The 228,676-nt window shown below is 71.8% G+C and carries 212 protein-coding genes, 4 pseudogenes and 1 riboswitch (1 of these 217 cut by a window edge); of the genes and pseudogenes, 138 read left to right on the forward strand and 78 right to left on the reverse strand.

Going from position 1 to position 228,676, the window contains the following annotated elements; translation table 11 throughout:
- Positions 1-29: 29 nt before the first annotated feature.
- The gene (locus K3N28_RS07965) at positions 30-179 is read right to left on the reverse strand and encodes a hypothetical protein (protein WP_228091959.1); all 150 of its coding nucleotides are present in this window, start codon (positions 177-179) and stop codon (positions 30-32) included.
- Positions 180-286: 107 nt separating this feature from the next.
- On the opposite strand from K3N28_RS07965, the gene K3N28_RS07970 reads away from it, so the two are divergent.
- Positions 287-811 carry a carboxymuconolactone decarboxylase family protein gene (locus tag K3N28_RS07970; protein ID WP_228091960.1) on the forward strand — a complete coding sequence of 175 codons (525 nt, stop codon included), beginning with the start codon at positions 287-289 and terminating at the stop codon, positions 809-811.
- 136 nt (positions 812-947) lie between these two features.
- On the forward strand, positions 948-2,390 hold the full coding sequence (locus K3N28_RS07975; protein WP_228091961.1) for a sugar porter family MFS transporter: 1,443 nt from the start codon (positions 948-950) through the stop codon (positions 2,388-2,390).
- A gap of 133 nt (positions 2,391-2,523) precedes the next feature.
- Here the strand turns inward: K3N28_RS07975 and K3N28_RS07980 are convergent, their stop codons facing one another.
- From K3N28_RS07980 to K3N28_RS08010, 7 genes are all read right to left on the reverse strand, one after another.
- Entirely contained in the window at positions 2,524-5,070 is a 2,547-nt protein-coding gene (locus K3N28_RS07980; protein ID WP_228091962.1) for an ABC transporter permease, read from the reverse strand.
- Positions 5,071-5,073: 3 nt separating this feature from the next.
- A complete protein-coding gene (locus tag K3N28_RS07985; RefSeq protein WP_228091963.1) occupies positions 5,074-5,871 on the reverse strand; it encodes an ABC transporter ATP-binding protein in 798 nt (265 codons plus the stop codon).
- A gap of 263 nt (positions 5,872-6,134) precedes the next feature.
- On the reverse strand, positions 6,135-8,651 hold the full coding sequence (locus tag K3N28_RS07990; RefSeq protein WP_228091964.1) for an ABC transporter permease: 2,517 nt from the start codon (positions 8,649-8,651) through the stop codon (positions 6,135-6,137).
- Positions 8,652-8,677: 26 nt separating this feature from the next.
- A complete protein-coding gene (locus tag K3N28_RS07995) occupies positions 8,678-9,454 on the reverse strand; it encodes an ABC transporter ATP-binding protein (RefSeq protein WP_228091965.1) in 777 nt (258 codons plus the stop codon).
- A gap of 283 nt (positions 9,455-9,737) precedes the next feature.
- Positions 9,738-10,415 (reverse strand): response regulator transcription factor, encoded by a 678-nt coding sequence (locus tag K3N28_RS08000; protein WP_228091966.1) that lies wholly within the window; start codon positions 10,413-10,415, stop codon positions 9,738-9,740.
- Positions 10,412-11,650, reverse strand: coding sequence for a sensor histidine kinase (locus K3N28_RS08005; RefSeq protein WP_228091967.1), 1,239 nt, complete (start codon positions 11,648-11,650; stop codon positions 10,412-10,414). The genes K3N28_RS08000 and K3N28_RS08005 overlap by 4 nt, the downstream gene beginning before the upstream one ends.
- A 91-nt stretch (positions 11,651-11,741) precedes the next feature.
- The gene (locus tag K3N28_RS08010) at positions 11,742-12,617 is read right to left on the reverse strand and encodes a RecB family exonuclease (protein WP_228091968.1); all 876 of its coding nucleotides are present in this window, start codon (positions 12,615-12,617) and stop codon (positions 11,742-11,744) included.
- A 79-nt stretch (positions 12,618-12,696) separates the two neighbouring features.
- On the opposite strand from K3N28_RS08010, the gene K3N28_RS08015 reads away from it, so the two are divergent.
- From K3N28_RS08015 to K3N28_RS08025, 3 genes are all read left to right on the forward strand, one after another.
- The gene (locus K3N28_RS08015; RefSeq protein ID WP_228091969.1) at positions 12,697-13,455 is read left to right on the forward strand and encodes a class I SAM-dependent methyltransferase; all 759 of its coding nucleotides are present in this window, start codon (positions 12,697-12,699) and stop codon (positions 13,453-13,455) included.
- Positions 13,456-13,519: 64 nt separating this feature from the next.
- Complete coding sequence (locus K3N28_RS08020) at positions 13,520-14,626, forward strand: M50 family metallopeptidase (protein WP_228091970.1); 1,107 nt, start codon at positions 13,520-13,522, stop codon at positions 14,624-14,626.
- A gap of 128 nt (positions 14,627-14,754) precedes the next feature.
- Positions 14,755-15,615, forward strand: coding sequence for a tRNA (adenine-N1)-methyltransferase (locus K3N28_RS08025; protein ID WP_374209732.1), 861 nt, complete (start codon positions 14,755-14,757; stop codon positions 15,613-15,615).
- Between the two features lie 91 nt (positions 15,616-15,706).
- On the opposite strand, the gene K3N28_RS08030 is transcribed toward K3N28_RS08025, so the two are convergent.
- Complete coding sequence (locus tag K3N28_RS08030; protein WP_228091972.1) at positions 15,707-15,994, reverse strand: ferredoxin; 288 nt, start codon at positions 15,992-15,994, stop codon at positions 15,707-15,709.
- A gap of 118 nt (positions 15,995-16,112) precedes the next feature.
- Between K3N28_RS08030 and arc the strand changes: the two genes are divergently transcribed.
- The 7 genes from arc (at position 16,113) to K3N28_RS08065 (ending at position 23,624) form a co-directional block, all read left to right on the forward strand.
- The gene (gene arc, locus K3N28_RS08035; protein WP_374209720.1) at positions 16,113-17,891 is read left to right on the forward strand and encodes a proteasome ATPase; all 1,779 of its coding nucleotides are present in this window, start codon (positions 16,113-16,115) and stop codon (positions 17,889-17,891) included.
- Positions 17,892-18,093: 202 nt separating this feature from the next.
- Positions 18,094-19,599 (forward strand): depupylase/deamidase Dop, encoded by a 1,506-nt coding sequence (gene dop / locus K3N28_RS08040; protein WP_228091974.1) that lies wholly within the window; start codon positions 18,094-18,096, stop codon positions 19,597-19,599.
- A 112-nt stretch (positions 19,600-19,711) separates the two neighbouring features.
- Positions 19,712-19,927, forward strand: a complete 216-nt coding sequence (locus K3N28_RS08045; protein WP_228091975.1) for a ubiquitin-like protein Pup — start codon at positions 19,712-19,714, stop codon at positions 19,925-19,927.
- A gap of 185 nt (positions 19,928-20,112) precedes the next feature.
- On the forward strand, positions 20,113-20,907 hold the full coding sequence (gene prcB / locus K3N28_RS08050; protein WP_228091976.1) for a proteasome subunit beta: 795 nt from the start codon (positions 20,113-20,115) through the stop codon (positions 20,905-20,907).
- A 15-nt stretch (positions 20,908-20,922) separates the two neighbouring features.
- Positions 20,923-21,678, forward strand: coding sequence for a proteasome subunit alpha (prcA, locus tag K3N28_RS08055; RefSeq protein ID WP_228091977.1), 756 nt, complete (start codon positions 20,923-20,925; stop codon positions 21,676-21,678).
- A 291-nt stretch (positions 21,679-21,969) separates the two neighbouring features.
- Positions 21,970-23,328 (forward strand): Pup--protein ligase, encoded by a 1,359-nt coding sequence (gene pafA / locus K3N28_RS08060; RefSeq protein ID WP_228091978.1) that lies wholly within the window; start codon positions 21,970-21,972, stop codon positions 23,326-23,328.
- An 11-nt stretch (positions 23,329-23,339) separates the two neighbouring features.
- A complete protein-coding gene (locus K3N28_RS08065) occupies positions 23,340-23,624 on the forward strand; it encodes an XK-related protein (protein ID WP_228091979.1) in 285 nt (94 codons plus the stop codon).
- A 140-nt stretch (positions 23,625-23,764) separates the two neighbouring features.
- Here K3N28_RS08065 and K3N28_RS08070 read toward each other — a convergent pair whose 3' ends face one another.
- Positions 23,765-24,856, reverse strand: coding sequence for a DUF3866 family protein (locus K3N28_RS08070; RefSeq protein ID WP_228091980.1), 1,092 nt, complete (start codon positions 24,854-24,856; stop codon positions 23,765-23,767).
- Positions 24,857-24,964: 108 nt separating this feature from the next.
- On the opposite strand from K3N28_RS08070, the gene K3N28_RS08075 reads away from it, so the two are divergent.
- From K3N28_RS08075 to tatC, 5 genes are all read left to right on the forward strand, one after another.
- Positions 24,965-25,945, forward strand: a complete 981-nt coding sequence (locus K3N28_RS08075) for a YafY family protein (RefSeq protein WP_228091981.1) — start codon at positions 24,965-24,967, stop codon at positions 25,943-25,945.
- A gap of 52 nt (positions 25,946-25,997) precedes the next feature.
- Positions 25,998-26,930 carry a YafY family protein gene (locus tag K3N28_RS08080; protein WP_228091982.1) on the forward strand — a complete coding sequence of 311 codons (933 nt, stop codon included), beginning with the start codon at positions 25,998-26,000 and terminating at the stop codon, positions 26,928-26,930.
- Between the two features lie 32 nt (positions 26,931-26,962).
- Entirely contained in the window at positions 26,963-27,172 is a 210-nt protein-coding gene (locus K3N28_RS08085) for a hypothetical protein (protein ID WP_228091983.1), read from the forward strand.
- A gap of 225 nt (positions 27,173-27,397) precedes the next feature.
- Positions 27,398-27,676 (forward strand): Sec-independent protein translocase subunit TatA, encoded by a 279-nt coding sequence (tatA, locus tag K3N28_RS08090; RefSeq protein ID WP_228091984.1) that lies wholly within the window; start codon positions 27,398-27,400, stop codon positions 27,674-27,676.
- A 45-nt stretch (positions 27,677-27,721) separates the two neighbouring features.
- Positions 27,722-28,678: a twin-arginine translocase subunit TatC gene (gene tatC, locus K3N28_RS08095; RefSeq protein WP_228091985.1), complete on the forward strand. Its 957-nt coding sequence runs from the start codon at positions 27,722-27,724 to the stop codon at positions 28,676-28,678.
- 85 nt (positions 28,679-28,763) lie between these two features.
- On the opposite strand, the gene K3N28_RS08100 is transcribed toward tatC, so the two are convergent.
- On the reverse strand, positions 28,764-29,501 hold the full coding sequence (locus K3N28_RS08100; protein ID WP_228091986.1) for an HAD family hydrolase: 738 nt from the start codon (positions 29,499-29,501) through the stop codon (positions 28,764-28,766).
- A gap of 98 nt (positions 29,502-29,599) precedes the next feature.
- Here K3N28_RS08100 and K3N28_RS08105 point away from each other — a divergent pair, with 98 nt between their 5' ends.
- Positions 29,600-32,326, forward strand: coding sequence for an RNA helicase (locus tag K3N28_RS08105; protein ID WP_228091987.1), 2,727 nt, complete (start codon positions 29,600-29,602; stop codon positions 32,324-32,326).
- 63 nt (positions 32,327-32,389) lie between these two features.
- Entirely contained in the window at positions 32,390-32,767 is a 378-nt protein-coding gene (locus K3N28_RS08110; protein WP_228091988.1) for a VOC family protein, read from the forward strand.
- A 241-nt stretch (positions 32,768-33,008) separates the two neighbouring features.
- Here the strand turns inward: K3N28_RS08110 and K3N28_RS08115 are convergent, their stop codons facing one another.
- A complete protein-coding gene (locus tag K3N28_RS08115) occupies positions 33,009-33,914 on the reverse strand; it encodes a 5'-3' exonuclease (protein WP_228091989.1) in 906 nt (301 codons plus the stop codon).
- Between the two features lie 177 nt (positions 33,915-34,091).
- On the opposite strand from K3N28_RS08115, the gene K3N28_RS08120 reads away from it, so the two are divergent.
- From K3N28_RS08120 to K3N28_RS08150, 7 genes are all read left to right on the forward strand, one after another.
- A complete protein-coding gene (locus K3N28_RS08120; protein ID WP_228091990.1) occupies positions 34,092-34,874 on the forward strand; it encodes a transporter substrate-binding domain-containing protein in 783 nt (260 codons plus the stop codon).
- Between the two features lie 29 nt (positions 34,875-34,903).
- Positions 34,904-35,686 carry an amino acid ABC transporter permease gene (locus K3N28_RS08125; RefSeq protein WP_374209733.1) on the forward strand — a complete coding sequence of 261 codons (783 nt, stop codon included), beginning with the start codon at positions 34,904-34,906 and terminating at the stop codon, positions 35,684-35,686.
- Entirely contained in the window at positions 35,683-36,450 is a 768-nt protein-coding gene (locus K3N28_RS08130; RefSeq protein ID WP_228091992.1) for an amino acid ABC transporter ATP-binding protein, read from the forward strand. Before K3N28_RS08125 ends, K3N28_RS08130 begins: the two co-directional genes overlap by 4 nt.
- A 13-nt stretch (positions 36,451-36,463) precedes the next feature.
- Positions 36,464-38,029, forward strand: a complete 1,566-nt coding sequence (locus K3N28_RS08135) for an amidohydrolase (protein WP_228091993.1) — start codon at positions 36,464-36,466, stop codon at positions 38,027-38,029.
- Positions 38,030-38,561: 532 nt separating this feature from the next.
- Positions 38,562-40,199 carry an apolipoprotein N-acyltransferase gene (gene lnt, locus K3N28_RS08140; protein ID WP_228092446.1) on the forward strand — a complete coding sequence of 546 codons (1,638 nt, stop codon included), beginning with the start codon at positions 38,562-38,564 and terminating at the stop codon, positions 40,197-40,199.
- A 12-nt stretch (positions 40,200-40,211) separates the two neighbouring features.
- Complete coding sequence (locus K3N28_RS08145; protein WP_228091994.1) at positions 40,212-41,003, forward strand: polyprenol monophosphomannose synthase; 792 nt, start codon at positions 40,212-40,214, stop codon at positions 41,001-41,003.
- Positions 41,000-41,524, forward strand: coding sequence for an FxsA family protein (locus tag K3N28_RS08150; protein ID WP_228091995.1), 525 nt, complete (start codon positions 41,000-41,002; stop codon positions 41,522-41,524). The genes K3N28_RS08145 and K3N28_RS08150 overlap by 4 nt, the downstream gene beginning before the upstream one ends.
- A gap of 22 nt (positions 41,525-41,546) precedes the next feature.
- On the opposite strand, the gene K3N28_RS08155 is transcribed toward K3N28_RS08150, so the two are convergent.
- Positions 41,547-41,888 carry an RNA polymerase-binding protein RbpA gene (locus K3N28_RS08155; RefSeq protein ID WP_228091996.1) on the reverse strand — a complete coding sequence of 114 codons (342 nt, stop codon included), beginning with the start codon at positions 41,886-41,888 and terminating at the stop codon, positions 41,547-41,549.
- Positions 41,889-42,384: 496 nt separating this feature from the next.
- On the opposite strand from K3N28_RS08155, the gene K3N28_RS08160 reads away from it, so the two are divergent.
- Together K3N28_RS08160 and K3N28_RS08165 are read left to right on the forward strand one after the other, a co-directional pair.
- Positions 42,385-43,740, forward strand: a complete 1,356-nt coding sequence (locus K3N28_RS08160; protein ID WP_228091997.1) for an Hsp70 family protein — start codon at positions 42,385-42,387, stop codon at positions 43,738-43,740.
- 80 nt (positions 43,741-43,820) lie between these two features.
- On the forward strand, positions 43,821-44,672 hold the full coding sequence (locus K3N28_RS08165) for an NAD(P)H-binding protein (protein ID WP_228091998.1): 852 nt from the start codon (positions 43,821-43,823) through the stop codon (positions 44,670-44,672).
- 124 nt (positions 44,673-44,796) lie between these two features.
- On the opposite strand, the gene K3N28_RS08170 is transcribed toward K3N28_RS08165, so the two are convergent.
- On the reverse strand, positions 44,797-45,123 hold the full coding sequence (locus K3N28_RS08170; RefSeq protein WP_228091999.1) for a hypothetical protein: 327 nt from the start codon (positions 45,121-45,123) through the stop codon (positions 44,797-44,799).
- Between the two features lie 170 nt (positions 45,124-45,293).
- On the opposite strand from K3N28_RS08170, the gene K3N28_RS08175 reads away from it, so the two are divergent.
- Positions 45,294-46,151 carry a serine hydrolase gene (locus K3N28_RS08175; protein WP_228092000.1) on the forward strand — a complete coding sequence of 286 codons (858 nt, stop codon included), beginning with the start codon at positions 45,294-45,296 and terminating at the stop codon, positions 46,149-46,151.
- Here K3N28_RS08175 and K3N28_RS23335 read toward each other — a convergent pair.
- Positions 46,145-46,444, reverse strand: a complete 300-nt coding sequence (locus tag K3N28_RS23335; RefSeq protein WP_304608708.1) for a LysR family transcriptional regulator — start codon at positions 46,442-46,444, stop codon at positions 46,145-46,147. The two genes, K3N28_RS08175 and K3N28_RS23335, sit on opposite strands and share 7 nt — an antisense overlap.
- A gap of 92 nt (positions 46,445-46,536) precedes the next feature.
- Between K3N28_RS23335 and K3N28_RS08185 the strand changes: the two genes are divergently transcribed.
- Together K3N28_RS08185 and K3N28_RS08190 are read left to right on the forward strand one after the other, a co-directional pair.
- Positions 46,537-47,520, forward strand: coding sequence for an MBL fold metallo-hydrolase (locus K3N28_RS08185; protein WP_228092001.1), 984 nt, complete (start codon positions 46,537-46,539; stop codon positions 47,518-47,520).
- Positions 47,510-48,343, forward strand: coding sequence for an MBL fold metallo-hydrolase (locus K3N28_RS08190; RefSeq protein WP_228092002.1), 834 nt, complete (start codon positions 47,510-47,512; stop codon positions 48,341-48,343). Before K3N28_RS08185 ends, K3N28_RS08190 begins: the two co-directional genes overlap by 11 nt.
- Before the next feature lie 3 nt (positions 48,344-48,346).
- Here K3N28_RS08190 and K3N28_RS08195 read toward each other — a convergent pair whose 3' ends face one another.
- Both K3N28_RS08195 and K3N28_RS08200 read right to left on the reverse strand, forming a co-directional pair.
- The gene (locus K3N28_RS08195; RefSeq protein ID WP_228092003.1) at positions 48,347-48,952 is read right to left on the reverse strand and encodes a DNA-binding response regulator; all 606 of its coding nucleotides are present in this window, start codon (positions 48,950-48,952) and stop codon (positions 48,347-48,349) included.
- Complete coding sequence (locus K3N28_RS08200; protein ID WP_228092004.1) at positions 48,949-50,157, reverse strand: sensor histidine kinase; 1,209 nt, start codon at positions 50,155-50,157, stop codon at positions 48,949-48,951. The genes K3N28_RS08195 and K3N28_RS08200 overlap by 4 nt, the downstream gene beginning before the upstream one ends.
- Positions 50,158-50,279: 122 nt before the next feature.
- On the opposite strand from K3N28_RS08200, the gene K3N28_RS08205 reads away from it, so the two are divergent.
- From K3N28_RS08205 to K3N28_RS08225, 5 genes are all read left to right on the forward strand, one after another.
- Complete coding sequence (locus K3N28_RS08205; protein WP_228092005.1) at positions 50,280-51,206, forward strand: ABC transporter ATP-binding protein; 927 nt, start codon at positions 50,280-50,282, stop codon at positions 51,204-51,206.
- A 116-nt stretch (positions 51,207-51,322) separates the two neighbouring features.
- Positions 51,323-52,054 (forward strand): ABC transporter permease, encoded by a 732-nt coding sequence (locus K3N28_RS08210; RefSeq protein WP_228092006.1) that lies wholly within the window; start codon positions 51,323-51,325, stop codon positions 52,052-52,054.
- A gap of 31 nt (positions 52,055-52,085) precedes the next feature.
- The gene (locus K3N28_RS08215) at positions 52,086-52,325 is read left to right on the forward strand and encodes a hypothetical protein (protein WP_228092007.1); all 240 of its coding nucleotides are present in this window, start codon (positions 52,086-52,088) and stop codon (positions 52,323-52,325) included.
- Between the two features lie 492 nt (positions 52,326-52,817).
- Positions 52,818-53,357: a DinB family protein gene (locus tag K3N28_RS08220; RefSeq protein ID WP_228092008.1), complete on the forward strand. Its 540-nt coding sequence runs from the start codon at positions 52,818-52,820 to the stop codon at positions 53,355-53,357.
- Between the two features lie 153 nt (positions 53,358-53,510).
- Positions 53,511-54,734, forward strand: a complete 1,224-nt coding sequence (locus K3N28_RS08225; RefSeq protein ID WP_228092009.1) for a sulfotransferase — start codon at positions 53,511-53,513, stop codon at positions 54,732-54,734.
- Positions 54,735-54,740: 6 nt separating this feature from the next.
- On the opposite strand, the gene K3N28_RS08230 is transcribed toward K3N28_RS08225, so the two are convergent.
- The gene (locus K3N28_RS08230; RefSeq protein ID WP_228092010.1) at positions 54,741-55,844 is read right to left on the reverse strand and encodes a winged helix DNA-binding domain-containing protein; all 1,104 of its coding nucleotides are present in this window, start codon (positions 55,842-55,844) and stop codon (positions 54,741-54,743) included.
- 157 nt (positions 55,845-56,001) lie between these two features.
- On the opposite strand from K3N28_RS08230, the gene K3N28_RS08235 reads away from it, so the two are divergent.
- The 9 genes and pseudogenes from K3N28_RS08235 to K3N28_RS08275 all read left to right on the forward strand — a co-directional run bounded on the left by K3N28_RS08235 (position 56,002) and on the right by K3N28_RS08275 (position 63,265).
- Positions 56,002-56,448: a DoxX family protein gene (locus K3N28_RS08235; protein WP_228092011.1), complete on the forward strand. Its 447-nt coding sequence runs from the start codon at positions 56,002-56,004 to the stop codon at positions 56,446-56,448.
- Positions 56,449-56,581: 133 nt separating this feature from the next.
- Positions 56,582-56,893, forward strand: coding sequence for a winged helix-turn-helix domain-containing protein (locus K3N28_RS08240; RefSeq protein WP_228092012.1), 312 nt, complete (start codon positions 56,582-56,584; stop codon positions 56,891-56,893).
- Positions 56,894-56,905: 12 nt separating this feature from the next.
- Positions 56,906-57,178, forward strand: coding sequence for a hypothetical protein (locus K3N28_RS08245; protein WP_228092013.1), 273 nt, complete (start codon positions 56,906-56,908; stop codon positions 57,176-57,178).
- 156 nt (positions 57,179-57,334) lie between these two features.
- Positions 57,335-59,533, forward strand: a complete 2,199-nt coding sequence (locus tag K3N28_RS08250) for an MMPL family transporter (protein ID WP_228092014.1) — start codon at positions 57,335-57,337, stop codon at positions 59,531-59,533.
- Positions 59,534-59,644: 111 nt separating this feature from the next.
- Positions 59,645-60,130: an SgcJ/EcaC family oxidoreductase gene (locus K3N28_RS08255; RefSeq protein ID WP_228092015.1), complete on the forward strand. Its 486-nt coding sequence runs from the start codon at positions 59,645-59,647 to the stop codon at positions 60,128-60,130.
- A gap of 109 nt (positions 60,131-60,239) precedes the next feature.
- The gene (locus K3N28_RS08260; protein WP_228092016.1) at positions 60,240-61,298 is read left to right on the forward strand and encodes an AI-2E family transporter; all 1,059 of its coding nucleotides are present in this window, start codon (positions 60,240-60,242) and stop codon (positions 61,296-61,298) included.
- A 374-nt stretch (positions 61,299-61,672) separates the two neighbouring features.
- Positions 61,673-61,831, forward strand: a pseudogene (locus tag K3N28_RS08265) (cellulose binding domain-containing protein); the annotation flags it as partial.
- A 272-nt stretch (positions 61,832-62,103) separates the two neighbouring features.
- A complete protein-coding gene (leuE, locus tag K3N28_RS08270; protein WP_228092017.1) occupies positions 62,104-62,754 on the forward strand; it encodes a leucine efflux protein LeuE in 651 nt (216 codons plus the stop codon).
- A gap of 139 nt (positions 62,755-62,893) precedes the next feature.
- The gene (locus tag K3N28_RS08275; RefSeq protein WP_228092018.1) at positions 62,894-63,265 is read left to right on the forward strand and encodes a DoxX family protein; all 372 of its coding nucleotides are present in this window, start codon (positions 62,894-62,896) and stop codon (positions 63,263-63,265) included.
- A 175-nt stretch (positions 63,266-63,440) separates the two neighbouring features.
- Here the strand turns inward: K3N28_RS08275 and K3N28_RS08280 are convergent, their stop codons facing one another.
- Both K3N28_RS08280 and K3N28_RS08285 read right to left on the reverse strand, forming a co-directional pair.
- On the reverse strand, positions 63,441-64,568 hold the full coding sequence (locus K3N28_RS08280; protein WP_228092019.1) for an arabinogalactan endo-1,4-beta-galactosidase: 1,128 nt from the start codon (positions 64,566-64,568) through the stop codon (positions 63,441-63,443).
- A gap of 50 nt (positions 64,569-64,618) precedes the next feature.
- Positions 64,619-66,610, reverse strand: coding sequence for a beta-galactosidase (locus K3N28_RS08285; protein WP_255640265.1), 1,992 nt, complete (start codon positions 66,608-66,610; stop codon positions 64,619-64,621).
- 302 nt (positions 66,611-66,912) lie between these two features.
- On the opposite strand from K3N28_RS08285, the gene K3N28_RS08290 reads away from it, so the two are divergent.
- The 5 genes from K3N28_RS08290 to K3N28_RS08310 all read left to right on the forward strand — a co-directional run bounded on the left by K3N28_RS08290 (position 66,913) and on the right by K3N28_RS08310 (position 72,972).
- Positions 66,913-68,232, forward strand: coding sequence for an extracellular solute-binding protein (locus tag K3N28_RS08290; protein WP_228092021.1), 1,320 nt, complete (start codon positions 66,913-66,915; stop codon positions 68,230-68,232).
- 13 nt (positions 68,233-68,245) lie between these two features.
- The gene (locus K3N28_RS08295; RefSeq protein ID WP_228092022.1) at positions 68,246-69,619 is read left to right on the forward strand and encodes a carbohydrate ABC transporter permease; all 1,374 of its coding nucleotides are present in this window, start codon (positions 68,246-68,248) and stop codon (positions 69,617-69,619) included.
- Between the two features lie 3 nt (positions 69,620-69,622).
- Positions 69,623-70,531, forward strand: coding sequence for a sugar ABC transporter permease (locus K3N28_RS08300; protein ID WP_228092023.1), 909 nt, complete (start codon positions 69,623-69,625; stop codon positions 70,529-70,531).
- A 78-nt stretch (positions 70,532-70,609) separates the two neighbouring features.
- Positions 70,610-71,788 carry an arabinogalactan endo-beta-1,4-galactanase gene (locus tag K3N28_RS08305; protein WP_374209721.1) on the forward strand — a complete coding sequence of 393 codons (1,179 nt, stop codon included), beginning with the start codon at positions 70,610-70,612 and terminating at the stop codon, positions 71,786-71,788.
- Between the two features lie 182 nt (positions 71,789-71,970).
- On the forward strand, positions 71,971-72,972 hold the full coding sequence (locus tag K3N28_RS08310; RefSeq protein ID WP_228092025.1) for a LacI family DNA-binding transcriptional regulator: 1,002 nt from the start codon (positions 71,971-71,973) through the stop codon (positions 72,970-72,972).
- 202 nt (positions 72,973-73,174) lie between these two features.
- On the opposite strand, the gene K3N28_RS08315 is transcribed toward K3N28_RS08310, so the two are convergent.
- From K3N28_RS08315 to K3N28_RS08340, 6 genes are all read right to left on the reverse strand, one after another.
- Positions 73,175-73,987: a hypothetical protein gene (locus tag K3N28_RS08315; protein WP_228092026.1), complete on the reverse strand. Its 813-nt coding sequence runs from the start codon at positions 73,985-73,987 to the stop codon at positions 73,175-73,177.
- Positions 73,980-75,821, reverse strand: coding sequence for a 3-oxoacyl-[acyl-carrier-protein] synthase III C-terminal domain-containing protein (locus K3N28_RS08320; RefSeq protein WP_228092027.1), 1,842 nt, complete (start codon positions 75,819-75,821; stop codon positions 73,980-73,982). Before K3N28_RS08320 ends, K3N28_RS08315 begins: the two co-directional genes overlap by 8 nt.
- Before the next feature lie 83 nt (positions 75,822-75,904).
- Positions 75,905-76,540, reverse strand: a complete 636-nt coding sequence (locus tag K3N28_RS08325; RefSeq protein WP_228092028.1) for a response regulator transcription factor — start codon at positions 76,538-76,540, stop codon at positions 75,905-75,907.
- Entirely contained in the window at positions 76,515-77,657 is a 1,143-nt protein-coding gene (gene macS / locus K3N28_RS08330; protein WP_228092029.1) for a MacS family sensor histidine kinase, read from the reverse strand. Before macS ends, K3N28_RS08325 begins: the two co-directional genes overlap by 26 nt.
- A 46-nt stretch (positions 77,658-77,703) precedes the next feature.
- The gene (locus K3N28_RS08335) at positions 77,704-78,300 is read right to left on the reverse strand and encodes a dihydrofolate reductase family protein (RefSeq protein WP_228092030.1); all 597 of its coding nucleotides are present in this window, start codon (positions 78,298-78,300) and stop codon (positions 77,704-77,706) included.
- Positions 78,301-78,389: 89 nt separating this feature from the next.
- Positions 78,390-79,319 carry a DUF4349 domain-containing protein gene (locus K3N28_RS08340; protein ID WP_228092031.1) on the reverse strand — a complete coding sequence of 310 codons (930 nt, stop codon included), beginning with the start codon at positions 79,317-79,319 and terminating at the stop codon, positions 78,390-78,392.
- Between the two features lie 323 nt (positions 79,320-79,642).
- Between K3N28_RS08340 and def the strand changes: the two genes are divergently transcribed.
- From def to K3N28_RS08360, 4 genes are all read left to right on the forward strand, one after another.
- A complete protein-coding gene (gene def / locus K3N28_RS08345) occupies positions 79,643-80,203 on the forward strand; it encodes a peptide deformylase (RefSeq protein ID WP_228092032.1) in 561 nt (186 codons plus the stop codon).
- A gap of 37 nt (positions 80,204-80,240) precedes the next feature.
- The gene (locus K3N28_RS08350; RefSeq protein ID WP_228092033.1) at positions 80,241-80,858 is read left to right on the forward strand and encodes a class I SAM-dependent methyltransferase; all 618 of its coding nucleotides are present in this window, start codon (positions 80,241-80,243) and stop codon (positions 80,856-80,858) included.
- 93 nt (positions 80,859-80,951) lie between these two features.
- Positions 80,952-81,488, forward strand: a complete 537-nt coding sequence (locus K3N28_RS08355; RefSeq protein ID WP_228092034.1) for a tetratricopeptide repeat protein — start codon at positions 80,952-80,954, stop codon at positions 81,486-81,488.
- 40 nt (positions 81,489-81,528) lie between these two features.
- Complete coding sequence (locus tag K3N28_RS08360; RefSeq protein ID WP_228092035.1) at positions 81,529-82,701, forward strand: NUDIX hydrolase; 1,173 nt, start codon at positions 81,529-81,531, stop codon at positions 82,699-82,701.
- A 159-nt stretch (positions 82,702-82,860) separates the two neighbouring features.
- Here the strand turns inward: K3N28_RS08360 and K3N28_RS08365 are convergent, their stop codons facing one another.
- From K3N28_RS08365 to K3N28_RS08375, 3 genes are all read right to left on the reverse strand, one after another.
- Positions 82,861-83,415, reverse strand: coding sequence for a hypothetical protein (locus K3N28_RS08365; RefSeq protein WP_228092036.1), 555 nt, complete (start codon positions 83,413-83,415; stop codon positions 82,861-82,863).
- A 179-nt stretch (positions 83,416-83,594) separates the two neighbouring features.
- The gene (locus tag K3N28_RS08370) at positions 83,595-84,383 is read right to left on the reverse strand and encodes an oxidoreductase (protein ID WP_228092037.1); all 789 of its coding nucleotides are present in this window, start codon (positions 84,381-84,383) and stop codon (positions 83,595-83,597) included.
- A 94-nt stretch (positions 84,384-84,477) separates the two neighbouring features.
- Positions 84,478-85,053 (reverse strand): TetR/AcrR family transcriptional regulator, encoded by a 576-nt coding sequence (locus tag K3N28_RS08375; protein WP_228092038.1) that lies wholly within the window; start codon positions 85,051-85,053, stop codon positions 84,478-84,480.
- Positions 85,054-85,211: 158 nt separating this feature from the next.
- On the opposite strand from K3N28_RS08375, the gene K3N28_RS08380 reads away from it, so the two are divergent.
- From K3N28_RS08380 to K3N28_RS08400, 4 genes are all read left to right on the forward strand, one after another.
- The gene (locus K3N28_RS08380; RefSeq protein ID WP_228092039.1) at positions 85,212-86,030 is read left to right on the forward strand and encodes an HAD family hydrolase; all 819 of its coding nucleotides are present in this window, start codon (positions 85,212-85,214) and stop codon (positions 86,028-86,030) included.
- Between the two features lie 168 nt (positions 86,031-86,198).
- Positions 86,199-88,277 (forward strand): GTP-binding protein, encoded by a 2,079-nt coding sequence (locus tag K3N28_RS23415; protein WP_374209722.1) that lies wholly within the window; start codon positions 86,199-86,201, stop codon positions 88,275-88,277.
- A gap of 162 nt (positions 88,278-88,439) precedes the next feature.
- A complete protein-coding gene (locus K3N28_RS08395) occupies positions 88,440-89,768 on the forward strand; it encodes a M14 family zinc carboxypeptidase (RefSeq protein WP_228092040.1) in 1,329 nt (442 codons plus the stop codon).
- Between the two features lie 224 nt (positions 89,769-89,992).
- Positions 89,993-90,169, forward strand: a complete 177-nt coding sequence (locus K3N28_RS08400; protein WP_228092041.1) for an HAD family hydrolase — start codon at positions 89,993-89,995, stop codon at positions 90,167-90,169.
- A 34-nt stretch (positions 90,170-90,203) separates the two neighbouring features.
- On the opposite strand, the gene K3N28_RS08405 is transcribed toward K3N28_RS08400, so the two are convergent.
- Together K3N28_RS08405 and K3N28_RS08410 are read right to left on the reverse strand one after the other, a co-directional pair.
- On the reverse strand, positions 90,204-90,752 hold the full coding sequence (locus K3N28_RS08405) for an AAA family ATPase (RefSeq protein ID WP_228092042.1): 549 nt from the start codon (positions 90,750-90,752) through the stop codon (positions 90,204-90,206).
- A gap of 92 nt (positions 90,753-90,844) precedes the next feature.
- A complete protein-coding gene (locus K3N28_RS08410; protein ID WP_228092043.1) occupies positions 90,845-91,666 on the reverse strand; it encodes a class I SAM-dependent methyltransferase in 822 nt (273 codons plus the stop codon).
- A gap of 185 nt (positions 91,667-91,851) precedes the next feature.
- Between K3N28_RS08410 and K3N28_RS08415 the strand changes: the two genes are divergently transcribed.
- Both K3N28_RS08415 and K3N28_RS08420 read left to right on the forward strand, forming a co-directional pair.
- The gene (locus K3N28_RS08415; RefSeq protein WP_228092044.1) at positions 91,852-92,532 is read left to right on the forward strand and encodes an NAD(P)-binding oxidoreductase; all 681 of its coding nucleotides are present in this window, start codon (positions 91,852-91,854) and stop codon (positions 92,530-92,532) included.
- A gap of 104 nt (positions 92,533-92,636) precedes the next feature.
- Entirely contained in the window at positions 92,637-93,563 is a 927-nt protein-coding gene (locus tag K3N28_RS08420; protein WP_228092045.1) for an aminoglycoside phosphotransferase family protein, read from the forward strand.
- Between the two features lie 221 nt (positions 93,564-93,784).
- On the opposite strand, the gene K3N28_RS08425 is transcribed toward K3N28_RS08420, so the two are convergent.
- Entirely contained in the window at positions 93,785-94,033 is a 249-nt protein-coding gene (locus tag K3N28_RS08425) for an SCO4848 family membrane protein (protein WP_228092046.1), read from the reverse strand.
- 236 nt (positions 94,034-94,269) lie between these two features.
- On the opposite strand from K3N28_RS08425, the gene K3N28_RS08430 reads away from it, so the two are divergent.
- Positions 94,270-94,572 carry a hypothetical protein gene (locus K3N28_RS08430; protein WP_228092047.1) on the forward strand — a complete coding sequence of 101 codons (303 nt, stop codon included), beginning with the start codon at positions 94,270-94,272 and terminating at the stop codon, positions 94,570-94,572.
- A gap of 67 nt (positions 94,573-94,639) precedes the next feature.
- Here K3N28_RS08430 and K3N28_RS08435 read toward each other — a convergent pair whose 3' ends face one another.
- Both K3N28_RS08435 and K3N28_RS08440 read right to left on the reverse strand, forming a co-directional pair.
- Complete coding sequence (locus K3N28_RS08435; RefSeq protein ID WP_228092048.1) at positions 94,640-95,128, reverse strand: AAA family ATPase; 489 nt, start codon at positions 95,126-95,128, stop codon at positions 94,640-94,642.
- 46 nt (positions 95,129-95,174) lie between these two features.
- Entirely contained in the window at positions 95,175-95,630 is a 456-nt protein-coding gene (locus K3N28_RS08440; protein WP_228092049.1) for a MarR family winged helix-turn-helix transcriptional regulator, read from the reverse strand.
- A gap of 160 nt (positions 95,631-95,790) precedes the next feature.
- Here K3N28_RS08440 and K3N28_RS08445 point away from each other — a divergent pair, with 160 nt between their 5' ends.
- The 3 genes from K3N28_RS08445 (at position 95,791) to K3N28_RS08455 (ending at position 98,612) form a co-directional block, all read left to right on the forward strand.
- A complete protein-coding gene (locus K3N28_RS08445; protein ID WP_228092050.1) occupies positions 95,791-96,666 on the forward strand; it encodes an NAD(P)-dependent oxidoreductase in 876 nt (291 codons plus the stop codon).
- A gap of 21 nt (positions 96,667-96,687) precedes the next feature.
- Positions 96,688-97,383 carry a type 1 glutamine amidotransferase domain-containing protein gene (locus K3N28_RS08450; RefSeq protein ID WP_228092051.1) on the forward strand — a complete coding sequence of 232 codons (696 nt, stop codon included), beginning with the start codon at positions 96,688-96,690 and terminating at the stop codon, positions 97,381-97,383.
- A 134-nt stretch (positions 97,384-97,517) separates the two neighbouring features.
- Positions 97,518-98,612, forward strand: coding sequence for an NADH:flavin oxidoreductase/NADH oxidase (locus K3N28_RS08455; protein WP_228092052.1), 1,095 nt, complete (start codon positions 97,518-97,520; stop codon positions 98,610-98,612).
- 162 nt (positions 98,613-98,774) lie between these two features.
- Here the strand turns inward: K3N28_RS08455 and K3N28_RS08460 are convergent, their stop codons facing one another.
- The 3 genes from K3N28_RS08460 to K3N28_RS08470 form a co-directional block, all read right to left on the reverse strand.
- Entirely contained in the window at positions 98,775-100,409 is a 1,635-nt protein-coding gene (locus tag K3N28_RS08460) for an ABC transporter ATP-binding protein (RefSeq protein WP_228092053.1), read from the reverse strand.
- A gap of 243 nt (positions 100,410-100,652) precedes the next feature.
- Positions 100,653-102,386 carry an ABC transporter permease subunit gene (locus K3N28_RS08465; protein ID WP_228092054.1) on the reverse strand — a complete coding sequence of 578 codons (1,734 nt, stop codon included), beginning with the start codon at positions 102,384-102,386 and terminating at the stop codon, positions 100,653-100,655.
- Positions 102,387-102,388: 2 nt separating this feature from the next.
- Positions 102,389-103,921, reverse strand: a complete 1,533-nt coding sequence (locus K3N28_RS08470) for an ABC transporter substrate-binding protein (protein WP_374209723.1) — start codon at positions 103,919-103,921, stop codon at positions 102,389-102,391.
- A gap of 457 nt (positions 103,922-104,378) precedes the next feature.
- Between K3N28_RS08470 and K3N28_RS08475 the strand changes: the two genes are divergently transcribed.
- From K3N28_RS08475 to K3N28_RS08510, 8 genes are all read left to right on the forward strand, one after another.
- Positions 104,379-106,229: a choice-of-anchor M domain-containing protein gene (locus K3N28_RS08475; RefSeq protein WP_228092056.1), complete on the forward strand. Its 1,851-nt coding sequence runs from the start codon at positions 104,379-104,381 to the stop codon at positions 106,227-106,229.
- 20 nt (positions 106,230-106,249) lie between these two features.
- On the forward strand, positions 106,250-106,894 hold the full coding sequence (locus tag K3N28_RS08480; protein WP_228092057.1) for a choice-of-anchor M domain-containing protein: 645 nt from the start codon (positions 106,250-106,252) through the stop codon (positions 106,892-106,894).
- A gap of 2 nt (positions 106,895-106,896) precedes the next feature.
- Complete coding sequence (locus K3N28_RS08485) at positions 106,897-107,523, forward strand: choice-of-anchor M domain-containing protein (protein ID WP_228092058.1); 627 nt, start codon at positions 106,897-106,899, stop codon at positions 107,521-107,523.
- Between the two features lie 114 nt (positions 107,524-107,637).
- Complete coding sequence (locus K3N28_RS08490) at positions 107,638-108,819, forward strand: WxL protein peptidoglycan domain-containing protein (protein ID WP_228092059.1); 1,182 nt, start codon at positions 107,638-107,640, stop codon at positions 108,817-108,819.
- Entirely contained in the window at positions 108,816-110,342 is a 1,527-nt protein-coding gene (locus K3N28_RS08495; RefSeq protein WP_228092060.1) for an anchored repeat ABC transporter, substrate-binding protein, read from the forward strand. The genes K3N28_RS08490 and K3N28_RS08495 overlap by 4 nt, the downstream gene beginning before the upstream one ends.
- Positions 110,342-111,805, forward strand: a complete 1,464-nt coding sequence (locus K3N28_RS08500; RefSeq protein ID WP_228092061.1) for a TIGR03773 family transporter-associated surface protein — start codon at positions 110,342-110,344, stop codon at positions 111,803-111,805. Before K3N28_RS08495 ends, K3N28_RS08500 begins: the two co-directional genes overlap by 1 nt.
- A complete protein-coding gene (locus tag K3N28_RS08505) occupies positions 111,795-112,565 on the forward strand; it encodes an anchored repeat-type ABC transporter ATP-binding subunit (RefSeq protein WP_228092062.1) in 771 nt (256 codons plus the stop codon). Before K3N28_RS08500 ends, K3N28_RS08505 begins: the two co-directional genes overlap by 11 nt.
- Positions 112,562-113,428, forward strand: a complete 867-nt coding sequence (locus K3N28_RS08510; protein WP_228092063.1) for an anchored repeat-type ABC transporter permease subunit — start codon at positions 112,562-112,564, stop codon at positions 113,426-113,428. Before K3N28_RS08505 ends, K3N28_RS08510 begins: the two co-directional genes overlap by 4 nt.
- Here the strand turns inward: K3N28_RS08510 and K3N28_RS08515 are convergent.
- Both K3N28_RS08515 and K3N28_RS08520 read right to left on the reverse strand, forming a co-directional pair.
- A complete protein-coding gene (locus tag K3N28_RS08515; RefSeq protein WP_228092064.1) occupies positions 113,412-114,377 on the reverse strand; it encodes a DUF4232 domain-containing protein in 966 nt (321 codons plus the stop codon). The two genes, K3N28_RS08510 and K3N28_RS08515, sit on opposite strands and share 17 nt — an antisense overlap.
- Positions 114,378-114,441: 64 nt before the next feature.
- Positions 114,442-115,614 carry a PP2C family protein-serine/threonine phosphatase gene (locus tag K3N28_RS08520; protein WP_228092065.1) on the reverse strand — a complete coding sequence of 391 codons (1,173 nt, stop codon included), beginning with the start codon at positions 115,612-115,614 and terminating at the stop codon, positions 114,442-114,444.
- Positions 115,615-115,979: 365 nt separating this feature from the next.
- Here K3N28_RS08520 and K3N28_RS08525 point away from each other — a divergent pair, with 365 nt between their 5' ends.
- From K3N28_RS08525 to K3N28_RS08535, 3 genes are all read left to right on the forward strand, one after another.
- Complete coding sequence (locus K3N28_RS08525) at positions 115,980-116,954, forward strand: sulfite exporter TauE/SafE family protein (protein WP_228092066.1); 975 nt, start codon at positions 115,980-115,982, stop codon at positions 116,952-116,954.
- Between the two features lie 159 nt (positions 116,955-117,113).
- Positions 117,114-119,027 carry a hypothetical protein gene (locus tag K3N28_RS08530; protein WP_228092067.1) on the forward strand — a complete coding sequence of 638 codons (1,914 nt, stop codon included), beginning with the start codon at positions 117,114-117,116 and terminating at the stop codon, positions 119,025-119,027.
- Positions 119,028-119,099: 72 nt separating this feature from the next.
- A complete protein-coding gene (locus K3N28_RS08535; protein ID WP_228092068.1) occupies positions 119,100-119,288 on the forward strand; it encodes a hypothetical protein in 189 nt (62 codons plus the stop codon).
- Between the two features lie 5 nt (positions 119,289-119,293).
- Here K3N28_RS08535 and K3N28_RS23520 read toward each other — a convergent pair whose 3' ends face one another.
- The gene (locus tag K3N28_RS23520) at positions 119,294-119,560 is read right to left on the reverse strand and encodes an acylphosphatase (RefSeq protein WP_374209734.1); all 267 of its coding nucleotides are present in this window, start codon (positions 119,558-119,560) and stop codon (positions 119,294-119,296) included.
- 132 nt (positions 119,561-119,692) lie between these two features.
- Here K3N28_RS23520 and K3N28_RS23525 point away from each other — a divergent pair.
- Positions 119,693-120,178, forward strand: a pseudogene (locus K3N28_RS23525) (class I SAM-dependent methyltransferase); the annotation flags it as partial.
- 162 nt (positions 120,179-120,340) lie between these two features.
- Here the strand turns inward: K3N28_RS23525 and K3N28_RS08545 are convergent.
- Positions 120,341-121,216, reverse strand: a complete 876-nt coding sequence (locus K3N28_RS08545) for a hypothetical protein (RefSeq protein WP_228092070.1) — start codon at positions 121,214-121,216, stop codon at positions 120,341-120,343.
- A gap of 58 nt (positions 121,217-121,274) precedes the next feature.
- Positions 121,275-121,781, reverse strand: a complete 507-nt coding sequence (locus K3N28_RS08550; RefSeq protein ID WP_228092071.1) for an O-acetyl-ADP-ribose deacetylase — start codon at positions 121,779-121,781, stop codon at positions 121,275-121,277.
- A gap of 199 nt (positions 121,782-121,980) precedes the next feature.
- Between K3N28_RS08550 and K3N28_RS08555 the strand changes: the two genes are divergently transcribed.
- From K3N28_RS08555 to K3N28_RS08610, 11 genes and pseudogenes are all read left to right on the forward strand, one after another.
- Positions 121,981-122,742, forward strand: coding sequence for a DeoR/GlpR family DNA-binding transcription regulator (locus K3N28_RS08555; RefSeq protein WP_228092072.1), 762 nt, complete (start codon positions 121,981-121,983; stop codon positions 122,740-122,742).
- Positions 122,739-123,716, forward strand: a complete 978-nt coding sequence (locus K3N28_RS08560) for a 1-phosphofructokinase family hexose kinase (RefSeq protein ID WP_228092073.1) — start codon at positions 122,739-122,741, stop codon at positions 123,714-123,716. The genes K3N28_RS08555 and K3N28_RS08560 overlap by 4 nt, the downstream gene beginning before the upstream one ends.
- A gap of 18 nt (positions 123,717-123,734) precedes the next feature.
- Positions 123,735-125,686, forward strand: a pseudogene (locus tag K3N28_RS08570) (fructose-specific PTS transporter subunit EIIC).
- A gap of 21 nt (positions 125,687-125,707) precedes the next feature.
- Positions 125,708-125,974, forward strand: coding sequence for an HPr family phosphocarrier protein (locus K3N28_RS08575; protein ID WP_228092076.1), 267 nt, complete (start codon positions 125,708-125,710; stop codon positions 125,972-125,974).
- 9 nt (positions 125,975-125,983) lie between these two features.
- Complete coding sequence (gene ptsP, locus K3N28_RS08580; RefSeq protein ID WP_228092077.1) at positions 125,984-127,651, forward strand: phosphoenolpyruvate--protein phosphotransferase; 1,668 nt, start codon at positions 125,984-125,986, stop codon at positions 127,649-127,651.
- A gap of 234 nt (positions 127,652-127,885) precedes the next feature.
- On the forward strand, positions 127,886-129,091 hold the full coding sequence (locus K3N28_RS08585) for an ROK family transcriptional regulator (RefSeq protein WP_228092078.1): 1,206 nt from the start codon (positions 127,886-127,888) through the stop codon (positions 129,089-129,091).
- Positions 129,092-129,381: 290 nt separating this feature from the next.
- Entirely contained in the window at positions 129,382-130,677 is a 1,296-nt protein-coding gene (locus K3N28_RS08590) for an ABC transporter substrate-binding protein (RefSeq protein ID WP_228092079.1), read from the forward strand.
- A gap of 9 nt (positions 130,678-130,686) precedes the next feature.
- Entirely contained in the window at positions 130,687-131,664 is a 978-nt protein-coding gene (locus K3N28_RS08595) for a carbohydrate ABC transporter permease (protein ID WP_228092080.1), read from the forward strand.
- Between the two features lie 5 nt (positions 131,665-131,669).
- Complete coding sequence (locus tag K3N28_RS08600) at positions 131,670-132,545, forward strand: carbohydrate ABC transporter permease (protein ID WP_228092081.1); 876 nt, start codon at positions 131,670-131,672, stop codon at positions 132,543-132,545.
- A 149-nt stretch (positions 132,546-132,694) separates the two neighbouring features.
- Positions 132,695-133,081, forward strand: a complete 387-nt coding sequence (locus K3N28_RS08605; RefSeq protein ID WP_228092082.1) for a DUF4234 domain-containing protein — start codon at positions 132,695-132,697, stop codon at positions 133,079-133,081.
- Between the two features lie 140 nt (positions 133,082-133,221).
- Complete coding sequence (locus tag K3N28_RS08610; protein ID WP_228092083.1) at positions 133,222-133,737, forward strand: adenine phosphoribosyltransferase; 516 nt, start codon at positions 133,222-133,224, stop codon at positions 133,735-133,737.
- 117 nt (positions 133,738-133,854) lie between these two features.
- Here the strand turns inward: K3N28_RS08610 and K3N28_RS08615 are convergent, their stop codons facing one another.
- Positions 133,855-134,454 carry a bifunctional 4-hydroxy-2-oxoglutarate aldolase/2-dehydro-3-deoxy-phosphogluconate aldolase gene (locus tag K3N28_RS08615; protein ID WP_228092084.1) on the reverse strand — a complete coding sequence of 200 codons (600 nt, stop codon included), beginning with the start codon at positions 134,452-134,454 and terminating at the stop codon, positions 133,855-133,857.
- Positions 134,451-135,365, reverse strand: a complete 915-nt coding sequence (locus K3N28_RS08620) for a sugar kinase (RefSeq protein WP_228092085.1) — start codon at positions 135,363-135,365, stop codon at positions 134,451-134,453. Before K3N28_RS08620 ends, K3N28_RS08615 begins: the two co-directional genes overlap by 4 nt.
- 178 nt (positions 135,366-135,543) lie before the next feature.
- Here K3N28_RS08620 and K3N28_RS08625 point away from each other — a divergent pair, with 178 nt between their 5' ends.
- The 3 genes from K3N28_RS08625 (at position 135,544) to K3N28_RS08635 (ending at position 138,947) form a co-directional block, all read left to right on the forward strand.
- Complete coding sequence (locus K3N28_RS08625; RefSeq protein ID WP_228092086.1) at positions 135,544-135,954, forward strand: hypothetical protein; 411 nt, start codon at positions 135,544-135,546, stop codon at positions 135,952-135,954.
- A 459-nt stretch (positions 135,955-136,413) separates the two neighbouring features.
- Positions 136,414-138,378, forward strand: a complete 1,965-nt coding sequence (locus K3N28_RS08630; protein WP_228092087.1) for a DEAD/DEAH box helicase — start codon at positions 136,414-136,416, stop codon at positions 138,376-138,378.
- The gene (locus K3N28_RS08635) at positions 138,375-138,947 is read left to right on the forward strand and encodes a hypothetical protein (protein ID WP_228092088.1); all 573 of its coding nucleotides are present in this window, start codon (positions 138,375-138,377) and stop codon (positions 138,945-138,947) included. The genes K3N28_RS08630 and K3N28_RS08635 overlap by 4 nt, the downstream gene beginning before the upstream one ends.
- 91 nt (positions 138,948-139,038) lie before the next feature.
- Here K3N28_RS08635 and K3N28_RS08640 read toward each other — a convergent pair whose 3' ends face one another.
- Together K3N28_RS08640 and K3N28_RS08645 are read right to left on the reverse strand one after the other, a co-directional pair.
- The gene (locus tag K3N28_RS08640; RefSeq protein WP_228092089.1) at positions 139,039-139,740 is read right to left on the reverse strand and encodes a hypothetical protein; all 702 of its coding nucleotides are present in this window, start codon (positions 139,738-139,740) and stop codon (positions 139,039-139,041) included.
- 116 nt (positions 139,741-139,856) lie between these two features.
- The gene (locus K3N28_RS08645; RefSeq protein ID WP_228092090.1) at positions 139,857-140,507 is read right to left on the reverse strand and encodes an HAD-IA family hydrolase; all 651 of its coding nucleotides are present in this window, start codon (positions 140,505-140,507) and stop codon (positions 139,857-139,859) included.
- Positions 140,508-140,661: 154 nt separating this feature from the next.
- Here K3N28_RS08645 and K3N28_RS08650 point away from each other — a divergent pair, with 154 nt between their 5' ends.
- Together K3N28_RS08650 and K3N28_RS08655 are read left to right on the forward strand one after the other, a co-directional pair.
- Complete coding sequence (locus K3N28_RS08650; protein ID WP_228092091.1) at positions 140,662-141,210, forward strand: GNAT family N-acetyltransferase; 549 nt, start codon at positions 140,662-140,664, stop codon at positions 141,208-141,210.
- A 40-nt stretch (positions 141,211-141,250) separates the two neighbouring features.
- Positions 141,251-142,018, forward strand: a complete 768-nt coding sequence (locus K3N28_RS08655) for a class I SAM-dependent methyltransferase (protein WP_228092092.1) — start codon at positions 141,251-141,253, stop codon at positions 142,016-142,018.
- Between the two features lie 255 nt (positions 142,019-142,273).
- On the opposite strand, the gene K3N28_RS08660 is transcribed toward K3N28_RS08655, so the two are convergent.
- The 5 genes from K3N28_RS08660 to K3N28_RS08680 form a co-directional block, all read right to left on the reverse strand.
- Positions 142,274-142,948 carry a response regulator transcription factor gene (locus K3N28_RS08660; protein ID WP_228092093.1) on the reverse strand — a complete coding sequence of 225 codons (675 nt, stop codon included), beginning with the start codon at positions 142,946-142,948 and terminating at the stop codon, positions 142,274-142,276.
- Positions 142,945-144,156 carry a sensor histidine kinase gene (locus K3N28_RS08665; RefSeq protein WP_228092094.1) on the reverse strand — a complete coding sequence of 404 codons (1,212 nt, stop codon included), beginning with the start codon at positions 144,154-144,156 and terminating at the stop codon, positions 142,945-142,947. Before K3N28_RS08665 ends, K3N28_RS08660 begins: the two co-directional genes overlap by 4 nt.
- Before the next feature lie 10 nt (positions 144,157-144,166).
- Positions 144,167-144,988, reverse strand: coding sequence for an ABC transporter permease subunit (locus K3N28_RS08670; RefSeq protein ID WP_228092095.1), 822 nt, complete (start codon positions 144,986-144,988; stop codon positions 144,167-144,169).
- Complete coding sequence (locus K3N28_RS08675; RefSeq protein WP_228092096.1) at positions 144,985-145,905, reverse strand: ABC transporter ATP-binding protein; 921 nt, start codon at positions 145,903-145,905, stop codon at positions 144,985-144,987. The genes K3N28_RS08670 and K3N28_RS08675 overlap by 4 nt, the downstream gene beginning before the upstream one ends.
- A gap of 236 nt (positions 145,906-146,141) precedes the next feature.
- Positions 146,142-147,845: a bifunctional 3'-5' exonuclease/DNA polymerase gene (locus K3N28_RS08680; RefSeq protein ID WP_374209735.1), complete on the reverse strand. Its 1,704-nt coding sequence runs from the start codon at positions 147,843-147,845 to the stop codon at positions 146,142-146,144.
- Between the two features lie 327 nt (positions 147,846-148,172).
- Here K3N28_RS08680 and K3N28_RS08685 point away from each other — a divergent pair, with 327 nt between their 5' ends.
- The gene (locus tag K3N28_RS08685; RefSeq protein ID WP_228092098.1) at positions 148,173-148,316 is read left to right on the forward strand and encodes a GPGG-motif small membrane protein; all 144 of its coding nucleotides are present in this window, start codon (positions 148,173-148,175) and stop codon (positions 148,314-148,316) included.
- A 132-nt stretch (positions 148,317-148,448) separates the two neighbouring features.
- Here K3N28_RS08685 and K3N28_RS08690 read toward each other — a convergent pair whose 3' ends face one another.
- The 6 genes from K3N28_RS08690 to K3N28_RS08715 form a co-directional block, all read right to left on the reverse strand.
- Positions 148,449-149,486: a LacI family DNA-binding transcriptional regulator gene (locus K3N28_RS08690; protein WP_228092099.1), complete on the reverse strand. Its 1,038-nt coding sequence runs from the start codon at positions 149,484-149,486 to the stop codon at positions 148,449-148,451.
- 16 nt (positions 149,487-149,502) lie between these two features.
- Positions 149,503-150,429, reverse strand: coding sequence for a carbohydrate ABC transporter permease (locus K3N28_RS08695; protein ID WP_228092100.1), 927 nt, complete (start codon positions 150,427-150,429; stop codon positions 149,503-149,505).
- Positions 150,426-151,400, reverse strand: coding sequence for a carbohydrate ABC transporter permease (locus K3N28_RS08700; protein WP_228092101.1), 975 nt, complete (start codon positions 151,398-151,400; stop codon positions 150,426-150,428). Before K3N28_RS08700 ends, K3N28_RS08695 begins: the two co-directional genes overlap by 4 nt.
- A 78-nt stretch (positions 151,401-151,478) precedes the next feature.
- Positions 151,479-152,744: an ABC transporter substrate-binding protein gene (locus tag K3N28_RS08705; protein ID WP_228092102.1), complete on the reverse strand. Its 1,266-nt coding sequence runs from the start codon at positions 152,742-152,744 to the stop codon at positions 151,479-151,481.
- A gap of 184 nt (positions 152,745-152,928) precedes the next feature.
- Positions 152,929-154,374, reverse strand: coding sequence for a glycoside hydrolase family 16 protein (locus tag K3N28_RS08710; protein ID WP_228092103.1), 1,446 nt, complete (start codon positions 154,372-154,374; stop codon positions 152,929-152,931).
- A 226-nt stretch (positions 154,375-154,600) separates the two neighbouring features.
- Positions 154,601-155,056 carry a hypothetical protein gene (locus K3N28_RS08715; RefSeq protein WP_228092104.1) on the reverse strand — a complete coding sequence of 152 codons (456 nt, stop codon included), beginning with the start codon at positions 155,054-155,056 and terminating at the stop codon, positions 154,601-154,603.
- Between the two features lie 105 nt (positions 155,057-155,161).
- Here K3N28_RS08715 and K3N28_RS08720 point away from each other — a divergent pair, with 105 nt between their 5' ends.
- A complete protein-coding gene (locus K3N28_RS08720; protein ID WP_228092105.1) occupies positions 155,162-155,893 on the forward strand; it encodes a M50 family metallopeptidase in 732 nt (243 codons plus the stop codon).
- A gap of 32 nt (positions 155,894-155,925) precedes the next feature.
- On the opposite strand, the gene hrpB is transcribed toward K3N28_RS08720, so the two are convergent.
- On the reverse strand, positions 155,926-158,601 hold the full coding sequence (gene hrpB, locus K3N28_RS08725; protein WP_228092106.1) for an ATP-dependent helicase HrpB: 2,676 nt from the start codon (positions 158,599-158,601) through the stop codon (positions 155,926-155,928).
- Between the two features lie 254 nt (positions 158,602-158,855).
- Positions 158,856-160,448, reverse strand: a complete 1,593-nt coding sequence (locus K3N28_RS08730; protein WP_228092107.1) for a serine/threonine protein kinase — start codon at positions 160,446-160,448, stop codon at positions 158,856-158,858.
- A 179-nt stretch (positions 160,449-160,627) separates the two neighbouring features.
- On the opposite strand from K3N28_RS08730, the pseudogene K3N28_RS08735 reads away from it, so the two are divergent.
- Positions 160,628-161,077, forward strand: a pseudogene (locus tag K3N28_RS08735) (WYL domain-containing protein); the annotation flags it as partial.
- 47 nt (positions 161,078-161,124) lie between these two features.
- Here K3N28_RS08735 and msrB read toward each other — a convergent pair.
- Entirely contained in the window at positions 161,125-161,535 is a 411-nt protein-coding gene (msrB, locus tag K3N28_RS08740; protein ID WP_228092109.1) for a peptide-methionine (R)-S-oxide reductase MsrB, read from the reverse strand.
- A 62-nt stretch (positions 161,536-161,597) separates the two neighbouring features.
- Between msrB and K3N28_RS08745 the strand changes: the two genes are divergently transcribed.
- From K3N28_RS08745 to K3N28_RS08765, 5 genes are all read left to right on the forward strand, one after another.
- Positions 161,598-162,626, forward strand: coding sequence for a beta-propeller fold lactonase family protein (locus K3N28_RS08745; RefSeq protein WP_228092110.1), 1,029 nt, complete (start codon positions 161,598-161,600; stop codon positions 162,624-162,626).
- 88 nt (positions 162,627-162,714) lie between these two features.
- On the forward strand, positions 162,715-163,332 hold the full coding sequence (locus K3N28_RS08750) for a TetR family transcriptional regulator (protein ID WP_228092111.1): 618 nt from the start codon (positions 162,715-162,717) through the stop codon (positions 163,330-163,332).
- A 138-nt stretch (positions 163,333-163,470) separates the two neighbouring features.
- Positions 163,471-165,711 carry an MMPL family transporter gene (locus K3N28_RS08755; protein WP_228092112.1) on the forward strand — a complete coding sequence of 747 codons (2,241 nt, stop codon included), beginning with the start codon at positions 163,471-163,473 and terminating at the stop codon, positions 165,709-165,711.
- A 55-nt stretch (positions 165,712-165,766) separates the two neighbouring features.
- A complete protein-coding gene (locus K3N28_RS08760) occupies positions 165,767-166,495 on the forward strand; it encodes a DedA family protein (RefSeq protein WP_228092113.1) in 729 nt (242 codons plus the stop codon).
- Between the two features lie 362 nt (positions 166,496-166,857).
- Positions 166,858-167,460, forward strand: a complete 603-nt coding sequence (locus K3N28_RS08765) for a response regulator transcription factor (protein ID WP_228092114.1) — start codon at positions 166,858-166,860, stop codon at positions 167,458-167,460.
- On the opposite strand, the gene K3N28_RS23340 is transcribed toward K3N28_RS08765, so the two are convergent.
- The 4 genes from K3N28_RS23340 to lanKC all read right to left on the reverse strand — a co-directional run bounded on the left by K3N28_RS23340 (position 167,439) and on the right by lanKC (position 174,179).
- On the reverse strand, positions 167,439-169,358 hold the full coding sequence (locus K3N28_RS23340) for an ABC transporter ATP-binding protein (protein WP_304608703.1): 1,920 nt from the start codon (positions 169,356-169,358) through the stop codon (positions 167,439-167,441). The genes K3N28_RS08765 and K3N28_RS23340 overlap by 22 nt on opposite strands.
- Positions 169,359-169,698: 340 nt before the next feature.
- Positions 169,699-171,357 carry an ABC transporter ATP-binding protein gene (locus K3N28_RS08775; protein WP_228092115.1) on the reverse strand — a complete coding sequence of 553 codons (1,659 nt, stop codon included), beginning with the start codon at positions 171,355-171,357 and terminating at the stop codon, positions 169,699-169,701.
- 69 nt (positions 171,358-171,426) lie between these two features.
- On the reverse strand, positions 171,427-171,573 hold the full coding sequence (locus K3N28_RS08780; protein WP_228092116.1) for a SapB/AmfS family lanthipeptide: 147 nt from the start codon (positions 171,571-171,573) through the stop codon (positions 171,427-171,429).
- Between the two features lie 20 nt (positions 171,574-171,593).
- Positions 171,594-174,179 carry a class III lanthionine synthetase LanKC gene (gene lanKC / locus K3N28_RS08785; protein ID WP_228092117.1) on the reverse strand — a complete coding sequence of 862 codons (2,586 nt, stop codon included), beginning with the start codon at positions 174,177-174,179 and terminating at the stop codon, positions 171,594-171,596.
- A 348-nt stretch (positions 174,180-174,527) separates the two neighbouring features.
- On the opposite strand from lanKC, the gene K3N28_RS08790 reads away from it, so the two are divergent.
- Together K3N28_RS08790 and K3N28_RS08795 are read left to right on the forward strand one after the other, a co-directional pair.
- Positions 174,528-176,228 (forward strand): DUF2264 domain-containing protein, encoded by a 1,701-nt coding sequence (locus K3N28_RS08790; RefSeq protein WP_228092118.1) that lies wholly within the window; start codon positions 174,528-174,530, stop codon positions 176,226-176,228.
- Positions 176,229-176,451: 223 nt separating this feature from the next.
- The gene (locus tag K3N28_RS08795; RefSeq protein WP_228092119.1) at positions 176,452-177,786 is read left to right on the forward strand and encodes a jacalin-like lectin; all 1,335 of its coding nucleotides are present in this window, start codon (positions 176,452-176,454) and stop codon (positions 177,784-177,786) included.
- A gap of 116 nt (positions 177,787-177,902) precedes the next feature.
- Here the strand turns inward: K3N28_RS08795 and K3N28_RS08800 are convergent, their stop codons facing one another.
- Positions 177,903-178,337: an SRPBCC domain-containing protein gene (locus K3N28_RS08800; RefSeq protein ID WP_255640266.1), complete on the reverse strand. Its 435-nt coding sequence runs from the start codon at positions 178,335-178,337 to the stop codon at positions 177,903-177,905.
- 343 nt (positions 178,338-178,680) lie between these two features.
- On the opposite strand from K3N28_RS08800, the gene K3N28_RS08805 reads away from it, so the two are divergent.
- The gene (locus tag K3N28_RS08805; RefSeq protein WP_228092121.1) at positions 178,681-179,880 is read left to right on the forward strand and encodes an NAD(P)/FAD-dependent oxidoreductase; all 1,200 of its coding nucleotides are present in this window, start codon (positions 178,681-178,683) and stop codon (positions 179,878-179,880) included.
- Between the two features lie 88 nt (positions 179,881-179,968).
- On the opposite strand, the gene K3N28_RS08810 is transcribed toward K3N28_RS08805, so the two are convergent.
- Entirely contained in the window at positions 179,969-180,805 is an 837-nt protein-coding gene (locus K3N28_RS08810; protein WP_228092122.1) for a class I SAM-dependent methyltransferase, read from the reverse strand.
- 267 nt (positions 180,806-181,072) lie between these two features.
- Here K3N28_RS08810 and K3N28_RS08815 point away from each other — a divergent pair, with 267 nt between their 5' ends.
- Complete coding sequence (locus tag K3N28_RS08815; RefSeq protein WP_228092123.1) at positions 181,073-181,948, forward strand: NAD(P)H-binding protein; 876 nt, start codon at positions 181,073-181,075, stop codon at positions 181,946-181,948.
- 9 nt (positions 181,949-181,957) lie between these two features.
- Positions 181,958-182,311: a VOC family protein gene (locus K3N28_RS08820; RefSeq protein ID WP_228092124.1), complete on the forward strand. Its 354-nt coding sequence runs from the start codon at positions 181,958-181,960 to the stop codon at positions 182,309-182,311.
- An 88-nt stretch (positions 182,312-182,399) separates the two neighbouring features.
- On the opposite strand, the gene K3N28_RS08825 is transcribed toward K3N28_RS08820, so the two are convergent.
- Together K3N28_RS08825 and K3N28_RS08830 are read right to left on the reverse strand one after the other, a co-directional pair.
- Positions 182,400-182,633, reverse strand: coding sequence for a DUF397 domain-containing protein (locus K3N28_RS08825; protein ID WP_228092125.1), 234 nt, complete (start codon positions 182,631-182,633; stop codon positions 182,400-182,402).
- Positions 182,620-183,450 (reverse strand): DUF5753 domain-containing protein, encoded by an 831-nt coding sequence (locus tag K3N28_RS08830; RefSeq protein WP_228092126.1) that lies wholly within the window; start codon positions 183,448-183,450, stop codon positions 182,620-182,622. The genes K3N28_RS08825 and K3N28_RS08830 overlap by 14 nt, the downstream gene beginning before the upstream one ends.
- Before the next feature lie 222 nt (positions 183,451-183,672).
- On the opposite strand from K3N28_RS08830, the gene K3N28_RS08835 reads away from it, so the two are divergent.
- Positions 183,673-184,011 carry a hypothetical protein gene (locus K3N28_RS08835; protein WP_228092127.1) on the forward strand — a complete coding sequence of 113 codons (339 nt, stop codon included), beginning with the start codon at positions 183,673-183,675 and terminating at the stop codon, positions 184,009-184,011.
- A complete protein-coding gene (locus tag K3N28_RS08840; RefSeq protein ID WP_228092128.1) occupies positions 184,004-184,321 on the forward strand; it encodes a hypothetical protein in 318 nt (105 codons plus the stop codon). The genes K3N28_RS08835 and K3N28_RS08840 overlap by 8 nt, the downstream gene beginning before the upstream one ends.
- 204 nt (positions 184,322-184,525) lie before the next feature.
- On the opposite strand, the gene K3N28_RS08845 is transcribed toward K3N28_RS08840, so the two are convergent.
- Entirely contained in the window at positions 184,526-185,167 is a 642-nt protein-coding gene (locus tag K3N28_RS08845; protein ID WP_228092129.1) for a TetR/AcrR family transcriptional regulator, read from the reverse strand.
- An 85-nt stretch (positions 185,168-185,252) separates the two neighbouring features.
- Here K3N28_RS08845 and K3N28_RS08850 point away from each other — a divergent pair, with 85 nt between their 5' ends.
- Positions 185,253-186,725 (forward strand): serine hydrolase, encoded by a 1,473-nt coding sequence (locus tag K3N28_RS08850; protein WP_228092130.1) that lies wholly within the window; start codon positions 185,253-185,255, stop codon positions 186,723-186,725.
- A 572-nt stretch (positions 186,726-187,297) separates the two neighbouring features.
- Positions 187,298-187,717 carry a hypothetical protein gene (locus K3N28_RS23530; RefSeq protein ID WP_374209724.1) on the forward strand — a complete coding sequence of 140 codons (420 nt, stop codon included), beginning with the start codon at positions 187,298-187,300 and terminating at the stop codon, positions 187,715-187,717.
- 367 nt (positions 187,718-188,084) lie between these two features.
- On the opposite strand, the gene K3N28_RS08860 is transcribed toward K3N28_RS23530, so the two are convergent.
- Positions 188,085-188,702: a DedA family protein gene (locus K3N28_RS08860; protein WP_228092132.1), complete on the reverse strand. Its 618-nt coding sequence runs from the start codon at positions 188,700-188,702 to the stop codon at positions 188,085-188,087.
- 107 nt (positions 188,703-188,809) lie between these two features.
- On the opposite strand from K3N28_RS08860, the gene K3N28_RS08865 reads away from it, so the two are divergent.
- The 3 genes from K3N28_RS08865 (at position 188,810) to K3N28_RS08875 (ending at position 192,419) form a co-directional block, all read left to right on the forward strand.
- On the forward strand, positions 188,810-190,279 hold the full coding sequence (locus K3N28_RS08865) for a sensor histidine kinase (protein WP_228092133.1): 1,470 nt from the start codon (positions 188,810-188,812) through the stop codon (positions 190,277-190,279).
- 5 nt (positions 190,280-190,284) lie between these two features.
- Positions 190,285-190,977 (forward strand): response regulator, encoded by a 693-nt coding sequence (locus K3N28_RS08870; RefSeq protein ID WP_374209736.1) that lies wholly within the window; start codon positions 190,285-190,287, stop codon positions 190,975-190,977.
- Between the two features lie 359 nt (positions 190,978-191,336).
- Positions 191,337-192,419, forward strand: a complete 1,083-nt coding sequence (locus K3N28_RS08875; protein WP_228092135.1) for a 3-deoxy-7-phosphoheptulonate synthase — start codon at positions 191,337-191,339, stop codon at positions 192,417-192,419.
- Positions 192,420-192,471: 52 nt separating this feature from the next.
- Here K3N28_RS08875 and K3N28_RS08880 read toward each other — a convergent pair whose 3' ends face one another.
- Together K3N28_RS08880 and K3N28_RS08885 are read right to left on the reverse strand one after the other, a co-directional pair.
- Positions 192,472-193,977 (reverse strand): alpha-N-arabinofuranosidase, encoded by a 1,506-nt coding sequence (locus tag K3N28_RS08880; RefSeq protein ID WP_228092136.1) that lies wholly within the window; start codon positions 193,975-193,977, stop codon positions 192,472-192,474.
- A gap of 119 nt (positions 193,978-194,096) precedes the next feature.
- Entirely contained in the window at positions 194,097-195,104 is a 1,008-nt protein-coding gene (locus tag K3N28_RS08885) for a LacI family DNA-binding transcriptional regulator (protein ID WP_228092137.1), read from the reverse strand.
- Positions 195,105-195,393: 289 nt separating this feature from the next.
- On the opposite strand from K3N28_RS08885, the gene K3N28_RS08890 reads away from it, so the two are divergent.
- From K3N28_RS08890 to K3N28_RS08970, 17 genes are all read left to right on the forward strand, one after another.
- Entirely contained in the window at positions 195,394-195,789 is a 396-nt protein-coding gene (locus K3N28_RS08890) for an L-rhamnose mutarotase (RefSeq protein WP_228092138.1), read from the forward strand.
- Between the two features lie 34 nt (positions 195,790-195,823).
- Positions 195,824-196,993, forward strand: a complete 1,170-nt coding sequence (gene rhaI, locus K3N28_RS08895) for an L-rhamnose isomerase (protein ID WP_228092139.1) — start codon at positions 195,824-195,826, stop codon at positions 196,991-196,993.
- Positions 196,994-199,024, forward strand: coding sequence for a bifunctional aldolase/short-chain dehydrogenase (locus K3N28_RS08900; RefSeq protein WP_374209725.1), 2,031 nt, complete (start codon positions 196,994-196,996; stop codon positions 199,022-199,024).
- Positions 199,021-200,496: a rhamnulokinase family protein gene (locus tag K3N28_RS08905; RefSeq protein WP_228092141.1), complete on the forward strand. Its 1,476-nt coding sequence runs from the start codon at positions 199,021-199,023 to the stop codon at positions 200,494-200,496. Before K3N28_RS08900 ends, K3N28_RS08905 begins: the two co-directional genes overlap by 4 nt.
- Positions 200,497-200,549: 53 nt before the next feature.
- Positions 200,550-201,845 carry an ABC transporter substrate-binding protein gene (locus tag K3N28_RS08910; RefSeq protein ID WP_228092142.1) on the forward strand — a complete coding sequence of 432 codons (1,296 nt, stop codon included), beginning with the start codon at positions 200,550-200,552 and terminating at the stop codon, positions 201,843-201,845.
- A 22-nt stretch (positions 201,846-201,867) separates the two neighbouring features.
- The gene (locus K3N28_RS08915) at positions 201,868-202,857 is read left to right on the forward strand and encodes a carbohydrate ABC transporter permease (RefSeq protein WP_228092143.1); all 990 of its coding nucleotides are present in this window, start codon (positions 201,868-201,870) and stop codon (positions 202,855-202,857) included.
- Positions 202,854-203,741, forward strand: coding sequence for a carbohydrate ABC transporter permease (locus K3N28_RS08920; RefSeq protein ID WP_228092144.1), 888 nt, complete (start codon positions 202,854-202,856; stop codon positions 203,739-203,741). The genes K3N28_RS08915 and K3N28_RS08920 overlap by 4 nt, the downstream gene beginning before the upstream one ends.
- A gap of 10 nt (positions 203,742-203,751) precedes the next feature.
- The gene (locus K3N28_RS08925; protein WP_228092145.1) at positions 203,752-204,351 is read left to right on the forward strand and encodes a DUF624 domain-containing protein; all 600 of its coding nucleotides are present in this window, start codon (positions 203,752-203,754) and stop codon (positions 204,349-204,351) included.
- Between the two features lie 123 nt (positions 204,352-204,474).
- Positions 204,475-205,101 (forward strand): hypothetical protein, encoded by a 627-nt coding sequence (locus K3N28_RS08930; protein ID WP_228092146.1) that lies wholly within the window; start codon positions 204,475-204,477, stop codon positions 205,099-205,101.
- A gap of 343 nt (positions 205,102-205,444) precedes the next feature.
- Positions 205,445-206,050: a CDP-alcohol phosphatidyltransferase family protein gene (locus K3N28_RS08935; RefSeq protein ID WP_228092147.1), complete on the forward strand. Its 606-nt coding sequence runs from the start codon at positions 205,445-205,447 to the stop codon at positions 206,048-206,050.
- 122 nt (positions 206,051-206,172) lie between these two features.
- Positions 206,173-206,550: a glycine cleavage system protein GcvH gene (gene gcvH, locus K3N28_RS08940; protein ID WP_228092148.1), complete on the forward strand. Its 378-nt coding sequence runs from the start codon at positions 206,173-206,175 to the stop codon at positions 206,548-206,550.
- 34 nt (positions 206,551-206,584) lie between these two features.
- Positions 206,585-207,022, forward strand: coding sequence for an FHA domain-containing protein (locus tag K3N28_RS08945; protein WP_228092149.1), 438 nt, complete (start codon positions 206,585-206,587; stop codon positions 207,020-207,022).
- 122 nt (positions 207,023-207,144) lie between these two features.
- Positions 207,145-207,615 (forward strand): bifunctional nuclease family protein, encoded by a 471-nt coding sequence (locus K3N28_RS08950; RefSeq protein ID WP_374209726.1) that lies wholly within the window; start codon positions 207,145-207,147, stop codon positions 207,613-207,615.
- 98 nt (positions 207,616-207,713) lie between these two features.
- Positions 207,714-208,268, forward strand: a complete 555-nt coding sequence (locus K3N28_RS08955) for a MerR family transcriptional regulator (RefSeq protein WP_304608704.1) — start codon at positions 207,714-207,716, stop codon at positions 208,266-208,268.
- A 21-nt stretch (positions 208,269-208,289) separates the two neighbouring features.
- Positions 208,290-208,390, forward strand: a riboswitch (glycine riboswitch).
- Between the two features lie 79 nt (positions 208,391-208,469).
- On the forward strand, positions 208,470-211,325 hold the full coding sequence (gcvP, locus tag K3N28_RS08960) for an aminomethyl-transferring glycine dehydrogenase (protein WP_228092151.1): 2,856 nt from the start codon (positions 208,470-208,472) through the stop codon (positions 211,323-211,325).
- 92 nt (positions 211,326-211,417) lie between these two features.
- Positions 211,418-213,088, forward strand: coding sequence for a hypothetical protein (locus K3N28_RS08965; RefSeq protein WP_228092152.1), 1,671 nt, complete (start codon positions 211,418-211,420; stop codon positions 213,086-213,088).
- A gap of 62 nt (positions 213,089-213,150) precedes the next feature.
- On the forward strand, positions 213,151-214,293 hold the full coding sequence (locus tag K3N28_RS08970) for a chorismate-binding protein (protein WP_228092153.1): 1,143 nt from the start codon (positions 213,151-213,153) through the stop codon (positions 214,291-214,293).
- A 10-nt stretch (positions 214,294-214,303) separates the two neighbouring features.
- Here the strand turns inward: K3N28_RS08970 and K3N28_RS08975 are convergent, their stop codons facing one another.
- Positions 214,304-214,555, reverse strand: a complete 252-nt coding sequence (locus K3N28_RS08975) for a hypothetical protein (protein WP_228092154.1) — start codon at positions 214,553-214,555, stop codon at positions 214,304-214,306.
- A 220-nt stretch (positions 214,556-214,775) separates the two neighbouring features.
- On the opposite strand from K3N28_RS08975, the gene K3N28_RS08980 reads away from it, so the two are divergent.
- Entirely contained in the window at positions 214,776-215,144 is a 369-nt protein-coding gene (locus K3N28_RS08980; protein WP_228092155.1) for an ankyrin repeat domain-containing protein, read from the forward strand.
- A 16-nt stretch (positions 215,145-215,160) separates the two neighbouring features.
- On the opposite strand, the gene K3N28_RS08985 is transcribed toward K3N28_RS08980, so the two are convergent.
- Positions 215,161-216,093 (reverse strand): LysR family transcriptional regulator, encoded by a 933-nt coding sequence (locus K3N28_RS08985; RefSeq protein WP_308062125.1) that lies wholly within the window; start codon positions 216,091-216,093, stop codon positions 215,161-215,163.
- Between the two features lie 71 nt (positions 216,094-216,164).
- Between K3N28_RS08985 and K3N28_RS08990 the strand changes: the two genes are divergently transcribed.
- The 7 genes from K3N28_RS08990 (at position 216,165) to K3N28_RS09020 (ending at position 222,936) form a co-directional block, all read left to right on the forward strand.
- Positions 216,165-216,902 carry a succinate dehydrogenase cytochrome b subunit gene (locus K3N28_RS08990; protein ID WP_228092157.1) on the forward strand — a complete coding sequence of 246 codons (738 nt, stop codon included), beginning with the start codon at positions 216,165-216,167 and terminating at the stop codon, positions 216,900-216,902.
- A gap of 1 nt (position 216,903) precedes the next feature.
- Complete coding sequence (locus K3N28_RS08995) at positions 216,904-218,841, forward strand: fumarate reductase/succinate dehydrogenase flavoprotein subunit (protein WP_228092158.1); 1,938 nt, start codon at positions 216,904-216,906, stop codon at positions 218,839-218,841.
- Entirely contained in the window at positions 218,838-219,584 is a 747-nt protein-coding gene (locus tag K3N28_RS09000) for a succinate dehydrogenase/fumarate reductase iron-sulfur subunit (RefSeq protein WP_228092159.1), read from the forward strand. The genes K3N28_RS08995 and K3N28_RS09000 overlap by 4 nt, the downstream gene beginning before the upstream one ends.
- 319 nt (positions 219,585-219,903) lie before the next feature.
- Positions 219,904-220,512: a TIGR03086 family metal-binding protein gene (locus K3N28_RS09005; protein ID WP_228092160.1), complete on the forward strand. Its 609-nt coding sequence runs from the start codon at positions 219,904-219,906 to the stop codon at positions 220,510-220,512.
- A gap of 92 nt (positions 220,513-220,604) precedes the next feature.
- On the forward strand, positions 220,605-221,702 hold the full coding sequence (locus tag K3N28_RS09010) for an alcohol dehydrogenase catalytic domain-containing protein (RefSeq protein WP_228092161.1): 1,098 nt from the start codon (positions 220,605-220,607) through the stop codon (positions 221,700-221,702).
- A gap of 5 nt (positions 221,703-221,707) precedes the next feature.
- A complete protein-coding gene (gene fabG, locus K3N28_RS09015; protein ID WP_374209727.1) occupies positions 221,708-222,466 on the forward strand; it encodes a 3-oxoacyl-ACP reductase FabG in 759 nt (252 codons plus the stop codon).
- Positions 222,463-222,936: a MaoC family dehydratase gene (locus K3N28_RS09020; protein ID WP_228092163.1), complete on the forward strand. Its 474-nt coding sequence runs from the start codon at positions 222,463-222,465 to the stop codon at positions 222,934-222,936. The genes fabG and K3N28_RS09020 overlap by 4 nt, the downstream gene beginning before the upstream one ends.
- 53 nt (positions 222,937-222,989) lie before the next feature.
- Here the strand turns inward: K3N28_RS09020 and K3N28_RS09025 are convergent, their stop codons facing one another.
- Together K3N28_RS09025 and K3N28_RS09030 are read right to left on the reverse strand one after the other, a co-directional pair.
- Complete coding sequence (locus tag K3N28_RS09025) at positions 222,990-224,213, reverse strand: acetyl-CoA C-acetyltransferase (protein ID WP_228092164.1); 1,224 nt, start codon at positions 224,211-224,213, stop codon at positions 222,990-222,992.
- An 11-nt stretch (positions 224,214-224,224) separates the two neighbouring features.
- Positions 224,225-225,412: an acyl-CoA dehydrogenase family protein gene (locus K3N28_RS09030; protein ID WP_228092165.1), complete on the reverse strand. Its 1,188-nt coding sequence runs from the start codon at positions 225,410-225,412 to the stop codon at positions 224,225-224,227.
- Between the two features lie 97 nt (positions 225,413-225,509).
- Between K3N28_RS09030 and K3N28_RS09035 the strand changes: the two genes are divergently transcribed.
- Entirely contained in the window at positions 225,510-225,938 is a 429-nt protein-coding gene (locus K3N28_RS09035) for a thioesterase family protein (protein WP_228092166.1), read from the forward strand.
- Here K3N28_RS09035 and K3N28_RS09040 read toward each other — a convergent pair.
- Positions 225,935-227,521, reverse strand: a complete 1,587-nt coding sequence (locus K3N28_RS09040; protein WP_228092167.1) for a long-chain fatty acid--CoA ligase — start codon at positions 227,519-227,521, stop codon at positions 225,935-225,937. The genes K3N28_RS09035 and K3N28_RS09040 overlap by 4 nt on opposite strands.
- Positions 227,518-228,676: the 3' portion of an acyl-CoA dehydrogenase family protein gene (locus K3N28_RS09045; protein ID WP_228092168.1), read on the reverse strand. Its footprint extends 86 nt past the window's final position; only the last 1,159 of its 1,245 coding nucleotides appear in the window; the start codon falls outside the window, past its right edge; the stop codon is at positions 227,518-227,520. Before K3N28_RS09045 ends, K3N28_RS09040 begins: the two co-directional genes overlap by 4 nt.

Below are 228,676 nucleotides of genomic sequence, written 5' to 3' on the forward strand. Positions count from 1 at the left end.
ACGGTGGGGGCCTTCTTCGCATGCCCTGATCAAGAAGCCGTCGAGAGCACGTCCCGCACTTTGGCTGCACCGACCCCGATCCCGAAGATCGCCCCTGTAACCAGGAAAGTCAGTAGTGACACGGTCACGAGGACGATCGCGATTCCGACCGCTCCGATGACACTGAAGAATGTGCTCACGTGGCCTCCTCCGTTGCAGGCTCGTTGACTGGGTAATTCCCTTCAACCAGTGTCCCACGTCGTTGGATGGTACGTTGCGGTCATCACAAGTTAGATAGGTCACATTAGTGGACACTGGTTCAGTTTCGCGTCTTCCCGCCTCAGGGCTGCCCGCCTCGGCTTCACGGAGGCTCGCGGCCCTCGGCCGGGACCCCATCAACCTGCACAAGGCCCTCGCGCACGCTCCGGCCCTCTTGGCGCCGCTGCTCGATCTCATTCACGCCCTGCGCTTCGACGCCGCCGTCCCTCGCGGGCTGCGGGAACTGATGATCTGCCGGATCGCGCAACTCGAAGACTCGGCGTACGAACTCGCGCACCATCTTCCGATGGCCGCCGACGCCGGCCTTGACGCCGAGCAGCTCGATGCACTCGACCACTGGCGCGAATCCGACCGCTTCAGTGCTCCGCAGCGGGCGGTCCTCGGATACGCCGAGCACCTCGGAGCCGGAGCGCCCCGCGACGACGAGGCCCTCGGCGCCTGCTTCAGTCCCGCCGAGCAGACGGAACTCACCGTCACCGGGGCCACCTACATCGCTCTCGCGCGCATCCTGCGCGCCCTCGACGTCCGGATCGACGCCGACGTGTCCCGCTGAGGGCCGGCGTTCCCGGTTGCGTCCCTTGCCCGTTGGGTAGGTCTATGGATCGCGTCAATTCGCGATCTAGGCCGCGAACGCGGCATAGGATTTCGTGACGCGCGGAACGGGTGTCGAGTCGCTACGGGAGTGAGTGATGACCTCAGACAACGACGGTCTACTGGAAGACGAGACTCGGGCACGGACCGGTTCGGCGGTGTTCGTCTCGATCGCCGCGGCCTTGGGCGGGTTCCTGTTCGGGTATGACACGGCCGTGATCAACGGGACCGTCGAAGCCTTGGAGGCCCAATGGGGCATCGGCTCGGTCGGGACCGGCGTGGTCGTCTCCTCGGCCCTCTTGGGCTGCGCCGTCGGAGCCTGGTTCGCCGGGTCGCTCGCGAACAGGCTCGGCCGCCCGCGGGTCATGATGATCGCGGCGATCCTGTTCTTCATCAGCGCCCTCGGCAGCGCTCTGGCGACGGGCCCGGTCGATCTGACGGTCTGGCGCGTGTGCGGCGGTCTGGCGATCGGCGCGGCGAGCGTCATCGCGCCCGCCTACATCGCCGAGATCGCGCCTGCGGGCCTGCGGGGACGGCTCGGCTCGCTGCAGCAGTTCGCGATCGTGCTCGGCATCTTCTCGGCGCTGCTCGTCAACTTCGCCGTGCAGGCCGTCTCCGGCGGCGCGAGCGGCGAGGCTCCCTGGGGCGGCACCGCGTGGCGATGGATGTTCGCGGCGGAGGCCGTCCCGGCGTTCGTCTACTTCATGTTCTCGCTGCACATCCCCGAATCGCCGCGGTACCTCGTCGCCAGGCGGGAACTCGAGAGCGCCAAGGCCATCCTCGCCAAGTACGTCGGTGGGGACGTCGACGCGAAGGTCGTCGAGATCCAGGAGTCCCTGCACAGCGACAAGCCGCCGAAGATCTCGGACGTGCGCGGTCCGCGGTTCGGCCTCCTGCCGATCGTGTGGGTCGGCATCTTCCTGTCGATGTTCCAGCAGTTCGTCGGCATCAACGTCATCTTCTACTACTCGACCTCGCTGTGGCAGACGGTCGGGTTCAACGAGAACGACGCGTTCCTGACGAGCGTCATCAACTCGGTCGTGAACATCGCCGGCACCGTCCTCGCGATCTACCTGGTGGACCGGGCGGGCCGCAAGAAGCTGCTGATCACCGGCTCGGCGATCATGTTCGTCGCGCTCGGGACGATGTCGGCCGTGTTCGCGGCCGCTCCGGTCGACGCCGAGAACAACCCGCTCCTCAGCGACGCCGCGGGCGTGGTCGCCCTGATCGCGGCGAACGTCTTCGTGTTCGGCTTCGCCTTCACCTGGGGCCCGGTCGTGTGGGTGCTGCTGGGGGAGATGTTCCCCAACCGGATCCGGGCCTCGGCCCTCGGCGTCGCCGCGGCCGCGCAGTGGATCAGCAACTGGCTCATCACCGTCACGTTCCCCGAGCTCGCCCGCACCGGCCTGTTCCTGGCGTACGGCCTCTACGCGATGTTCGCGCTCATCTCGCTCTTCTTCGTCGTCAAGATGATCCCGGAGACCAAGGGCGTCGAGCTGGAGGACATGGAGGCGCTCCGAAGCGGCAAAGTGAAGGCCTGACCGCGCACGCGGCGAGGGGCGTCCCCGGGCGGGGACGCCCCTCTTCGGTTTCCGGGTGCGGGTGGTGCTGCGTTCACTCGGGTTCGGGGAGGCGAGCGCAGCGAGCGGCCGGGCGGGGTGACGGGCGCGGGCGCTATTCGTAAGCGATGGCGCTGAGGATGTCGACCCTCGACGCCCGCACCGCCGGGGCGATGGCCGCGAGGAGTCCGACGAGGACGGCCGCGACGAGGTAGCCCAGGATCAGCGGCGTCGGGACCGCGAAGACGTCGATGCTTCGTTCGGCCAGCGCGTTCTGGAGCCCCCAGCCCAGGGCCAGGCCGACCCCGATGCCGAGGACCGCGCCGAAGAGGGCGATGGTGACGCTCTCGACGGTGACCATCCGCGTGGTCTGACCGCGGGTCATGCCGATGGCCCTGAGCATTCCCAGTTCACGGGTGCGCTCGAGGATCGACAGGATCAGCGTGTTGACCACGCCGATGACGGCGACGACCATGGCCAGGCCCAGCAGCAGCTGGATCGCGATGATGGCGTAGTCGAGGAACACCGTGGCCTGCTCCGTGAACTCCTCGTGGTTCAGGACGCTGACTTCGGGTTCGTCGGCGAGGATGCCGTCCACCGCGGCGGTCACCGCCGCGACGTCGCCCCCGTCGGCCACGTCGACCAGCGCCATCGTCGGCTTGGTCGTGTAGAACTCCTCGGTGTAGGCCGGGGCGACGTACCAGCCGTCGGTGTTCTCGTTGTCGACGAGGATCGCGGTGACGGTGAACTCGTGCGGCTCCTCGCCCCTGCTGAAGGTCGCGGTGACGGTGTCCCCGACGCCGACGCCGAGCTGGTCGGCCGCCGACCGGTTGACGGCGATCTCGTCGTCGGCGAGCGTGGTCGTCTCGCCTTCGGCGAACTCGCCGCCGAACAGGCCGATGATGCCCTCGAAGTCGGTGGTGGTGTTGACGTACTGCTCGGTGCCGTCGATGTCGGCCAGGTCGTAGTACAGCTCGACGGCCGCGTCGACGTCGTCGACGGCGCGGATCTCGTCCATGACGGCCGGGTCGAAGGACGGCGTGACCGAGGCGGTGAGCGGCCCGGAGACGAACAGCTCGGCCTCGACGTTGTCCTCGTAGTAGTCCCTGAGGCTCTCCTTCACGCTGGTGAGCAGGGTCGCGGTGGCGGTCACGAGGGTCACGCCGATCATGAGCGCCGCGGCGGTGACCGCGGTGCGCCGCGGGTTGCGGCCGGCGTTGCGCCGGCCGAGCTTCCCGGCGAAGGACCACGACCACAGCAGTCCGAGCGCGCCGACGAGCGGCTTGGACAGCCACGCGGTCAGCAGGGTGACGCCGATGAAGACCAGCCCGGCGCCGCCGGCGGCGGCCATCAGGTCGGCGTCGTCGCTCCCGAGGCGCTCGGTGAGCCCCAACGCCATCGCCGCGGCGCCGGCGAGGGTGACGACGACGCCGGTGGCGGTGAGTCCGGTGATCGGCTTGTCGGCCTTGACGGCGTCCCGCATGGCCTGGACCGGCGGGATCTTGGAGGCCCGCACGGCCGGGACGAGCGCGGACAGGACGGTCACGCCGATGCCGACCGCGAGTGCGGCGATCACGGCCGTGGGCGGGATGGCCAGGCTCGACGAGCCGGCGGTGAGGAGCGAGTCGGCGACCACGGTGGTCAGCACCGCGCCGCCCGCGACGCCGACCGCGGCGCCGATGACCGAGGCGATCGCGCCCAGGAGGAGCGCTTCGGCGAGGACCGAGCGGACGATCTGGCCGCGTCCGGCGCCGATGGCGCGCATCATCGCGATCTCTTTCAGGCGTCCGGCGATGACGATGGTGAAGGTGTTGGCGATGAGGAAGATCGACACGAACACGGCCACGAGCCCGAATCCGAGGAGGAACTTCCCGATCATGCTCGTGGCCTCGGCGGTCTCGGCGCTCATCTCGGCCGTGTAGGCCTCGCGGGTGAGGGCTTCGGCCTCGGCGCCCACGGTCGCCTGGATCGCGGCGAGGAGCTCGTCGGTGTCGGCGCCTTCGGCGGCGTCGACGGCGATCATCGAGTAGACGTTCTCGCCGTCGAAGACCAGCCGCTGCGCCTCGGCGGTGGTGAACGCCAGTTCGGTCTCGCCGCCGAGGGAGTCGCGATCGCCGGGGTAGCCGTAGACGCCGACGATCGCGTACTCGGTCTTGTCGGTGGTCGCGGAGTAGGCGGTGACGGTGTCGCCGAGGCCGAGGCCGGCGTCGGTGACGAACTCGGCGGAGACGGCGACTTCGCGGTCCGTCTCGGGGGCGCGGCCTTCGCGCAGGTCGCGGTCGGTGGACCGGTCGCCCCAGTTGACGGCGAGCGTGGGGGCGAACCCGCCGACGACCTTGCCGTCGTCGCCGATGGCGTTGATCATCCAGTAGACGGTCGCGGAGACGTCGCCGACGCCCTCGGTCGCCTCGACGGCGGCCAGGGTCTCGGCGCTGACGCCCTCGCGGACGAGGCGCTCGCCGCGGGTCTCGGGTTCGACGGGGCGGACGAGGACCTCGGCGTCGGCGTAGGAGGCGCCGTTGAGATCATCTACTGTGGACTGGATTGAGGCGGTGAGGACCAGCGCGGCGGCGATGAAGGCCGAGCCGAGGACGACGGCGAGACTGGTCAGGGCCAGGCGGGCCTTGCGGGCCGCCATGCCCTTCAGGGTGGCGCGGAGCATCGCTTAGCGGGCCTCTCCAGCGATCGGGGCGTGGTTCTCGAAGCCGCGCATCGTGTCGATGACGGTGTCGGCGGTCGGCGCCTGGAGGTCGTCGACGATCTGGCCGTCGGCGAGGAAGACGACGCGGTCGGCGTGCGCGGCGGCGGTGGGGTCGTGAGTGACCATGACGATGGTCTGGCCGAAGTCGTCCACGGACTTGCGCAGGAAGCGCAGGACCTCGGTGCCCGAGCGGGTGTCGAGGTTGCCGGTGGGCTCGTCGGCGAAGACCACCTCGGGGCGGGTGGCGAGCGCGCGGGCGCACGCGACGCGCTGCTGCTGGCCGCCGGAGAGCTCGGTCGGCTTGTGGGACAGGCGGTCCTGCAGGTCGAGGGTCGCGATGATCTGGTGGATCCAAGCGGGGTCGGCCTTCGCTCCGGCGATGGAGGCGGGGAGCAGGATGTTCTCCTCGGCCGTCAGGGTCGGGAGCAGGTTGAACTGCTGGAAGATGAAGCCGATCTTGTCGCGGCGCAGCTTCGTGAGCACCTTGTCGCCCATGCCCGTGATCGAGACGCCTCCGATCTCGACGGTGCCGCGGTCGGTCGTGTCGAGGCCGGCGAGGCAGTGCATGAGGGTCGACTTGCCCGAGCCCGAGGGCCCCATGATGGCGGTGAACGCGCCGGAGGCGAACGCCACGGACACGTCGCGGAGGGCCACGACCTGGGCTTCGCCCGAGCCGTAGGCGCGCCACAGGCCGGAGGCGGTGACGGCGGCGCGGGCGCCGGTCCTGAGTCGCTGCGGGGCGGGGGGAGTGGCGAGTGGCACGGGGAGCGCCTTTCTGATCGGGTGTCTTTCCTGTTGCCACAAGGCTATGGAGCAGCGCGTCCGTGCGCTTCGGCCCGCGGGCCGGAGTTCGCGTCCTCCCCGCGGCGGAGCACCGGGTCCGGCCTCGGCCGAAAGACCGAGCGCGCGGGGGCCGCGGCTCGGTCTTCCGGCCCCTCGCGGACGGAAGCGGCGCAGGCGCGCAGACGGGAGGGGCGGCGCCGATCGGCGCCGCCCCTCACCTGGTTTCCTGTTGAGAGTTGTGGCTATTCGTAGGCGATGGCCCCGAGGACGTTGAGCTTCGCCGCGCGCGCCGCCGGGGCGATCGCCGCGAGGAGGCCCACGATCACGGCCGCCACCAGGTAGATCGCGATGAGGCCCCACGGGAGCGCGAAGCTCGACAGGCCCTCGTCTTCGAGCGCCTGCTGCACGGTCCATCCCAGACCGATGCCGACCGCGATGCCCAGCACCGCGCCGAACACGCAGATGATGACGCTCTCGACCGTGATCATCCGGCGCACCTGGCCCCGGGTCATGCCGACCGCCCGCAGGAGCCCGAGCTCGCGGGTGCGTTCGAGGACCGACAGGACCAGCGTGTTCACCACGCCGATGACGGCGATGATCATCGCCAGCGCGAGCAGGATCTGCACCGCGGCGAGGATCGTGTCCAGGCCGCTGGTCTGCTGCTCGACGAACTGGGCGTTGTTGGTGACGCTCACCTCCGGTTCGTCGGCGAGGATCTCGTCGACCTCTTCCTGGACGGCCTCCACGTCGGCGCCCTCCTCGACCGAGATGTACGCCTGCATCGGCTTGGGCAGCGTGAAGTGCTCGATCTGCTCGGGGGCGACCCACCAGCCGTTGGTGAGGTCGTAGCCCTCCAGGATCGCGGTGATCTCGAGCTCCTCGGTCTGGCCGTCGGCGAAGGTCACCTCGACGGTGTCGCCCAAGGCCACGCCGCGGTCCTCGGCGGTGCCCTCGTCGACGACGACCGTGTCCGGCGCGAGGTCCGCGACCGAGCCCTCGGCGACGGTGCCGCCGAAGACCTCGAGGGCCGATTCCAGGTCCTCGCTGGAGGCCAGCATGGCGTCCTGGCCGTCGACCCGGGTGCCGAAGAAGTCCATGTAGACGTCGCCGACCGACTCGACCTCGGGCAGGGCCCGGATCTCCTCCAGCGTCTGCGGCGAGAAGGAGGGGATGTTCGCCCCGCCTTGCGCGCCGCTGACGATCAGGTCGGAGTTCAGGTTCAGGTCGAGCACCTCGGAGGTGGTCGCCTTGATGCTGGAGACGAGCGTGGCGATCCCGGTGATGAGCGCGACGGCGATCATGAGCGCCGAGGCGGTGATCGCGGTGCGCCGCGGGTTGCGCCCGGCGTTGAGCTTGCCGAGCCGCCCGGAGAACGACCACGACATGACCGCGCCGAGGAGCGCCACGAGCGGCCGCGACAGGATCGGGGTGAGCATGGTGACGCCCACGAAGGCGATGCCCACGCCGGTGAGGATGCCGGTGAGCTCCTCGCCGCCGAGGTTGTCGGTCAGTCCGAGCGCCATGAGGACGCCGCCTGCGGCGAACACGATCGCACCGGCGATGGTGATGCCGCGCAGCGGCTTGGGCGGGTTGACCGCCTGCCGCATCGCCGCGACCGGCGGCACGCCGGAGGCCTTGACGGCCGGGACGAGCGCCGACAGCACGGTCACGCCGATGCCGACGGCCAGCGCCCACAGCGTGGTCGCCGGGATCAGCAGCGTGACCGGCAGGCCGCCCATCATGGTGGAGCTGACGATCTCGGACAGGCCCCAGCCGAGCAGGAGGCCGAGGCCGAGGCCGAGGATCGAGGCGATGACGCCGATGACGACCGCCTCGGTGAGGACCGAGCGGACCACCTGGCCGCGTCCGGCGCCGATGGCGCGCAGGAGCGCGAGTTCGCGCTGGCGCTGGGCGACGATGATCGTGAAGGTGTTGATGATCAGGAAGATCGACACGAACACGGCGACCAGACCGAAGCCGAGGAAGATGTAGCCCATGAAGTCGGAGACGGCGGCGAAGCCCTGTGCGGCCTCTTCGCTCGCCTGCTCGCCGGTCTGGACCTTGAAGTCGGAGCCGATCGCGTCCGCGACCGCTTCGGTGGAGACCTCGTCGCCGTAGACGTAGACGGAGGTGTAGACGTCTTCGCCGCCGGTCATCATCTGCTGGGCGGCGGGGGTCGTGAAGGCCACCTGAGTCTCGCCCGCGAGGGAGTCGCGGTCGCCCGAAAGCCCGTAGACGCCGACGATCTCGAAGTCGGTCCGGTCGGCGGTGTAGGAGTAGACGGTGACGGTGTCGCCCACGCCGTAGCCGGAGTCGGCGGCGAACTTGGCGGAGACGGCGACCTCGTCGTCGGCTTCGGGGCCGCGGCCCTCGCGCATCGTCAGGTAGTCGTTCTGACCCTCCCCGGACTCCCAGTTGAGACCGATGGTAGGTGCGAAGGTGCCGACGAGCTTGCCGTTGTCGCCGATGGCGTTGACCTGGCCCTCGACCGCGCCGTCGGCGCGTTCGACGCTGTCGACGGCGCGGATCGCCTCGACGGTCTCGGCGGGGATGTTCTGGGCGGCGGCGTTGGCGGGCTGGTCGAAGCCGCCCGTCGTCTCGGGGGTGACGACCGCGTCGACGCCGGTGTAGGCGTCGGCGATGACGCCGGAGACGGACTTCTCCATGGTGGCGGTCAGGACCATCGCGGCGGCGACGAACATGGTGCCGAGGACGACGGCGAGGCTGGTGAGGACGAGCCGGGCTTTGCGGCTGGCCATGCCCTTCAGGGTGGCGCGCAGCATGACTAGGCGTTCTCCCCTTGGGACGCGGCGACGAGCTCTTCGAATCGCTTCATCTTGTCGATGACCTTGTCGGCGGTCGGGTCGGCCATGTCCTCGACGATCTGGCCGTCGGCGAGGAAGACGACGCGGTCGGCGTACGCGGCGGCGTTCGGGTCGTGCGTGACCATGACGATGGTCTGCCCGAATTCGTCCACACTGGTGCGCAGGAACCGGAGCACCTCGGCGCCGGAGCGGGTGTCGAGGTTGCCGGTGGGCTCGTCGGCGAAGACCACGTCCGGGCGCGAGGCGAGGGCGCGGGCGCAGGCGACGCGCTGCTGCTGGCCGCCGGAGAGCTCGGTCGGCTTGTGGGACAGGCGGTCGGTCAGGTCCAGGGTGTGGATGATCCGCTTGACCCAGTCGGGGTCGGCCTTGACGCCGGCGATGGCCGCGGGGAGGGTGATGTTCTCTTCCGCGGTGAGGGTGGGCAGCAGGTTGAACTGCTGGAAGATGAAGCCGATCTTGTCGCGGCGGAGTTTGGTGAGGTCCTTGTCGCCGAGACCGGTGAGCGCGGTGCCTCCGACGTGGACGGTGCCGCGGTCGGTGGTGTCGAGGCCGGCGAGGCAGTGCATGAGGGTGGACTTGCCCGAGCCCGAGGGGCCCATGATGGCGGTGAACGCGCCGGAGGCGAACTCGACCGAGACGTCGCGGAGGGCGACGACCTGGGCTTCGCCGGAGCCGTAGGCCTTCCATACGCCTTCGGCCGATACGGCGGTGGTGGTGACGGGGGATGCGGTGGACACGACGCTCTCGCTTTCGATGAAGGTGTCGATGTACCGAGGGATTTCGGTGTGTTGGGTTCCTGAGCCGCGTGACGCCGTTCGCATTGGCGCTATGCGTGATGCGAACTGATGACGTCGACGCGTTTTGTGACATCATAACTGATGTCATTCCGCGTCGCGGTACGAGTGATCATGGTTCGACGATAGGAGTTCCCGGCCCGGCGCGCATCCACTTTGGGAAGGGTCTTGGTCTACGTCGTGAGGGGGAGGCGGCGGTACCGAGGTACGACCTTCCGCGGGGGCGTCAGTCGGTTCGCCCGGGTTTGACGAGGCCGCTCTCGTAGGCGAGGACGACCGCCTGGACCCGGTCGCGGACGCCGAGCTTGGTGAGCAGATGGCCCACGTGGGTCTTCACGGTGGTCTCGCCGACCGTCAGCGCGTCGGCGATCTCCGCGTTCGTGAGGCCCTTCGCCAAGAGCAGCAGGACCTCACGTTCGCGAGCGGTCAGGCAGTCCACGATCGCGGGTCTGCGGTCGCCGTCGTTGCCGCGGTGCTCCGCGAAGCGTCCCAGCAGGGTCGAGAGGATGTGCGGGGCGACCACCGCGCCGCCGCGGTGGACGGTCCGGATGGCCTCGACCAGGTCGGCGGCGGGGGCGTCCTTGGTGAGGAACCCGGCGGCCCCGGCCCGCAGCGCCCCGACCACGTACTCGTCCAGGTCGAACGTGGTCAGCACCAGCACCCGGGTCGGCAGGTTCGCGCCGACGATGTCGGCGGTCGCGGCCACCCCGTCGCGGCGGGGCATGCGGATGTCCATGAGGACCACGTCGGGCACGAGCCGCCTGGTGAGCTCGAAGGCCTCGACCCCGTCGCCGGCCTCGCCCACGATGTCGATGTCGGTCTCGGCGCCGAGGACCATCTTGAACCCCGCTCGCAGCAGTTGCTGGTCGTCGGCCAGCAGCAGGCGGATCGGCTTGTCGCTCAACGTGTGACTCCCTGAAGGTGCGCGTTCTTGGGAAAGCGGGCCTCGACGAGGTAACCGCCGCCGGGCCGGGGCCCGGCTTCGAGGGTGCCGCCGTAGAGCGTGGCGCGCTCCCTCATGCCGATGAGGCCGTGCCCGCCGGAGAACCCGTCGACGACGGGCGCGCCGTGCCCGGAGTCGCCGACCGAGATCCGGAACTCCCGTTCGCCGTAGTCGACGACGACCCCGGCCCTGGCCTGGGGCCCGGCGTGCTTGAGCGTGTTCGTCAGCGCCTCCTGGACGATCCGGAAGACCGCCAGGCTCACGCCCGTCGGCAGCGGGTACTCCTCGCCGCGGACCGTGTAGCGCACCGGCAGGCCGGCGTCCTTGGTCTGCGCGACCAGCGCCCGCAGCGAGTCCACTGTAGGCTGCGGTTCGAGGTCGGCGGCGCCGCCCTCGTCGTGGCCCTGCCGCAGCACGGTGAGGATGTCCCGCATCTCGCGCAGCGCGGTGCGGGCGGTCTGGTTCACCGTGGTCAGCGCCTCCTCGGCGGCGTCGGGGTCGTGGCGCAGGACCCGTTTGGCCCCTTCGGACATGACGCCGATGACGGAGATGTGGTGCGCGACCACGTCGTGCAGTTCCCGGGCGATGCGCCGCTGCTCGTCGGCCACCGCTTGGGCCGCGAGCGCCTCCTGGCGCTCCTCGGCGAACCGCGCCCGCTCCGAGAGCTCCTCGACCTTCTCGCGTCGGTTGCGCATGACCCACCCGATCCAGAAGACCGTCGTGGCGAGGAGGAGGTTGAGCACCGATATCAGCGTGCTCGTCAGATGGTCGCCGTCCTCGGTGAACGCGGTGGACTGGACGATCAGCACCACCGGCACCCAGATGACCATGCCGGCGACCAGTGCCTTCGCCAGCGGCCGGTAGGCGGCCGCGGTGTAGGTCAGGACGAACATCCCGACGCCGCTGTCCATCCCCAGCGCCTGCACCGGTTCGACGAGCACCGCCACCGTCACGATCGCCAGCGCCAGCCCGACGCCGCCCCAGAACCACGTGCGCCGCAAGCAGATCACGGAGAACGGCACGGCGATCAATCCCGCGTCGGCCCACGTGAGGGTCTCGTCGGTGCCCACCGCCAACGAGATCGCGAAGAAACCGATGTACCCGACGGCGAGGACGAGCGCCAGCAGCGTGTCGGCCAGGAGCGGGCGGGCGTGGATCGCGCACCGCAGGCGTCGGAAGGAGAAGGCGACTTGCACGCTCTACACCGTATCCGCCGTTCACTCCTGTTTCATCGAACGTGAGAATGATCCAGGCGTCCGCCTCAGGGAGGAGGCCTCCCCGCCACGCTCACGGAGGAGGGATCTCCTCGACGGGCGCCGCCTGGAGCGGCAGGGCGTCGGCCGGCATCTCGAGCCCGGGGAGCACCGTCGGCAGCGGGTAGGTCGGCGGCTCGCCGCCGAACTCCGGGCACCGCGCCTGATGGGCGCACCAGCCGCACAGCTTCGACTTCTGCGCCCGGAACTCGCCCGTGGCGATCGCCTCGCGCATCGTGGCCCACAGCGCCTTGAGCGTCTTCTCGAACCCGATCAGCTCGCGCTCGTTGGGGGAGTAGTCGAGCGTCTGGCCGTCGCCCAGGTACATCAGCCGCAGCAGCGTCGGCACCGTGCCCCGCGTGCGCCACCACACGAGGGCGTAGAACTTCATCTGGAACAGCGCCTTGTCCGCGAAGCGATCCGGCGGGCGCTTCCCGGTCTTGTAGTCCACCAGCCGCACGAGCCCGTCGCGGTTGACGTCGGCCCGGTCGATGAAGCCCTTGAGCTGCGTGCCGTCGTCCAACGTGGTCTGGACCAGGCACTCGGTGCGATGCGGCTGGAGCCGTTGCGGGTCCTCCATGCTGAAGTACGTCTCGACCAGGCGCCGGACGCCCCGCAGCCAGTCCGACTCGTCGTCGAGGCCGTCGAACAGCGCGGCGTACTCGGGCGAGGACTGCAGCTTCGACCACTCCGGCTCGATCATCGCCAGCGCCTGGGTCGGCGTCCGCCTGCCCGCGTCGAGCTCGTACAGCCGCTCGAGCACCGCGTGCACGAGCGTGCCCTGCACCTGGGCCTTCGAAGGCGGCTCGGGAAGGCGGTCCACCGCCCGGAAGCGGTACAGCAGCGGGCATTGCTTGAAATCCCCGGCTCGAGAAGGCGACAGCTGAGTCGGTCGGGCGGCATGCGGCATCCTTCGAGCATAGGACCGGGCGCCGACATACCGCCCGGGCGGCTGGAGATTTTAACATAACAAGCGTACTGTTTGAGGTATGACGAGCGACGAACGCACCTCCGCCGGCCACGCCCTCTCCTTCGGTCAGGCCGCCGACCTCTACGACGCCATCCGCCCCACCTACCCCGCCGAGGCCCTCGAATGGATGCTCGGTCCCGCACCCAAGGACGTCGTCGACGTCGGCGCGGGAACCGGACTGCTCACCCGCGGCGTCATCGCGCTGGGCCACCGCGTCACCGCCGTCGACCCCGACGACCTGATGCTCGCCAAGCTCACCGCCTCCAGTCCCGGCCTCGCCGCCGCCCACACCGGCGCCGCCGAAGCCCTGCCCCTGCCCGACGCCTCAGCCGACGTCATCACCGCGGGCCAGGCCTTCCACTGGTTCGACCGGCCCCGAGCCCTCCCCGAACTGCGCCGCGTCCTCAAACCCGGCGGCGTTCTCGCCCCCGTCTGGAACATGCGCGACGAGTCCGTCGACTGGGTCGCCCGGCTCACGGCGATCATCAGCAACTCCCGAGGCGAACTCACCCCGACCGACGCCGACGCCCCCGGGTACTTCGCCCCCGACTTCGGCGAGGTCGAGACGCGCGTCTTTCACCACGGCAAGCCCTTCGACCGCGACGGGCTCATCCGCCTCGTGCAGTCCCGCTCCTACTACCTGACCGCCGACGCCGAACGGCGGCGCGAGCTCACCGAGGCCGTCGGCGACCTGGCCGACACGCACCCCGACCTGGCCGGCAAGGACACGTTCACCATGCCCTACGTGACCTGCGCCTTCCGGGTCCATCCCGCCTGAGCCGCACCGACCTCCCGCAAACCGCGCCCGGCTCGCCCGAGCCGGGCGCGTAGCATTGCCGCCGATGTCCACCACCAACGTCCTGGCCTTCCGCCGCAGCGGATTCACCCTGCTGCGCTTCAAGGGCATCCCGGTCACCCTCGGCTACACCTGGCTCCTGCTGGCGGCCGTCGTCGTGATCGTCTACGCCCCGATCGTGCAGCGCTCGGTCCCCGGCCTGAGCGTCGGCGCCGCACTCGTCGTCGCGGCGCTCTTCGCCCTCACCCTGCTCGTCTCCGTCTTCCTCCACGAACTCGGCCACGCCCTCGTGAGCCTGCGTGCAGGCATCGGGGTCCGCCGGATCAACCTGGACGCCCTCGGCGGCTTCACCGAGATGGACCGCGAGGCCCCCCGACCCGGCACGGCCGCCGCCATCGCGCTGGCCGGCCCCGCCGTCTCGGCCGCCCTCGGCGGCATCGGCCTGGCCGGGCTCTTCATCACCGTCCCGGGCTCGCTGTCCTGGCAGCTGTCCTTCCAGGTCTGCGTCGCGAACCTCCTCGTCGCCGTCTACAACCTGCTGCCGGGCCTGCCCCTGGACGGCGGCAAGGCCCTCCAGGCCGGCATCTGGGCCGCCACCGGCGACCGCTGGACCGGCTACCGGGTCGCCGGCTGGGCGGGCCGCGTCGTCGCCCTCGCCACCCTCGCGGCGGGCCTGTGGCTGTTCACCGCGCGCTGGTTCTCCGGCTTCGGGCTGATCCTGCTCGTCTTCGTCGCCTTCGAGCTCTGGCGCGGCGCGTCCTCCGCGATCCGCGCCGCCCGCATGGGCCCGCGCGTCAAGGCCCTCGACGCCGCCGCGCTGGCCCGCCCGGTGGCCCTCGTGCCCGCCGCCGCGACCCTCGGCGAAGCGCTGGCGACCGCGGCCGGGCGCGAGGTCGTCGCGGTCGACGGCCGTCCCGTCGGGGTGCTCGACCGCGCCGCGGCCGATGCCGTCCCGGCCGACCAGGTCGGCGCGATGCCCCTGGCCGGGCTGCTGCGCTCGGCGACGTCCATCCCCGGCATCGAGGCCGACCTCAAGGGCCAGGCCCTGGTGGACGCGATCGGCAGGACCGGGGCCGAGCGGTTCTTCGTGGTCGATGAGGGCCGCCTGACAGGCCTGCTCTACACCGCCGACGTGGTCAAAGCCCTCCGTTAAGATGCTTCGGACCTAGCGGGCCTCGGCGACGCTCGCAAGCCGTACATGAGCAAGGAGACACGAGGCAAGTGGCATCTGACCTGCTGGAGCCGGGCGACCGCGTCCAGCTGACCGACGCGAAGGGCCGCATGGCCACCATCACCCTCGTCGAGGGCGGCGCGTTCCACACTCATCGGGGCAGACTCTTCCACGACGACCTCATCGGCCGGCCCGACGGCGTCACCGTCACCACCGAGGGCGGCACCGCCTACCTGGCGCTGCGCCCGCTGCTGCCGGACTACGGCCTGTCGATGCGCCGCGGCGCCCAGGTCATCTACCCCAAGGACATCGCCCAGATCCTCACCTTCGGCGACATCTACCCCGGCTCGCGCGTCGTCGAGGCCGGCGCCGGGTCGGGCGCGCTGACGAACTGGCTCCTGCGGGCCACCGGCCCCACCGGGCACGTCTACTCGTGGGAGCTGCGAGAGGACTTCGCGAAGATCGCCAAGGAGAACGTCGAGGGCTACTACGGCGAGGTCCCCGAGCACTGGACCCTGACGGTGGGGGACGTGGCGGAGGCCGACCTGGAGCCGGTCGACCGGATCGTGCTCGACATGCTCTCCCCGTGGGACGTGCTGGACACTGTGGAGCGCATCCTGCGCCCCGGCGGCGTCTTCGTCGGCTACGTCGCCACCACCACGCAGCTGTCGGAACTCGTCGAGGCCCTGCGCGAGCGAAGGACCTTCACCGAGCCCTCGGCGTGGGAGTCCCTCATCCGCGGCTGGCACCTCGAAGGCCTCGCGGTGCGCCCGGACCACCGCATGATCGCCCACACCGCGTTCCTCGTGACCGCCCGCAAACTCGCTCCGGGCACGGTGGCGCCCACGCGAAAGCTCAAGCCCTCCAAGGGGCAGCAGGCACTGCGCGAGCGCAAGGAGCGGATCGCCGCCGAGGCCGACGCCCGCGCGGCCGAAGCGGCCGAGGCCGAGCGCGACGACGCCGAATCGTAACGATCCCATCACGAACTGAGTCGGATTCACGACTTTTCAAGCGCTGAAACGGGACAGGGCGGGGTGTCCGATCGGCGCACCCCGCCCCTCGCTAGTCGTCCGCCCCCGGGCCCGCCACGGGCGTCTTGTCCCTCCGGTCGCGGACGTAGATGCACTCGCCCGGGCAGTCGTGAGCCGCGTTCATGATCTCCAGTCGCAGGTGCTCAGGCACCTCGACTTGCGAACCGGCGGTAGTCAACAACTCGCCCTGAGTGTCCTTCACGTAGGCGAGTCCGTCGATGTCGAACTCGAAAACCGAGGGCGCATATTGCACGCACAACCCGTCCCCTGTGCAGGCGTCCTGGTCGATAGACACTTCCAGTTCACGTTCCTCAGCCATGTCCCCCAGATTAATTGCCGCGAAGAAGCTGGCGCAATGTCGGTGTCGAGTCTTACTATTGGCCTCCCCAGCCAGCTACGGTTGGAGTAGGACAACCCTCACTCGGGAGGTGTGACCCGTGGCACGTAGCAACGATGACCGTCGACAGGGGCTGGGCCAGGGCCCAGAGCACGACGAACTGTCAGGACAGGTCGAAGAGCTCCAGGAAGAACTGGCCGCTGCCCGACGCCGTCTCACCGAAACGCCCCGACACATGCACATTCTGGAGGAGCGGCTCGCCGCCGCCCAATCCCAGATCGACCGCTTGTCGGAGCAGAACGAACGACTCGTGGGGACCTTGAAAGAGGCCCGCGAGCAGATCGTCTCGCTGAAGGAGGAGATCGACCGGCTCGCACAGCCGCCGTCCGGTTACGGCGTGTTCCTGGGAGCCCGTGAAGACGGCACCGTCGACGTCTTCACCTCCGGGAGGAAGTTCCGCGTCTCGCTCGCGCCGTCCATCGACGTCGACGAGCTCGAACGCGGTCAGGAAGTCCTGCTCAACGACGCGATGAACGTGGTCGAGGTGCTCGATTACGAGCGCATCGGCGAGGTCGTGACGCTCAAGGAGCTGATCGAGAGCCCGGACGGACCGCCCGACCGGGCGCTGGTGACCAGTCACGCCGACGAGGAGCGGGTCGTGCTGCTCTCGGACGCGCTCATCAACTCGCCGCTGCGGGCGGGCGACTCGGTCATGATCGAGCCGCGCGCCGGGTACGCGTACGAGCGCATCCAGAAGAGCGAGGTCGAAGAGCTCGTCCTCGAAGAGGTCCCCGACGTCGACTACTACGACATCGGCGGCCTCGACGGCCAGATCGAGATGATCCGCGACGCCGTGGAGCTCCCGTTCCTGCACGCCGACCTCTTCCGCGAGCACGAGCTGCGCCCGCCCAAGGGCATCCTGCTCTACGGCCCGCCCGGCTGCGGCAAGACGCTCATCGCCAAGGCCGTCGCCAACTCGCTGGCCAAGAAGGTCGCCGAGATGCGCGGCGAGGAGGCCTCCGGCAGGAGCTACTTCCTCAACATCAAGGGCCCCGAGTTGCTGAACAAGTACGTCGGCGAGACCGAGCGGCACATTCGCCTGGTCTTCCAGCGGGCCCGCGAGAAGGCGTCCGAAGGGATGCCGGTGATCGTGTTCTTCGACGAGATGGACTCGATATTCCGCACCCGCGGGTCCGGCGTGTCCTCCGACGTCGAGAACACCATCGTCCCGCAGCTGCTGTCGGAGATCGACGGCGTGGAGGGCCTGGAGAACGTCATCGTCATCGGCGCCTCCAACCGCGAGGACATGATCGACCCGGCGATCCTGCGGCCCGGCCGCCTGGACGTCAAGATCAAGATCGAGCGGCCCGACGCCGAATCCGCGAAGGACATCTTCTCGAAGTACATCACCACGACCCTGCCGCTCCACGACGACGACCTCGTCGAGCACGACAAGGACCGCGAGGCCACGGTGAACTCGATGATCCAGGCGGTCGTCGAGCGCATGTACTCCGAAGTGGACGAGAACCGGTTCCTGGAGGTCACCTACGCCGACGGCGACAAGGAGGTCCTGTACTTCAAGGACTTCAACTCCGGCGCGATGATCGAGAACATCGTCGCCCGGGCGAAGAAGATGGCCATCAAGGACTTCCTGACGCACCAGTCGAAGGGCATCCGGCTGAGCCACCTCATCGACGCCACCGTGGACGAGTTCCGCGAGAACGAGGACCTGCCGAACACCACCAACCCGGACGACTGGGCCCGGATCTCCGGCAAGAAGGGCGAGCGGATCGTCTACATCCGCACGCTCGTCTCCGGCAAGGGCCCCGACTCCGGCCGCAGCATCGACACCGTGTCGAACACGGGTCAGTACCTGTAGCGGAACACGCGCGATCGATCGGCCGGCGGGTCTTCCCGCCGGCCGATCGGCGCACCCGACCACGTGTCGCGGCCCTGATCGCGGGTAACCGGTCGCCATGAGAACCGAGAACCTGAACGGCGTGCAGCTCGGCGGCCGAGATTTCGAATCGTCTCCGATCAGAGGGGGCGGCGGCGCGCCGGAAGGGACTAGGCTCGAAGGCATGACCGTACGCCGCATTATGGGCACCGAGATCGAATACGGGATCTCCGTGCCGGGCCAGCCGGGTGCCAACCCGATGGTGACCTCCTCGCAGATCGTCAACGCCTACGCCGCCCGCCCCGAGCTCTCCAAGGGCGGACGCGCCAGGTGGGACTACGAGGAGGAGACCCCCCTGCGGGACGCGCGCGGCTTCACGTACACCGGCGCCCTCTACGACCCCGCGGAGAACCTCGCCGACGAGGACTCCGGGCTCGCGAACGTCATCCTCACCAACGGCGCCCGCCTCTACGTCGACCACGCGCACCCCGAGTACTCCACGCCCGAGGTCACCAACCCGCGCGAGATCGTCCTGTTCGACAAGGCCGGCGAGATGACCATGGCCGAGGCCGCCCTCCGCGCGGCCCACACCCCCGGCATCGGTCCGATCAACCTCTACAAGAACAACACCGACAACAAGGGCGCCTCCTACGGCGCGCACGAGAACTACCTCATGTCGCGCCAGACCCCGTTCGCCGACATCGTCGCCCACTTCACGCCGTTCCTGGTCACCCGCCAGGTCTTCTGCGGCGCCGGGCGCATCGGCATCGGCCAGGACGCCTCCGAGCACCGGTTCCAGATCTCCCAGCGCGCCGACTTCTTCGAGGTCGAGGTCGGCCTGGAGACCACGCTCAAGCGGCCCATCATCAACACCCGCGACGAGCCGCACGCCGACGCCGAGCGCTACCGCCGCCTGCACGTCATCATCGGCGACGCCAACCTCGCCGAGTACGCCACCTTCCTCAAGGTCGGCACCGCCTCGATCGTGCTGTCCATGATCGAGTCCGGCGTCTTCGACGGCACCCTCGGCATCGCCGAGCCCGTCGCCGAACTCCGCGCCGTCAGCCACGACCCCTCGCTCAAGCACAAGATCGAGCTGCGCAACGGCAAGCGCCTCACCGCCGTCGAACTCCAGCAGTCCATCCTGGAGCAGGCCGAGGCCTACTGCGGCGCCGACGCCGACCCCGACACGCGAGAAGTCCTCGACCAGTGGGCGTTCGTGCTCGACACCCTGGCCCGCGACCCGATGGAACTGGCCGACATGCTCGACTGGCCCGCGAAGCTCTCGCTGCTCAACCGCTACCGCGAGCGCGAGAACCTCGACTGGGGCTCCGCGAAGCTCCAGGCCATCGACCTGCAGTACCACGACGTGCGCCCCGAGAAGGGCCTCTACCACCGCCTCGTCGCCCGCGGGCAGATGAAGCGCCTCCTGACCGACACCGAGATCATCGACGCGATGACCGAGCCGCCGAGCGACACGCGGGCGTTCTTCCGCGGCCGGTGCCTCGCGAAATACCCCTCCGAGGTCGTCGCGGCCTCCTGGGACTCGGTCATCTTCGACGTCGGCGCCGACTCGCTCGTGCGAGTGCCCATGATGGAGCCCGAAAAAGGCACCAAAGCCCACGTGGGGGAGCTGTTCGAACGCTGCGAGGCGGCGAAGGACCTCCTCGACGTCATCACCGCCGATTAGGCGTCCATTTTTCGTCCGCGGGAATATTGCACGGCGGTACGGCGTCGTATCTGGCGTGCTGTCGTACTCTCGCGGTACGGTTTAGGCACCGTCGAGGTAGAAGGGAACAGCTATGGCAGCGAAGGACTCCGGCGGGCAGTCGCAGTCGCAGCGGTCGCGGCAGGAATCAGATGCCGAGGCCACCGAGGCCGCTGTAGACCCCGAGATTGCCGAACGCCATGAAGCGATCACCGAAGAAGTCGACGACCTGCTCGACGAGATCGACGACGTCCTGGAGACCAACTCCGAGGAATTCGTCCGCTCGTTCGTGCAAAAGGGCGGCCAGTAGCAAGCCCCCTGCAGGTGACAAGGCCACCTGGTGCGACGGCACTGCAGGCGCACCGGGGGCCTTGCGCCAGTGAGACACTGGTACGCGAGGCCCTCGCGGCCCTCGCCGCTTTTTACTGAATAGAGGATCAGGGAGGTCATGTCGTGACAGGTCAAGGATTCCCAGGCAAACTGCCCAACGCGTTTATGACGGCTGGAACCTCCTCGTTCTCGGAGTTCCTCACGCACGCGGCACCGGAACTGCTGCCAGGGCGAAGGCCCCTGCCGCCCGGCGACTTCGCCGAGATGAGCGGCCACGCCACCACCATCGTCGCGCTCCGCACCGCCGAAGGCGTCGTCATGGCCGGCGACCGGCGCGCCACCATGGGCAACTACATCTCCAGCCGCGACATCGAGAAGGTCTTCCCCGCCGACAGCTACTCGCTCGTCGGCATCGCGGGCACGGCCGGCCTCGGCATCGAGCTGGTGAAGCTCTACCAGGTGGAACTCGAGCACTACGAGAAGATCGAGGGCGCCCCGCTCACCTTGAACGGCAAGGCCAACCGCCTCGCCACCATGCTGCGCGGCAACCTCGGCATCGCCCTCCAGGGCCTCGCCGTCGTGCCCCTGTTCGCGGGCTTCGACGTCGACGCCGACTCGATCCCCGAAGCCGGGAAGATCTACAGCTTCGACGTCGTCGGCGGCATCTACGCCGAACGCGACTTCGACTCCATCGGCTCCGGCTCCATCTTCGCCAAGAGCTCGCTCAAGAAGCGCTACCGGCGCGACATCAGCACCGACGAGGCCGTCACGATCGCGGTCGAGGCGCTCTACGACGCGGCCGACGACGACTCCGCCACCGGCGGACCCGACCCCACCCGCGACCTCTATCCCGTGGTCATGACCGCCACCGCGGAAGGCTCCAAGCGGATCGACGAGGCCACCGTGGCCGACGTGGCCCGCGCGGTCATCGCGGCTCGCACCGAGAACCCCTACGGATAAGGAGAGGAGCCGGACATGGCCATGCAGTTCTACACCAGTCCCGAGCAGATCATGCGGGACCGGGCCGAATTCGCCCGGAAGAACATCTCCCGCGGTCGCAACGTCGTGGTGCTCTCCTGCGCCGACGGCGTCCTGCTCGTCGCCGAGAACGTCTCCTCGGCCCTCCACAAGGTCTACGAGCTCTACGACCGCATCGGCTTCGCCGCCGTCGGCAAGTACAACGAGTTCGAGAACCTCCGCACCGCCGGAGTCCGGATGGCCGACCTGCGCGGCTACTCCTACGACCGCCGCGACGTCAACGCCGCCAGCCTCGCCAAGGCCTACGCCCAGACCCTCGGTGCGATCTTCTCGGAGCAGACCAAGCCCTTCGAGGTCGAGATCTGCGTCGCCGGCGTCGGGGTCGCGCCCGAGGAGGACGAGCTCTACCGGCTCACCTTCGACGGCTCGATCAACGACGAGCCCGGCTACCTGGCCATGGGCGGCGACGCCGACCGGCTCAAGGAGGTCCTCGCCGAAGGCCACGACTTCGCGTCCCCGATCGCCGACGCCTTCGCGCTGGCCCTGCGGGCCCTCTCCAGCGACGGCAACGGCTCCCGCCGGGAGCTGACCACCGACGTCCTGGAGGTCGCGGTCCTGGAGCGCGCCCGCCCGGGCCGGGCCTTCCGGCGCATCGAGGGCCTCGCCCTGGACGCGATCATGCCCGGGCCGGCAGCCGCCGAACCGGAACCCGCCGAGGCCGCGGACGAGACGCCCGACCCCGACGAATCCTGACCGACGCCCGCTCTCCGATCATCGCTTGAGACCGGGCCGAGCGGGGTACCCGCGCTTCCGCGGGGCCCCGACCGGCCCGGTCGGCCACCGACCCGGCAGCGAGGCGCCGCGACCGACGCTCCCGTGCGAACGGACCGCTCCACACCGGCGAACGCTTCGAACGGGCGGCGGCTCGGCCCGGACAAGTGCATACCGCCGTAAATCGAACAATCGCCAGAGGGCCCGTCGCGGTATGGAACCGTTCGACCGCGGGGGGTGTTCTCCTCAACCGAATCGGGGTAGGGTTTCGACATGGACAGGCGCATTTTCGGACTGGAGACCGAATACGGGGTCACTTGCACCTTCAGGGGACAGCGCCGCCTGTCTCCGGACGAAGTGGCCCGCTATCTCTTCAGGCGAGTGGTCTCCTGGGGCCGCTCCTCCAACGTGTTCCTCCGCAACGGCGCCCGCCTCTACCTCGACGTGGGCTCCCACCCCGAGTACGCCACTCCCGAGTGCGACTCGGTCGAGGACCTGGTCAAGCACGACCGGGCCGGTGAGCGCATCCTCGAAGGGCTCATGATCGACGCGGAGAAGCGACTCCACGACGAGGGCATCGCCGGGGACATCTACCTGTTCAAGAACAACACCGACTCCGCCGGGAACTCCTACGGCTGCCACGAGAACTACCTGGTCAGCCGCCACGGCGAGTTCGGGCGCCTCGCCGAGGTCCTCATCCCGTTCCTAGTCACCCGCCAGCTCATCTGCGGCGCCGGGAAGGTCCTCCAGACCCCGCGCGGGGCCCGCTTCTGCCTCTCGCAGCGCGCCGAGCACATCTGGGAGGGCGTCTCCTCCGCGACCACGCGCTCGCGTCCGATCATCAACACCCGCGACGAGCCGCACGCCGACGCCGAGCGCTACCGCCGCCTGCACGTCATCGTCGGCGACTCGAACATCAACGAGATCACCACGATGCTCAAGGTCGGCTCGGCCGACCTGGTGCTGCGGATGATCGAGACCGGTGTGACGATGCGCGACCTCACGCTGGAGAACCCGATCCGGGCCATCCGAGAGATCAGCCACGACACGACCGGCAAGCGCCTGGTGCGCCTGGCGAGCGGCCGCGAGGCCTCCGCATTGGACATCCAGCGCGAGTACCTGGACAAGGCGATCGACTTCGTCGACCAGCGCGGCGCCGACGCGACCACCAAGCGCGTGATCGAGCTGTGGGGCCGGGTCCTCGACGCCGTCGAGAGCGGCGACCTCGACTCGGTCTCGCGCGAGATCGACTGGGTCGCGAAGTACAAGCTCATCGAGCGGTACCGCGAGAAGCGCGGCCTCGCCCTGTCGAGCCCGCGCGTCGCGCAGCTCGACCTGGCGTACCACGACATCCGGCGCGGCCGCGGCCTGCACCACCTGATGGAGAGCCGCGGCGAGGCCGAGCGGCTCACACAGGACGTGGAGGTCTTCGAGGCGAAGGAAGTGCCGCCGCAGACCACGCGCGCGCGCCTGCGCGGCGAGTTCATCCGCAAGGCGCAGGAGAAGCGCCGCGACTTCACTGTGGACTGGGTGCATCTCAAACTCAACGACCAGGCGCAGCGCACCGTCCTGTGCAAGGACCCGTTCCGGTCCCGCGACGAGCGGGTGGACAAGCTCATCGCCAGCATGTGAGGCGCCGAGTGATGTCCGAACGCGAGCAGGCGGCCGAGCGGCCGAGTCCGATCGAGGCGGACGCCGCCGTGCGCGAACCCACGGTCGGGCCGCGAGGTCCGGCCGCGCGCGACCAGCGGCACCGCGGCGCGCTGAGTTCGCTCGACCCGATCGCCGCCTATGAGCGGCGCACGACGAGGATCCGCGAGGAGATCGCCCGCAACCGCCGAGGCGAGTACACGGTCCCCACCTGGGTCCTGGCGCTCGCCCTGGCGGCGGTCATCGGCCTGTGGATCCTGGTCCTGTTCGTGCTCTAGCGAATCGACGAACGCCCCGCCGGCGCGACAGCGCCGGCGGGGCGTTTCGCATTGCGGTGCAAGGCGGTGCGTGATGACGGGGCGTTCTGGGCCGCACGGAACCCGAAGCGGTCCGCGCCGCCGTGCGCCTTCCCCGCGGCCTAATCGCGGCTCAACGCGAGCAGGGCCGCGTGCCTTCCCGCGGCGGCCGCCGCCACGAAGTAGACGCGGTCGCGGTCCAGGCCCCGGCCCATCGTCGAGAGCTTCACGGGCAGCGCCTCCATGGCCTCCACCAGGCCCGAGCAGTCGACCTCGATCCGGCGGTGGCGGTCCGGCAGCTCCGCCAGCTGCCGCTTGATCCCGGTCTCCAGCTCCGCGGGCAGCTCGTCCGGCACCGGGACGTCGGCCGCCGCCAACGCGACCTTCCCGTACGCCGTCATCGAGTGGTGCGAGATCCCGAGGTGCCGCTCGCGCGCGTCGCCTTCGGAGATCCGCAAGGACGCCACCGGCCTGCCGCCGAGCACCGCCGCGGCGTTCACCGCCTCGCCCGCCGCGGTCCCTGAGAATCCCCACACCGTGCCGGTCCCGAGGTTCCCCGGACCCTGCGCCACGATCGCGATGTCCGCGCCGCCGACCACGCGCGCCGCGATGAGCGCGTTGTGGACGTTCGTCGCCTCCAGGTCGCCGCCGAAGCACTGCCCGGCCGTCACCACCGTGCACAGCCGATCCGAGAGCTGGTCGAGCTGACGCGAGAACCACGCCGGCAGCGAGCCGCCGTCGGTCATCACGTACGCGACCCGCGCCTCGGGGGCCGTCGCGTGGATCCCGGCGAGCACCGGCGCGAGCGCCGAGTGCAGATCCGCGACGACCACCGGCATCCCGCCGAGGTCCTCGCAGGCCTCCACGGCCGCCCGATGCGGCGAGTCGTCCTCGTCCACGGCCAGCCGCATCGCCTGCATCGGCGTGTAGCGGGCCTTGACGATGTGCCCCGGCTCGTCGACGTCGGCCGGAAGCCGGTCGGGCACGGCCACGACCATCGCGTACCCGCCCGTGCCCAGGCCCTTCGCGATGGCGTTGCAGTTGAGCAGCACCCGGTCGCCGACCTCGGGGACCCCCACGAGCGCGTCGTAGGCCAGGCCCCGGCAGGAGAACGCGTCCTCGCCCTCGCGGGCCTCCACGTCGACGTCCAGTTCGGTGCAGCCGCGCCAGCCGCCGCGCACGCCGGTGACGGTCCCGTATCGCCATCTGATCACGCCCGGACAGTATCAAGCGCGCGCACCGCATCGGCCGCCGCGCCGCGGCCGTGATCTTGGCGCCGGGCGTGCTGGCGGCGCCTCCGAGGCCTGGCATAGGCTGGTCGGGTGTCCAACGATCGCACTGAACGACTGGTGAACCTGGTGATCTGCCTGCTGTCCTCGCGGCGCTTCCAGACCGCCACTCGGATCGCGCGGACCGTCCCCGGATACGAGCACGACCACGACGACAAGAAGGCCCACGACGCGTTCCAGCGCAAGTTCGAGCGCGACAAGGCCGAACTGCGCCGCATCGGCATCCCCCTCCAGTCCGGCATCGACTACCTCGGCGACGGCGAGCCCGGATACCGCATCGCGCGCTCGGACTTCGAGCTGCCGCAGATCGAGTTCACCGACGCCGAAGCCGCCGCCGTGGCCGCCGCCGCCCGCCTGTGGCAGCAGCCCGAGCTCCAGTCCGGTTCCGCCGACGCGCTCCGCAAGCTCCGGGCCGCCGGGATCGACGTCGAGTCCCACGCCGCCGCCACGCCGGTCACGTCCCTGCCCGGCGCCGAGGCCGCGCTGGCGCCGTTCCTCGAAGCGGTCGCCTCCCGCCGCACCGTCGTCTTCGACTACCTCGGTCCCCGCGACGAGTCCCCCCAGCCGCGACGCCTCCAGCCGTGGGGCTGCGGGGCCTGGCGCGGCCGCTGGTACGTCGCCGGATACGACCTCGACCGCGGCGCGCAGCGCTGCTTCCGGCTCTCCCGCATCACCGGGAAGGTCCGCCTCACCGGCCCCGAAGGCGCGTTCGCGATCCCCCAGGACGTGGACGTGCTCGCGTTCGCCTCCGAGTCCGAGGCCCGCCACCTCCCGAGCCGCGCCACGGTCGTCGTCAAGCCCAAGCGCGCCTGGGGCGTGCGCCGCCGCGCCGACCAGATCGGCCCGCGCACCGCCGAAGGCGACCACGTCTGCTTCTCCTACACCGACACCACCGAGACCGCCGCCTGGCTGGCCTCGTTCGGACCCGACGTGCTCGTGCTCGAACCGCCCGAACTGGTCAAGGAGACCGTCGCGTGCCTCCAGGCCCTCGCCGACGAGGACGAGACGCCGTGACGCTCCCGGTCGCCCGCCCGCGCTCGCCTTTCCCCGAACCGGAGTGAACGCCGTGACCACTAACCGCCTGGCCCGCCTGCTCAACCTGGTTCCGTACCTCGTCGCCCGGCCCGAGGGGGTCGCCATCGCCGAGATCGCGGCCGACTTCGGCGTCTCCGCCGACCAGATCCAGTCCGACCTGACCATGCTCTGGATGTGCGGCCTGCCCGGCTACGGCCCCGGCGACCTCATCGACCTCGCCTTCGACGCCGACACCGTCCGCGTCCTCTTCGCCGCCGGCATGGACCGCCCGGTCCGGCTCGCCGCGCACGAGGCCCTCGCCCTCTCCGTCGCCCTGCGGGTCCTCGCCGACACGCCCGGCGTCGGCGACCGCGCGGCGATCGCCTCCGCGCTCGACAAGCTCGCCGCCGCCGCGGGCGAGGCCCCCGCCGACGTCGCCGTCCGCGGCACCGTCGTCGACCCCGGTGTCGAACGCTATGCGGCCCTCGTCGCCTCCGGCCACGCCGCCCGCATCACCTACTACTCGGCCAGCCGCGACACCACCTCCGAACGCGTCGTCGACCCCATCGAGGTCGTCGCCGCCGACGGCCACGCCTACCTGCGCGCCTGGTGCCGCACGGCGGGGGAGATCCGCCAGTTCCGCATCGACCGCATCGACGCCTGCACCGAACTCGACGAGCCCTCCGAGCCGCTGCGCCTGAGCAGGCAGCCCGCGCCCACCGCGTTCCTCGCCTCCGAGCTGCCGCGCATCGAGCTGCTCCTCGGCCCCGGGGCCACGAGCGTCACCGACGCCTATCCGTGCGAGGAGATCACCAGTGAGGCCGACGGGCGCCGCCGCGTCACCATGCGCGTTCGCGACCTCGACTGGGCCCGCCGCTTCGTGCTCGGCCTCGGCGGCGAGGCCGAAGTCCTCGCGCCCGCCGAACTGCGCGACGCCGTCCGCCAGACCGCCCGCGCCGCGCTGGCCCGATACCAGGCCGCCTGACCCCGGCCGCGCCCCGCGGTTAGACTGTCGGCATGATCTGGGCGATATCGGTCTTGCTGGCACTCGCCGGGCTCGTGCTCCTCGCGGTCGCGGCCAGACGCCTGCTCCAGGGCATGAACGAGCTGAAGCTGAACCTCGACCGCGTCCAAGAACGCGTCGGTCAGGTACAGGACCTGCAGGAACGTCTGAACGCGACCCTCGCCGAAGCGCAGCGGGTCGGCTCGGCCGTGCCGAAGCAGTGACGCTTTCCCGTCCCGGCCGCCACATTCTGGTAAAGATCATGGATCCCGAAGGCTCCAGTGTTGACGGAAGTGTCAAACGTCGGTCATGCTTGTCCGGCTCGACGATGTCGTAGCCACGCCCGCAGCCATGACCTCGGAAGACCGAGACGCAGGCTCCGTGGCAGCCGCCTCCCGCGCGGCATACGATGGTTAACGTCACCGACACATATCCGGAGGGACCGAACAATGGGTGCATTGAAGCCCTGGCACATCATCATTCTCGTCGTTGTCATCTTGCTGGTGTTCGGCTCCAGGAAGCTTCCGGACATGGCACGGGGTCTGGGCCGCTCCATGCGGATCCTCAAGTCGGAGACCGAGGCCATGAAGAAGGACTCGGCCAACCCCGACGAGGACGGCGACCTGCGCGCCGAGCCCAAGCACACCCGTGAGCCGCTCGACCCGCCCGCGCCGGTCAACGAATCCGTGATCGACGGCGAATCGGTCGACCACAAGAAGACCCGCTAGCCCAGAGCCGCCGACACGCATATGGCTGACGAACCACCGCGGCGCGTGAGGAAACGGAAGTCCAAGTTCCAGCGCGCCGCCGACGGCTCCATGACGCTCATGGAGCACCTCGCGGATCTACGAACGCGGCTGCTCATCGCCATCCTGGTCATCCTGGTCGGCACCGCGGCCTCCCTGGCGGTGTCCAAGGACGTCATCGTGTTCCTGGCCGAGCCGTACTGCAACTCGCAGCACGCCGTCCGGGAGACCGGCGAGGGCCTCGTGGGCTGCAACTTCAACCTGCAGTCCCCCATCTCCCACGTCGGGCTGTACCTCAAGATCTCGCTGTACATGGCGCTCGTCGGCACTGCACCCATCTGGCTCTACCAGCTGTGGGCGTTCATCGCCCCCGGCCTGCACCGCAACGAGCGCAAGTACGCCTACCTCTTCATCGGCATCGCGGCTCCGCTGTTCCTGAGCGGCGCGATCCTGGCGTACTTCGTGGTCTCCCACGGCATGCAGTTCATCATGATCCTGATGAGCGGGACCGGCCTCAACATCTCCCTCGACCTCGAGGCCTACATCAACTTCTACATAGCAGTGATGATGGTCTTCGGCATCGGGTTCGAATTCCCCTTGATCATGCTGATGCTCAACGTGATGGGGATCGTGACCGCGAAGCGGATGCGCGGCTGGTGGCGCATCGTGGTCGTCGTGAGCTTCACGTTCACCGCGATCTTCACCCCCACCCCGGACCCGTTCGGCATGACCGCGCTGGCGCTGTGCATGCTGCTGCTCTACGGCGTCGCGCTCGTCATCGCCACCCTGAACGACAAGCGCAAGGGCATCACCGACGAGGACCAGTGGGACGACGAGGAGGCCAGCGACATCGGCACCGCGGACGACCCGATCGCGACCGCGGACGTAGGGGCCAGCAACCTCGATGACGAGGACTACCCGGGCGAGCCCGAGCGGCGCAACCGCCTCGGCCGCCGTGTCGACGGGTACGACGACATCACCTGAGTCCGTTGAGGACGACGTCGAGCAATGATCAGGGCCCCACCGCATCGCGGTGGGGCCCTGACCGCGTCTGGACGCGCGGTGAGGCTCAGCAGCCGCCGCGCAGGAGGCGCAGCACCGCGTCGAGGCCGACGACGCGGCCCGCTTCGGCGTGCGGCACCAGGTAGCAGCGGGCGCCGATGCGCGCGGCCCCGGCGTCGGCCATGCTGTCGCCGACCATGAGCACCCGGCCCGGCTCCACGTCGAGCGCGTGGCAGGCGGCGTAGAAGATCTTCTCGTCCGGCTTGCAGTAGCCGACCTCGTAGGACAGGACCCACTCGTCGATGAACCGGTCGATGCCCAGGCGCCGCAGGATCGGGCGCGCGTCGAAGCCGATGTTCGACACCAGCGCGATCGGGTAGCCCTGCGCCTTGAGCGAGACGAGCGTGGCGATGGTGTCCGCGAACACGACCCACCCCTCCGGGGAGGCCAGGCGGTCGTACAGCGCCTCGGCGAGGCCCTCGAACGCCCCGTGGGCCTGCGCCGCGAGCGCGGTGAACGCCTCGCGGTGGGCCTCTTCGTCCAGGTCGCGGTCGGCCCAGGCGTCGGCGAAATGCGGGCGGACCCGCGGTTCCATGCCCGAACCGAGCCATCCCTGCGCGCCGATGGCGTCGGCCAGCGCGGTCACGGCGAGCGGATCGAGCCGCCTGCCGCAGGCCTCGGCCGCGAGCGACACCGACCGGGTCAGAGGTTCGAGCTGCGCCAAGGTGCCGTGGAAATCGAACAGGACCGCGTCGACACCTCCGCGTCCCGCATCGTCATCTCCTGGTGAGGAATCCCGGTGCACAACCGGACGATACCCGGCCGTGTAGGCGTCGTCACAGCCGGGTGCGGCAGCGCGTTACCGGGGTGCCCGCGTCGGTGGGGCGGACTAGTGTGGAGCCCATGGTTACCGCCGACGTTCCTTACGCCGACGACCGCTCCCCGGCCGAACGCCACGCAGCCGCGCAGGCGCGTCGGCAGTGGCCCCAGCTGGCGGCCTTCGCGGGGGACTACCCGTTCGAACTCGACCCGTTCCAGGTCGAGGCCTGCCGCATTCTCGAAAGCGGCCACGGCGTGCTCGTGTGCGCGCCGACGGGGGCGGGCAAGACCGTCGTCGGCGAGTTCGCCGTCCACCTCGCGCTCGCCGAGGGCGCCAAGTGCTTCTACACGACCCCGATCAAGGCGCTGTCGAACCAGAAGTTCCACGACCTCGTCGCCGCGCACGGGGCCGACAACGTGGGCCTCCTGACCGGCGACACGGTCGTCAACGGCGAGGCCCCGATCGTGGTCATGACGACCGAGGTCCTGCGGAACATGATCTACGCGGGCTCGGCCACCCTCAACGGCCTGCGCTACGTGGTCATGGACGAGGTCCACTACCTCGCCGACCGCTTCCGCGGGGCGGTGTGGGAGGAGATCATCATCGAGCTCCCGCAGGAGGTCCGCGTCGTCTCCCTCTCCGCGACGGTCTCCAACGCCGAGGAGTTCGGCGACTGGCTCAAGAGCGTCCGCGGCTCCACCGAGGTCGTCGTCTCCGAGACGCGCCCGGTGCCGCTGTGGCAGCACATGATGGTCGGCGGGGCCCTGCTCGACCTGTTCGAGCCCGACGGGGACTACGTCTCGAAGGAACTGCTCAAGAAGGACGCCCGCGCCCGCGAACGCAACGAGGGCCGCCCCGGAGGCCGCCGCCGCGGCCGGCCGTACGTGGACCGCGGCCGCGTCATCTCGCGCCTCGACCAGGCCGCGCTGCTGCCGGCGATCTACTTCATCTTCTCCCGCGCCGGGTGCGACGCGGCCGTCGACGAATGCGTGCGCGCCGGGCTCAAGCTCACCGGCAACGCCGAACGCGAGGAGATCGTCGACTACGCGACCGCCTCGGTCGCCCACATCGACCCCGCCGACCTCGACGCGGTCGGCTTCGACCGCTGGCTCGCCGGGCTCGCCTCCGGCCTCGCCGCCCACCACGCCGGGCTGCTCCCGGTCTTCAAGGAGGTCGTCGAGAAGCTCTTCGAACGCGGCCTGCTCAAGGCCGTGTTCGCGACCGAGACCCTCGCGCTCGGCATCAACATGCCGGCCCGCTCGGTGGTCCTCGAACGGCTCGTCAAGTACGACGGCTCCGACCACGTCATGCTCACCCCCGGCCAATACACGCAGCTGACCGGCCGGGCCGGGCGGCGCGGCATCGACGTCGAGGGCCACGCGGTGACCGTGTGGGCCGAGGACGTGCGCCCCAAGGAGCTCGCCGGGCTCGCGTCCAAGCGCACCTACCCGCTCAACTCGAGCTTCGCGCCCTCCTACAACATGGCCGTGAACCTCATCGGCGCCGCCGGAGTGGCACGCGCCCAGGAGGTCCTGGCCTCCTCGTTCGCGCAGTTCCAGTCGGACTCCGAGGCCGTCCACATCGCCGAGCAGGCCCGCACGCTCGGCCGCCGCGCGGCCGAGGCCGCCAAGGCCGCCTCCTGCGACAAGGGCGACTTCCTCGCCTACTACGAACTCACCCAGCAGCTGTCCCAGGCCGAGCGGGGCGCCCAGAAGCGCCGCAAGGGCGCCCTGCGCGACGAGGCCCGCACCAACCTGGAGCAGCTGCGCGGCGGCGACGTCATCTGGATCTCCCGCGGCAAGCGCAGCGGCTGGGCCGTGTTCCTGCGCCCGACGGGCGGCTCGCGTCACCACGACCCGCGCTGGGCGGTGCTCACCGCCGACGGCTGGACCGGGACGCTCGAGACCTCCGCGTTCGACGGCGGCGTCGAGGTCGTCACCCGCATCCGGATGCCCAAGCGCTTCGACCGCAAGGACCCCAAGGCCCGCTCGGACCTCGCGGCGAGCCTGCGCGAGGCCACGCGGGACCGCTCGCGTCCCACCCGCCGTGGCGGCGCGGCCGAGACCCCCGAGATCGCGCGACTGCGCGAGGAGGTCAAGTCGCACCCGTGCCGCACCTGTCCGGACGCCGGGCAGCACACCGTCCACGCGTCCCGCTGGTCGCGCCTCAAACGCGAGGAGGAGACGCTGCGCCGCCGCTCCGAGCGCCGCGAGCACTCGCTGGCGCGGCAGTTCACGGCCGTGCGCGAGGTCCTCACCGAGTTCGGCTATCTCGAGGGCGAGACCGTGACCGGCGACGGTAGGCTCCTGCGCAACCTGTTCGTGGAGACCGACCTCCTCGTCGCGCAGTGCCTGCGCGACGGCATCTGGGAAGGCCTCGACGCGCCCTCGCTGGCCGCGATCGCGTCGACGGTGATCTACGAGTCCCGCTTCGAGGAGGACGAGTTCTTCGTGGCGGTGCCGGGGCCGATCACCGACGCGGTGGCGAAGACGATCCGGCGCTGGGAGGCGATCCGGCGCGCCGAGAACAGCCGCGGCCTCTCGCTCATCTCGCGGCCCCAGCTCGGCCTCGCGTGGCCGATCTACCGGTGGACGAAGGGCGAGGAGCTGTCGAAGGCGCTCGCGGCGGCCGACGGGCCGTGGCCGATGCCCGGCGGCGACTTCGTGCGCTGGGCGCGGCGGACCGCGGACCTGCTGCACCAGATGGGCACGGCCGCGCGGTACATCGGGACCGAGTCCTCGAACAAGCTCGCCGACGCGGCCTTCGACGCGGTGGACGCGATCCGCCGCGGCGTGGTCGCCGACGTGTAGACGCTCGCGTGCGGTTCGGCGACGCCACCGATCCGGTGCGCCGCCGGCCTGAAAGGACGCTCCATGCACCGCAGTCGCCTCTCGACGATCCTCATCGACACCCCCGACGCCGATGCGGCGGCCGCGTTCTGGTCGGCCGCGCTGGGGGTCGCGGCCCGGCCGGTCGCGGGGGAGGAGCAGTTCCTCTCGCTCGCGGGTGCGCTGCCGGGCCTGTCGACGGCGGTGCAGCGCCTGGACGAGGGCGAGCCGCGGATCCACGTGGACATCGAGACCGACGACCTCGACGCGGAGACCGAGCGGCTGAAGGCGCTGGGCGCCACGGAGGTGTCGCGCTGGCTCGACTGCCGGACGCTGCGGGTCCCGGGCGGCCACATCGTGTGCGTGATCCCGCTCCACTCGGACCCGGAGACGTTCGAGGCCGCGGCGAACGTCTGGGAGTGAACCGAGCCGGCCGCACGGCCGGCGGTCGGTCCGAACCTCCACGCGGGCCTCGGGGCGGGCCCCGATAGGCGATGGCGTCGGAGGGGCACGACCATCGGGCCGGGCCGGGTCCGCGCGGCGCCCCGTCCAATGGGCACTCCGAACGTCCGCACGGACCCCGGGATCGGGCCCCCACCGGCAATGGCGGCTGGAGGCACGACGTTCCTGCTACGACCGTCCTGCGAGGACGGCGGCGCTCGCCCTAGGCCTCCTGGGCGATGATGGCCTCGTTGAAGCGTTTGAGGGCTGAGGCCACGCCCCATTCCTCCGCCAGGGCCTCGACCTTCGCCCGGTCCTTCGGGAGGCCCGGCAGGGTCGCGTCCGCCGTCGGGACCGGCACGTCGGACACCGCCGTCGAGACCTTCACGGCCCGGTCGAGGTAGTCCGCCGCCTCGTTGATCGCCTTGCGATGCCGCTCCGGCAGATCCGAGCCGTCCTCGGCCGCGGCGGCCTTCAAGCCGGCGATGCCGCCGTAGGTGTTCACCAGCGTCACGGCCGTCTTCGCGCCGACGCCCTTGACGCCCGGCAGCCCGTCGGAGGGGTCTCCGCGCAGCACCGCGAAGTCCACATAGTGCCGCGGGTCCACTCCGAACTTCGTCGCGACCGCCTCGCCGTCGAACAGCTCCGCCTTGGAGATGCCGCGCGCGAGGTATACGACCTTCCGCTCCCGCTCGTCGTCGACGAGCTGGAACAGGTCCCGGTCGCCGGTCACGACGAGCACCGGCTCGGCCGTCCGCGCCGCCAGCGTCGCGATCACGTCGTCGGCCTCGTACTCCGGGTGCGTCGCCGTCGTGACGCCCAGCGCCGGCAGCAGCGCCTCGATCGCCGCGACCTGCTCGTCCAACCCCTCCGGGGCGTCCTCCGAGCCGTCCGCCAAGGCCCGGTCCGCCTTGTACCCGGGCATCAGGTCGAGCCGCCACTGCGGCCGCCAGTTCCCCTCCAGGCAGCAGACCATCCCGGTGGGGGAGTACTTGCGCGCCAGCACGGCCAGGCCGTCGAAGAAGCCGCGCACCGCACCCGCGCGCCGCCCGTCGGGGGCCTTGATCGAGGACGGGAGCCCGTAGTAGGCGCGGTACCACAGCGAGGCGGCGTCGATGAGCATCAGCATGCCCACCACTGTCTCACGGCCTCACGACAGGCCGCGCGCTTCGCCGCAGTCCGGCCCGGAAGCGGATTCGGCCGCCTCCATAGTGCGAAACCTGCCACATTTACCACCAGGTGGAATAACGATGAGAGGATTCGAACGGAAAGATCGGCCCGTCAGCGAACTATGAGGAGCCTTCAGGTGAACAACACTGCCCGCCGCGCCGCCGCCGCCCTGGCCCTGATCGGGACCGGGCTGGCCGCCGCCGCATGCTCGTCCGAGGAAGACACGACCCTCACCGTCTGCACCAACGTCCCCTTCGAACCGTTCGAGTTCCAGGAGGACGGCGAGTACGTCGGCTTCGACATCGACCTCATGAACCTCCTCGGCGAGCGCCTCGACCAGACCGTCGAGATCGTCGAGATCGACTTCGACTCCATCGCCTCCGGCTCGGCCCTCAACGCCGGCACCTGCGACATCGCCGCCTCCGGCCTCACCATCACCGAAGAGCGGCAGGAGGCCATGGGCATGTCCCAGGCCTACTACCGCGCCGACCAGGCCCTCGTCGTCGGCGCCGACTCGGCCACCGCGAGCATCGAGGACCTCGCCGAGATGCGGGTCGCCGTCCAGACCGGCAGCACCGGCGAGGCCTACGCCAACGACAACGCCGGCCAGTTCGGCTACGAGGTCGTCGCCTTCGAGACCATGGGCGACATCGCCTCCGCGCTCACCTCCGGCAGCGTCGACGCCTCGATCGCCGACCTCGCGACCTGGACCGCCATGATCGAGTCCGCCCCCGACCTCAAGCTCGTGCAGACGATCGAGACCGAGGAGTACTACGGCTTCGCCGTCCAGAAGGACGACACCGCGCTCCTCGACGAGGTCAACGCCATGCTCGACGAGGCCTTCGAGAACGGCACGTACGAAGAGCTCTACCTGAAGTGGATCGGTGAGCCCTACACCGGGAACCTCGACCAGCAGTGAGCACCGAAACCCGCGCCCCGGAGCGCCGCATGACGCCGAAGCAGCGGCGGCGCCTCTCGCGCGCCGTCCAGTACGTCGTGATCGCCGCCGTCGTGGCCGTCCTGGCGGCCGTGGCCGACTGGGGCCAGATCGCCGACTCGTTCTTCCGCCTCGACCTGGCCGCCGCCATGTTCCCGGCGGTGTGGACCCCGTTCTGGAACACGATCGTCTACACGCTCCTCGCGTTCGTCTTCGGCATGATCGTGGGCGTCCCGATCGCGCTCATGCGCGTCTCGTCCTTCGGGCCCTACCGCTGGTTCGCCAGGGTGTACGTCGAGATCTTCCGTGGCCTGCCCGCGCTCCTGGTGCTGTTCCTCGTCGGCTACGGCGTCCCCCAGGCCTTCCCGGGCATCCAGTACCCCGGCGGCGTCTACGGCCAGGTCGCGATCGGCCTCGGCCTGACCTCCTCGGCCTACATCGCCGAGAGCGTCCGCGCCGGCATCCAGGCCGTCCCCGAAGGACAGGTCGAGGCCGCCAGGTCCCTCGGCATGAGCCACACCCGCACCATGATCACCGTGGTCCTGCCCCAGGCGCTGCGGATCGTCATCCCGCCGCTGACGAACGAACTCGTCATGCTCACCAAGGACTCCAGCCTCGTGTTCGTCCTGGGCGTCACCACCGCCACCATGGAGCTGACCAAGTTCGCCCGCAACGAGCTGACCGCCAACGCCAACGCCACCCCGCTGCTGGTCGGCGGCCTGCTCTACCTGCTGCTGACCGTGCCGCTCTCGATCCTGGCCCGCCGCCTGGAAACCCGAGGAGACGCCCGATGACATCGAATGGAACCACCGAGCCCGAACCGCTCGTGCGCATCCGGGGCCTGCGCAAGCGCTACGGCGACAACGAGGTCCTGCGCGGCATCGACCTCGACCTCGCCGAAGGCGAAGTCGTGTGCCTCATCGGGCCCTCCGGGTCCGGCAAGTCCACCCTCCTGCGCTGCGTCAACCTCCTGGAGACCCCCAGCGGCGGCACCATCGTCGCCGCCGGGCACGACATGACCGACCCCGACGCCGACCTCGACGCGGCCCGCCGCGAGATCGGCATGGTCTTCCAGCACTTCAACCTCTTCAGCCACCTGTCGATCCTCGACAACGTCGCCATCGCCCAGCGCCGCGTCCTCAAGACCCCGCGGAGCGAGGCCGAGGCCGAGGCGCGGCGGCGCCTGGCCGAGGTCGGCATCGAGGGCAAGGAGCGGTCCCGGCCCGCGCAGCTCTCCGGCGGCCAGCAGCAGCGCGTCGCCATCGCCCGCGCGCTCGCCATGGGCCCCAAGCTCATGCTCTTCGACGAGCCCACCAGCGCCCTCGACCCCGAACTGGTGGGCGAGGTCCTGGCGGTCATGAAGGGCCTGGCCGCCGAGGGCATGACGATGCTCGTGGTCACCCACGAGATGAGCTTCGCGCGCGAGGTCGCCGACCGGGTCCTGTTCCTCGACGGCGGCGTCATCGTCGAGTCCGGGCCGCCCGCCGAGGTCCTCACCGCTCCGAAGACCGAACGGGCGCAGAGCTTCCTCCACCGCGTCCTCCACCCCGTCGACTGACATCATTGGAGGCATGAGCCTCCTCCAGCAGCACGGCCACGACCAGACTCTCGAGAAGACCCTGTGGCGCGGCGGCCGCGTCCTCAGCCCGTCGAGCCCCGCCGCGACGGCGCTGCTCACCGAAGGCGACCGCATCGCCTGGGTCGGCCCGGACGCGGACGCGCCCGCCGCCGACCGCACCGTCGACCTCGACGGCGCGCTGGTGACCCCCGCGTTCGTCGACTCCCACGTCCACCTCACCGGCACCGGCGCGTCCCTCGTCGGCCTCCACCTCGCCGGGTCGCGTTCGGCCGCCGAAGTCCTGGAACGGGTCGCGGAAACCGCCGAGGCGCTCGCGCCCGACGCGGTCGTCCTCGCCGGCGGCTGGGACGAGACCGCCTGGGCCGACCCCGCCCTGCCCGCCGCCGAAGCGGTCGAACGGGCCGCCGGGGGCCGCCTCGTGTACCTCTCGCGCACCTGCGGCCACACCGGGATCGCCGGGCCCCGGCTCCTCGCCGAGCACCCCGGCCTCGCCGGACTCGACGGTTTCGAGGCCTCCGGGGTCCTCACCCGCGCCGCCCACCGGGCCGCCCGCGCCCACCTCCAGACCGCCGTCCCGGTCGCCCAGCGCCTCGCCGACGCCCGCGCGGGCCTCGCCCACGCCGCGAGCCTGGGCATCGCCGCGGTCGCCGAGATGGCGGTCCCCAACCCGGCCGACCCGCTCATCGAAGACGAGTTCCAAGGCCTCATCGCGCTCGGCGGCGAACCCGGCCTCCCTGCCGTCTACGGCTGGTGGGGCGAGCTCGCCGCCGCCGAGAAGGCCCGGGACCTCGGCGCGCACGGCTGCGGCGGCGACCTCTCGGTGGACGGCTCCATCGGGGCCCGCACCGCGTTCCTGCGCCAGCCCTACCGCGACACCGACACCGTCGGCGCGCAGTACCTCACCGCCGAGGACGTCGCCGCGCACCTCCTCGACTGCCACCGCGTCGGACTCCCGGCCGCGTTCCACGCCATCGGCGACGCCGCCGTCGAGACCGTCCTCGACGGCCTCGACCGGGTCGAAGACGCCCTGGGCATCGACGCGATCCGCCAGGCCCGCCACCGCATCGAACACGCCGAGCTGCTCGACTCCGCGCTCATCGCCCGCATGGTCCACCACGGCGTCCACGCCTCCGTCCAGCCCGCCTTCGACGCCGCCTGGGGCGGTCTCGACGGCATGTACGCCGCCCGGCTCGGGCGCGCCCGAGCGCTGGCCGCGAACCCGCTCTCGAAGCTCGCCGGCGTCGGCGTCCCGCTCGCCTTCGGCTCGGACTCGCCGGTGACCGCCCTGGACCCCTGGGGCGGCGTCAGGGCCGCGCTGCTGCACCACTACCCCGTCTCGCGGCTTCCGATGGCCGCGGCCTTCTCCGCGGCCACCAGAGGCGGCTGGAGGGCCCTCGGCATCGCCGACTCCGGGTCCCTCGCCCCGTCCATGCGTGCGAATTTCACCGTGTGGGACCTCACCGTCGAGGCCCTCCCCGACCTGAGTGACCCCGACAGCTCCGATCCGACGTGCTCCATGACCGTCGCGGGCGGTCGCCTCGTGTACTCGCGTGCCTGACCAGGGGCGCCGCGAGGCGCCAGGGCGATGCGAGAAAAATTACGGGGCCAAAATTCCGACCCGGTCGACACCCCCTACGCTGTTTGGCTTACGGTGGTCTGGTCCTCGGCGGACGACCCGAACCGGAAGACCGCCGAACGTCGGGGGCGACTCGACTTGCTTTGCTCCCACGCAGACTGGACAAGGTGGCGGCGCGGCCGCACCGCTACCGGCGGCCAGGTCCAGATCGCGGGGGTCGGCGGAGGAAGGCGAGCCGGTCGCCGGTGGTGGACCCGCGGCAGACGCCGGTGATCCCTAGACAACAACTCGTAGACGCTCAGCCAGACGGGTGCGAGTTGGTCCGAAGATCACCAGCGGAGGCGGCAGGGGACACCGGCCGTACAGGGACTGGGAGAAACCCGTGCGAGGGGCGTAGCCGGACACAGCTGCGCCCCTTTGCCGTGTCCGCAGTAGGCTGGAACCCCACCTGACGCGGCGCGAGGGCCCCTCGCGTCGCGCCCGCAGCCATCGAGGAGCGCCCTTCTTGAGCACCGTGATCGAGGACCGCGACGCCGCCGAGCCGGTGCCCGCTCCGAAGCGCCGACCGGGCCTCCTCGTCGACACGCCCCTGGGCCGACGCCTCAGTCTCCCCGCCGCGCTCGTCCTCGCCGCCGCCTCCGGCCTCCTCGCCGTGCTCGCCTTCCCGCCGTATGGGATCTGGCCGCTCGCGGCCGTCTCCGTCGCCGGGTTCGGCGCCGCCGTCCACCGCCGCCGCCTCCGCGGCGGCCTCGGCGTCGGCTTCGTCTTCGGCCTCGCCTTCTTCCTGCCCCTCCTGGCCTGGTCCTCCACCCAGGTCGGCCAGTGGCCCTGGCTGTTCCTGTGCGCCCTCGAAGCCCTCGCCATGGGCCTGCTCGGCGCCGGCCTCGCCGCCTGCTCGCGCCTCATCGACGCCCACCGCTGGAGCTGGGCGCCCCTCACCGGCGTCGCCTGGGTCGCCCAAGAGGCCCTGCGCTCCCGCCAGCCCTTCGGCGGGTTCCCCTGGGGACGCCTCGCCTTCAGCCAGGCCGACGCCCCCACCGCCGCCGCCGCGTGGCTCGGCGGCGCGCCCTTCCTGAGCTTCCTCGTCGCCCTCACCGGCGGCCTCCTCCTCGCCGGCGGCTTCGCGGTCGCCGCACGGCACGCCGCGGGCCTCCGCAAAGCCGCCGCCCTCACCGCCGCGGCCGTCCTCACGGCGCTGGCCCCCCTGGCCCTCCCGATCGGGTCGACCGCGCCGGCCGGCGACACCGTCGACGTCGCCGTCGTCCAAGGCAACGTCCCCCGCCTGGGGCTGGGCTTCAACGAGCAGCGCCGCGCCGTCCTCGACAACCACGCCCAGGCCACCCTCGACCTCGCCGCCGCCGTCGACGCGGGCACCGCCGAACGCCCCGACCTCGTGATCTGGCCCGAGAACGCCTCGGACATCGACCCGCTCGCCAACCAGGACGCCTACGAACGCATCAGCGAGGCCGCCGCCGCCATCGGCGTGCCGATCGTCCTCGGCGGCATCGTCCACAACGACGACGGCACCCTCGCGAACATGAGCATCGTCTGGGACCCCGAGCGCGGCCCCGAGTTCATGTACTCCAAACGCCACCCGGTGCCCTTCGCCGAATACGTGCCCTACAAGGGCTTCTTCAGCACCGTCGCCGGATGGATCGACCCGCGCATGTCCGAGGGCCTCGACAACGTCGCCGGATTCGAGCACGGGCAGAACCCCGGCGTCATCCCCGTCGCCGGCACCGAGATCACCGGCCTCATCTGCTTCGAGATCGCCTTCGACGCCGAGACCCGCGACTCCGTCGTCGACGGCGCTCAGCTCCTGGTCGTCCAGACCAACAACGCCACCTTCGACACCAACGAGGCCCAGCAGCAGCTCGCCATGGTCCAGCTGCGCTCCGTCGAGCACGCCCGGGACGGCCTCATGGCCTCCACCGTCGGCGTCTCCGGCTTCACCGACCACACCGGCGAGGTCTTCCAGGCCACCGAGTTCAACACCGCCGCCGTCATCCAGTCGGATCTGCGTCTCTCCGACAGCTCGACGCCCGCCTCCACAGTGGGTATCCTGCCTGAAGCGGTCCTCACCAGCGCGGCACTGGTGGCCCTGGCCTGCGCTCTCGCACTCACCATCCGGCACCGCCGCAGCCAGACCTAGAAAGCCGAAGCCATGAGCCAGACCCCGGACCGACACGACACCGGCAGAGGCACCGGTCCGGCCATTGTGGCCATTCCGACGTACAACGAGCGCGACAACCTCGAGACCACCGTCGCCGCCGCGCTCGACGGCTGCCCGCAGATCGACGTCCTCATCGTCGACGACTCCTCGCCCGACGGCACCGGTGACATCGCCGACGCCCTCGCCGACGCGCACCCCCAGGTCCACGTGCTCCACCGCGCCGAGAAGCAGGGACTCGGCGCGGCCTACCTCGCCGCGTTCGCGTGGGCCGCCGAACACGGCTACGCCACGGTCGTCGAGATGGACGCCGACGGCTCCCACGACCCCGCCGACCTGCCGCGGCTCCTCGACGCGCTCGACCGCGGCGCCGACGTCTCGATCGGCTCCCGGTACGTCCCCGGCGGCTCGGTCCGCAACTGGCCCCTCCACCGGCTCGCCCTCTCCCGCGGCGCCGGGATCTACACCCGCGCCCTGCTCGGCCTGCACGTCCAGGACGTCACCGCCGGCTACCGCGCCTACCGCCTCGACGGCCTCCACAAACTCCAGCTCGACACCGTCAACTCCGTCGGCTACTGCTTCCAGATCGACCTCACCTGGCGCGCGGTGAAAGCCGGGTTCACCATCACCGAGGTCCCCATCGTCTTCACGGAGCGCCGCGCCGGCGCCTCCAAGATGAGCGGAGCGATCACCGTTGAGGCCCTGTGGAATGTGACGCGATGGGGTCTCGCCCACCGCGCTCGCCAACTGCGGCGCGCGTTCCGGCGTGGCAGAATCGAGGGGTGACCTACCAGCAGCCGCCCGCGGCCCCGAAACGGGCGCCGTTCGCCCTCCGGCTCGCGCTGGCGGTGTGGGTCGTCAGCGAGGCCGCCGCCTTCTTCGGCCTCGCCTACTTCATCGGGATCTTCTACACGATCCTCGTCTCCGTCGGCACGACCTTCCTCGGCGTCGTCCTGGTGCGGTACGTGGGCGCGAGGTCCTTCCGGGCCGCCCGCGACTACCTCAACTCCGGCGGCGACCCCTCCCGCGAACTGCCGAACGGCTCCGCGATCGCCGGGGCCGTGTGCCTCATCGTCCCCGGCTTCGTCACCGACCTCATCGGCCTGCTGCTGCTCTTCCCGCCCACCCGGCTCCTCTTCCGGGGCCTGGGCCGGTGGATCGCCGCCCGCACGCCGGTGATGCGCTTCGGCGGCGGCGACGTCATCGACGGGGAAGTGATCGACGAGCGCGATCCCGACGCGCCGGTCAAGTACGACGAGCGCTACGGGCACGGCGACGGGCCCCGGTCGATCGACCAAGGCCCGTGAGTCCTGCTTCCGTTACGCCGCTCTAGCGCTCGCCGCGGCGGGCGCGCATCTCCTGCAGCCGCTCGTCGAGGATCTCTTCGAGCTCCTCCATCGAACGGCGCTCGAGCAGCATGTCCCAGTGGGTGCGCGGCGGCTTGACCTTCTTGGTCTCCGGCTCCTCGCCGTCGACCAGCTTGGCCGTCGAACCGTCGAGGCGGCACTCCCACGTGAGCGGGATCTCCGCTTCGACCGCGAAGGGCACCTCGAACCGGTGACCCTGCGGGCAGACGTAGTCACGTGTCTGGCGGGGAGCCAGCTCCGTGTTCCGGTCCGACTCGTAGCTGACGGCGCCGAGACGGGAGCCCCTCAGCATTCTGTCGCTCATGTTCCCCTGCACTTCCTTTGAGCAATCTTGCTCTGAACCACACTGCCGGCCCGGTCAGCCCTGAGCCGGCGCCTGTCCCCACTCGACGACGCTCGCGAGTCGTGAATTCGGCAACTCGATCACGCCGATGCCTGGGGTTTCGCTTCGTACAACGCCGAGACTCCGCCGGGTTCTTCCGACGCGCCCTGACCGACGCGGACCTTCAAGTGTGGCCCGGCACGATCGCGGCCGCCACACACGTCCACTTGAAGTGTGACACAACACCGGCCCCGATCCGCGCGGGCGAGCGGGTGAGATGCCGCTCGCCCCGTCCGCGCCCGACCCGGACCGGACACCAGGGGACGCCCGGCTCATTCGTCCGCGGAGGGACGAAGGAGCCGCGAGCGCCACGTGAACGCCGATCGGGTCGCATCAGGCGGGGAGGGGCCCAGTAAGGTGTGCTGCAGACTCGGCACCCCAACATCTCGCAAGCATCGCCGAGGAGGAGAGTTCTCACATGCACGTGCTTGGAATCGACTTCGGAACCTCGAACACCGTCGCGGTGCTGCGTTCGGCCGACGGACGCGTACGCCCCCTGCTGTTCGACGGCGCTCCGATCCTGCCCTCGGCGGTCTACTACAACTCCGACGGCCGCATGCTCGTCGGCCGCGACGCCGAGCGCAACGCCCGCATGGACCCCGCGCGGTTCGAGCCGAACCCCAAGCGCCGGATCGACGACGGCTCCCTGTTCCTGGGCACGTCCGAGATCCCCGTGCCGCAGGTGTTCGCGTACGTGCTCCAGCAGGTCGCTCTGGAGGCGCAGCGCCAGGCCGGCCAGATGCCCGGCCAGGTCCGCCTCACCCACCCCGCCCGCTGGGGCGAGCGCCGCCGGTCCATCCTCGTCGACTCCGCGCGCCTGGCCGGGCTCCCGGCCCCGCAGCTCATCCCCGAGCCGGTGGCCGCGGCCTCCTACTTCACCTCGGTGCTCGGCACCGCCGTCCCGCCCGGGCGCAGCCTCGCCATCTACGACCTCGGCGGCGGCACCTTCGACGCCACCGTCGTGCGCCGCACCCAGACCGGCTTCGAAGTCCTCGCCGAAGAGGGCATCGGCGACATCGGCGGCCTCGACTTCGACCACGGCATCGTCGAGCACCTCGGCAAGACCTACGGGAACTCCCACCCCGACGACTGGAAGCGCCTCCTCAGCCCCGCCGACGACCGCGACCGCCGCTACCGCCGCATGCTCTACGAGGACGTGCGCGGCGCGAAGGAGACGCTCTCGCGCACCGCGAGCGCCGACATCCACCTGCCCGCGCTGGAGGTCGACGCGCACCTGACGCGCGCCGAGTTCGAGGACATCGCCCGTCCGCCCCTGGAGCGCACGGTCGACTGCCTCCAGCGGGCGATCGGCGCCGCCCGGATGAACCCGGCCGACCTCGTCGGGATCTTCCTCGTCGGCGGCTCCTCGCGCATCCCGATGATCTCGCAGCTCATCCACTCCAAGCTGGGCGTGCCGCCGCAGACGTTCGAGCAGCCCGAGACGGTCGTCGTCGAAGGGGCCGTGCGCGCCGCCTCCGGCCCGGGGCCCTCCGAGCCGCCGATGAGCCGCCCGACGTCGGGCGGCCCGGTGTCCCCGGCCGGGCACATGTCCGGCCCGCGCCCGCCGGTCCAGGCGCCCGTGCAGGCCCCGCAGATGCTGCCGCCGCAGACGAGCTACCAGGCGCCCTCGCCGGCCCCGCAGCAGGCCTACCAGCCGCCGCAGGCCCCCGCGAAGCGCCCGCTCCACCAGGAGCCGGCCGTCCTGGTGACCGGCGCGGCGATCGTGATCCTCATCGTGGTCTTCATCGTGCTGCTGTCCGCGATCCTCGCCTGAGCCGGTCCCTGGACGATCGCGCATCCATCGTGGCGTCTCAGCGATGGGCGCGGGGCCGTTCACGGACTTGACTGGGGGACATGAGCAATGAGAACCACACCATTCTGATCGTCGCCGCGACCGGCAAGGTCGGCCGCCGCCTCACCGCCCGCCTCGCCGAGGCCGGGCACGACGTTCGCCCGGTCTCCCGCAGCACGGCGATCCGCTTCGACTGGCACGACGAGAGCACCTGGTCGGCGGCGCTCGAGGGCGTCCACGCCGCCTACCTGATCCCGCCGGACGAGCCGATCCCGGCCGAGGCGTTCGTCGCCGCGGCCGAGCGGGCGGGCGTGCGGCGCCTGGTGGCCCAGTCGGGTCGGTGCATCCACGTGCTGGCCGAAGCCGTCGGCGTCGGCCCCGAGGCGATCGGCATGTACGCCCTCCAAGAAGCCGTCCGGGCCTCCGACGTCGAATGGACCGTGCTGCAGCCCAACAACTTCAACGAGAACTTCAGTGAAGGCGACTACCACGGCGCGCTCCTCGCGGGCGAGCTGGCGCTGCCGGTGGAGGGCACAGTGGAGCCGTTCATCGCCGTGGACGACATCGCGGCGGTCGCCGCCGCGGTGCTGACCGAGGACGGCCACCACGGCCGGATCTACGAGCTGAGCGGCCCTGAGGCGCTCACGTTCGCCGACGCGATCGAGGTGCTGGCGAAGGCCTCGGGCCGGCCCATGGCCTTCCGCGTCGAGACGCCCGAGGAGCACGCGGCGGTGCTGCGCTCCGCCGAGCTGCCCGAGGACCTGGTCTTCTTCCTCGACGCGATGTACCGCGTCATGCGCGAGGGCGCCCTCGGCGAGGTCGCCACCGGCGTCCAGGACGTCCTCGGCCGCGAGCCGGTCGCCTTCGCCGACTGGGCGGCCCGGGCCGCCGCGGCCGGCGCCTGGAAGGACTGACCGCCGGGCCGAGGCGGCGGCGCCCTCTTCGGGGCGCCGCCGCCTCAGTCCGCCTCGGCCGCGGCGCGGTCGGCGAGGGGACGGAGCCCGTCCCGAGCGCCCGGATGGTCGGTGCTGACCCGCCTCAGGCCCGACCGTCGCGCCGCGCCATCGCGGGCCGGTCGAGGATCTCGACGTACACGATCCGCTCGTGCACGACGTCGAGGATCAGATCGCCCTCGTCGGTCGCGAGCACGACGTTGCGGTGCCCGGGCCCGTACGGCGTCCCGGGCGGATGCTCGGCGGTCCGGATGCTCTGGCAGTAGTCGTCGCCGCAGCCGCACTCGGCGACCAGCCGCAGGTCGCGCGCGTCGATCGCCAGGCTCCGCTCGCCCGACGCCTCGAGCAGGCGGGTCAGCTCGTCGACGAGCTCGGGGTACACCGCTCGCACGAGCGGATGCTCGTCCTCCATACGCGAAGCATAGTGGCGTCCGCTCCGGCGGGCCGCGGTGAGCGGCCCGCACGCCTGCGATCGGGCAGCGGCCGGCGCGTCGGCTAGCATCGGCGCGTGCGACTCACGCTTGAGGTGGACGGCGAGATCCGGAGCCGCCGGCAGATCCCCGACGACGGCGGGACCCGACCGTGATCGACGAGTTCTTCGAGCCGCTGGGCGCCCAGGCGTACGCCCACATCCGCGACCTCGCCGACGGGCGCGGCATCGGCGTCCGCGAGACGGAACCGGTCATCATCGTGTCCGTCGTCAAGCTCTTCATCGCCTGGGAGTTCCGCCGCCAGGTCGAGGAAGGCCGCATCGACCCCGCCGCGCCGATCCGCGTCACCGCCGCCGACCGGCTCGGCGGCACCGGCACCGCCGGATTCCGCTACGACTCGCAGATCGCCGTCTGGGACCTCGCCGCCCTCATGATGGAGGTCTCCGACAGCACCGCCGCCGACCTCGTCGTCAAGCACATGGGCGCCGCCGCGCTCCGCGGCCTGCCCGCCCGCGTCGGACTCAAGGGCACCCGCCTCGTCGGCTCGCCCCGCACCATCCTCGAGGACGTCGCCCGCGACCTCGACGTCTCCGACCTCGAAGCGCTCGCCCACGTCCTCGAGAGCGGCGCGGTCTCCACCGAGGAGCTCCGCCGGACCAGTGCCTGGGACCCCATGCGCACCAACGTCTCCACGCCCGCCGACCTCACCGCGTTCCTGCGGCACGTCTGGAACGGCCCCGAACCCGTCGCCGCCGACGTCCGGCGATGGATGGGACGCCAGCTCACCGGCGGGCGCCTCACCCGCCTCGCCCCCAGCGCCGTCAAGTCCTACGGCCGCTCGGGCTCCCTGCCCGGATGGCTCAGCGAGGTCGCCGTCTGGGAGTGGCCCGACGGCCGCCGCCACGCGATCGCGGTCTTCGCCCGGCCCACCCGCGGCAACTTCCGGGAGATCGAACTCGCCATGAGCCGGGCCGCGCTCGCGCTCACCGAGCGGTTCGGCGCTCAGTAGATCGCGCTCCACGGGCGCGGCGGGTCCACCGGGTCGGTCTCGGCGGCCCGCCTCACGAGGGTGCGCATCCGCTGGTGCTGCCTGAGCAGCTCCGGGGCCTCGCGCATCAGCACGTGCCCCGCGGGCGTGAGCGTCACCTGCCCGCCGCCCCGGTCGAACAGCGCCGCGCCGAGCTCCTTCTCCAACCGCCGGATGCGCTGGCTCAACGGCGGCTGCTCCATTCCCAGGCGCTCGGCGGCACGGCCGAAGTGACGTTCCTCACCCACTGCCAGGAAGCACTCCAGGTGCCGCATGATGTCCACGCGGCAACGATATCAACGCCCGTATCAGCCCATAGCCGTGTTGATATTGGACGGAACGAGCCGTTCCGGCTTGACTGTCGGGCATGAACGACACCGACGATCCCACCCCGCCGATCCGGCGGCGCGGCCTCCTCAAAGGCACCGGCGTCGCCGCGCTGGCGGCCTCGGCCACCGCGGGCGGCATCGCCCTCGCCCAGACCGACGAGGCCGACGCCGCCGAGCCCACCGTGCGCCTGCGCTGGCTCGGGACCAACGCCTGGGAGTTCACCACCGCCACCGCGACCGTGCTCATCGACCCGTGGGTGAGCCGCTTCCCGACCGGGGCCTACACCCCCGAAGGGGCCGACCCCGAGACCGAGATCGAAGTCCACGAGGACGTCATCGACGAGCACCTGCCGCGAGCGGACACCATCCTCGTCACGCACGGCCACTGGGACCACATCGCCGACGTCCCCTACCTCGCGAAGCGGACCGGCGCGACGGTCCTCGGCACCGAGACCCACCTGAACCTCATGCGCGCCATGGACGCCCCCGAAGACCAGCTCTCGCAGGTCGTCGGCGGCGAGTACTACCAGTTCGCCACGGACACCGACGCCCCCTACACCGTCCAGGTCTTCCAGTCCTCCCACTCCGCCGGCGGCGAGCACAAGCGGATCGTCTTCGGCGGCACCCGGCCCGGCGAAGTCCCCAAGCGCCCCAAGCGGATCAAGGACCTCGTCGAAGGCGGCAGCCTCACCTACCTGATCGACTTCGGCGGTGTCTCCTTCTTCAACGCGGGCTCGGCGAACTTCCACGAGCACGAGATCGCGGGAATCCGCCCCACGGCCGTGTTCATCCAGCCCGGCGGCGGCCACACGCCGCGGTACGTCGAGCGGCTGCTGGAGGCCACCGGCTTCCCCCCGTACGTGATCGCCACGCACTGGGACGACTTCGACCATCCGCTCACCGAGCCCGCCGTCCCCGGCGGCGGCCGGGAGGCCCTGGAGGCCCTGCGCGACCGCGTGGCCGCCGCGAGCCCCGACTCCGAGTTCCTCCTCATCGACCACCTGGAGCACCATGTCTTCTGACGTCACCGTCCGCTGGCTCGGCACCAACGCCTGGGAGATCACGAGCGACGGCGCCACGGTGCTGATCGACCCGTACGTCTCCCGCACCTACACCGGCGCGACCAAGCCCGGCGAATTCAACCCCGACACGCCGATCACCGTCGACGAGTCGGCGATCGACGAGCACATCGGCGCCGCCGACTCGATCCTCGTCACCCACGCCCACTTCGACCACATCGCCGACGTCCCGTACGTCGCCGAGCGGACCGGTGCGACGGTCCTCGGCACCGAGACCCACCTGAACCTCCTGCGGGCCATGGGCGCCCCCGACGACCAACTCGCGCAAGTGGGCGGCGGCGAGCTGTACCAGTTCGAGGGCTACACCGTCGAGGTCTTCCGCTCCTCCCACGGCGTCAGCGGGAAGCACAAGAGCCTGCTCTTCCCCGGCACCCGGCCCGGCGAGGTCCCGAAGCGCCCCGAGGTCATCAAGGACCTCGTCGAAGGCGGCAGCCTCGCCTACCTCGTGAGTTTCGGCGCGATCTCGCTGTACTTCAACGCCGTCCCCTCGTTCCACGAGCGGGAGGTCGCGGGCATCCGCCCCACGGCCCTGTTCATGCAGGGGCCCAACCCGCACTACCCGGACTACGAGGAGCGCCTGTTCGCCGCCGTCGGGCAGCCGCCGTACGTGATCCCGACCCATTGGGACGACTACGAGGAGCCGCTCACCGAACCGGCGATCGACCTCTTCGGCGGCGCGGCCCTGGGCGAGAAGGTCGCCGAGCACAGCCCCGACTCGCAGTTCGTGCTCCTGGACCACCTGGAGTCCTTCACGATCGAGGCCTGAGGCTCAGATCCAGCCCTGCTCCCACGCGTGCTGGGCCGCCGCGTGGCGGGTCTTCTTGTCCAGCTTGCGCATCGCGGTGGACAGGTAGTTGCGCACGGTGCCCGGGGCGAGGTGGAGCTCGGCCGCGATCTCCTCGATCGTGCCGCCGCCCCGGGCCGCGCGGAGCATGTCGAGCTCCCGCTCGGTCAGCGGCGACCGGTCCTCGGTGAGGGCCGACGCCGCGATCTCCGGGTCCACGTAGCGCCTGCCCTGGCCGATGTCCCTGATGATCTGGGCCAGCCGCTCCGCCGGGGTCGTCTTCGGGACGAAGCCCGAGACCCCGGCGGCCAGCGCCCGGCGCAGCACGCCGGGACGGGCGTGCCGGGTCACCAGCATGACCTTGACGTCGGGGGTCCGCTCGCGGATCAGCTCGGCCGCCCACAGGCCGTCCTGCGGGGGCATCTCCAGGTCGAGCACGGCGATGTCGGGCAGGCGGGACTCGGCGAGCGCGACCGCGTCGGCGCCGTTGTCGGCCTGGGCGATCACGGTGAGGTCCGGTTCCAGCCCGAGGAGGACGGCGAGCGCTTCGCGCACGAGCGTCTCGTCGTCGGCGACCAGGAGCCGGATCATCGCAGCACCGCCTTCCGCGGTGACGCCGCCTCGGGCGGCGGTTTCGCCCGCGACGGCGCCGGCGGATTCGGCACGGTGGCCGTGAGCACGAAGCGGTCGCCGCCATGGCGGTGCTCGAGCCGGCCGCCCGCCTCGGCGAACCGGTCCGCCAGCATCGTCAACCCGTTCCCCGCCTGCGCGGGCGCGGGCGCGCCGTTGTTGGCGACGGTCACCGTGACCGCCCCATCGGCCTCGACGATGGACATGTCGGCGGCCGTGGGCTCGGCGTGCCGGATCAGGTTCGTCGTCGCCTCCCGCACCAGCATGCCCAGCAGCTTCTCGGTGTCCGCGTGCAGCGGCGGCGGATCCGCCGGCACCGTCGCCTGGACGCCCGCGGACTTGAGGATCCTCGCGGCCGAATCGAGCTCGTCGGCCAAAGCGACCTTGCGGTACCCGCCCACGACCGCCCGCGTGTCCTTGAGCGCCGCCCGCGCCAGTTCCTCCACGGCCCGCATCTCGCCCTCGGCCCGCTCCGGGTCCACCGCGACGAGCCGCCGCGCCACCTGGGCCTTCAAGGTGATCGCCTGCAGGTTCCCGCCCTGGATGTCGTGCAGCTCGGCCGCGAACCGCAGCCGCTCCTCGGCGACCGCGAGATCCGCGGCCAGCCCGCGCGCCTTCTCCAGCTCCAGCGCCACCTGGTAGTGCCACAGCTGGCAGACCACGCCCATGCCGATCGCGGGCACCACGACGACCGCCATGAACACCGCCTCCGGCTCGAACAGGCCCGACCGCGCCAGCACCGCGACCGCGACGAGTGTGACCAGCGACGCCCACGAGAGGGCCCGCGCCCGCCTTCCCGGCCTCGCCCACAACGCGAACTCCGCCGCGAGCAGCCCGGCGGGCGCCGCCCAGGACGGCCCGATCGCGCCCGCACTCGCCTCGACCGCCGCGCCGAGCACCAGCACCGACAGCGACGCGCCCCAGAGGATCCGCCGCCGCAGCGGACCCCGTCCGTGCCAGTGGAGCGCCAGCGCGGCCGTGCACAGCACGACCGACACGGTGACGGCCCCGGCCGCCAACGCCAACTCCGCGCCGACCAGCTCCGAATTGGCCATGAACATCGCCGCCATGAACAGCGCTCCCGGCCCGGAGCCGATCACGGTGACGAAGGTGTACGCGCGCAGGCGGCGCAGGTCTCGCGTGGACTGCTCGACTTCAAGAGGCACCCCGCGATTCAACCACCCCGGCGCCGTATGACATTCGTCAGATCTGCCGCACATGTTTCTCACCTGGACCGATGCGGTTCCGGCACTACCGGCGCGACCTCCCGAACCGCAGGATTGAGGGCATGAACGCCATCACCCACGAGCCCGGGCCCGCCGTCGAGATCCGCGACCTCTCCTGCCGCTACGGCTCCTTCACCGCCGTGGACCGCGTGTCCTTCGCCGTCGGGCCCGGGGAGCTGTTCGCGCTCCTGGGCACCAACGGCGCCGGCAAGACCACCACCATCGAGACCGCGATCGGCATGCGCCGCCCCGCCGCCGGTTCGGCGCGCGTCCTCGGCCGCGACCCCTATCGGCACCGCCGCGACCTCGCCGGCGCCGTCGCCGTGATCGGCCAGGAGACGGGCTTCGCCGACGACCTCACCGCCGCCGAGACCATCAAGCTCTGGACCGACCTGCACCGCCTTCCCTCGCAGAGCGACGCGCTCCTCGAACGGGTCGACCTCGCCCACCGCGCCGCCGTCCGCGTCGGCGCCCTCTCCGGCGGCGAACGCCGCCGGCTCGACCTCGCGCTGGCCCTCGCCACGAGCCCGACCGTCCTGTTCGCCGACGAGCCGACCACCGGCCTCGACCCCGCCTCGCGGCGGCGCACGTGGGGCCTGCTGCGCGAGCTCACCCAGCGCGGCACCGCCGTCGTGCTCACCACCCACTACCTGGACGAGGCCGCCGAACTCGCCGACCACGTGGCGATCATGGACCGCGGCCGCATCGCCCGCTTCGGCACCGTCGCCGAGATCACCGCCGCCTATGAAGCCAGGATCTCGATGCGGCCCAAGCCCTTCGATCCGCTCGCGCTGCCCGCGCTCGCCGGTCGGACCTCAGTGGACGACGGCCTGCTCACCGTCCGCACCACCGAGCTCCAAGCCGATCTTCACCGCCTCCTCGACTGGGCCGCCCGCACCGGCGTGGACCTGGCGGACCTGAAGGCCGGACCGGCCACCTTGGACGAGATCTTCGCCGAACTCGAAGCCGAGCCCACCGCGACCCCGTGACGCCGCCGACCGCCTCGCCTGCGGCACCTGACCGCCGACCCGCCACCGCCGTCCCATCGCATCACCGAAACCCGCCCGAGCGCCCTCAAGGCCGCCATCCGAGACTGGAGTTCCCCATGACCGTTCTCACGCTCGCCGTCGCCGAGAGCCGGCTGATCCTGCGCAACCGCACCGTCCTGCTCACCGCGGCGGTCCTCCCGCTGATCTTCGGGCTCCTCCTGAGCCGCTCGAACCTCGCCGGACAAGCGCCGAGCGCGGGCCCGATCGCCGCCATGCAGATGGTGATGCTCCTGGTCTTCGGCCTGTTCATGGCCATCACGATGACGCTCACCGCCCGACGCCAGCAGCTCTACCTCAAGCGGCTGCGGACCTCCCCGGCCTCCACCGCGTCGATCGTGGCCGGACTGGCGAGCCCGCTCGCCCTCATCGTGCTGGCGCAGACCGCCGTCGTCCTGGCCGTCACCGCCTGGGACTCGGGGAGCGCGCCGGTCCACCCCGCCCTGCTGGTGCTCGCGTTCGTGAACGGCGCCGTGACGATGACGGCCTTCGGCTTCCTCACCGCCTCCTTCACCAAGACCCCCGAAGCCGCGCAGATCACCGTGCTGCCCGGGATGCTGGTGTTCATGGCCGGCGTCTTCCTGTCCTTCGCCCCGGGGGAGGGCCCGGCCGCCGCGCTCCGCTCGGCGATTCCGGGTGCGGCGCTGGCCGAGCTGACCGTCACGGCCTGGGACGGCGCCGCCGACGGCGCCTTCGCCTCGATCGCGGAGCCGCTGCTGGTGTCGACCGCGGTCGCCCTCCTCGCCTCGGTGATCGCCGCGAAGCTCTTCCGCTGGCAGCCCCGAGCCTGAAGCGCACCGTCCCCATCGATGGGAATCGAGCATGCCGATGTTCCTCGAAGAGTTCAAGAACTCGCTGTTCTACTCCCGACTCCCGACGCGCTGGAGTGTCGAGGCCGCCGTCGCCGCGTTCTCGCTCGCGTTCCTCGTCGGCGCGCTCCTGCTGCTGGACGCCGACCCGAGGACGCTGGCGGTGATCGGCGCGATCGGCGTCGTCTGGTTCGGCTCGCGGATCGCCATCGTCGCGGTCAGGGGCCGCGCCGGCAGGAACCGCCGAACTTGAACCGGCGCAGTGGCCTGTTGGTGCCATCCGCCATCGACCGAACAGATGATTAACAAGAACGATCCTCAGAACCCTTGCCGCTCAGGGCCTTCGGGCCCTAGCGTGAAACCACGGCCGCGGAGCGCCGTGCCCGGGAACCGACCCCCGCGACCGCGGCATCCCGAACGATTGCGCCTTCGACCTGAGCCCCCGAACGATTGAGCCCCCGAACGATTGAGCCCCCGAACGACACGCCCCTGCAACTACTCCGGTGCCCGCTCCCCAGATCCGGGGGAGCGGGCACCGGCCTGATCCTCGGGGACGCGCTCGCTCAAGCGGCCGAGCAGGTCACCGTCGGGGCCGTGCTCGGACCGGACGCCATGAACCCGAAGCCCTCGCGGGACCGGCCGGCCGCGAACGGGTCGGCGTTGCCGTCGGCCGGCGGCGTCCACGGTCCGGCGGGGCGGGAACGACGGGGGCCCGATCGGCCGCTTCCTTCGGTACAGTCCGGGCATGACCCTCACCGACGACCAAGGCCGCCCCGAACCGCCCGTCGCGGGGAACGAGGCCGACACCCTCCTGGGCTTCCTCGAGTTCCAGCGCGCCACCTTCGCGTGGAAGACGGCCGGGCTCGACGCCGCAGGGCTCGGGCGCACCGTCGCCGCCTCGAGCATGACCCTCGGCGGCATGCTCAAGCACCTGGCCCGGGTCGAGACCGCCTGGTTCACCCGGTCGATGTTCGGCCGCCCGATGGGGGAGCCCTGGGACTCGGTGGACTGGAGGGCCGATCGCGACTGGGAGTGGCACTCGGCCGCCGCCGACACCCCCGAGGCGCTGCGCGAACTGTGGGAGCACAGCGTCGAGGGGGCGCGCGCCGCCGTCGCCGAGGCGCTCGATCACGGCGGCCTCGACAGGCTCGCCGCCCGCGCCTGGGCGGACGGCCGCACGCCGTCGCTGCGCTGGATCCTGGTCCACATGATCGAGGAGTACGCGCGGCACAACGGCCACGCCGACCTCATCCGCGAGGCGATCGACGGGCAGACCGGCGAGTGACCGCAGCGGCCCGCGCCCCGCGGGCCCGACCGTCCTTCGGCGACAGTGGACGGATTCCGTCCCGCGCAGGACTTCTCTCGACACCGCGATTGCGCTACGGTACGAAGGCGTCACCCCTTCTGGCGTCGGACGCCAACGCAGAGAGGACACTCCATGCGCCGGACCACCGCTCGACTGCGCCTCCTCAACGCCCTCCTCGCCCCCGCCGCCAGGGCGCGCCACGATCCCGATCGCGCCTTCGACGGCCTCCTGGAGGCCGAGCGCTCCGCGAATCCGGGCGTCGCCCTCACCGAGGAGGACGAGTCCGAGCTCGGGCACCTGCGCCGCTTCCTCGGGTTCGCCGCCGAGGTCGAGTCCCTCAGCGGCGTCGGCTGGCTCTCGGTGCGGGACATGGTGCAGACCCGCATCCGCAACCGCTTCGTCGTCCGCCGCCTCCAGGCCGAGCACCCCGAGATCCGCGACGAGCGGATCGAGGCGCCGGTCTTCGTCATCGGCCTGCCCCGCACGGCGACCACGCTGACCCACAAGATCCTCGCCAACGCGCCCGGCGGGCGCGGGCCGTACATGTGGGAGATGGACAACATCGGCCTGCCGCGGCCGGAGGAGGAGGCCGCCCGACTCCGCAGGAAGACGCAGCGGCGCCTCGACCAGATCCTCGCGCTGAGTCCCTCGTGGTCGCGGATCCACCCGGTCCGCGCCGACTGGGTCGAGGAGATCTACTTCCTGCTCAACCAGAGCCGCCTGCACAACACGATGGCGCCCATGCCGGGCTACCTCGAGTTCCTGCGCTCCTACGACGCCAGGCCCGACTACCGCTTCGTGCGCGACGTGCTCCAGATCCTCCAGTTCCGCCGCCCCGCCCGGCGCTGGATGCTCAAGCATCCCGACTGCCTGGCCGAGACCGCGGCGATCCACCATGTCTTCCCCGACGCCAAGTTCGTGTGGACCCATCGCGACCCGCACACCGTCATGGGCTCCATGTGCTCGATGGCCGAGTCCCTCGGCTACCTGCACAACCGGCCGAAGGCGGTGGACCCGCACCGGATCGGACGGCTCTGGCTCGAGATCCTGCCGGAGATGGTCGAGCGGGCCCGGCGCGAACGCGCCCTGATGCCGAGAGAGGCGACGGTGGACGTGGCCTATCACGTGATGATGGCCGACCCGTTCAAGTACGTGCCGGAACTGTTCGACCAGCTCGACCTGAAATGGACGGACACGGACGAGCGCAACCTCGAAGAGGCCCTCAACCGCCCGCGGGACCAGCGCGGCCACGAGTACTCGATGGTGCACTACGGCCTCGTGCCGGCGATGATCGACGAGGCCTTCGGCGACTACGGGCTGTTCGTGGACAACCTCACCGCGGGCGCGAAGCGCTGACCGCGCTCACGCGAACGCGACGCCGTCGAGCGCGATGCCGCGGAACGCGGCGAGCCGCTCGGCCTCGGCCACGACCGCTTTCCGCTCCCTCTCGCTGAGCGCGCGCCAGGGTTCGACGGCGACGGTGAACCGCTTCCCGGTCTTGCGCGGCCGCCACAGGCCCGCCACCTCGCCGTCGACGAGGACGGCGCCGGGGCGGCCGAGCACGGGCCACAGCGCCTTGACGCGGGCCGGGTCGGCGACGAGCGTCGACCGGTCGCGGGCCTGGAGGAACAGGTCGTAGGGGCCCAGCAGCCGCGTCCCGGACGCCTCGGCCCCGTGGAGGGCCTCCCGGTCGGCGTCGAGGATCCAGCGGGTCTCGCCCTCGACCTGCACCTCGACCGCGTCCTCGGGCCAGTGGTCCTTGACCTCCCTGACCGGCGCGTCGATGTACTCGGCGACCTGCTTGACGGTGGCGGGGCCGCACAGCCGCAGGTAGGCGCGGATCGGGTCGAGCCGGTCCGCGAACGACGCGGCGGCCTGGAATCCGGGCAGGGGCCGCAGCACCGGCGGGGAGGTGTCGGGCTCCAGCTCCAGCCCGGCCTGGACCGCCGAGAGCCGGAACGGCTGCTCGTAGAGGTGCACGGCGTCGCACGAGCGGCAGAACCGCTGGTAGGGCTCGGGCATGACCTCGTGCAACCGGGCGGACACCTCACCTTTGACCATGGGGGCCTTGACGATGGCGCGCATCTGGGCCGCCACGGCGTCGAGGGCGTCGAGGACCGGGATGCCCGCGGCCTTGAGCGGCCGGGCCGCGTCGAAGATCCGTTTGGACGCGTCGGCCTCCGAGCGGGGCGCGGTCGCCGCCGCGACCTGGGCGGCGTCGTCCCGCCGATACGCGTGTGGCGCGCCGCGCAGCGTCCAGAACCACACCAGTCCCTCGCGGCCCCGTCCGGTGCCGCCGAGCGATGCCGTGTCGACGCCGCGGATCGCCAGCGCCCACAGCGCCCCGTCGGGGCCGGTGTCCTGCGCGCCGAGGTCGAGGATCGCGGTGCCGGCGACGTCGCCGTGCTCGCGGTCGAGCTGCTGGACGTGCATCCGGTACCGCAGGACCTGCTGCAGATTGATCATGCACCCACCGTAGCGCCGCAGTACGACACCCGGAGTGACCGCGGCCGACGGCCGCGGTCGTGCGGTCGCGGAATTCGCGGCGGCAGACCGATGATTCCGGGTGACCGGCCTCGTCTCAATTGGCAAGAGCCCGATACCCCCGGAAGGACGAGTCACCATGACCGCCAAGCACAACCTCACTGACGACACGGTCCCCGCCGCCACTGCGAACGAGGGCCCCGGCCGCGCCTTGAACATCACGCTCTGGATCCTCCAGGGCCTGCTGGGCGCGTTCATGATCTTCGCCTCTGCCGCGCCGAAGCTCTTCGGCCACGAATCCACCGTCGCGAGTTTCGACCTCATCGGCTGGGGCGACTGGTTCGTGTACTTCGTGGGCGCCGTGGAGCTGGCCGGCGGGATCGGCCTGCTCATCCCGCGCCTCTCCGGCCTGGCCGCGATCGGCTTGAGCCTGCTCATGGTCGGCGCGGCGGTCTTCAACGCCACCACCCTCGACTTCCCCGTCTTCACCCCGCTCATCCTGCTGGCCCTGTTCGTCTTCATCGCGTGGGGCCGCTGGTACCAGACCAAGCGCTGCTTCAAGCACGGTTTCAAGCCGGTGCGTTGACCGACCCAGGAGAGGAAAGGGGCCGGTGGCGATGCCACCGGCCCCTTTCCGTGCGCAGCGCAGCCCGTCCGACCGCCCATGCCAATCGAAACATGCACCTGCTAACATTCATTTGCAGGTATTGGAGGCCGGTGTGGACGAAGACATCCCGACCGGGGACGAGCTGGTCGCGCTCCTGGCGACCCTCGCCAGCCCGCACCGCATGCGGGTCGTCGCCGCGCTCGCGGGCGGACGCAACTACGTGAGCCAGCTGGCGCGCGATCTCGGCATCAGCCGGGCGCTGCTCCAGGTGCACCTCAAGAAACTGGAAGCGTCCGGACTGGTCGTCTCGTCCCTCGAAGTGTCGGAGGACGGCAAGGCCATGAACTACTACGAGCTCGTCCCGTTCTCCGTGCGCCTCACCCCCGAGACCATCGAGCGCGCCTCTGCGACGCTCACCCCCTAGAAAGGACTTCGCATGGAAAGCGCTTGGGAGTTTCAGGAAGTCATCGGCACGGTCGGGTTCTTCGTGCTGCTCATCGGCGTGGTGTTCTCCTTGATCTGGCGCAGCGCCTTCATCAAGCGGGTCAAACTGCAGCACCGGCACGACGACCGCTACAACGAGCTCGCCGCGAAGGCCGAGGAGGGCCAGGCCGCACTGGCCGAGCAGCTCAAGGCCATCGACGAGCGCCTCGCCCGCATCGAGGCGAGCAACGTCTCGATCGAGAACACCCTGAAAGTCGTGGAGTAGCACTCCGGAAGCGGCCCCGGACCGACGAGCGGCAACTCGACGGCCCGGGGCCGGGCATCGACCGCCGGGCGGCAACCCGGCGGCATTCACCCAGGGGCCGGTCCACCTTCTGCAAGGTTCCGCAGGATCGGCCCCGCACGAACAGGAAAGCAGATCGTGCCGCACGACATCACCGCAGACCCCCCGACCCGTGAAACCCCTGCGACCCGGCCCGCTGCGGTCGCCGCGATCGCCGACTGGTCCGCGCGCCACCGCGCGCTCGCCATCGGCGGCTGGCTCGCCCTCGTGGCCCTCGCCGTCCTCTCCGGCGCGATCCCCCCGGGGGAGCAGGCCGACGCCCGCGACCCCGGCGAGGCCGGCGTCGCCGAGGACCGCATCGACGCCGCCGGCGGTTACGCCGTCCGCGAGAACGTCCTCATCGCCGCGGACGGCGACTTCGCCGACGACCCCGCGGCCGTGGCCGCCGCCGAGGACCTCGTCGCCGCGCTGACCGCGATCCCCGAAGCCGTGGACGGCATCGGCTCGCCGCTCGGCGAGCACGGCGAACGGTGGATCGCCGCCGACGGCGACGCCGCCCTCGTCACCTTCGCGATCCTCGGCCCCGACGCGGCCTACGACGCGAACCTCCGGGCCGTCCTCGACGCGGTCGCGTCCGTCCAGGCCGCGCATCCCGGCGTCGCCGTCCTGCAGGCCGGTGACGCGACGCTCTCGGGCGCGGTCGACGCCGGCATCAAGGACGACATGCGCCGCGCCGAGACCACGTCGCTCCCGCTCACGATCCTCGTGCTCCTCGCCGTCTTCGGCTCCCTCGTCGCCGCCGGGCTCCCGCTGCTGCTGGCCGCCACCAGCGTCGCCGGCGCCTTCGGGCTCCTCCGGCTCCTCGGCCACTGGGTCCCCTTCAACAGCGCCGGATCCGCGATCGTCCTGCTCATCGGCATGGCCGTCGGCATCGACTACTCGCTGTTCTACCTGCGCCGCTTCCGCGAGGAGCGCGCCGCGGGCCAGGCCCCGGCCGCCGCGCTCGCCACCACCGCGCGCACGTCGGGCCACGTCGTCGTCGCCTCCGGCCTCACCGTGATCGTCTGCATGAGCGGCCTGCTCATCACCGGCATCGACGTCCTCAAGGGACTCGCTCTCGGCACGGTCCTCGTCGTCGGGCTCGCGGTGCTCGGCTCGGTCACGTTCCTGCCCGCGCTCCTCGCCGCGCTGCGCCACCGCGTCGACGCCGCCCGCCTGCCCTGGCTCGGCAGGCGCCGCATCAAGGCCGAGCCCTCCCGGTTCTGGGGCCGCGTCGCCGCAAGCGTCGTCCGCCGCCCGCTCGCCACCGGCGGCCTCGCCGCCGTCCTCCTCGCCATCGCCGCCACCCCCGTCCTGGGCCTGCGCCTGCAGGACGCGGCGGTCACCGCGAGCCTCCCGCCCGGCGCCTCACCCGCCGTCGACGCCGCGGTCGCCATGCAGGAGCACTTCCCCGGCGCGGCCACCGCGGCCCGCGTCGCGGTCGCCCCCGACGGGAACGGCGCGCTCGACCCGGCCGCGGTCGACGCCGCCGTCGAGGCCCTCCACGCGGCCGCCGCCGCGAGCGACGGCAGGCTCCTCGAACCGATCACCGCCACCGCGGTCGGCGACGCCGTCGTCGTGCGGGTCCCCCTCGCCGGAGCCGTGACCGACCCCGAAGCCGACGCCGCCCTCGCCCACCTGCGCGAGGAGGCCCTCCCGGCCGCGTTCGGACCCGTCGAAGGCGCCGACGTCGCCGTCACCGGCAAGACCGCGCTCCCGCACGACTTCACCCGGCAGCTCTCGGCCCGCGCCCCGTGGGTCGTCGCGTTCATCCTCCTGCTCGCCTTCGCGCTCCTGGCCGTGACGTTCCGGTCCTGGGCGATCCCGCTCGCCTCGATCGCGCTCAACCTCCTGTCCATCGGCGCGGCCTGCGGCGCGCTCGCCTGGGTCTTCCAAGGCGGTCACCTCGAAGGCGTCCTGGGCTTCACCTCGTACGGCGGCGTGGTCGGCTGGATCCCGCTGTTCATGTTCATCATCCTGTTCGGACTGAGCATGGACTACCACATCTTCGTGCTCAGCCGCGTGGCCGAACGCCGTCGCGCCGGGGCCGCGAACCGGGACGCGATCGTCGGCGGCGTCGCGGCCAGCGCCGGCGTCGTCTCCGGCGCCGCGCTCATCATGACCGGCGTGTTCTCGGTGTTCGTGACGCTCTCGGCGATCGAGTACAAGATGCTCGGCCTCGGCATGGCGCTGGCGATCCTCATCGACGCGACGGTGGTGCGCGGGGTGCTGCTCCCGGCGGCGATGTCCCTCATGGGCGACCGCGCCTGGGGCAAGGCGGTTCCCACCGGAGGATGAGGCGCGGACCGCCGCTACTCCACAGGTTGCGGACCGGAGCCGACTCCGGAGGGATGTGCCGGGCGGGCGCGTGCCCCTAGCGTCGGCCCTCCACCGACCCAAGGAGGGACCATGCGCAGAACAGCGCGAATCACCGCCGTGATCGCCGCCGCCGCGGCGCTGCTGACGGCGGGCACGGCCGCCGCCGACGACCGGGGCGGGCCCCGGGACGACCAGGCCGCGTTCGACGAGCTGCGGGAGCGCCAGGAGCAGGCGTGGATCGACGAGGACGGCGAGGCCTTCGCCGCCACGTTCCACGAGGACGGCGACGTGGTGGCCTTCAACGGCGACCACATGGCCGGACGGGAGGCGATCGCCGAGCGGATGCAGTACTACTTCGACGAGTACATCGAAGGCGCACGGCTGCACATGCTCAGCGAGCACGTCCGCTACGTCGAACGGGACGTGGTGGTGATCGTCCGCACCGGCTGCCAGATCGAGGAGGGCGAGACCGAGTGCCGGCCTGACTCGTTCTCCACCAACACGAACGTGCTCACCCGGGAGCACGGCGAGTGGCTCCAGACCTCGTTCCAGAACACGCGTCAGTTCGCGCTCTGACCCACGGCGACGCGAGGGGCCGCTCCGCCTGCGACGGGGCGGCCCCTCACGCGTGGGATCGGGGCGGTGCCGGGCCCCGGCCCGAGCGGCCGTCTGCTAGACATCTCCCATGTCTGAGAAACCCGGATCGCCCGCGCGCAGAAGCCTTGCGAACACGCCGCCGCTCACCGCCGGCGTCCTTTTCGGAGCCGGCCTCGCCCTCGTCACCGCGGCGGTATGGGCGGTCCAGGAGCTGGGCACCGTCATCACGGCCCTGATCGTCGCGGCCTTCCTCGCGGTCGGCCTCGAGCGCATCGTCAGCGGCATGACCAAGCGCGGCATGCCCCGCTGGCTCGCGATGACCATCCTCTTCCTCGGTCTCGTCATCGTCTTCTGCGGCGGCATCGCCGCGATCATCCCCGCGATCGTCCGCGAGTCCGCGGAATTCGTGGAGAACGCCCCCGGCTACTACGACGCGCTCATGGGCAGCCGGCTCGTCGAGCGCTTCGGCGGCGAGTCCGGTCTGCTCCAGCGCGCCGAAGGCGCCCTGACCCCCGGGAACCTCACCACGGCCCTCGGCGGGGTCGCGGGCGGCGTCGCCTCCTTCTTCGGCGGTCTCGTCTGGACGATCACCACGCTGCTGCTGACGCTCTTCATCCTCGCCGCCTACAACCAGCTCCGCCGGGGCATGGTGCGGCTCTTCGCCGCCTCCCAGCGGGAGCAGTCCGACCGCATCATCGAGGGCATCCTCCGCCAGATCGGCTCGTACCTCATCGGCGCGCTCGCGATCGGCGCCCTCGCGGGGATCTCCTCGTGGATCTTCATGGCGATCGCCGGGATCCCCTACGGCGCGCTGCTGGCGCTGCTGGTCGCCCTGCTCGACCTGATCCCGCAGATCGGCGCGACCATCGGCGCGGTGGTCGTCACGCTCGTCGCCCTCGCCGTCTCGCCGATGACGGCCGTGGCCTCGGCGATCTTCTTCATCGCCTACCAGCAGCTGGAGAACTGGGTCATCTACCCGACGGTCATGCGCAGCGCGGTGAAGGTCTCGAACCTCGCCGCGATCGTCGCCGTGCTCGTCGGCGGCACCCTGTTCGGCGTGGTCGGCATCGTCCTGTCGGTCCCGATCTACGCCGCGATCCGCTTGATCGGCAAGGAGCTCGTCCTGCCGCGGCTCGACAACTCCTGACCCCGTCCGCGACGCGATGAGGCCGGTGGCGCATACCCGCGTGCGCCACCGGCCTCATCGTGCGTTCAGGATAGAACGCCGCCGCCACTCCAAGGGTCCTGACCTCCGCGAACACCGCCGAACGCATGCCGCCGCCCTGCGATCCGCAGGGCTCGGAGCGCTTGTGCCGGCTCCGTCCTTCCGATAGATTCATTGAAATATCGGAATATATTCCGATAGTTTCGGCAGAGCCCCTTGGAGGCGAAGTGAACAGAGTCCTGGCACCGGTCGCGGTGGGCGCCCTCGCGCTGACGGCCGCCGTGGGCGCGCCCCGCCCGCGGCGCAGGCCCAAGACCCCGAGGTGATCTTCACCGGCGACTTCGCCCGGCTCGCAGCGGATCAAGGCCCTGTGGAACGCCGAGTGGAGCCAGAAGCGCGCGACCGTGACCGCCTCCGACGTCGGCTGGAACGCCCGCATCGAAGCAGGCGCCTCCAAAAAGGTCTTCGGCTTCATGGCCACCGGGCCGGCCGCCCCACTCGAATTCCCCTGTTGAGTCGCAATCGAGCTGCTCTTCCCGACCGGGCCGGTCTCCGCGGTGAAGGCCGGCCCGGCGCCATGCGACCTCCGCCCTGTCGGGAAGTCCCGCGCCGGCCCTGAGCAGCGGCAGCGGCCCGAACTCGGGAGCGTCGCGGCGTATGCCTGCAAATCGGGCATCGGCAGGCGCCCCCGAATCAACGATGACCCGAGGGTGTGACGAAACGCTGTTTGCCCGGACGCGAGCGCGGATCGTAAACTGGGGCGGCTCCGCCATGAGAGGAACCGCCCGTGTTCGGCACCGTCGACCTGTGGACGTACGTCGTCGCCACCGTCCTCATCATCCTGCTGCCCGGGCCCAACTCCCTGTACGTCCTGTCCGTCGCCTCCCGTCGCGGACGCCGCGACGGGTTCAAGGCCGCCGCCGCCGTCTTCTGCGGCGACTCGGTCCTCATGATCGCCTCCGCCGCAGGACTCGCCTCGGTCTTCGCCGCCTCGCCCCTCCTGTACGGCCTCGTCCGCTGGGCCGGCGTCGCCTACCTCTGCTACCTCGCGCTCGGCCTCATCCGCGGCGGCTGGAAGGCCTGGCGCGCCGCCCGCCGCGGCGAGCTCGTCGAGTCCAGGCTCCCGCAAGCGCCCGTCCCGAACGAGCGGCCCTTCACCCGCGCGCTCATCGCGAGCCTGCTCAACCCCAAGGCGATCCTGTTCTTCGTGTCCTTCTTCGTGCAGTTCGTGGACCCGAACTACGCTTGGCCGGTGCTCAGCTACGGCGTGCTCTTCGTGATCCTCCAGGTCTGCTCGCTCACCTACCTCTCGACGCTCATCCTCGCCGGAGACGGCCTCGCCCAGACCTTCCGGCGACGCCGCCGCCTCGCCGCCGCCGGCAACGGACTTGTCGGCGCGGTCATGATCGCCTTCGCCGCCAAGCTCGCGACCGGTTGAGCACGCGCGGAGGCGCGGACACCGACGCGGCCGACGAGCACACGCCCTGTGACATGCCACCGGCCATATGGCGCCGACGGCCGCGTCGCCCCGACCGGACCGGCCGCCGACTTCGGCCACGAACAAGGAGACCGCCCGCATGAACGTATTCCTCTGGGTCCTGCAAGGCCTGCTCGCCGCCGCGTTCATCGTGTCGGGCACCTTGAAGGCCACCCGGCCCAAAGAGCAGCTCGCCCCGACGTTCACCTGGGTGAACGACTTCCCGTCCTCGGTCGTGAAGTTCATCGGCATCACCCAGGTCGCCGCCGCGCTCGGCCTGATCCTGCCCGCGCTCACCGGCATCGCGGTCGTGCTGACCCCGCTCGCGGCCGTCGGCCTCGCCGTGGAGATGGTGCTCGCCGGGATCTACCACGCCCGCAAGGGCGAATGGTCCGCGCTTCCCACCAACGCCGTCATCCTGATCCTCGCCGCCGTCGTGGCCTGGGGCCGCTTCGGTCCCCACGCCTTCTGAGCGCCCTCCGGCCACCGCGACACGAGTGGGCGGCCGTGCCGCCGATCGGCCGCGCCCGGTCTTGACCCGGTCGAGCATCGGCAGATCGGACGGCACGGCCGCCCGGCTCTCGGCCGAGGGACGCCTGCGCGGGCATGGGGCCCGCAGGCGTCGCCCCGGCGGTTCGAAGGCCTCCTTACAGGGTGCCCAGGGTCCGCAACCCCGGGAGCGCCTTGCCGTCGAAGTCGAACAGCGCCTGGTTCTCCCAGCCGTTCCCGCTGGCCGGGTCGGCCGGGTCCCAGCCCGCGCCCTCGACGCCGGTCCAGGTGGCCTCCCACCAGAACACGCCCTTGCCGAGGCCGTTCGGGACCGCCTTGACCACGGCCGCGATCTCCTCGAGCCAGTACGACTGCGCTTCGGGGCTCGACGGGTGCCCCGGCACCGGCTCGGGGTCGGTCATGATGTTCGGATGCCCGTCCGAGTCCTCGGTGGTGAACGGATAGGCCGTCTCGACCACGTAGATCGGCTTCCCGTACCGGGTCGCCAGGTCGTTCAGGTTCGCTGCGAGCGCGGACAGCTCCCCGTGCCAGTACGGGTAGTACGAGGCGCCGATCGCGTGGAACGGCACGCCGTTCGCGACGGCGTTGTCGAAGAACCACTGGAACGCGCCGCTGTCGCCGCCCTCGGCGAGGTGCAGGATCGTCCGCGCCTTGGGGAGGACGTCGGCGACGGCGTCGCAGCCGGCGGTGAGGAGCTCGGCCATCTGCTCCAACCGGTCCCAGCGACCGTCGGGCCACAGGAGCCCGCCGTTGGTCTCGTTGCCGATCTGCACGAGGGCGGGCTTGACGCCGGCCCGTTTGAGGGCGCCGAGCACGTCCGCGGTGTGGTCGTACACGGCGGCCTTGAGGTCCGGGAACGCCAGGTCGGCCCAGGCCGCGGGCTTGAACTGCTTGCCCGGGTCGGCCCACGTGTCCGAGTAGTGGAAGTCGACCAGGAGGTCCATCCCGGCCCGCTTGGCGCGCTTGCCGAGTTCGACGACCTGGGTCTTGGTGTTGTAGCCGTCGGCGGGGTCGACCCACACCTTGGCGCGGATGCAGTTGACGCCGTGCTCGGCGAGGATCGTCACGGCGTCGCCGCGGCGGCCGTCGGCGCGGCGGTAGACCGCGCCGTAGTCCTCGTTCTTGATCAGGCCGGAGATGTCGGCGCCGCGGACGAAGCCGCCTTTGGCGGGCCGATCGGCGTGCGCCACGGCCGCAGCGGTGGTCGCGGTCGCGGCGGCGACGCCGAAGGCGCCTGCCGCGGCCAGTGCGGAACGTCGTTTCACAGGGGTTCACTCCTTGACGGTGAAAGGGTCGGTCAGAGGGGCGGAAGGATTCAGCTCCCCGCGTGCGCGAGGACGACGACCGCGCCGGCGGGCACCGGCACCCCGCGGTCGTAGGCGACGCCGGTGAGGGCGTCGGCGCCCCGGAGGTCCGGGACGAACTGCTCCTGATCGGTGTGGTTGATCAGGAAACGGAAGGGGCCGCGGCGGACGACCTCGAGCCGGTCGGGCAGTCCGGTGGGCCGCTCCACCCCCGCCGCGTCGAGCACCTCGGCGAGGAGCCCGCGCAGGCCCGTCGCATCGTCGAGCGCGGTCGCGACGTACCAGGCGGTGCCCGCGCCGACCCGGTGGCGGGTGACCGCCGGGCGGCCCGCGTCGGGCCCGTCCGTGAACGCCGCGACGGCCTCGGCCCCGTCGAGGCGCACGTGCTCGGACCAGATGCGGCCGCTCACCGGACCGGAGCGCCACCGGCTTTCGGCCGCCGCGTCGAGGGCGAGCCGCGTGCCTTCGTGGACGGGATGGAACTCCTCGACCCACAGGCCGAGCGTCTCCCGCAGCACCGAGGCGTGCTCCCCGGGGTGGACGGCGTCGTGCTCGTCGACGATCCCGGAGAAGTAGGAGACGAGCAGATGGCCGCCGCTCTCGACGTAGCCGTGGAGGTGCTTCGCGGCCGTGGCGGTGAGCAGATACGAGGAGGGCGCGACCACGGCCTTGTATCGGCCGAGGTCGGACTCGGGATGGGCGAAGTCGACGGTGACGTGCTGCTTCCACAGGGACGTGTAGTAGGCCTCGACGCGCTCGCGGAATTCGAGGTCGACCGAGGGCCGCCATTCGAGTTCGAGCGCCCACCAGGACTCCCAGTCCCACAGGATCGCCACGTCGGCGGCCACGTCGGAACCGACCACGGAGGACAGCCGCTCGAGATCGCCGCCGAGGGCGACGACGTCGCGCCAGACGTCGGTGTCGGTGCCGCCGTGGGGGAGCATCGCGGAGTGGAACTTCTCGGCGCCGGCCCGGGAGGCCCGCCACTGGAAGAACATGAGCCCGTCGGCGCCGCGCGCCACGTGGGCGAGGGAGTTGCGGCGCATCTCGCCGGGGGTCTTGGCGATGTTGCGCGGCTGCCAGTTCACCGCGGAGGTGGAGTGCTCCATGACCATCCACGGGCCGCCCGCGACGGCGCGGGTGAGGTCGGCGCTCATCGAGAGCTCGATCTCGTGCTCGTCGCGCTCGGCGACGAGGTAGTGGTTGTTGGAGACGATGTCCACCGTGTCCGACCAGCGGAAGTAGTCCATGTCCTTGCAGTTGGGCACCATGAAGTTCGTGGTGGCCGGGGCTTCGGAGTGGCGGGCGATGATCGCGCGCTGCATCTTGTAGTTCGCGATGTGCGCGTCGTTCGAGAAGCGCTTCCAGTCGAGCCGGAGCGCGGGATTGACGCCGGGCGGGGCCAGCGAGGGCGCCTCGACCTGGTCGAAGTCGCGGTACACCAGGCCCCAGAACGCGGTGCCCCAGGCGTCGTTGAGCCGGTCGACGTCGCCGTACTTCTCGGCGAGCCAGCCGCGGAAGGCCGCGGCGGAGACCTCGCAGTAGCAGTCCACATTGGCCCAGCCGTACTCGTTGTGCAGGTGCCACATCTGGACGGCCGGGTGCTTGCCGTACCGCGCGGCGAGCTGCTCCACGATGGACGCGCACGCCTCGTTGTACACCGGGTGCGAGGGGCAGACGCCGTGGCGCGAGCCGGAGGCCAGCACGCGGCCCTCGAAGTCCACGAGGCGGATCTCGGGGTGGGCCCGGCGCAGCCAGGAGGGCGGGGCCGCGGTGGGGGTGCCGAGGTCGACGCCGATGCCGTTCTCGTGGAGCAGTCCCATGATCCGGTCGAGTCCGGTCCAGTCGTACTCGCCGGGGGCGGGTTCGATGATCCCCCAGTTGAAGATCCCGAGGCTCACGAGGTTCACGCCCGCCTCGCGCATGAGGCGGACGTCCTCGTGCCAGATCTCCTCCGGCCACTGTTCGGGGTTGTAGTCGCCTCCGTAGCGAATGGTCTGCACCGCGTCTCCTGTGAGGTTCCTTGCTTCCATGCCTGTGAACGTGCACAGTACTCGACGCTCGGCTTCATCGCAACCGCCGGTCCCGCGCAAGCCTGTTTCAAAATTGTGACCGTTCCACGGCACATTCTTGCCTATGAAACCGTCATAAGGGACAAAAATAGCTTGCGAAGTGGGATTTCAGTCGCTAGATTCGTGTAAACGTTCACAGTCTGGTGGTGCGGTTCATAGACCCGACCGGACTCCCTCACCGATCGAGACAAGGACTTGACATGCGCAGCAACGGTGCTCACGCGGGACCCTCCATGAACCGACGCCACCTCCTCGCCGTCGGCGGCGGCGTCGCCGCGGCCGGGGCCCTCGCCGCCTGCGGCGGCCCCGAAGAGGAGCCGTCCGCGACCGAACTCGAATGGGACGCCGACGCCCAGCAGTACGTCATCGAAGAGGAGATCGCCTCCGGCGAGACCCCGCTCAAACTCTGGTTCGAGAACGAAGACCTGGCCGACGCCCAGATCGAGGCCTTCAAGACCGCCTTCAAGGACGTATACCCGGACATCAGGTTCGAGGTGGAGCCCGTCACCCAGAACGACGCCGTGCAGGAGATGTCCCTGGCCGGCGAGGCCGGCAACGGCGGCGACGTCTTCATGAGCTTCTACGACCAGGTCTCCCGCGCCATCTCCGAAGGCATCGCCGCCCCGCTCGGCGAGTACGAGAACGTCCTCAAGAGCCGCATGAGCGACACCTTCACCGGCGTCGTCACCGGCGAGGACGGCCAGATGTACGCCGTCCCGGTCACCACCGAGTCGATCGCCCTCATGTACAACAAGACCCTCCTCCAGGAGGTCACCGGCTCCGCGGAGCCCGCGACCACCTGGGAGGACCTCAAGGCCCTGGCCGCCGAGTACAACGACCCGTCGAGCAACCGGTGGGCCGTCCGCTGGGTCCCCGGCGAGATCTACTACTCGTACTCGGTCCTGTCCTCCATGGGCTGGCAGGTCTACCCGACGGGCGACGTCGAGCAGCCCGGCTACGACGACCCGGCCCTCGTCGAGGCCCTCGAGTACTACGCCGGCCTGCGCGAGATCTGGAACGTCCCGTCCGCCGACGCCACGCCCGAGACCGTCGAGGGCGAGTTCGCCGCCGGCGACACGCCGTACGTCATCACCGGCCCGTGGGCCTTCGCCGCCTTCGACGAGGGCGCCGCCGCCAACGGCTTCGAATACGGCGTGACCACCATCCCGGCCGCCGCCTCCGGCGACCCGGCCAGCTCCTTCGCGGGCATGCACGTCATCGCCGTCTCGGCCTACACGAAGTTCCCGGCAGCCGCCCGCGTCTTCGCGAACTTCCTCGCCTCCGACGCCGGCGCCGCCGCCCTCTACGCCACCACCGGCCAGATCCCGGCGCTCAACACCGACCTGCTCGCGAACATCGAGGGCCTCTCCGAGGACCCGCACGTCGCCGGCATCGTCGCCCAGTCCTCGCAGGCCACCCTGCTCCCGCAGGTGCCCGAGTACTTCTGGAGCACCGGCAACGAGATGACCGTCGCCGCATGGGACGCGCTCTCGACGCCGCAGGAGGCACAGAGCGCCGCCATCGCCGGCTACAACGAACTCGCCGGGCTCTAGGACCTCATCGACGATGCGCACCGCTCAACAGGGCAGTCGCCTCCCCGCACCGGTGCCGGGCCTCGCCTCGGCGCTGGTATGGGGGGCCGGCCAACTGATCAACCGCCAAGCGGGCAAGGCCGCCTTCTTCTTCGCGTTCTTCGTCGGGACCCTGGTCTGGGAGATCGCCACCGGCAACTACTACGCCGGCATGGAGTTCACGCCGCGATCCAACGGCGGCTTCTTCGTCAAAGGCCTGTGGGGCCTGACCACCCTCGGCACCCAGCCGCGGGAGATGACCGTCACCGGCCTCTCCGAGGGCGACAACTCGATCATCCTCATGGCCAACGGCCTCATCAGCCTCCTCACGCTCGCGCTCCTCGCGATCGTGTGGATCTGGAGCATCCGCGACGCCGCCCGCTACCGCGCCGCCCGCAACGCCGGAGCCGAACCGGAGCGCTCGCGCGAGTACTTCAAGAAGCTGTGGGACGGCGCGTTCGCCTACATCGCGCTCTCGCCCGGCCTCGTCCTCATCGTGTTCATGTCGGTCCTGCCGGTGCTCTTCGGCATCCTCGTGGCCTTCACCGACTACAACCGCGACAACCTCCCGCCGAAGAACCTCGTCAACTGGGTCGGCTTCGAGAACTTCGCGACCGTCTTCGCCGTCCCCTCCTGGACCGGCACCTTCCTCGGCGTCCTCGCCTGGACCTTCGTGTGGGCCATCGTCTCCACGGCGACGGCCTACGCCGCCGGATTCCTCCAGGCCGTGCTCCTCGCCAACAAGAAGGTGAAGTTCCCGCGCCTGTGGCGCTCGGTCTTCCTCCTGCCGTGGGCGGTGCCCGGCATCGTCTCGGCCCTGGTGTTCCGCTCGATGTTCAACGGCCAGTTCGGCCCCGTCAGCCAATGGCTCGTCGACGTCGGCATCACCGACGAGCGCGTCTACTGGTTCACCGACGCCTCGCAGCCGAACCTCGCCCGCGCGGTCGCGCTCCTGGTCAACCTGTGGCTGAGCTTCCCCTTCTTCATGGCCCTCATCGGCGGCGTCCTCACCAACATCCCCGACAGCTACTACGAGGCCGCCCGCATGGACGGGGCCGGACCCCTCCAGCAGCTGCGGCACATCACCCTCCCGGTGGTGCACAAGACGGTCTCGCCCCTACTGATCCTCGCGTTCGTGTCCGCCTTCAACAACTTCGGCACCATCTACTTCCTCACCCAGGGCGGGCCCGACAACGCCGACTACCGGTTCGCCGGCAGCACCGACCTGCTCATCACGTGGCTGTTCAAACTCACGTTGGACAACCGCCTCTACAACATCGGCGCGGTCATGAGCATGCTGATCTTCGTCATCGTCGGCACCATCTCGGTGTGGAACCTCAACCGCTCCAAGGCGATTCGGGAGCTGTGACCTATGAGTGACAAACTGGGCCCCCTGACCGCGGCCGCACCTCCCCGCGAGGCCGCGGCACGACCGCGCCGCCGGCGGCGCCTGAGCGGCCGCGACAAGCTCGCCGGCGCCTTCATCCACCTCGAACTGCTCGTCGTCGCCGTCATCGTGATCTTCCCGCTCATGTGGATCGTCGGCGCCTCCTTCAGCCCGGGGACCGGCCTCGCCAACGCCACGCCGATCCCCACCGACGCCACCGTCGAGCACTACGTCGACCTGTTCACCCAGACCGACTACGGGCGCTGGTACCTCAACTCGCTCTACGTCGCCACGCTCAACATGGTCGGCTCGGTCGCGCTCTCGGCCCTGTGCGGCTGGGTGTTCTCCCGCATCCGCTTCCGGGGCCGCAAGGCCGGGCTCCTGGGGATCCTCATCCTCCAGATGTTCCCGACCTTCCTGACCGCCATCGCGGTCTACATGCTGTTCCTCAACTTCGGCCTGCTCGACTCCCTCACCGGCCTGGCCCTGGTCAGCATCGCCGCGGCCCTGCCGTACAACATCTGGCTCATGAAGGGCTACACCGACAACCTGCCCGCAAGCCTGGACGAGGCCGCGGCGATCGACGGCGCGGGACGGCTCACGATCTTCCGCAGGATCGTGCTGCCGCTCATGCGCCCGATGCTGACGTTCGTGGCGATCACGCAGTTCACGGTCCCGTGGATGGACTTCATCCTGCCGCGGTTGCTCCTCCAGAGCGCCGACAAGCAGACGGTGGCCCTGGGGCTGTTCCAGATGATCGAGGACCAGTACCAGAACGCGTTCACCTCGTTCGCCGCCGGCGCGGTCCTCCTCGCCGTCCCGATCACGATCCTCTACATTCTCCTCCAGCGCTACCTGGTCACCGGCGCGAGCGCCGGGGCCGAGAAGGGATGACGGGCCATGGCAGTGCCAACTGACGGCTCGCAAGCCTCGCCGAAGGCGCCAACTGACGGCTCGCAAGCGTCGCCGAAGGTGCCAACTGACGGCTCGCAAGCCTCGCCGAAGGCGCACCTTGACCGCTCGCAAACGTCGCCGAAGGCGCCCATCCGAGGGGCGGACGTCTCGATGACCGCCGAGATCGAGGAGCGCGGCGCGGTCTTCCGCGCCGACGGGGTCGCACGCGACCTCTTCGGGCTCCTCGCCGAGTCGGGCGTCAACTGGATCCGTCTGCGCCTGTGGGTCGATCCGCGCGACGAGCACGGCGAGCCCTACATGGGCGGCACCAACGACCTGGAGACGACGATCGCGCTGGCGCGCCGCGCCAAGGCCGCCGGCCAGAGGCTCCTGGTCGACCTGCACTACTCCGACTTCTGGACCGACCCGAAGAAGCAGTCCACGCCCAAGGCGTGGCGCGGCTTCAAGGGCGCCGAGCTCCAAGCGCGCGTGCACGACTGGACCGCCGAGGTCCTCGCGGCCCTCGCGGCGGCGGACGCGTCCCCGGACATGGTGCAGGTCGGCAACGAGATCACCAACGGGATGCTCTGGCCCGAAGGCAGGACGCCCAGGTTCATCGACGCCGAACGGCGCTTCGAGGGCGAGGACGAGGCGGCCTGGGACCGGCTCGCGGGCCTGCTGCGGGCCGGTGCCGCCGCCGTGCGCGAGGCCGGCCCCGAGGTGATGATCCACCTCGACTTCGGCGGCGCGAACGAGCTCTACCGGGGCTGGTTCGACCGGATGACCGCCCGCGGGCTCGACTTCGACGTGATCGGCCTGTCGTACTACCCGTACTGGCACGGCACGCTGCAGGACCTGGGGGAGAACCTGAACGACATCGCGGCCCGCTACGGCCGGGAGGTCGTGGTCGTCGAGACCGCGTACGCCTGGACCGGCGATCAGCCCCAGGGCCACCACCAGGTCTTCAAGCCGGAGCTGGCCGAGGCCTGCGCCCATCCCGTCTCGCCGGAGGGGCAGGCCGCGTTCCTGCGCGACCTGTACGCCACCGTCGCGGCCGTCCCCGAGGGCCGGGGCCTCGGCCTCGTCTACTGGGAACCCGCGTGGCTGCCGGTCGACGGCACCACCTGGGCCTCGCGCGCCGGCATGGAGTACGGCGACGACGTCGTCGACGAGGCCGGCAACTCGTGGGCGAACCAGGCCCTCTTCGACTTCGAGGGCGAGGCGCTGCCGTCGCTCAAGGCGCTCGGCGGGGCATGAACCGATCACGAAATCGATTGGCCGCAACACATGGAGCCTCATCGCACGACATGTCCCGGCCGGGAGGCCGCCGTCCCCTTGGGCGGCCTCCCGGGCACTCCGGACCGGTCGGCGGCCCGCGGACCGGGCCGCCGGGCGAGGGGAGCGATAATCGAGTGAGACACAAGGGAGAGCTGAGCAACTTGGCACGGAAACGACCGACGATCCACGACGTGGCGGACGCCGCGGGCGTCTCCCGCGGCACGGTCTCCCGCGTCCTCAACGGCAAGTCGAACGTCTCGCTGTCGGCGGAGACGGCGGTGCGGCGGGCGGTCGCGGAGACCGGCTACGTCGTGAACCGGGCCGCGCGGAGCCTCAAGACCAGCCGGACGGGCTCCATCGTCATGGTCCTGTCGGAACCGCAGGAGCGCCTGTTCGAGGACCCGAACTTCTCGGTGCTCATGCGCGTGGCGACGAACCAGCTCGCCGAGCGCGACATGTCGCTGGTGCTCATGATCGCCGGCGACGACGGCGGTCGCGACCGGGTCGCCCGCTACCTGCGCGGCGGCCACGCCGACGGGGCGCTGCTGATCTCGGCCCACGCGGGCGACCCGCTGCTGGAGGAGATCGAGCGCGCCGGCGTCCCGGCGGTCGCCTGCGGTGCGGTGCTCGGCCGCGAGTCGGTGATCCCGTACGCGGCCGCGGACGAGCGCGGCGGCGCCCGGGCCATGACGGAGTACCTGGTCGAACAGGGCCGCAAGAAGATCGGCATGATCACCGGTCCGCTCGACACGCCCGGCGGCTCGCTGCGCCTCGAGGGCTTCACGAGCGTGCTGGGCCGCAAGGCCGGCAAGCAGATGATCGTCCACGGGGACTACACGCAGGCCGGCGGCGAGGCCGCGATGCGCAAGCTCCTCGACACGGTCCCCGACCTGGACGCGGTGTTCGTCGCCTCCGACCTCATGGCCGCCGGGGCGCTCCAGGCGCTGCACGCGGCCGGTCGCCGGGTCCCCGACGACGTGGCCGTGGGCGGCTTCGACGACTCGGCGATCGCCTCGGCGACCCGCCCGGCCCTGACCACGGTCCGCCAGCCCCTCGCCAAGGTGGCCGAGGAGACGGTCCGGATCCTCATCGCCCTGCTGGACGACGAGGGGGTCGAGCCGGCCGTGCTTCCGACGGAACTGGTCATCCGCGACAGCGCCTGAGGCCTGGCGCCGTGCGGGCTGCGGCCGCCGCCGCACCGAGGATCATCGCCCCGGCGAAGCCGCCGCAGGCTCCGGCCGTGCAGGGGCCCCGGACTCCTGGGTGCACCCCGCGAGGAGCACGAGCGTTCCCGTCGCCGGGTCGAATTCCCCCCGGCGCCGTCCGACCGCGCGGCGTGGTCCGGTACGGGAGCGTGCGCACACCTCACCGGGCACGGACGTGCTTGAGGAGCTGCGCGTGCGCGTACTCGCAGACCACGGCGTGGCGGTAGACCGCGTGCGGCACGTCGGTGTTCGAATCGGCCCGGATCGACAGGTCCCCGTTCTGCCATCGCAGGAAGGTCGGATCGCCCGTGATCTCGGCGAGGATCGCGAGGATCGAGTCGTCGAAGCGCATGGAGTGCACGGCCCGGCGGTACTCGTCGGGTGTCAGACACGCCGCGAACGGCAGGTTCATCAGGCACAGGGCCGTCTGTACGTCCAGGCGCATCAGCCGGAACCGGTGCGGCTCGGGGTCCAGAGGCGGCACGTCGAGGTCCGAATAGTCCAGGGGACCGACCCTGGTCATGTCGATCGCCGCGAGCACCTCGTAGACGTTGACGTCGTGCTCGATCACCGCCCGGTCGCCGAGTCCGGCGAGGGCCGCCGGCCGCAGGGCCACCGGTTCGATCCCGGTGGCGGTGTTGCGGACGATGAAGTTGAGCAGGTTCGTCTCGATCACGAAGTGGCGGATGAGGAGTTCGACCGCGAGCGGTGAGACGAAGCGGCGCAGGAACCACAGGCACAGCCGGTCCATGAGCCGGTGCGCGGTCCACCGGACGGGGGTGAGCCGCTTGAGGACCACGATGACGACGGCGAGGACCCGCGAGACCGGCCGCGCCACCGGGTAGAGCCAGGTGCGGGTCCACCCGCGCTGGTCGTCGGTGACCATGCGGGCGACCTCGGGTTCCAGCGGCATCGCGGGGTCGGCGATCATCGAGGCCCAGATCGGGGGGTCGGCCAGTGTCTTCTCAGACATGGTCGAGCTCTTCGAGTTGCAGCGCGTACAACCGGGCGACGACTTTGGCGGTCTTGACGATCGCGTCGGCCGCCTCGGCGTCGACACGGGGCGAGGACAGGATGGCCTGGAGTTTCGCGAAGTGGTCGTCGTCGGCCTCGCCGTGGTAGGCGAGGAACGAGACCTGGTCGTCCCGCAGCCCCAGCAGCTCCTTGAACCGCGCGGCCCAACCGGCGGCCTTGCCGGTGCCCAGGCCCTCGATGACGAACATCGCGCCGAGCAGGCCGATCGGGTCGGGTCCGCTCGCGGAGTGGAACATGTACGCCGACAGCGCCTCCGAGCCGATGTTCTTCTCGCCGGAGCGGATGTCCTCGATCGAGCCGCCGCAGGCGGCGTAGTCGCGTTCGATCATCATGAAGTCGCGGTGCTCCTCGGCGGCGTGGGCGATCGCGGCGCTGCGCAGGTCGAACAGGTCGACCGAGAAGTTCGACGCGGCCCGGGAGATCCACCGGGCCCCGTCGGCGACCTGCTGGCGCAGGTTGAACAGCAGCCGCCGGTAGTCCTCGATCGTGGCGGCGCCCTCGGCCAGGCGCCGCATCACCGGCACCTGGTCGAGCCGCCGCTCGAAGTCCTGCCAGACCGCGTCCAAGCGGGCGTGCACGTCCGCACCGGTCGGCACGGTGGCCGCGACGGACTCGGGCGCGGCCGCCGGAGCCGCGACCGGCCTCGACACGGCCGGCTCGGCGTCCACGCAGGTCAAGTGCGCGAACGCGAACGAGAACCGGCCCGATTCGGGGACGGCCAGGAGGACCGTCTGGCCGGGCTCGAACCGCCCGGTCCGCCAGCATTCCTCCAACGCGATGAAGATCGAGGCCGCGCCGGTGTTCCCGCGGGTCTCCAGGTTCGAGAACCACCGCTCCGTGTCGACGGCCGCGCCCGAGGCGGCCAGCCGGTCGAAGACGATGTCGCGGAACGCGTTCGTCGAGTAGTGGCACAGCACGTGGTCGAGCCGCTCGAGGTCGATCAGACCTTCCCGGGCGAGCCGGGCGAACTCCTGCAGCCCGGCATCGGCCAGCGCCGGCAGGGCGCTCGTGTCCTGGCGCAGCAGCATCATCCCCGCCTGCTCGGCGGCCGCGGCGCTGCCGAGGTCCTGCCAGGTCCGCCCGGCGGCGGGAACGGGATCCCCGGCCATGCCGGCCCGCATGCACACCGGGTGCTCGTGCGCGAGCGAGACGGTGCGCACCCAGTCCACGCGCAGCGACGGCCGGTCGGGCCGCGGCCGCGCCTCCACCAGGACCGCCCCGGCGCCGTCGGAGAGCATCCACCGCAGGAAGTGCGCGTCGCCGTCGCCCCCGCCGACGCCGCCGAAGTGGGAGCCGCGCAGCCACCGGCTCGACAGCTCGCTGCCGACCACGGCCGCGCGCCGACGGTCGCCCAGGCGCACCTTGGCGACGGCCGCGTCGAGCGCGGCGAGCCCGGAGGCGCAGACCCCGCCGGCCGAGAGCAACTGCATCGGGCCGCCGCCCAAGCGTCCGTGCACCATGGACGCGAACCCGGGCACCAGCAGGTCGCCCTGGGTCGTCGCGGTGGCGAGCATGTCGAGATCGGCCGCCCCGACGCCGCGGTCGCCCAGGGCGCCGCGCAGCGCGTTGGCGGCGAGCTCCTCGTTCAGCTCCGTGGTGCGGCCCTGCGCGTCGAGGGCATAGTGGCGCTTGGCGATCCCGTTGGCGGCCAGGACGCGGCGGCGCAGCCGGTCGCCGCGTTCGTCGACCCCGCCCAGGAGCGCCGCGATCTCGTCGTTGCCGACCGGAGGACCGGGAAGGTACGCCCCGGCGGCGGTGATGAAAGCGTTCATGCCTTCATTGGACCGCGCCTCGCGTTGTCGCGCATCGGCGCTTCTACTCAAAACCGCGGCCGAAAGTACTCAACGTCACCGGTTCAGTCGCCGTCGATGCCCTGTTCGATCGCGTATCGCACCAATTGGGACCGGTTGTGCAACTGCAGCTTGGACAGGATGTGCTGCACGTGGTTCTGCACCGTCCGCTGCGACAGGACCAGCCGCTCGGCGATCTCCCGGTAGGTCAGGCCCTTCGCGACCAGCCGCAGCACCTCGGTCTCCCGCGCCGACAGGTCCGGGCGCTCGGCCCCGCCCGCGTTCGCGAGGCGCCGGTACTCGCCGAGCACCAGTCCCGCCAGCCCGGGCGTGAACACCGCGTCGCCCGCCGCGACCCGCTCGACCGCCTCCGCGAGCTCGGCCGCCGACGCCGACTTCACCAGGTACCCCCGCGCCCCGGCCTTGATCGCCTCGAGCACATCGGACGATTCGCCGCTCGCCGAGAGGACCAGCACCGCCGTCGGGCAGTCCTCGCCCAGCCCCTGCAGCACCGCCACCCCGGACCGGTCCGGCAGCTGCAGGTCGAGGATCGCCACCTCCGGCCGCAGCTCGCGGATCGCCGTGAGCGCCGCCCGGCCTTCACCGACGGCGGCGAGCACCCGGTGGCCCGCCTCCTGGAGGTCGCGGGCGATCGCCTCCCGCCAGATCGGGTGGTCATCGACCACGATCAGGGTGGCCATCGGCGCCTCCTCGTTCAGTGCGCGGGCGCGGCACCCGCAACTCGACTTCCGTGCCCCACCCGGGGGACGAGACGACCGCGACGCTCCCGCCCAGCGCCCGGATCCGGCCCTCGATGGACTGCGCCACCCCCAGCCGGCCCTCCGCGGCGGCCTCCGCCAGCCGGCCCGGCGCGATCCCCGGACCGTCGTCGCGCACGCTCACCTGGACCGCGTCGCCGTCGTCCTCCACCAGCAGCCAGATCCTCGTCTCCTCCGGGCAGTGCTCCCGCACATTGTCGACCGCGCTCGCCACGGCCGCCGCCACCTCGCGGGCCGTCGCCGCGGGCAGCCGCACCGGCGTCGCCGGGGCCGACACGGTCACCGACGCGTCGGCGTGCCGCCCCACGAGGTCGCGCAGGTCGCGCCGGCCGTCGAGCGGATGCCGGTACGCCTCCGACCAGATGAGCGCCCGCAGCGCCTCCTCTTGGCGGCCCGCCAGCCGGCCGAGCTCTTCGGCCTCGCCGCCGATCTCGTGGCCGCGCCGCTGGACGAACGCCAGCACCTGCAGCACCGAGTCGTGGATGTCGCGGGCGAGGCGCTCGCGTTCGCGCGCGGCGGCGGTGCGCTCGGTCGCCTGCCGCGTCCGCTCCTCCGCCTCCACGCCCAACCGCACCAGATGCCCCACGGTGAAACCCGTGAGCACCAGCAGCGCCGCCTCGTTGACCGTGTTCTCGTTGATGCCGCCCCGGAACACCATCCCGAACACCGCGATCACGCCGCCGGCGACCGCGCCGCTGCGCCGCCCCCACGCCGCGCCCCAGGCGAGCACGACCCCGGCCAGCCACGGCCCCAGCGAGATCGGCACCGACCGATCGGCCACGTCCAGCGCCCATGCCGAAGCCGCCACCGCCACCGCCGTCACCGCGAGGTCCGCGTAGACGACCCGGTCCTCGTACCCCCGCCGGGTGTACCGGTAGCTGACCGCCCCGGTCCATCCGATCAGGACGGCCACCAGCAGCGCCGCCCAGACCGGCCGCACCAGCGCCTCGAACGCCAGCGCCCCCAGCAGTACCGGATAACCCAAGGCGGCGAACCGGAACACCGCGATCGCCCGCCGCAGCTGCGTCTGCATGCCCATCCGTGCATCCTCCCAGCCGCTCCGGACGCGATCCGCCCCCGCGTCCTCAAGCCTTCCGGACCGGATAGATCAGGTGCAGCACCCGGTCGCCCTCGATCACCCGCGGATTGTCCAGCATCATCGGCGCCCCCTCGAAGCCGCCGAAATACCGCTTCCCGGAGCCGAGCAGCACCGGCACCACGTTGCAGTGCAGCTCGTCCACGACACCGGCCCGGATCGCCTGATCGCCCGTGACGCCCGCCGCCACCGAGACGTCCCCGTCCCCGGCGAACTCGCGCGCCCGCTCCACCGCCGCGGCCACGCCCTCGGTGACGAACGTGAACGGCGCCGTGGCCGCGTGCTCCCACCCGCTCGGCGGCTCGTGGGTGACGACGAAGGCGTGCTCGCCGGCCGGCGGCACGCCCTCCCAGCCGTTCGCGAGGTCGAAGACGTGCCGGCCCACCACGGCCGCCCGGACGGCGCTCAGCTCCCGCTGGAGGTAGCCGGCGCTGGCGGGGCTCACGTGGGACGTCCATTTGGGATCGCCGGCGACGACCTCGATCTCGCCGTTGCCGTACCAGTCGAAGAGCGGGCCGACGCTGTCGTACTCGTCGGCGATGAAGCCGTCGAGGGAGACCGTGGCGTCGACGAATACCTTGCCCATGGTGCTGACCTCCTCATTGCGGGCGCCGCGTTCGCGGTCGCCGGAGGTAAGGATGACCCGGTGGGCGCCGGCGCCTCGCCCCGGGGCCCTCAGCCGTGCGTCGGTCCGGCCGCGGCCTCGGCGCGCGTCGGAGCGGCCGTGCCCGCGGCGCGGCGTCGGCGCGCCCAGCGGATCGGGAGGACGATCGCGGCCGCGACCACGGCGGCGAGCGGCAGGAACGGCAGGAGCACCCCGACGACGACCGAGAGGCCGACGAGCAGTCCCACCGCCGCGGAGAAGCCGACGCCGAGACCGTCCGAGAAGCTGTCCGGAGCCTTGGCGGCCCCGGTTCCGGATTCCTTCGCGGACGGCTGGTACACGTTGAACTCGACGGTCGACAGGGCCACCCGGTCCTCCAAGCCGTTCAACTGCGACTGGAGCGACGCCAGTTCGCCCTCGCGTTCGGCGAGTTCGGCCTCCAGCTCCAGGATGGCGTTCACCGACGTGGCCTCGGCGAGCAGGCCTCGGACGCGGTCGACGCTGGCGCTCTTGGTCGCGATGTGCGCGGCGAGGTCCACTGCGGCCTCGGTGACGTCCTCGGTGGAGACCGACCGGTACAGCTCCTCGTCGCCGAGCGCCGCGAGTCCTTCCATGGCCTCGCTGAAGTGCTCGGAGGGGATGCGCAGGATCAGGTGCGCCCGGTCGTATCCGCCTTCGTCGCCCGCCTTGCGGTCGCGTTCGTCGGCCGTCACGAATCCGCCGAAGGACTCGGCGAGGTCCCAGGCCGCCTCGGCGACCGCTTCGGGGTCGGCGTCCTGCACGCTCAGGGCGGCCTCGTAGATGACGGCCCGATCGGCGGTCTCGACCTGGGCGGGCGGTGTCCCGCCCTCAGCTTCGACGTCGGCGGCTTCGGGGGCGGCGTGCTCGTCCAGGTCGGCGGGCTCGGCGCCGCCGCTGGAGGCGTTGTCGCCGTTCGCGCTGCAGCCGAACAGGAGCAGTGAGGCCGCGGCGAGCGCGGCTGTGTATCTGAGGAGTCGCATGGGGAGCCTCGCAGGGGTGTCGGTGCGTCAGGTCGGCCGGGCGCCGCCCGGTGTCGCCAATGGTGTGCGCTCCGTATCACGAATCGACTGCGGGAGCCTATCGATCGAGCGGGAACGTCCACCGGCGTCACTATGACGCCCGCCGGCCCCGAAGCGTTCCCGCCGCCCGTGCGATCGGCGCGCCGAGGAGGATCGGCGGGAAGCGGTGCAGCGGCTCGAGACTGTTGCAATATACTTGCAATAGCGGGATGGCCGTATGACTCGTGATAGGGCACCGCCCCCCACCGTCGGCGGCGATCGGTGGCACACCCGAAGGAGACCCATTGGCGGACCAGGAGACACCGGCGACCGGACACGGGCCGGAGGCCGCCGGCGCGAACGGCCGGGCGCGCCCGATCGTCCGCTACGGCGACCCCGTGCTGCACCGGCCCTGCACACCGGTGGAGGCCTTCGACGCCGCGCTGGCGGAACTCGTCGAGGACATGTTCGCGAGCATGTACGCGGCCGACGGCGTCGGCTTGGCGGCCAATCAGATCGGTGTGGACGCGCGTGTCTTCGTGCTCGACTGCGAGGACGCCGACGGCGAGCGCACCGTGGCGGCGGTCGTGAACCCCGTGCTGATCCTGCCGCCCCCGCCGCGCGAGCTCATGGTCGGGGACGAGGGCTGCCTGTCGGTGCCCGGCGCGTTCGAGGACACCCCGCGGGCGGCCACGGCCGCGGTCGAGGGCTTCGACGTCCACGGCGATCCGATCACCGTCGCCGGCACCGGGACCCTCGCCCGCTGCCTCCAGCACGAGTACGACCATCTCGACGGCACGGTCTACGTGGACCGGCTGCCGAAGAAGGCCCGCAACCGGGCCCTCGCCGAGGCCGGCCTGCGCTGAGAGCCGAGTGCCGCCCCCCGCCGGCATCATCGACCGCGTGACCTACGAAGCGCTCAAACAGGACCTGCGCCGCGCCTACGACGCCGAGGCCGACGCCCGCGAGACCATGGACGACGCCCCCTGGAAGGCCGCGGAGCGCGCCCGCTTCGCCGGCCACCTGCGTGCCGCGGGGGCGTCGCGCCTGCTCGAGAGCGGCGCCGGGCACGGGATCAGCGGCCGGTACTTCGCGGACGAGGGTTTCGCGGTCGCCTGCGTCGACCTCTCACCCGAGCTGGTGGCGCGCTGCCGTGCGAAGGGTCTCGACGCCCAGGTCATGGACTTCGGGGCGTTGGCGTTCGCGGACGCCGCCTTCGACGCGGTGTTCGGCATGAACTGCCTGCTGCACGTGCCCAAGGCCGAACTCGGGCGGGTGCTCGCCGAGGTCCGCCGCGTCCTGGTCCCCGGCGGCCTCTGCTACTGGGGCCAGTACGGCGGCCTGGAGTTCGAAGGCGTCTGGGACGCCGACCGCTACGAGCCCAAGCGGTTCTTCTCGTTCTTCACCGCCGAGCGGATCCAGGCCGCCGCGGCCGAGCACTTCGCGGTCGTCGAGGCGAACATCGTCGCCCTGGACGGCCACATCGACGAATACCAGGGGCTCGTCCTGCGCCGGCCCTGAGCTCCGAGGGCCGGCCGAACCCCCGCGTCCGCTCTATCCTCAGCCTCAAACCGCCTCGCGGCCGAGCCGAGGCGCGGACCGGGGGGCGAGTCGTTGTCGACCGAGCAGCACCAGATCACCGAACTCATCGCCACAGGCAGCGACGGGCGCATGTACGCGACCGAGCCGGAGCGGCTGCGCCGCCTCGTCCGCTCCGAACTCGCCCGCGCCTCCCGCCTCTCCCCGCCCGAACTGCGGCAGGCCGGCGTCGGGCTCATCGCCCTCGGCGAGTACACACGGGCGCAGCGGGTCCTCGCCGAGGCCCTCGACCGCGCGGACACGCCCCACCGGCGGGTGGCCGCCCTCGTCAACCTCGGCGACGCCCACCGCTACCCCGGCGGGCTCGCCGAAGCCGAACCGCTCTACCGCGAGGCCATCGCGCTCGCCCGGGCCGAGTGCCCCGGCGCGCTCCACTTCGCCTTGCAGCACTACGGCAAGCACCTCATCGACGCCCGCAGGCCGCACCGCGCCGTCGAGGTCCTCACCGACGTCCTCGCGATGCGCCGACGGCTCGGGGACCCCGCCCTCGTCGCCTCGACCGAGGAGGCGCTCAGCGCCGCCCGAGCGGCGGTCGGCGAGCGTACGATCTGACGGGCTTGCCCACTGACCGTCTTTCTCCCGAAGGAGTGCCATGGCGACGAACGAACCAGCCGTCCGCACCGGAGACCCCGCAGCGCACGCCTCCGGCCTCGCCCGGCTCGCCGGGATGCTCCGCGCCGAAGCCGCCAACGGCCTGTTCTGGGGCACCGACCCCGACGAGGAGGCCCGGCTGCTGCGACTGCGGGAACTCGCGGCGGCGCTGCTCGCCGAGGTCGACCCCCGGCCCTTCGACGCGATCCTCCGGATCTTCGAGGCCGACTCGGGCCTGCGCACCCCCATGCCCGGCATCGAGTTCCGCGTCGACTGCGCCGACGGGACGCGGATCGTGCGCCGCCGACGCCTGCGCTCGCGCACACTCGGCCAGTGCCTGGACGCGACCGCCGCCGCCCTCGGCGGCGCCGTCCCCTCCGAGCCGGTCGGCATCGCCGACACCGACCTCGCGGGCCTGCCGTGCCCGCACACCTACCTGCTCGTCTACGAATTCGCCACGGCGCTCGACGCCGACGCGGTCGAGCAGGTGCTCGAACCGGGCGACCCCGACCTCGACGGCGACGTCCCGAGCCTGGCCCCGGCGTCGAGCGCGGTCGTCCCGGACAACGGCCCGCTGCCCGTCTCCCCGGCCGCCCATGCCCTCCTCGACGCCGTCGCCGCGCTCGCCAAGGAGTCGCTCGCGTCGGTCAGGAACGTCTACGAGGTCGAACGCCAGCACCGCATCGCCGGCCTCTGCGAGCGCGCCGTGCCGACCGAGCTCGACTATCCGCGCCTCGACTGCGGCGACCTCGCCGCCCCCGGCGTCGCCACGGGCGCTGACACGGCGATCTTCGACGACGAGGGCCGTCTGCTCGTCATCAAGCGGACCGACACCGGCCAGTGGGCGATGCCCGGCGGCGCGGCCGAAGTGGGCGAGTCCGTCGGCCTGGCCGCGGTCCGCGAGGCCTTCGAGGAGACCGGCCTGGACGTCGAGCTGACCGGCCTGGTCGTGGCGTTCGACAAGCGGGACACCGATCTCGGCGACTCCCGCATGCCGATGATCATGAGCTTCGCCGCCCGCGCGCTCGATCCCGACCAGCCGCTGCGCCTCGCGGAACTCGAGGCCTCCGACGCCCGCTGGATCACCAGGGCCGAAGCCGCCGAAGCGGATCTCTTCCGCGGCCACGAGCTGCGAGTCCCGATCGCCTTCGCCCGCAACGCCGTCGAGCGATAAGCAGAACGGCCCGGTCCGCGGTGGCGGACCGGGCCGGAAGGCGCCGTTCGCTATGCGCTCGTCACGGCCGCGCGGGTCCTGTCACGACGGCCCGGTGCGGGGGCACTGATCACCGGGGGACGCGACGGGCCCGGGGGCCGGGAGAACCCGGACCGCCGGTCACCAGATCCAGTCGTCGCACGACTCCGCGACGGCGGTCTCGGCCTCGGCCTCCTCGGTCGAGTCGGGCGCCGTCGAGTAGAACCACTTGAGGTCGTCGAGGCAGGCCCGCATGGACTCGGCTTCGGCGGCGGCGGCCTCCGCCGCCTCCAGGCCCTCCAACTGCGTCTCGGCGGCGGCGAGGTCCTCTTCGAGCTGCGAGATCTGCGAGTCGCGGTCGCTGAGGCGCGCTTCGGCGTCCTCGAGGTCCCCGCTGGTCTTCAGCCACATCGCCAGTCCCAGGACGGCGCCGGCCAGTCCGATCACCATCACCACGGCGAGCACCGGGACCAGCGGCGACCGGCGGGGACCGGACGGGGGCGGCTGGGGGAGCATCTGGGTCGCGTAGCCCGGCTGCGAGGGCTGGGTCGGGATCGGGGTGGGCTGCTGCGGCGGGTAACCCGCTCCGGCCGGCTGCTGGGGCGGCTGCGGCGAGTACGCGGGCGGGACGCTCTGGGGCCGCTGCGGTTCGGGCTGCTCGCCGAAGTTGTAGTGCGGGGGCGGGTTGTAGGTCATGATGGGCTCCTTCAAGGGGAGGTGGTCGTCGTCCAAGGTAAGGGGGCCGTGCGAATCGACGGGGCCCTTCCAGTCTGACGCCACCGACCGGGGACCGGTCCCACCCGTGATGCAACTGTTGCACAAGAGGCTGACAGCGGCGGGCGCGGTCGCCCACGCCCGCCGTCACCGGTGTGCGGTCACGCCGCCTTCAGGGTCCCGCCGTCGATCACGTGGTCGGCGCCGTGGATGTTCGCCGCCCGCTCCGAGAGCAGGAACGCCACCAGGTCGGCCACCTCCTCGGGCTCGCCGATGCGGCCCGAGGCGATCCCGAACTGGTCGGGGATCGACGCGAGCAGATCGGCGTGCGCCACGCCGAACGCCTCGGCCACCTTGCCGCCGAAACGCGCCTCGTCCCGCCACAGCGGCGAGCCGATGACGCCGGGGGAGACGGTGTTGACCCGCAGCCCCTGTGAGGCGAACTCTTCGCTGAGCCGCTTGCCGAACATCGTCAGCGCGGCCTTGGCCTCCGCGTATCCCACCGGCGCGCCGGCGGGCGTCCGGCCGTTGACCGAGGAGACGTTCACGATCGCGCCGCGCCGCTCGAGGAGGCTCGGCAGGGCCGCCCGCGTGGTCCGCATCGCGCTCAGGAAGTTGAGTTCGAGCATCGTCTGCCACTGCTCCTCGGCGATGTCGAGGAACCCGCCGAGGCGCAACCGGTCGACGTCGCCGCCGCCCACGTTGTTCACCAGCAGGTCGATCCCGCCGACCTCCCGGAGGGCCTCGTCCACGACCGCGACCGCGCCTTCGCGGGTCGAGAGGTCGGCGCTGACCGTGGCCGCGGCGACCTTCTCCAGCTCGGGGGTGATCGTGCGGGCGGCGCCGACGACCCGTACGCCCTCGGCGGCGAGGGTCTGGGCGACGGCCAGGCCGATGCCCCGGCTGGCGCCGGTGACGAGGGCGGTCTTGCCGTTGAGTCCGAGTTCCATGGGTGTGCCTTTCATCTGTTTTCTTGAACTTGAGGTCAAAAATTTGGTCGAGAAAAACGCCCTCCGACGAGGGCGCCGTGATGGGACAGGCCGGTCAGAAGCCCGCCAAGGCCGTGTCGATGATCTCGCGCAGCACCGGGCCCTCGTGGGTCCGGGCCATGACGCGCAGTCCGACGATGGTGTTCATCAGGAAGTGCGCCTGGGCCTCCGCGTCGACGCCGGGGTCGACGTCGCCCTCGCGCTGGCCCCGGCGGAGGCGCTCGGCGAGGAGCCGGATCGTCTCGTCGGTCATGCGCTTGACCGCACGGGTGGCCTCGGCGTCCTTCCCGCCCAGCTCGAGAGCGGTGTTGGCCGCCAGGCAGCCGCGCGGCGCCGGGGCCTCCAAGTCGACCTCGACCAGGAACACCAGGTAGGCGCGGATGCGCTCCTTGGCGGTGCCCGGTTCGTTCAGGTACGCCTCCGTCAGTTCGGAGCCGGCCTGCCCGTACAGGTCCAGGGCCTTGCCGAACAGCTCGCGCTTGGAGCCGAACGCGTGATACAGGCTGCCCTTGCCGACGCCGGTGGCTTCGGCGAGGTCGGCGGGGGAGGTCGCCCCGTAGCCCTTGGTCCAGAACGTCTCCATCGCCTGCGCGACGACCACGTCCGGTTCGAAGTTCTTCGGCCTGCCCATGAACGCAACGCTACCCCATTCTTGACTCGAAGGTCAAGAAAGGGGCGGAATTTTTCTCATCGAATACCGAATCCCTTGCCGCACAACGAATTCTGGCGACCGCTCGGACACCGCAGCGGCCGGTTGTCGCGGTTGCGGTCCCGGGCGATACTTGAACAGTGCTCAAACCCCTTGTGATCGCCTCCGACCTGGACGGCACCCTGCTCGGCCCTACCGGCACGGTGTCCGAACGGACCCGTGACGCCCTGGCCGCCGCCCGCGCCGAAGGCATCGCCGTCGTCGCCGTGACCGCCCGAACCCCGTACGGCGTCGACATGCTGCCCGACCTCCTCCCGCACCTGGACGGCGCCGTATGCGCGAACGGCGCGATCGTCTACGAGCCCGCCACGGGGCGCATCCGCATACTGCGATCGATCCGGATCTCGCTGGCGCGACGGGTCGCCGCGGTGATCGCCACGCGCCTGCCCGACGCGATGTTCGCCGTCGAGACCGGCACCGGCATCATCGGCGAAGCCGCCTACCGGCAGCTCGTCGGCTACTCGAACTGGGAGTTCGTCGACGACCTCGACGCGGTCTTCAAGCGCGCCAAGCGCGCCGTGAAGATCAAGGTCTACTGCGCCGGACGCACCGGCGAGGAGATGGCCGAGGCGGTCGAAGGCGCGAACCTCGGCGGACTCACCATGTGCCACTGGGGCGACTTCGGCATGCTCGACTTCAACGCCCGCGGCGCCGACAAGGCCTTCGGCCTGGGCACCTGGTGCCGGGAGCGCCGGGTCCGCCCCGCTTCGGTGATCGCCTTCGGCGACATGCCGAACGACGCCCCGATGCTCGCCTGGGCCGGGCGGTCCTACGCGATGGGCGACGCCCACCCCGAGGCGGTCGACGCCGCGACCGACCGCGCCGCCACCAATGCCGAGGACGGGGTCGCCCGGGTCATCGAGACGTTCCTCGCCGGAGACACCGCGGCCGCCGCCTGACCGCGCCGCCGCTCGGAATAACCCGTTGCGCCCCTCCGCCCCGTCTGCTGGACTGGGCGCTGCGGCGCGCGAACCGGGCGCCGCACCGGATCGGCGAAGGAGCCAGCATGCGCCAACAGTTCATGTCCATCGAGAAAGGCATCCACGAACTGAAGGACATGACTGCCGTTGCGCACGCTCAATCTCGGGATCCTCGCCCATGTCGACGCCGGTAAGACCAGCCTGACCGAGCGGCTGCTCCAAGCCGCCGGCGTGATCGAGGAGGTCGGCAGCGTCGACGCGGGCAGCACCCGCACCGACACGCTCGACCTCGAACGCCGCCGCGGCATCACCATCAAGTCCGCGGTCGTCTCGTTCACGCTCGGCGACACCACGGTCAACCTCATCGACACGCCCGGCCACCCGGACTTCATCGCCGAGGTCGAACGCGTCCTGAACCTGCTCGACGGCGCGGTGCTCGTCGTCTCGGCCGTCGAAGGCGTCCAGGCTCAGACGCGCGTCCTGTTCCGGGCGCTGCGCCGCCTCGGCGTGCCCACGCTCGTGTTCGTCAACAAGATCGACCGCGCCGGGGCCCGATACCGCTCCCTCCTCGACGACCTGACCGCGAAGCTCGACTCGGCCGTGGTCGCGATGGACACCGTGGACGGCCTCGGCACGCCCGAGGCGGCGAGCCGGCCCCGCCCCGAGGACGCCGCCCTCGCGGAGGACGTCCTCGAAGCGCTCCTCGACGACACCCTGTTGAACGACTACCTCGCCGCCCAAGACCGTGCCGCACGCACCCGCGACACCCCGGCCCGAGACGGCGCCGCCGGGCGCGGCCTCACTTCCGACGGTCCCCTCGGAAGCGCTGTGGCCGGTGGCGTGTCGCATGGCCCGCACGACGCGGTGCGCAAGGCCTTCGAGGAACGCACCAGGCGCGCCCGCGCCCACCCGGTCCACTTCGGCTCGGCCATCACGGGCGCGGGCATCGCCGGCCTCGTCGACGGGATCCGGCGCTACCTGCCCGGTTCGACCGGCGACGAGGCGGGCCCGCTGTCGGGCACCGTCTTCAAGGTCGACCGCGGTCCGGCGGGGGAGCGGATCGCCTACGCCAGGCTGTTCTCAGGCGCCGTCGGCCTGCGCGACCGGGTGACCGTCGGCGACGGCCGCGAGGCCAAGGTGACGGCGATCAGCGTCTTCGAGGACGGCACCGACCGCCCCAGCCACCGCGTCGAAGCGGGCCGGATCGCCAAGTTCCGGGGCCTGGGGGAGGTGCGCATCGGCGACGCGATCGGACGGCCCCCGAAACTCCGCACCGAGCACTTCGCGCCGCCCGCGCTCGCCACAGTGGTCGTCCCCGCCCGAGAGTCGGACCGGCCCGCACTGCACACCGCGCTCTCCCAGCTGGCCGAGCAGGATCCGCTCATCGGGCTGCGGCACGACGAGACGCGGCGCGAGCTCTCGGTCTCGTTGTACGGCGAAGTCCAGAAGGAGGTCATCGGTGCGACGCTGGCCGAGGAATACGGCCTCGATGTCGCCTTCCGCGAGTCCACCGTCGTCTGCGTCGAGCGACCGGTCGGCGCCGGGGCCGCCGTCGAGTACATCGCCAAGCCCCCGAACCCGTTCCTCGCCACCGTCGGCCTGCGGATCGAGCCCTCGGCCGCGCCCGGCGTCGACTTCCGGCTCGGCGTGGAACTGGGCTCGATGCCGTTCGCGTTCTTCAAGGCCGTCGAGGAGACCGTCCACGAGACGCTCCGCGAAGGCCTGCACGGCTGGCAGGTCGAACACGCCACGGTGGTCATGACCCACTCGGGCTACTGGGCCCGCCAGTCCAGTGCCCACGGCGGCTTCGACAAGTCCATGTCGAGCACGGCCGGGGACTTCCGCGGCCTCGTGCCGCTCGTGCTCATGGCCGCGCTGCGCGAAGCGGGGACCGTCGTGTGCGAACCGCTGCACCGCTTCCGCATCGAGCTGCCCGCCGACGACCTGAGCGGGGTCCTCGCCGCGCTCGCGAAGGTCCGCGCCGTCCCCGGCCCGCCGGAGGTGCGCGGCGGTCACTGCCTGCTCGAAGGCACGATCCCGGCCGGGGCCGTCCACGGCCTCGGCCGCCGACTCCCGGGCCTCACGGCCGGCGAAGGCGTCTTGGAGAGCGCCTTCGAACGCCATGAGCCGGTGAGCGGCCCCGTCCCGACCCGGCCTCGGACCGACGCGAACCCGCTCGACCGGGACGCGTACCTGCTGTCGGTGCTCCGCCGCGTCAGCACCTGACCGGGCCGCCCGAACCGTCCACTCCCCAAATCCGAAATGGAATCCAATGTGCCCCAGTATATTGCATATTTACGAATATAGTCCTCCTAGGTATGATTAAGATCCCTTTGACCGCCCCTTCGTTCCGCGGGCACCCCGGCGGGACGAGAAGAGAACGGACACATGCACATGAAGCGAAAGCTCGCCACCGCGGGCGTCGCGATGGTGGTCCTGACGGCCACCGGCGTCGCCGCCTTCAACGCCCAAGCCGATCCCGCCGACCCGGCCGACGGCCGGCTCGCCACCTGGTCGGTCGACGGCCTCACCGCCGACGAAGCGGCCGAACTCGAACGGCTCGGCTTCGTCCTCGCCCACGACCACGGGGGCGAATCCCACGTCATCGGCGACACGGCCGCCGTCGAAGCCGCGCGCGAACTCGGCTACGACCCCACGTTCCTCGACACCGTCTACAAGGACGTCCCCGTCACCGCCGAACAGGACGGCACCTACTACGGCGGCTACCGCACCGTCGACGCCTACGAGGCCGACCTCCGGGCGCTCGCCGCCGCCCACCCCGACCTCACGAGCCTCCACGACATCGGCGACTCCTGGCGCAAGACCCAGGGCCAGGGCGGCCACGACGTCTTCGCCGTCTGCATCACCAAACTCGCCGAGGGCGACTGCGAGACCGACCCCGACTCGACCAAACCGCGGTTCTCGCTCATCGCCCAGATCCACGCCCGCGAGATCGCCACCGGCGAGGTCGCCTGGCGCTGGATCGAGAAGCTCGTCGACGGCTACGGCACCGACCCCGAGGTCACCGAGCTCATGGACACCACCGAACTGTGGGTGGTCCCGATCGCGAACCCCGACGGCGTCGACATCGTCGCCTCGGGCGGCGACGCCCCGATCCTCCAGCGCAAGAACGCGAACGACACCAACGGCAACTGCAGCCGCGGGTTCGGCGTCGACCTCAACCGCAACTCCACCTTCGAATGGGGCGCCGACTCGACCAACCCGTGCGGGCAGACCTACCAGGGCCCGTCGGCCGGCTCCGAACCCGAGACGCAGGCCGTCGAGAACTGGCTGCGCGCCCTCCACCCCGACCAGCGCGGCGAGCGCGCCACCGATCCCGCCCCCGCCGACGCCCGCGACGTGTTCATCACCCTGCACTCCTACGGCGAGTACATCATCATCCCGTGGGGTTACGCGGATGAGGCGTCTCCGAACGACGCGCAGCTGCGCGCGCTCGGCAAGGCCATGGCCGACCACAACGGCTACTTCGTCGGCACCAACGACGACACCGTCGGCTACAGCACCAGCGGCACCACCGACGACATGTCGTACGGCGAGCTCGGCATCGCGAGCTTCACCTACGAGATCGGCCCCGACTCCGGCCGCTGCGGCGGCTTCTTCCCGGCGTTCTCCTGCGTGGACGATGCCCTGTGGCCTGAGAACGAAGGCGCGCTCATGACCGCGGCCCAGGCCGCGGCCGCACCCTATGGCGGCTAGCCTCGAAGGTCCCGGCGGCACTCGGATGCCACCGGGACCGACGGAGCACCGAACCCCTGCGACCCTCAGCGGACCGCTCGTTTCAGGGTCGCCCCGCACCGGCCCGGACACGGATACCCGACCGGTGCCCACACCCGGGCTCATCGCCACCGACCTCGACGGCGCCAGCGACCAAGGGCGCCGCGCCGGCCGCCTGGCGCGCGGAGCGGAGCATCGCCGCCGAGGTGATCGCGTTCGGCGACATGCCGAACGACGTGTCGATGCTCGCCTGGGCCGGGCGCTCCTTCGCCATGGCCGGTGCGCGCCCGGACGCCGTGGCGGCGGCGGACCGTGCGGCCGCCTCGGTCGAAGACGGCGTAGCGCAGGAGACCGAAGCGATCCTCGAACGGAGCGCCGAGTGACCGTCAGGATCGACCGCGGCGGGGACCGCCCCGGTCAGCGGTCCCCGAGGACCTCCAGGAGCCGCTGGTAGGTGGCGTCGATGTCGCCCGGAACGCACTCGATCGACACCGCGTCCGGTCGCTGCGGCACGAGCGCCGCGAAACGGTCGACGTAAGCGAGCAGGCCGGCATTGCCTTCGGCGAGCGTCTCGTGCGCGTCGACGTGGGTCGGATCGGCGGCGAGCTCGGTGCGTTCGGCGAAGCGCCGCACGATGTTCGCGCCCTCGTCGAGGAGGAACACCTCATGGAACTCGGCGTCGGCCTCGGCCGCGATCGCCGCGAGCCGCTCGATGAACTCGATCCGCACCGCCAACTGCGGTACCACCACGTCATGGCCGGATTCGAGATGCGCCCCGGCCGCCGCGAACGCGAGGGACCGGGCCAGGACTCCGGCCCGGTTCGGGTCCTCCCGCCAGCGCCCGAGCATCCGCCGAATCTGGTCGATGTCGAGCCTGAACGCGAACGGATGGTCCTCGGCGTAACGCCGAGCCAAAGTGGACTTTCCGACTGCGGGAGCGCCGTTGAGCAGGATGAGTCGGGTCATCGACACGATGGTAGTGAATGGTGATGAACTCGGCCATTCACCCGCTGGATCATCGCCGCGGAAGCCGGGCGTCCGCAACCTCCCGGTCGTGCTCACCTGCAGCGATAGAAGACCATCGTCTTCGGGAAGTCGAACGTCTCGTGCTCGGCGAAATGCCGGGTCAGCTCTCGTTCGGCCGCGGCGAGAATGACCGCGTACGACGCGTCGTCGCATTCCGTGAACGTCTGTACGGAGGCCAGGAACCGCATGATCGGTCCGGGCTCGGGGACTTTGACCACCCCGGCGGCCGTGAACGTCTCGACCGAGTCGAACTCGGCCTCGAGCAGCGCGGGTGCGCTGGCGGAGTCGAAATCGCGGGTCGCCCCGTTCCATGAGAACCCGTCCGGTCCGAGCACCGGGCGCGCGACCCGTTCCCAGAGCTCGGCCATCTCGGTCATGTCGCCGCGGATGTTGGTCGAAACGAGCAAGGTGCCGCCGGGCTTGAGCACGCGACGGAACTCGGCGACGGCCTTCGCGATGTCGGGAACGTGGTAGAGCATGTGCATGGCCAGCACCGCGTCGGCGCAGGCGTCGGGGTAGGGGATCGCTTGCGCGTCGGCGACCATCACGGGGGCTTCGACTGCGGTGAGCATCCCGGGGGCCTTGTCGATCGCCACCACGGTCGCCTCCGGGTGGTCGGCGCGGAGGCGGTCGGTGAAGCGGCCGAAGCCGGCGCCGATGTCCAGGACGAGGCCGAGGTCGCCGAGGCCGACCACGGCGTCGCCGTCCAGCGCGACGTCCTGGCCCGCGCGGACCTGACCGGTGAGGTCGTACGCGGCCTGTGCCGGGGCGGCGGCGAACGGGACAGTGAGGAACGCGAGCGCGGCGGGGAGTAGCAGGCGCGCCCGATCGAGGCTGCGGGACGGCCCCGACATCCGTGAATCCTTCACGATTCAACCAGCTGCCCGGGGGATTTCAACGGGTGTCGGTCGGCCGCGTCGCGAACGCCGCCGCCCCGGCCACCGGAGACGCGGCCGCCGGCCGCCGCGATCGCGGCGACCCGCGTCCGGTGACGCGCAGAGCGGCCCGCGTCGCGGCGAGCCGGGTTAGGGTGGGCCGTATGCATGTCGTCATCGCCGGAGGGCACGGCCAGATCGCGCTGCGCCTCACCGAGAACCTGGCGGCCGAGGGGCATTCGGTCACCGGGCTCATCCGCAACCCCGACCACGCCGAGGATCTCACCGCCATCGGAGGGCGGCCCATCGTCCTCGACCTCGAACAGGCCGACGCCGAGCACCTCGGCGGGCTCCTCGCCTCCGATATGCACGGCGAGGTCGACGCGGTGGTCTTCGCCGCAGGGGCCGGTCCCGGCAGCGGCGCGGCCCGGAAGGACACCGTGGACCGCGCGGCCTCGGCGCTCCTCGCCGACGCCGCCGAACGCGCGGGCGTCCGCCGCTTCCTCCAGATCTCCAGCATGGGCGTCGACAAGGAACCCGATCCCGACCGGGACGAGGTCTGGGCCGCCTACATCGCCGCGAAGGCCGCGGCCGAGGAGGACCTGCGCGGCAGAGACCTCGATTGGGTGATCGTGCGTCCGGGTGCGCTCGTCAACGACCCGCCGACCGGGTCGGTGCACTTGGCGGAACCGCCGGTGGACCGCGGCGAGGTCACGCGCTCCGATGTGGCCGCCGTCCTGGCCGAGCTGCTGCGCAACCCGGGCGTCTCGCGCCGCGTGCTCGAACTGCGCGGCGGCGACACGCCGGTGAAGGACGCCGTGGCCGCGCTCGCCTCAGGGGGCTGAGCCGGCCCCGCCGCCGCCCGCCTCCCCGCTGAGTCGATCTGAACGCTTGCCGCCCATGCGTATGCGGATTGCAACCGCATCGGGCGTTGCTCGATACTGTACGGATGCGATTCGGTGTGGTTCCCTCCTCCGTCCGCCGCGACGTCACCGCCTGGCACGGCACCGCCGGTCAGGCCTGGCTCGACGGCCTTCCCCAGACGGTCTGGCGTCTGACGCGGCTGTGGTCGCTGCGGATCGACGGCCCGCCCTACGGCGGCGGCAGCCACTCCTATGTGGTCCCGGTCCGCCGCGAGGACGGCTCCCCGGCGGTCCTCAAGGTGATCTACCGCGACGAGGAGAACCGCGCCGAACCCACGGCGCTGCACCGGTACGCGGGCGACGGGGCGGTGCAACTGTACGAATACGACCCGCAGACCGGCGCGATGCTCCTCGAGCGGGCCGTGCCCGGCAACCGGCTCAGGTCGACCCGGTTCTTCGGGCACAAGACGCCCCAGGCCGCTTGGCGGCGCATCGGGATCGCCTGCGGGCTCTACCGGCGGCTCTGGCGGTCCGCCGACGTCCCCGACGGGTATCCGGAGCTGCCGGCGGCCACCGAGATGCTCGACCACTGGCGCCGCGACTACGCCGACCCGTACGGGGAGGCGCGCCGCGGCCCGGGCGCGAACCGCCTCGACCTGGCCCTCGACCTCTGCGAGCGACTCGCCGACCCGCCTGAGCTCGGCATCGGCAACCGCGACACCCACCTGGACAACATCGTCTCCGCCGAACGCGAATCATGGCTGGTCATCGACCCCAAGCCCTACCTCGCCGAAAGGGCCTTCGACGGCGGCTACTTCCTGTTCAAGCAGCAGCATCACGGCCCGCACGGCGGCGCCGACCTCCTCCACGCCGTCGCCGAAGGCCTCGGCGCCGATGCGGAACGGGTCAGGGCCTGGGCGCTCCTGCGCGCGATCGAGCACCTGACCGATACCGAGGACGAGCGGGACCGCCAAGCGGCCGAAGCGACCGTGTCCGCGCTCGAACTGGCCTGACCCGCGCCGGTCGCGGCGGCCCCGGGCCGCGGCGACCGGCGCGTCCAGATCGCTCGCGGGGCTGCCGTACCGGCCTCGATCCCTCGCGCGCATCGGCGGTTCCCCGCCTTCGAGCCTCCATTCGGGACGAGTGCCCGCGCGGCTCGATCGGGTGAAAGCGCGCCCGTCGGATTTCCGACTCCGAGACGAGTCGTCCAGCGGTCGAACAGTCCCTTCTGGAGCTATTCGCGGTCGCCGCGCCGAGCGGCCAGCAGACCGCGCAGCCCGATCACGCCGATGGCGACGCCCAGGCCGAAGGACGTCGCCGCCAGTGCCGCGTGGACCCAGAAATAGGTCGTCGGATCGCCCGCGGCGTCGAATGCCAGGCCGCTGACGTCCGCAAACAGGTTCTTGACGAAGGTGGTCCAGATGACCGCCGACCACACGCCGAAGGCGAGCAGGAACACCGAGACCGGGCGGCTGAGCTTCATGACGCCAGTATCCGGCCGCCCGAGGCGTCCGGAGGTTCCGGGCGCGTCGCGGCGGGCGCCGGTCACGTCCCGGTCGTTCCCGTGTGGCCTCCCGCTTCCGCTCCGCCGGGTGCGCCTACTATCCTGGTGATCCCAGACTCGGTGTCACACTGTGCGGCACTTGTGTGCATACCGTGGTCTGCGATGATGGAGACCGGAATGTCATCGATTCAGGAAATGAAATGGCTGGCCCGGATATGAGCGGAACCGATGAACGACCACTGCCGGGCGGGTACCCCGATCCCGCCGTCGTCGGCTGGGCCCGTGCCGAGGACCTGGAGTTCGCCGGCTTCCACATCAGAATGACCATCACCCCCGGCGAGCGCATCGTGCAGGTGTGGGAACTGAACGACGGCCACCCGGTCCGCTGGCTCGGCAACGTCTTCCGCGTCGACTCCGAACGGCCCGTCCTCTACATCAACTACCGCTACGAGCCCCATGTCGACCGGGCCCAGCGCGACGCCCTCGCCCGCATCGGCGCGAAGTTCTGGAAGGGCTGAACCGCCCCCTCCTCACGGCGACACCTTCCCCGTTCACGGGAGCGCTCCCCCGGCCGGCGTGCCGCCGTCAGCCGAAGGCGTGCGCGATCAACCGGTCCACCACGTCCGCGAGCGGCGCGTCGGTGTCGATCTCCAGGGTCGCTCCCGCACGCAGCAACGGCTCGACCGCCGCCTGGTCTCGCAGCGCCTGTTCCAGTTCGCCCGACGCCTTCCCGTAGTCGTTCCCCTCCCGGCCGAGGAGCCTGCGGCGCACCACTTCCGGTGCGGCACTGAGCAGGACGACCCGGTCGAAGTCGGCGTAGAAGCGGCCTTGGTTCGGCACGCATCCGCTGACGAACAGCGCTCGGCCCTCGGCCGTGTCCAGCAGCCGGCGCATGCGCGCCTCATGCCAGACCCACCCGGGCTCGGCGGTCGGCCTCGGCGGTTCCGCATCGGGCGCGGGGGAGCAGTAGCCGCCGTAGTCGGTGTCCACCACCCGATGGCCGCGTGCGCCGAGCGCCGCGATCACGGTCGACTTCCCGACGCCTGACACGCCGGTGATGAGCACCCGTCTCATCCCGGGAACCTATCAGGCGGCCCGGCACGACGGACCGGTCGCCGGATCAGTGGTCGCCGATGCGTTCCAGCGCTTCGACCAGCGGCTTGAAATCGGGATTCCGACGGGCTCGTTCGAGGGCCTCGGCCAGCGCCCGGTCATGGGTCGGCCGGGCCGCTTCGAGGAGCGCGTGACCGGCCTCGGTGACGTCGGTGTAGATGCCGCGCCGGTCGTCGGCGCAGATCTTCCGCTTCAGCAGGCCGCGGTCCTCCATGCGGGTGACGAGCCGGGTCGTGGCGCTCTGGCTGAGGACGATCGCCTCGGCGACCTGGCGCATCTGCAGATGCTCGCCCTTGCCCTCGATCTGGCGGCTGAGCACCGTGAGCAGCGAGAACTCGCGCACGGTCAGACCGTGCTCGGCCTCCAGCCGGCGTTCGATGTGGTCGGCGATGCCCTCGTGCAGGGCGGACAGGGCGCACCAGTTCTGGGCCAGCGCGGTGCTCGGTGCCGGTGCTGCAGTCACGGTGCTCCTCCGTCTCGGTCCATCCGCGGACAACTGTATCGTACAGCGATATACGTAACAAGCCTATAATCGTCTCTTGCATTAACCGGCGTCTGCAAGTATTGTGGGCGTCGCCGCCTCCGAGGGGCGACGCCCTTCAGGGCCCGCAGAGAGGAAACCCATGAGCGACAAGCTCCACGTCAGCATGCTCGGCACCGGCATCATGGGGGCCGCCATGGCCCGCAACCTCGCCCGCGCCGGCCATGACGTCACCGTCTGGAACCGCAGTCGCGACAAGGCCGAACCCCTCACCGCCGACGGAGTCCGCATCGCCGACACCCCCGCCGACGCCGTCCGAGGCGCCGACGCGGTGGTCACCATGGTGCACGACGGTCCTGCCGCCCTCGACGTCATGCGGCAGGCCGCGCCCGCCCTCCGGCCCGGACTCCGCTGGATCCAGTCCACCACCGCCGGCCTCGACGGCACCGCCGACCTGGCCGCCTTCGCGGCCGAGCACGACCTCGTGTTCTTCGACGCGCCCGTCCTCGGCACCCGCGAACCCGCCGAAGCCGGCAAACTCACCGTCCTCGCCTCCGGACCGAACGACGACACGGCCGCGAACGCCGTGTTCGCCGCAGTCGGCGCGAAGACGGTGTGGACCGGCGCCGACGGCGCCGACGGCTCCGCCTCGCGCCTGAAACTCGTCGCCAACAGCTGGGTGTTCGTCCTCACTCACGGCATCGGCGAAGTCCTCGCGCTGGCCCGCGGCCTGGACGTCGAACCGCGGCGGTTCTTCGAGCTGATCGAGGGAGGTCCGCTCGACGCCGGGTACGCCCAAGCCAAGGGCGGACTGATCCTGAACGGCGAGACGTCGCGGACCAGCTTCGCGGTCGACACCGCCGAGAAGGACAGCCGCCTCATCGCGGAGGCCGGCCGCAGGCACGGCGTCCGGCTCGACCTGGCCGAGGCCGGGGCCGAGCGCTTCCGCCGCGCCGCCGAGCAGGGACACGGCGGGGAGGACATGGCCGCGTCCTACTTCGCGAGCTTCGACGAGTAATCACCAGAGAGGACGAGAACCATGGCAGAGATCTTGTTCGTCATGACCGGCGCCCACGAGTGGACGCTGAAGGACGGCACCAAGCACCCGACCGGATTCTGGGCCGAGGAGGCCGTCGTCCCGCTGGAGGCCTTCAAGGCCGCGGGCCACCTGGTCACCGTCGCCACACCCGGCGGGATCGTGCCGCCGGTCGACCGCGGCAGCCTCAGCGCCGACGCCGCCGGCGGCGAGGAACGGGCCGAACACCTCCGCACCGTGATCGAGACCGCGCCCGAGTTCGCCGACCCGATCGATCTGGCGGCAGCGGACGTGGACGACTACGACGCCGTGTACGTCCCCGGCGGCCACGGGCCCATGGAGGACCTCGCCGTCGACGCCGGCTCCGGACGCCTCCTGGCCGAGGCCGTCCGCAGCGGCAAGCCCGTCGGCGTGGTCTGCCACGGCCCGGCCGCGCTGCTCACGGCCGTCGACGACACCGGCGGCAACGCGTTCGCCGGTTACCGCGTCACCGCGTTCACCAACCAGGAGGAACAGCAGGGCGGCCTGGCCGCCAAGGCCCCGTGGCTGCTCCAGGACCGGCTCACCGAGGCCGGCGTCGACGTGGTCGCGGGCGAACCGTTCGCCTCGCATGTCGAGGTGGACCGCAATGTCGTGACCGGCCAGAACCCGCAGTCCTCTGCCGCGGCCGCCGCGGCCCTGCTTACACTCATCGGCTGACGACTCAGGGGCCGCCGACCGGCGGCCCCTCCCGTCGCCGCACCACCCGCACCCATCGCAACCGCTCGTGTCGCAGCACCACCGCTCCGACCGCCCGACCGGCGCGGCAACGCGACGAACCCAAGGAAGTGACCGTGACCAGCAACCTGTTCACCCCGCTGACGATCCGCGGGACCACCATCCCCAACCGGATCTGGATGGCCCCCATGTGCCAGTACAGCGCCGACGCCTCCGGGCCCGCCACCGGCGCCCCGAACGACTGGCACCTGCAGCATTACGCGTCCCGCGCGATCGGCGGACCCGGTCTCATCCTGGTGGAGGCCAGCGGTGTCGTGCCCGAAGGCCGCATCAGCCCCGGCGACCTCGGCATCTGGAACGACGTCCAGGTCGAGGGCCACCGCCGCCTCACCGCCTTCATGCGCGCCCACGGCGTCGTCCCCGGCATCCAGCTCGCCCACGCGGGCCGCAAGGCCAGCACGGACCTGGAGTTCAACGGCGGCGGCGCGCTCCCCGCGGACCGGGGCGGCTGGACGGCCGTAGGCCCCAGCGCGATCGCCTTCAGCGAAGCGATGCCGGTGCCGCACGAGCTGAGCATCGAGGAGGTGGGCGGCGTCGTCACCGCTTTCGCGGACGCGGCCCGACGTTCGCTCGAAGCCGGCTACGAGGTCGTCGAGATCCACGCCGCCCACGGCTACCTCCTCCACGAGTTCCTCTCGCCGGTGTCGAACCACCGCGAGGACGCCTACGGCGGCTCGTTCGAGGGCCGCACCCGGATCGTGCTCGAGATCGCCGACGCCGTGCGCGCCGTCGTGGGGGAGCGGACGCCGGTCTTCTGCCGGGTCTCGGCCACCGACTGGATCGAGCCCGAGGGCTGGACCGCGGACGACACCGTCCGCCTCACCGCCCTGCTGCGCGAGCACGGCGTCGACCTGCTCGACGTCTCCTCCGGCGGCAACCTCCCGCGCGCGTCCATCCCGACCGGGCCGGGCTACCAGGTGCCGTTCGCGGCGCGGGCGCGCCGCGAGGCCGGGCTGCCGACCGCCGCGGCCGGGCTCATCACCGAAGTCCGCCAGGCCGAGAAGATCATCGCCGACGGCGAGGCCGACGCGGTCATGATCGGACGCGAGCTGCTGCGCAACCCGTACTGGCCCCGCCAGGCCGCCCGCGAACTCGGCCACTCGCACCCGCTGCCGCCGCAGTACGGACGCTCGGACCTTCGTCCGAACTGAGCGATCGGCATCGCCTCGGACCGCAGCACCACAGAAAGCGCGCCGAAACCCACGCGGTTCCGGCGCGCTCTCGCGTTCGGGGCCGAAACGACGCCGTACCCCACTGGTACCGTCGCCCGCTGCTCATGCACGGCTCGCAGCGTCGCCGGAACCGGGTCCCTCTCATGCCCGAGGCACGGCGACCCCCCGAGACCGGCGCGGACCGGTCGACCGGACGGCGGCCGCGCCGAACTCCTCGACCGATCCGATCCGGACGATCCTGCCGGCCTCCATGACCGCCACCCGGTGCGCGAAGCCGCGCACCGCCTCCAAGTCGTGGCAGATGAACAGGTACCCCAGGCCGAGCCGCTCCTGCAGGCCGATGAGCAGCTCGAAGACCTCCTGACGCAGAGGGGCGTCGAGCGCCGACGTCGGCTCGTCCAAGACGAGCAGGCGCGGTTCGCTCGCCAGCGCCCTGGCGATGTTCACGCGCTGGCACTGCCCGCCCGAGAGCTCGTGCGGTCGCCGTTCGGCCAGCGCCGGGTCGAGACCGGTCAGCGCGAACAGCTCCCGCACTCGGGCGGGCCCGGCGACCGGGTCCCAGCGCCGCTGGACCCGGAGCGGCTCGGCGACGGCCTCGCCCGCGGTCAGCCGCGGGCTGAGCGACCCGTACGGGTCCTGCAGGACCGGCTGGATCCTCGGGCGCAGTGCCCGCAGCTCGCGCTCGGCCAGACCGGTCAGGTCCCGCCCTTCGAAGCGAACGGTCCCGCCGCCGGGTTCCACGAGCCGCAGGACCGCGGCGGCCGTCGAGGACTTCCCGGATCCCGACGGGCCGATGAGCGCCAAGGTCTCCCCGGCCGCGATCTGAAACGACACGCCGTCCACTGCTCGGAGCGTGCCGGACGACCCGGAGGAGTCCGATGCCGACGCCGCGGAGGGCCCGCGCGACCGGCCGCGGCCCTCCCGCACGAGCACCCTGGCCCGGCGGCGCATCCGCTCCGCCAACCGGTGCCGGCCGCCGTGTGACATGCGGTATTCCACTGTCAGGCCGTCGACCTCCAGCAATGCGGTCGTGTCCGGCACGGGCGAGCGCGGTGGAAGGGCCCGCCGCGTCGGCGCCGCGTCGGCGACGAGGCGGCCGTCGGCCATGGCGAGGACGCGGTCGGCGTACTCCTCGACCACGCCGAGATCGTGGGTGATGACGAGCAGCCCGGCGCCGTTCGCCGCGCAGCGCTCGCTCAGGAGGTCGAGGACCTGCCGCCCGGTGCGCGCGTCCAGGGCCGTCGTCGGTTCGTCGGCCACGATCAGCTCGGGCGCGTTGGCGGTGGCGAGGGCGATCACCGCTCGCTGCCGCATCCCGCCGGAGAACTGGTGCGGGAAGTCGCGGGCGCGAACGGCCGGATCAGGGATGCCCACGGCCTCCAGCGCGTCGGCCGCCGCCCGCAGGGCGGCGGCCCGGCCGAGGCCGCGCACCGAGGCGATGGCGGCCGCGATCTGGTCGCCGACCCGGTGAACGGGGCTCAGCGCCGTGAGCGCGTCCTGCGGCACGTACCCGAGGGTGCCGCCGCGCAGGCGGCGGAGGACCCCGCGAGCGGCCCCGAGCACGTCGGTGCCCGCGACCGAAGCGCGGCCCGAGGTGCGCGCCGAGCGCGGCAGCAGTCCGAGGACCGCCTTGGCGGTCAAGGACTTCCCGGCGCCGGAGGCGCCGACGAGCGCCACGGTCTCCCCGGCGTCGAGCGCGAACGACACGCCGCGGACGGCGTCCGTCCCCGGCAGCGACACGTGGAGGTCGGACACGTCGAGCATCGGTCCGCTCATGCGCACGGCTCCTCGAAGGCCGCGGCCGGCATGCCGCGGCTCCGGAATGCGGACGCCGCGAGGACGCGGCAGCGGTGGTTCCGCTCGCTCATGGGCGCGGTTCCTTTCCTCGTGCGGATGTCGCGGGCGTGCCGCAGACCGCCACCGCCCGGAGGCCGCGATGACGGTTCCCGGCCGGACCGGTGCGCGGCCGCTGCACGGCTGCCGCGAGCGTGCCGCGGCGGTGGCGCCGCTTTGAGCCGGTCATGCGTTCACCGCCGTTCGTTTCGGCAGCCTCGTGAGGTTCGCGCTCGAGACCGTCAGGGCCGCCAGGAACGCGATCGCCGCGGCCGGCGCCAGCGCCGCCGCCGGAGCGACCTCCACATACGAGCGGGACTCGTTCAGCAGGAGCCCCCATTCGGGCGTCGGCGGCTGCGTGCCCAGCCCGAGGAACCCCAGCGAGGCGATCGCCAGCGCCGTCCCCGGGAGCTTCAGGACCGCGTGCCGCGCCAGCGGACCCGTGATCTCCGGCAGGACGTGCCGGACGGTGATCCACGCCGGGCTCGCGCCCAGCGCCCGCTGCGCGGTGAGGTACGAGGCGGCGCGCGCCTCCTGCGTCAGCGCCGCCGCATGGGCGGTCAGGTTCGGCCACGACACCGCCGCGACCGCGATCGTCGCCCCGGCCGTCCCCGGTCCGAGCGCCGCCGCCACGAGCACGCCGGCGAGGACCGCCGGGACCGCGTTGGCGATGTCGGCGACGCCCGCCGAGACCCGCGGAGCGAACCCGAGGCCGAGCGAGAGGGCGAACCCGAACGCGCACACCGCCACCGCCGCGCCGACCGTGTTGGCCGCGCCGTGGCCGAGCCGGGCCAGCACGTCGCGCCCGAGCGCGTCGGTGCCCAGCGGGTGCGTCCACGACGGATCGAGCAGCTTCGCGGCGACGTCCACAGTGAGCGGATCGCGCAGCAGCCCCCACACCACGATCACCGCGAGGACCGCCGCGAGCAGCGACGGGACGACATACTGCCGCGTTCCCGAAGGACCCCGCGGAGGCGCCGGCGGGCTCAAGGCGGCGTCGCGCAGGCCCGTCCCGAGCATGGCGCGCCGGGCGGCGTGCCCGATCAGCCCGGCCGTCGCCCCGAGGCACATGAGCGCGAGGACGCAGCCTTGGAGGAGCGGCAGATCCTGGGACTTGGCCGCGCCCAACGCGGTCCGGCCGATGCCGGGGACGGCGAAGATCGTCTCGACGGCGACCGCGCCGCCGGTGAGGGCGACCACGACCAGCCCGAACTGCGGCATGACGGCCGGCAGCGCGCGCCGCAGCACCCCGAGGGCGAGGCGTCCCTCGGTGACGCCCGCGGAGCGCCACAGCGCGACCCACCGCTCGTCGAACGCCCCGGGGAGGGTGTCGCCCACGAGCCTGCCGATCATCGCCCCCGCCGGGACCCCCATGGCGACGGCGGGCAGCACGAGGTTCGCGGGCCCGGCCCATCCGGACGTCGGGAGCCAGCCGAGCCACACGCCCACGACGATCAGGCCGACGGTGGCGATGAGGAATTCCGGGCACGCCACGAGGATCGCGCCGACCGCACCGCCCGGGCGGCCGTCGCCGAGGCTCCCGCGCGCGCCGCGCCACACGGTCGGGGCGCACAGCGCCGCCGCCAGCAGCAGCGCCACCGCGAGCGCGCACGCCATGAGCGTCAGCGAGGTCCCCGCACCCGAGGCCACGGCGGGCCCGACCGGATGCCCCGACACCCACGAGGTGCCGAGGTCGCCGCGGGCCAGACCCGCCGCCCACCGGCCCAGGAGCGCCAGCGGCCCCGCGTCGAGCCCGAGGTCGGCACGGATCGCGTCGAGCGCCTCAGGCGTGGCCTCCTGCTCCGCGGATCTGGCGCGGAGCACCGTGAGCGCCGGATCGTTGCGCGACAGCCACGGCAGCAGGCCGACGACGGCCAGCAGCGCCACGAGGGCGGCCAGTCGGGCGAGGACGGTCCGCACCGCTACACCAGGTGAGTCTCGGGCCCGACGAGCTCGCGCTCGCGCGGGTCCTTCCGCGATCCCGCGACGGTCGCCGCGTCGCCTTGGATGACCCGCTCGTGCAGGAGCGGGATCGCCGCGTCCGCGTTGAGGATCGCGGTCTCGGCGGCGAGCACCGCCGCGCGCCGCTCCTCGCCGGGCACGGCGGCCGAGGCCGTGTCGAGGGCGGCGTCCACGCCCGCGTCCGAGACCTGCGAGAGGTTGAACGAGCCGACCGACGCGAAGTCGGAGTACATGTAGGCGACCGGGTCGCCCGAGTCGAGCACGGTCGCCCGGGAGAGCAGGAACGCGTCGAAGGCGCCGTCGAGCGCGTCGGCCTCGATGTTGGCGTACTCGCGGATGTCGAGCTCCACAGTGAAGCCGGCGTCTTGGAGCTGCTGCTGGAGGACCTGCGCCACTTCGGGCAGTTCGGCCCGGTCGGTGAAGGTGCCCAACGTGATCACGGTTCCCGCGACCGGGGCCGCGGCGGCGGGCTCGGTGCGCCCGGCGCGTTCGGCCGCCCACGGGATGGCCGGGCCGAGCAGGCCCTCGGCGAGGTCGGCGCGGCCGTCGTAGACGCCCTCGACGAGCGCGGCGGCGTCGATCGCCTCCCGGGCGGCGGCCCGCACGCCCGGGTCGCTGAAGGGGCCGCCGGAGCAGTTCAGGTAGAGCGTGCAGGTGCGCGGCATGGGCACTTCGGTGATCTGGTCCTCCTCCAGCAGTCCCGCCTGGGAGACCGGGATGGACTCGACGATGTCGGCCTCGCCCGCGCGGAGCCGTCCGGCCCGGGCGGTGCCGTCCGGGACGAAGGACGCGTCGATCCCGGCGGCCTCGACCTCGCCGCCCCACCAGTGGTCGTTGCGGTCCAGGGCGGCCGAGACGGTGCCGTCGACCGCCGTCAGGACGAACGCGCCGGTGCCCGCGCCGACGGGGTCGACGATGTCGCCTCGGTAGGCCTTCGCGGCGAGGATCGCCAGCTGCGGCGAGGAGAGGCGGTGGGGGAGGAGCGGGTCGGCTTCGGCGGTGGCGATGGTGACCGTGTTCCCGTTCGCCTCCACGGTGAGGTCCACGCCGTCGAGGATGCGCGGCTTCGGGGCGGCCTGCGCGGCGACGGCGAGCGAGTTGGCGACCGCTTCGGCGGTGAGGGGCGTGCCGTCGTGGAACTGCACGTCGTCCCGGAGGGTGAACGTCCACGCGGGGCCGTCCTGGACCCATTCGGTGGCGAGCCACGGCAGGGCGTCGCCGTCGGCGTCGAGTACCACGAGGGTTTCGGCGGTGGCCCAGCGGGACAGCTTGAACGCGTCGTCGGTCAGCGGCGACAGACCCGAACGGGGCGGCTGCATGTGGGCGACGCGGATCCGTCCGGACGCGCCGTTCCCCTCGGGCGATTCGGAGAAGCACGCGGCCAGGCCGAGGACCGGGGCGGCGGACGCGGCCGCGATGAGCGAACGACGGGAGACGGTCAAGGGAGGACTCCAACGGGCGGGAGGGGCACGGACGATACGAAGCGGAACCATACAGAAATGAAAACCGTGTTCATTTAGTCGAGCGGCCCGACTTGGTCCGGGTCACAGAACCGAAACCGCCTCACCTGTCACGGCCCCGGGGGCGCCGCGGTCGCTCCTGGTGCGGTGGCGGCCGTTTCGCTGCGGCCGCGCCCCGGCGCTCGCGACCGTCTCCGCCCTCCCGTCCGCGGTACGGGGACGCCGTACAACCGTGACCGGACGAGCCGACGGCGGCGATGCGCCGCGGCCGTTCGTCTCCGCCGGAGCGCCGAGCTGCTCGGATTGCCGCGTCTGCATATGCGCATCTGCTTGGTATTCAAGCTCACTCGACTGCGGGCGGCCGCGTGGCCTGCGGCGACGACGTTGCGGGCGAGCGGATCGCGATGCAGGGGCACTGAGGACTCGATAATGATAATGATTTCCGTTATCATGATCGTGCACCCCGTCCCAGAACCGCGAAGGAACCCCGATGACCCTCGCCCCAGCAGTGCCGCGGACCGCCGCCCTCGCCGCGGCGCTCCTGCTGACCGCCCTCGCGGCGCCCGCTGCCGCCGAGACGACCCACGAGGGCCGCACGGTCCTCTCGGCCGGTCACACCGACGCCATGAAGGCCTACCTCGAAGGCGACCGGCTCGTCTTGCGCGTCAGCGACGACACCGGCGACACCCGAGTGGAGCGCGACCCCGAGGAGGTCCTCTTCCAGGTCCTGCCCGAGGCGGAGACGGCGATCCCGGAAGGGGGCATCCTGAGCTTCCTCGGCGAGCCGGGGGATCCGATGTGGCTGCTGCCCTTCACCCAGGACCACGACCTGCTGTGGCCGGGCTGGAGCACCGAGGCGCTGAAAGCCGGGCAGTTCCAAGGCGACCGGATCCAGATGAGCCTGGTGTCCGTCGAGGGCCCCGGCCACCTGGCCCTGTGGAGCCTCAGCAACTTCGGCTCCCCGAGCGTCCTCTTCAACTCGCGCGACGGCCTGCCGGACGCCGTCGACGTGAACGTCAACGCCCACGTCCACGCCGCGTGGGCCTTCACCGCCGAAGGCGAGTACACCCTCACCTGGAAGGTGAGCGGCACGCTCGCCGACGGCACCGCGGTCACCTCCGGAAACGTCGAGTACCGCTGGCACGTCGGCGAACTCCCCTCCGACGACCCCGGCGGCGGCGACCCCGGTGCTCCCGACCTCGGCGACCGCCTCGTCCTCGACCGCGGCCACGTCGACGTCTTCAACGCCGACGTCGACGGCGGCCGACTCGGTCTCGACGTGAAGGACGGCAGCAAGGTCCACGACGGCGAGGTCGTCCACCGCGACCCCGGTGACGTCGCCTTCCACGTCGTTCCCGACACCGAGACCACGCTGACCGAGGCGCAGCTGTCCATGCCCGGCTGGGACGTGCTCGGCGAGGCCGGCGACACCGTCTGGCTCCTGCCCGACGTCGACCAGGCCGGCAAGCTGTTCGCGGGCTGGTCGACCGAGGGCATCGCCGCCGACGAACTCGCCGAGGACCGGATCTCGCTGGCGCTCAGCGGCGCCGAAGGCCCCGGCGACCTCAAGATGTTCCAGGTGGACGACTTCGGCCAGGCCACGCTCCTGGTCGACTCCGGCGACGGCGTCCCCGACCGCATCGACACCCCCGCCAGGACGCACGCGCACGCCAACTGGATCTTCACCGAACCGGGCGTCTACACGCTCACCTGGCGGGCGGAGACCACGCTCGCCGACGGCACCCGGGTCGCCTCGGATCCCGAGGAGTACGTCTTCGTCGTCGACGAGTGGCCCGCCGACGACCCGGGCACCGGCGGCCCGGGCGGACCCGGCGGCCCCGGCGACCCCGACCTCGAGAACACCCAGACCATCACGGCCACGGTGGACACCGATACGGGCGGACTGGTCATCAGCGTCGACCCGAACGACCGCGACGTCGTCCTCCCCGCCCTGGCGCTCGACAGCACCGCCACCCGCTGGGCCGCCGAGGGCGAACTGCGCCCGGTCACCGTCACCGACACCCGCTCGGCCGACCCCGGCTGGAACGCCGCCGCACAGGTGTCCCAGTTCGCGAGCGCCGACGGCGGCTTCAGCGGCGCCCACCTGGGCTGGCTCCCCGGCGTCGTCTCCACCGGCGAGCGCCAGCAGGTCACGCCCGGCCCCGCCGTGGCGGGCCTCCTCGACGGCGGCCCCGGCCTGTCCACCTCGCAGATCCTCGCCGTAGCCACGGCCGGGTCCGGCAAGGGCACCTGCGTGCTCGACGCCGACCTCCGTCTGGACCTGCCCACCGATGTCGAGTCCGGCACCTACACCGCACTCGTCACGTTCACCGCAATCTGAACACCGAGAAGGGAACCCCCTTGCGAACCACCGCACAGTACTCGGCAGCGGCCGCTGCCGCAGCCGCCGCCGCGGTCCTCACCGCCGCTCCCGCCACCGCCGCCGAAACCCGATGCGCGATCCTGTCCGAAGGCCACGTCGACGTCTTCGGCCTCGCCTACGAGGAAGGCGAACTCGAGCTTCACGTCCACGACGGCGAGAACGACGTCGAATACGCGCCGCACGAGGTGCTCCTCCAGGTCGCCGACGAGGCCCAGACCACGGTCCCGGCCGACTACGGCTTCATCGGCGCGCCCGGCTCCAAGGTCTGGATCCTCCCCGACACCGATGTCGAGGGCCTGCTCTTCGCGGGCTGGGGCGCCGAGGAGATCGCCGCAGGCGACTTCGTCGACGACACCGTCACCTTCACCGTCCACGACGCCGAGGGCCGCGGCGACGTCGCCCTCTACACCGTGGACGACTTCGGCGGCGCGGACGTCCTGTTCGACTCCGACGAGGGCGCCGGCTCCTGGGACGCCACCGCCGGCAGCCACGGCCACATGAACTGGGCCTTCACCAAGGCGGGCCTCTACAGGTTCACCGTCGAAGCCGAAGGCGTCGACGCGGCGACCGGCGAGGCGGTCTCGACCGGCGAGGTCGACTACTGGTTCTGGGTCGAGGCCTAGTCATGCGAAACCTCACGAAACCCGCCATCGCGGCCGCCGCGCTCGGCGCCGCCGCCGCGCTCCTGTTCGCCGGGACCGCCCAGGCCGCCACCACGGTCGGTTCCGGCCACGTCGACGTGCTCGCAATCGCGTACGACGATACGGCGAACCGGCTCGATCTGGACGTGGCGTTCGCGAACGGCTCGCACGCCGAACCGGCCGACGTGCTCTTCGACGTCCACAGCGGACATCAAGTGACCACGTCCAGCGCCCAGTCCTGCCGCTGGGACGCCGGCGCCAACTGGGTCCTCCCGAGGACGCAGGCCACCGGGAAGATCTGGGCCGGCTGGAACACCGACGGCCTCGATCGGACCGACTTCGGCGGCGGCGTGCAGGCCGAACTCGTGTCCTACACCGCCCCGGCGGGCGGACACCTGGCGGTGTACGACTCGACGACCGGCACGCCCCGCCTCCACACCGACCCGGCCTGCGGCGCCGGCGCCATCGCGATCACCGAATCGCACCACCACCCGACCTGGCTCTTCACCGAGCCCGGCACGTACACGCTGACCATGCGGCTCAGCGGCACCCACGCCGTCGACGGCCCGGTGACCTCCGACCAGGTCACCTACACCTTCGACGTCGGTTAGCAGACCGAGTTCCTCCCCACAGGACGCGGGACGGTCCCCGCGCCCGGCGAAGCCCGCCAGCCGAGCATTCGCACCGCCGGGACCGTCCCGCCCCCCGACCCGAGAGTCCCCCCCGTGAAACCCATCTCCGCGTTCGGCCGCACCGTCCTGAGCGCTGCCGTGCCGACGGCCGCCCTCCTGGCGACCGTCCTCCTCGCCGCGGGCGGCGCCACCGCCCAAGCGACGACCGAGGAGGAGCCCGCCGCCGTCACCTGGGGCGTCAACCCGTCCGGCCAGGACGGACCGGACGGCCGCGCCGCCTTCGACTACGCGCTCGACCCCGGCGCCACCCTCGTCGACTTCGTCGGCGTCTCCAACTTCGGCACCGAGCCGATCACGGTGCAGCTGTACGCGTCCGACGCCTACACGACCGAGACCGGCGCCTTCGACCTCCTGCCCTCGGACGAGGCGCCGATCGACGTCGGATCGTGGATCGGCTTCAACGAGCAGACGCTCGCCATCGCCCCCGGAACCCGGCTCGACGTGCCCTTCGCGCTCACCGTCCCGGCCGACGCCACCCCCGGCGACCACGTGGGCGGCATCGTCGCGGCCGTCGTCGAGGCGGCCACCGACGCGAGCGGCAACGAGATCCTCGTCGAGCGGCGCGTGGGCGCCCGCGTCCACCTCCGCGTCTCCGGCGAACTCGACCCCGAGCTCACCCCCGAGCTCGGCCACGTGAGCTACCACTACGAGTGGAACCCGGTCGAGCCCGGATCGGTCTCCTTCGAGTACGCCGTCGAGAACGCGGGCAACGTGCGCCTCCAAGGCCGACTCGTCGCCCGGATCGGCGGCCCCTGGGACCTGCTCGCGCACGAGGTCGTCCTCGCGGAGCTGCCCCAGATCCTCCCCGGCGACCGGTTCGAGGGCACCGCCGAGATCGACGCCGTCTGGCCGCTCGCGTACCTGGACGCGGCACTGATCGTCCGCCCCGAACCGGTCGACGAGGCCGACACGGCGTCCCGGCTCATACCCCGCAGCGAGGAGGCGGGCCTGTGGGCGCCGCCATGGCCGCAGGCGGCCGTCGCCGCCGCGGCGGCCCTGCTGATCGGGATCGCCGTCAAGACCCGCAAGCGGAAGCGCCGCAACCGCACGCGCGTCGCCGCCGAACCCGCCCCGGAGCCCCCTCCCGCCGACGAAGGCGACCGCACGCCCGAGCCTCCCGCCGAACCCGCGGACGCGGCCGACACCGCACCCGGTGAAGCCGCACCCGCCCCGGACCCCGCCGCCGCGCACCCGAAGGAGCCCACCGCCCCATGAGCCACCGCACCGCGCGCCGCGCCGCCACGACACACCCGCGCGCCCTCGCCGCCCTGGCCGCGGCCGTGCCGCTCGCCCTGACCGGGTGCTCGGCCTCCGCGGACGCCGACGGCCTGCAAGTCGTCGTCACCACCGAGATCATCAAGAACTGGACCGAGATCGTCGGCGGCGACCGCGTCGCCGTCGAGACCGTCGTCCCGCCCGGAGGCGACCCGCACTCCTACGAACCCAGCCCCAACGACGCCGCCAAGGTCGCCCGCGCCGATCTCGCGTTCACCAACCACCTGCTGCTCGAAGACCACCCGCTCATCAAGCTCTTCGACGCCAACGTGCCCCAAGACGCCCCCAACCTCTCCCTCGCCGAGAACGCCGAACCCTACGGCGCCAAGCTCATCCCGCTCGTCGAGGACGTCGGCCTCGACGTCGTCTGGCTCGGGTTCGGCGTGCGAGGCGAGACCGAGACCCGCACGGCCGAGACCGGCATCCGCCTCACCGAGGCGACCGGTCCGGGCGAGGTCGCCATGTTCCTCACCGACGCCTTCGGGACCCCCGAGATCTACTGGAACACCGCCGACGGCCTCACCGACGCCGACGTGATCACCCTCCCGCCCGAGGCGCACACCCACGTCAACTGGACCTTCACCGAGCCCGGCGTGTACGAGCTGACGACCGAGGCCACGGTCGCCGACGACGGACGGACCGCCGAGATCGGCGAAGCCGCCTTCACGTTCGCCGTCGGAGTCAACCCCCGCGAGGTCCGCGAGGGCGCGACGATCCTCGACGACGGCCACACCGACATCACCGCCGACCTCGACACCGAGCGCTTCGTGGTCCGCGACGACGAGCGCGGCGACCTCGCGCCCGCCGACGTGGTCATCGACGTGCCCACCCGCTCCCTCGAGGCGATCCCCGACGCCGAGGCCTTCGCGTTCCTCGGCGAGCCGGGCCAGGAGCTCTACCAGCTGCCGCAGGCGGTGCTCGGCAAGCACGTCCACGGCGAGATCGACCCGCACCTGTGGCAGAACGTCGCCAACGCCAAGGCCTACGTCGGGGTGATCGCCGACGCGCTCATCGAGATCGATCCCGACGGCCGCGACGCCTACGAGGCCAACCGCGACGCCTACCTCGCCGAGCTCGACGAGCTCGACGCCGAGGTCGCGGCCGCGATCGAATCCATCCCGGAGGCGAACCGCCAGCTCGTGACCACGCACGACGCCTTCGGCTACCTCGCCGACCGCTACGGCATGCAGGTCGCCGGGTTCGTCGTCCCCAACCCCGCCGCCGAACCCAGCGCCAAGCAGGTCGAGGCCCTCACCGAGACCATCGCCGACCTGCAGGTCCAGGCCGTGTTCGTGGAACCGAACCTCCACGCCCGCGCCGGAGTCCTCCGCCAGGTCGCCGAGGACCAGGGCGTCCAGGTGTGCACCCTCCACGGCGACGCCCTGCCCGAAGACGCACCCACCTATATCGACATGATGCGGCAGAACGCCTCCGAGCTGAGCCGCTGCCTGGGAGGAAACTGATGCAGCACCGACCGAAGCGCCGCGCCGCGGCGCTCACCGGAGCCGTCGCACTGGCGGCCGGTCTCACCGCGGGCGCGCCCGCGAACGCGCAGACCCCCGAGGGGCGAGCCGCCGAAGGACTCGCGGCGCTCGCGACCTCCGGCTCCCGGCTGGAGATCGACGCCCCCGCCGCGCTGGAGACGACCCCCTCGATCGTCCCCGAACGCGAGGACTTCGCGTTCCTCGGCGAGCCGGGCGACCTCGTCTGGCTCGCCGGGACCACCGACGGGCAGACGTTCCCGACCCTCGACGCGAGCGACGCCGACACCGACGTCACCCTCGCACTGGAGAAGACCGGCGGACCGGGTGAGGCCCGGCTCTACACGTTCGAAGGCGCCGGCTTCGCCGATCCGCTCGCCTCCACCGCGGACGGCGGCTCGTTCACCCTCGCAGCGGGGACCACCACCCCCGTCGTCCTCGCCGTCGACGAGCCCGGACAGTACACACTGGAACTCATCGCCCGCGGGGAGGGCACGGCCGAGCGCTCCGCGCCCGCCGCGGTGACCGCCGCCTACCGCCTCACCGCCGAGGACGTCACCGCCGCGGAGGCGCAGGCGATCGTCGTCGGCGACGGCGCCTCCCAGGACGACGGCGCCACCGGCGGCGCGCAGGCGGCCGCCTCATGCGAGGTGGTCGGCGACGGCCATGTCGACATCGGCCCCCGCTTCGTCGACGGCGAGTGGACCGTCCAGTTGCGCGACGACCGCGCCGCCGAGTCGGTCTGGCGCGACCTCGCCGACACCGTCGTCCACGTGCCCGACGCGGCCCGGTTCCCCATCCCCGAAGGCGACTACGGCTTCCTCGGCGAGCCCGGCCGGGAGATCTACATGCTCCCGCAGGTCCAGGCCTCCGGGATCGTCTGGCCCGGCTGGAACACCCAGGACCCGAGCGTGATCGAGGCCGTCCCCGGCTCGGTCGACTGGAACCTCACCGCCGTCGACGGGCCCGGCGCGTTCACCCTGTTCCTCACCGGCACCTTCGGCGGCGCCGACATCCTGTTCGACTCGGCCGACGCCCTGCCCCAGACCGTCGCGGTCCCGCGCAACACCCACGCCCACGGCAACTGGACCTTCTCCGAAGCCGGGATCTACCGCCTGAGCATCGAGTTCACCGCCACCACCGCCGACGGCGAGACGGTGACCGACAGCGCCGAGATCCAGCTCGCCGTCGGCGACGCCACCGACCCGAGCGACGCCTGCACCGGCGGCGGCAGCGGCTCGGGCGGCGACGACGACGAGGACGACGAGGGCGGCTTCCTGCCCACCACGGGCACCGGCTGGCTCCTGTGGGGGCTCGGCGCGGCCGCGCTCGCCGTCATCGTCGGCGCCGTGATCATGGCCGCCACCCGCAAGCGCCGCACCGTCGAGGGCACCGCGGACAGCGCTGCGGGAGGCAAGGCCGCCGGAGGCCCCGATGCGCGCTGATTCGCTGCTCCTCGAAGGCCTCACGGTCTCGCTCGGCGGCCGCCCCGTCCTCGACGGGATCGACCTCGCGGTCGCCCCCGGGGAGACCGTGGGCCTCATCGGCCCCAACGGCGCCGGCAAGACCACGCTGCTGCGGGCCGTGCTCGGCCTGGTCAAACCCGACGCGGGCGCCGTCGTCGCAGGCCTCGGCCGACCCGGCTACGTCCCGCAGAAGCACGAGTTCACCTGGGACTTCCCGATCACCGTCGCCGGAGCGGTCCGCAACGCCCGCTCAGGCGGCCGCCGGCCGGGCCGATCCCTGACCGGCGGGCTTCGCCGGAGGGCGGCTCGGAACCGCGCCGACCGCGAGGCCGCCGCCGAGGCCCTCGACCGGGTCGGTCTCGCCGACCTCGCCGGACGGCCCGTAGGGGAGCTGTCCGGAGGGCAACGCCAGCGCGTCCTCGTGGCACGCGCACTCGCCCGCCGTCCGAGCCTGCTGCTCCTCGACGAGCCGTTCACCGGCGTGGACGTGCCCACGCAGGAACTGCTCACCGCGCTCCTCGCCCGACTCGCCCAGGAAGGCACCGCCGTGCTCATGACCACCCATGACCTCGCCCAGGCCCGCGCGACCTGCTCACGCCTGTGCCTGCTCAACCGCACCGTGATCGCCGACGGCCCGCCCGAGTCCCTCTCCGACCCCGATCTGTGGCTGCGCGCCTTCGGCGTCGCCGCTTCCGGCGAGCTCAAGGCGCTCTTGGCCGGGACCGAGGCGGCGGCATGATCGAGTGGCTGGTCGAGCCCTGGTCGCACCTGTTCATGCAGCGGGCCTTCGCGGTCGCCGTCATGTCCGCGATCGTGTGCGTCGCGGTGGGCGCGTTCGTGGTGCTGCGCGGCATGGCCTTCATCGGCGACGCGGTGGCGCACGCGGTCTTCCCGGGCGTCGCGATCGGCTTCGTCCTGCACATCAACCTGGCGTTGTCCGGAGCCGTGGCGGGGGTGGCGACGGCCCTGGCGATCGTCCTCATCAGCCAGACGCGCCGGCTGAAGGAGGACACCGTGATCGGGATCTTCTGGGCCGCGGCGTTCGGCCTGGGCATCGTGGTGGTCTCGACGCAGGAGTCCTACACCGGCGACTTGACGTCGTTCCTGTTCGGGCAGATCCTGGCGCTCGGCGACGCCGACGTGGCCCTGGTGGGAGCGGTCGGGGCGGTCTTGCTGCTCGCCGTGTTCCTGCTGCGCCGCCAGTTCATCGCGGTGAGTCTCGACCGCGAGACCGCCCGCGCCTCGGGTCTGCCGGTGCTCGCGCTCGACATGGCCCTGTACGTGATGGTCACGGTGGCGATCGTGATCTCACTCCAGGCGGTGGGGAACATCCTGGTGCTGGCGCTGCTGGTCACTCCCGCCGCGGCGGCGCGGCTGCTCACGGACCGGCTCGGGCCCATGGTGCTCGCGGGATGCGCGGTGGCGGCGTTCGGGGCCGTGGCGGGCCTGTACCTGTCGTTCCACTACAACCTGGCGGCCGGGGGCCTGATCGTCCTGGTGATCACCGGCGTCTTCCTGCTGGCGTGGGTGTTCGCCCCCCGCCACGGTCTGGTGTCGCGCTGGGCGGGGCGGCGCGCGGCCGCGGTCAGCGCCAGGCGGTGACTTCGAGTTCGCGGGTGGTGCCGAGGTCGATCGAGTGCTCGGGCACGACCGTCTGGAGCGGCGAGCCCTCGGCGTACCCGACGTTGAGCTCGGTCGCCTCCACCGTGTCGGCCGGATCGCTCGATTCGACCTTGTTGCGCCACAGCATGCCGGCGCTCACCGATTCGCCGGGGGCGACGGTGATCGGGGTGGGCCCGGGGTCCTGCAGCGTGTCCGAGCCCTCGCGGACCTCGACGGCGATGGGGGCGGCGTTCACGAGGACCTCGATCTGCGGATACCCGTTCACCTCGATGTCCTCCGTGCCGCAGTTGACGAGGTCGATGCCGGTGGCGCGGATGCCCATGGCGGCGTTCATGCCCGAGACCGCGACCCGGAAGCCCTCCTCCGGGCAGGGCGCCGCGGTCGGGGCCTCGGTGGCCGGCTCGGTCGGTGCCGCCGGCTCGGTCGAGCCCGGCCCGGTGGGCTGCCAGGCGCCCAGGTCGAGCACGTGGCCGGCGTCCAGTGTGACCGGTTCGGCGAGCGTGAGCTCGTATCCGGCGTACACCGGCAGGGCGTTGACGAGGAACCGGTCGACCTCCAGGACCTCGCCGGCGCCGGTCGCCACGGTCCATGACAGCGGCGCGACCGCGCCCTGACCGGGCTCCAGGGTGATCGACTCGGGGATGTTGGCGTCGCGAGACGCGACCACGTTCCCGCCGTCGACGCCGACCTGCGGCATGGAGTCGAGCACCAGCGGGGCTTCGCCGCAGTTGACCAGGCCGATCGCCATGAAGGTGCGGTCGGCGACTTCGCCCGTGGGCGTGAGCGAGAGCTGCACGCCGTGCTCGTCGCAGTCGGTGGCGCCGACGGCGCCGCTCGCCTGCGGTTCCGCTGCGCCGACGCCGCACGCCGACAGCGCCAGCGTGAGGAGGCTCGCGAGCAGGATCAGTTGCCGGGGGGCGCGTCGCATACGGGAGGACTCCTCGAGATCGGCCGAAGGGGCGCGTCGCCGCCCCTTGCTATACGCGCGGCCCCTACGCTCCGGTTGCCCGGGGGACCTGGATGATGAGCACGGTCAGGTCGTCGGTGCGGACGAAGCCGCCGCCCTGGAAGTCGGCTTTGAGCTTGCGGTGCAGCTGTTCGGGGTCGCGGACGCCCGAGGCGACGTGGGCGTCGACCCTCGCGATGAGGGGGAACGTCCGCCCCTCGGCGTTGCGGGCCTCGGCGATGCCGTCGGAGTAGGCGACGACGAGGTCGCCGGGCATGAGCGTCGCCTCGCGGATCTCGGTCCGGTGGACCGCGAAATCGGCCAGGCCGAGCGGCGGCATCGGCCGCGCCGACAGCGGTGTGGCGCTGCCGCGGACCAGCAGCGGCGCGGGATGTCCGCACAGGACGACCCGGACGGTGTCGAGCCCGGGGGTCATCTCGATGAGCGCGGCGGTGGCGAAGGTCTGCGACCATTCGTCGTGGCGGCGGTTGTGGAGGCGCACGCGCCGCTCCATGCGGGCGGCCAGCGTCGCCAGATCCGGGTCGTCGAGCGCGCGCTCCCTGAACGTCCCCAGGAGCGAGTCCGTGAGATGGACGGTGGCGAGGTCGTGGCCCTGGACGTCGCCAACGACGGCGCGGACCCCGAACTCGGTGTCCTGCACGTCGTAGAAGTCGCCGCCCACCAGGCCCGGACTGCCCTCCGCGGTCCGGTAGGCGACGGCCACGCGCGCGCCCCCGATGCGCTCGGGCAGATCGGGCAGGATCGCGCCCTGGACGGTCTCGGCCACCAGGGTCATGTCGAGCAGGCGCATGACGATCCGGTTCCTGATCCAGGCGAGGGCCGTGCACAGCAGGCCGACGAACGCGATCGGCGCCAGGTCGCTCCAGCCGCTCTCCGGATAGGGGAGGAACCCGAGCGCCCCGGACCCGGCGCTGACGAGGGCGGCGACGACGAGCGTCGCGGTCGCGGTCGCGATGGGCCCGTTGACCAGGGCGGTGAAGGCGGGCAGGAGGACCAGCGCGTAGTTCGCGTACGGGACCATGACGGGGGTGACGAGGGCGATCGGCAGGGTCACGCCGAGCAGGAGGAACGGGAGCAGTCGCAGCAGCAGGGCCGAACCGGGGTGGCCGGAGGTGATGCGGTCCCACGGCGTCTCGGGGCGGACATAGGACCGGACGTAGCCCTGCATGTCGGCGGCGGCGCGCACGGTGCCCTTCACCAAGTGAGCGTATGCGGGTCCGATGCGGACCGAAGCGAGAAACGCCGAAAGCGGACGCGGGCCCCTCCGGTCCGCTTCGCGTCGTCCGTCGCCTGCCGTACCGCGCGAACGGCAGAGCCCATGCTCCTCTCCCGGTCGAGGCCGTTGCGCACCGTGCCGTCCACGCCGTCGCCGGTCACGGCCCCGCCCGATCGCGGCGGCGTGCCCGGCGCACCGCGCGAGGACCGGACACCGGGTCCGACCAGCCGGCACGGCGCCGGCGTCCCGTCTGCCGGGACCGGCGTTGACGGTCCCGAACCCTGCAATCTATATTTCCCATAGATTTAGTAGAGATTGAGTCCGGTCATCGCTCGGAAGGCTTCCACGTGCGCACCCTCGTCCTCCTCGGCATCGTCGGCCTGGCCGCCCAACTCGTCGACGGCAGCCTCGGCATGGCCTACGGCGTCACCTCCACCACCCTGCTCCTCGCCGTCGGCGCCAACCCCGCCGCCGCCTCGGCCACCGTCCACCTCGCCGAGATCGGCACGACCCTCGCCTCCGGCGCCTCGCACTGGCGCTTCGGCAACGTGGACTGGAAGGTCGTCCTCAAGATCGGCATCCCCGGCGCGATCGGCGCCTTCGCGGGCGCTACGGTCCTGTCGCGGCTCTCCACCGAGGTCGCCGCCCCGGTCATGTCGATCATCCTGCTCTCCCTCGGCCTCTACCTGCTCATCCGCTTCGCCCTGCGGGGCCTGGACCGCAAGAACCTCGGCAAGCCGCTGCGCAAGCGATTCCTGACCCCGCTCGGCCTCGTCGGCGGCTTCCTCGACGCCACCGGCGGCGGCGGGTGGGGCCCGGTCGGCACGCCCGCGCTGCTCGCGAGCGGCCGCATCGAACCCCGCAAGGTCATCGGCTCGATCGACACCTCCGAGTTCCTCGTCGCGCTGGCCGCCTCGATCGGCTTCCTCGTCGGCATCGGCAGCGCCGGCATCGACTTCGCCTGGGTCGCGGTGCTCCTGCTCGGCGGCCTCATCGCCGCGCCGATCGCCGCCTGGCTGGTCCGCCGCGTCCCGCCGCGCGTCCTCGGCTCCGCGGTCGGGGGCGTCATCGTCCTCACCAACACCCGCTCGCTGCTGCGCAGCGACTGGATCGCCGCCCCCGCGGGGGTCGCCGTGGCCGTGTGCATCGCCGTCCTCGTCGTGTGGATCGCGGCGGTCGCCTACTCGGTGCGCCGCCACCTCGACGAACGCGACCTCGGCGGCCCGGTCCTCGACGAGGTCCGCCCCCGTCCCGGCGACGATCTCGGCTCGGGTGAGCCCGGCGTCGACCGGGCCGAGCACCTGGCGGTCGAGCCCGCCTGACCCGCGTCTTCCGGGCCCGCGCCGGCGACGGCGCGGGCCCGGGCCGTGTCCGCCGGCGTCCGCCGAACTGTCCCTATTGGATTTGGATGACGACGCGAAGGTGAACTTCAAGTAGCATGTTGCCTCAACGTGGCCGTGAGCCGGACCGTTGGAGGCGCCGTGACGCAGTTCTACCAGGCATTGCTCCGAGACGGGGGACAGCGGCTCGGGCCGCGACTGCGGCGCTGCTTCGCCGCCTGGGCGGGCATCGAGGACGACGGCGCCCCCCACAGTGAACACTCGCGCGGACGCACCCGGATCGCCTTGGCCGACAGCGAGGCCTGCGGTCGCTACACCCATGACGTGCCCACCGGCGGCGGGCGGCTCCGCACCACCGCCACCTGGGCTGCGGGCCGCAAAGGCGCCCCGAGCTGGGTCCGCGTCACCGTCGAAGGCGACCTCGACGAGGCCGCGGTGACCGCGCCCGGATTCATGGGACCGTTCCTCGCCACCGGCCGCGCCACCGACGGGGCCGTGCCCGTCGAAGCCGGGCCCCACCTCGTCGGCCCCGAGGAGGTCAAGGAGCTCACCCGGTGGCTCGCCCATCCCGACCGCGCCGTCCCGATCATCGTCCTCACCGTCGACCGCAACGAATCCGGCCTGGTCACCGCCTGCGCCGACCACCTCGCCGAGGCGCTCGCGGGCGTCGCCGTCGTCGCGCGCCTCTACGACGCCCGCACCCAGGACGACCTCAACGCCTGGCTCGGCCCCGACCTCTCGGTGTTCGGCGGCGGCCTGCGCACCTATCTGCCCGGCCTGCGACCGGGCGAGGAGTCCTACGCGATGCGCCACCAGCCCCGAGGCGGCAGTGCCATCCGCGACCAGGGGGTCCGCGCGCTCGGCGTGGTCGTCTCCGGCGTCGTCGAGCTCTCGGTCCACCGCCCGCTGCCCGTCGACGTGCGCCAGAGCGAACCCCGCGTCGGCCGCGTCCTCGCCGGCGCGCTCGCCCCCGCCGATCTCCACGCGCCCCCGCCCACTCCGGCCGCGATAGCCGTGCCCCGCGCCGCGAAGGTCCCCCGACCGCGTGAGACCTCGGCTCCCACCGCACCGGTCGAGACCCCCGCCCGCACCGCACCGGTCGAGACCCCCGGCCCGCCGGTCCCGACCGCCTCCCCGTCCGAGACCGCCGATCCGCGCTCGGAAGGCCCCGAACCCGCCGGTCCCGACGGCCTCGCCGACCAGATCGCCGCGAAGCTCGCCGACCACCTCGAGGACGGCGTCCTCGAAGCGCTCGTCGACATGGCCCGCGGCGGCGACTCCGAGACCACCGCGCTCATCAAGACCATGTCGGCCCACCTCGATGCCCTCACCCGCGCCGTCGAGTCCGCCGGTCTCCTCGGCGCGAGCGGCCCCGACCAGGAGCTCGAACGACTCCGCCGGCAATACGATCAGCTCGAACTCGACTTCGTGGAGCTCCAGGAGCGCGACCGCAAAGCCCAGGACCGGATCCGCTGGCTCGAAGGCCGCCTCGCCGAGCACGCCGACCCCGTCTACGGCGTCCAGAGCGACCCCGACCCCGAAGGGCCCTGGGAGGCCGAGAGCCTCATGGACGTCGTCCAGCGCGCCCGCAAACGGCTGCGGCGCCTCGACCTGCCCGACGCCCTCGACACCGAGGTGTCCAAACTCGACGTCACCTACCCGCGGGAGCGCCGGCGCTGGACCGGCCGGGCCTGGGACGCCCTGCGCGCCCTCGACGCCTACGCCGCCGCCCGGGCCGAGGCCCGCTTCACCGGCGGCTTCTACGACTGGTGCAGCCGGCCCCTGCCCGGCGCGCCCATCATCACCCCGGCCATGGTGTCGATGAAGGAGTCCGACTCGGTCTCGGACAACCCCAAGTTCTACCGGGCCCGCATCTTCCGCGTCCCCGCCGAGATCGACCCCTCCGGCAGCGTCTACATGCCCGCGCACATCAAACTGCAGCCGGTCGGCTCGCCCGCGCCCCGGATGCACTTCCTCGACGACGCCGGCGGGACGACGGGCAAGATCTGGATCGGCTACCTGGGGGACCACCTGCCGAACACGCGCACCAACTGAACCGCGGTGCGCCGTCCGCCGGCCCGGCCGGCCGGTCACGTAGGCTCGGGAGCGAACCGGGAGGAGGCGCCGATGGACTTCATGCGCCGCAACGCGAGGTGGATCGCCCTACTGGCGCTCGTGGCGATGGCGACGCCGTTCCTCGCCCAGGGACTCAACACCCTGTTCGCCGTCGACACGTTCCTCGTGGTCATGATCCTCTTCGCGGCCACGATCATCGCCGTCGTGGTCCTCGCCCGGTCGCCGAGCGACGAGGACTGAAGCCCTCACCGGATCGCGAAACCCGTCAACCCCTCCGAGCGCTCCTCGACCGTCTCGACGCGGTCGACCTCGGCCTGCGGCGGACCGTGCCGCATCCACGCCGCCATCGCCTCGACCTGCGCCGCCGTCCCTTCGAACACGGCCTCGACCGTGCCGTCCGCGCGATTGCGCACCCACCCGGCCAGCCCGAGCGCCTGCGCTTCGCGGCGGCATTCGACCCTGAAGCAGACGCCCTGCACGCGTCCTTCCACGATCATCCGTCGCCGCGGCATCACCGCCCCCTTCCCGCCGATGCCCCGGAAGTGTAGTGATCCCGCCTCCGCTCCGCGGGCCGACCGGCGGACCGCCCGCCCACTAGGCTCGGCACCATCACCCCTTGGCCGCGCACTCCTCGAGGAGCACTCATGGCACGCCGCAGACGACCCCTCTTCGCCCGCTGGTATCCGGCCGCCGCCGCCGAGCTGGAGGCCCGCGGCCTCGCCGAGCAGCGCGCACGCCTCCTCGCCCCGGTCGCCGGCCGCGTCCTGGAGATCGGCTGCGGCTTCGGCGCCAACTTCCCCCACTACCCCGACGCGGTCACCGAACTGGTCGCCGTCGAACCCGAGCCGAACTTCCGCGACCTCGCCCGCGAACGCGCCGACGAACTGGGACTGCGGGTCACGATCGTCGACGGCGCCGCCGAATCGCTGCCCGTCGAGAGCGGCTCCTTCGACGCCGTCGTCGCCACCGCCGTCCTGTGCTCGGTCGACGACCAGGCCGCCGCGCTGGCCGAGATCATGCGCGTGCTCGAACCCGGCGGCGCGCTGATCGGCTTCGAGCACATCGCCTCCCCGGGTCGCGCACGGCGCGTGGGGGAGCGGGTCCTCGACGCGGTGATCTGGACGCGCCTGAACGGCGGCTGCCACCTCTCGCGCGACACGCGCGCCGCGATCGAGGCCGCGGGCTTCCAGACCGACGACCTCCGCGTCGAACGCTTCGCCTTCCTGCCGTTCCCCGTCTCGAAGAGCCCGCACCTGGTCGGCGCCGCCCGCAAACCCGGAGAGCGGTTCCGCTTACGCGATGCGGCCGTACGCCTTGAGCGTCCGCAGGTTCGCGGCGGTGAGGTGCCCGCCCCATTCGTGGGCGACCACGGGCGTCCACATCGGGAAGTTCGGCGCCCAGCCGCCGTCCTCGTTCTGGGCGTCGATCAGGACGTCCAGGTGCAGGTCGATCTCGTCGTCGCTGAAGAGCGCGCGCCCCAGGGCCTCCGGCCGCGGGGCGAGGTCGAGCGGGGTGTGGACGTGGCCCTCCGCGTCCGGGTCGATCGCCGCCGCGGCCCGGAGGGGCTCGCGCAGCCGCCGGAACTCGGCCTCGGCGCGCTCGCGGTCGGGGACGCGTTCGAGGAAGGCCAGCACGCACCTCGCGTCGTACGCCTCGATCTCGGTCAGCTCGGCGATCGTGCGCCAGCAGAACTCGGTGGCCGGGCCGATCCACGGGTGCGCGACGCCGTGGGCGTGGAGCAGCCCGACGACCGGCGCGGTCGGGTTCAGCGCCGCCGGGGGCGACTCGCCCTGCGGCTGCCACCACGGGGCGCGCTCGTCGTCGACGACGCTCGGGAGCACCCACGGCACCCCGCCCTCCTCGGTGCTGTTCGCCTCGAGCCACGCGCACGCGCTCAGGACGATCGCCTCGTCGAACGCGCCGACGTCGTCCAGCGCCCACAGCGCCGTCTCGACGCCCTGCGGCTGGCTGCCCGTGCCGCGCAGGTCCGGTTCGATGGCGCTGCCGAAGCCGCCGTCCGGATTCTGGTACGCGCGCACCGCGTGCAGCACCGGGCTGACCGGGCCGTCGTGGAAGCGGTAGGCGAAGCGGGCCCGGTCGATGAGGCGGGCATTGAGGATCAGGTACCGCTCGGCGGCGGCGAATGCGGCGTGGTGGAGCGTCTGCAAAGGGAACCCCTCAGTCCGGTGTCGAACTCCCCGACCGTAGCCGAGGGGTGCGACGGCGTCAGCCGATCGCGCGCTCGAAGGCCGCGTAGACCTCGTCGGTGAACAGCACGAAGCGGATGTCGTCCACGGTCGTCGCGGTCTCGCGGACGGCGGCCACCGCGATCTCGGCCGCCGAGTCGACGGGCCAGCCGTATACCCCTGCGGAGACGGCCGGAAACGCGATGGAGGCGGCCCCGAGATCGTCGGCGACCCGCAGGGACTCGCGGTAGCAGGAGGCCAGGAGCGCGCTGCGGTCCTCGGTCGCGGAGTAGACCGGGCCGACGGTGTGGACGACCCACCGGGCCGGCAGCCGTCCGGCGGTGGTCGCCGCGGCCTGGCCGGTGGGCAGGCCGCGCCCGTACCGGGTGTCGCGGAGCCGTCGGCACGCTTCGAGGATCTCCGGCCCGCCCGCGCGGTGGATCGCCCCGTCCACGCCGCCGCCGCCCATGAGGCTGGAGTTGGCGGCGTTGACGATCGCGTCGACGTGGACTCGGGTGATGTCGCCTTGGTGGATCGAGATGGCCATGCCCGCATTCAAACACGTGAGGGCGGCTCGACCGCCGCGGACGCCGTTTCGACGCCCCGGACCGTCCGCGGCAGTAACGTTCGAGGTCAGGACCCCTGTCGTCGATCCGTGACCTGCGCACGCCCCCGGAACGCGTTGACAATGCCACAAGCAACCATGTATAACCAATGAAAGCCAAATGAAACGGGGGTGAAACCACATGTTCGCGGAAGAGCGCCGGCAGCGCATCGCCGAACGCGCCCGCGCCGAGGGCCGCGTCGACGTCACCGCCCTCGCGGCCGCCTTCGACGTCACCACCGAGACCATCCGCCGCGACCTCACCGCCCTCGAACGCCAAGGCGTCGTCAAGAAGGTCCACGGCGGCGCGATCCCGCTCGAACGGCTCGGCTTCGAGCCGACCGTCGCGGCCCGCGACACCGTGCAGACCGCCGCCAAGGAGCGCATCGCCGCCGCCGCGCTGGCCGAGGTCCCCGACGAGGGCGCCATCCTCCTCGACGCCGGCACCACCACCGCCCGCATCGCCGAGGCCCTGCCCGCGGACCGCGAGCTCACCGTCGTCACCAACTCCGTCCTCATCGCCTCCCTCCTCGCCGCCAAACCGCGCCTGACGGTCCTCATCGTCGGCGGCAAGGTGCGCGGCCGCACCATGGCCGCCGTCGACGACTGGGCCCTGCGGGCCCTCGCCGACACCTATGTGGACGTGGCCTTCGTGGGCGCCAACGGCATCAGCGTCGAACGCGGCCTGACCACCCCGGACACCGGCGAGGCCGCCGTCAAGCGCGCCATGATCGGCGCCGCCCGCAAGACCGTCGTCACCGCCGACCACACCAAGGTCGGCAACGACTGCCTCGCCCGCTTCGGCACCCTCGACCAGGTGGACGTGTTCGTCACCGACACCGGCCTCGACGCGGACCTCGCCGCCGATCTCGAGGCCGCCGACCTGAAAGTGGTGCGCGCATGATCGTCACCGTCACCGCCAACCCGAGCCTGGACCGCACGATCGAGGTCCCGCGGCTCCGACGCGGCGAAGTGCAGCGGGCCGCCGGCATCCGCGTCGACCCGGGCGGCAAGGGCGTCAACGTCTCCCGCGCGCTCGTCGCCCACGGCCGCGCCACCCGCGCGGTCCTCACCACCGGCGGCCACGCCGGGACCGAGCTCATCGACCTCCTCGCCGAAGCGGGCGTGCCGGTCATCGACGTGCCCGTCTCCCGAAGCATCCGCTCGAACCTCACCATCGCCGAGGCCGACGGCACCGTCACCAAGCTCAACGAGGCCGGCCCCGCCCTGCGCGCCGAAGAGATCGAAGAGCTCCTCGCCGCCGCGATCGCCGCCCCGCCGAACTACGACGAGCAGTCGCCCTCCAGCAGCATCGACCGCCCCACCGCCTGGATCGCCGGATGCGGGAGCCTCCCGCCCGGCGTCGGCGCCGACTTCTACGCCGACCTCGTCGAACGCGCTCACGACGCCGGAGCCAAGGCCGCGGTCGACACCTCGGGCCCGGCGCTCGACGCGTGCCTCGCCGCCCGCCCCGACCTCGTCAAACCCAACCTCGACGAACTCGCCGAGGCCGCCCGCGTGCCCATCAGGACGCTCGGCGACGCCGTCGCCGCCGCCGAGGCCCTCCGCGCCGCCGGAGCCGCCGCGGTCCTCGCCAGCCTCGGCCCGGACGGCGCGATCCTCGTCGACCACACCGGCGTCACGCACGCGCGGGCCCCGCTCGCCGGGTCCGTCGCCAGCACCGTCGGCGCCGGCGACGCCGCCCTCGCGGGCTTCCTCGCCGCCGGAGGCCGCGGCCCGGAGGCGCTCACCGCGGCCGTCGCCTGGGGCACCGCCGCGGTGTCCCTGCCCGGCAGCATCATGCCCGCCCCCGACGACATCGACCTCGACGCCGTCGTGGTCACCCGATCCCCGGACCACGGCCGGGTCTTGAGCTGAGCGACAGGAGCAACCGCAATGTCCGATCTCATCACTGCAGAGCTGGTCGACCTCGACCTCACCGGGGCCGACCGCCACGAGGCCACCGGGAAGCTCGCCGCGCTCCTCGCACAGGCCGGGCGCGTCACCGACGTCGACGGCTTCCTCGCCGACGTCCGCGCCCGCGAAGCGCAGATGCCCACCGGCATCGAAGGCGGCATCGGCATCCCGCACGCCCGCAGCGCCCACGTCACCGCGCCGAGCCTCGCCTTCGGCCGGTCCGCCGAAGGCGTCGACTTCGGCGCCGACGACGGCCCCGCCGACCTCGTATTCCTCATCGCCGCCCCCGCGGGCGGCGCCTCCGACCACATGACCATCCTCGCGTCCCTGGCGCGCAAGCTCATCCACCAGGACTTCAAGACCGCCCTCCGCGAAGCCCCCGACGCGGCGGCGGTCGCCGCCCTCATCACGAACGCGCTCGGATAGCAGCGCACCGCCCGGAAGAAGGTGCTCGAACAATGAAGCTCGTGGCAGTCACCTCGTGCCCCACCGGCATCGCCCACACGTACATGGCCGCCGAAGCGATCGAACAGGCCGCCAAGGACGCCGGGCACGAGATCCACGTCGAGACCCAGGGCGCCGCCGGCGCCGAAGCGCTCGACCCGCAGTGGATCGCCGAAGCCGACGCGGTCATCTTCGCCGCCGACGTGGACGTCCGGGACAAGGAGCGCTTCGCCGGCAAACCGGTCGTCTCCGCCGGCGTCAAGCGCGGCATCAACCACGCCGCCGACATGGTCGCCGAAGCCGTGGAGAAGGCCCAGGCCGCACCGGACTCCGGACCCGTCGCCCCCGCGCCCGCGGCACCGGCCGGGCCCCGACTCGGCCCCGGCGCGAAACTGCGCCTCTGGCTCATGACCGGCGTGTCCTACATGCTGCCGTTCGTCGCCGCCGGCGGCATCCTCATCGCCCTCGCGTTCGTCTTCGGCGGCGCCGAAGTGGCGAACCAGGTCAACGGCGGCGAATTCGAAGGCGTCGACTACGAGGCCATCACCGACCCGACCCGGATCCTCGACCAGGTCGGCATCACCGGGGTCCTCTTCTACATCGGCGGACTCGCGTTCTCGATGCTCGTGCCGATCCTCGCCGGGTTCATCGCCTTCGGCATGGCCGACCGCATGGGCATCGCCCCCGGCGTCGTCGGCGGCCTCATCGCCGTCAACGTCGGCGCGGGCTTCCTCGGCGGTCTCGTCGCGGGCCTCCTCGCCGGCGCGATCGTCATGGCGCTCAAACTCATCAAGGCCGACCAGGCGTTCTCCGGCATCATGCGGATCGTCGTGATCCCGCTCGTGAGCGTCTTCGCCGTCGGCTTCATCATGCTCGTCCTCGTCGGCAAGCCCATCGCGACCGCCCAGACCTGGCTCACCGACTGGCTCGCCGGACTCTCCGGCGTCAACGCCGTCCTGCTCGGCCTGCTGCTCGGCGCCATGATGGGCTTCGACCTCGGCGGCCCGGTCAACAAGGTCGCCTACCTGTTCGGCGTCGGCGCGCTCGCCAGCGGCGACTTCACCGTCATGGCCGCCGTCATGGCCGCGGGCATGGTCCCGCCGCTCGGCCTCGCGCTCGCCACGGTGGTCCGCTCCAAGCGGTTCAGCCAGGCCGAACGCCAGTCCGGCAAGGCCGCGTGGCTCCTGGGGGCCTTCTTCATCACCGAAGGCGCGATCCCGTTCGCCGCCGCCGACCCGCTGCGGGTCATCCCGTCCACCGTCGTCGGCGGCGCCGTCGCCGGCGCGGTCTCGATGGCCTTCGGCTCCACGCTGCGGGCCCCGCACGGCGGCGTCTGGGTCCTGCCGCTCATCGGCAACCCGGGCGGCTTCATCATCGCGATCCTCGCCGGGACCGCCGCGACGTGCCTGTGCGCCGTCGCCCTCAAGACCGCCTGGCGTTCCAAGGCCGCCGAAACCGCCGACGACCAGGCACTGGTCGCCATCTAACCCAACGGAGAAGGAAGAGTCATGCCCGAACGCACCGTCGTCGTCGCCTCCGAAGTGGGCCTCCACGCCCGGCCCGCCGCCCTCTTCGTGCAGGCCGCCGCCGCGCAGCCCGTCGACGTCACCATCGGCAAGCCCGACGGGGAACCGGTCGACGCCCGCTCGATCCTCTCCGTCATCGGCCTCGACGCCAAAGGCGGCGAACCGGTCGTCCTCCGCGCCGAGGGCGAGGGCGCCGAAGCGGCCCTCGACGCCCTCGAAGCCGTGCTCGCCACCGACCACGACGCCTAGGAGCCGACCATGACCGCCGCTGAGATGACCGGCATCGGGGTCAGCCCCGGGGTGGCCGCCGCGCCCGTGGCCCGGCTCGCGCCGCCGCCCGCGCTGCCCGCCGACACCGGACCCGAACCCGACCCCGAGGCCGCGCTGGCCGAGGCCCGGGCCGCGCTCGAAGCGGTCGCCGCCGACCTGGACGCGCGCGCCGACCGCGCGGAGGGCCCCGCCGCCGACGTCCTCTTCGCGCAGTCGATGATGCCCCGCGACCCGGCCCTCGCCGACCGGATCGCCAAGGCGCTCAGCGACGGCCGCTCCACGCCGCACGCGATCGCCGCGGCCTTCGGGTCCTTCCGCGCCGCCCTGGAGGCCGCGGGCGGCTACCTCGCCGAACGGGCCGCCGACCTCGACGACCTGCGCGACCGCGCCGTCGCGGCCCTCCTCGACCTGCCGATGCCGGGACTGCCGGACCCCGGGCACCGCTTCGTGCTCGTCGCCCGCGACCTCGCCCCGGCCGACACCGCCGCGCTCGACCCGGCCGCCGTGGCCGCGATCGTCACCGAGGAAGGCGGCCCCACCAGCCACACCGCGATCCTCGCGAAGTCGATGGGCCTGCCCGCCGTCGTCGCCTGCCCCGCCGCCGCCGGACTCGCCGACGGCACCGAGGTCCTCGTCGACGGGGGCACCGGCCTCGTCGTCCCCGACCCCGAACCGGGACGGGTGCGCCGGGTCCTCGACGCCGAAGCCCGCCGCGCGGCGGCATTGACGGCGAGCCGCGGCCCCGGGCGCACCGCCGACGGGCACGCCGTGCAGCTCCTGGTGAACCTCGGCTCGCAGGCCGACCTGGCGGCCGCCGCCGCCGTCGACAGCGAGGGCGTGGGCCTCTTCCGCACCGAGTTCCTGTTCCTCGACCGCGAGACCGCGCCCTCCGTGGACGAGCAGGTCGAGGCCTACGGGCAGGCGTTCGCCGCCTTCTCCGGCCGCAAGGTCGTCATCCGCACCCTCGACGCCGGGGCCGACAAGCCCCTCGCGTTCGTCGACCACGGCCACGAGCCGAACCCGGCCCTCGGTGTGCGCGGCATCCGCCTGGCCCGCACTGCGACCGGCGCCTCCCTCCTGGACGGGCAGTTGACGGCGATCGCCGCAGCGGCGGCGCAGCACGCGGCCGACGTCTGGGTGATGGCCCCGATGGTCGCCACCCCGGGCGAGGCGGCCGCGTTCACGGCGCAGTGCCGTTCGCACGGCCTCGCCACGGCCGGCGCCATGATCGAGGTCCCGGCGGCCGCGCTGCGCGCCTCGCGCGTACTGGAATCATGCGACTTCGCGAGCCTGGGCACCAACGACCTCGGCCAGTACGCGCTCGCGGCCGACCGCATGAACGGCGCGCTGGCGGACCTGCTCGACCCCTGGCAGCCCGCGCTGCTCGACCTGGTGAGCCTGGCCGCGGAGGCCGGCCGCGAAGCCGAGAAGCCGGTGGGGGTGTGCGGTGAGGCCGCGAGCGATCCGCTGCTCGCCTGCGTCCTGGTCGGCCTCGGTGTCGCGAGCCTGTCGATGGCGCCCGCGGCGGTCGCGGGGGTCCGGGCCGAACTGGGCTCCCGGACCCTCGCCGACTGCGCCGGGATGGCCGCCGAAGCCCTGCACGCGGCGGACGCCGCGGACGCCCGCCGACTGGTCGCCGCCTACGGCACCGCGTGACCGGCGGCGTGGCGCCGCAGACCGGCCTCAAGAGGCCTCACCGCCTCGGCACCGCGCCTGCGTGAGCCCGGCTCGGCGGCCACTCGGCGCACCGGCCCGGCCCCCGCGGGGGACTCGCCGGGCCGTGCCCAGGGGCGTTCGGGCCGGTCCTCGCCCGTCGTCCGGACGCACGAATGGACACGCGACTTCAACTAACCCATTTACAAAGGGGCGGCTTCGTCGTAGCATTCAGCCATGAAGTCCACCTCGCGCGACATCCGCCTCCGCAACTGCTTCGCAGTGCTCCGGCATCTGATCGCGGACGCCCCCACATCCCGCCAGATCCTCGCCCGCGAGACGGACCTCAGCGTGGCGACGGTCTCGAACCTGGTGACCGACCTGATCGAGCTCGGCGTGGTGGTCGAGGTGGGCCGCGAGGACTCCGGCGGCGGCAGGCCCCGGGCGCTGCTCGCGCCCAACGCGGGCGGCGGCGTCATGATCGGCGTCGACGTCGCCGAGACCTACGTGCACTTGGAAGTGTACGACCTCTCACTCGCGGTGGTCGACCGGGTGGACGAGCCCATCGCGCCCAACGAGAACAGCCCCGACCAGGTCATCGGCCACATCGACGCCGCCATGGACCAGGTCCGCGAACGCCTCGGCGACCGCGTCGTCCTCGGGCTCGGCGTCAGCCTGCCCGGCCAGGTGGACGTGGACTGGGGCGTCTCCGGATTCGCCCCCAACTGGAACTGGCACGACGTGCCCTTCCGCAGGCTCCTCGCCGACCGCCTCGACCTCGGCGTGCCCATCTACCTCGACAACCCCCTCAAGACGATCACCGTCGGCGAGCTGTGGTTCGGCGACGGCCGCGGCGTCGACCGCCTCGCCGTCCTCATCCTCGGCACCGGCGTCGGCGCCGGCCTCGCCTTCGGCGGCCGGCTCTACCGCGGCGCGACCAACTCGGCGGGGGAGTGGGGCCACACCACCATCAATCCCGGCGGCCCCCAATGCCGTTGCGGCGCCAAAGGCTGCATCGAGGCCTACGTGGGCGCCCCCGCGATCCTGCGGCAGTGGGAGCAGCTCGACGGCCGCGCCGGGAACGGCTCCCAGGGCGAGGCCATGGCCGCGCTGGCCGCCGCCTGGCGCGCGGGCGAGACCTCGGCGGTCCAGACGATCGAGGCCGTCGCCGAGCACCTCGCGGCGGGCGTCGCGAACCTCGTCAACCTCGTCAACCCCGACCTGGTGGTCCTCGACGGCTGGGTCACCGGCATCCTCGGCGACGCCCTCATGCCCGAACTGGAACGCCGCCTCCCCTCCCACGCCATGGCGACCCCCCTCAAGGCCGCCCGCCTCAAACGCAACGAGCAGGAGCGGAACATGGTCGCCCTCGGAGCCGCCGCGCTCGCCCTGGAAGGCCACCTCAGCCGCCTGAACACGGTCGGTTCGCGCAACCGGCGCTGACCGGGCCGCAACCTGGAGGCGCCGACGGCGCGCGAGCCCCGCACCCCGCGCCCCGGGGCGCCGTTCGCGCCGCCCATCGCGGTAGGGCTGGGGCCGCTGCGCCTGACGCTGCCCTTGTGATCGAGAACAAATCGTTATCCGAACACTTACTTCAACCCATTGACAAAGTGAGTGGCGCTCGCAACACTGGGAGGCGGATCGACTGACGTTGATCCCCTGCCGCGGCGTCGACTGGAGCCGAAGCCGCGCGGGAGCCCTTCCCACCTCTCAACGTAGCGAGGAGCTAAGAGATGGTTGCCTCACGCAACAACCGCCATTCGAAGAAAGCGTTCGCCGAGTTCATGATGAACCGCCGGCGCATGCTCGCCCTCGGCGGCATGGCCGCCGGCGCTGGCACGCTGGCCGCCTGCGGCGGCAACACCGGACGCGAGGAAGGCGGCGACGGGGTCTCCCTGTCGCAGTGGTACCACGAGTACGGCGAGGCCGGCACCCAGGAGGCGGCGAAAGGGTACGCCGCGGACTATCCCGACGCCAACGTGACCGTCGAGTGGATCCCCGGCGACTACGACGCCGCCCTGGCCTCGGGCCTGCTGACCGACGACGGCCCGGACGTCTTCGAGAGCCACCTCAACCGCGGCATGGTCGAGGCCGGCCAGATCGTCCCCCTCGACGACCTCATCGCCGACGTCATCGACGACATCCCCGAGGGCGACCTGCGGCGCAACACGATCGACGGCACCGTCTACGGCATCAACATGATCGACGACCCGCAGTACGTCGTCTACCGCCCCAGTCTGTTCGAGGCCGCCGGCATCACCGCGCCGCCGACCACCTTCGAGGAGCTCATCGACATCGCGATCGAGCTGACCAACGACGACGTCAAGGGCATCGACTTCGGCGCGGCCGGCGGCACCGACCGGCTCGGCCAGCACATGATCAACAGCCTCGGCCTCTCGTTCATCGGCGAGGACATGCAGGCCGGCTTCAACGACCCGCGCATGGCCGAAGGCGCCGAGCTGGTCAAGCGGCTCAACGATTCCAACGCGCTCCTCCTCGGCGCGCCCACCGACTGGTGGGACCCCTCGTCGATGATCCAGGGCCTGACGGCCATGTCGTGGACCGGCCTGTGGACCATGCCGGCGCTGCAGGAGAACCTCGGCGACGACATCGGCATCTTCCCCTGCCCCGGCTTCGTCGGCGGCACTCCCACCGTCTACAACGGCGGCTGGGCCACCTTCGTCAACGCCAACGGCAAGCACGTCGAGGAGGCCAAGGCCTTCACCAAGTGGCTGTGGGTCGACAACACCGAGGCCATCCTCGACTGGTGTCTCAGCTACGGCTTCCACATCCCCTCGCGGCTCTCGCTGCGGGAGCAGGCCGACCAGCTCACCAGCGGCCCGGCCGCCGAGGCCGTGGCCATCTCCGAGGAGTACGGCTGGGCCGACAACCCCGACTGGACCCCGGCGATGAACACCGCCGTCAACGACATGCTGAGCAACATCGCCCTCGAGGGCAACGACCCGGAGGCCGAGCTCGCCAAGGCGGTCGAGACGGTCAACACCGAGCTCGACGGCATCTTCGGGTAGGGGAGCGCCATGGCCGTCACGGACAAGACGGCCGAACCGGCTTCGGCGGCAGCGGGGACGTCACGGCGCCCTCGCCGCCGCCGAACGTTCGGCGGCCGCAACCTCGCGTTCTGGTACTTCGTCGGGCCGTTCCTGCTCGGCCTGATCATCTTCACGTACATCCCGGTCGGGTGGTCGGCGTACCTGTCGTTCTTCGACGCGCGCAACACCGTCACCCCGGCGTCGGAGGACTTCGTCGGACTCGACAACTTCGTCACGATGCTCACCGACGAGAACTTCCGGCGCAGCCTCGTCACCTTCTCGATCTTCGCGGCGATCATCGTGCCGATCACGTTCGCCTCGTCGCTCGGGCTCGCCTTGGCGGTCAACAAGGTCCGCATCATGCGGGCGTTCTTCCGCTCGGTGTTCTTCCTGCCGTTCGCCTGCTCGTACGTGGTGGCGTCGCTGGTGTGGAAGATGTCGATCTTCGCGGGCGTGCGCTACGGCATGGCCAACACCGTCCTGGACTGGTTCGGGATCGAGTCGATCCCGTGGCTGTTCGGGAACGACCCGCCGTGGTTCTGGCTGGTCATCGCCACGCTGCGGCTGTGGATCCAGTGCGGCTTCTACATGATCCTGTTCATCGCCGCGCTGCAGCAGATCCCCGAGCACCTCTACGAGGCCGCCTATGTGGACGGCGCCAGACCCGGCTGGCAGACGTTCTGGCACATCACGCTGCCGCACCTGCGGGCCTCCTCGGTGGCGGTGCTCATGCTGGTGCTCATCGCCGCCTACCAGGCCTTCGACGAGTTCTGGAACCTGCTGCCGAACTCCGGGAACGTGCCCTACGCCCGGACGCCGCTGATCTACCTGTTCCACACGTCGCTGGGCACGAGCCAGGACCTCGGCCGCGGCTCGGCCGGCGCGCTCATCCTGGCCCTGCTGATCGCGATCGTGACGCTTTTCCAGGGCAAGCTCCTCGGCTTCGGCAAACCGGAAGGACGGTGACCGACATGGTGTCCACCAAGGACCGGCCCAAGCCGGTCGGCTACAGGCCCGGCGTCGGCTCGCGGGCCTCGCGCATCGTCAACTTCGTCGGGCTGTGCCTGCTCAGCGTGGTCTTCCTCATCCCGTTCTACCTCATCGTGCGCAACGCCCTGTCGACCACGCAGGACATCACCGCGCCGGGGTGGATGTGGTTCCCCACCGACATCCAGTGGGGCAACTTCACGGAGCTGTTCAACGACGAGAAGGTGCCGATGGCGCGGAGCCTCCTCAACTCCACCGTCGTCTCCGTGCTCACCACCGTCGGCACGCTGTTCCTGTGCACCACGGCCGGTTACGGCCTGGCGCGCATCCCGTACCGGCACGCCGACAAGGTGTTCTACGCGATCCTGGCCACGCTCATGGTCCCCAGCGCGATCACGTTCCTGCCGAGCTTCGTGATGGTCTCGAGCCTGGGCTGGGTCTCGGACCTGCGCGGGCTGATCATCCCGACCCTGTTCAACGGGTTCGTCGCGTTCCTGTGCCGGCAGTACTTCCTGAGCTTCCCCAAGGAGCTCGAGGAGGCCGCCCGCGTGGACGGGCTCGGGTACTGGGGTTCGTTCTGGCGCATCGTGATCCCGAACTCGAAGGGCTTCCTGGCGGCGATCGCGGTGATCACGTTCGTGACGTCGTGGAACTCGTTCCTGTGGCCGCTGGTCATCGGTCGCTCGTCCGATTCCTGGACGGTCCAGGTCGCCCTGTCGACGTTCCTGACCGCGCAGACGGTGAACCTGCCGCAGCTGTTCATGGCCGCCGCCGTGGCGATCCTGCCGCTGGTGTTCGTGTTCCTGTTCCTGCAGCGGTTCCTCGTCCAAGGCGTGGCGCAAACCGGACTTAAAGGATGATCGAAGGGCCCACCGCGCTCCACAGGCGACTGCGGACGATGCTAATGTGAGCTGCACTTTGATCACAGTGTGCCCAACCGGCCGCGGGTCCGCCCGCGGCCGTGCGCTGTGACCGCGCCCGTTTCCCTGTTGCTTAGGAGCCGTCCCCCATGGAAGAACTCAAGATCCGGTCCCCCTTCGGCGTGTGGGGCCTCAGCCTGATCACCTTCGGCATCTACGGCCTCGTCTGGTACGCCAAGACCGCCGCCCAGATCAAGGCCGTGAACCCGAACAACCCCCAGAACGTCAGCGGCACCAGCCTCGTCGTGTGGATGCTGTTCGGCGTCATCACCCTCTACATCATGCCGATCATCAACTGGTTCAAGCTGTGCGCGTCCATCCGGGCCGAGCAGCAGGCCGCCGGCCTGGCCCCCACCTTCAGCACCGGCGTCGCCACCCTGCTGTGCTTCGTGGTCGGCACCAACGTCTGCTACATCCAGTCGCAGCAGAACCTGGTCGTCGCCGCCGTCAAGGCCCGCCAGCCCGTCCCCGCGTAGGCGGAGCGCCTGACGCGGCACCGGCGCGTGAGCGCCGTGACCGAAGCCCCCGGCCGCATCCGGCCGGGGGCTTCGGCGTCCGTGCCGCGCGGGACCGCCGCCCCAGGTCCATGCGGTCGGGACCGGATAGTCTTGCCGCTGTGGACCTCACCGAATACGTGCCCGTCGTCCCCGACTTCCCCGAGCCGGGGATCGGCTTCCGCGACATCACCCCGCTGCTGGCCGCCCCCGACGCCTTCCGGGCCTCGATCGACCGCCTCCAGGAGGCCTGCGAGGCCCACCCGTACGACGCGATCGCCGCGTTCGACGCCCGCGGGTTCCTCTGGGCCGCACCGCTGGCCGACCGCACCGGCAAGCCGCTGCTCCCGATCCGCAAGGCCGGCAAGCTGCCGCGCGAGGCCGCGGTGGAGTCCTACCGCGGCGAGTACGCCGAGGTCCGGGTCGAGCTGCACGCCGACGCGGTGAACGAGGGCGACCGGGTGCTCCTGGTCGACGACGTCATCGCCACCGGCGAGTCCATGGCCGCGGGCGCGCGCCTCGTGGAAGGCCTGGGCGGCACGGTCGCCGCCTGCGCCGCCCTCCTGGAGATCGCCGCCCTCTCCGGCCGCGACCGCCTCGAGGGCTACCCGGTCGTCTCCCTCCTCGGCGAACTCTAGGCGGGCGTCGAGGACCTTCCCGCGCACCGCGATGGAAGGTCCTTATCGGACCCGTGAACCGGCGACGGCGCGCGACGTGTCATATGTCGCGCGCCGTCGCCGGGTCCGATCCGTGGGTCAGCCGACCAGCTTCGCCAGGTTCGCGGGGTCGGCCAGGGCCGAGCCCATGCCGATGACCGAGGCCCCGGCCCGCAGGTACGCGTCGATCTCGTCGGGGCCGACGCCGCCGGTGGCCACGAACTTCATGTCCGGGAACGGCCCGTGCATGGCCTTGAACCAGTCGGGGCCGAGCGTCGAGGCCGGGAAGACCTTCACCCAGGTGCAGCCGAGGTCCCGGGCGAGGGCGACCTCGCTGGCGGTGGCGACGCCCGGCAGGTGCGGCAGGCCCGCCTCGTGCGAGGCCTCCAGGACGGCCGGGTTGAGGCCCGGCGCGATCGTGTAGTCGGCGCCGGCCGCGGCCGCCCGTCGGACGTGCCCGGTGGAGACCACGGTGCCCGCGCCCACGGCCCGGCCGCCCGGGCCCGCGGCCCGCACGGCCGCGGCGAGGGCCGCTTCCTGGCCGGGCTGTCCGATCGGGACCTCGACCAGGTCGAACCCGGCGTCCCAGACCCGCTCGGAGAGTTGCACGGTCTCGTCGGCGGGCAGGCCCCGCCAGATCGCCATGACGCGCTGCCCGGCGAAGAGGCGGTCGAAGAATGCGCCTTGGTCGAGGGTCACTGGTCCTCCAGGATGGCTCGGACGGTCTCGGGTGGCGGCGGGGGCGCGAGGTCCCCGACGGTCTGGAGGGCCCCGGCCGCGAGCCGGTGGCCCAGCCGCATGCACGCCTCCAACGGAGCGTCGCGCAGGCGGCCGTACAGGAATCCGGCGGCGAAGGCGTCGCCGGCGCCGACCGGTTCGACCACGGCGACCGGTTCGGCGGGGGTGTAGGAGCGCTTGCCGCCTTCGAAGGCGGTGACGCCGTTCCCGCCGTCCTTGACGACGAGCACGCCCGCGCCCGGCAGCAGGTCCCGCACGTCGTCGGCGGTCGTGGCGCCCCACAGCGTCTGGGCCTCGTCGAGGCCCACGAACGCGATGTCGGCGGCGTCGGCGAGGCGCGCGAGCACCGGCCCGGCCTCGCTCACGGGCCACAGCGCGGGCCGGTAGTTCACGTCGAAGCTCACGAGCGCCGGGTCCAGCGCCCGTTCGAGGAGCAGTTCCTCGACGAGCGCGGCGCAGTCCGCCGAGAGCGCCGGGGTGATCCCGGAGAGGTGCAGGATCCGGGGCGGCCGGATGCCGGCGAGGTGGCCCGGGGCCATCGTGGAGGCGGCCGAGCCGCGCCGGTAGTAGTGGACGCGGGTGCCCTCGGGGCCGGGGTCTTTGAAGTACACGCCGGTGGGCCGGTCGGGGTCGGTCCGGGCGCCGGTGCGGTCGACGCCGGCCTCGTCGAGGACGTCGAGGATGCGCCGGCCGAGGGGGTCGTCGCCGACCTTGCCGTACCAGGCGGCGCGGGCGCCGAGCCGGGCGAGCGCGACGGCGACGTTCGATTCGGCCCCGGCGACTCCCGCGTGGAGGTCGACGGCGCTGCGGAGGGGGCCGGCGGCCGCGGGGGCGAGGACGATCATCGACTCGCCCAGGCACAGGACGTCCATGTGGCTCCCTTCGGGGCCGCGGCTCGCGTTCGGCCGCGCGGGGTGGGGGAGCCCTAGCCTACCGATCGGAAAACGCATACATCAAGGCGCGTGGGCGCGAACGCGGCCGCTGGTCCGGCCACAGGGGCGGCCGGTCCGCGTAGACTGAGGCGACGGGCCTCTCACCCTGGGGGCGGACATGACCGACCTGCGGCTGGCGAAACTCTTCGCGTGGACGATCGGCGTCCTCATCCTGCTGTGGATGCTCGCCGAGTGCCTCGGCGGACCCGACGAGACCCGCCCCGGGAACCAGGACCTCCAGCGCGAGTCCGAGCAGTACGCCGCCGACTGCGAGCGCACCTGGCAGGCCCTGGACCTCGCCGTGAGCGCCGACCACCAGAACGTCGACCGCGTGGTGGACCAGATCGAGGCGCTCGGCACCGGCATCGAGGACCCCGATCTCAAAGCCCTGGCCGAGGGATACGCCCGGCAGGCGCAGCAGATGGTCGCCGAGGCGCCCCCCGAGGACGAGGACGGCCTGGCCGAGGCCCGCGTCGAGTTCAGCGACGCCGCCACCCTCGATCTCGCGATGCGCTGCCCGGTCACCTGACCGGCACCCGCGCGGCCCGGCTCCAAGCGCCCCGGGTATTGACAGTGTTCGAAATTATCGCTAACTTCTACACGTTCGAACATCCTCTTGCACGAAGGATGCCAAGTCGACCTCAATGTGGAGGGACACGGCACGCCGGGGCGACCCGGTGCCGCCTCCACTCGGACCTTGCTCTGGGGTTGACGGGGCGGGACCGCACGGAGGCGCCCAGGACGCGTGAGCGGCCGCGGCGCGCCCGGGCGGGCCCGCCCCGTTTCCGTCACGGAGCCTTTCGCGGCCCGATAGGCCGTTTCGCGCCCGCGCAAGCGTTCGTCGGCATCGGCACACCGGCGACTTCGCGTGACTGTCACAAGCTGCGGATTCATCTCCGAGCAGGCGTGCGCCGCGCTCTCGGCGTTTGGGTTCGGGACCGCGGTTGTGGCAAAATGGCACGTCTGCCGTTGACCCGTAGGAGCCTCGTTGCCACCCAGCGAACTGCACGCCACCTTCCTGCCCGACCACGCCTCCCCGGCCGATGGTCGGCTGCTGTTCTACGGCGGCGCGCGCCCGGGGGCCGCGGTGGCCGAACTGGGGCTGCCCCCCGGGGATCCGGTGGACGCCGAGCTCTACCTCGACGGCGAGCTCCGCGAGGTCGAGGGCGTGGCGGTGCCCGTGCGCCCGGTCCTGCCCGCGCTCACCAGGATCGCCTCGCGTCCCGACATCACCGAGTCCGTCGCGATCTGGGCCCGCATCGCCAACGCCGTGGACGACGACAAGTTCGACGACCTCGACCGGATCGCCGCCGAGCTGCCGCCAGAAGGGCACTCGGTGCCCCACTCGGAGGGGCACGTGTGGACGGCGAAAGCCCTCGTCGGCGCGTTCGTGGAGTCCTTCACCGAGCTGCTGCGCTCCGACTCGGGGCTCAACCTCCGGCTCATCACCGCGCAGCACTCCGACCCGGGGGACGTCCGCGTCAACGCCGACCTGCGCCGCTACCAGGCGCACGGCATCGCCTGGCTCGAAGCGGCCGCCGAGGGCGGCGCGGGCGTGATCCTCGCCGACGACATGGGTCTCGGCAAGACCCTCCAGTCGATCGGGCTCCTGGTGCGCCGCTCCGCAGCGCGCCCGCACCCGTCCCCCCGCCCGCACCCCGAACCGGACGGGGCCGCGCCCCGGCCGCACGCACCGCACCTGGTGGTCTGTCCGACCTCGCTGGTCGGCAACTGGCAGCGGGAGATCGCCCGCTTCGCGCCCCAGCTCACCGTCCACCTGCATCACGGCCCGGCCCGCACCAGGCACCGCGCGCCGCTCACCGAAGCCGACGTGGTCGTCACGTCCTATTCGATCGCCCTGCGCGACATCAAGCTCCTGCGGCAGATCGCGTTCGACACCATCGTCATCGACGAGGCCCAGGCCATCAAGAACCACCGGTCGCGCACCGCCGGCGCGGTCCGCGACCTCACCGGGCGCGTGCGGGTGGCGCTCACCGGCACGCCCGTGGAGAACCACCTCTCCGAGCTGTGGTCGATCTCCGAGTTCGTCAACCCCGGGCTGCTGGGCGGCCAGGCCGACTTCAAGCGCCGCTTCGCCGACCCGATCGAGATCGGCCGCGACCCCGTCAGCGCCGCCACCCTCCGCGCCCGCATCGACCCGGTCGTGCTGCGCCGCATGAAAGAGGACGTCGCCGCCGACCTGCCGCCGAAGATCGAGGCCGTCGTCGCCTGCACCATGACCGACGAGCAGGCGGGACTGTACAAAGAGGCCATCCGCGAGGCCTTCGACGAGGGCCTGGGCGACGGCATCACCCGCCGCGGCCGCGTCCTCAAGCTCCTGACGCGGCTCAAGCAGATCTGCAACCACCCCGCCCAGTACGTCGGGGAGGGCGACGGCGGCCTCGCCGAGCGCTCCGGGAAGCTCGACCGCGTCACCGAGATGCTCGCCGAGGTCGTCGAGGAGGGCGACAAGACCCTCATCTTCACCCAGTACCGCCAGATGGGGGAGCTGCTCTCGCGCCACCTCCACGCCGAGCTCGGCGTCGCCGCGCCGTTCCTGCACGGCGGGCTCGACCAGCCCGCCCGCGACCGGCTCGTCGAGGAGTTCCAGACCGGCGAGGGGCCCGCGATCCTCCTCGTCTCCCTCCGCGCCGGCGGCACCGGCCTCAACCTCACCGGCGCCTCGCACGTCGTCCACTACGACCGCTGGTGGAACCCGGCCGTGGAGGACCAGGCCACCGACCGCGCCCACCGCATCGGCCAGACCCGCACCGTCCACGTCCACAAGCTCGTCACCGCGGGGTCCCTCGAAGAACGCGTCGACGAACTGCTCGCCCGCAAGCGGGCCATCGCCGACGCCGTCGTCGGCACCGGGGAGGACTGGCTGGGCGAACTCGACGACTCCCAGCTGCGCAAGCTCATCGAACTCGACGACGACGGAGGCCACCTGTGAGCGACCCGTACGGACGGACCTGGTGGGGCCGCAAATGGTGGCGGGCCCTGGAGACCATCGGCCTGAACTACCCCGACCAGCGCATCGTCAAGGGCCGCGCCCTCGCCGGGCGCGGCGCGGTCACCGGCATGAGCATCGAACCCGGCTCCGTGACCGGCCGCGTCACCGACACCAACGGCACCCACGACGCCGAGATCCGCATCCCGGTCTACAACGCCTCCGCGTGGGCCGCCGGGATGACCGCGCTGTCCCTCTCGCCCTCGTGCGTGGCCGGGCTCCTCGCCGGGCGCCTGCCCAAACGCATCGACGACATCCTCGCCGACGCCGGGATGCGCCTGCTGCCCAAGAAGTTCGTCACCGAGGAGCACAACCGCATCACCACCGCCTGCCCCTGCGCCGACAGCCGTGAAGTGTGCGCCCACATCATGGCCCTCGCCCTCGTGAGCGCCGCCAAGATGGACGACGACCCGTGGCTCGTGCTCCTCCTGCGCGGCGGCCCCACCCGGGACCTCCCCGGGCGGCTGCGCGCCGCCAGGGTCGCCAGCATGGACGCGGCCCAACCCGTCTGACCCGGCCGGGAGACCCCCCGAAGCGGCTCCCGCCGCCCCCGAACCGCTTCGCGTCCCTCCGCGCACACCCGAGAGCCGCGGCGACGGGGGACTACCGCAGCGTCAGACGCTCGGCCCTCGCGCGATACCGCTCGTGATACGCCTTCGCGCCCGTTCCGACCCTGCGCTCCAGCAGCCGCGCCGGTTCCCGCCCCAGCAGCTGGAGCAGACGCCCCGCGTACGCGGCGGCCTGCTCGGGCGCCAACTCGGCGAGCCGCTGGTCGAGCGCCGCCGCGAACCGCTCGTCCTCACCGTCCGCGGGCGCGCGGCGGATCGCCGCCGAGGCGACCGCTCGGCCCGCGTTCCACGGCCCCGGATCGGCCACCAGGTCCGGGAAGTCCGCGGGCCCCACCGCCGCGACCGCCGTGACGGCGCCCGGACCGACCTCGACGCCCTCGCGGTACCGGCCGGCCACCGCATCCGTGCGGCACACCAGCAGCGCCGAGACCGGCAGCCGGTGCTGCTCGAACGCGAAGCCCACGATCGCCGGCAGGCTCCAGCGCACCTGCTCGCTCCACTCCGTCATGACCTTGCAGACGACCACCCGTTCAGTGCCGTCCGCGAACCCCAGGCGCACTTCCGCGTCCGCGACATGGGGATCGGGCCACCGCGGCCAGACCGGCCCGGAGAGGACCACCGCCGAGACCGTCCGCTGACCGGTGAACCGCCCCCCGGCCAGGCCCAGCATCCAACCGACCGAATGCGGTTCCTCCTCGATGAGCGACACGAAGACGTCGTAGAACGCGGGCGGCATCGGCTTCCCCCTCCAGATCGGGACTCACCCGGTGCAACGAGACGCCGACCCCGCGGAAACGGCGCTGTCGCCAACCCGACAATGCTTCACCGGAAGCGAGCCGGCGGCGGAGGAGCTCAGCCGAGCGTCACGGACATCGCGTCGCCGTCCACGCTCACCTGCACCGACTTGAGATCGGCGACCCGCGGCAGCCCCTCGGCCGCCTCGCCCTCGTACCCGCCGACCACGACCGTGGCCGCGCCCGCCGCCCGCGCCGAAGCCAGGCCCGCCGGGGCGTCCTCGAAGACCACCGCGTCCCTCGCGTCGAACCCGAGCGCCTTCGCCGCCAGCAGGTACGGCTGCGGATGCGGTTTGCCCTTCGTCACGTCGTCCGCCGCCACCAGGATCTTCGGCAGCGGAATCCCCACCGCCGCCAGCCGCCGCGTCGTCAGCGCCCTGGTCGCCGAGGTCACCACCGCCCACCGGTCCCGGTCCAGCCCGCCCAGCAGCGCCGCCGCCCCCGGAATCTCGCTGATCCCGTCCGTCCGGTCGATCTCCTCGGCCTCGATCCGGTCCGTCTCCGCCACCGCGTCCACACCGTCCGGCGCGAACTCCGCGACCACCTCGATCGTCGGCCGCCCGTGCGCCACCGCCAGGATCCGAGCCGCGTCCAACCCGTGCCGGGCCGCGAACCGGCTCCACGCGCGCTCCACCGACGCCGTCGAATCGACCAGCGTCCCGTCCATGTCGAACAGCAGGATCGAAGCCGTCAGCACCGAATCGCTCATACGTTCCCTCCTTGAACCGATCCGCAACGCTACCAACGCGAGATGTCCTGCACGCTACATTTCCCAGGCCTCGGCGAGAACGGACCGTGCGTCCGCCCGGCCCCCGCCGCGATTGCGGTTGCCCCAGGCGAAGCCATCCCCTACCGTCGAAACCGTGCCAGCACTCACCGACCCCACCGAACGCCTCGCCGACTCCTTCTCCGAAGCGGTGGACGAGTTCATCGCCGAAGGCCGCGGCGGCCCCGACGACCGCACCCTCATCGGGGCGATGATCCGCGACTACGTCCTCCCCGCCGGAGGCGCCGCGTGGGTCGCCGACTACCTGGCGGCCGAACGGCGCTGGCGCACCGTGCCGCCGCCGGACTTCGTCCCCATGACCATGCTCTGGTGGGTCGACGGCGACACCTTCCTCGGGCGCATCTCCATCCGCCACCGGCTCAACGAGCACCTGCGCGAGATCGGCGGCCATATCGGCTACGACATCCGCCCCGGCGCCCGCCGGCGGGGCCACGCCACCGCCATGCTCGCCGCCGCCCTGCCCCGAGCCGCCGGACTCGGCATCGAGAAGGCGCTCATCACCTGCGACGCCGACAACATCGGGTCCCGCAAGGTCATCGAACGCAACGGCGGGACACTCGAAGACCAACGCGGCGACAAACTCCGGTTCTGGACGCCGACCGCGCCGGTAGCCGCCGCGAACTGACCGCGACGACCGCATCACCGCACAGGTTGGGGGACCACAGGTGGGATTCAAACGCGTCGACTACGACCGCACGCAGCACGCCGGATACGCCAAGGGCCGCAGGCTCCTGCCCGTCAGCCGGCGCAGCTGGCTCCGGGCCTTCCGCGAACTCGCGGGCGAGGGCCGCATCAGGACGGTGGTCGACGTCGGCTCGGGCACCGGGCGGTTCACGCCCGCGCTCGCCGACGAGTTCGGCGCCGAGGTCATCGGAGTCGAGCCCTCGGCGAAGATGCGGGAGGTCGCGCACGTCGAGTCCTCGCACCCGCTCGTGTCCTACACGCCCGGACACGCGGCCGACCTGCCGCTCGACGACGCGAGCGCCGATCTGGCGCTCATGTTCCTCGTCTGGCACCACGTGCCCGACCGGGCCGCCGCCGCGCAGGAGCTGGCGCGGGTGCTCCGGCCCGGCGCGCGCCTGCTGATCGCGACGACCCTGTCCGACCGGCTCAAGGATCTGCTGCTCTACCGGTACTTCCCCCGGACCCGCGACATCGACGCGCAGGTGTTCCCGACCCTGGACGCGACGATCGCGCTCTTCGAGGATGCCGGATTCAAGCACAGTGGACTCATCGAGGTCCGTCACCGCTCGGCCGAGAGCCTCGCGGAGTACGCCGAGCGCCAGCGGATGCGCGCCCTGTCGGTCTATGAGCACCTCACCCCCGAGGAGTACCGGGAAGGGCTCGCGGCCCTGGAGGCCGACGCCCTCGCCGAGACGGCGCCGCACCCGGTCGAAGCCGAATGCGACCTCCTCGCCTTCACCCGCTCGTGAAAGCCCCCGGCGGCGTGCGCATGCCATACGACACGTCACCGGGCCGGCCGAGAACGCGCCATCGGATCGGACCGCCGATTGGACCGGGCCGCCTGTATCCGTCGGCGAAGGGCCGCTGATCGGCCCGCGGCCGACGCCATGCCGACGAGCACTCGGCCGCCACGACCTCGCGGCGGCGATCCGACCGCCGCACCGCCGCGCCCTCCTGAAGCCCGCACGCGTTCACGCGGCCGACCGCCGCGTGGGCGTCGCGCCTCACTGGTGGTCGGGGGCGACCAGACCGGTGTTGTAGGCGAAGATGACCGCCTGCACCCGGTCCCGGGCGCCGATCTTGGCGAGGATGCGGCCCACATGGGTCTTCACGGTCGACTCGGCGAGGTGGAACCGCTCGGCGATCTCGGTGTTGTTCCAGCCCTTCCCGATCGCCGTCAGCACTTCCCGCTCGCGCTCGGTCAGCACGTCGAGCTGCGCCGCGTCGGCCTTGTCGACCTCCTCGCCCTCCACCGGGAACTGGTCGGCGAACCGGTCCAGGAGCCGGCGCGTCAGCTTCGGCGCGACCACCGCGTCCCCGGCGGCCACCACGCGGATGCCCGCGAGCAGCTCCTCGGGCTGAGCGTCCTTCACCAGGAACCCGCTCGCGCCGGCGCGCAGCGCCGCATACGCGTACTCGTCCAGGTCGAACGTGGTCAGCACCAGGACACGGCTGCGCCCGCCCGCGGCGATGATCCGCCGGGTCGCCTCGATGCCGTCCACGCCCGGCATGCGCACGTCCATGAGCACCACGTCCGGGTTCAGCTCGGTCGCGCGCCGCACCGCGTCCGCTCCGTTGTCGGCCTCGCCGAGCACCACGAGGTCCGGCTGGCTCTCCACGAGCATCCGAAACCCCATGCGCTGCAGCGGGTGATCGTCCACGATCAGCAACGTGGTCACCGGCGTTCCTCTCCGTTCCGCGGAAGCCACAAGGCGACCCGCCAGCCGCCGAAGGCCTCCGGCCCGGCCACCATTGTGCCGCCGAACGCCGCCGCCCGTTCGGCCAGGCCCGCCAGACCCCGCGCCGTCCCGGCCCCGTCGACCCGGTCCCCGCTGTTGACCACCGTGACCGCCAGCCCGTTCTCGCGGTACTCCAGCGAGACCTCGGCGCTCTTGATGCCCGTCGCGTGCTTGAACACGTTCGTCAGCGACTCCTGGACCGTCCGGAACACCGCCAGCTGCTGGTTCTCCGACAGGCCCCAGCGTTCGCCCGACGTCCGCACCGTCACCGGCAGGCCGGCCTCGCGGACCCGCTCGACGAGCCCGCCCAGCTCCGCCAGGCCCGGCTGCGGCGCCAACTCGGCCTCGTCGCCGTCCTCGGCCTTGAGGACCGACAGCACCCGCCGCAGTTCCCCCAAGGCCTCGCGGCTGGTCCGCCCGATCGCCTCCAGGGCCTCCTTCGCCTTCTCCGGCGCGGCGGTGGCGGCGTACGCGCCGCCGTCGGCGAGCGCGTTGATGACCGCCAGGTTGTGCCCGATGATATCGTGCATCTCCCGCGCGATCCGGGTGCGCTCCTCGGCCACCGCCGTATGCGCCGCCTGATCGCGCGCGGAGGCCAGGAACTCCCGCCGAGTCCGCACCAGCATCGCGATCGCCACGATGAACCCGAAGTAGAACGCGCTCGACACCACGTTCGCCAGGAAACTCCCGAGCGACAGGTCGTAGTTGACGGCCCAGTCGACCACCGTGGGCAGGAGCGAGACCACCGCCGCCCACCACAGGAGCTTGAGCGGGCGCCGCAGGACCAGGTTGTACAGCACCACGGTGAACGCCACCGCGCCCGCCGCGCCGATGAACCCGGCGCTCTCGTCGGTGCTCAAGCCGAGCGGGATCATGATCCCCAGCGGCACGAACTGACTGAGCAGGGCCGCGAACGGGTGCCGGCGCCGCCAGATCGTCGGCACCAGGAACATGACCACCAGGATCGCCTGGAGGGTCGGGTACTGGATCGCGAAGTCGGAGACGGCGACCGCCACCAGCCCCAGGCACCCGCCGATGACGTAGAGGAAGATCGGGAAGCAATCCCAAAGCAGCGGATGCCGGGAGTCGAACTCCAGCATCCGCTGCCACAGCCCGCGCTTGCGGGGGACGGTCACGGCCTCGGGCACGCACGCATCCTCACACGTCGCGGCGCTTGAGCAGGAGACCCGCCAGCCCGTACGTGACGACGAGCCAGATGCCCATCCACAGCCACGACTCGCCGACCCCCAGCGCCTGTCCCGACGGGTCGACCAGCGTGATCGTGTTCGCCACGTTGCCCGGCGCGTACGGCGTCACATCGCTCACCCAGTTCCACGGCAGCAGGGTCGCCAGCTGCGGGAGGATCATGATGACGCCGATGTAGAACCCGATCGAACCGGCCGAGTTCCGCAGGATCGCACCGATCCCGAGCGCGAGCAGCGCCAGGTACACGATCATCGCGCCGTACCCGAGCAGCGCCTGGAGCACCCCGTCGTCCGACAGGGAGAGCCCGCCGAGGCCGTTGTCCCCGAACAGCGCCTGCGTCAGGAAGAAGGTGATGAACACCATGACGGTGAAGAGGACGCCGACCACGGCGCCGTACACCGCGGCCTTCGCGAAGAGCACCCCGAGGCGCTTCGGCGCGGCCGTCATCGTGGAGCGGATCGACCCGGTCGAGTACTCGCCGGTCACCGTCAGGATGGCGAGCACCGCCACGAACACCGAGGCGAGTGCGACACCGGACATCGAGGCGCCGATCGCGGTCTCCGCCCCGCCGACCGCCTGATCGTCCGGGATGCTTCCGGCGATCAGCGCGCCGAGTCCGGCGCTGAACACGACCGCGCACAGCAGCACGATCCACGTCGAGCGCAGCGACCACAGCTTGGTCCACTCCGAACGCAGCAGACCCGCCGCGCTCAGCTTGTAGTCCCCGGGCGGCGTGTAGGCCGTCGGGCGGTCGGTCATCACAGCGGCGGTCATCGGTTCGCCCCTTCCATGCTCTGGCGGTACTCCACCGCGTCGGCGGTCAACTGCATGAACGCGTCCTCGAGGGAGCCGCGGTCGGTCCGCAGCTCGTGCAGGACCAGGCCGTGCGCGGCCGCGGTCTGGCCCACGACGGCGGCCTCGGTCCCGGACACCTCCAGGACGCCCTTCTCGGGGCTCGAGATGGAGACCCCGGGTCCGGCCAGCAGCTCGGCCAGCTGCGCCGCCTCGGGCGAGACCACCCTGACGCGCGACTCGCCGTTGCCCGACACGAAGTCCTCCACCGTCGTGTCGGCGAGGAGCCGGCCCTGCCCGATCACGACCAGGTGCTCGGCGGTCTGCGCCAGCTCGCTCATCAGGTGCGAGGACAGGAACACCGTCCGGCCCTCGGCCGCGAGGCCCTTGAGCAGGAGGCGGATCCACTTGACGCCGTCGGGGTCGAGGCCGTTCACCGGCTCGTCCAGGATCAGCACGGCCGGGTCGCCCAGCAGCGCGACCGCGATGCCGAGGCGCTGGCCCATGCCGAGGCTGAACCCGCCGACGCGCTTGCCGGCGACGTCGTGCAGGCCGACGAGGTCGATGACCTCACGGACGCGGCGCTTGGGGATGCCGTGGGTGCGGGCCAGGGCCAGCAGGTGGTTGTACGCGCTGCGGCCGGCGTGGACGGACTTGGCCTCCAGGAGCGCCCCGACCTCGGTCAGCGGGGAGCGGAACTCCGAGTAGTGCTTGCCGTTGACGCGGGCGAGGCCGCTGGTCGGCGCGTCCAGGCCGACGATGGCGCGCATCGTGGTGGACTTGCCGGCACCGTTCGGCCCGAGGAAGCCGGTGACGACGCCGGGCTTGACGCTGAACGTCAGATCGTCGACGGCCGTCTTCTTGCCGTAGCGCTTCGTCAAGTGCTCGATTTCAATCATGTCCCGAACGTTACGGCCACCCGAGCGGCACTTCATCGGTTCCCAGAGCGAACTTCCGGGACCTGAGTGGTACCCGAGTACTACTCCTTGAAGAGGGGAAGGCGCCGCCGCCGACCGTGAGGCGGCGTGGCGCACGGCACCCGATCGCAGGAACCGAGGCCGGCCCCGCACCGGGCCGAGACGAGGCGTCGACCAGCACCAGGAGGCCGACTCGCCGCTCGCCGGCGGCTCAGGTGTCACTTCGCTTCGGCGTAACTGTCGACGACCTTGGGACGCAGCGGAATGCGCACCGGCATGTCGCCGAAGAGGGTCCGTGTCGCATCGGATGCGGCGCGCTCGATCACCGCGCAGACCGCCTCGGCGCGGTCGGCCGGGCAGTGGACCATGACCTCGTCGTGGAGGAAGAACACCAGCTCGCCGAGCCGGCCCTCGTGCAGTTCCCGCCGCAGTAGCGCCAGCAGGACGAGCGCCCACTCGGCCGCCGTGCCCTGCACGATGAAGTTCCGCGTGAAGCGCCCGCGCCGGGAGGCGGCCTTGGTGCCGTCCTCGGAGTTGAGCGTCCGCCACCAGCGCTCGCTCGGGGCCGGCACGGTCCTGCCGAGCCAGGTGCGGACGAGTCCGCCCTTCTCGCCGATGCGCGCGGCCGACTCGACCCGCTCGAACGCGGCCGGGAACCGGTCGCGCATGAGCTGCACCAGCTGCGCCGCGTCCCCGGCGGTGCCACCGTACATCGCGGAGATCAAGGCGATCTTGGCCTTCGACCGCTCCCCGCCCAGCCGCGGGGCCAGCTCGGTGTACAGATCGTCGGCGGCCGTGGCGGCGATCATCGCCCGGTCGCCGCTGATGGCCGCGAGCAGCCGCGGTTCGAGCTGCGCGGCGTCCGCGGCGACGAGCTTCCAGCCCGGTTCGGCCCGGATCGCCTCCCGGACCGCGTGGGGGAGCTGCAACGCGCCGCCGCCGTCGGTGCCCCAGCGGCCCGTGTCGGCGCCGCCCACCATGTACACCGGGCGGAACCGGCCCCGCTCGCCCCGGCCCGCACCCGTCGGAGCCGCCTCGTCCGGCGTGTCGGTGACCCAGGCGTCGGCCCAGTTCCAGCCGAAGGCGCTCCACACCCGCGCGTGCTCGCGGTAGGCCTTCAGCGCCTCGACCGCCGGGTGGTCCACCGAGTGCAGCTCCCACGAGTGCGTGGTCTTCACCTCGACGCCGGCCGCGTGGAAGGCCGCGAGGACCTGCTTCGTCGAATCGGGGTTGAGCTGGTGCCCGAACGCGTCGACCACCTTGTCCGCCAGCGCCTGGAGCTTCCTGGGGCGCATGCCCTTCGCGGGGCGGGGCCCGAGCAGGTCGCGCAGGAGCCGGTCGTGCACTCCGCGGTCGAACGGGACGCCGGCACGGCTCATCTCGGCGGCCACGAGCGCCCCGGCGGACTCGGCCGCGAGGAGCGTGCCGAGCCCGGGCAGTCCGGCCGCGTCGGCGCGGCGGCGCTGGTCGAGCCAGGTCGCCTGGAGGCGTGTGAGCAGCGCGGGGCCGTCGACGGGTTCGGGCTCGCGCTCGAAGAGGGTCCCGGCGTCGGGGTCGGACTCGGCGACGACCGCGGGCGGCTCGTGCCCTTCGACCCGGGAGAGGATGCGTTCGGCGAGCCGCAGATCGCGGCATCGGTCGAGTCGCACGCCGGCCGCCAGCAGCGGCGGATAGTCCCGCGAGACCTCGGCGACCACCCAACGCGGCGACTCGGGGGCGGACGCTCCGGCGTCGTCCGCCGCCCGCATCGCTCCGCCGCCCGCCATGGCGGCATCGGCCCCGGCGGCCCGCATCGCCGCCGAACCGTGCGCGCCGTGCTCCGATCCAGTGGCGCCGCTCGGCGTCTCCCCGTGCCGCTCCATCGCCGCCACGGCCGCGGCCAGGTCCTCGTGGTACGTGACGGCCCCACCGGGCAAGGGCATCGTCCAGCCCTCCCGGCCCAGTCCGTGCACCAGCGCGATCTCCACGCCGTTAGTGGATCACGCCCCTACGACATCCGGGCCCGATGCGACCGAGGCGCACTGCGTCCGCCTTTGAGCCGAATCCTCCTCGGGCCGCAGTGCGCCGCGACTCGTCGGACTCCCGTGTCGGGGCGGATCCGGGAAGCCGTTGATCCAGTAGCACGTGATATGTCACTTCGTACCAGAAGTGGGCGAAATGTGAGGGTGTGCTTGCGCGCCAGGCGAAGAAGTCTCGAGAAAGAGAGGACTGTAGACATACTTTCGGGACGACTTGGGTAATCGGCTCGCATGGCATTGATTCTCTGGATCCTCGCGGTCATCCTCGTCGTCTACGGCATCTGGATGATCTTCCGAGGGCAGCTGCTTCTCGGCATCGTCGTCATCATCGTCGGCCTGCTGGTCGGCCCCGGCGGGGTGAGCCTCTTCACCTAGCCGGGCCGCGTCCTGACGCGCTCCTGTAGGGGAGCGCGCCGGTCGCGGCCTGCTCAGGCGTGAACCCGCCCGGGACCGGCACCCGGCATCCGATCTTCGGCGCGGCGGGCCAGGCGACTGGTCCGGCGCGCCCTAGGCGGATTCGCGCACCACCAACTCCGTGGGGAGAATCGTCAACGGTTCGACCTCCAGACCGTCCAAGAGCCGCAGCATGGTCCGGGCCATGCTGCGGCCTATTTCCGCGATCGGCTGCCGCACGGTCGTCAGCGGCGGGTCGCAGTACGACGCCAGGGCGATGTCGTCGAAGCCGACCACCGCCACGTCCTCGGGCACGCGTCGGCCCGCCTCCCGCAGCGCCTGCAGCGCGCCGTGCGCCATGAGGTCCGAGGCCACGAACACCGCGTCGATCTCCGGCTCGTCCGCCAGCAGCTGGCGCATCCCCGCATGCCCGGACTCGGCCGTGAAGTCCCCGACCGCGATGATCGCCCTCCGGTCCGCCTCGGCCAGCGTCTGCCGGTACGCGTCCAGGCGCGTTCGCCCGGCCACCATGTCCTGCGGCCCCGCCACCGTCGCGATCCGCCGGCGGCCCTGCGCGAGCAGGTACCGCACCGCCGCCTCGACGCCGCTCTCGTGGTCGACGTCGATGCACGGCGCCGACAGATGCGGCAGCCCGTTGCACACCACCGGCACCCCGCGCCGCAGCATCAGCTCCGGCAGCAGGTCCGCGTCGTGCAGCGAGGCGAACATGACCCCGTCCACGTGTCCGCCGACCGCGTACCGCTCGGCCCGCGACCGCGCCTCGGCCGAACCGGTCGTCAGCAGCACCAGGAGCTTCCCGGCGGCGTCGAGTTCGCCCGCGACGCCGCGGATGACGCTGGGGAAGAACTGGTCGTCCGAGAAGACCCGGTTCGGCGACTCGGGCAGGATCAGCGCCACCGAGTCGGTCCGGTGCGTCACCAGCGACCGCGCCGCCGCGTGCGGCACGTAGCCGAGCTCGGCCGCCGCCGCCTCCACGGCCCGCCGCAGGTCCTCGGCCACCGTGGTCTGCCCGTTCACGACCCGCGAGACCGTCGCGCGCGACACGCCCGCCCGCTCGGCGACCTCCTCCAATGTGGGCCTGCCCTGGCGGGGACTCCGCGCCGTCCCCTGCCCCGCAACCGCTCGCCGCATCCCGTCCGCCTCCGTCTCAGCCTTTGACCGCGCCCTGCATGATCCCGCTGATCATGTACTTGCCCAAGAGCGCGAACACCGCCAGCAGAGGAAGCGTAGCCAGCATCGTCCCGGTCAGCACCAACGACTGGTCGGTGACGTAGCCGCCGCTGAGCGTCGACAGCGCCACCTGCACCGTGTACCGCTCCGGGCTGGAGAGCACGATGAGCGGCCAGAAGTAGTCGTTCCACGCCGTTAGGAACGTGAGCACGCCGAGCACCACGGCCGCGGGCCGGGCGACGGGCAGGACGATCTGCCAGAAGATCCGGAACGTCGAGGCCCCGTCCATGCGCGCCGACTCGATGAGCGAGCCCGGCAGCGCCCCGCGCAGGTACTGCGTCATGAAGAACACCCCGAACGCGTTCACCAGGCCCGGTGCGATGACCGCCCACAGCGTGTCCGTCCACTCCAGCTCGATCATGAGCATGTACAGGGGGATCACGCCCAGCTGCACCGGCACCATCATCGTCGCGATCACGGCCACCAGCAGGACCCTCGCGCCCCGGAACGCCAGCTTCGCGAACGCGAACCCGGCGAGCGTCGAGAAGAACACCACCGAGGCGGTCACCGTGGCGCTCACGATCACCGAGTTCACCAGGGCCGTCCCGAACGGCACCGTCGCGAAGACCCGTTCGACGTTCTCGACCAGGTTCGCGCCCGGCAGCACCGGCGGGGGGACCTGCGCCAGCGCCGAATTGTCGCGCGAGGCGACCACGAAGCTGTAGTACAGCGGGAAGCCGGAGAAGAACAGCACCGCCACGAGCGTCAGGTACACGAGCCGGCCGGGCTGTTCCCGCATGAGCCGCAGCCGGGCCCGGGCCCGGCGGTCGGACCGGCCCGGCAAGGCTGTGCGGTCCGACCGCCGGGAGTCGGCGGGGGCGGTGTCGAGGTCCTGGAGGGTCATTGGGCGCTCCTGATGCGGCGGATGAACAGGTAGTTGAGGAGGGCGATGAGGACGATCACGGCGAACATCGTCCAGGCCACCGCCGAGGCGTATCCGAACTCGAAGCCGCGGTTGAAGCCGTGCTCGTACAGGTAGAGCGTGAGCGTCTGGAACTGGCGCGAGGCGCCGCCGGTGACGCCGTTCGCGCCGCCCCCGCCGAACAGCTGCGGCTCGGCGAAGATCTGCAGCCCGTAGATCGTCGAGACGATCACGGTGAACACGATCGTGGGCCGGATCATCGGCACCGTGACGTGGAACAGCTGCTGGAGCCGCGAGGCGCCGTCCAGGTGCGCCGCCTCGTAGACCTCCTTGGGCACGGCCTGCATGGCGGCCAGGTAGATGAGCGCGTTGTAGCCGGTCCACTTCCACGCCACCATCACCGCGATGGCGACATGCGACGTGGCACTGCCGGTCTGCCAGTCGATCCGCCCGGCCCCGAGCGAATCCAGCACCCAGTTCACGAGCCCGAAGTCGCGGCCGAACAGCTGGCTGAAGATGACCGCGACGGCCACCACGGAGGCGACGTTCGGCAGCAGCATCCCCATGCGCCAGAACGTCTGCCCGCGCAGCCGCATCGTGAGCAGGTGGGCGAGCAGCAGCGCGGCCAGCAGCTGCGGGGCGGTGGCGAGCACCAGGATGGACAGCGTGTTGCCCAGGGCGTTCCAGAAGTACGGGTCGCTCAGGAGCGCCTCGTAGTTCCCGAAGCCGACGAAGACGTGATCGTCCGACAGCAGGCTCCAGTCGTGGGTGGACACCCACGCCGTGTAGGCGAGCGGGAAGAGCCCGAACCCGGCGAACAGGATGAAGAACGGGGCGATGTACAGGTACGGCGAGGCTTTGAGGTCGAGGCGGTAGCGCTGGTGCAGGCGACGCTGGCGGGCGGGGGAGGACCGGGCGGTGGGCGCGGCGGTCCCCTTGTCGGCGAGGGTCATCGGATCGCTTTCACGGATCGGCGGAACGGGGCGGGAGGGGCCGGCCGGGCGAGGGAGGGCCGCCCGGCCGGCCCGGGGCTAGAACGACTCGAGGTCGCTCAGGACCTGGCTCCACGCCTCCTCGGGCGTCTGGCTGCCGTCCTCGATGCGGCCGAGGCCCTGGCCGATCGTCGCGAGCACGTCGCCCTGGAGCGGGCCCTGGTACTGCGGTTCCACGGCCTGCGCGGCGGCGGTGAAGATCTGCCCCACGGGCGCGTCGTTGAAGTAGGGCTTCGTCATGCCGGTGAGGGCCTCGTCGTCGTACAGCTCCGGCGTGGACGGGAAGTTCCCGGTCGACTCGAAGACCTTGAGCTGCTGCTCGGGCGCGGTCAGCCATTCGATGAACGCGTACGCCTCCTCGGCGTGGTCGCCCTGGGCGGGCAGCACCAGGTGCGAGCCGCCCATGTTCCCGGCGCCGCCGGGGACCGTGGCGATGTCCCACAGCCCGGCCGCGTCGGGCGCGTTCGTCTCGATGTACGTCGTCATCCACGCCGGGCAGATGATGGTCGCGAAGGTGCCCTCGCTGAATCCGGCGTTCCATTCGGGGGTCCAGGCCTGCAGGCGGTTCGACATGCCCGCCTCGATCGCCTCGACGGTGAGGTCCCAGGCCTCGCCGATCGCGGGGTTGGACTCGACGATGAGGTTGTCCTCGCGGTCGTAGACGCCGTCTTCGGCCTGCTCGACCATGGCGCGGAACATGTTCCCCGAGGATTCGAAGAAGTAGGCCCCGTCGGTGGCCTCGGTGTACTGCCGGCCGACGTTCACGTAGTCCTCCCAGGACTCGGCCCACAGCGCCGACACCTCGTCGCGTTCGACCGGGAGTCCGGCGGCCTCGAAGAGGTCGCGGCGGTAGCACATGGCCATGCCGCCGACGTCGGTGCCGAGGCCGATGAGCGACTCGCCGTCGGAGGAGAGCGCCTGCTGCCACTTCCAGTCCAGCCACTGGCCTTCGAGGTCCTCGGCGCCGAGGTCGAGCAGGTTGTGGAAGCGGTCGGGCTGGGCCGTGTACTGCGAGATGTACCCGACCTCGACGGCCTCGATGTCGGCCGCGCCGGAGCCGGTCGCGAGGTGGGTGGTCAGGTTGGTGTGGTGGTCGGCGAACTCGGCGATGCGCTCCTCGAACTTGATCTCCGGGTGGAGTTTCGAGTACTCCTCGTAGAGCGGGCCGAAGCCGAAGTCGCCGAACAGGCCGACGCTGAGGGTGATCGTGCCGTCGTCGTCCTCCCCGGAGCACGCGGCGGCTCCGGTGGCGACGAGCACCGCCGCGGTGGCGGCCGCGAGGGCGCGGGCGGGTCTGGGGTTCATCAGTTGCTTCTCCTTGGAAAATGGGCGAGGGATCCGCGGCGGGCCGCGGGGGTCGTGGCAGGGGTGGCGAGAGGGGCAGAGAGCGCTCTCTGCTCCGGGGCGAGTCGCGCCGGGTTCGACATGCCGGAGGCCCTCTCGCCTCCGGCATGTCGCCTATGGCCGGTGATGCGCCACCGGCGTCGGATCATCTCCTGAAGTGGAACTGGTCGACCGAGACGAAGTCCTGCGGCTGTCCCGACGTGAACGTCAGGTACACGTCGTGGACGCCGGTCACCGCGGTGACGTTGCCGGGGACGTCGCGCCAGGAGGTCCAGCCGCCGGTGTTCGCGATCGCGAACGAACCGATCGGGTCCGCCGTGGCCGAGTCGATGCGGACCTCGACCAGGCCGCTGACCCCGCCGCCGGCTCCTGAGGCCACGCGGGCCACGAAGTCGAGCGGGCTGCTCGAACCGAAGTCCACGTCGTCGAAGCGGACCCAGTCGCCGTCGCCCAGCGGGCCGATCGCCCCCGACCCGGAGGCCAGGCCCGAAGAGGACCCGTCGAAGGAGGTCGCCTCGATCGCCGCGTAGGCGTCGCGCCGGCCGCCGGGGTCGCCGGTGGTCGGCGGGTCGGTCGGCTCGTCGGTGGTGGGCGGGTCGGTGGGCTCGCCGGAGCCGCCGGCGGTGTACACCCGCACGTAGTCCACGAGCATCGAGTGCCCGGGCTGGGTCGCGCCGGTCGGGGTCGCGTGGCCCGCGACGCCGTCGGGGAAGGCCCCGCCCATCGCCAGGTTCAGCAGGATGAAGTACCCGGCGTGGTCGGTCATCTGCGCCCACGTGTCGGCGGGCAGGTCGCCCTCGTTCACGGTGTGGAACAGCTGGCCGTCGGCGTACCAGCGCAGCTGGCCCGAGGCTCCCGACTCGTCCCACTCGAAGGAGTAGGTGTGGAAGCCGTCGTGGCAGGAGCCGCCGCACTCGGTGGTGTCGCCGAGTCCGTTGAACTCGTTGCAGGGGCCGCCGGGGGCGACGCCGCAGTGGAGGACGGCGTGGACGGTGCTCTGGCCGTTGACGTTCTCCATGATGTCGAACTCGCCGACGCCCGGCCAGTTCCAGTAGTTCCCGCGGAAGGGCTCGCCGAGGGCCCAGAACGCGGGCCAGTAGCCGAGCGCCGCCTCCCCGGTGACCTGCGGCAGCTGGAGGCGGCCCTCGATGCGCAGCGTCCCGTCGGCGGGCGGCTTGAAGTCGGCCCTGACGGTCTCGAGGCGCGCGGCGGTCCACTGCCCGTTGCCGTCGCGCAGGGCGGTGATCTCGAGGTTGCCCGCGCCGTCCATGGAGACGTTCGCGGGGTCGTCGGTGTGGTAGGCGATCTCGCCGGTGCCCCAGTTCGCGGGGCCGCCGGGGTAGCCGTGCCCGATGTCGTAGATCCAGTTCGCGGTCGAGGGCTGCTGCCCGGCCGACCCGTTGAACTCGTCGGACCAGACCAGGTCCCAGGCCTGCGAGGCCTCGGGCTGCTCTTGGGCGGCGGCGTTGGTGAGGGCGAGGCCCGCCGTCGCGATCGCGGCCGCACCGGCGGTGACGGCCGCGAGGGCGCGGGCGAGCCGACGGCGGGGCGCCCGTCGTCTGATGGGTTCGGAGGTCTGCGCTTGTGCCATGACGGCTCCTTTGCCGAGTGGGTCAGAGACCGCTCTCTCACATTTGATCTGGTCGCAGATCGCTGTGTAGAGAGCGCTCTCTCGTTCGGTCCAGGTGTCATTCGTACCGAACGAATCGGCGCATGTCAATGGGTCGTGGCCGAACCGTTATCGGCCGAGCGGCGCGGTGCCCCCGGTAAGCCTTTGCTGCTCAAGGTGAACGGTCACTTCCAGCGTCGCGGGAACCTCACCGCGCGCCCTCGTCGTCCTCGGTCTGCGGCGGCTGCTGCGCTTCGCCCGCCCGCCGCTGGAGATCGCCCAGCCGCGCCTGCCGCTCCTCCCGCAGCCGCTCCAACCGGTGCTGCCGCGTCAGCAGCTCCTCGGGCGACTCGGTCCCGCCGAGCATCCGCTTCTCCAGCCACTCCACGTGCTCGGCGTGCGCCGCCGCGTTGATCGCCCGAACATCCTGGTAGGCGCCCCGCAGCGACTCCATGCGCTGGAGCGCGTCATGGCACTGCGCCAGCAGGATCTCGATGTCGGCGTTCTCCGCCTCGTCCGCGCCGTCCCGACGGGCCTCCAGCCATGCGATGCCCTCCCGCAGCTTCTCGCGGGCCTTGAGGTTGTGCATCGCCAAGTCCTCCACGATCTGATCGGTCAGCTCCAGGAAGCTCAGATGCGGATCGGGGCGGTCGTCGGTGCCCATGGGGCCGTCCTTCCACGAGGAGGTGCCTCTTCCCCCTCTACCATACGGGCGCGGCTACGATCATCCTTCACCGCGCGACCGATTCACCCCGTTAGCCGAGGCCCAGTGGAACCCTTCGAGACCCTCTTCGACACCCTCACGCGGACCCAGGAAGCCCCGCCCCTGTGGGTCATGCTCGCCTGCCTGGCCGCCGCGGCCGTCGCCGTCCTCTCCCCGCCCGTCTGGCGCTGGAGCCGAGGACTCGTCACCATCGCGCACGAAGGCGGGCACGCGTTCATGGCGGTCCTCATGCGCCGCCGCCTCACCGGCATCCGCCTCCACGCCGACACTTCGGGACTGACCTTCTCGCGCGGCCGGCCCACCGGCTTCGGCGCGGCCATGACCCTCTTCGCCGGGTACACGTTCCCCGCCGCGCTCGGCCTCATGGCGGCCGCCCTCACCGGCGCCGGGCGCATCGTCCTGCTCCTGTGGATCACGCTCGGGCTCCTGGCGGTCATGCTCGTCTTCATCCGCAACTGGTATGGCGCGCTGGCCCTCATCGTGGTCGGCGCGGGCGTCTTCGCGGCGACCTGGTACGGCAACGCGATCGTCCAGACCGTCGCGGCCTACGTCGGGTCGTGGCTGCTCCTGTTCGGTTCGGTGAAGCCGGTGCTGGAGCTGGGTTCGCGCCGCCGCGGCGGGCGCGGCTCGGGGCAGTCGGACGCCGACCAGCTCGGCGGGATCACGGCCCTCCCGGCGGGCGGCTGGATCTTCCTGTTCATGCTCGCGACCATCGCCGCCGCCGGATGGGGGACGTGGATGCTGCTGCCGGTCGAGGACTGGCTGGGCGCCGCGTAGCGGCCTCGGGCCGGAGCGGCCGACGGCCCGCTTCAGCGCAGGCGCCGTTTGGTCCTGGCGGTCGGGGCCACCGAGTAGGGGTCCTCGGGCCAGGGGTGCTTGGGGTAGCGGCCGCGCATCTCCTTGCGCACGTCCTGGTACGGCCCCTCCCAGAAGGACTTGAGGTCGGCCGTCACCGCCAGCGGCCGCCCGGCGGGGCTGAGCAGGTGCAGGAGCACCGGGACGTCCGCGATGCGCGGGGTGTCGACGGCGCCGAACATCTCCTGGAGCTTGACGGCCAGCACCGGCGTCTCTCCCGAGTAGTCGACGCGGGCCTCGCGACCGCTCGGCACCGCGAGCGATTCGGGCGCGGCCTCGTCGATGCGGGCCTGCCACGGCAGGAGGTTGCGCAGCGCCTGCCCGACCGGGATCCGCTCCACATCCGATCGACGCCGCGCCCGCGACCACCACGGTTCGAGCCAGTCGGTGCCGCCGGCGAGGGCCGCGTCGGACACGTCCGGCCACGGCTCGCCGATCCGGCGGTGGCAGAAGGCCATGCGCTCGCGCAGCCGCCGCGTCTCCTCCGTCCAGTGCAGGAGGCCGAGGCCTTCGATGCGCAGCCCTTCGGCGAGGGCCGCGGTCACGAGCGCGGGGTCCGCTCGGCGCAGCGGTTTCGACGCGACCTCGATCGCGCCGAGCGACCGGACCGTTCGCGCGGTCACGTCGCGGCGCTCGGGGTCCCATGCGACGCGTTCGCCGATCGAGTCGCCGACCAGTTCGCAGGCGAGCTCCCCGTCGATGGGGACGGCCGCGCGGATGAGGGCGGCGGCGCGGCCGGGGGAGCGGTCGGCCTCGGCGATGGCGAGCCAGGCGCTGCCCGCGAGGGACGAGCCCGCGGCGACGACCGCGCCGGTCCCGGCGACGGTGCGCCACTGGTCGGTGCCCGTCGCCCCGCCGGGCCGGCCGGTCGTTCCGGACTGTCCTCGGACCGGGGTGAACGCGGCGCCCTGCCGGCGCTTGGCGACCCGTTCGGGGAAGGCCAGCGCGATCACGGTGGCGGCGGCCTCGTCGTCGCTGACCCGGCGGCGGGGCGCGGCGTCGATACGGGGGCCGGGGGGAGGTGCGGGCTCCGGCCCCGGGCTTTCGCCCGCATCGCGATGCGCTTGGCGCGCGGACGCGAGTCCGCGGGTGAGCCGCTCGACCTCGCGCCGCCACTGGCGGTCGCGGGTCGCCCGCAGCTGCCGCCATTGCGCGAGGAGGTCGTCGCCTTTGCCGCGGCGGTCGAGGCCGAGCAGGGCGGCGACTTCGGCGGCCTGCTCGGTGCCGACGCGCTCGGCGCCGTCCATGAGCGCCCGGGCGAGCCGCGGGTGGAGCCCCATCCTCGCCAGGGCCCGGCCTCGGGCGGTGGCCGCGCCGTCGGCGTCGAGGGCGCCCAGGGAACGGAGGGTCGCTTCGGCGGCTTCGAGGGCTCCGGCCGGCGGCGGGCCCGGCAGCGCCAGGTCCTCGACCGGAGTGCCCCAGCAGGCGGCCTGGAGGCGGAAGGCGGTGAGGTCGGAGCAGGCGATGTCGGGGGCGGGCTGGGCGGCGCGGCGGAGGTGCTCGGCTTCGCTCCAGCAGCGCCAGACCGCGCCGGGGCCTTCGCGTCCGGCGCGGCCGGCCCGCTGGTCGGCGGAGGCGCGGGAGGCGTAGGCGGTGGTCAGGCCGGGCAGGCCGCGGGCGTGGTCGACGAGCGGGCGGCGGGCGAGGCCGGCGTCGACGACGATGCGCACGCCGGGCACGGTGAGGCTCGATTCGGCGATGTCGGTGGCGAGCACGACCTTGCGGCGGCCGCCCCGCCGTGCCGGGTCGCGGTCGGCGGGGGCGAGGGCGCGGTCCTGCTCGGACGAGGCAATCGATCCGTGCAATTGATATATATCGAATCCGAGGTTTTCCGTCTGGAGGTGAGCCAGCCGTTCGGCGACGCGCCGGATCTCGGCGGCCCCGGGCAGGAAGACCAACGCGTCGCCGTCGCCGTCGTCGAGCGCCCGTTCGACGACGTGGGCGACATGGGCGAGGAAGCGGGGATCGACTCGCATCCCGTCGGGGGCGCTGACGCGCTCGCTGCTCGGCGCCCAGTGCATCTGGACGGGATGGCGCATCGGTTCGGAGCTGACGGCGGGCGCGGGCCCGTCCTCACCCGCGAGGAGCGCGGTCCAGAGTCCGATGTCGACGGTGGCCGAGGCGGCGACCAGGGCGAGGTCGGGGCGCAGGACCTGGCGGGTCTCGGCGAGGAAGGCGCACGCGGTGTCGGTCTCGAGGTGCCGCTCATGGCATTCGTCGAGCACGACGAGGTCGACGCCGGGGAGCTCGGGGTCGGCGAGGAGCCGGTTGAGCAGGACCCCGGTGGTCACGACCTCGACGCGGGTGGCGGCCGACCGGCGCGATTCGCCCCTGATCTGGTAGCCGACCCGCTCGCCCACGCGCTCCCCGAGGATCGCGGCCATGCGCGTCGCGGCGGCTCGGGTGGCGAGGCGGCGGGGTTCGGCTACGAGCACCCGCCGCTGCGGCGCCGCATGCGACGCGGCGGCGCCGGCGGGGACGAGGCCCGCGAGGGCCAGCGGCGCGAGAGTGGTCTTGCCGGTGCCGGGCGGGGCGGCGAGCACGGCGGTCCCGGTGCGCTCGACGGCTTCGAGGAGCGCGGGAAGCGCATCGAGGATCGGCAGTTCGGGCAGCGCGGGCGGTTGCGGCATGCCGACCATTCTCGCCGAACGCGAACCGCCCCGGGCGCTGGCCGGGGCGGGCGTGAAGGCGAACGGCGGTTCGCGGCAGTTCGGGCATCCGCGGGATCCCCCGAATCAACAGTGCCTCGCGGGTGCGACCTCCAGGCGCGCCGCGGCCGGGTCGGCGGCCGTGGGCGAAGGCGAACGGCGGTTCCCGGCATTTCGGGCGCTCGTCGGCACCCCCGGATCAGCAGTGCGCGGGGGGTCTGACCGTTCGGGGCGGCTCAGCCCTGGGTGCTCTGATCGCCGTCCGGGCAGGCGTCGTCGTTGGCCACGTAGGAGAGCTGGATCGCGGTGTCGTAGCCGACCTCGTGGCCGCCTTCGGGGCTCTGGGACAGGATCTCGCAGGTGTCGCGCTCCGTGCCGTCAGGCGCGGTCGGGCTCGCGGAGACGTTGGTGAACCCGTCCTCTTCGAGCGCTGCCATGGCGTCGTTGACGTCCTGGCCGACATAGTCGTCGAGGTCCACGAACTGCGGCGCCGCCGAGGTCGTCGCCGCGTCCTCGTCGGACTCCTCGTCGTTGTTGTCGTTGTTCTGGTTGTCGCCGTTCGAGTCGTTGTCCTCTTCGGAGTCGTCCTCGCCGGTCGTCTCCGCTTCGGCTTCTGTGGCCTCCTCGGCCGCCTCCGAAGTCGCCGCGGTACTGCTGCCCGCGTTCACGTCCTCCCCGTCGCCGGAGGGATCCCACGGCTTCATCGCGATCAGCGCGATCAGCAGCACCGCGATACCCGCCACGACCACGAGGATCGGGCCGGTCGGGTTCCGCTTGGGCTTCTCGGCCTCGCGCGGCGGGGGCAGCGGGCGCTCCGAGGCGCCGCCGCCGAACTGGCCGGCGCCCGAGACGTCGCCGAATTCGCCTTGGTGGATCGGCTGGACGGTCGTCTGCGCCGCCACGATCCCGGCCCCCATCGCCGGGGCCGCCGCGGGGGACATCGCCCGGGTCGCCTGCGGCGACTGGTGCGGCGGCGAGCCGGGGGAGAGGATCGCAGTGGTTCCGCCGCCCATGCCGCCCGCACGGCAGACCCGTGCGAACTCGGCCGCCGACGCGAAGCGCTGGCGGGGGTCCTTCGCCAGGCAGCGCATGATGATCTGAGCGACGGGTCCCGGAACGTCCGGCGGCAGCGGCGCGGGCTGGCCGGTGAGGTGCCCGGCGATCGCGGCGGTCGGCTCGTTGCCGGCGAACGGCGGCCGTCCGGCGAGGCATTCGTAGCCGACGATGCCGAGCGAGTACAGGTCGGTCGCGCCGGTCAGCTGCGCGCCCTGGAGCTGCTCGGGCGAGGCGTAGGCGAGGGTGCCCATGACAGTGCCGGTCTCGGTCAGTCCGGCCCCGCCCTTGGCCGCGGCGATGCCGAAGTCGACGATCTTGACGGTCCCGTCGGACCCGACGAGCAGGTTCCCCGGCTTGATGTCGCGGTGGATGATGTGGGCCTGGTGGGCCACGTCGAGCGCCTCGGCGGCCGACGCCAGGATCTTCAAGGTCTCGGTGGGGGAGAGGCGACCCCGCTCGCGCAGCACGTTGTCGAGCGCCTGGCCGCGCACGAGCTCCATGATGAGGTAGGACACGAGGCCTTCCGGCGCGTGCTCCTCGCCGTAGTCGTAGAGCGCGACGATGCCGGGGGACTGGAGGGCGGCGACGGCCTGGGCCTCCTGGTGGAAGCGGGCCCGGAACCGGTCGTTGCCGGACAGCCCCGCGTGGAGGAGCTTGATGGCGACGGCACGGTTGAGCCGGGTGTCGGTGCCGCGCCACACCGCGCCCATGCCGCCCGCGGCGAGGCGCTGTTCAAGGCGATAGCGGCCAGCGATCAGGTTCCCGGGTTCCACCCTCGGCCTCGCTTCACATTTTTCGGGGAGCAGGGGACGAGGAAGAGCTTAGTAGGACAGCGCGAGCGCACCCCAAGGCGTCCGGCCTGGACGAAGGGAGAACGACGCCCGTACGGCCCCGCGTGTGATAGGCGCCCTCCTGCCCGTGCCGACCGCGCGCTCCCGGCGGCGAGGAACCCCGCCGGCGGACCGTCGATCCGTACGGCCTCTTGGCGAAAGGCGGCCGCTGGTATCTGGTCGCCGACGAGCTCGGCGAACCGCGCCTGCTGAACCTGCGGCGCATCGACCGATGGGAACCGCTCGACACACCCCGGCGGCTCCGGGCCGGGGCGCGCCTCGCCGACGTCGCCGCCGCGCTCACCTCGGGATGGGAGTCCGCCGGCGGCCTCGAGATCCGCCTGCTCGTCCAGGCCCATCAGGTGGAGCGGGCCGAGCGCATGCTCGGCAACCGCCTTTCACTGGGAGCGCGGGACGAGCACGGGCGCACCTCGGCCGTCCTCCGGTGCCGCGAACTCGAAGACGTGCGCCAGCTGCTCGCGTTCGCCGATTCGGTCACCGTCCTCGACCCGCCCGAAGCCCGCGCCCGGCTCAAGGAACTCGCCTCGCAGATCCTCCGCCACTACGGCTGAACCGGGCGGCTCGACACCGTTCCCCGCTCCGGTTCACGGCCGCTCGCCTACTCCTCCGCGGTCGCGGGCTCCAGCGTCAGGCTGATCGAATTGATGCAGAATCGGGCGTCTTCCGGGTTGTCCCAGCCTTCCCCGTAGAACACGTGGCCCAGGTGCGAGTCGCAGTTGGCGCAGCGCACCTCGGTGCGCCGCATGCCCATGCTGTCGTCCTCCAGCAGGCGCACGCGCTCACCGGCCATCGGGGTCCAGAACGAGGGCCACCCGCAGTGGGAGTCGAACTTCGTGTCCGAGGCGAACAGCTCGGACCCGCAGGCGCGGCACCGGTAGACGCCCCGGCGCTTCTCGTCGACGTACTCGCCCGTCCACGGGGCCTCGGTGCCGCCTTCGCGCAGCACCCGGTACTCGTCGCGGGTGAGCCGCTCCCGCCATGCCTCGTCGCTCTTGCGATCTTGGACCATGCTCCCCAGTGTAGGAGCCCGAGGGCGCGGCGTCCGCCGTCCGGACGGCTAGGATCAGGCCCATGCGGTACCTCCTTGGCGACTACACCACTGAAGGCGGCCCCGGTCTCGTCGTGGCCGGCCCCGACGGACTCGGCGCGGCGGCGCCGGTGGTCAACCCGTCGTGGGTCCACGTCGGACCCGACGCGGTCTACACCCTCACCGAGACCGAGCCCGGCTTCGCCGCGGCCTGGCGCGTCGGCGAGGACTTCGCGCTCGAGCGGGCCGGCCAGGGCCGGTCCACCGGCGGCAGCAACCCCTGCCACGGCCAGGTCGATCCGAGCGGGCGCTGGCTGCTGGTCGCCAACTACGGCAAGCCGGACGGGGGCGGCGCCTCGGTCGCGGTGCTGCCGATCGGGGAGGACGGCACCCTCGGCGAGGCCGCGGACGTCTTCAAGCTCTCGGGCTCCGGTCCCGACGCCGAGCGGCAGTCGGGCCCGCACGCGCATCAGGTGGTGTGCCACATGGGACGGGTGCTGGCCGTCGACCTCGGCTCCGATCGCATCCACGCGTTCGACCTCGGCGACGACGGCAAGCTCGTCCCGGCCGCCACCACCGAGCTCGAACCGGGCTTCGGGCCGCGCCACCTCGCCTTCGTCGGCGACCGCGCGGTGATCGCGGGGGAGCTGGCGAACGCGGTGGCGGTGGGCACCTTCCACGAGCGCTCGGCCACCTTCGCGTTCGGTCCGTCGGTGCCGCTGCCCGGCGGCGAGCCCGCCGACCTGGCGGCCCTGCCGGACATCGGCCTCGACGAGGAGGCGCCGAAGGCGTTCCCCGCGGCCGTCGTGCCCGACCCCGAGCGCGGCCTGGCGTACATCAGCGTGCGCGGCACCGACCAGCTCGCCTCCGTGGACCCGGCCGACGGCTCGCTCGTCCGCTCGGTCCCGGTCGGCGCCGCCTGGCCGCGGGACGCCGTGCTCACCGCCGACGGCACACTGCTCGTGGCCTGCCAGCACACCGGTGTCGTCACCCGCGTCGACCCGACCGGTGAGGCCGAGGCCACCGTGGAGTGGACCGTTCCGGGCGTCACCTGCGTGGCTCCGCTCACATAATCTTTCCCGACGGGAAAATTTGCATTTCATGCAAAATTTCCGCTCGTGAATCTTGTAAACAGCGGTGACTCCGCATAGAGTCGCTCTCATGAGTGACCAGTCCGGGCTCCGCGAACGCAAGAAGGCCGCCACCAAGGCGGCCCTCTGCCACGCCACCCTGCGCCTGGCCATCGAGAAGGGCGGTCTCGAAGCGGTCACCGCCGACGAGATCGCGGCCGAGGCCGGGGTGTCCACGCGCACCTTCCACAACTACTTCCCGAACAAGGAAGCGGCCTTCCTCCACGACTTCCACCAGGTCACCGGCGAGTTCATCGCGGCGGTTCGCGACCGCGCCGCCCGGCAGCCCATCTGGGACGCCCTGCGCGACGCCTGCGTCGGCCTGCGCATGGACGAGCGCTTCGACATCGCCCAGATGCAGTGCCGCGAATCGCTCATCCGCAGCTCGCCCGAACTCATCAAAGTCCAGGCGGGACAGTTCATGGAGCTCTTCGCCGAACTGCTCGGCATCGTCGCCGAGGCCACCGGCCAGAGCACCGAGGACCTCTACCCGCGGCTCGTACTGGGCAGCGCGCTCGTCACCATGAAGATCTCCAATGAGGACTGGGTCGCCAACCCCCGCGACCGCACCCTCGCCGAGGCCATCACCCAGGCCTTCGCCCAGTTGGAGTCCGGCATCACCAGACCCATAACCACACCCCATAGCTGAAACACCAGGAAACCCGCCGACGAAGACGTCGGCGAACACCACCCGAGCCGACCGGCCCCGCCGCCGCACACCCACTGACGTTCGACGAACGCAGCCGAAGGCGGGGCCGGACGGTGAACCCTGTAAGGAGCACCCACCGTGGCAACCTTCCTCTACCGCCTCGGCAGAGGGTCCTATCGACTGCGATGGCTCGTCCTCGCCGTCTGGGTCCTCATCGTCGGCGGCGTCGTCGGCGCCGCCGGCGCCCTCCAGCAAGAGACGAACCCCGAGTTCGTCCTCCCCGGCACCGAATCCCAGGAGGCCTTCGACCTCCTCGAAGACCGCTTCCCGGAGATGGACGCCGACGGCGGCAGCGCCCAGCTCGTCTTCGAGGCCGCCGAAGGCGAGACCCTCGCCGACGAGGACAACCGGGCGATCATCGAAGACCTCGCCGCGGTCATGAGGGATTCGCCGCAGATCGCCGGCGTCACCAGCCCCTTCGACGTCGACGAGGCCGGCAACCCGATCGGCATGCTGGCGCCCGAGGCGAACATCGGCGTCCTCCAGGTCGATTACGCCGAACCCGCCATGGAACTCGACGAGTCCACCGTCGACTACCTCGAAGACGCCGTGGCCGACACCGAGGACGCCGGTCTGCGCGTCGAGGTGGGCGGCGACGTTCTCCAGGAAGTCCCCCACACCGGCACCACCGAGCTCATCGGCATCGGCGTCGCCCTGGTCGTCCTCGTGATCACCTTCGGCGCCCTCCTCGCGGCGGGCCTGCCGATCGTCACCGCCGTGCTGGGCGTCATGCTCACCACCGCGGGCATCCTGGCCGCGACCTCCTTCATGAACGTCAGCGAGTCCACCGGCACCCTGGCCTCCATGATCGGCCTGGCCGTCGGCATCGACTACGCGCTGTTCATCCTCTCGCGCTATCGCAACGAACTCGCCGCCGACGGACGCGTCGAGGACCGGCGGGCCCGCGCCGAGGCCATGGGCCGCGCCGTCGGCACCGCCGGTTCCGCCGTGTTCTTCGCGGGCCTCACCGTCGTCATCGCGCTGCTGGGCCTGTCGGTCGTGAACATCCCGTTCCTGACCGAGATGGCCGTGGCCGCCGCCGTCACCGTCGTCATCGCCGTGCTCATCGCCGTCACCCTGCTCCCGGCCTTCGCCGGGTTCACCGGCAAGCGCATCTTCACCAGGCGGCAGCGCCGCCGCATCGCCGAAGGCTCGCACGGTTCGAAACCCAACGGCGGCAAGCGCTGGGCCGGCTTCGTCACCCGCCACCCGATCCTGGTGGCCCTGGTCGGCATCCTCGGCCTGGGCACCCTCGCCTACCCGGCGCTCGACCTCGAACTGGGCCTGCCGGACGCCGGTTCCATGGGCGAGGAGTCCACGCAGCGCCAGGCGTACGACCTCATCAGCGAGGGCTTCGGGGAGGGCTTCAACGGCCGGCTCATCATCGTGGGCGACCTCGAAGAGGGCGTCGATCCGATGGCCGCCGCCCAGAACGTCATGACCGAACTGGACGGCATCGACGGCATCGCCGTCGTCGGCCAGGCCTTCCCGAACGCCGCCGGCGACACCGTGATGGTCACGGTGGTCCCCGAGACCGCACCGGCCGCGGAGGCCACCAACGATCTCGTGCACGGCATCCGCGACGTCCTCGGCGACAGCGCCGACGCCGACTGGGCCGTCACCGGCGCGACCGCGGTGAACATCGACATCTCCGACAACCTCAACGACGCGCTGCTGCCGTACATGCTCATCGTCGTCGGCCTCGCGGCGTTGATCCTGCTGCTGGTCTTCCGCTCGATCCTCGTGCCGATCATGGCCACGCTCGGGTTCATGCTCAGCGTGTTCGCCGCGCTCGGCGCGCTCGTGGCGGTCTTCCAGTGGGGCTGGGGCGCCGAGCTGTTCAACGTGGACCAGCCCGGCCCGATCATGTCGATGATGCCGATCCTCATGATCGGCCTCGTCTTCGGCCTGGCGATGGACTACCAGATCTTCCTGGTCACCCGCGTCCGCGAGGCCTATGTGCACGGCGCCGACCCCAAGACCGCGATCGTGGAGGGCTACGGCCACTCCTCGCGGGTCGTGGTCGCCGCCGCGCTCATCATGATCAGCGTGTTCGCGGCGTTCATCTTCAGCGGTGAAGCGCTCATCGCCTCGATGGGCTTCGCCCTGGCCGCCGCGGTCATCTTCGACGCGTTCGTGGTCCGCATGGCGATCATCCCCGCGATCATGGCCCTGATCGGCCGCGGCTCGTGGTGGATCCCCAAGTGGGTCGATCGCCTCCTGCCGAACGTCGACGTCGAGGGGGAGAAGCTCCAGGAGCACCTCGCGAAGGACGCCCCGGTCGATGACGAGCGCGAGCTCGTCGGAGCGGCCAAGTAACCGAGGCCCGCCAGGGGCCCGGGCCGACCCCCGGTCCGGGCCCCTCGGGTCATCGGTGAACGGGGGACTCATGGTCTTCTTCTGGGCGATGCTCATCCTCATCGGCATGGTGGTCGCGGACTTCTTCGTGCCGATGCTCCCGAGCGCGACGCTCGTGACCGCCGCCGCCGGGCTCGTGTTCGGCAATCCGCTCCTCATCGTCGTGCTGCTCGTCGGCGCGGCCGGCTCCTCATGGCTCGGGGAGTTCGTCGGCTACCGCGTGTTCCGCCGGATCCGCGCCGGGCTGGCGCGACGCAGCCCGCGGCTGGTCCGCGGACTCGTGACCGGCACGGTCGCGAAGTTCGAGCGCCTCCTCGAACGCACCATCAGCGACCATCCGTACCGCACCACGATGGTGGCGCGGTTCCTCCCGGCGGGCCGCACCGCGCTGGCGTGGGCCGCGGCGGGGACGACGAAGCCGCCGTACGCGCGGATGGCCGCGCTCGGCGGCGTGCTGTGGGCGGCGTACTCCGTGGGCCTGGGCCTGCTGATCGCGTGGATCGCCGGGCCGGGCCTCCAATCGCTGATCGGATCGGTGGTCACCGTCGCGGCGGTGGGCCTGCTCCTCAGCTGGTTCGCGCGCCGCTGGCAACGCACCCAAACCGAAGCGGCCGCGGCATCGGCGACCGGGGCCGACGCGGAGTCCGCGGCCGGGTTCGCACCCGGCACGGCATTCGAGCCCGAGCGGCCCGCGGCGGCCGACCCGCCGAAGGCCGATCCCGAGGCGCCTTCGAAAGCCGCCTGACATGGAGGGCCCGTCCAATGCGGACGGGCCCTCGTCGGCTCGGCGGCCTCTCGCATGGCACACGGCTCCGGCCAGTGTGCACCGAGGAGCCCATGCTGCCCCTGGCGTCCCACATGGCACGTGCCGGCGGCCCGAATGCACGGATGTCCTTGCCGCACTGGGGAACCGCGTTGTCTCGCGCGAAGCCGGCCAATGAGGGCCGAACGTGCCGATCCGCCTCCCGAAGGCCCTTTGTCGATCATCCGACATCGACGCGCGTTTAACGTCCTATATGAACCGGTACCCTCGGTCGAGTACGGGGGAACGGATCCGGCGGGTGGGGCGTCGGGAGCGACTTGCGTTAGTGGGACCGGTGTGCACCGATGATCCGAGTACTCGTCCACCACGAGCAATGCCTGTGGCGGACCGCGTTGCGGCGCGGTCTGGCCGGCGAACAGGGCATCGACCTCGTGGACGATGTGAACCAAGACGACGACGTGGTGACGACCGCCCTGCGGGTGCGTCCCGACGTGCTGATCCACGACTCCGGTTTACTGCCGCCCGCGAGGGCGGCCGAGATCTGCGGCGCGTTGCCGGGCATGAGCGTGCTGCTCCTGGTCGATCCCAGTCGTGCGGCGGGCCTGCCGCCCGACCTGACCCTCATGGCCCCGCGCGTGGGCTTCATCAACACCGGTGAGACCTTCGACCGGCTCATCGAGGCCATCCACCGGCTCACCGGCGGGGAGCCCGTCATCGACGGCTCGATCGCGCTGGCCGCGATCCGCGCGCAGGCGAACCCGCTCACGAAGCGCGAGCAGGAGGTTCTGAGCCTCATCCTGACCGGGGCGACGACCCGCGAGATCGCCGAGAAGATGTTCCTCCAGGTGGGGACGGTCCGCAATTACCTGTCGAACGCCATCCACAAGTCGGGCGCGCGCAGCCGGATCGACGCGGTGCGGATCGCTCAGGAGGCCGGCTGGATCTGAGCCGACGCTCGAGCGGTCGGGGCGGCACCCGTGGCCGCTGCGGACCGCTCACGGGCCGAAGGCTCTGTGGTGTGGTCGGTTCCCCAGTGCGCCAACAGCTTCCGATACAGGGGCGAGACCGCCCGCAGGTGCTCGTGGTCCCCGGCGGCGGCGGTGCGACCGTCCATGATGAGGAGACGGCGGGCGCGCATCGCCGAGCTGGCGCGGTGGGCGATGACGACGAGGGTGCCGCGGGCGGCGAAGGCCGCTTCGGCGCGGGCCTCGGCGGTGGGGTCGAGATGGCAGGTGGCCTCGTCGAGGACGGCGATGGGCGCGGGGGAGCAGTGGGCGCGGGCGAGCGCGAGGAGCTGGCGTTCTCCGGCCGAGAGCCGCTGCGGGTCCACGGCGGCGTCGAGCCCGCCGAGCCGGTCGACGAGGGGCGCGGCTCCTACGGCCGAGGCGGCGGCGGTCAGGTCGGCGTCCGTGGCGTCGGGGCGCAGGTAGCGGAGGTTCTCGCGGACGGTGCCGGTGAAGACGTAGGCCTCTTGGGGGATGAGGACGCGCCGTCTGGCGAGGTCGGCGGTGGTGAGCGCGGCGGCGTCGGTGCGGTCGGGGCCGTAGGCGACGGTGCCGGCGTCGGGGCGCAGGAGGCCGCAGAGGAGGCCGGCCAGTGTGGACTTGCCGATGCCGCTCGGGCCGATGACGGCCAAATGGTCGCCTTTGTGGACGGTAAGGTCGAGATCGGCGACGGCCGGCGCGGCGTGCGGGCCGTAGGCGAAGGTCAGGCCTTGGGCGGCGAGCGCGGGTTCGGGTGCGTCCGCCGGATCGGCGGCCGCGGCCCCTGCGGGCGCTCGGGCCGGGGCTGCCGTTTCGGCGGCGCTCGATGCGCGTCGGGCGGGATCTCCCTGCTCGCCCTCGCCCTCGCCCTCGCCTGAGTCGGGGCGGAGTCGCTCCGCTCGCCGATCGGGGTCGGCGCCCTCGTCCGCCGCGTCGCCGTCGAGGATGCGGGCCAAGGCGACACAGAGGCGCAGACCGCTGCCGCCGAGGCCGGTGACGAGGGCGGTGAGGGCGGGCTGGAGTCCGGTGAGGACGTACAGGAGCGCGCCGGTGAGCGCCCCGGCGGTGAGTCCGCGGTCGGCGAGCCAGGGTGCGGCGGCCAGGAGCGCCAGCAGCGGCATCCAGCCGCCGACGGCGAAGCACCCGGCCCGGAGGGCCGCGGCTCCGGCGAGGGCGCGCTCGGCGGCCCGGAGCCGTGCGACCGGTTCGGCGGCCAGCGCCGCGGCGTGGTCCTCGCCGCCGCATGCGGCGAGGTCGGGCACGGCGGCCGCGATTTGGCCGACCCGTTCGGCGAGGCGCTCGTCGGCCTCGGCCGCCTGCCAGTGCCGCTTGGCGGCGAAGCCGAGGGTGGCGATGAACGCGACGAGCCCCAGCAGGAACGGCGGCAGGATGATGAGCGCGAGCCGGGGGTCGAGGGCGAGCAGGCCGACGGTGACGCCGACGGCGGTGACGAGGCAGCCGCGCACGGCGAGGATCACGCCGGCATAGGCGTCGCGGGCGATCTCGACTTGGCGGGCGAGGCGGGAGACGGCTCCGGAGTCGGGGTCGCCGGCGACGGCGGCTCGGAGCGCGTGACGGATCACATGGCGCACCAGGCGGTCGCGGAACGATTCCACTGTGGTGCCGAGGCTGCCGTAGAGGCCGCGGGTGCCGATCGCGCCGAGGACGGCGGCGAGCATGAGCCCGCCGAGCCAGGCGGCGCCGGTCCACGGCCGGCCGGCGAGGAAGCCGTCGTCGAGGGCGCGCGCGACCATGAGCCCGAAGACGGCGGTGGGAAGGGTCTCGGGGATCGACCACAGCAGGAGCGCGACCAGCGCTCGGGGGCGCAGCCCGGATGCGGCGTAGCGAAGCAGCGGCCTCATCGCGCCATCACCGCCCGATCCCGGTCTCGGGAACGTCGACCCGGGGCTGCCCCGATGCGACGGCGGCGCGGAGGCGCGACCGCGTCGGCAGGGGACTGATTCCCGGGGCCGGGTGCGTCGGTTCGCGGAAGCCCCCGGATCGACGACGGCACGGCGGTGCGACGGCTTCGGCCATGCTCGGTACCTGCGGTCGGGCGTGGCGGTTTGCAGCGCCCTCCGGTTCGATGACGGCTCGGGGGTGCGGCGGTTGCGGTTTCGTCCCGCACCTGGGGTCGGGCGTGTCGGCGCGGAACGCCCCCCGGTTCGACAGTGACGCAGGGGTGCGACGATGCGGCGGCCGTCATCGGTGGAAGACCTCCCGGTAGGCCGGTTCGGTCCACAGTGCCTGATGCTCGCCCGTGCCTCTCACCCGGCCTTCGTGGAGCCATATCACCACATCCGCCTGCTCTGCGACTTGCGCCTTGTGGGTCGCCACGATCCTCGTCCGTCCGCTCGCCGCCAGTGCTTCGGCGATGCGCAGCTCGCTCACCGCGTCCAGGGCCGCCGTGGCGTCGTCGAGGATCAGGAGGCGTTCGGCCCGCCAAGCCCGCGCCAGGCCTATCCGCTGCGCCTCGCCTCCGGACATCGGCACCGACTCCAGGGGGGTGTCGTACCCGCGCGGCAGCCGCTCCGCGAAGGCGTGCGCGCCGACCGCCGCCGCGGCGGCCAGCACCGCCGCTCTCGGTCTTCCCGGACCCATCGCGTCGGCCAGTGTCTCGCCGGCCAGTGTCGGCCGTTCCGTCGCGATGCCCACGCCGTCGCGCAACGCTGCGCGGGACAAGCGGTCCAGGCGCACGCCGTCGAGCAGGACTTCGCCTCGGTCCGGGTCGCGGAGCCGTGCCGCCACTGCCGCGAGGGCCGACTTGCCCGAGCCCGATGCGCCCACGACCGCCGCCACCGCCCCTCCGGGGACGATGAGGCTCACGTCTTCCAGAATCGGCCCGGCCTCGCCCTGCACGGTCACCGACCGCAGCTCCAGGCGTCCGTTCCCGGCGGGCAGTTCGCTCTCGCCGTATTCGACCACGGGCACCGCATGCACCTCCGCCAGCCGCGCCACCGCCGCCTTCGCCCGCGCCAGCGACCCGATCACGCCCGTCAGCGACCCGAGCCCGGCGCCGATCATCGCGTACTGGACCGCGGCCAGCACCTCGCCGGCGCTCAGGTTCCCCGCGCCGACTTGGAAACCGGCCACCGCGAGCACGCCCACCGTCGCGAGCGGACCCGCGAACGCGGCTCGGCCTCCGGCCGCCGCCACCGCCTTCCAGCTCGCGCGGCCGTGCTCGGCCAGCGCCGGCAGTTCGGACAGGACCCGGTCGGTCTCGGCGTCCTCGGTCCCCGCTGCGGCGATCGTGCGCCGCCCCCCGATGGCCTCGGTCAGCCGAGCCGCCATCCCGCCCTGCACGCGCTGGTACGCGATCGCCGCGGCCGCCGTCTGCTTCGCGAAGAGCCGCAACACCAGCGCCACCAGCACGAGCCCCACGGCGAACGCGATCGCGAGCGTCCAATGCAGCCACAGCAGCATCGCGAGGCCCCCGATCGGCGGCAGCACGGCCGCCGCCGCGCCCACCAGGCCCGGCCCGGCGTGGGCCGCGTCGGCGGTGCCTCCCGACGTGCGGGCGACCAGGTCGCCCGTCTCGAACTCGCGGATCCGGTGCGAGATGCCGAGCATCCGTCGCACCATGCCCGTCCGCAGCCACGCCGCCGCGTCGGCCGCGCACGTCGTCTCGGCGTACGCGTCCACGAGGTCGCTGACCACCCCGAGCAGGACCAGCGCCGCCGCGACGGCGATCCAGGTCCCCGCCCCGCGCCCGGCGACCGCGGTGTCCACCGCGTTCGCGAGCGCCAGCGGCAGCGCCAAGAGGCTCAGCATCCCGAGCAGCCCGGAGGCTCCCAGCAGGGGCAGTCGGCGTCGGGACCGGCGCACGACGGCGCCGAACGTGAGTCCCGGTGCGGTGGTCATCGGCGGCTCCGTTCATCGGCCGCGGCCCCGGACGGCGAAATGCCGTCCGGGGCCGCGACGGGGTCAGGCCTAGTGGCAGAGCAGCACGCTCAGGCTGCTCGTGCCGCCGCAGAGCGTGGCGCTCAGGTTGGAGGGGCAGGAGTGCCCGCTCGCGCTGCTCCCGGCCGTGTTGAGCTCGTTGTTGCCTTCCATGCCTTGCAGGTCGAGAAGAGCCATGATGACTTCCTTTCGTTGTTCTATCGGGAAACTGGGTTCACCAGCGCTCGAGGCGCCGGCGTCTGTGGGGCAGCGGTGCTGCCGATCAACGGGAGGCCCGCCCTCGGGTCGTCGCCGAGGGCCGCGGCGAGCGCGAGCAGGACGCCCGCGCTTCCCGTGGCGAGGTCCATCGAGAGCCGCAGCAGTCCGGTGCCGGGGAAGGCCATGCCTTCGCCGTACGGCAGGGCGTGCCAGGCGAGCGCCCGGACCTGTTCGCGGACCAGGGGGTCGTGGGCCGGGCGTTCGCTGCGCCCGGCGAGGTAGAGGAGGATCCCGGCGCGGCCGGTGAACAGGCCCGGCAGGATGTACATGGGCGAGCGCGCGGCCAGGGCGACCTGTTCGGCGGCCTCGGCGAACTCGGGGTCGGGCCGGTAGGCGAGGTACGCGTCGAGGGCGATGCCCAGGCCGACGCTGCCGGCCTCCAGATACGGCATGGTCCGCCAGCCCTCGTCGATCTCGCGGGACCCGTTGGAGCGGACGACGCTGCGGCCGAGGTCGGCCCGCAGGCCCGCGGCGGCGGCGTCGAGGAACGCGGTGTCGCCCGTGGCGTCGAAGGCCCGCATGAGCAGCATCGCCCGTCCGGCGCCGCCGCGCATGAGCCCGGCCCACGGATTGCGGCCGCCGCTGCTGGGGCCTCCGGCGGTCTCGGCGTCGAGGCGGTCGGCCACCAGCTCGGCGCAGGTCAGGCCGAGTTCGGTCAGGTCCGGTTCGTCCCGCGTCTCGGCCAGGTGCAGCAGGTTCAGGCCGATCCCGGACAGGCCGCCGAACAGGTCACCGCCGAGGGACTTCCAGTCCTCGCCGAGGACGACGTCCACCGTGTCCAGTGCCGCCTGGTGGTGCCCGAGCCGGTCGAGCGCGAAGGCCGCCCCCGACAGGCCGTCGTAGAGACCGAGCCGCGAGCCCGCCGCGGGGTCGATCGAGCGCTGGACCAGCCAGCGCTCGAAGCGCTCCGACCGTTCGGCCCCGGCCGCCTGCAAGGCCACCAGGACGCCCGCGGCGCCGTAGGCGAGCCCGAGCCCGCCGGACTCGAACTGCTGGATGTCCCCGGGGAAGAGCCGGTCGTCGCGTTCGGGCGTCGCGGCGGCGACGATGGCGCGGCGGATCTCCTCGCGCATCGCCGGCCACGCGTCGGGGTCGGTGCGCGGTGCGTCGTAGTCGTACTCGGGCGGGGCGATCAGGTCGACCGCGTCGTCGAGCCATCCGTCCGGGACGGGAAAGCGCTCCTGGATGATCTGCGCGAAGTGGCGGGCCTTGAGCCGGTGCAGGCCCAGGAGGTTCGTCATCGGCAGGAACAGCGCCAGCTTCATGCACGCCAGCGAGTACCGGTCGGCCGTGGCCCCGGTCTGCGCCCGCGGCGCGGCGAAGCCCTGGTTGCCCAGGCCCGCGCGGCGTTCGGCGTCGACCTCCCCGGCCACCTCGAAGTCGAGCAGGTACGCCCGCCCGTCGGGCCGGATCATGACGTTGAACAGGTGCAGGTCCCCGTAGGAGAGGCCCCGCTCGTGGATCTGCTCCACGATGGCGGTGATCTGGGCGTGGACGTCCACGGCCCATTCGGTGAACGCGGCGTAGTCCGCGGCCGTGGCGTCGGCGTCCACGAGCGGGTAGCGGGTCACGACGGCCTTGCTGAGGACGTCGCCCTCCACATACTCCATCGCGAGGAACCGGTGCTCGCCCAGCCAGAACAGGCCGCGCTCCTCGGGCACGCCCGGGACGCCGGCGAGACGCCGCAGCACCTCGTGCTCGTGCTCGACGCGCTGGACCGCGTCGTGGCCCCACGTGTCCAGCCCCGCGTGCGGGCGGCCCTCCTTGAGCACCGCCTGCCGTCCCTCCGCGTCGCGGGCCAGGTAGATGCCGCCGCCGTTGGAGAAGTGCAGCACCCGCTCGATCGTGAAGGGGATCTCGTCGACCTTCACGGCGCCGCGCGCCTCCAGGTGCGGCCTCAGGAACGCCGGCAGCTCGACCCACTCGGGGACGTGGAACACCGGGTCGCGCCGGTCGGCCACGAGGCGGCCCTCGCCGTCCTCCAGCGCCGGGACCACTTCGCCGCGCTCGTCGGTGGTGTACCGGTTCGCGAAGGCCCCGTAGCGCACGTGCAGCGGGCCCTTGCCCCAGCGCAGGTCGCTGAGGATGTACGGCCCCGCCTCGCCTTCCAGGAGCGTTCCCAGCTCCGTGAGGATCCGCTCGCAGGCGGCGTCGTCCTCGGGGTAGATCGTGACGAGTTTCCCCGAGTAGCCGCGCGGGGCGTACTTCGAGACGCGCACCAGCAGCGCCGAGGAGGAGCGCAGGAACTTGAACTGGATGCCGCGCGGCACGCAGTAGTCCCACACCTTCTCGAGGACCCGCTCCGCGCCGTCCATCGTGGCGGACGCGTGGATCTTCCAGCCCTGCATCGGCAGCGCCGTCGCCTCGTGGCGGACGGTCAGCCAGTCGTCGGACTCGGAGCGCCGCCAGCCCTCGGGGAGCGGGCGCTCGGCGACGGCGAACGACTCGCCTGCGGTCTCGGCCGAGTACATCGCGTCGTAGAACGCGGGATCGGCCATGCAGAAGGCCGCATACCTGTCGTCCATCCCTTGAACCTCCCAGAGCCGGTGCTGCACCTCATCGTGCAGGACTCGGAAGGTCCGAACTACCCTGTTTCATCACCGATCCGCCCGTGAAAAACCCATATCCGTGCATCCGCAAGGGTCTACACGGGATAGTGGCGATCAAGGCGACCAGGACATGTTTAGGCATCTCGGCGAGTCGGTATCCGAGTACGTTTGTCCACTCGAAACTGCGGCCGCCGGACAGGGCGGAGCGGCCGTCAGGGCTTCAACGGTCGAGCCGGCGGCCTCGCCCACGTCCGCCGCGGGGGCCGGCGCGCCGAGCGGGTGCGGGGTTGCTGTCCGCGGCGCGCGTTGATAGCGTCTGCCAGCGTGACAACTCCGCTTCGCACGTTCGGACCGCTCGACCACAGCCATGCGGGATGGGCCTCGGCCGCGCTCGCGATCGGCAGGCCCGCCGCCGACCTCGCGGCCCGGGGACCCGAGGCCATGCCCGTCACCATGTCGAACCACACGCACGCCGAGAACTGGTTCGAGCTGCTGACCCGGCCCCTGTGGGGCCTCGCCGCCGCCAAGGACGCCGTCCCCGACGACCTCTGGGCCGTACTCGCCGCCACGCTCGCCCGCGCCCTCGACCCCGCCGACGCCTGGTACGTCGGCTCCGGCGGCGGCCAGCGCATCGTCGAGTCCGCCGCCGTCGGCTGGGCCCTCGCCCTCGCCCCCGAGAAGATCTGGGACCCCCTGGACGGCACCGCCAAGGACAAGGTCGCCTCCTGGCTCTCGACCGCCTACACCGCGGACGTCGCCGACACCAACTGGCATTACTTCCCCGTCTTCGCCGGACACGGCCTCAAACGCGTCGCCATCGAGCACGACCCCGCGATCGCGGCGGCCCACCTCGAACGCATGGGGGAGTTCCAACTCGGCAGCTCCGTCTTCGAAGACGGCCCCGGCGGGCGCGTCGACTACTACAACCCCTTCGCGTTCCACACCTATGCGCTGCTGCACTTCAAGCTCAGCGGTGACGACCGGTACGTCGCCCATGCCGCCGCGTTCGCCCGCAAGTTCCGGTCCTGGTTCGCGGCCGACGGCGCGGCCGTCCCCTACGGGCGCAGCCTCGGCTACCGCTTCGCCCAAGGCTGCCTGTGGGGCGCGCTGGCCGCCGCCGACGTCGAGGCCGTGCCGTGGGCCGAGGCCGCCGGGTACAGCCGCCGCCACCTCCAGTGGTGGTGGGAGCGGCCGATCCTCGACCCCGAAGGCCGACTCACCGTCGGCTACGGCTACCCGAACGACGCCGTGGTCGAGCAGTACCTGACCGCCGGCTCCCCGTGGTGGGCCACGAAGATCTTCGCCGGGCTGCTCACCGGAGCCGATCACCCCTTCTGGACCGTGGCCCCGGCGACGCCGGAGCCGGTGGTCGAGCCGCACCGGGCCGCGCGAGCGGTGCACGTGCGCGACCGGGACGGGCACGTCACGCGCCTGAACGGCCAGAAGTGGCACCCGTGGGCGCGCGGCGGGCAGGCGACGTACGGCAAGCTCGCCTACTCCTCGCTCGCGGGCTTCTCGCACGCCACCGCCGGGCCCGGCCTGGAGGCCGCCGTGCCCGACGGGGCGCTGTTCCTGTCCGAGGACGGCCGCCACTGGCAGGGTCGCGAGGACTCCGACGAGGGCGTGATCGACGAGAAGGGCGTGCTCACCGTCTCGTGGCAGCCCTGGGCGGACGTCACGGTGACGACCTCGCTCGAAGCGGCCGTCGACGGCTGGCACGCCCGCGTCCACGTCATCGAGACCGAACGCACCCTTCACACCGGCGAAGGCGGCTGGTGCGTGCCCAAACTCGGGCACGTGGCCGAGGTCGGGGACTCCAAGGCGGTGGTCGTCAGCCACGGGCTGCGCTCGGAGATCATCGACGGCGTCCCCGCCGACGAGGACGGCCGCGAGGCCGCCCTCATCGAGCCGATGCAGGGCACGCACGTGTACTGGCCCGCCACGGTGCTGCCGGTGCTCAGGAGCGTCCTCGAACCCGGCAAGCACGTCCTGAAGTCGATGATATATATCGGAACCGATGTGTAGCCTCGCGCTTCGCGACACGCGATCCCCCTCCGCGCAACGAAATAAGGCGCGCGGCTGACGCCGCGCCCTCACCGAAGCACCTCCAGCGCCCCGCCGCGACCTTTCACCTCGCGGCGGGGCGGTCTTCGCCCAGATGTCTTGAGCATTTCGCGTATTTCGGGCAATCTGACTGCGCCAGAACCACAACCGAGCATTGCTCGGCCCTCACGACAACTGGAGACCCATGCGCATTCCGCCCCGGCCGGCGGCGCTCGCCGCGCTCGCCGCACTCACCGCCGCCGCCTTCACCGCCTTCCCGAGCGCGGCAGCCGCGCAGGAGACCGCCCAGACCGGCGACCTGTCCGTCCTCTCCTACAACATCGCCGGCCTCCCGCTGGGGCTCGGCGACGGCGACCCCGAGACGAACACGCCGATCATCGGCTCCCGCCTCGGCGCCTACGACATCGTCCACGTCCAGGAGGACTTCAACTACCACGCGGCGCTCTACGCCGCCGACGACCACCCGCACCGCACGCCCACCAGCGGCGGCGTGCCCTTCGGCGACGGCCTGAACACCTTGTCCGACATGCCCTTCGAGGACTTCGAACGCGTCAAGTGGAGCAAGTGCGCCTCCGGCTCCGGCGACTGCCTCACCCCCAAGGGCTTCACCTTCATGCGCGCCCGGCTCGCCGAAGGCGTCTGGGTCGACCTCTACAACCTCCACACCGACGCCGGCAGCGAACCGGCCGACATCGCCGCCCGCGAGGCCAACCTGGCGCAGGTCTCGGCGTTCATGGCCGCGCACTCGGCCGGGAACGCCGTGATCGTCTACGGCGACACCAACACCCGTTACACACGCGGCGACGGCATCGCCGAGTTCGCCCAGGGCAACGGCCTCACGGACGCCTGGGTCGAGCAGGTCCGCGGCGGCGTCGCCCCGCGCGAGGGCGACCCGGCCCTGGTCTGCCAGGACGCCACCGTGGACGCGAACTGCGAGGTCGTCGACAAGGTCCTCTACCGCTCCGGCGACCACGTGCGGCTCGACGCCCGGCAGTACCGCAACGACCACGCCGCCTTCAGGAACGACGCGGGCGAGAACCTCTCCGACCACTACCCGATCGCGGTGGACTTCTCCTGGTCCACCGGCGGCGACCTCCGGCTCAGCGACCAGTTCGGCGGCCCGCACGGCGCCTTCTTCACCGACGTGGACGACCTCGACGCGGGCGACGCCGCCCGGACGCTGCGGCTGCGCGGCGGCGCCCGCGTGGACCTCATCGGCGCGACGCTCGCCGACGGCACCGTCCTCGACCACGGCGGCAGCGGCGGGACCCTCGTGCAGCTCACCCTGAACGCGGGGGAGCACCCGGTGTCGCTGCGGCTGTGCCGCGGCAAGCACGACAACCACACGCGTGTCTTCTACGCCCGCTTCACGACCAGCACGGGCCGCACCCTCGCCGCCGGCACGACCACGGGCGACTGCACCACCTACACGGCCCCCAGCGGCTGGCAGATCGCCGGCTTCCACGGGCGCGCCGGAGCCGAGGTCGACAAGGTCGGCGTCGTCTACACCCGCCGCTAGCCGGGCACGCGTCGGCGCCGGTCACCGGATCGGCACCGACGCACACGAACGGCCGGGAGCCGTGCGGCTCCCGGATCCTCTTGTCCGGTGCACGGCTCCGAAAGCCGCAGGGCGGGTCACCGCTCCAAATAGGCGGCGAGATTGGCCAGCGACGAGCCGAGTCCTTCGGCGTGGTCCTCTGCGGAGATGCCTTCCGGGACGTCCTCGGCGATGATGTCGACGCGCGTGCCCGCTCCGACTGCGGTGACCGCCCAGGTCATCGTCATGGTCCCGGCGAAGGCGGGGTCCTCCGAGACGAATTCCACCGCCTGCACGACCCGCGAGCCGGGGACGATGTCGACGAAGCGGGCCTCGACGACGTCGGCGTCCTCGGTCGTCTTGCCATGTGCCCCAGATCCATCGGCATAAGTCAGCACCAGCCGGTACGACCCGCCCGGCCGCGCGTCGAATCGCTCGAATGTACCGGTCATCCCGGAGGGAGGAAGCCAAGCCAGGAGCCCATCGGGATCGACGAGAGCGGCCCAGACACGATCGATCGGAGCGGCGATCACCCGCGAGGCCCTATCCGTACGCGCCATGGCGCGACCCTAACACCCGCCTTCCCTCTGAGCGTCCGAGCGTCGAACAGCGGCCTGCTCCCGGCCTTCCGCCCACGCCTCCAGTCCTGGGCGAGCGTTCGCGTGCTGCGGCGTCCGCCGCAATCCAACAGGCCGCAGCTGCACGGGACCGTCTTCAGTCGGGGCGGCCGGCGGCAGACCGCTCCCGACGGCACGGACCCGTCGTTCCGCCGGGCTCGGTGCGAATCCGCTCATGACGCACCTCATAGACGGCTCCTGTCATGAATCTGCGCCCTGTCCCGTTCAGAGGCCACACCGATCAGACAGGAGCGAGATCATGAAGCACCGCATCGTCGTTCTCGGAGCCGGATACGCCGGAGTGGGCGCCGCCGGATCGCTGGCCCGCCGGCTGCACCCGGACGACTTCGAAATCACCCTCGTCAACGCCGAACCCGATTTCGTCCAGCGTCTGCGCCTGCACCAGCTCGCCGTCGGCCGGGAGTTCAAACCCCTGCCGCTCGCCGAGATCTTCCAGGGCACCGGCGTGCGGTTCCGCTGGACGCGCGTCACGGCCGTCGACCCCGACCCCGACCGCAGGACCGTCGCCGTCACCGACCGCGACGGCGAGGACGCCCTCGCCTACGACACGCTCGTCTACGCCCTCGGCAGCACCACCGACGGCCAAGGCTTCCCCGGCGTCGCCGAGCACACCTTCCACATCGCGAGCCGCCCGGGGGCGCTGCGCCTGCGCGAGCGTCTGCGGGATCTGGCGGCCGGGCGGTCGGTGGTCGTCGTCGGCGGCGGGCTGACCGGCATCGAGGCCGCCACCGAGATCGCCGAGGCCCGTCCCGAGCTCAACGTCACCATCACCACCCGCGGCGAACTCGGCGACTGGCTCTCTCCCAAGGCGAGGCAGCACCTGCGCAACGCCCTCCGGCACCTGGGCGTGGCCGTCCGCGAGCACGTCGCCGTCGCACGCGTCGAAGCGCGACGGGTGATCGACGTCGACGGCTCGGCCTTGGAGTCCGACGCGACCGTCTGGGCCGGCGGCTTCGCCGTCCATCCCATCGCGGCCGCCAGCGGCCTCGAAGTCACCGAGACCGGCAAGATCATCGCCGACCGCAGCATGCGCTCGGTGTCGCACCCGGAGGTCTACGCCATCGGCGACAGCGTCCACGTCATCGGCGACAACGGCACGCCGCTGCCGATGTCGTGCGCGTCGGCGGGCTTCACCCGCATCCAGGCGGTGGGCGCGATCGTCGCCCGCCTGACGGGAGTCAAGGCCCCCGAGCCGAAGCTGCCGTACCTCGGCAACAACATCGGCCTCGGGAACCGGGACGGGGTCTTCCAGGCCGTCGGGGCGGACCTGCGGCCGAAGCCCTGGAGCCTCAGGGGCCGGCCGGCCGCGCGCTTCAAGGCCTTCGTCAACTGGGGCACGGCATGGAACGCGGCCCACCCCACCGCCGGCCTGCCGACGCGCAAGCGCCGCCTGGCCGCCGCCACCGCGGGATCGCGCGTTCAGGTGGCCGCTGAGTGAGACCGGGATCGGCACGAGTGCCGGTTCGTTCCCGAGTCGCGACCGGGCGGTGCGAGGTCAGCGCGTCAGCGGCGGCCGAGACCCGGCGTCAGGGCCGCCAGACGACGGCCTCGATCGGGACTACGCGCTCGGCGAAGCGGCCCCGGAAGGCCGCTTCGCCGAGCAGGCGACGGAGGTCGGTCACGAAGGCCGGCAGGCGTTCGGCGAAGAGGTGCGGTGCTGAGCTCGACAACGAGAGCACCGCGGCGACCACCTCGTCGACGCCGCGTTCGACGACGCGGCCCTCGTCGATGACGATCCGGCCGGGGCCGCGGTAGCCCGCTTCGCGCATGACCGCTTCCTCGACACCGCCGGTGCCGTTCGGCAGGAGCCCCTGGCCGGCCCGACGAACCGGCCCGAGATAGCGGGCGACCAGGGCATCGATGCGTTCCCACGGCGGACTCGGGCGGGGGAGCGGGGCGTCGGTCGCCGCGCCGCGGTGCGTCGTCGCGCCGATGTGGACCCAGACGCCCCCTGGGGCGACCATGTCACGGACGCGCCGGGCGACCAAGGGCTGGTTCATCCAATGGAAGGACTGCGCGAACGAGACGACGTCGAAGACGCCCAGATCCGCCGGCAGGTCCTCGCCGCGCAGATGCCGCCACTCGATGGCGGGGGTTCCGGCCTCCTCGGCCTGCCGCCGCGCCTCGGCGAGCATGTCCGCGTCGGCGTCGACCCCCACGGTCGTGGCGAACAGCGGAGCGAGCAGCAGCGTGAGCGACCCTGGCCCGCAACCGACGTCGAGCAGCCGCCCGGTGCCGTCGAGGCCGAGCTCATCGCGCAGCGCGGCGGCGAGGCTCGCCGGGTACGGCATTCGACCGACCCCGTAGTGGACGGCGGCGCCCGCGAACAGCGTCTCGTCCCACTCCCATTCCGTGGCTCCCATGCACGGGATCGTAGCGATCGGGATGGCAGCCGGGCTCATGGTTTTCTCGTCGGGCTGCAAGGGCGTCGTTGCAACCACGCCGCGCGGCCGAAGGCGCGCCCACGATGCCGCGCCGCGGAGGCGCCTGCCGCCTACGGCGGAAAGGCGAAGGAACGCGCCCCCTGCACCCGCAGGCGTAGACCGCATCGCCGCCGCCGGACCGATGCCACCGAGCCCGCGGACCGGAAGCCTTGAGGTCGGTTCGACCGATCGCGAGACAGGAGCGTCATGATCCTCATTACCGGTGCCACGGGCACCGTCGGCCGTCCGCTGGTGGCGGCGCTGCACGCACGCGGGGTGGCGGTGCGGGCCCTCACCAGGGACCCGTCACGGGCCGCTTTCCCCGCCGGGGTCGAGGTCGTCGCGGGCGACCCCTCGCGGCCCGAGACGATCGCGGCGCATCTGGACGGTGTCCGCGCGGTCTTCCTCAACTCCACCGCGATCCGCGACGCCTGCGAGGCGTTCGCCGGCCTCGCGAAGCGGCACGGCGCGACCCGGCTGGTCGCGCTGGCGGCTTACAACGTCGAGCAGGACTTGGCGCTCCAACCGTCGCGGTACATCGGCGACCGCAACCGGGAATGCGAAGCGGCCGTCGAGACGAGCGGCCTGGAATGGGTCAGCCTGCGCCCGCAGATGTACGCGAGCATGGCGGTCCCGCTGTGGGCCGGACAGCTGCAGCTCGGCGACACGGTCCACTGGCCGTACGCCGATTTCGCCGAGGCCGTGGTCGACCCGCGGGACGTCGCGGAGGTCGCGGCGCACGCGCTCGTGGAGGACGACCTCCTGGGGCGCAAGCCGGTCCTCACCGGAGCCGAGGCTCTGACGCACGCCGAGATGGTCTCGGTGATCGGCGAAGTGACCGGTCGCAGGCTGGAGTACCGCGAATCCACGGTGGTGGAGTTGGTCGGCCGCCTCGCGGCGATGGGTCTGCCGCCGGAGTTGGCGGCGTCGTTCGTGGCGCGGTATGCCGCGTTCGAGGGGCAGACGCCTGAGAGCACTGACGAGGTGTCCCGGATTCTCGGCCGACCGGCCCGTTCCTACCGGGATTGGATCGCCGACCACGCCGCAGCGTTCTCAAAGCCGGATGTCGGCGGGGTGGTCTAGCCTCGCGGCATGACACAGATTGGAAGCGCATTCCTGCCGGTCAACGACCCGAAGGCCGCCGCCGAGTGGTACGCGAAGACCTTCGGTTTGGCGGTCGCGAGCAGCGAAGAACATGCGGCGGTACTCGAATCCGCCGAGCCGGTCCGCAGGCTCACGTTGCTGGGCCCGAAGAGCGGCATTTCCGCGGCACCGGGCCTGGGGTGGGCGCCGTTCAACCTGATCGCCGACGATCTCGAAGAGCTGCGTGGACGACTCGGCGAGTTCAGTGAGGCGGTGAGTTCGGTCAACGGCGACGACCAGCCCTGCTTGTGGTTCACCGCCCAGGACCCGGACGGCAACACGCTGCTGATCGTTGACCGCTGAGCATCAGGAACGCCAAGGGCCGGGAGCCGTACGGCTCCCGGCCCTCGTTGGAGTCCGGGTTGCAGCGCGGGGCTGCGGGAAGGGTCCTTTACTTGGCGACGGCCGTGAGGAAGCCGCGCCAGTCAGCGGGGGAGGCGTCGAGAATCGGCGAGCCTTCGCCGAGCTTGGTGTCACGGACCTGGACGACGCCAGAGTGACCGCGAACCTCGACGCAGTCGCCGCCGTTCGCACCGCTCCGAGAGGACTTCTTCCACCGCGCCTCGACGCAGTTGCCGCCGGTGTTGCCGCTGCGGGTGGACTTCTTCCACTCACCTGTCAGCATCGGATTCTCTCCACTCTTCTAGCCCCAAGGCCACCGGGAGTGTGGCAGAAGAAAGCCTACGACACCAGGCGACCTTGTCCTTGTCGGCCTCGTAGTGGCCGCCGAACAGGTTCTCCTGGTAGACCACATCAGGGTCCTTCTTGTCGGCGAAGGTCATGATCGAATACGACCAGTTTGCCGAAGGGTGAATCGTGTTGTGCGGCACGACGAGGATGTCGACACCTTCGACGCGGTTGCGCTCGGCGAGGAGCTCGAGCTGCTCCTCGTAGATGTCGGTACCTCGGAAGGCGGTCAAGGCCCGCTCGGCCATGACAGCTTGGATCTGCGGTGGCCCTCCCGGGCGCGAGAACAGCGATTCGCCTCGCTGGATTCGGAAGCCGACCGCGTCACGGCGCTGATCGGCGGTCATGTTCGGATTGGTGGCCAGCACCGCATCGGCATAGGCGGGCGTCTGGAACGGTCCGGGGACCATGGCGTCCTCATGGATGAAGATCGTCGCCGCGATCAGTTCGATCTGAGTGAAGTGGTCGAAACCTGAAGGAGCCTGCTCCAGCCAGTTGGCGGGGTTGCCCTGACGGATCCATTTCGCCTTGGCCTTGGCATCGTCGATGACTGCTTGCGGCGCACCGAGATCTCGCAGCCAGTCCCCGATGGTGGCCGGTTCTGGGTATTGGAGCTTGCCGCTCTCGTAGCTGTCATAGATGGTCTTTGAGGTTCCGAGGAACCAGACGGCTTGCTCTTTGGTGAACCCCTTCAGCTTGCGGTACTTGCAGAGGATTCGACCGAGTTCTCTCTGGAGGAAGTTTTCGCCTGCCATCGTTACATAGTGACACGAGGGTGTGACAGAACGGAACTCCAATGGAGTGTCATCATTCCTACAGCAGGAATCCTGACGTCGAATTCCCGACTCAGGTTTCCGGGTGCAGGAATTCAGGCACAGGCAATCCGGTCTGCGATAGAGGACATTGTGTCGCGTCTTGACCTGCGCTTATGTTGTGTTCAGCTGGCGGTGAGAGATCCGATCAGGAGGAGGCACAACATGTCCGACAGGCTTCAACACCAGCCCGATCCGCGCGATTCGTTGGTGCGCGGCGACTTCAGCGACGGCCACACCGACTTCACCGTCCGCGCGTCTTCGAGCCACGCGCCGGACTCGTTCCAAGTCAGCGCCAACCGCAATCCAGCCGACCTCGTGCTCATCGTCTCCGGACTCAACTCCGGCAACCTGCACGCCACTTGGGGCGACGAGTGGCGCGCCTTCGCCCCCGACTGGAAAGTCTGGGTCGAAGACGCCGCCTTCGAGGTCTTCTACAACGGCGATCTCGCCGACACCCGCCGCGACGGCGGCCCGGGACCGGTGAAGTTCTGCAATGGCTGACACCGCCTACACCGCACCCGCATCCGCATCCGATCCAGACCCGCGCGACGACGGCTGGCTCGGCGACTTCTCCCGAGGCCCCGCCGTCTTCGCGCTCTTCCGCATCGGCGCCAACAACGGCGGCCATCCGCTCATCCCGCCCGAGTACCGCATCGAATGCAACGACGGCGCCGGCCCGCGCATGATCTGCCGCTTCACCGTCGAGCCCGAAGCAGCTCCGGAGTGGTTCGGCGCCTGGCGAGGCGACGAGTGGTGCGAATGGATCCTGGAGCAGGCCCATCGCCTCATCAAGGCACCCGAGAACACCTGAGCTGCTCGGGTTCCGAGACCCGGGTGCGGCGGCGGGCCGCTGACACGGACCCCAGGCCGTGCGCCGGCAGCGGCCCGGTTCTGACCGCCGCGCCCTTCCAATGGCCGGCCGATCCTAGGTGGGGGATCGGCCGGCCTCTTCACATGTCCTCGTTCATATCCCCGAATGCCGGCCCGATACCGATGCGGCGCCAGGCACTCGCACTCACCTGTAGTGGCGGCATTCGCCTGCGAAGTACCGTGTCAGGCGGCTCCTGAGGATCGCTTCGGCGGCTTCGGCCATCGTCTGATCGCCCACGGGGCGTCCCGGTTCGCGGTACAGGTCGTCGGCCAGGCCCTCGATCAGAGCCGCCACTTCGACGGCCGCGAGTTCGGCGTCGGTGTCCGGCTCGACCTCGCCGCACTCCTTGCCGTTCTCGACGGCCCGGGAGAGCTGGCCCCGTACCGTGGCGGCCGTTTCGCGGGCGACCTCGGCGATGGTCGGATTGTCCAGGGACCGTGCGTGGAAGGCCCGGTTCACGCGGTACTCGCCGCGTCGGGCCTCGTCGAGCGGCCACAGCTCCGGCAAGCAGCGCAGCAGGATCGCACGAATCGGCTGCTCGGCCGCCTCGCCTTCGGCGACCAGGCGCGCCACTCGGGAGAGTTGGTCGTCGGTCACCCGGCGGTAGGCGAAGAGCAGCAGGTCGTCCTTGGATCGAAAGTAATGCTGCACCAAGCCGACCGAGAACCCTGCCTCACGCGCGACCGCCGCCATCGTGGCGGCGTCGAGCCCGTCGTGCGCGATGAGGCGATGCACCGCCTCGGCCATCTGGGCGCGGCGAAGCTCGTGGTCAGCGGTCCTGGGCATCCATTAATCATATATGTGTATGGTTATCACGTAGCCATATGACTGTATGGTTATCGGAATCCGCATCAGTCTCTTTGGAAACCCCATGCACCTCACCGTTGTCGCCGCCGCGCTGGCGGCGCTCACCCCCTTCGCCGGTCCGCTGCCCCAAGCGCCGACCGACGACCCCCATACCGCCATCGCCGACTACCTCGAGGCACGTTTCGAGGAGACCGGCGTCCCCGGTGCGGCCTACTCGATCATCGACCTGCAAGGCGACACGCACACCTACTCCTACGGCATCGACGGTTCCGGCGAACCGGTCGACCTCGGCACGCCCTTCCTGTGGGGCTCGGTCGCGAAGCCCGTGACGGCCACCGCCGCCATGACGCTCGTGGAGGACGGCCTGCTCGACCTCGATGCCCCGGGCGTCGACCACCTGCCCGACTTCGCGCTGGCCGACGAGGCCCACTCGGATCGGATCACCGTGCGGCACCTGCTCGAACAGACCTCCGGCATTCCCGAGGGCACCGACATCACCGACCGCTTCGAGCATCGCGAGGACCCCTATGGCGAAGCCGTCGCCGACCTCGCCGACGTCGAGCCCTTCGCCGAACCCGGCGATACCTTCGAATACGCGAGTGCGAACTACCTCGTGGTCGGTGCGGTCGTGGAGGCCGTCACAGGCGTGTCCTACGAGGAGTATCTGCGGACCGCGGTGCTCGAACCGCTCGGCATGGACACCGCGATCCTCACCGAAGCCGACGCCGAGACGGTCCCCGACGGCCACACGGTCGCGTTCGGGCAGGCCGTGCCCATCGACACGCGGTTCGATCAGACCGGTCCGAGCTACGGGTACCTCGGCGGCACGGTCACCGACCTGGAGCGTTTCGCCGTGGCCCAACTCGGCGACGGTTCACCGGTGCTCTCACCGGAGTCCCTGGCCGCCATGCACGCCGGGGCGGCCGAGGTCAGCGACAGCATCGACTACGGCCTCGGCTGGCGGGTCGACTCCCGCAACGAGGACTTGGGCACGAGCACGGTGTGGCACACCGGAGCGGCACCGGGCTTCGCCGCGGGCGTCCTGCTGCTCCCCGAGCTGGACCGGGCGCTGGTCGTGGCGCAGAACCGTTACGGGCACTTCGAGGAGGGCCCGCTCATCGGGACCATGCTCGGGGCCGTCCGGATGCTCGCCGGGGGCGAGGCCGGGGCGACGTCGGGCGATCCGCTGTATCCGGTGATGCTGACCGTGCTCAGCGCGCTCGTGGTCGGCTCGGTGTTCCTCGTGGTCTGGACGCTCGCGCGGATCCGCAAGGGCCCCAAGCCTGTGAAGCGCAAGGGGCTCGTGATCGCGAGTGCGGTCTGCTGGGCTCTGGCCGCGCTGGCGGTCGCCTATGTCGGGTGGGTGGCGGTGCCGGGGCTCGCGCCGAGCCGGGCGGTGTTCTTCCTCTTCGCCCCGGATGCGGCGTGGCTGCTGGCCGTCCTCGGTACGCTCGGCCTGCTCGTGGCCGCGGTTCGACTTTGGCATGGACTGATTCGGCTGCGGCGCCTCCCGAGTGGGGATGGCACCGCACCATAGGCGTCGAAGGCACCGCGGTAGCGGCACGGCTTTGCGGGTGATCGCGCCGGTGAGGCCCGCGGAGGGGAAGCGGCATCACCGCTTCCCCTCCCTCTTTTCGTCGGAGTCCGTCTGGAGGGCTCCGCGGTACGCATCGGTCGATGCCTCGATGCCTCGATGCCTCGATGCCTCGATGCCTCGATGCCTCAAGGGCGATCATGGCGTTCGGCGGATTCGGTGCGCCATGAGCAGGGCGCCCCCGATCACTTCTCGATGTGATTACAAGATATATCGACTCCGAGGTAAAGAACCTCTTTATCAGTCAGCGTAATGCGGCATCTCGAAGCAGGAGCACGGGCTGCGCCCGCGCACTCACTAAGAAAAACGGCCTGCTGGGCAGTATCAGTCCTCATTAGACTGCGCCCACTCAACCGTGCGGCGCGACCAAGCGTCGAACCAGCCCTGTTCGCCCCGGCGACCGAACCCGTGGTCGTCGTCGCGCACCTGAGCGGGATGCCGCTCAACCACCAACTCACCGCCCTCGGCGCACGCTTCGCCGGCGCGGTGCCGACCGGACGTACGAACTGGACACCGTGCCGGCGAAACCGCTGGTCGTCCGATTCGAGAGCGGCGCGAGCCCCTCGGGCGAACGCTGGCAGCTCAGCCCGGCGGCCCTGGGCGCGTTCCTGTCGGCGCTGCCCGTCCCGATGACCCTCGGCAAAACGGCAGCGGCGGTGCGGCCGAACATCGCCAAGGGCGTGTGGCCGGGTCCGCCGTCAGGCGGGCCGCCACCGATCAGCGACGGTAAGGGCCGTCCGACCTCGCCCGGGCGGCTCATCCGCGCCTTGGAGAACCACCAGCCCAAGACCATTGTCATCGCGGCGACGGCCGTGACCGTCGTGGCGGCCGACAACCACCCCGCCCCGAAGACCGAGGCGATGAGCAGGCCGACACCCACCGTGCATGAGGCCCATGCCCCCGCGGCGACGGCCGACATCCCGGCGTGCCGATAGTCGGGAGTGGCCACGGCCGTCCAGGCGAGCGCGGTCCTGCCCGCCGGCAGGAACCGGGCGACGATCGTGGTCGTGCACGGGCGGCGCCGGAGTGTCTCGCGCAGTCGTATCTCCAGACGCGTGACCTTGGCGGAGTTGAGGATCGGTGTGCGCATGCGGGCCCGGGCGTGGCGGAGGGCGTGGTAGCCGATGCGGTCTCCCGCCCAGGACGCCGCTGCGGCCCACGCGATCAAGGCGGCGATGAGGACGGCGTCGCCGACGAGGAGTCCGGCGAGGGTCGCGATCATGGTGGCGCTGGGGAGCATCGGGATGAAGAAGTCGGCGATGATCAGCGCGGCCAGGATCAGGGCGATCGTCAGGGCGGGATTCACCGCGCCGCCGTCCGGCCCCTGCGCCTGCGGCGCACGACGACGACGGCGGCGATGAGGGCGGCGGCGCCGATCAGGGCCGGCACCGTCGCGCGGTCGGCGAAGGCGAGGAAGGCCGATCCGAGTGCCGCGCCGCCGAGGACCCACAGCAGGGCCCAGGCGAGGGCGGCGATGCCGGTGGCGGTCGCGAAGCGCCGGTAGCGCATGGGGGAGGCGCCCGCCGCGGCGGCGATGAGGGTGCGGACGCCCGGCAGGAGCCGGGCGACGATGATGACGCCGATGCCGCGGTGGGCGATGAACCGGCCGGCGTCGTGCCAGCGGTCGACGCCGATCCTGCGGACGGCGCGGGTGTGGGCGATGCGGTCGCCGAATCTTCTGCCGAGGGCGAAGCCGGCGTGGTCGCCGATGAAGGCGCCCGCGGCGGCGGCGAACACGGCGGCGATCAGCAGCGGGCTCCCGGTGAGGATGACGGCGGCGAGGACCAGCGCGGTTTCGGCGGGGACGAGGGCGCCGATGCCGAAGGCCGCTTCGACTGCGGACACGACGAAGACGAAGGCGAGGACGGCGGGTCCGTGTTCGCCTGCGGCGTCGAGGAATCGGGTGAGTTGGTCGAGCATGCGGCAACGCTATGCGGGGTGGGGCGGGGGAGGGCAGTGCCGAAGGGGAGGGCGGCCACTGACGAAAGTGAGTGCTGGTGGCGTCGGGGGCTCCCTATGTTGGAGTGGTGTTCGATGATGATGCGCTTCCTTTGACGGGGCGGGCCCGTGTGCGGGCGGTTGCGGTGGCGGTGCTGGCCGGTGCGGTCTTCGCTGGGGCAATGTACCGGCTCGAGCGGCTGGGGCGCGTGGAAGTGAGCGGGTTGGCGGTGTTCGATGCGGGGCAGTTGGCGGTGATCGTGGCCGCGACCGGGGCGGGCGTGGTGATCGGGCGGTGGCGCACGCCGGTGTCGTTGGTGGCGGTGGGTGTGGCGGCGGTGCTGCTGACGTCGACGCTGATCGGGTTGTGGGTGCGGTCGGACGCCGTGCGCGGGCTCGTGATCGGCATCGCCTACGTCTCGTGCCTGATCCTGGCGATGGTGGCGATAGCGGTGCCGCGGGCGCGGCGCAGCTATGTGCGTCGGGGTTGGGAGCTGGCGTTCGCCGAGGCGCGGGAGCATGAGGCGCGGGTGGCGCAGGCGGTGAGCCGGGAGCGGGAGGCGATGGCCGGGGAGATCCACGACGGGTTGGGGCATCGGTTGACGCTCATCGCGGTGCAGGCCGCCCGGTTGTCGTTGGACGAGGCGCTGCCGGAGCGGGCGCGGGTGGAGCTGCAGCGCATCCGGGAGCATGCGGCGGCGGCGTCCGAGGAGCTGGGGGAGACCGTGGCGCTGCTGGCCGAGCGGTCGCCCGGTGCGGGCGGGTCGCTCAGCGGCCTGGGCATCGAGGACGTCGTCGAACGTGCCCGCGCCTCGGGCGTCGCCGTGGACTGCGCCCTTGCGCCGGAGGTGGCGGCGTCGGTGAACGACTACACGCATGCGGCGCTGATGCGGGCCGTGCAGGAGGGGTTGACGAACGCGGCCAAGCATGCGCCGGGTGCTGCCGTGCGCGTCGCGGTCGAGGTGGTCGGTGACGAGGTGGTGCTGCGGATGCGGAACGCGCTCGCGCCGAGCCCGTCGTCGGAGCGGGGCGGGCACGGCCTGGTGGCGTTGCGGCACCGGATCGCGATCCTCGGGGGCACCTTGGACGTGGAGGAGGGGGCGGATTTCGTGCTCACGGTCCGGTTGCCGTGCGCGGCGGCGCCTTCGACGAGGGCCGCCGATCTCGGTTCGTCGCGGTTGGGGGTGCTGGCGGCGGAGGCGGCCCGCGCCGAGCGTCGGCACCGGCGGGTGGCCCGGCAGGCCTGGCTGGTGCCGGTGGTCGTGGCGTTCGTGCTGGGCGTGGTCGCGGCCGGGTATTTCGTGTACAACACGGTCGCTTCGGTGCTGCCGCCGGAGCGGTTCGCGGCGATCGCGGTGGGCGACAGCCATGCGTCGGCGGTGTCGGTGCTGCCGCCGACGCAGATGCTCGACGCGCCGCGTTCGGCGCTGCCCGAACCGGCGGGGGCGCACTGCGAGTACTACGAGTCGGCGGTGAGCTTCTTCGAGCGGGTCGAGGTGTACCGGGTCTGTTTCGCCGACGACCGGGTCGTCGCCGTTGATACGATTCCGCCCTCATGACGACGATGCCCGATGAATCCGCGACTCCGCGCCCGGAGGGCCCGGTCCGGGTGCTGCTGGCCGACGACGACCGGCTCGTGCGCGCCGGGATCGCCGGGATCCTCTCGACCGCCGCGGGCATCGAGGTCACGGCCCAGGCCTCGGATGGGATCGAGGCGGTCGACCTGGCCCGCAGGCATCTGCTGGACGTCATCCTGCTCGACGTCCAGATGCCGCGGCTGGACGGGATCCGCGCCCTCGAGCGGCTGCAGGAGCAGGAGGTGGCGGCGCCGGTGGCGATGCTGACGACGTTCTCCGACGAGGGGTACATCGCCGATGCGATCCGGTTCGGGGCGCTGGGGTTCTTCCTGAAGTCCGACGACCCGCACCATCTCATCGCGGGCGTGCGGGCGCTGGCCGGTGGGGGTGCGGCGTTCTCGCCGCGGGTCGGCCGGTGGCTGCTGCGCCGGCAGGCGCGGACGCGGTTCGACCGGTCGGCGCGGGCGCGGGCGCTGGTGGCGGACTTGACGCCGCGGCAGCGGGAGGTGCTCGCCGGTGTCGGGAAGGGGCAGTCGAATGCGCAGATCGCCCGGTCGCTGCATCTGTCGGAAGGCACGGTGAAGCAGTATCTCTCCGCGCTGTTCACTGCGCTGGGCACGGAGAACCGGGTGCAGGCGGCCTTGATCGCGTACGAGGCCGGTCTGCACGAGGAGGCGTGAACCGGGAGGGTCGCCGAATCCGCCGCTGATCGAACCGGTCGCCCGCGCTGTCCGAGGCAGCTGCGCGGTCTCGTTCGATCAGTGCCGGGGTCGCGTGGCCTGACCTCCGCGACGCGGGCCGCCGTGCTTCGCCGGCGTCGGGACGGTGTGCTACCGTTCGAGCCATGTCTACGGCAGTTCGTCGCTATCAGCGCTTTACGCTGGCTCCGGGTGGAGCCGGTAGTCGCCTGCGCTGACTAGACGAACACCCGGAGCCAACAAGGCAGAGACCTCGTCTCTGCCTTTCGTCGTTCACGGCGGGCCCCGGATATCACAGCACGAGCGGGCCCGCATCGCACCGAAGAGGGGATTCCCGCTCGATGACCACGCCAGCCGACACCACTCCGCAGACCAGCGACCTGCACGTCCTCGGTTTCCAGCCGCTCGTCCCGCCCGCCGTCCTGCGCGGGGAGCTGCCGCTCGGGCCCGAGCGGGCCGCGCTCGTGGCGCGCGGGCGCCGCGAGGTCCGCGACGTCCTGACCGGCGATGACGACCGGCTGCTGCTGGTCGTCGGGCCCTGCTCGGTCCACGACCCGGCCGCCGCGGTCGACTACGCGCGCCGCCTGGCCGCCGCCGCCGCGCCGCTGTCGGAGGATCTGCTCGTGGTCATGCGCGTCTACTTCGAGAAGCCCCGCACCACCGTCGGCTGGAAGGGCCTCATCAACGACCCCCACTTGGACGGCACGCACGACGTCGAGCTCGGTCTGCGCCTGGCCCGGCAGGTCCTGCTGGACGTGCTCGACACCGGGCTGCCGGTGGGCTGCGAGTTCCTGGAGCCGACGAGCCCCCAGCACATCGCCGACGCCGTCTCCTGGGGCGCGATCGGCGCCCGCACCACCGAGAGTCAGGTCCACCGCCAGCTCGCCTCCGGGCTGTCGATGCCCGTGGGGTTCAAGAACACGACCGACGGCGACGTGACCTCCGCGATCGACGGGTGTCGGGCCGCGGCCGGGGACCACGTGTTCTTCGGCGTCGATGAGGACGGGCGCGCCTCGATCGTGTCCACCAGCGGCAATCCCGACTGCCACGTGATCCTGCGCGGGGGGCGCGGGGGCCCGAACTACGACGCCGCCTCGGTGGGGGACGCGCTGGCGCTGCTGGCCAAGCACGGCATGCCCGAGCGGCTCGTCGTGGACGCCAGTCACGCCAACAGCGGCAAGGACCACGTCCGCCAGGCCGAGGTCGTCCGCGAACTGGCCGCGCGCCTCGCCGCGGGGGAGCGGGGCCTGGCCGGGTTGATGATCGAGAGCTTCATCGAGCCCGGACGTCAGGAGCCCGGTCCGCTGGGGACGCTCACGTACGGGCAGTCGGTGACCGACGCGTGCGTGGGCTGGGGCGACACCGAGGCGCTGCTGGGCGAGCTCGCCGCCGCCGTCCGCCGGGGCCGCGCCCACCGCGTGTGAAGGACGGAGGGCGGCGCCCCGGTCGGGGGTGCCGCCCTCGGGCGGTGCCGTGCTAGGCGATGCGGATGGTGTTCCAGCTCATCGCGGGCAGTTCGATCGCGATGACGCCGTCCTTGACGGTGATGTCCTCATTGGCCTTCGGGGCCACGCGGGTCGGGTTCTCGAGCGTGTTCTTCGCGTTCGGGTCCTCGTCGGTGAGCGTCGAGCAGGTGAGGTCGCTGAAGGTCGGCAGCGAGGCGGCGTCGATCTCCAGGGTCAGCGGGTGCTCCAGGTTGCGGTTGACCGCGAAGACCGTGATCGACCCGTCCTCGTTCGCGACCGCCACCGAGTGCAGCGCGGCGACGTCGCCGAACCGCTCGGTGTGGAAGGCGGGGGCGTCGGCGTTGACCCGCAGGACCTTGCCGCGGCCGAACTTCGAGGCCTCCGCGAACGGGAAGAACGTGGTCTGACGCCACGCCGGCCCGCCCGGCTCGGTCATGATCGGGGCGATCACGTTCACCAGTTGCGCCAGGCACGCCGCCGTCACGCGGTCGCAGCGGCGCAGCAGCGTGATCAGCAGCGACCCGAACACGACCGCGTCCATCGCCGAGTACACGTCCTCGAGCTGCCGCGGGGCCTCGACCCACTTGGCGTGCTCGGCCTCGTGCCAGGCGTGCTGGTACCAGACGTTCCACTCGTCGAAGGAGATGTTGATCTTCTTGTCGCTCTTGAGCTTCGCGCCCACCGCGTCGGCGGTGGCGATGACGCCGTCGATGAACAGCTCCATGTCCTGCGCCGAGGCCATGAAGCTCGCGAAGTCGCCGCCCTCGGGCTGGTAGTAGGCGTGCGCGGAGATGTAGTCGACCGACTCGTACGACTGGGTCAGGACCTCGGCCTCCCAGGCGCCGAACTGCGGCATCCCGCGCGAGGACGAGCCGCAGGCGACCAGGTCCAGCTTGTCGTCGATCATGCGCATGGACCGGGCCACCTGGTCGGCGATGCGGCCGTACTCGGTGGCGGTGCGCTGGCCGATCTGCCAGGGCCCGTCCATCTCGTTGCCCAGGCACCACAGCTTGATGCCGTAGGGCTCCTCGTCGCCGTGGGAGCGGCGCAGGTCCGACCAGTACGTGCCGCCGGGGTGGTTGGCGTACTCCAGGAGGTCGAGCGCCTCCTGGAGGCCGCGGGTGCCGAGGTTGACGGCCATGTTCGGCTCCACGCCGACGGTGCGGCAGAACTTCATGAACTCGCCGAGCCCGAACTGGTTGGTCTCGGTGACGCCCCAGGCCAGGTCCAGGCGGCGCGGCCGGTCCTCCTTGGGGCCCACGCCGTCCTCCCACCGGTAGCCGGACACGAAGTTGCCGCCGGGGTAGCGGATCATCGTCGGGCCCAGTTCGCGGATGAGGTCGAGGACGTCCTGGCGCAGGCCGTCCTCGTTCGCGCTGGCGTGGTCGGGTTCGTAGATGCCGGTGTAGACGCACCGTCCGAGGTGCTCCACGAAGGACCCGAACAGCCGCTCGGGCACGTCGGCGACGGTGAAGCGCGGATCGAACTCGATGCGCGCGCGCTGGTGATCGGCCATGATCGCCTTCCGGAAGGGTTTGCGGTTCTCGGTCACCGGACCCTGTGGGGGCTCGGTCACGGTGACGCTACCAGACCCTGCGGGCGCTCGGACCAGGGGACTTTACCGTTACATGAACCTTAGAGGTCCAAGGCCGTCGAGGCCCGCGCGACCAGCTCGGGCTGGAAGACCACGTTGCGGTGCGTGTGCCCGCGGCCCTCGCCGATCTCGTCGAACAGCAGCTGCGCGGCCGTGCGGCCCAGCTGCGCCCGCGGCTGCCGGATCGAGGACAGCGGCACCGCGGCGGCCGCGGCGAAGTCGATGTCGTCGTAGCCGATGATCGCGCACTCGTGCGGGACCTTCACGCCGTGCATCGTCAGGCCCTGGAGCGCCCCGAGGGCGACCAGGTCGTTGGCGCAGAACACGGCCGTGGGCCGCTGGGGGAGGTCGAGCATCTGCTCGACCGCTTCGCGCCCGGCCGCGAAGTTGAGCCCGGCGGTGTGGAAGACCTCCAGGTCCAGGCCGCGCTCCTCGCAGACCTCGCGGCAGCCGGCGAGGCGGTCGGCGACCTGAGGGATCGAGGCGGGGCCGCCGACGAAGGCGATGCGGGTGTGGCCGCGCTCGGCCAGGTGGTCGGCGGCCAGGCGGCCGCCGTGGACGTCGTCGACGGCGACCGAGCAGTGCGGGTGCCGCCCGGCGCCGCGGTCGACCAGGACCAGGGGGATGTCGTGCCCCGAAAGGCGCTCGATCCACGACGAGGAGGTGTCGTCCACCGGGGTGATCAGGAGGCCCAGGACCCGCTGCTCCTCGAGGATCTCCAGGTGGCGGCGCTCGCGGCGGACGTCCTCGCCGGAGTCGCAGACGGTGACCACGCCGCCGGCGGACTCGATGAGCGGCTCGGCGCCGCGCACGACGTCGGTGAAGAACGGGTTGGCCACGTCCAGCACGACCACGGCGACGGTGCGGCTGCGCCCGGCTCGCAGCTGGCGGGCGGAGTCGTTGCGGACGTACCCCAGTTCGGCGATCGCGGCCAGGACCCGGGAGCGGGTGTCCTCGGCGACGGCCTCGGGGCGGTTGAGCACATTGGAGACCGTCCCGACCGACACGCCCGCGGCGCGCGCGACGTCCTTCATACTGGTAGTGGTCATCGTCACCTCAAGGAGTCTATCGGGAGCTGAGGGGTGTTGCCCCGGCTGCGGTACAGCTTAGGGACCGGCTGCGGCCGGATCGAAGAACGTCGTTACCGAATCGATTTGAAACGGTTCAACGGTGAACGGCGAGCGTGAGGAGCATATACCGAACCGTGTTCGAATTTATTGGCGGCCGGTGCTTGACAACCTGAGGCCGGGGGTTTTAACTTAGCGAAATCCCTTCATGAATCGATTCAAAACCGTCGGCGGCATGTCGCGCCGCGGCCCGGCCCCGAGGAGGAACCTCTTGGCAGCCCCGAGCACCGGCCTGCAAGCGTCTTCCAAGACGCGCGTGTGCTTCACCCTCCGCGTCCGCCCCGACCGCATGGACGAGTACCGCGAACGCCACGCCGCCGTCTGGCCCGAGATGCTCCGCGCCCTCGCCGACACCGGCTGGTCGAACTACTCGCTCTTCCTCGGCGACGACGGACTCCTCGTGGGCTACCTCGAGACCGACGACTTCGACGCCGCCCGCGCCGGCATGGCCCGCCGCGAGGTCAACGCCCGCTGGCAGGCCGAGATGGCGCCCTTCTTCGAAGGCACCGACGGCGCCAACGCCGACGACGCGTTCAACGTCCTCACCGAAGTGTTCAACCTGGAGACCCAACTGGCCGCCACCACGGCCGAGGGCGGGGCCGAGTGATGGCTCGCCAACACCCCAAGAATGGAGCCGGCAAATGAGTGACCGCACCGCCTACGCCAAGCAGGTGCTGGCCAGCCAGAGCATCGAACTGCCCTCATGGGCGTTCGGCAACTCCGGCACCCGCTTCAAGGTCTTCGCCCAGCAGGGCGTCCCCCGCGACCCCTACGAGAAGATCGCCGACGCCGCCCAGGTCCACCGGTACACCGGCGCCGCCGGATCCGTCGCCCTCCACATCCCCTGGGACAAGGTCGACGACTACGCCCGCCTCGCCGCCCACGCCGCCGACCTCGGCGTCCGCATCGGCACCATCAACTCCAACACCTTCCAAGACGACGCCTACATGCTCGGCTCCGTCTGCCACCCCGACGCCGGCATCCGCCGCAAGGCCACCGACCACCTCCTCGAATGCGTCGACATCATGGACGCCACCGGCTCCCGCGACCTCAAACTCTGGTTCGCCGACGGCACCAACTACCCCGGCCAGGACGCCATCGCCGACCGCCAGGACCGCCTCGCCGAAGTCCTCGCCGAGGTCTACGACCGCCTCGGCGACGACCAGCGCCTCCTGCTCGAGTACAAGCTGTTCGAGCCCGCGTTCTACACCACCGACGTCCCCGACTGGGGCACCGCCTATGCGCACTGCCTGAAACTGGGACCCAAGGCGCAGGTCGTCATCGACACCGGCCACCACGCGCCGGGCACGAACATCGAGTTCATCGTGGCGATCCTCCTGCGCGAGGGCAAGCTCGGCGGATTCGACTTCAACTCGCGCTTCTACGCCGACGACGACCTGATGGTCGGCTCGGCCGACCCGTTCCAGCTGTTCCGGATCATGCACGAGCTGTCGCTGCGCGGCGTGGTCGGCCCCGAGTCGGGGATCGCCTACATGCTCGACCAGTGCCACAACATCGAGCCGAAGATCCCCGGGCAGATCCGCTCGGTGATGAACGTGCAGGAGGCGACCGCGAAGGCGCTCCTGGTCGACCGCGAGGCCCTCGAGGCCGCGCAGGCGGCCGGCGACGTCCTGGGCGCGAACGCCGTCCTGATGGACGCCTACAACACCGACGTGCGCCCGCTGCTCGAAGAGCTGCGCGCCGAGCAGGGCCTCGCGGCCGACCCGATGGCCGCCTACGCGGCCTCGGGGTACGCGGCCCAGATCGTCGCCGACCGCCAGGGCGGCCAGGCCGCCGGTTGGGGGGCGTAAGTGAACGCGGTGAACGACCTCATCACCCGGTCCAACCGGCTGGGCGCGGACAAGCGGAACACGAACTTCGCCGGCGGGAACACCTCCGCCAAAGGCGTCGAGGCCGACCCGGTCACCGGCGCCGACGTCGAACTGCTGTGGGTCAAGGGCTCCGGCGGCGACCTCGGCACGCTCACCGAGAGCGGCCTGGCGGTGCTGCGGCTGGACCGGATGCGCGCGATGGTCGACACCTACCCGGGCGTGGACCGCGAGGACGAGATGGTCGCGCGGTTCGACTACTGCCTGCACGGCAAGGGTGGGGCCGCCCCCTCGATCGACACGGCCATGCACGGCCTGGTCGACGCCGCGCACGTCGACCACCTGCACCCCGACTCCGGCATCGCCTTCGCCACGGCCGTCGACGGCCCGGCGCTGACGAAGGAGTGCTTCGGCGACCGCGTCGTCTGGGTCCCCTGGCGCCGGCCCGGGTTCCAGCTCGGCCTCGACATCGCCCAGATCAAGGCCGCGAACCCGCAGGCCATCGGGTGCATCCTCGGCGGGCACGGCATCACCGCCTGGGGCGACACGTCCGAGGAGTGCGAGGCGAACTCGCTGGAGATCATCCGCGGGTGCGAGGCGTTCATCGCCGACCGCGGCAAGGCCGACCCCTTCGGCGGCACCGTCGACGCCTGGGCGCCCCTGGACCCCGAGGCCCGCGCCGAGCGCGCCGCCGCGCTCGCCCCCGTCATCCGGGGCCTGGCCTCCTTCGACCACCGTCAGGTCGGGCACTTCACCGACGACCCGGCGGTCCTGGAGTTCCTCGCCTCCGAGCGGATGCCCGAGCTCGCGGCCCTGGGCACCTCCTGCCCCGACCACTTCCTGCGCACCAAGGTCCGGCCCCTGATCCTGGAGACCGGCGCGAACGACCCCCTCGAGGACGTCATCGCCCACCTCCGGGAGCGCCACGGCGCCTACCGCGAGGCCTACCGCGCCTACTACGAGCGGTACGCCGAGCCCGACAGCCCCGCGATGCGCGGCGCCGACCCGGCGATCGTCCTCGTGCCCGGGGTCGGCATGTTCTCCTTCGGGCCCGACAAGCAGACCGCGCGCGTCGCCGGCGAGTTCTACCTCAACGCCGTCAACGTCATGCGCGGGGCCGAGGCGATCTCGACCTACCGGCCGATCGACGAGTCCGAGAAGTTCCGCATCGAGTACTGGTCCCTCGAAGAGGCCAAACTCCGGCGTCGGCCGGCGCCCAAGCCCCTGGCCGGGCGGGTCGCGTTCGTGACCGGGGCGGCCGGCGGCATCGGCAAGGCCACCGCCGAACGGCTCGCCGCCGAAGGCGCCTGCGTCGTCATCGCCGACCTCGACGAGGACAAGGCCGCCGCGGCCGCCGCCGAGATCGGCGGCCCGGACACGGCCGTGGGCGTGGCCTGCAACGTCACCGACGAGGACGCCATCGCCGCCGCCATCGCACGGGCGTCGCTCGCGTTCGGCGGGATCGACCTGGTGGTCAACAACGCCGGGCTCTCCCAGTCGAAACCGCTGGTGGAGACCACCGCCGCCGACTGGGACCTCCAGCACGACGTCATGGCCAAGGGCTCGTTCCTCGTCTCCCGTGAGAGCGCGAAGCTCATGATGGCGCAGCGCATGGGCGGGGACATCGTCTACATCGTCTCCAAGAACGCCGTGTTCGCCGGGCCGAAGAACATCGCCTACTCCGCGACCAAGGCGGATCAGGCCCATCAGGTGCGGCTCCTCGCCGCCGAGCTGGGCGAGCACGGCATCCGCGTCAACGGGGTCAACCCCGACGGGGTCGTGCGCGGTTCGGGGATCTTCGCCGGCGGCTGGGGCGCCCAGCGCGCGGCCGTCTACGGCGTCAAGGAAGAGGAACTCGGCCAGTACTACGCCGGCCGCACGCTCCTGAAGCGGGAGGTGCTGCCGTCCTCGGTGGCCGACGCGGTGTACGCGCTCGTCGGTCCCGACCTGGGGCTGACCACCGGCGTCCACATTCCCGTGGACTCGGGCAACCCGCAGGGGTTCCTGCGGTGACGGTGCTGGCAGCGGTGGATCTGGGCGCGTCCTCGGGACGGGTCATGGCCGCCCGTGTGGACGGGGACCGGATCGACCTCACCGAGGCCGCCCGGTTCCCCAACCGGTCGGTCATGGCGCACGGGCGCCTGTACTGGGACGTGCTCGGCCTGTGGTCGGGCGTCCTGGAGGGGCTGCGCGCCGTCGGGCCGGTGGCGGCGATCGGCGTGGACTCCTGGGCGGTCGACTACGGTCTGATCGACGAGCGGGGGCACCTGGTCGGCAACCCCGTCTGCTACCGCGACGCCCGGGGCGCCGCCGGAAAGGACCGGCTCCTGACCGAGGTCGACGCCGTGGACCTGTTCGCCCGCACCGGCGTCCAGCATCAGCCGTTCAACACCGTGTTCCAGTTGGCGGCGGAGGACCCGGCCGCGCTCGAGCGCGCCGAGCGGCTGCTGCTCATCCCCGACCTGTTCGGGTACTGGCTCTCGGGCGTCGTCGCGTGCGAGGCCACGAACGCCTCCACCACGGGCCTGGTCGACCAGGGCACCGGCACGTGGCGGCACGAGCTGTGCTCGGCCGCGGGCTTCCGCGCCGACCTGCTCGGGACGATCACGCCCACCGGCACCGTCCTGGGCGGCCTCCTCCCGGAGGTCGCCGCCGCGACCGGCCTGCCCGAGATCACGAGGGTCGTCGCCACTGCCAGCCACGACACGGCCGCGGCCGTCGCCGCCGTCCCGTACGAGCACGACCGGGCCGCCTACATCTCCTGCGGCACCTGGTCCCTCGTCGGCGTCGAACGCGACCGGCCGATCACCACCGCCGCGGCCCTCGACGCGGGGTTCACCAACGAGCGCGGCGCGGACGGGTCGATCCGGTTCCTGCGCAACGTGGCCGGGTTGTGGCTGCTCAACGAGTCGGTCGCGACCTGGCGTGCCCAAGGCCTGGACGTCGAGCTGGGGGACCTGCTCGACCAGGCCGCCAAGATCGAACCGCTCCGCAGCGTCGTCGACCCCGACGACCCGCGATTCGCCGAACCGGGGGACATGCCCGCCCGGATCCGCGACTATTGCTCCGAGACCGGCCAACCGGTGCCCGAGGGCCCGGCGGAGGTCGCGCGGTGCGTGCTCGACTCGCTCGCGCTGGCCCACCGCCGTGCGGTCGCGGCGCTCGAGGCGCTCACCGGCGACCCGGTCGAGATCGTCCACATCGTCGGCGGCGGCGCGAACAACCAGCTGCTGTGCCAGCTCACCGCCGACGCCACGGGCCGTACGGTCCTGGCCGGACCCGACGAGGCCACCGCCCTGGGCAACGCCCTCGTCCAAGCCCAGGCCCTGGGACTGATGCCGCCGGGGGCGGCGGCCCGGCGGGCCGCCGCGCGCGCCTCGGCCCGGCCCCGCCGCCACACCCCCCAGGGCCCCCGGGGGCCTTGGGAGCAAGCCGCCCCGCCGCCCGTGCCCGTCCACGGCCAGGGCCCGAGACCAACTGCATAGATCCCGAAGGCCCGCTTCGGCGGGACCCCTCTTATAAGAAGGAGCAATCAACGATGATGCGCAACGACTACCGCCTCCGGCGCCGGTCCCTCCTCACGGGCGCGTCGGCCGCCGCCGTGGCCGCCGCGGCCGCCGCGTGCGGCGACGACGGGCCCGCGGGCACCGCGGACGACCCGGTCCAGATCAGCTTCGAGTGGTGGGGCGACGACACCCGCGCCGAGCTGACCCAGCAGGCCGTCGATCTCTTCCAGGAGAAGAACGAGGGCATCAAGGTCCAGACGAACTTCGCGGACTTCCCGACGTTCTGGGAGGGCCTGACCGGCCGCATGGCCTCGCGCGACCTGCCCGACGTGTTCCAGATGGACTACTCGCGGCTGCGCCAGTTCGGCTCCAACGGGATGCTGCTGCCCCTGGAAGGGGTCGTCGACACCGAGGACTTCCGCGAGGGCTTCCTCGAGACCGCCAAGCTCGACGGGCAGCTCGTGGCCGTCCCGATCGCCGGGAACACGCTCGGTCTGATCTACCGCGCCGACTGGTTCGAGGCCCACGGGGCCGCGACCCCGGTGGCCGGTTACACGTGGGACGACTACAAGACCGCCATCTCCACGCTCACTCCCGCGCTCGGCGAGGGCAAGTGGGGCGGCGGCGACTGGTGCGCCCAGTACCACTTCATGGAGCTGTGGTTGCGTCAGCAGGGCGGCAGCTTCTACACCGAGGACGGCTCGGCCCTCAACTTCGAGCCCGCCCAGCTCGCCGAATGGTGGACCACCAGCGCCGACCTGTACCAGGCCGGCATGGTCCCGCCCGTGGAGACGACCATCGAGTGGACCGAGGGCGGCCTGGTCCAGGACGTGCTCGCCTCCGAGATCGGCTGGGACAACTTCATGGCCGGGTACGCGCCCACGGTGGAGGCCAACGGCGGGACGCTCGCGCTCGCCGCGCCGCCCACGGTGGACCCCTCGAACCTGGGCCTGTACCTCAAGCCGTCGATGCAGCTGGTCATCTCGGCCACCACCGAGCACGCCGAGGCCAGTGCGAAGCTGATCGACTTCCTCCTGGGCGACCCGGAGGCGATCGCGATCCTGGGCACCAACCGCGGTGTCCCGGCGACGAACACGGGCCTGGAGAACGTCGAGCTCGACGCGAACACGCAGGCCGTGCTGGACTACGAGGCGTCCGTGTCCGAGTACCTGACCTCGCCGCCGCCGGCGCCGCCCGCGGCCACCGGTGCGATCGAGGCCAAGTTCATGGAGATCTACCAGCAGGTCCAGTACGGCGAGATGACGGCGCAGGAGGCCGCCGACCTGTTCTTCACCGAGGCCGAGACCCTTCTGGCCGCCGAGCAGTAAACCAGTTTAAGGATCTTTCACCGTGTCAGCTTCTCCCTCCACGACCGCGCCACCCGCGGCCGAAGGGGCCGAGGCGCCGACCGTGCGCGGGGGACGGGGAGCGGCCAAGCGCCGCACCCCGATCTCCCGCCGCGGGGAACGGCTCGTCGGCTACACCTTCATGACGCCCTGGATCATCGGGTCGCTCGTCTTCACCGTCGGGCCGATGCTGTGGTCGCTGTATCTGTCGTTCACCGACTACCACCTGATCCTGGGCGGTGATTTCATCGGGTTCGCGAACTACACGGCCATGTTCGAGGATCCGATGTTCGCCCGGGCCGTCAAGGTCACGCTGCTGTACGTGCTGCTGGCCGTGCCGCTGAAGCTCGTCGCGTCGCTGGCGGTGGCGATCCTGCTGACGCAGTCGCGTCGGGGGATCGGGTTCTACCGGGCGGCGTTCTACATGCCCTCGCTCATCGCCATGAGCGTGGGGATCGCGATCGTCTGGAAGGCGCTGTTCGCCGGCGGCGGCCCGCAGGACCAGTTCATGTCCTGGTTCGGGTGGGAAGGCGGCGGGTTCATCGGGAACCCGTCGGTGTCGATCCTGATGCTGGTGCTGCTGAGCGTGTGGACGTTCGGGGCGCCGATGGTGATCTTCATGGCCGGGCTGCTGCAGGTGCCCGGGGAGCTGCACGAGGCGGCGCAGGTGGACGGGGCGGGGAAGTGGCACCGGTTCGTGCACATCACGATCCCGATGCTGTCGCCGGTGATCTTCTTCAACGTGCTCATGGAGACGGTGCACGCGTTCCAGCTGTTCGGTCCGGCGTTCATCATCGGCGGGACCGCCGGCGGTCCGGCCTGGTCGACGCTGTTCTACACCGTCCGGATCTACGCGCTGGCGTTCGTGGACCTGCGGATGGGTTACGCGTCGGCGTGGGCGTGGATGCTGGTGCTGGCGGTCGGCGTGGTCACGCTGATCATGTTCCGGGCGGCGAAGAACCTCGTCTACTACGCAGGGGAGGACAACAAATGAGCGTCGCGACTGAAGCGCCTCGGGTGATCGGGCGTCGCAAGCGCTCGGGTGCGGAGCGGGCGAAGTCCGTGGTCTGGCATGCGGCGATGCTGGCCGTGCTGGTGGTGGTGCTGTATCCGGCGTTCTGGGTGCTGACCGCGTCGGTGCGGGAGAACTCGGACATCCTGACGAACATCTCGCCGATCCCGACGTCGATCACGTGGGACAACTTCGCTTCGGCGTTCGACGGTCTGGCGGGGATCCCGCTGTGGCGGTTCTTCTGGAACTCGCTGGTGATCTCGGCGCTGTCGGTGGTCGGCATCGTGGCGTCGTGTTCGATCACGGCGTACGCGCTGGGGCGCTTGGAGTTTCCGGGGCGCAAGGCGATGTTCGCAGTGGTGATCGCGACGCTGCTGCTGCCGGGGCAGGTCATGCTCATCCCGCAGTACCTGATCTTCTCCGAGATGGACGTGGTGAACACGATCTTCCCGCTCGTGATCGGGAAGTTCCTGGGCTTGGACGCGTTCTTCGTGTTCATGTACGTGCAGTTCCTGCGGGGGATCCCGCGGGAGCTGGACCAGGCGGCGACGATCGACGGGGCCGGGCACTTCCGGATCTTCTTCTCGATCATGCTGCCGCTGCTGCGCCCGGCGATCGTGACGTCGTCGATCTTCACGTTCATCTGGTCGTGGAACGACTTCATGGGGCCGCTGATCTACCTGCACGAGATCGAGAAGTTCCCGCTGCCGCGGCTGCTGCAGTCGTACAACAACACCGAGGCGGTGTCCAACTACGGCGGCATGATGGCGATGACGCTGCTGTCGCTGGTGCCGGTGGTGCTGTTCTTCCTGGTGTTCCAGAAGTTCCTCATCAAGGGCATCGCCACCTCGGGTGTGAAGGGCTAGCGTGGCGGTCATGGCTCGCAGGCGGCAGGCGTTCGGGGAAGGGTTCGCGCTCTTCGCCGAATGCCTGCTGACCGGGGCGTGGTTCGCCCTCGCGGCACTGCCGGCGGTGACGGTCCCGGCGGCGCTGGCCGCCGCGTCGCGGCACCTGGCGGCCTACGCCGACGGGGAGGCGACCTCGTGGGGCGCGTTCTGGTCGGACTTCCGGGTCGCGTGGCGCCGGTCGTGGCGCGTGGGCCTGGCCATGCTGGGCGCCTTGGCGCTGCTGGGGTTGAACCTGCTCGTGCTCGCGCAGGAGGGCGTGCCCGGCCGGCCGGGGTTCGCTCTGGCGACGTTCCTGGTCGCCGGGCTCGCGACCGCGCTGCTGCTGCGGGCCGCTGCGGCCTGGGAGCCGGAGGCGCGCTGGCGGGCGCTGTTCGCGGGCGCGCTGGAGGAGTCCAAGGCCGACCTGAGCGGTACGGGGATCCTCTTGGGCGGGGTCGTGGTGCTGGCGGTGTGCGCGTGGGCGCTGTGGCTGCTGGCGGTGCCGATGAGCGGATGCCTGGTCGGCGCGGCGGTCGCGGTGCGCCGCCGCCGCCTCGCCCTCGAGGAGGAGGCCCGCCGGTCGGTGTAGTGCCCGAGGAGGACGGGAGTTCCTTCGAGGGAGGGGCGTGGGCGGTTGCTAGCGTAAGGGCGTAGCAACCCCCTTACGCGGCCTTGCGTTTCCGGCAGCCGCGAACCCGCACGGAGGCACCACATGACCGACGTCCCCCCCGAAGCCGCGACCCCCGCCAAGCCGCCCCGCCCCTGGACCGTGACCACCGCGGTCGTCCTCCAGATCCTCCTCGCCCTGTTCCTGGTGGCGCAGTCGGCGATCACGCTCATGTACAGCGCGGACTCCGCCCACGCCGCCGACGCCGAACTGGAGGACCAGGGCTTCACCGGCTCGGACCTGCCCGAGGGCACCAGTTTCGAAGGCGACCCGGTCTCCGTGGGCGTCCCGGTCCTCATCGCGCTGTTCCTGATCGTCCTGGCCCTGTTCAACGCCGCAGGGAAGCGCCCGGCCCGGATCGTCACCTGGGTCGTGCAGCCGATCGTGCTCATCTGCGGCGGCTTCGCGGCCGTCTCGTCCTTCTTCCTGGCGTCCTTCCTCGAAGCGGGGATCGAGGCCGAGGGCGGCCCCGAGGACCTCGACGTGCAGGCCGTGGTCGACGCCGCCCTCGGCGTCTACCCCGCCTGGACGGACGTCGTCACCTACGGTGCGGCCGTCTTGGCGACCTTCGGGTCGATCGCGATCATCATCCTGCTGGCGGTGCCCTCGGCGAACGCGTACTTCCGCAAGCCGGTCCAGCAGACGCACATCCCCGGCGCCCCGCCCGCATAGCGGTGCCGCGCACGGCCCGGGCCGGTCCGCGCGGACCGGCCCGGGTTGTTTCCTGTCACGTTTTCACTCGCAGCGATCGCTCCGCGACCACTGCGACCCTCCCTACAGGACCGACCGGTGCGGCCCCCAGCACGCTTCCCGCGGCCCGGGCCGCGCCGGCCGCCGCCGCGGCGGCCCGCCATTTCCAGCAGACCCGTGTCGTCCCCTGCGGCTAGAATCCAAGAACACCCACCACACCGTGCTCGAGAAACGATCGCGACCGCTCGCCGCACCGGCGGGCGAGAGGAGACCGACCCAGGGCCCGACCCCGCCGCCAGGCGCCGGGCCCGCCGAGAGGACCGATTTGAGCAAGTCAGCAGCAGCGCCGCCCCCAGGCTGGGGCGTGTGGACGTGGCCCAACCTGGTCACCGCCATCAGGCTGCTCGGCATCCCGCTGTTCTGCTACCTCCTGCTCGCCACCCAGTACTACTGGCAGGCCGCGATCATCCTCGCCGTCGGCGGCGGCACCGACTGGGTCGACGGGCAGCTCGCCCGCCGCCTCAACCAGGTCTCCAAGCTCGGGCGCCTCCTCGACCCCTTCGTCGACCGCCTCTACATCCTCAGCTCGCTGCTGCTGCTGACCTTCATCGGCCTGCTCCCGTGGCTGTTCACCGCCGCCGTGCTCCTGCGCGAGGCGGTGATGGTGTCGCTGGTGATCGTCCTGCGCTGGCACGGCTACGCCCCGCCCCAAGTGCACTTCCTCGGCAAATGCGCCACCACCGTCGTGTTCATGTCCTTCCCCGCGCTCGTCCTGGGCACCGTGGCCGCCGCCGAGGCGTGGGCCCGGCCGCTGGGCTGGGCGCTGGCCTGGTGGGGCCTGGGCCTGTACTGGCTCGCCGCGTTCGTCTACCTGCGCCAGGGGGCCGGGCTCATCCGCGCCGGCCGGCCGCAGCCCACCGTCGCCGCCTGAGGCCCGCTCCGGGCGCAGGGGTCACCCGGCCTCGGCCCCGGCGCGAACCGCTGCGCGCCGAGCGATACGGTCATGATCGTCCGACCCGCCGAGCGGCGGGGTTTCCAAGAGGGGAGCGCCAGGTGATTCCGGAGCAACTGCGTTACACGGCGGAGCACGAGTGGGTCGAGGAGCGCGACGCGAACGTCGTCCGCATCGGGATCACCGACTTCGCGCAGAGCGCGCTCGGCGACGTCGTCTACGTCCAGCTCCCGGAGGCAGGCACCCAGGTTCGGGCAGGTGACGTGGTCGGCGAAGTCGAGTCGACCAAGAGCGTCTCCGACGTGTACGCTCCGTTGACCGGTAAGATTCTTGCTTGCAATCCTGAATTGTCGGAATCCCCGGAATTGGTGAACAGCGACCCCTATGCGGCGGGCTGGATGTTCGACATCGAGGTCGAGGATGCCGGCGCGCTCACCGCTTTGCTCGACGCCGGTGCGTATGCGAAGCTTACGGAGTGACCAGAGGGTCCAGACTTGTAGAAGGTGGCAATCCATGACGCGTTCGAATGACGAGTTCCCTCCGCCGGATGTGACGGCCACGATGAACCTGTCCGCTCTGCAAGAGGGCGGTGAGGTCGACGCGGAGCTGAACTCCGCCCGGCTGGCGGACTCGCTGCCGGCGGGCACCGCGCTGCTGGTCGTCCGCCGCGGACCGAACGCCGGCGCCCGCTTCCTGCTCAACACCGAGGTGACCACCTCCGGGCGGCATCCCGATTCCGACATCTTCCTCGACGACGTCACGGTCTCGCGGCGCCATGCCGAGTTCCACCGCGACGCGGGCGGCTTCACCGTCCGCGACGTCGGCAGCCTCAACGGCACCTATGTGAACCGCGAACGCGTGGAGACCGCGGGACTGGGCAACGGCGACGAGGTCCAGATCGGCAAATTCCGGCTCGTGTTCATCAGCGGCCCCAAACCGGCCGCGGCCTGACCGGCCTCCGCCACCCCCGGCAGACGCTGACGGCGAGTAGGCTGAACACATCGAGGACCCGCCCGGGGCCACCCCGCGGCGGGTCCGTCTTCAGGAACACGGCACGCGTTGGAGGCGAACCGGTGCGGATGATGACCGTAGTCGGGGTCCGCGTGGAACTCCCGAGCAACCAGCCGGTGGTCCTGTTGAAAGAGACCGACGGCCACCGGTACCTGCCCATCTGGATCGGCACGGTCGAAGCGGCCGCGATCGCCTACCAGCAGCAGGACGTGCAGCTGTCCCGCCCGCTCACCCACGACCTCATGCGCGACGTCCTCGAAGCGCTCGACGTCACCCTCACCGCCGTCGAGATCACCGAACTGCGCGACACGGTCTACTTCGCCGAGCTCGTCCTCGACGGCCGCACCCGCGTCTCCTCCCGCTCCTCCGACGCCATCGCGCTCGCCCTGCGCGCGGACGCCCCGATCTGGTGCGCCGACGCCGTCCTCGACGAAGCCGGCGTCGTCCTGCCCGACACCCAAGAGGACGAAGTGGAGAAGTTCCGCGAATTCCTCGAAGAGGTCACGCCCGAGGACTTCGGCGAAAGCCAATAACCCCCGCGACCTGCCGAGGTTTTCTTTCGTTCAGCCCATGGTGGAGGGTCGTGCGGTTACGCTCACCTTCGTGAACGCCGGTGCGAGCGGAGGCAGCCATGGATCACAGTGACCCTGCGGGACGGCCCGCCGTCCCGCACGGCCAGGTCCGCGGCTGGCGCGGCACCACCGCCTGCCGCGTGGTCGGCATCACCTACCGGCAACTCGACTACTGGGCCCGCACCGGCCTGCTCGAGCCGTCCATCCGCCGCGCCAACGGATCGGGCTCCAACCGCCTCTACTCCTTCAGGGACATCGTCGTCCTCAACGTCATCAAACGGCTCCTGGACGCCGGCGTCTCCCTCCAGAACATCCGCAAAGCCGTCGATGCCCTCCGCTCCCGCAGCGTCAAAGACCTCGTGGAGATCACCCTCATGTCCGACGGCACCACCGTCTACGAATGCCGCTCCGCCGCCGAGGTCATCGACCTCCTCCGCGGCGGCCAAGGCGTCTTCGGCATCGCCGTGCGCACCACCGTCACCGACGTCATGGGCCGCCTCGCCGCCCTCCCCGGCGAAGCCCCCGCGCCGGCCCCCGCGCCCCTGCACCCGCCCGAGCAGACCCACGTCCGCCACATCGGCCCCGTGCCCGGTCGCCGACCCACCGCCTCCTGACCTACCATGGCCGCAGAGCCGGAAAACCGGGCGGGAGAGATCGTGGGCCACAGGCGCTCCACGGCACCGAAGGGGCAAGTCCCTCGCTTCAAACTCTCAGGTACCAGGACCGCCCGGAATTGGCCGCTCTGAAGCCGGCGAAGGAGTCGGTGACAGACGAGGGGACCGCAACCGCCGTCGACCTGTCACCGGAGCGTCACCATGACCGACCGCACCTTCGCCGACCGCCACATCGGCACCAGCCCCGCCGACCAGGACGCCATGCTCAAAGCCGTGGGCCTCCCCAGCCTCGAAGCGCTCATGGACGCCTGCATGCCCGAGCTGATCCGCTCCCGCGACGGCCTCGCCCTCCCCGCGGCCGTCTCCGAGACCCGGGCCCAAGCCGAACTCAAAGCCCTCGCCGCCCTCAACCGCCCCAAGCGGTCCATGATCGGCCTGGGCTACCACGGCACCCACACCCCCGCCGTCATCCGCCGCAACGTCCTGGAGAACCCCTCCTGGTACACCGCGTACACGCCCTACCAGGCCGAGATCTCCCAAGGCCGCCTCGAGGCGCTCCTGAACTTCCAGACCGTCGTCGCCGACCTCACCGGCCTGCCCGTCGCCGGCGCCAGCCTCCTCGACGAAGCCACCGCCGCCGCCGAGGCGATGCTCCTCGCCCGCCGGGCGGCGAAACAGGCCGCCGGGGACGTGTTCGCCGTCGACGCGCGCGTCCTCCCGCAGACCCTCGCCGTCCTGCGCACCCGCGCCGAACCGGTCGGCATCCGCCTCCACGTCGCCGACCTCGCCGACCCCGCCCAGATCCCCGAGAGCGCCTTCGGCGTCCTCCTCCAGTACCCCGGCGCCGACGGCGGCGTCCGCGACTGGACCCCCACCGTCGACGCCGCCCACGAGCGCGGCGCGATCGTCACCGTCGCCGCCGACCTCCTCGCCCTCGCCCTGCTGACCGCGCCCGGCGAGTTCGGCGCCGACATCGCCGTCGGCTCCACCCAGCGCCTCGGCATGCCCATGGGCTTCGGCGGCCCCCACGCCGGCTACATGGCCGTCCGCGACCGCCTCCAGCGCCAGCTGCCCGGCCGCCTCGTCGGCGTCTCCCGCGACTCCAGCGGCGCCCCCGCCCTGCGCCTGGCCCTCCAGGCCCGCGAACAGCACATCCGCCGCGAGAAGGCCACCAGCAACATCTGCACCGCCCAAGTCCTCCCCGCCGTCGTCGCCGCCTCCTACGCCGTCTGGCACGGCCCCGACGGGCTGCGGGCCATCGCCGAGCACGCCGCCCGCTCCGCCGCGCGCCTGGCCGCGTCCCTCACCGCCGACGGCGTCACCGTCACCGAGGACGCGTTCTTCGACACCGTGCAGGTCCGCGTGCCCGGCCGCGCCGACACCGTCGTCGCCACCGCCGCCGCCGGCGGCGTCAACCTGCGCCGCGTCGACGCCGACACCGTCGCCGTCGCCTGCGACGAGACCACCACCGAGGCCGACCTCCGCATCGTCGGCGACGCCTTCGGCGTCCGCCTCGCCGACGAGGACGGCGACGCGATCCCCGCGGCCCTGCGCCGCACCTCGGCCTACCTCACGCACCCGGTCTTCACCGCGCACCGCTCCGAGACGGCCATGATGCGCTACCTCAAGCGCCTCGCCGACATGGACTACGGCCTCGACCGCGGCATGATCCCCCTCGGCTCCTGCACCATGAAGCTCAACGCCGCCGCCGAGATGGAGCCGATCTCCTGGCCCGAGTTCGCCGACGTCCACCCCCTCGCCCCCGCCGACCAGACCCGCGGCTGGCGGGCCCTCATCGAGCAGCTCGAGCGCTGGCTCGCCGACGTCTGCGGCTACGCCGCCGTCTCCGTCCAGCCCAACGCCGGATCCCAAGGCGAACTCGCCGGACTCCTCGCCATCCGCGCCTGGCAGCACGACCGCGGCGAGACCGGCCGCGACGTCTGCCTCATCCCCGCCAGCGCCCACGGCACCAACGCCGCCTCGGCCGTCCTGGCCGGGATGCGCGTGGTCGTCGTCGCCTGCGACGAGGCCGGCAACGTCGACCTGGCCGACCTCGACGCGAAGATCGCCGCCCACGCCGACCGGCTCGCGGCCCTGATGGTCACCTACCCGTCCACGCACGGCGTCTACGAGGAGACGATCGTGGAGGTGTGCGCGAAGGTCCACGACGCCGGCGGGCAGGTGTACGTCGACGGCGCGAACCTGAACGCGCTCCTGGGATGGGCGAAGCCGGGCCGGTTCGGCGCCGACGTGTCGCACCTGAACCTGCACAAGACGTTCTGCATCCCGCACGGCGGCGGCGGCCCCGGCGTGGGCCCGGTGGCCGTGGCCGAGCACCTGGCGCCGTTCCTGCCCGCCGACCCCATGGACGAGGACGCCGGGCCGGTCGGCCCCGTGTCGCAGGCCCGGTGGGGGTCGGCCGGGATCCTGCAGATCCCGTGGATGTACCTGCGGATGATGGGCCCCGACGGGGTGACCGCCGCGACCGCGAGCGCGGTGCTGGCGGCCAACTACGTCGCCGCCCGCCTGCAGGGCCACTATCCGGTGCTCTACACCGGCGCGCACGGCCTGGTCGCGCACGAGTGCATCCTGGACCTGCGGGAGCTGACCAAGCGCTCCGGGGTCACCGTCGAGGACGTCGCCAAGCGGCTGATCGACTACGGGTTCCACGCGCCGACGATGTCGTTCCCGGTGGCCGGCACGTTGATGGTGGAGCCGACCGAGTCGGAGGACCTGGCCGAGCTCGACCGGTTCTGCGCGGCGATGATCGCCATCCGCGAGGAGATCGAGGCGGTCGCGCAGGGCGCGGTCGCCGTCGAGGACTCGGCGCTGCGGGCCGCCCCGCACACGGCCGCGGTCGTCACCGCCGACGACTGGGACCGGGCCTACGGGCGCGCCCAGGCGGCCTGGCCCGCCGGAGCGGCCGCGCCCGCGGCCGGGTCGCCGGCGTCGGCGACCGCCGCGAAGTACTGGCCGCCGGTGGGCCGGATCGACAATGCGTGGGGGGACCGGAACCTGGCGTGCACGTGCCCGCCGATCGAGGCCTTCGGGGAGTAGCCGAGCCGGGTGCCCGCTCACCACAGTGGGCGGGCACTGAGCAAAGGGCTTTACACTGGCGGCCGACGATCCCCCCTCCAGGAGTGAAGCTGATGGTTTTCGGTACTGAGCACAAGGTGAGGTCGCACCGGCTCGGGCGGCGGCGCAAGAAGGGCGGCTCCCGCATGCCGGTGGCGCCCTGGATCGTGATCACCATGGTGTGCGTGCTCGTCGCCGCCGGACTGACGTGGGGGTTCGTCACGCTGCTGCGGTCGGGTTGCTCGGGGATGTACCGGGTGACGGTGGCGGTCGCGCCGGGCGTGTTCTCGACGCTGGAGGACGCCGCGCAGGCGTGGGAGGCCGAGGGGCCCGAGGTCGACGGCCAATGCGTGGGGATCGACGTCCGCGAGGTCGCCCCGGACGACGCGTCGCGGGGCATCATGGGCGACTGGAACCCGAAGTCGCTGGGGCCGCGGCCGATCGCGTGGGTCCCCGATTCGCAGGCGTGGGCGTCGTGGGTGGCCTCCAGCGAGATGACCGCCGGGTACGCCAGCTCCGACCCGGTCGTGCTCGGCCAGGCCGCGCCGGTGCTGGCCGTCGCCGAGTCGAAGGCGACCGAGCTGGGCTGGATCGGGGGGCAGCCGCCGTCGTGGGCGGACGTGCTCGGGGCGGCGCGGGAGGGGCGGATCAGCCTCGCCGCGGCCAACCCGCGGACCTCGACCGAGGGCCTGGTGGCGATGCTGAACGCGACCTCCGACGGCGCGGGCGGGTTCTCGCAGGAGGCCCTGGACGCGTATTCGGCCGCGGCCGACGCCGGGTCGGTGACCGACGACGCCGACGAGCAGCTCGCGCTCTACGCCGAGTCGGGGGACACCTCCCGGGTGGTGACGGCCCTGGACTACCAGGTGGAGGACTTCAACGCCGACACCGCCCCGGCCGATCCGCTGGTGCCGATCACGCCCAGCGGCACCAGTGTGGGCGCGGTCGCGACGTACCTGGTGCTGGGGGGCGCCGGGTGGGTCTCGGAGTCGGACGCGGGGATCGCCCGCCGGTTCGGCGAGCATCTGCGCTCGCAGGTCGAGTCGGGGGCGTTCGCCGACGCCGAGCTGCAGGCCGTGGAGGACCCGCAGGCGGCGCTGGCGCAGACCACGCCCGCCACGGTGGGGGAGGCGGTCAAGTCGTGGCGGGTGGGCCGGCAGGACTTGAACGTGCTGTTCCTGGTCGACCGGTCCTCGGTGATCGCGGGGGAGTCGGTCGAGTACGACGGTGAGGCGGTCTCGGCCGGCGACGCGGCGATCCGCACCGCCGTGGCCACCGTGAACGCGATGGAGTCGACCTCCCGGGCGGGCCTGTGGGAGTACGGGGTCGGCGCGGACGGGGACGCGAACTGGCGCGGGGTCACCGACATCGAGGAGCTGACCGACGATCACCGGGAGGGCCTGGTCGGGGACCTGTACGCGATCTCGGAGAACGATCCCTACGAGGGCGGCTCGCCCTTGTACGACTCGCTGGTCGCCGCCTACCAGTACATGGGCGAGCACGCCGTCGACGGCGCGGCGAACGTGGTGGTCGTGCTGACCAACTCCGGTGAGGACACCGTGAGCGCCCCGTCGGCCGAGGAGGCCGCCGGCACGCTGGCGGGCATGGACGGCGCGGTCACGGTCTACACCGTCGGGCTCGGGTCGGCCAACAGCGCGAACCTGACGCTCCTGGCCGAGGCCACGGGCGGCGCCCACGTCCCCGCACCCGCGGCCGGCGGGGTCCTGGAGGCCATCGGCGGCTGACGCGCCGGTGAGGTGGGACACACGTTCCGGGCGGTGCGGGCCGGGTGGGCGACACTGGATCCATGTCCGTGTTCCGCGCCGTCCGCCCCGCGCCCCCGGGGGTCGACGCCGCGTGCCTGCCGCGACTGGAGGAGGTCGACCGGCTCGAATGGCGCGTGGGCGACGGCGGCGACCCGGCTGTGCTGGCCGCGGCCTTCCGCGACCGCCATGCCGGTCCGCACACCGACGCCGAGGGATCGGCCTGCGGGGTGGCGGTGCTCGTTTCGGCCGCCGCCGGGGCGGTCATGGCCGGCGGGGCCACCGGCGCGCCGAGCCCGGTCCCGGCCGTGCCCGACCTGGTGCTCGTCGCCTACCGGCACGGACCCGCCCGCGAACCCGAGGCTCCCGGCGCGTTCGCGCTCGGGGCCTGGGAGGCCTCGTGGAGCGGTGCCGACCACGCGAAGGCGATCGTCGCCGTGCAGGAGGCGATCGGCCGCGGCCAGGTCTACGTCGCCAACGTCGTCGGCCACCGCCGCGCGGCCTGGTCGGGCGACCCGGGCGCGATCGCGGCCGCCGCGGCCGGGGTGCCCGGCGCGTCCTGGGGCGGCGTCCTCGCCGGCGAGGACTGGCTCGTCGCCTCCGGATCCCCCGAGTGCTTCCTCACCGCCGACGCCGCCTCGGCGGCGACGCGTCCGATCAAGGGCACCGCCCCGGCCACCGAGGACGGCCGCGCCGCGCTGCTCGGCTCGGTCAAGGAACGCGCCGAGCACGTCATGATCGTCGACCTCGAACGCAACGACCTCGCGCAGGTCGCCGTCCCCGGGACCGTCGCCGTCGAGGGCCTGTTCCGGCTCGGCCGCTGGGCCGACCTGTGGCAGGCCGAATCGACCGTGACCGCCGAGCTCGACGCCGCGACCGGGTTCGCGGACCTGCTGCGGGCGATGTGCCCGCCCGGGTCGGTCACGGGCGCGCCGAAGCTCGCCGTCCTCGACCTCGTCGGGGGGCTCGAACCGGTCGGCCGCGGCCCGGCCATGGGCGGCTTCGGCTACCTCAGCGGCGACCGGGTGCGCCTGGGCGTCACCATCCGCACGGTCGCCCTCGACGCGACGCACGCGCACATGTGGTCGGGCGGCGGCATCACCTGGCGCTCCGAACCCGAAGCCGAAGTCGCCGAAGCGGCGGCGAAGGCCGCCGGCGTCGCGGCCGCCCTCGGCAGCGCCCTCTGAACGCGCGCCCTCACCCGCGGGCGGCGCGCCAGATCGCCAGGGTCTCCTCCTTCGCGCGATCCCGGAGGTCGTCGGGCCACTCGGCCCGGTAGAGCCGCAGCCGCGGCGTCGAGGAATCGAGCTCCACCACGCACCCGAGCGCCATCGGCGGATCGGGATGGACTCGTCGGAGCCACACCGTCCCGGCATTGCCGTCGTCGCCGCTCACTTGGATAGTGCGATGCTCCAATTGGAACTGCCCTAGGATTTTCGGCTCGCTCATGCCCGAGTCCTCACCGTTTGTGTCCCACCGTTGTCGGGCGTCGCGGCGTCGTCGTGTCAGCGAGGCGGCCGCGGGCCCGCATCAATCTTTCCCACCTCTGCGCAGTCGTGTCAATACCCGGCGCGACACCGGGGAGGGTGAACGGGGCTGGGAGCGGTCCATTGCGGAGGGCCGCAGCGATCCGGCGCGCGCGCCGTCCCGGTGTGTCAAGCTGGTGCGCATGAGCGACGATCAGGATTTCAACGACATCGCCGAAGCCGCCTTCGACCTGGCCCGCGCCGGCGAGCGCGAGCGGCTGCTGCGCTTCGTCGAGGCCGGCCTGCCGGTCGACCTCGTCAACGGATCGGGCGACTCGCTGCTGATGCTGGCGGCCTACCACGGCCACGCCGACACCGTCCGGGCCCTGATCAAAGCGGGGGCCGAAGTGGACAAACGCAACGACCGCGACCAGTCGCCGCTGGCCGGGGCCGTGTTCAAGAACTACGACGAGGTGATCGCCGTCCTCCTGGAGGCCGGGGCCGACCCCGACGCCGGCACGCCCTCGGCGCGGCAGATCGCCGCCATGTTCGACCGCGACACCTTCAAATGACCGCAGTGGCCGCCGCTCAGAGCGCCCGCATGCCTTCGGGGAGTCGCCCCCAGGCGTGCAGGTCGGTCAGATGCGCCTCCAGCGTCGCCGCGAACGCCGCCGCCGCCTTCGTCAGGGGCGCCTCCCGGCGCGCCGCGAGCGCGATGGTGCGGCTGGCGCCCGGCGGCGCCAGCGGCGTCGCCCGCAGCCCCGAGCGCCCGGCGGCGATCATCGCCGGCAGCAGCGCGATCCCCAGTCCCGCCTCCACGAGCGACGCGACCGCGTCCGTCGCGCCCCCGTCGACGCCGGTGCGGGGCGTGAACCCGGCCCGCTCGCACGTCGTGATCGTCAGGTCCCGCAGGTCGTACCCGTGGGCGGGCAGCACGAACGCCTGCTCGCGCAGCTGCGCCAACCCGATGTAGCCCTGGCGGGTCAACGGCGGCAGCTTCGCGGCCGAGGCCACCACGAGCGCCTCCGACAGCAGCGGCTGCACCGTCAGCCCCGCGTCCCCGGCGGTGTCGCCGATCGTGAACGCCAGATCGAGGTCCCCGGCGGCGAGGTGGTCGATCAAGGGCCCCGAACCGTCCTCGGTGAGCGTCACCGACACTCCCGGATGCGCCTCCAGGTAGCGGGTGAGCAGCGGCGCGATGAGCCACGAGCACAGGCTCGGGGTCGCGCCCAGGCGCAGGTGCCCGGCCCGGACGGCGAGCACGTCGTCGATGTCCGAGCGCGCGGCGGTCACCGCGGCGGTGATCCGACGCGCGTGCGGCAGCAGCGTCTGCCCTGCGTCGGTCAATTCGATCCGGCCCCGGGCGCGGGTGAACAGGGGAGCGCCGAGCTCGGATTCGAGCGCCTGGATCTGCTTGCTCAATGACGGTTGTGTCACACCGAGTTCTTCGGCCGCATGAGTGAAATGCCGGGTTTGTGCCACGGCCAGGAAGGCGTGCAACTGCTGCGGGCGCATGTCCATAACGTATCGGCATGGAACATGCCGCGACCATGAATTGGACCCGTGAGGCGTATCGCGTCTAGCCTCTGGACGTGTCTACGGATTTGCAAACGCGCACTGCCGCGCAGCCGGGCGAACGCGCCCGCGCGCCCCAGGGACCGTGGCGTTCCAACATCGGCCTCAAGATCATCATGGCGGTCTCGGGCATCCTGCTCGTGCTGTTCATCATCGCCCACATGGCCGGGAACCTCCACGTCTTCGAAGGCCGCGAGGAGATGAACGCCTACGCCGCGGGCCTGCGGTCCTTCGGCGAGCCCCTGCTGCCCCACGAGAGCTTCCTGTGGATCATGCGGATCGGCCTCATCGCCGCCGCCCTGGCCCACATCTGGTCCGCGGTCGTCCTGACCCGCCGGGCCATGGTCGCCCGCCCCGTCCGCTACGCCTCCAGGAAGCCCGCCCGAGGCGAATCGCGCCACGCCGTCGCCACCATGCGCTGGGGCGCGATCGTCATCGTCCTGTTCGTCGTCTGGCACCTGCTGGACCTGACCTGGCGCACCGTCAACCCGGTCAAGGACATCCACGACGCCTACGGCGCCGTGCTCGCCACCTTCAGCCCCGAGCGCTGGCCGGTCACGGTGTTCTACCTCCTGGCCCTGGTCGCCCTGGGCTTCCACCTGCGGCACGGCATCTGGTCGGCCGTGCAGACCATCTCGGGCCCGAACACCAAATGGCGCGGCCGCACCCAGGCGATCAGCCTGGCCGTCGCCGTCGTCGTCGTCGCGGGGTTCGCGATCGTGCCCCTGGCCGTCACTTTCGAACTGGTGAGCTGACATGAGCACTGACTTCTACCGCGAGGGCGAGCCCATCGCGGACACCAAGGCCCCCGCGGGGCCCATCAGCGAACGCTGGGAGAAGCGCCGCTTCTCCGGCCGCCTGGTCAACCCGGCCAACCGCCGCAAGCTCCGCGTCATCGTCGTCGGCACCGGCCTGGCCGGCGCCAGCGCCGCCGCGACGCTCGGCGAGCTGGGCTACCGGGTCGCGAACTACTGCTTCCAGGACTCGGCGCGGCGCGCGCACTCGATCGCCGCGCAGGGCGGCATCAACGCCGCCAAGAACTACCGCAACGACGGCGACAGCGTGCACCGGCTGTTCTACGACACCGTCAAGGGCGGCGACTTCCGCTCCCGGGAGTCGAACGTGCACCGGCTCGCGGAGGTCTCCACCGAGATCATCGACCAGTGCGTGGCCCAGGGCGTGCCGTTCGCCCGCGAGTACGGGGGCCTGCTGGACAACCGCTCCTTCGGCGGCGCGCAGGTCTCGCGGACGTTCTACGCCCGCGGCCAGACCGGCCAGCAGCTCCTGCTCGGCGCCTACCAGGCGCTGCAGCGGCAGGTCGCGGCCGGGACGGTCGACCTGCACACCCGCCACGAGATGCTCGAGCTCGTCATCGCCGACGGCAAGGCCCGCGGCATCGTCGTGCGCGACCTGGTGACCGGCGAGATCTCCACCGAGATCGCCGACGCCGTCGTCCTCGCCACCGGCGGGTACGGCAACGTGTTCTTCCTGTCGACGAACGCCAAGGGCTGCAACGTCACCGCCTCGTGGCGGGCGCACCGCAAGGGCGCCTACTTCGCGAACCCCTGCTACACGCAGATCCACCCCACGTGCATCCCGCAGTCGGGCGAGCACCAGTCGAAGCTGACGCTCATGTCCGAGAGCCTGCGCAACGACGGGCGCGTGTGGGTGCCCAAGCGGCGCGGCGACGACCGCGCCCCGGGGGACATCCCCGAGGCCGAGCGCGACTACTACCTCGAGCGGCGCTACCCGGCGTTCGGGAACCTGGTGCCGCGCGACATCGCCTCGCGCGCCGCGAAGATGGTGTGCGACGAGGGCCGCGGCGTCGGCCCCGGCGGCCTGGGCGTGTACCTGGACTTCGCGGACGCGATCAAGCGCCTGGGCAAGAAGGCCGTCGAGGCCAAGTACGGGAACCTGTTCGACATGTACGAGCGGATCACCGGCGAGAACCCGTACGAGCGCCCGATGCGGATCTACCCGGCCGTGCACTACACGATGGGCGGCCTGTGGGTCGACTACGACCTGTCCTCGAACATCCCCGGCCTGTTCGTGACCGGTGAGGCGAACTTCTCCGACCACGGCGCGAACCGCCTGGGCGCGTCGGCGCTCATGCAGGGCCTGTCGGACGGGTACTTCGTGCTGCCGAACACGATCTCGGACTACCTCGCGGACGGGCCGTTCGAGCCCCTGGGCGAGGACCACGAGGCCGTGGTCGCCGCCCGCAAGGAGGTCGACGACCGGATCGCGTTCTTCCTGAACAACGACGGCGACCGCACCGTGGACTCCTTCCACCGCGAGCTGGGCAAGATCATGTGGGAGTACTGCGGGATGGAGCGCACCGACGAGGGCCTGCGCAAGGCCATCGGGCTCATCCGCGGCCTCAAGGACGAGTTCTACCGGCGCGTCAAGGTCACCGGGAAGGCCGAGGAGCTCAACCAGCAGCTGGAGAAGGCCGGCCGCGTGGCGGACTTCTTCGAACTGGGCGAGCTGATGTGCATCGACGCCCTGCACCGCACCGAGTCCTGCGGCGGGCACTTCCGGGCCGAGTCCCAGACCGAGGACGGCGAGGCCAAGCGCGACGACGAGCACTTCTCGTACGTCGCGGCGTGGGAGTACGGGGAGGACGCGCCCGTCCTCCACAAGGAAGCCCTCGAGTTCGAATACGTCAAGCCCACCCAACGGAGCTACAAGTGAAGCTGTCTCTGCGAATCTGGCGTCAGCCCGACGCCGACACCCCGGGCAAGATGGTGTCCTACGAGATCGACGACGTGTCCGAGGACGCCTCGTTCCTGGAGATGCTCGACGTGCTCAACGAGCGTCTCATCGCCGAGGGCGAGGACCCGGTGGCGTTCGACCACGACTGCCGCGAGGGCATCTGCGGCGCCTGCTCGCTCATGATCGACGGGCAGGCGCACGGCCCGCAGGCCGCGACGACCACCTGCCAGCTGCACATGCGCAAGTTCAAGGACGGCGACCAGATCGACGTCGAGCCGTGGCGGGCGGGGGCGTTCCCGGTCATCAAGGACCTCGTGGTCGACCGGACCGCCTTCGACCGGATCATCCAGGCCGGCGGGTACATCTCCGCGCCCACCGGCACCGCCCCGGACGCCCACGCGGTGCCGGTCCCCAAGCAGGACGCCGACGCGGCGTTCAGCGCGGCGGCGTGCATCGGCTGCGGCGCGTGCGTGGCCGCCTGCCCGAACGGGTCCGGGATGCTGTTCATGGGCGCCAAGGTGGCCCACCTCGGTCTGATGCCCCAGGGTCAGCCCGAGCGGCACACGCGCGTGCTCGGCATGGTCGCCGCCCACGACGAGGCCGGCTTCGGCGGATGCACCAACACCGGTGAGTGCGCCGCCGCGTGCCCCAAGGAGATCGGGCTCGACGTCATCGGCAGGCTCAACCGGGACTTCCGCAAGGCCGCCGCCCGCGCGGCCTGAGCCGTCCCCGCGGGGCCGGTTCGGTTCCGACCGAGTCGCCCTCCCGCACATGGAGGAGGAGCCCCCGGCCGTTCGGCCGGGGGCTCCTCGTCGCTCCTGCCCCGCGTGAGCGGGGAGACCCCGGGGAACCTCGCCCCCGCGTGAGCGGGGGAATGCCGTCCCCTGTGAACAACGACCAGGGCACGGCGAGGTCGCGGCGCGCGCGGGTGACCCATGTCTCCGTCCACAAAGCCGGCGCCGGTGCGAACCGGTCCGATGCCACGGGCATCGGCCTCCTCGCGTTCCCGGCCTCCGGCCGCACCGGCCTATGATCGCGAATATGAACGAACTTCTCGATCTGCACCGCCGCACCATGGCCTCCGCCGTCGCGATCGTCCACATGGTCGAGCCCGAGCAGCTCCGCCTGCCGACCCCCTGCACCGAATGGGACCTCGGACAGCTGCTCGCCCACATGACCGCCCAGAACCGCGGATTCGCCGCCGCGGCCCGGGGAGCGGAGTTCGACCCGGCCGCCTGGGCCGAGACGCCGCTGTCCGAGCGGTTCGCCGAGACCTTCGCCGCCTCGGCCGAGGAGGTCGTGGTCGCGTTCGCCGACGAGGCGGCGCTGCAACGCGAATGGCTCGTCCGCGTCGGCCCGGACCAGCCGCTCGCGGTGCCCGCGGAGCAGGCCATCGGCTTCCACCTCATCGACTACGTGGTCCACGCCTGGGACGTCGCCGTCTCGATCGGCCACGAGCCCGAGTTCGACCCGCTCGTGCTCACCGAGGCGCTCAGCCTCGCCGAATCGGTCCCGCAGGACGGCCCCACCCGCTACAGCCCCGACGCCCCGTTCGCCCCCGCCCTGGAACTGGAGAGCGGCGACGGCCTGCTGGAACAGCTGCTCGCCGCCCTCGGCCGCGACCCCGAATGGCGCGCCGAGGCGGCCTGAGGCGCGCGGCCGACACGAGGCGGCCCCGCCCCTAGCCGAACATACCGACTGGACGGTATGATTCTGGCAGTCCCGACGACGAGGAGGTCGCCGTGCAGATCACCGGTGCCGTACTGGAACGCTGCGGCTCGCCCGCCCCCTACACGCAATCGCGCCCCATCGCCATCGGGCCGCTCGACCTCGACCCGCCCGGCCCCGGCGAACTGCTGGTGCGCATCGAAGTCGCCGGGATCTGCCACTCCGACCTGTCCGTCGTGGACGGCAGCCGCGTCCGCCCCGTCCCCATGCTCCTGGGCCACGAAGCCGCCGGCATCGTCGAAGCGGCCGGACCCGGCACCGCGATCGCCGTCGGCCGCCGCGTCGTCATGACCTTCCTGCCCCGCTGCGGCCACTGCGAGGCCTGCGGCACCGGCGGCCGGCTCCCGTGCACGGCCGGCAGCGCCGCGAACGCCGCCGGGACCCTGCTCGGCGGCGGCGTCCGGCTCCACCGCGACGGCGACGCCGTCAACCACCACCTCGGCGTCAGCGCCTTCGCCACCCACGCCGTGGTCGCCGCCGCCTCCGTCGTCCCCGTCGACGACGACGTGCCCCCCGACATCGCCGCGCTCCTGGGCTGCGCCGTCCTCACCGGCGGCGGCGCGGTCGTCAACGCCGGACGGCCCCGCCCGGGCCAGACCGTCGCCGTCGTCGGCCTCGGCGGCGTCGGCGCCGCCGCGCTCCTCGTCGCCAAAGCCCTCGGCCACCCCGTCATCGGCGTCGACACCGTCCCGGCCAAACTCGCCACGGCGAGCGCACTCGGCGCCGAGGCCCTCACCCCCGACGAAGCCGCCGGACGACGCGTCCCCCTCGTCATCGAAGCCGCCGGGGCCGCCCGCGCCTTCGAGACCGCCTACGCCCTCACCGCCCCCGGCGGCACCACCGTCACCGTCGGCCTGCCCCGCCCCGACGCCCGCGCGAGCATCGCGCCCCTCACGCTCACCGCCGAGGCCCGCACCGTCGTCGGCTCCTACCTCGGCTCGGCCGTCCCCGGCGACGACGTCCCCCGCTATGTCGACCTCTGGCGCCAAGGCGACCTGCCGCTCGACCGGCTCGTCTCCGACCGGATCGACCTCGAGGGCCTCCCCGCCGCGCTCGACCGCCTCGCCGCCGGCGAGGCGCTGCGCCAGCTCATCGTCTTCTCCACCGACTGAAAGGAATGCCCATGACCTCACGCACCGCCATCGTCACCGGCGCCGCGCGCGGCATCGGGGCCGCCACGGCCCGCCGCCTCGCCGCCGACGGCCACGCCGTCGCCGTCGTCGACCTCGACGAGGCCGACGCCCGCTCCACCGCGGACGCCATCGAGGCGGCCGGCGGCCGCGCGCTCGCCGTCGGCGCGGACGTCGCCGACGAGACCGCCGTCGCCCGCGCCGTCGAACGCGTCGCCGCCGAACTCGGCCCGCCCGCGATCCTCGTCAACAACGCCGGGATCCTCCGCGACAACCTGCTGTTCAAGATGAGCGCCGACGACTGGGACGCCGTCCTCGGCGTCCACCTGCGCGGCGCGTTCCTCATGAGCCGCGCCGTCCAGTCCCACATGGTCGAGGCCGGGTGGGGCCGCATCGTCAACCTCTCCAGCACCTCGGCCCTCGGCAACCGCGGCCAGGCCAACTACGCCGCCGCGAAGGCCGGCATGCAGGGCCTCACCAAGACCCTCGCGCTCGAACTGGGCAAGTTCGGCGTCACCGCGAACGCCGTCGCCCCCGGCTTCGTCCAGACCGAGATGACCAAGGCCACCGCCGAGCGCATCGGCGTGCCCTTCGATGACTTCCTCGCCCACGCCGCCAAGGAGACCCCGGTCGGCCGCGTCGGCCAGCCCGAGGACATCGCCGCCGCGGTCGCCTACTTCTGCTCCGAGGACGCCGGCTTCGTCTCCGGCCAGGTCCTGTACGTGGCGGGAGGTCCGCGCGCATGAGCCCCCAGATCAGCGTCCCCTCCCTCGCGACGCTCGCCGACGCGATCGGCGCCGAGGCGACCGGGGAGTGGTTCACCGTCGACCAGGCCCGCATCGACGCGTTCGCCGACGCCACCGAAGACCACCAGTGGATCCACGTCGACCCCGAACGGGCGAAGGCGGGCCCGTTCGGCGCGCCGATCGCCCACGGCTACCTGACGCTCTCCCTGCTGCCCCGGCTCACCGCCGGGCTCTTCGACATCGGCGGCCTCGCCATGTCGGTGAACTACGGGCTCGACCGGCTGCGGTTCCTCCAGCCCGTGGCGGCCGGATCGCGCGTGCGCGCCGTCGTGACCCTCAAGTCCGCCGAGCCGACCGCGCGCGGCGTCCGGGCCGCGTACTCGGTCACCGTGCAGATCGAAGGCTCGGACAAGCCCGCGCTCGCGGCCGAGACCCTCACCCTCTACGTCCCCGCCGGCACGGACGCCTGAACGCAGCGGGAAGCGGCGCGGCCCTGGTGGGGCCGCGCCGCTTCCCGCTGCGTTCAGAGCCGTTCGAGCACCATCGCCATGCCCTGGCCCCCGCCCACGCACATGGCCTCCAGGCCGTAGCGCCCGCCGGTGTCCTCCAGAGCGTTCAGCAGCGTCGAGGTGATCCGCGCGCCGGTCATCCCGAACGGGTGCCCGACCGCGATCGCCCCGCCGTTGACGTTGAGCCGGTCCTCGTCGATCCCCAGCTCCCGCGCCGAGGGGATCACCTGCGCGGCGAACGCCTCGTTGATCTCCACGAGGTCGATGTCGCCGATCTCCAGGCCCGCCAGCGCGAGCGCCCGCCGGGAGGCCTCCACGGGGCCCAGGCCCATGATCTCGGGGGACAGGCCGCTGACGCCGGTGGCGACGATGCGCGCCAGCGGTCGGATGCCGAGCTCCTCCACCATGCGCTCGGAGACGACGACCACGGCGGCGGCGCCGTCGTTGAGCGGGCACGCGTTCCCGGCGGTGACGGTCCCGTTCGGGCGGAACACCGGGTCGAGGCCGGCGAGCTTCTCGACGGTGGTGCCCGGGCGCGGGCCGTCGTCGGCGGTGACGACGGTGCCGTCGGCGAGGGTCACCGGGGTGATGTCGCGGGCCCAGAAGCCCGCGGCGATCGCGCGTTCGGCGCGCTGCTGGCTGCGGGCGGCGAAGGCGTCCTGCTCCTCGCGGGTGATCCCGCGGAGGGCGGCGACGTTCTCGGCGGTCTGGCCCATGGCGATGTACGGGTCCGGGAGCAGGCCCTCATCGCGCGGGTCGGTCCACTCGGGATCGCCGCCGCCCGCCCGCTTCGCGGTGCGGGCGGTCGCCTCCGCGAAGACGGGGTTCTCCAGTTCGGCCCCGGGGATGAAGTCGCTGGAGCCGATGTCCATGCCGCTGACCGACTCGACGCCGGCGGAGACGAACACGTCGCCTTCGCCGGCCTTGACGGCGTGGAAGGCCATGCGGGTGGTCTGGAGGCTGGAGGAGCAGTAGCGGGTGACGGTCGCGCCGGGCACGGTGTCCCAGCCGAGCATGACGGCGACGATGCGGGCCATGTTCATGCCCTGCCGGCCGCCGGGCATGCCGCACCCGAGCAGGAGGTCGTCCACCATGGACGGCTCCAGGCCGGGCACCTTCGCGACGGCCGCGCGGACCATCTGCGCGGCGAGGTCGTCGGCGCGGGCGTCTTTGAGCGATCCCTTGTGGGCGCGCCCGATGGGCGAGCGGGCGGTCGCGGCGATGTAGGCCTCGGTCATGGTGCTTCCTTTCAGACGAATGCCTGGGTTCCGGTGATCGCCCTGCCGACGATCAGGGTGTTCATGTCGTAGGTGCCCTCGTAGGAGTAGACGGCCTCGGCGTCGGCGAAGAAGCGGGCGACGCCGTGGTCGAGCTGGATGCCGTTGCCGCCGAGGACGGCGCGGGAGCGGGCGACGACGTCCCGCATGCGGGCGGTGCAGAAGGCCTTGGCCATGGCGGCGTGCTCGTCGCGGCGCGTGCCGGCGTCCTCCATCTGGGAGACCCGGACGCAGACGGCGAGGCCGGCGGTGACGTCGGCGAGCGATTCGGCGAGCTTCTGCTGCACGAGCTGGAAGGAGGCGATGGGGCGGCCGAACTGCTCGCGTTCCTTGGCGTAGCGGACGGCGGCCTCGTAGGCGCCGACGGCGATGCCCATGGCCTCCCAGGCGACGCCGACCCTGGTGGGGCCGAGGACGCCGGCGAGGTCTTTGAAGGAGTCGATCCGCTGGAGGCGGTCGCTCTCGGGGACTTCGACGCCTTCGAGGGTGATGTCGGCGTTCTGGACGCCGCGCAGCGACTGCTTGCGCTCGATCTTCTCGGCCTTGAAGCCGGGGGTGTCCTTGCGGACGATGAAGCCCTTGACCTGGCCGTCGTCGGTGTCCTTGGCCCAGATGAGGGTGATGTCGGCGAAGGTGGCGTTGCCGATCCAGCGTTTGGCGCCCTCCAGGACCCAGGTGTCGCCGCGCCGGGTGGCGGTGGTGCGCAGGCCGCGGGCGGTGTCGGAGCCGGCGAGGGGTTCGGTGAGGCCGAACGCGCCGATGATCTCGCCGCGGCCCATGGGCGGGAGCCATTCGGCCCGCTGGGCTTCGGAGCCGCCGACGCCGATGGCGCCCATGGCCAGGCCGGAGGTGACGCCGACGAAGGTGGCGAAGGAGGCGTCGACGCGGGCGATCTCGACGGCGGCCCAGCCGCGGAAGAGGGCGCTGTTGGGGAAGCGGCGCGACTCGGGCCACGTGGTGCCGATGACGCCGGTCGCGGCGATGCCGGGGACGAGGTGGCGGGGGAACTCGGCGCGTTCCCAGTAGTCGTCGGCGATGGGCCGGACCTCGGTCTCCATGAACTCGCGGATGCGGAGCGCCGCCTCCTGCTCGACGGGCGTGAGGAGGTCTTGGAAGGCGTAGAAGTCGGCGTCGAGCCCGGTGGGCGTTTGGGTGGTCATCGAGTCTCCTTTCGGACCGGGCCGCTGAAACCGACCGGTCGGTATGTCACTAGTATGCTCGTATCCCGCTGTCCGCTGCACCCCCGGAGGAGCCCCAGTGACCTACCGCCATCCGTTCCCGCTGCGCTGGAACGACAACGACCAGTACGGCCACATGAACAACGCCGTGTACTACGAGGCCATGGACTCCGCGGTCAACACCTGGATGATGCGCCGCGCCGCCCTCGACCCCGCGGGCGGGGTCATCGCCCTCGCGCGGGCCTCGTCCTGCGAGTTCCTGGCCCCGGCCTCGTTCCCCGAAGTCCTGGAGATCGACGTCGCCGTGGCCCGCCTGGGCTCCACATCGATCACCTGGGACCTGGCGATCCTGCGCGAGGGCGCGGCCGACCGGGACGCGGCGCTGGCGCTGGGCCGGTTCACGCACGTCTTCGTCGACCGCGAGCGCCGGCGCCCGGTGCCGATCCCCGCGCCGATCCGCGCCGCCGTCGAGGCGGAGCTGCGGATCGGCGAGGACGCCACGGCTTAATCCCCGAAGGCCTGCTGGAGCTCGCGTTTGAGGACCTTCCCGCTCGCGCCGAGCGGGAGGGCCTCGACCACGTGGACCACGCGCGGGTACTTGTAGGCGGCGACCTTCTCCTTCATGTACGCCACGACCTCGGCGGCGTCGACCTCCGCGCCCGCGGCGGGGACGACCGCGGCGTGCACCTCCTGGCCGTGCGTCTCGTGCGGCACGCCGAAGACCGCCGCCATGGACACCGCCGGGTGGCGCGCGAGGACGGCCTCCACCTCGGTCGGGTAGACGTTGTAGCCGTTGCGGATGATCATGTCCTTCTTGCGATCCACGATGGCGACGATGCCGTCGGCGTCGACGGTGCCGAGGTCCCCGGTGCGGAACCAGCCGTCGACGACGGCCGCGGCGGTCGCGTCGGGCTTGCCGAGGTAGCCCTTCATGAGGTTGTGGCCGCGCACCACGATCTCCCCGAGCGCGCCGGGCTCGGTCAGGAGCTCGACGCGGTCCTCGGTCTCGGGGTCGGCCGCGGCGACGTCCACGCCCCACAGGCTCCTGCCCACGGTGCCGGGCCGGATCGGCTCGTCGACGTTGTTGAACGTGGCCGTGGGGGAGGTCTCGGTGAGCCCGTAGCCCTCGTGGACCTGCGCGCCGAAGGTCTGCTCGAACGCCTCCAGGAGCGCCACCGGCAACGCCGCGCCGCCGGAGACGGCGAAGCGCAGCGGCGGGCGCTCGGGGTTGCGCTTGGCGGCCTCCACGATCTGCGCGTAGTTCGTCGGCACCGCCGTGAACACCGTCGCCCGGTACTGGACCAGCAGCGCCAGGGCCTCGTCGGGGTCGAACTTGGGCAGCAGGATGATCGAGGCGCCGCGGCGGAAGCCGATGTTCATCACCGCCATCTGCCCGAAGGAGTGGAAGAACGGCAGCCCGCCGTAGAGGACGTCGTCGGGCCGGACGTCGAAGGAGTCGATGAGGGCGCAGTGGACCTGCTCGACCATCGCCAGGTGCGAGCCGACCGCGCCCTTGGGGGTGCCGGTGGTGCCGGAGGTGTAGAGCACGGTGGCGGCCGCGAGCGGGTTCATCGACACGTGCCGCTCGATCGGGTCGGCCTGCGCCGCTTCGGCTTCGAGCCGCGCTACGGGCGCGCCGCCGACCTCCAGGTCCTCGGGGGCCAGGACGGTGACGAGCGGGACGCCGGCGCGGGCGGCCGCGGGCGCGGCCTCGGCCAGGAGCGGCGCGGCGGCCACGAGCAGGTCCGCCTCGGCGTCCCGGAGCACGAACGCGATCTCGTCGACCTTGAACAGCAGGTGGATCGGGACGACGACCGCGCCCAGCGCGAGCGCGGCGTAGTAGACGCGCGGGAAGTCCGGCACGTTCGGCACGAGCATCGCCACGCGCGAGCCGCGGCCGACGCCGCGGGCGGCGAGCGCGCCGGCGTAGGCGCGGGTCTGGTCCCACAGGGCCCCGTACGTGATGGTGTGCCCCATGCAGTGCAGGGCCGGGGCGTCGGGCCGGCGGCGGGCGGTCTCGGCGAGGATGGCCGCGATCGAGAGGGTCCCCTCGCCGGGTCCGTCGATCGCGTGGTCGGGCTGGTGCGTCATTGCACGACTCCTTCCAGAGTGGCTGCGGTTCGCGGCCGGAGCTCGGCTTTGCCGAGGGCGGCCAGGTGGACCTCGTCGGGGCCGTCGGCCAGGCGCATGGCCCGGGCCGCGGCGAACATCTCGGCGAGCGGGTGGTCGCCGCTGAGGCCTGCCGCGCCGAAGAGCTGCACGGCGCGGTCGAGGATGCGCTCGACCGCTCGGGGGACGGCGATCTTGATGGCCTGGATCTCCCGGCGCGCTTCGCGGTTGCCGACGGTGTCCATGAGCCAGGCGGTCTTGAGCACCAGCAGGCGCAGGGCCTCGACCTCGACGCGGGCCTCGGCGGCCCAGGTGCGCACGACCCCTTGGCCGGCGAGGGGACCGCCGAAGGCGACGCGCTCGTTCGCCCGCTCGCGCACCAGGTCGAGGGCGCGTTCGGCCATGCCCAGGGCCCGCATGCAGTGGTGGATGCGCCCGGGACCCAGGCGGGCCTGGGCGATCGCGAAACCCTCGCCTTCGGCGCCGAGGAGGTTCGCGGTGGGGACGCGGACGTCGTCGAAGACGATCTCGGCGTGGCCGCCGTGGTCGCGGTCGTCGTAGCCGAAGACGCTGAGCGGGCGGATCACGTGGACGCCGGGGGTCTCGCGGGGGACGAGGATCATCGACTGCTGGCGGTGGCGGGCCCCGTTCGGGTCGGTCTTGCCCATGACGATGAGCAGCCGGCAGTCGGGGTTCATGGCGCCGGTGGCGAACCACTTGCGGCCGTTCACGACGTACTCGTCGCCGTCGCGGTGGATGCGGGTGCCGATCTGGGAGGCGTCCGAGGAGGCCGTGTCCGGTTCGGTCATGCAGAACGCCGAGCGGATCGAGGCCTCCAGGAGCGGCTCCAGCCACCGCTCGCGCTGCTCGGGCGTCCCGAAGTGCGCCAGGAGTTCCATGTTGCCGGTGTCGGGCGCGGCGCAGTTCATCGCGGCGGGGGCGAGCCGGGGACTGCGGCCGGTGAGCTCGGCGACGGGCGCGTACCGCAGGTTCGACAGGCCGCCGCCGCGGCCGTGCTCGCCCGGCGGCAGGAACAGGTTCCACAGGCCCCGTTCGCGTGCGACCGCCTGCAGCTCCCGCACGACCGGGCGCACGGTCCACTCGTCGGGCGTGGCCGCGAGCTGCTCGGCGAGCACC

Origin of the sequence: Glycomyces sp. TRM65418 (genome assembly GCF_019710475.1) — a bacterium.
Lineage (GTDB): Bacteria > Actinomycetota > Actinomycetes > Mycobacteriales > Micromonosporaceae > Glycomyces.

Coding starts and splice junctions, on each gene's coding strand:
- K3N28_RS08585 (WP_228092078.1), top strand. CDS start 127,886: ATGAAGTCCACCTCGCGCGACATCCGCCTCCGCAACTGCTTCGCAGTG.
- K3N28_RS08805 (WP_228092121.1), top strand. CDS start 178,681: ATGAAGCACCGCATCGTCGTTCTCGGAGCCGGATACGCCGGAGTGGGC.
- K3N28_RS08295 (WP_228092022.1), top strand. CDS start 68,246: ATGCGCACCGCTCAACAGGGCAGTCGCCTCCCCGCACCGGTGCCGGGC.
- K3N28_RS08275 (WP_228092018.1), top strand. CDS start 62,894: ATGAACGTATTCCTCTGGGTCCTGCAAGGCCTGCTCGCCGCCGCGTTC.
- K3N28_RS08185 (WP_228092001.1), top strand. CDS start 46,537: ATGAACGACACCGACGATCCCACCCCGCCGATCCGGCGGCGCGGCCTC.
- K3N28_RS08145 (WP_228091994.1), top strand. CDS start 40,212: ATGAGCCAGACCCCGGACCGACACGACACCGGCAGAGGCACCGGTCCG.
- K3N28_RS08835 (WP_228092127.1), top strand. CDS start 183,673: ATGTCCGACAGGCTTCAACACCAGCCCGATCCGCGCGATTCGTTGGTG.
- K3N28_RS08795 (WP_228092119.1), top strand. CDS start 176,452: ATGCGCATTCCGCCCCGGCCGGCGGCGCTCGCCGCGCTCGCCGCACTC.
- K3N28_RS08685 (WP_228092098.1), top strand. CDS start 148,173: ATGGCATTGATTCTCTGGATCCTCGCGGTCATCCTCGTCGTCTACGGC.
- K3N28_RS08600 (WP_228092081.1), top strand. CDS start 131,670: ATGGTGTCCACCAAGGACCGGCCCAAGCCGGTCGGCTACAGGCCCGGC.
- K3N28_RS08695 (WP_228092100.1), bottom strand. CDS start 150,429: ATGACCCTCCAGGACCTCGACACCGCCCCCGCCGACTCCCGGCGGTCG.
- K3N28_RS08645 (WP_228092090.1), bottom strand. CDS start 140,507: ATGAGCGATTCGGTGCTGACGGCTTCGATCCTGCTGTTCGACATGGAC.
- K3N28_RS08360 (WP_228092035.1), top strand. CDS start 81,529: ATGGCGACGAACGAACCAGCCGTCCGCACCGGAGACCCCGCAGCGCAC.
- K3N28_RS08810 (WP_228092122.1), bottom strand. CDS start 180,805: ATGGGAGCCACGGAATGGGAGTGGGACGAGACGCTGTTCGCGGGCGCC.
- K3N28_RS08965 (WP_228092152.1), top strand. CDS start 211,418: ATGGTTTTCGGTACTGAGCACAAGGTGAGGTCGCACCGGCTCGGGCGG.
- K3N28_RS08980 (WP_228092155.1), top strand. CDS start 214,776: ATGAGCGACGATCAGGATTTCAACGACATCGCCGAAGCCGCCTTCGAC.
- K3N28_RS08025 (WP_374209732.1), top strand. CDS start 14,755: ATGGCCACCATCACCCTCGTCGAGGGCGGCGCGTTCCACACTCATCGG.
- K3N28_RS08815 (WP_228092123.1), top strand. CDS start 181,073: ATGATCCTCATTACCGGTGCCACGGGCACCGTCGGCCGTCCGCTGGTG.
- K3N28_RS08340 (WP_228092031.1), bottom strand. CDS start 79,319: ATGCGACTCCTCAGATACACAGCCGCGCTCGCCGCGGCCTCACTGCTC.
- K3N28_RS08485 (WP_228092058.1), top strand. CDS start 106,897: ATGCGAAACCTCACGAAACCCGCCATCGCGGCCGCCGCGCTCGGCGCC.
- K3N28_RS08690 (WP_228092099.1), bottom strand. CDS start 149,486: ATGCGGCGAGCGGTTGCGGGGCAGGGGACGGCGCGGAGTCCCCGCCAG.
- K3N28_RS08015 (WP_228091969.1), top strand. CDS start 12,697: ATGACGAGCGACGAACGCACCTCCGCCGGCCACGCCCTCTCCTTCGGT.
- K3N28_RS08190 (WP_228092002.1), top strand. CDS start 47,510: ATGTCTTCTGACGTCACCGTCCGCTGGCTCGGCACCAACGCCTGGGAG.
- K3N28_RS08910 (WP_228092142.1), top strand. CDS start 200,550: ATGATGCGCAACGACTACCGCCTCCGGCGCCGGTCCCTCCTCACGGGC.
- K3N28_RS08220 (WP_228092008.1), top strand. CDS start 52,818: ATGACCCTCACCGACGACCAAGGCCGCCCCGAACCGCCCGTCGCGGGG.
- K3N28_RS09040 (WP_228092167.1), bottom strand. CDS start 227,521: ATGACGCACCAGCCCGACCACGCGATCGACGGACCCGGCGAGGGGACC.
- K3N28_RS08945 (WP_228092149.1), top strand. CDS start 206,585: ATGACGCGTTCGAATGACGAGTTCCCTCCGCCGGATGTGACGGCCACG.
- K3N28_RS08155 (WP_228091996.1), bottom strand. CDS start 41,888: ATGAGCGACAGAATGCTGAGGGGCTCCCGTCTCGGCGCCGTCAGCTAC.
- K3N28_RS08030 (WP_228091972.1), bottom strand. CDS start 15,994: ATGGCTGAGGAACGTGAACTGGAAGTGTCTATCGACCAGGACGCCTGC.
- K3N28_RS08235 (WP_228092011.1), top strand. CDS start 56,002: ATGACCGCCAAGCACAACCTCACTGACGACACGGTCCCCGCCGCCACT.
- K3N28_RS08430 (WP_228092047.1), top strand. CDS start 94,270: ATGAGCGGAACCGATGAACGACCACTGCCGGGCGGGTACCCCGATCCC.
- K3N28_RS08555 (WP_228092072.1), top strand. CDS start 121,981: ATGTTCGCGGAAGAGCGCCGGCAGCGCATCGCCGAACGCGCCCGCGCC.
- K3N28_RS08495 (WP_228092060.1), top strand. CDS start 108,816: ATGAGCCACCGCACCGCGCGCCGCGCCGCCACGACACACCCGCGCGCC.
- K3N28_RS08930 (WP_228092146.1), top strand. CDS start 204,475: ATGACCGACGTCCCCCCCGAAGCCGCGACCCCCGCCAAGCCGCCCCGC.
- K3N28_RS08125 (WP_374209733.1), top strand. CDS start 34,904: ATGACGCCGAAGCAGCGGCGGCGCCTCTCGCGCGCCGTCCAGTACGTC.
- K3N28_RS08065 (WP_228091979.1), top strand. CDS start 23,340: ATGTCCGAACGCGAGCAGGCGGCCGAGCGGCCGAGTCCGATCGAGGCG.
- K3N28_RS08955 (WP_304608704.1), top strand. CDS start 207,714: ATGGATCACAGTGACCCTGCGGGACGGCCCGCCGTCCCGCACGGCCAG.
- prcB (WP_228091976.1), top strand. CDS start 20,113: ATGACGGCTGGAACCTCCTCGTTCTCGGAGTTCCTCACGCACGCGGCA.
- dop (WP_228091974.1), top strand. CDS start 18,094: ATGACCGTACGCCGCATTATGGGCACCGAGATCGAATACGGGATCTCC.
- K3N28_RS08315 (WP_228092026.1), bottom strand. CDS start 73,987: ATGTCTGAGAAGACACTGGCCGACCCCCCGATCTGGGCCTCGATGATC.
- K3N28_RS08700 (WP_228092101.1), bottom strand. CDS start 151,400: ATGACCCTCGCCGACAAGGGGACCGCCGCGCCCACCGCCCGGTCCTCC.
- K3N28_RS08215 (WP_228092007.1), top strand. CDS start 52,086: ATGCCGATGTTCCTCGAAGAGTTCAAGAACTCGCTGTTCTACTCCCGA.
- K3N28_RS08375 (WP_228092038.1), bottom strand. CDS start 85,053: ATGGGCAGGCCGAAGAACTTCGAACCGGACGTGGTCGTCGCGCAGGCG.
- K3N28_RS08500 (WP_228092061.1), top strand. CDS start 110,342: ATGCAGCACCGACCGAAGCGCCGCGCCGCGGCGCTCACCGGAGCCGTC.
- K3N28_RS23335 (WP_304608708.1), bottom strand. CDS start 46,444: ATGCGGCACCTGGAGTGCTTCCTGGCAGTGGGTGAGGAACGTCACTTC.
- msrB (WP_228092109.1), bottom strand. CDS start 161,535: ATGGTCCAAGATCGCAAGAGCGACGAGGCATGGCGGGAGCGGCTCACC.
- K3N28_RS08765 (WP_228092114.1), top strand. CDS start 166,858: ATGATCCGAGTACTCGTCCACCACGAGCAATGCCTGTGGCGGACCGCG.
- K3N28_RS08260 (WP_228092016.1), top strand. CDS start 60,240: ATGTCTGAGAAACCCGGATCGCCCGCGCGCAGAAGCCTTGCGAACACG.
- K3N28_RS08825 (WP_228092125.1), bottom strand. CDS start 182,633: ATGCTGACAGGTGAGTGGAAGAAGTCCACCCGCAGCGGCAACACCGGC.
- K3N28_RS08775 (WP_228092115.1), bottom strand. CDS start 171,357: ATGACCACCGCACCGGGACTCACGTTCGGCGCCGTCGTGCGCCGGTCC.
- K3N28_RS08415 (WP_228092044.1), top strand. CDS start 91,852: ATGCATGTCGTCATCGCCGGAGGGCACGGCCAGATCGCGCTGCGCCTC.
- K3N28_RS09005 (WP_228092160.1), top strand. CDS start 219,904: ATGAACGAACTTCTCGATCTGCACCGCCGCACCATGGCCTCCGCCGTC.
- K3N28_RS08875 (WP_228092135.1), top strand. CDS start 191,337: ATGACCACGCCAGCCGACACCACTCCGCAGACCAGCGACCTGCACGTC.
- K3N28_RS08885 (WP_228092137.1), bottom strand. CDS start 195,104: ATGACCACTACCAGTATGAAGGACGTCGCGCGCGCCGCGGGCGTGTCG.
- K3N28_RS08675 (WP_228092096.1), bottom strand. CDS start 145,905: ATGATTGAAATCGAGCACTTGACGAAGCGCTACGGCAAGAAGACGGCC.
- pafA (WP_228091978.1), top strand. CDS start 21,970: ATGGACAGGCGCATTTTCGGACTGGAGACCGAATACGGGGTCACTTGC.
- K3N28_RS08210 (WP_228092006.1), top strand. CDS start 51,323: ATGACCGTTCTCACGCTCGCCGTCGCCGAGAGCCGGCTGATCCTGCGC.
- K3N28_RS08620 (WP_228092085.1), bottom strand. CDS start 135,365: ATGGACGTCCTGTGCCTGGGCGAGTCGATGATCGTCCTCGCCCCCGCG.
- K3N28_RS08300 (WP_228092023.1), top strand. CDS start 69,623: ATGAGTGACAAACTGGGCCCCCTGACCGCGGCCGCACCTCCCCGCGAG.
- lanKC (WP_228092117.1), bottom strand. CDS start 174,179: ATGGACGACAGGTATGCGGCCTTCTGCATGGCCGATCCCGCGTTCTAC.
- K3N28_RS08205 (WP_228092005.1), top strand. CDS start 50,280: ATGAACGCCATCACCCACGAGCCCGGGCCCGCCGTCGAGATCCGCGAC.
- K3N28_RS08850 (WP_228092130.1), top strand. CDS start 185,253: ATGCACCTCACCGTTGTCGCCGCCGCGCTGGCGGCGCTCACCCCCTTC.
- K3N28_RS08130 (WP_228091992.1), top strand. CDS start 35,683: ATGACATCGAATGGAACCACCGAGCCCGAACCGCTCGTGCGCATCCGG.
- K3N28_RS07990 (WP_228091964.1), bottom strand. CDS start 8,651: ATGGCCAGCCGCAAAGCCCGGCTCGTCCTCACCAGCCTCGCCGTCGTC.
- K3N28_RS08450 (WP_228092051.1), top strand. CDS start 96,688: ATGGCAGAGATCTTGTTCGTCATGACCGGCGCCCACGAGTGGACGCTG.
- K3N28_RS08985 (WP_308062125.1), bottom strand. CDS start 216,093: ATGGACATGCGCCCGCAGCAGTTGCACGCCTTCCTGGCCGTGGCACAA.
- K3N28_RS23520 (WP_374209734.1), bottom strand. CDS start 119,560: ATGCCGCGGCGACGGATGATCGTGGAAGGACGCGTGCAGGGCGTCTGC.
- K3N28_RS08105 (WP_228091987.1), top strand. CDS start 29,600: ATGGTTACCGCCGACGTTCCTTACGCCGACGACCGCTCCCCGGCCGAA.
- K3N28_RS23340 (WP_304608703.1), bottom strand. CDS start 169,358: ATGAGGCCGCTGCTTCGCTACGCCGCATCCGGGCTGCGCCCCCGAGCG.
- K3N28_RS08550 (WP_228092071.1), bottom strand. CDS start 121,781: ATGGCCATCTCGATCCACCAAGGCGACATCACCCGAGTCCACGTCGAC.
- K3N28_RS08325 (WP_228092028.1), bottom strand. CDS start 76,540: ATGGCCACCCTGATCGTGGTCGATGACCACCCGATCTGGCGGGAGGCG.
- K3N28_RS08605 (WP_228092082.1), top strand. CDS start 132,695: ATGGAAGAACTCAAGATCCGGTCCCCCTTCGGCGTGTGGGGCCTCAGC.
- K3N28_RS08290 (WP_228092021.1), top strand. CDS start 66,913: ATGAACCGACGCCACCTCCTCGCCGTCGGCGGCGGCGTCGCCGCGGCC.
- K3N28_RS08575 (WP_228092076.1), top strand. CDS start 125,708: ATGCCCGAACGCACCGTCGTCGTCGCCTCCGAAGTGGGCCTCCACGCC.
- K3N28_RS08165 (WP_228091998.1), top strand. CDS start 43,821: ATGAGCAATGAGAACCACACCATTCTGATCGTCGCCGCGACCGGCAAG.
- K3N28_RS07975 (WP_228091961.1), top strand. CDS start 948: ATGACCTCAGACAACGACGGTCTACTGGAAGACGAGACTCGGGCACGG.
- K3N28_RS08110 (WP_228091988.1), top strand. CDS start 32,390: ATGCACCGCAGTCGCCTCTCGACGATCCTCATCGACACCCCCGACGCC.
- hrpB (WP_228092106.1), bottom strand. CDS start 158,601: ATGCCGCAACCGCCCGCGCTGCCCGAACTGCCGATCCTCGATGCGCTT.
- K3N28_RS08335 (WP_228092030.1), bottom strand. CDS start 78,300: ATGGGCAAGGTATTCGTCGACGCCACGGTCTCCCTCGACGGCTTCATC.
- K3N28_RS08010 (WP_228091968.1), bottom strand. CDS start 12,617: ATGCCGCATGCCGCCCGACCGACTCAGCTGTCGCCTTCTCGAGCCGGG.
- K3N28_RS08460 (WP_228092053.1), bottom strand. CDS start 100,409: ATGAGCGGACCGATGCTCGACGTGTCCGACCTCCACGTGTCGCTGCCG.
- K3N28_RS08160 (WP_228091997.1), top strand. CDS start 42,385: ATGCACGTGCTTGGAATCGACTTCGGAACCTCGAACACCGTCGCGGTG.
- K3N28_RS08705 (WP_228092102.1), bottom strand. CDS start 152,744: ATGAACCCCAGACCCGCCCGCGCCCTCGCGGCCGCCACCGCGGCGGTG.
- gcvP (WP_228092151.1), top strand. CDS start 208,470: ATGACCGACCGCACCTTCGCCGACCGCCACATCGGCACCAGCCCCGCC.
- K3N28_RS08445 (WP_228092050.1), top strand. CDS start 95,791: ATGAGCGACAAGCTCCACGTCAGCATGCTCGGCACCGGCATCATGGGG.
- K3N28_RS08680 (WP_374209735.1), bottom strand. CDS start 147,845: ATGCCCTTGCCCGGTGGGGCCGTCACGTACCACGAGGACCTGGCCGCG.
- K3N28_RS08505 (WP_228092062.1), top strand. CDS start 111,795: ATGCGCGCTGATTCGCTGCTCCTCGAAGGCCTCACGGTCTCGCTCGGC.
- K3N28_RS08840 (WP_228092128.1), top strand. CDS start 184,004: ATGGCTGACACCGCCTACACCGCACCCGCATCCGCATCCGATCCAGAC.
- K3N28_RS08425 (WP_228092046.1), bottom strand. CDS start 94,033: ATGAAGCTCAGCCGCCCGGTCTCGGTGTTCCTGCTCGCCTTCGGCGTG.
- K3N28_RS08560 (WP_228092073.1), top strand. CDS start 122,739: ATGATCGTCACCGTCACCGCCAACCCGAGCCTGGACCGCACGATCGAG.
- K3N28_RS08995 (WP_228092158.1), top strand. CDS start 216,904: ATGAGCACTGACTTCTACCGCGAGGGCGAGCCCATCGCGGACACCAAG.
- K3N28_RS08820 (WP_228092124.1), top strand. CDS start 181,958: ATGACACAGATTGGAAGCGCATTCCTGCCGGTCAACGACCCGAAGGCC.
- K3N28_RS08045 (WP_228091975.1), top strand. CDS start 19,712: ATGGCAGCGAAGGACTCCGGCGGGCAGTCGCAGTCGCAGCGGTCGCGG.
- K3N28_RS08780 (WP_228092116.1), bottom strand. CDS start 171,573: ATGGCTCTTCTCGACCTGCAAGGCATGGAAGGCAACAACGAGCTCAAC.
- K3N28_RS08510 (WP_228092063.1), top strand. CDS start 112,562: ATGATCGAGTGGCTGGTCGAGCCCTGGTCGCACCTGTTCATGCAGCGG.
- K3N28_RS08365 (WP_228092036.1), bottom strand. CDS start 83,415: ATGACCTACAACCCGCCCCCGCACTACAACTTCGGCGAGCAGCCCGAA.
- K3N28_RS08625 (WP_228092086.1), top strand. CDS start 135,544: ATGACCGACCTGCGGCTGGCGAAACTCTTCGCGTGGACGATCGGCGTC.
- K3N28_RS08420 (WP_228092045.1), top strand. CDS start 92,637: ATGCGATTCGGTGTGGTTCCCTCCTCCGTCCGCCGCGACGTCACCGCC.
- K3N28_RS08085 (WP_228091983.1), top strand. CDS start 26,963: ATGATCTGGGCGATATCGGTCTTGCTGGCACTCGCCGGGCTCGTGCTC.
- K3N28_RS09025 (WP_228092164.1), bottom strand. CDS start 224,213: ATGACCGAGGCCTACATCGCCGCGACCGCCCGCTCGCCCATCGGGCGC.
- K3N28_RS08970 (WP_228092153.1), top strand. CDS start 213,151: ATGTCCGTGTTCCGCGCCGTCCGCCCCGCGCCCCCGGGGGTCGACGCC.
- fabG (WP_374209727.1), top strand. CDS start 221,708: ATGCCCATGACCTCACGCACCGCCATCGTCACCGGCGCCGCGCGCGGC.
- ptsP (WP_228092077.1), top strand. CDS start 125,984: ATGACCGCCGCTGAGATGACCGGCATCGGGGTCAGCCCCGGGGTGGCC.
- K3N28_RS08595 (WP_228092080.1), top strand. CDS start 130,687: ATGGCCGTCACGGACAAGACGGCCGAACCGGCTTCGGCGGCAGCGGGG.
- K3N28_RS08920 (WP_228092144.1), top strand. CDS start 202,854: ATGAGCGTCGCGACTGAAGCGCCTCGGGTGATCGGGCGTCGCAAGCGC.
- K3N28_RS08640 (WP_228092089.1), bottom strand. CDS start 139,740: ATGCCGCCCGCGTTCTACGACGTCTTCGTGTCGCTCATCGAGGAGGAA.
- K3N28_RS08515 (WP_228092064.1), bottom strand. CDS start 114,377: ATGCGACGCGCCCCCCGGCAACTGATCCTGCTCGCGAGCCTCCTCACG.
- K3N28_RS08195 (WP_228092003.1), bottom strand. CDS start 48,952: ATGATCCGGCTCCTGGTCGCCGACGACGAGACGCTCGTGCGCGAAGCG.
- K3N28_RS08745 (WP_228092110.1), top strand. CDS start 161,598: ATGCGGTACCTCCTTGGCGACTACACCACTGAAGGCGGCCCCGGTCTC.
- K3N28_RS08115 (WP_228091989.1), bottom strand. CDS start 33,914: ATGCTGATGCTCATCGACGCCGCCTCGCTGTGGTACCGCGCCTACTAC.
- K3N28_RS08830 (WP_228092126.1), bottom strand. CDS start 183,450: ATGGCAGGCGAAAACTTCCTCCAGAGAGAACTCGGTCGAATCCTCTGC.
- K3N28_RS08245 (WP_228092013.1), top strand. CDS start 56,906: ATGGAAAGCGCTTGGGAGTTTCAGGAAGTCATCGGCACGGTCGGGTTC.
- K3N28_RS08170 (WP_228091999.1), bottom strand. CDS start 45,123: ATGGAGGACGAGCATCCGCTCGTGCGAGCGGTGTACCCCGAGCTCGTC.
- macS (WP_228092029.1), bottom strand. CDS start 77,657: ATGGGCATGCAGACGCAGCTGCGGCGGGCGATCGCGGTGTTCCGGTTC.
- K3N28_RS08870 (WP_374209736.1), top strand. CDS start 190,285: ATGCCCGATGAATCCGCGACTCCGCGCCCGGAGGGCCCGGTCCGGGTG.
- K3N28_RS08020 (WP_228091970.1), top strand. CDS start 13,520: ATGTCCACCACCAACGTCCTGGCCTTCCGCCGCAGCGGATTCACCCTG.
- K3N28_RS08975 (WP_228092154.1), bottom strand. CDS start 214,555: ATGAGCGAGCCGAAAATCCTAGGGCAGTTCCAATTGGAGCATCGCACT.
- K3N28_RS08470 (WP_374209723.1), bottom strand. CDS start 103,921: ATGGTTCCGCTTCGTATCGTCCGTGCCCCTCCCGCCCGTTGGAGTCCT.
- K3N28_RS08475 (WP_228092056.1), top strand. CDS start 104,379: ATGACCCTCGCCCCAGCAGTGCCGCGGACCGCCGCCCTCGCCGCGGCG.
- prcA (WP_228091977.1), top strand. CDS start 20,923: ATGGCCATGCAGTTCTACACCAGTCCCGAGCAGATCATGCGGGACCGG.
- K3N28_RS09030 (WP_228092165.1), bottom strand. CDS start 225,412: ATGACCACCCAAACGCCCACCGGGCTCGACGCCGACTTCTACGCCTTC.
- K3N28_RS08670 (WP_228092095.1), bottom strand. CDS start 144,988: ATGACCGCCGCTGTGATGACCGACCGCCCGACGGCCTACACGCCGCCC.
- K3N28_RS08395 (WP_228092040.1), top strand. CDS start 88,440: ATGCACATGAAGCGAAAGCTCGCCACCGCGGGCGTCGCGATGGTGGTC.
- K3N28_RS08435 (WP_228092048.1), bottom strand. CDS start 95,128: ATGAGACGGGTGCTCATCACCGGCGTGTCAGGCGTCGGGAAGTCGACC.
- K3N28_RS08710 (WP_228092103.1), bottom strand. CDS start 154,374: ATGGCACAAGCGCAGACCTCCGAACCCATCAGACGACGGGCGCCCCGC.
- K3N28_RS08845 (WP_228092129.1), bottom strand. CDS start 185,167: ATGCCCAGGACCGCTGACCACGAGCTTCGCCGCGCCCAGATGGCCGAG.
- K3N28_RS08320 (WP_228092027.1), bottom strand. CDS start 75,821: ATGAACGCTTTCATCACCGCCGCCGGGGCGTACCTTCCCGGTCCTCCG.
- K3N28_RS08410 (WP_228092043.1), bottom strand. CDS start 91,666: ATGTCGGGGCCGTCCCGCAGCCTCGATCGGGCGCGCCTGCTACTCCCC.
- K3N28_RS08750 (WP_228092111.1), top strand. CDS start 162,715: ATGAGTGACCAGTCCGGGCTCCGCGAACGCAAGAAGGCCGCCACCAAG.
- K3N28_RS08880 (WP_228092136.1), bottom strand. CDS start 193,977: ATGGCCGATCACCAGCGCGCGCGCATCGAGTTCGATCCGCGCTTCACC.
- K3N28_RS08230 (WP_228092010.1), bottom strand. CDS start 55,844: ATGATCAATCTGCAGCAGGTCCTGCGGTACCGGATGCACGTCCAGCAG.
- K3N28_RS08135 (WP_228091993.1), top strand. CDS start 36,464: ATGAGCCTCCTCCAGCAGCACGGCCACGACCAGACTCTCGAGAAGACC.
- K3N28_RS08225 (WP_228092009.1), top strand. CDS start 53,511: ATGCGCCGGACCACCGCTCGACTGCGCCTCCTCAACGCCCTCCTCGCC.
- K3N28_RS08255 (WP_228092015.1), top strand. CDS start 59,645: ATGCGCAGAACAGCGCGAATCACCGCCGTGATCGCCGCCGCCGCGGCG.
- rhaI (WP_228092139.1), top strand. CDS start 195,824: ATGAGTGACCGCACCGCCTACGCCAAGCAGGTGCTGGCCAGCCAGAGC.
- K3N28_RS08535 (WP_228092068.1), top strand. CDS start 119,100: ATGGACTTCATGCGCCGCAACGCGAGGTGGATCGCCCTACTGGCGCTC.
- K3N28_RS08860 (WP_228092132.1), bottom strand. CDS start 188,702: ATGCTCGACCAACTCACCCGATTCCTCGACGCCGCAGGCGAACACGGA.
- K3N28_RS08590 (WP_228092079.1), top strand. CDS start 129,382: ATGGTTGCCTCACGCAACAACCGCCATTCGAAGAAAGCGTTCGCCGAG.
- K3N28_RS08925 (WP_228092145.1), top strand. CDS start 203,752: ATGGCTCGCAGGCGGCAGGCGTTCGGGGAAGGGTTCGCGCTCTTCGCC.
- tatA (WP_228091984.1), top strand. CDS start 27,398: ATGGGTGCATTGAAGCCCTGGCACATCATCATTCTCGTCGTTGTCATC.
- K3N28_RS07980 (WP_228091962.1), bottom strand. CDS start 5,070: ATGCTCCGCGCCACCCTGAAGGGCATGGCGGCCCGCAAGGCCCGCCTG.
- K3N28_RS08370 (WP_228092037.1), bottom strand. CDS start 84,383: ATGGAACTCGGACTCAACGGCAAGACCGCCCTCGTCACCGGCGCCAGC.
- K3N28_RS08715 (WP_228092104.1), bottom strand. CDS start 155,056: ATGGGCACCGACGACCGCCCCGATCCGCATCTGAGCTTCCTGGAGCTG.
- K3N28_RS09020 (WP_228092163.1), top strand. CDS start 222,463: ATGAGCCCCCAGATCAGCGTCCCCTCCCTCGCGACGCTCGCCGACGCG.
- K3N28_RS08405 (WP_228092042.1), bottom strand. CDS start 90,752: ATGACCCGACTCATCCTGCTCAACGGCGCTCCCGCAGTCGGAAAGTCC.